This window comes from Sphingomonas sp. (assembly GCF_017304615.1).
Lineage (GTDB): Bacteria > Pseudomonadota > Alphaproteobacteria > Sphingomonadales > Sphingomonadaceae > Sphingomonas.
This window is the reverse complement of the sequence record NZ_JAFKLZ010000002.1, coordinates 727,506-911,395: the sequence shown is the minus strand read 5'-3', so window position 1 is coordinate 911,395 and position 183,890 is coordinate 727,506. Positions and strand designations below refer to the sequence as shown.

Below are 183,890 nucleotides of genomic sequence, written 5' to 3'. Positions count from 1 at the left end.
GACATTTGCCACGAGACTGTACGCCATTGGTGGAACAGGTTAGGGCCGATGTTCGCCAGCGACATTCGCCGTCAGCGGGTCAGTCGCATGCGCGGCTTTCGCCATTGGCGATGGCACCTCGACGAGATGTACGTGAAGCTCAACGGCGAAATGGTCTATCTCTGGCGCGCCGTCGACCACGAGGGCGAGATCCTCGAAAGCTACATGACCAAGACCCGGGACAAGGAAGCCGCGCTGCGCTTTATGAGGAAGGCGCTGAAAGGCACTGTCAGAGCAAATGCACCTATCGTTAGAAGATGCCAGTTAGCGCGGCGCACATGTCTCGGCGCCACAAACCATCAAGCCCGTTCCGCTACTTCAACTCGTCGCCGGAAGTAATCCGCCTGGTGGTTATGATGTATGTCCGGTTTCCCCTGTCGTTGCGCAACGTGGAGGATCTGCTGTTCGAGCGGGGCATCGACATTTGCCATGAGACGGTGCGGATGTGGTGGAACAGGTTCGGTCGGCTTTGTCAGACCAAATGCACCGGTCGTTAGTGGCTGACGGGTAGGCCGGCTTGATGACCCGTCCCCGCAAACCGCAAAGCCCATTCCGGTATTTCCATTCATCGCCCGAGCTGATCCGCCTGGTCGTGATGATGTATGTGCGGTTTCCGCTGTCGCTGCGGAACGTCGAGGATCTGCTCTTCGAACGCGGCATCGACATTTGCCACGAGACTGTACGCCATTGGTGGAACAGGTTCGGGCCGATGTTCGCAAGCGAGATCCGGCGCCGGCGAGTCAGCCGGATGCGCGGCTTCCGCCAGTGGAAATGGCATCTCGATGAAATGTACGTCAAACTGAATGGCGAGATGGTTTACCTATGGCGCGCGGTCGATCACGAAGGCGAGATTCTCGAGAGCTATGTCACGAAAAAGCGCGACAAATCCGCCGCCCTCGCTTTCATGAAGAAGGCGCTGAAGCGCCATGGCCAGGTTGATGCCATCGTCACCGACGTCCTTCGATCCTACCCTGCCGCGATGCGCGATCTGGGGAATCTCGAGTGCCGTGAAATGGGCAAATGGCTCAACAACCGGGCCGAGAACAGCCACCTGCCGTTCCGACGACGAGAGCGTGCAATGGTCAGATTCCGGCGAATGAAGACGTTACAAAAGTTCGCCTCGGTCCACGCCAACGTACACAATCACTTCAACCACGAACGCCATCTCATCGACCGTCAGACTTTCAAGGAACGCCGCTCGGCCGCATTGGCCGAGTGGCAGGCGCTCGCCAGCTAGACCCCTGCCTTCAAAGACCGGACTCCATCGTGGAGAGAGGAGCTCGCTTTAGTCTGACAGCACCGCGGGGAGCAATCTTCGACGATTGCCGTCAGGCGCGGCGCACGGCGGTCTCCCAAGGTCACGCTCGCGGTCCATTCGGCAGCGCCGGGGTCGTATGTCAAAGCGCTGAGATCGACTCCGTAGATCGATCCGGCGAGTTCGTTCAGGAGCCAGGACAATTTGCGCTGCGCGTCAGGATTTATGTCGGGTTCGAAGCGGAAACGAAGTTGTTGAAGACCGCCGCGCGCGGCGCGGGGAAAGGGCACGACACGGGTCCCGGAGACGCGTTCGACCGTGACACTGGTCGCGGCCATGCCTCCCGTGATCGCACCGGGCTTGGCGATGTCGACCGTTACGCACCGGACGGGACCCAGTTCGAGGCAACGCTCCGCCAAGAGACGGGCAAAGTCCTCGATCAGCCCGATCGGACGCGACGCCAGGTCGCGCGCGGCCGCCACGATCGCGCAATGATCGAGCGTATCGGCCAGCACCGCGGGCGCCGGCGCCATGTCCACGTTTGCCGTCACGGTGACGATCAGCGGTCTCGACCGTCCCTGTTCGTCGGCGTCGACGCCGATCATCGCGTCGATCGACAAGTCGCGGACGATGACGGTGGTGGCGGTCTGCGTGTTTGCCATGCCCACTACCGAAACACGACGGTGCGATTGCCGTTGAGGAATACGCGATCCTGGATGTGGCACGCGACGGCCGCAGCGAGCACGCGGCGTTCGATGTCACGGCCCTTGCGTACCAGGTCGTCCGCCGTATCGGCGTGACTGATCGGCTCGACATCCTGTGCGATGATCGGCCCTTCGTCGAGATCGCCCGTGACGTAATGCGCCGTCGCGCCGATCATCTTGACCCCCCGATCATGCGCCTGGTGATACGGCTTGGCGCCCTTGAAGCCCGGCAGGAAACTGTGGTGGATGTTGATGCATCGGCCGGACAGGAATGCGGCGAGGTCGTCCGACAGGATTTGCATGTAACGGGCGAGCACCACCAGTTCCGCGCCGCTGTCCGCCACGATCCGCTTCAACGCCGCTTCCTGCGCCGCCTTGGTCTGCGGCGTCACCGGCAAGTGATGGTACGGAATTTCGCCGATCATCGTAGTGTGCAGCACGTCGCGCGGATGATTGGAAACGATGCCGACCACATCCATCGGCAGTTCGCCGATCCGGCGCCGATACAGCAAGTCACCGAGGCAATGATCGAACTTGGACACCATCATCAGCACGCGCTTGCGCTCGGCCGCATTGCGCAGGGTCCATTCGGCATCGATCACCTCTGCCAAGGCGGCCACCCCGGCGCGAACCGAGTCGATTCCGGTCGTGTCGATGTCGAAGGCGACCCGCATGAAAAAGCGGTTGGTCTGCCGATCGTTGAATTGCTGGGCATCGACGATATTGCCGCCATTGTTGGCCAACAGGTCGGCCACGCTGGCGACAAGGCCGGGCCGGTCGTCACACGAAAGGCGCAGGATATAAGTCGCGGTCATCGCTCTGCCCCGATCCGGCGCGCGCGACTATCCTTGCGGGCTGCATAATCGTTGATCCAATCGACAGTGCGGCCGAGCCCGCCGAACGGGTAGAAATGCAACCGGACCGCCCCGTGCGCTGGCGTCAGGCCGCTGCCGAGCGCGTTCACCAGACGGTCGGGGCCCGCCGTTCCCAGCAAATGCCCTAGCGAGACGCCATAGCGGGCCATCACCGCGGCCGACGCGCCGACGCCGCAATGCGCGGCATAGCGTAACAGCGTCTTGATACCCGCAGGCCCCGCAACCCCGAGCCGGACCGGAGCGTCGATCCCCCGATCGCGCAGCCGCCGCAGCCAGTCGAGGACGGGCGCCGCATCGAAGCCGAACTGCGTGACGATCAGCGTCGCGATCCCGCGGCGAGTCAAATCGTCGCGCTTGGCCTCGAGCGCCGCCCAACGCGTCGCCTCGTCCATCGCCGGGTGACTTTCGGGATGGCCGGCGATGCCGATCGCGCGGATGCCATGGCGTTCGAACAGCCCGGTCGCGAGCAGAGACAGTGTGTCGGGAAAAGGACCAGCCGGGACCGGCGGGTCGCCCGCGACGAGAAACATCCGAGTCACGCCCGCTTCGGCGACGCAGCGGGCGACGGTCTGGTCGAGTTCGGCGTGCGACGCGATGCGACGCGCTGACAGATGCGGCATCGGCTCGAAGCCAAGCTGTCGCGCCGTCACCGCTGCCGCAATCCGGGCATCGATCGATTCCTGCGGCAGGAAGGTGACGGCGATCGGCGTTTCGGGCGCGATGTGCGGGGCCGCCTCCAAGAGCGCTGCGCGATCGCGCGCCGTCATTTCGAGCGAATAGCCGTCGGTCATGTCGCGCGGGGGACGCGACCAGTTTGGATGGATTACGGGGACCGTCGTCATCTGTTTCGCCTCATCCCTCTCCACCCGACATTAGTCCTAGCGGGTCAGATTGTTTTCGCATACACGAATTTTCATGCTTGGGAAGTTTTCGGAAAGCGTCGTGCCATTGATCCTGCTGCCGGGTCTGATCTGCGATCGTCGGATCTTTGCTGACCAGCTTGCCGCGTTTCCGGACTCCATGGTGGCCGATTACGGTCTTTGCGCCAGTATTCAGGCGATGGCGCGCAGGGTACTCGACGCCGCGCCCCGGCGTTTCGCGCTGTTAGGTCACTCCCTGGGCGCGCGGGTTGCCCTGGAAGTCGTCCGGCAAGCGCCGGAGCGAGTCGATCGACTGGCGCTGGTCAGCACCGGGGTCCACCTGCCGCGCGACCATGAAGCCGAAGCTCGATTCGCTCTGCGCGACCTTGGCCGCGCAAGCGGAATGGAGGCGTTGGTCGATTCCTGGCTGCCGCCAATGGTCGCACCTGCCAATCTTGCCGACCCGTCGCTCATGCAGCGATTGCGTGCGATGTGCATCGATGCCGGCCTTGCAAGATTTGAAGCGCAGATCGCCGCGTTACTTGCCCGACCGGAAGTCGAGAGCCTGCTGCCCGCTATCGCCTGCCCGACATTGGTCGCTTGCGGCAGCGAGGATCGCTGGAGCCCACCTGACCAGCACCGTGCGATCGCCACAGCCGTCGCTGACGCCGATCTGGTGGTCGTCGATTGTGCCGGCCACATGCTGCCCGCGGAGGCGCCCGACGCGCTCAATGCCGCCATCGCCCGATGGCTGGAGACCCCGATCCATGAAGAACCCCGGTCCCAAGGAGAGAATGATGACGGCTTCCAATCTACAGCAGCTGCTCGATAACAGCGGCAACATCGTCGAACTGCTGCGCAATCAGCAGTCCGGACCCAACGTCTACCCCGGGGTTCCCGGCGAATATTCGAACTGGCGCGACGAACAGATGGCCTGGATGAACAAGGCGGTATTGTTCAACCAGTCGTTCCACATGGTCGATCTGGCGGTCGAGGGGCCAGATGCCTTCGCGATGCTGAATCATCTGGGCATCAACAGTTTCAAGAACTTCGTGCCGGATCGGGCGAAGCAATTCGTTCCGGTCACGCCCGATGGCTACGTGATCGGCGACGTCATCCTGTTCTATCTGGACGATCAGAAGTTCAATCTGGTCGGTCGCGCGCCAGTGATCGAATGGGTCGAATATCACGCGCAGACCGGCGAATGGAACGTCAGCGTGTCGCGCGACGAGCGGACGGCGGTGCGGCCCGACCCGGAAAACCGGCGCTCCTATCGTTTCCAGCTCCAGGGCCCGAACGCCATGGCGGTGCTGGAACAAGCGATGGGCGCGACGCCGCCCGACCTCAAATTCTTTCATATGGCGCGCATCCAGATCGCCGGGCGCGAGGTGCGTGCGCTGCGCCACGGTATGGCGGGTCAGCCGGGGTATGAGCTGTTCGGTCCCTGGGCCGATTACGACACGATCCGCAACGCGCTGATCGACGCGGGGAAAGACCATGGCCTGACGCTGGTCGGCGGGCGGACCTATTCGTCGAACACGATTGAGTCGGGCTGGATTCCCTCCCCGTTGCCCGCAACCTATACCGGCGAGGGCACGCGCGCGTTCCGCGAGTGGCTTTCGGCGAACAGCTATGAGGCCAAGGCGTCGATCGGCGGCAGCTACGTTCCCGACTCGATCGAGGGCTATTACCTGACGCCGTGGGATCTGGGTTATGGGCCGATCATCAAGTTCGACCACGACTTTATCGGCCGCGAAGCGCTCGAACAGCTCGCCAGCAAGCCGCATCGCAAGAAGGTGACGCTGGCGCTCGACAATGCCGACCTGATGCGGGTGCTGTCGTCGCAATACGGCAAGGAAGACCGCGCGAAATATATGGAAATGCCGTCTGCGGTGTATTCGATGCACCCCTATGACCAAGTGCTGAAGGACGGCGAGTTGGTCGGGCTGTCGACGTGGATCGCCTACACCGCCAATGAGGGCCGGATGCTCACGCTCGCGATGGTCGATGAAGCGGTTGCCGCGCCCGGCACCGAAGTGACCCTGTTATGGGGTGAGCCCGATGGCGGCACGCGCAAACCCACGGTCGAGCGTCATGTCCAGACCGAGATCAAGGCCGTCGTCGCTCCCGTGCCCTACTCTGAGGTGGCTCGCGACAGCTACGCCGAAGGGTGGCGGACGCGGCAATCTCTCTGACTGGAAGCGCTGAGTGGCGAGGAAACGCCGCTCAACGCGCCAGCAATGCGCTGGTGGTCATAAGGAGTTCGACCGCACGCTGTTCAAGGTCATGGTCGAAGCGGACGCTTGGGATAGCGATGGCGAACGCGCCGACCGCCTCGCCATCGACGACTACTGCGCGACCGAGCGCCGTAATCCCCGGGGTGCTCTCACCGCGCGTATAGGCGATTCCGGTCCGTCGAATCTCGGCGATGTCTTCGGACAGCGCTTGCGCGTCCGTGATCGTCGCAGGCGTCACCGCCGGCCGGTCGCTTTCCGCCAGGTAACGCGCAAATTCGGCTTCCGGCATCGACGCGAGCAGCGCCTTGCCTGCGGAATAGCAATAGAGCGGGGTCAAGCTACCGATCTGGACGGCATAGCGCAGTGCGTGATCGCTGCTCTCCGTCACGATCGCTTCCATTTCCCACCCGCGCCGGACGAAGAAGGAAACCGTTTCGTTGATCTGTAGCCGCAACGACCGCACGAGCGGCGCCGCACGTTCGGCGATCGAGAAATTGTGCGTCCGCGCCTGCAACCGCTCGAGGCCTGGCCCAGCGACATAACGCCGCCCATCCCGGACCAGGAAGTCGCGCTCGACCAGCGTGTTGAGCAGATAAGAAAGACTGCTGACGGGAATGGCGAGCGCCGCGGCGATTTCCTGCGCCACCACCGCTCGGTCGCGCGCGACGACATATTCGATGATGTCGAGCGTCCGCATCGCCGACTTGACCGGGGAAGTTGCCGTCTCGACCATGGCCGCGATCCTACGCAACCCCGTGCCACAAGGCTATGGCGTCGGTGCGCGCGCTACAGCTGGAGTTCGGCGCCGCTCTGGATACGCCGTAACAACGCCATCGCGCTCAGCGCCTTGGGCAGGCCGGCATACGGGATCGTCTGGATGATGATCTCTTTCAGCTCTTCGTCGGTGATGCCGATCTTGTGAGCATATTTGAAATGCTTCGCGACACCGTGTGCGCCGACCGCGATTAGGATCGAGATACAGACAATCTCGCGGTTGCGCAGCATCCCGACCGGCTCGTCGGCATGGGGACCGCTCCATTACAGAATGTCGAGATGGCGATCGCCGAGATGCTGCGCTGCGTGCATGATCTCGACCTTCGCGGCATCGAAATCAATTCGAACGTGAACGGCAAGGATTTGCACGCCGAAGAGTTCCGGCCCTTTTTCGCTGCTGCAGAAGAGCTCGGCATCCTGTTGTTTCTCCACCCGCTGGGGTTTTCCCATGCGCAGCGGATGAGCGAATATTATTTCAACAACCTGATCGGCAATCCGCTCGAATCCACGCTGGCCATCGGCCACCTCATTTTCGGTGGGGTGCTGGACAATTTTCCCGGATTGCGGATCTGCGTCGCCCATGGCGGGGGTTACACGCCGGGCTATTGGGGCGGAATGGACCATGGCTGGCGCGCCCGCGCCGATTGCTCCGAACATTGCCGGCATGAACCCTCTACCTATCTCCGCAAACTGTGGCTCGATACGTTGGTATTCGATCAGGACCAGCTCGACAGCCTCGTGCGCACCCACGGTGCCGACAAACTGTGCCTGGGGAGTGACTACCCCTTCGACATGGCCGAACCCGACCCGGTCGGTTTTCACGCGAGACTGAGGGAGGCGGATCAAGCGGCCATATTGGGCGGCAATGCCGCCGGCCTTGTCGGGCTTATCCGCGTGTAAAAATAGCCGGGGGAAGAACAGTCACTTATCAAGCGCCACCCCGTCCATCGACAGACATGCAGGGAAGGCCGCTCGGCCGCACTGGCGGAATGGGGTCTCCTCGCACACCAATTCCCGATCGTTTGCTTAGGCCACAGGCAGGGTGACACGGGCGGCCAGACCGCTCTCGATCGCTTCGTCGAGCGTGAGCGATCCGCCATAGAGGTTCGTCAGTTCGGCGACGATCGACAACCCGAACCCGTGCCCGTCGCCCGCCTCGTCCAACCGGAGTCCGGGGTGCGGCATACTCATGCGAAGGTTGGCCGGGACGCCAGGACCATCGTCGGCAACGGTGATCGCGACTTGGCGGCGATCGGCAGGATCCATCGCGCCGGTGATGCGGACGCGCGACTGTGCATAGCGGGCAGCGTTGTTGACGAGATTCCCGATCACCTCGTCGAGGTCATGCGGGTCGACCGCGACCGCCAGCTCGGGCGCAAGCTCGACATCGAACGAAAGCGCGCGTTCCGCATGGATGCGGCTGACCGCGGTGACAACGCCGCCGACCGCAGGCGCGACCAGCGTCTTCGTACGAAGATTGGCCGCGGACGCGCGAGCGCGGGCCAGATGATGGCGGATGGTGGCATCGATCCTGGCGACCTGCGCCGCGCGTTCAGGATCGTCACGCAGGTCGAGCGCAAGGGTCGCGACGGGAGTCTTGAGCGCGTGTGCAAGATTGGCGGCAGACTGGCGGGCGGCGCCCAGCGCGGCCTCATTGTCGCGCGCGAGCGCATTGAGCTCGACGGCAAGCGGGCGCAGTTCGGACGGCTGATCCTCGTCGATCGTCGTTTGCCGGCCGCTGCGCAACGCCGCAACCTGATCTCGCATGCGCCGCACCGGTCGCAACCCTAGTCGCAACTGGACGAGTGTTGCCGCTGCAAACAGCGCGGCCAGCATAGCCAGGGCAGTCAGCAATGGGGCCAGCGCGGCACGGATCGGACGAGTCAGGATCTCGCGGGGCGCCGCAGCGATCAACGTCACATCGCCGCGCGCGCTACGGATCGTCACTTGTCTCGCGTGGACACGCGAGCCGTCTGTCTCGCTCCCTTCCAGCGCGCCGATCCGCTTGCCGCCATTCTCAGGCCGCCGCCCTTCCGGCGCGTGTGGCGGTCGGGGCGGTCCCAAGTCCAAAGCAGGGAAGTCGGCCGAGCCGATCGTGCCGACGGGTCCCACGACCCGCCATCGCCAGCCCGGCCCCTGCTCGAAGGCGCTAATCCGCTGCTCCAGCCGACTGCGATCGACGCGCCCATTGGCATCCACACTGCTCGCCAGCAGCGACAGCTCGGCATCAAGGCGGCGGTCCAGGCCTTCGACGACGAAACGTTCGAGAACGCCCGCGATCGCCCAGCCCGCCACCACCAGCGCGAGCAACGTGGCGACACCCGAGAGCAGCAACATTCGACCCTGCAACGAACGGGGCATTGCTCGCATTGCCTCAGGCTGGATAGGCGAGGCTATAGCCTCGCCCTCGCACCGTCTCGATGATCTTGGCGCCGATCTTCTTGCGCAGCCGGCCGACGATTACTTCCAGGCTGTTCGAATCGACGTCCGCATCGCCTTCATAGACGCGTTCGAGGAGTTCCAGCCGTTCGACCACGGCGCCGCGGCGCAGCATCAGCTGTGACAGCACGCGCCATTCGAACGCGGTGAGCTTTAGCGGAAGGCCATCTAGCTCGAATTGTCCAGTCTGGCTGTCGAACGAAAGGGGTCCGCAATCTATCCGGGCATTTGCGTGCCCCGCGGCGCGGCGCACCAGTGCCCGCAGACGCATGACGAGTTCCTCGACGCGAACCGGCTTGACCAGATAGTCGTCCGCACCGGCCTTGAACCCCGCAACCTTGTCGGACCAGCCATCACGCGCGGTCAGCACCAGGACAGGCACCGCTTTGCCGGCCTCGCGCCATGCCTTGAGCACCGAAACGCCGTCGAGCCCGGGAAGCCCAAGATCGAGCACCGCCGCGTCATACAATTCGGTATCGCCGAGGTGCGCGGCATCGATCCCGCCTGCGACGAGGTCGACCGCGAAATTCTCCTCGCGCAGCGCTCGCGCGACGATCGGCCCCAGATCCTTATCGTCCTCTACCAACAATATGCGCATGCCCGGCTCCTATGCTGCCAGCCTAAACTCAAACTGAACCGCATGGTTCAGCCGGCATGTTGGGCGTGCCGTCTAAACATCGCTCATCGATCAACCACGGAAGGAGATATGATCATGACGAAAATAGGAAGGCTTCATATGTCGGCGAAGCAACGGTTGGCTCTTGGGGCGACCGGACTGCTCGCCATCGGCGCAGCCGGCGGCGCGGGCGCGATGTCGCTGACGCGGCCAGCCGTCGAGATGGCGCCCACCGTGCAGACGGCGATCGCGAAGCTGAGTTCGACGAAAGGCATCGTAACCGTGCGCGGTCGCGTCGCGGAGGTCTATGGGGATCGCTTCATCGTGCAGGACTCGACCGGCCGCGTGATGGTCGACGCCGGACGCGGCGATAGGTTGGGAATCGCACCTGGCTCTTCGGTGTTGGTCCAGGGACGCTTCGACAACGGCCAGCTGAGGGCGCGATTCCTGGTCAACGGGTCCGGCAACGTAGAGGAAGTCGGCCCACCGCCGCCTGCCGGACCGGGTGCGAAACCCGGCCATGGCGGACCGCCGCCCCCGCCGCCCGGCCGCGACGGCCCACCGCCGCCCCCTGGCACGGACACACCGCCGCCGCCTGCACCCGCCACCCCTGGGGTCGTCCCTGACGTGCCGCAAACCGGCGTAACACCGCCGACATCGCCGGCCCCGCCCAGCGCGACGCCGGCTGCGCCGCGCCGATAACTCGGCTGGAGGGCGGGCAGCTGAGCGGCCATCGCTGTCGAGCCAGACGCCCGCCCTCTAAGACCGAATTCCATCCTGGGAAGAGCAGTTCGCATTAGACTGACAACACCCGTTGGTCTGACAATATCGCTGCCACAGCCAGCGACGATCAACGTCGTCGCTCAGACCGAATCCCGCTCGACAATCCGCACCGGCAAGGTTGCGGAAGGCGTTTCCTCGCCTTCCAGGCGCCGGAACAGAAATTCCACCAGCGCCGCCGCCCCGTGCGCCAAGTCCTGACGCACCGTCGTCAATCGCGGGTGCGAGTGCTCGGCAAGTTCGAGGTCGTCGAACCCGATAACCGAGACATCCTGCGGCACTTCCAGGCCAGCGGTCTGCAGCGCCCGAATCGCTCCCAAAGCGATGACATCGGAGGCGGCGAAGATGCCATCGAACAGCACACCCCGCGCGAGCAAATTCTGGACGGCCGCCAAAGCGGTATCGCCCGTGAAATGGGCGGGCTGGATCAAGGATCCGTCGATCGGAACCCCAGCGCGTTCAAGCGCGGTGACGTATCCGCGCCGCCGCATTTCGATTTCCGGCAGGTCGGCCGCGCCCAGAAATACGATCCGACGCCGCCCGGCCTGCAACAACGCATCGACCGCTGCCCGCGCACCACCGATATTGTCCGACCCGACCGAACAATAGGCCTGTTCCGGTAGATGCGCGCCCCACACCACCAGCGGCAGGAACGTCCGGGCCGCGGCGTTGATCTCGACGTGCTGGTTGCTTTGGCCGACAACGATATATCCGTCCGCCTTTTGTGACTGCACGTGGCGGGTGAGCCAGCCTGGTGCCGGCGCAGGGATGCGCGACAGCAACACGTCATAGTTCCGCGCGGACACTTCGTCGGCGATGTGCCCGAACAACTGCAGGAAGAAGGGGTCGGAGATGAGTTGGTCGGCTTCGTGCCCAAGCGGGATCGCGACACATATCGTACGTGTCCGGTTTGATCGAAGTCGCTGGCCGCGTTGATCGATCACATAGCCGTGTTCGATTGCGATCTGCTGGATCTGGCGGCGAGTCTCGACCGGGATGAGTTGGCTTTCCGCCAAGGCGCGTGAAACGGTCGAGGTCGAGACACCTGCCAGCTTGGCAATATCTGCCATCTTCAACGGCGCGCCAGCAACACCGCTGACAAGATTTGCTTTTGGCGGTCGCATGCCGTGTCATACCTCATCGCCCCGATGGTGCAACGCGCCTGACGCGCCGCGGCGACAGCGGCGCATCGGGCATCACGGCGATTGCGCTGACCCGTACATCTCGATAGAAAGTATCGTACGCAATCGATTGCAGAGCGGTTGCGACTGGGAGAGATGAAATGACGGTGACGCGGCGCGACCTGCATCGGGGTATCCTCGCCACCAGCACCGTGCTCCTGTTGACGCAGGCTACCAAAATGGCGGCAGCGGTCGAGCCTGGCACCGACCCGCTCAAGCTCGTCGACCCGGAACTGCGGCCGGCCGCGCAGGTAATGCTCGGCCAGAAATTTCCTCCGCTGTCACGCGCGGGTCTCCCCGCGCTGCGGTCGTCATGGGTCGCGCCCCCCACGCTGCCGCCGCCGGCTCCAACCGTCACGCTGCAAAGCATCCCCGGACGCCGCGGCGACCCGGACGTCGCGATCCAGGTGATCGGCGCCAAGCCGGGGGTAACCCGCCCCGCCATGCTGCATATCCACGGCGGCGGGATGATTTCGGGCCGCGCCCAAAACATGACCGCCTTCTGCCAGACGATCGCGGCCGAGTTCGATTGTGTTGTCGTCAACGTCGATTATCGCCTCGCGCCCGAAACGCCGTTCCCGGGACCGGTCGAGGACAATTACGCCGCGCTGGTCTGGCTGCATCGCAACGCCGCGGCGTTGGGCGTCGACCGGACGCGCATCGCCGTCATGGGCGAAAGTGCCGGCGGCGGGCTCGCCGCGTTGGTCGCGATCGCCGCGCGCGACCGCGGCGAGGTGTCACTATGCGGTCAGATTTTGCTCTACCCAATGCTCGACGATCGCACCGGGACCACGCCGATGCCGGCCGGCCGGGCCAAACCGATCGGCTGGTCGCCGGAGGCGAACGTGTTCGGCTGGAGCGCCTTTCTTGGCGTGCCGGCCGGGGCATCGCGGGCGCCGGCGGGGGCCGTGCCCGCGCGCGTTGCGGCGCTGACCGGCCTGACGCCATGCTTCATCGGGGTCGGCGCGATCGACCTTTTTGCCGACGAGGACATCGCCTATGCCCGGCGCTTGATCGCCGCCGACGTGCCGACCCAATTGCTGGTCACGCCGGGCGCGTTCCACGCGTTCGACTTTGTCGTGCCGCAGGCCCGCGTGGCGCGCGAGTTCACCGCCGCCTGGAAAAGCGCGCTTCGCGCTGCGTTTGCGGGGCGCGGATAGTGCGTCGGTCCGCATCGAACAAATCCTCCGACCGCGCTGGAGATACCGGAGCCATTGACCGACGCGCGGTGCTGGCCGGCGCCGGGGTCGGGCTGATGCTGGCGCGATCCGCCGCCGCCGAGGCGGCACCGCCGGGGCCTGCGTCCAATCCCCTAGGTCCGCTTTCGCCCGCTTGGCGGGCGGCGGAGACGCTGCCGCTATGGCGGGACCAACCGCCCGAGACGGGATTCCAGTCGCACCCAGTCCCACCAAACGCTCCGCCCGGATTTTTCCGCAACGTCGACAGACCGACACTGCATGTGTTCCGCCCTCGCGCGAGCAACGGCTGCGCCATCCTGCTGATCCCCGGCGGCGCCTACACCTTCATCGTGGGGACCCACGAGGGCGGCGATACGGCGCAGGTCCTGACGGCTCGGGGATATACCGTTTTCGTGTTGATCCACCGCTTGCCCGGCGAAGGATGGAGCCGGCGCAGCATCGTCCCCTTGCAGGATGCCCAACGCGCGATGCGCGTCATCAGGTCGCAGGCGACGCGTTACACAATCGATCCGGCGAAGGTGGCGGTGCTGGGTTATTCTGCCGGGGGGCATCTCGCCGCCTCACTGGCCACCGGGTTTGCCGAGGATACCTACGCCGCCCGCGATTCGATCGACGGGCTGGATGCGCGCCCGATCGCCGCCGGCTTGATCTATCCGGTCATTACGCTGGTGGCGGGTCTGACCAATCCGCAGACCGCGTTGTCGCTGCTTGGCCCCGCCCCAGATGACCCACTCGTCACTCGCCGCTCCCCCGACCAGCATGTCGACGGCACGACGCCGCCGACCTTCATCGTGCATGCGCTCGACGACACGGCCGTGCCCCCCGACAACAGCTTTAGGATGCTGGCGGCGTTGCGCGCCGCCAAGGTACCGGCCGAAGCGCATTTATTCGAACGCGGCGGCCATGGCTTTGGACTAGGAATGCCCGGCACGCCCAATGCGCAGTGGCCCGCTTTGTTCGATGCTTGGCTCGGCGGTCATTTGATGCCGCGCGCGCCCCGGGAGCAGCGTCGATGACTCTTGCCCTAAAGCCGCGTCTGTCGCTGCTGCGCATCATCGAGATGAATCTCGGGTTTCTCGGCCTGCAATTCAGCTTCGGACTGCAGCAGTCCAACATGGCCCCGATCTATTCCTATCTCGGGGCCAATGAAGCCAGCCTGCCGCTACTCCAACTGGCCGGGCCGCTGACCGGGCTGCTTGTCCAACCCCTGATCGGTGCGATGAGCGACCGCACCATGTCACGCTGGGGCCGCCGGACGCCTTATTTCCTGTTCGGTGCGGTGCTGTGTTCGATCGGGCTGTTCGCGATGCCGCTCAGCCCGACAATCCTGACCGCGGTCTGCACGCTATGGATACTCGACGCCGGCAACAACATCACGATGGAACCCTATCGCGCCTATGTCAGCGACCGGCTGTCGAACGATCAGCGCCATTTCGGCTTCCTGTCGCAAAGCGCGTTCACGGGGCTGGGCCAGATGCTCGCCTATCTGGCGCCGACGTTCATGGTCAACGTGCTCGGTTTCAGCGTCAACGCGGTCGATGCGCATAACATCCCGGTGATCACGCGCGCGGCGTTCACGATCGGTGCGGTTCTGTCGTTCACGACGATCGTCTGGTCGATCGTGCGCGTGCCCGAATTGCCGCTGGACGCACCGACGCGCGCAGCGATCGCCGCCAAGCCGCGCACCGTCGGCGCGACGTTGTGGGAAATCTGGGACGCGATCGCGACCATGCCGATGGCGATGCGCAAGCTGGCGCTGATGAGCCTGTTCCAATGGTATGCGATGTTCGCCTATTGGAATTACGTGATCTACGCGATCAGCCGGTCGGTCTATGGCGAGAGCAATCCGCTGTCCGAAGGGTTTCGCCGCGCCGTGCTCGACAACGGCATGCTGGGCGGGTTCTACAACGGCGTAGCGTTCGTCGCAGCACTCGCGATGGTGCCGCTGACGCGCCGCTGGGGCGCGGCGACGATGCATTGCTGTTGCCTGATCGCGGCGGGCCTGGGCATGCTGGCAATCCCGCATATCACGCAGGCAACGTGGTTGTTGCTGCCGGCGATCGGCATCGGCATCGGATGGGGCAGCATCATGGGCAATCCCTATATCATCCTGTCCGGCGCGATCCCGCCAGAGCGCACCGGTGTCTACATGGGGATCTTCAACATGATGATCGTCGTGCCGATGCTGATCAATGCCGCGACGATGCCGCTCTATTTCGATCGCTGGCTCGGCGGCGACGCGCGTAACGTGCTGACATTGTGCGGCGTGTTGATGGGTCTGGCGGCGCTATGCGTGCTGTGGACACGCGAACCGCCGCCCGCCGAGGGCCAAGCCTAGCCGGTTCGGCATGCAAGAAGAAAGCTCAGCGCATCGTCCAGCCGGTCGCGCCACGCACCCTCGTCATGGCCGACCCCCGGATAGCAGCGCATGACGAGGTCAACATCCTGGATGAAGCCACGCGCCTTCAACACATCGGCGACAGCGGTGTGCGACGGACCATAGAAGCGATCGATCCCGAGCGCGCTTCGGTCGATCCATAGCACATGCCGTCCGGCGCGCGGCAGATCGGCCGCAAACCCGGCCGCCGCCGCCGTCACATCGGCACCGAAGCCTGCGGGGAGCTGTTCAGTCCCTGTCACGGGCAGCAGACTGAAATGCGCCGACAGACATAGCGCGCCGCCGACTTGGTCCGGATAGGCCGACAATATTTCCAGCGCGGCCATCGCGCCCAGCGAGGATCCTCCGACGAACGTCGCTTCCGGATCGGGACGGGTCGGGAAATGCCGGTCGATCAGCGGCTTTACGTCCTCGATCACCAACCGAGCATAATCGGCCGACCGCGCGCGTCCGCCCCAGGCCAACTCCACCGCGGCGCGCGCCGGCGCCGGCAACTGCGCCATCATCGATGCCGGAGCGTAGTCGGTGAAGCGCTCGGCGGTACTCGCGATCCCGACGACCATGACCGGCACGATCCCACCCGCGTCGACGAGCCGCGAGACGCTGCGATCGGCCTCCCAAGCCGTGCCGAACGGCACCAGCCGCGCGTCGAACAGGTTCTGGCCGTCCTGCAGATAGAGCACGGGAAAGCCGCCTTGGGGCACGGGCGCGTCGGGCACCCAGACGAACACGTCACGTGGCAGCAGACCATACGATCCCGCCAGGTGATGGACGAACAGGGCGCCCCGTCTGCCCGGTCGCGGCAGCGGCGTGAAACCGCTGGCCGCATTCGGCAGTGCTGCGGTCACGACGGCATCGCCCGGCCGGTCAGCGCCCGAGCTTACGATCGAAGAAGCGGATCATCACGTTGTAGGCGTCGCGCGATTCGGGAACGTCCGCATTATAGAAAAAGCCGTGGAACAGCCCTTCCCAGACGTGGAGTTCCGCATCGACCCCCAACCGGACTAATTGGGTGTGCGTGTGGACCGCCGCGCTGAATTCGAAGCCGCGCGTCGCGGTGATGATTAGCGTCGGCGGAAACTTGCGCATCACTGCATCCGACGAGCCGGGCGACACCAGGGGATCGGCGGGATCGGTGCCGGCAAAATAGGGTAGCTTGGTCGCGGTGCTGCGGTCGGCGGGCGGCCAGGCGGGGGCGGCGCGCGCCTCGCCCAGGGGCGCGGTCACGAAATCGGCGTCGCCGCCAAACCCGAAACCCGACATCGTCATGCCGGCACAGAAGATCCCGATCGCACCTGGGCGGGGCAGGCCGTGGACCTGGAACCAGGCGGTCGCCATGCCAGTCAGCATCCCGCCAGCCGAACAGCCGTAAATGCCGATATTCTGGGCCGGGTATTGCTTGAGCAGCGCGCGATAGACCGCGGCGACATCCTCGCTGGCGGCCGGGAAGCGATGGTCGGGACCCTCGCGATAATCGACCGACACGACCCTGATCCGGCCGAGCGTGGCGAGCGGGATCGATTCGAGTTCGGCACAGCCCGGAAAACATCCCATGAATCCGCCGCCGTGCAGATTGATCAGCACCCGGTTGCGGTTGCCCGGGGCGATGCCAGCGGTCGGGGCATAATCGAATACCCGAACCCCGCCGATCTTGGTGTCGGTGCGCTTGTGCGCGAACAACGCATTCTGACGCGCGAGATAGGGCGCCATGAACACCGGCACGCCGTCTTTTTGCTGCAACAGCGACGGTTGCTGCATCTCGCGCAGATGATCGGCGACATAGGCCTTGGCCTCCGGGCTGAGCAGGCTCGACACGGGGACCGTCATTGCCGGAACCTCGACGGTCCCGTTTGCGTCAACCTTGATCGGGGGAATGTTGGCCGTCTGGGCAGTGAGCGGCGGCGCGCCGAGCGGCGCCAGAGCCACTAATCCTACCGCCATCAACAGACGCAGATGGCTGAACACCCCGCTCTTCATGAAATCCTCTCCCATCCCAATCGATCGATGCCCTTGTCGCTGGCGGCACCGTTCGCGCCACTAAGCATCTTCACGCAATCGTTTGCAAGGATTTCCATCTATCTGCTACAAAAGGTCGCCCGCCCGGCCTAGCCGGAGAGGCAAGAAAAGGAGAGGCCGATGACGATGAACCGCCGGGCATTCCAGCTCGGAATCCTGACCGCGGGGGTCATGGCGCCGATCGCCGCCAGGTCACAGACTCCGGTTTCCGCCGCCCCTCCTTCAGCAACGGACGCGATGCTCCGCCGCGTCGATCCCGAGCTACGCGACGGCGCCCGGCTGGTCCTGGCTCGCCCCTTGCCCTCTCCGCTCACGCCGGCGGCGGTCCGCACCCTCCGGCAAAACGCGCCGCCCCCACCCGCGCCGCTCCCGGCACCGGCCGCGAGCGTCGAGCGGCGCGTCGTTCCGGGCATGCGCAACGCCCCGCCCGTTCCGGTGGTGGTGATCGGCGCTCGATCGGACAAGGCCCGCCGCCCGGCTGTCCTCCATATCCATGGCGGCGGCATGATCCTGGGTCGGGTGGCCGACACGATCGTCGCCTCCCAGCGCCTTGCCGCGGAACTCGACTGCGTGGTGGTCGAAGTCGATTATCGCCTTTCGCCAGAAACACCGTTTCCGGGTCCGGTGGACGATTGCTACGCCGCGCTGGCATGGCTGCACGCCAACGCCGACGCGCTGGGCGTCGATCCGCGGCGGATCGCGGTGATGGGCGAAAGCGCCGGCGGCGGCCTGGCGGCGATGCTGGCGATCGCGGCGCGCGACCGCGGCGCGCTTCCCATCTGTTATCAGGTTCTGATCTATCCGATGCTCGACGACCGCACCGGCAGCACCCGGCGCGTGCCGCCGTTCATCGGCACGATCGGCTGGAACGAAGCGGGCAATCGCTTCGGCTGGAGCAGTTTCCTGGGCCGCCCGGCCGGCGGCGTGACAGCTCCCTACGGCGCGGTCCCGGCACGAATCGCAGACCTTGCAGGCTTGCCCCCGACATTTATCGGCGTCGGCGCGATCGATCTCTTCGTGGACGAGGACGTCGCTTATGCCGCGCGGCTCGTGAAGGCCGGCGTCCCGACCCAATTGCTGGTGACGCCGGGCGCGTATCACGGCTTCGATTTCATCGCGCCTCGATCTCGGGCCGCGACCGAATTCACGTCGACTTGGAAGAGCGCGCTTCGCGCCGCCTTCGCCACGGGATCCTGAGTTATCCGACCGCTGATGACAGCGAACTAGCAGCATCTTGCAGAGCCGCGGATCGCGTGTTAGTTGCATGCAACCGATTGCACAGAACGATCGAATTTTGGGGAGAGGAACTATGCAGAAGCATCTGTACGCGGGCGACTGTCGGGCAGTCAGCAACAACGAACATGAAGAAGGCCGACGGAGCGGACTGCGCATCGCAATCCGTCATGGCGCATCGATTGCCGCCGCTATCGTCGCCATGACCGCCTTCCCGGCCATCGCGCAGCAGGCGACCACGGCCAACCCGGACGCAGCACCACAGACGACGACCGCTTACGACGACGACATCGTCGTGACCGCGTCGAAGACCGGCGCAGAGAAGCTCAACCGCGTGCCTTCGGCGATCCAGGCATTTTCCGGCGCGACGTTGAAGGAGCGCAACATCCGCGATGGCGCCGACTTGATCCAACTCATTCCGGGCGCGTCGCAAGCGCAGGAGATCGGCGCCGGGTATCGCATCTATTCCTTCCGCGGCTCGGGCGCCGGCGGTCCGATCGGCGACGGCCTGGTCGGCTATTACCTCGACGACACGCCTTTCGGCGTGCCCAACAACCAGAGCGCGCCGCCGATCAACTATTTCGATCTCGATCGGGTGGAAGTGCTGCGCGGTCCGCAGGGAACGCTTTACGGCCAGGGTTCCGCGGCAGGCACCATCATCTACCACACCAAGAACCCCGATCTGCAATCGATTACCGTTGCAGGCGAAGCCGAGGTCTCGACGACACGCGACGCCAGCAAGCTGAACTATCGCGGTGCCGCCGCGCTCTCCATCCCGCTGGTAACCGACAAGCTCGCACTGCGGATCAGCGGTGGTTACGATTATCGCGCGGGCACCGCCGACATCTATGCCGGCGCGCCGACCGGGACGCCCCGCGAAAAGGACGCCAACAACGTCATCGCCAAGGATATTCAGGCCGTGCTCCTGTGGAAGCCCGATGCGTTGACCACCGTCCGGCTGCGCGGGTGGTATTTCAGCACCGATCAGAATTATCTCAACGTCATCAATTCGGTGAATCCGCCCTATGCCGCGTATCAAGGCAGCGTTGTTGGCTATGACCGCCGGCGTGCCGAATATTTCTCCGGCACGATTACTCGCGACGTCGGCAAGTTCACGGTGACCAACGCGACATCCTATCAGAAGTCGCTGCCGGGCGGCTTTCAGGTCGGCCTGAACCTCGGTGCGCCGCTCGGGATCGGCGTGCTCAACAATGGCGGTAACGCGCAGAACTTCGTGAACGAATTCCGCGTGGCGACCTCCGGCACGGGTCCGTTCCACGGCGTCGCAGGCGTATTCTATCAGAACGCCAAGGGCCTCTACACGTTCGACATCAATTTCCCGGCGCTGAAGCTCAGCGGCAACACCATCACCAAGACCGAGAACGTCGCGGTCTTTTCGGAAGTCAGCTACGAACTGTTCGGGGGCAAGCTCGTCCCGCTGGTCGGGTTGCGTTATTTCAACGACACCCGGAAATCGGATTCGCTGTCGAACGGCTCCCACGTGCTCAGCAACGCCAACCCCGACGCGCTGACGTGGCGCGCCAATCTGGCTTATTATCCGAGCAAGGACTGGCTGATCTTCTTCAACGCCGGCACGGGCTTCCGCAGCGGCATCCTGCAGTCGAAGGCGCAGGCCGACGCGGTGATCGCCGATGGCGTACCCAGCGCGATTTCGCTGACGCCGGACAAATTGCGTAACCTGGAAATCGGCACCAAGGGCACGTTGTTCGATGGTGCGCTGCGTCTGGCGGTCAGCCTTTACGACATCCAGTACACCAACATCCAAAGCGCGTTTAACACGTCGATCGGGTTGGCGGCGTTCGCCAATCTGGGCGACGGGCGCTCGCGCGGCGTCGACGTCGAGGCGACGTGGCGGACGCCGGCCAAGGGCCTGGTCCTGTCGGTGGTCGGCAACGTCAACGATTCCAAGTTCACCAAAGTTCTGCCCGCGTTCGGCGCGGCCAATCCCCGGATCGGCAACGGTCAACGCTTGCTCAATACCCCGCCGTTCAACTGGCGCGGCGACGCGTCCTACGATCATCGGTTCGGCAACTACGATTTCTTCGCGACCGCATCGGTGACGGCGATCGGGCGTGCACGCAATGGTGACGCAACGGTCAATACGCTCAACCCCTACCAGCTCTATAATATGAGCGCCGGCGTGCGGATCGATCGTTACGAGATCCGGCTGTTCGCCGATAATCTGTCCGATTATCGCGGGCCGACGGCGGCGAACGGCCCGACCTTGCTCGCCGGACCGCGCCCCCGGACGATCGGCATTACGCTGCGTCTCAATTCCAAGTGAATTGTGGTCGACGGTGTCCTCGGCTGGACCGGGGGCGCCGTCGACCGCGAAGGCACTGGCATGCGCGATAGAGTAAGGGGTACGCCCATGGTAAGCGGATCGGGCGCAGCGCCGACGACGGACGGCATCGACCGGCGAACATGGCTAAAAACGGCCGCCGCCGGGATGGCCGCATCAGCCGCGGCTTCCCCAGCCTTAGCGTCGACGGTTTCGAACGGCGCCGGGCTGCCTTCAGGCCGACAGCGCGACACGCTGACCGCTGGAGCGGAAACGGCGATCGCATCGACGACGGCGGGCAAGGTCGCCGGCTACCGCCAGGACGGCATTTTCATCTTCAAGGGCGTCCCCTACGGCGCGGATACCGGTGGCCCCAACCGCTTTCGGCCGCCCCAGCCGCCGACGCCATGGACGGGCGTGCGCAGCGCCCGCGCGTTCGGACCGGTCTGCCCGCAAGACAAGGGAACCGGCCGGCTCAACGACGAAGAAGCGTTCATCTTCCAATGGAACGACAGCGTCGAAGGCGAAGACTGCCTGCGCATCAACGTCTGGACCCCGGGGATCGATGACGGACGGCAACGTCCCGTGCTGGTGTGGCTGCACGGCGGCGGCTTTGCCGCCGGGTCGGGCCACGATCTGCCGGCATTCGATGGTCATGCGCTCGCCGCGCACGGTGATGCGGTGGTGGTGACGCTCAATCACCGGCTCAACCTGCTGGGGTTCCTCGACCTATCGCGTTGTGGAGCTGCATACGCGCAATCGGGCAATGTCGGCATGCTCGACATCGTCGCCGCGCTGCGCTGGGTTCGCGACAATATCGCACGGTTCGGCGGCGACCCGACGCAGGTATTGATATTCGGCCAGTCGGGTGGCGGGGCCAAAGTCAGCACGCTGATGGGCATGCCAGCCGCTCGTGGTCTATTCCACCGCGCCGTGGTGATGAGCGGTTCCCTCGCCCGATGCGCCACACCGGAAAAGGCGAGGCGCCTGTCGGATCTGCTGTTGGCCGAACTCAAGGTCACGCCGGACACGATCGATCGGCTCCGGGCAATGCCGTATGCCGAACTGCGCCGAGCGAGCGAGGCCGTGCTTGCGCGGGCCAATCCGCAGCCTGGCGCGTTCCTGGACGTCAGAAGGCTCGGCGATATGCTCGGTTTCGCGCCGGTGATCGACGGCACGACGGTGCTAGCCTCGCCCGAGGCGCCGGATCTGCCCGATCTGTCAGCCGACGTGCCGATGATGATCGGCAGTACGCTCAACGAGTTCGTGACCGGGATCAATCATCCGGAACGCGAAACGATGCGCGAGGACGACCTGTTGGCGGCGGTCGAGTCTTTCCTCCCCGGCCGATCGAGCGCCGTGATTGCCGCGTTTCGCCGCCGTACCCCCCAGGCATCCCGCTTCGATTTATGGTCGCGCATCGCCACTGCGCCGATCCGTCAAAGCGCCGTAGCACAAGCGCAGGCCAAGGCGCGGCATAGCACGGCCGCGGCGTATCTTTACTGGTTTACCTGGCAGACCCCGGTGCTCGACGCGCGGCCCCGCGCGTTCCATTGCCTCGATATTCCCTTCATGTTCGGCAACACCGATCGCTGTGCGAGTATGACCGGCGGTGGAGCGCGCGCCATGGCGCTCAGCCGGCGAATGATGGACGCCCTGCTCGCCTTTGCCAGAACCGGCGATCCGAACCATGCCGGCCTGCCCGACTGGCGCCCGGTCGGAGAAGGCCATACGCCGACGATGATCTTCGACGACAGGCCCAGCGTGGCTTTCGATCCTGACGCAGCCGAACGCGCGGCCATCGCATGACCGTTGACGCCGATGGCGCCCGCCGCTCGCTGGCGAAGCAACTTGAACTGATCTATCGCGACGCCGCGCCGGTGCTGTTCGATCGCGTCTGCGCGCTCCTTGACGACGCTGCTGCCGCGCGAAGCCCTGAGTTGAAGGCGATCGATCGTGCCCGCCGCGCCCAACCTGGCTGGGTCTCGCAGTCCGGGGAGACGGTTTACACTTTTTATGTTGACCGCTTCGCCGGCACGCTCGAGGGCGTGATCGGCAAACTCGATTATCTGGATGGACTGGGGGTTCGCTGGCTACACCCGCTGCCCCTGCTCGAAACGCGGCCGGGTGACAGCGACGGCGGCTTCGCCGTGGCGAACTATCGCGCGGTCGAGCCAGCGCTCGGCGACATCGCGACGCTGGAGCGGCTGGCGGCCGAAATGCGGGCGCGCGGCATGGGACTGATGCTGGACATCGTCTGCAATCACACCGCCCGCGAGCATGACTGGGCCGAACGCGCGCGCCGCGGCGACCCGAAATACCGTGCTTATTATCACGTGCTCGGATCAGAGGCCGTGGACGCATACAGCGCTACGCTGATCGACGTTTTTCCCGACACTGCGCCGGGGTCCTTCACGTACGATGCCCAGATGGACGGATGGGTGTGGACGACCTTCTATCCGTTTCAATGGGACCTCAATTACGCCAATCCCGACGTCTTCTACGAAATGCTCGACGTCTTGCTGTTCCTGGCGAACAAGGGTGCGCAGGGCTTTCGCTTGGATAGTGCACCATTTCTCTGGAAGCGCCTGGGTACGACGTGTCGCAACCAACCAGAGGCTTACACCATTGTTGCCGCCTTTCGCGCGGCGTTGGACATCGCGGCGCCCAGCGTCGTCCTGCTGACCGAAGCCATCGAAAATCCGGCCGACGTGATCCCATTTTTCGGGAATGACAGCACAGTCGGCTGCGATCTTGCCTATAACAACGGCGTGATGACGGCGTTGTGGGCGGGGTTGGCCGACCAGGATGCCGGCATCATTCGAACGATGCTGACCGCAGCCGCCAAGCGCCCCGATCGAGGGGCGTGGCTGAACTATGTGCGGTGTCACGACGACCTGATCTGGAACGCGCTGGCCGACTATGCATCGCCCGACGATCTGGCGCGCTGGTCCGCCTTCTACGACGGCGGCGGCTTTTCGGCGGGGCGGCGATTCCAGACCGCGCCGGGCGGTGTGCCATCGACCAATGGCATGGCCGCATCGTTGGTCGGCCTGGGCCGGGCGGACGTCGACCAGGATCTCGCACTCGCCCGGCTACGCGCGCTTTACGGCGTCATATTCGCGCTCGACGGATGGCCCATGATCTACATGGGGGACGAGATCGCGCTTGAAAACGACCAGGATTACACATCGGATCCGGCGCGGCGGGATGAAGGTCGCTGGCTCCAGCGGCCACAAATGGACTGGCATCGCATGGACGCGAACGAAGCCGGCCGGACATCCGCTGGGGAGGCGCATCGCGCCCTTCGTGGCTATGCCGAGGCTGCACTCAAGCTCAATGACTTGATCACGCCCGGCCCCGCCGAACCTCTGGACTTGGCGAATGACGCCGTCTTGGGTTTCGTCCGTGGTAAGGGGCAGGTTCTACTTTGCGCGTGTAATTTGTCGCCGACAGTTCAGTCGTTTCAACGTCCCGCGAAGCATGACAGGACGTGCAGAGACGTGCTGTCCGGCCGTCAGTTTCCAGCCGGCGCAATGAGTCTGGAACCCCATGAAATTTTCTGGCTGGTTTTTGACTGATATGACGGGCGCGCTCATAGCAAGTTGACCGCTCTTTAAGGGTAGAAGATCGACCACCACGCAAATTGTGCCGCGAGGACGGCCACACCTCAGCGTCGGGTTCAGCTCTCGCCACGTAGATCGACGATTTTCCCCGCGTCGATCGCGGGCAGGCCGCGCGAAAACTCCCCGTCCTTGGCGGGGTCGAGCAAGATTGGGATCAGGCGTGCATCGACGAACAGGCCGTTCGCGAACCGGGCATCGACGATCAGCGACCGCCACGTCTCCCGGCCATAGCTGCCGTCAATCTTCCGCGTCTGAAAAATAAAGTTGCCCAGCCCGTGGAACAGTGGCGCGCCACGATACAGTTCGTAAGGCTGCATCATCGGCGGGCCATGGCCGACAAAGGCCGCCGCACCGGCATCGACGCAAGCCCGCGCAAAGTCACGCTGCCATGCCGGAGTGTCAGAGGGGCGCGGCTCCCAATAATGATTGTGCAGACACATCAGGACGGTGGCGCCCGACCGGCGAGCCGCGCGGATCGCCAGCAACACCCGGCTGACATCGGCGGGTTCCAGCGTCCCGTCGCCGCGGCGGCGAAGCTCGTTTACGCCAGGACGGCCGGGCATTGCCGCCGCCCCGTCCCGGATCGCTCCGGCCGCGGCCGCCACGAGCGCGACCCGGCCATGAGGCGTGGATTGCACTGCCTCAGCCGCAGCCGTGGCGAGGTCGCCTCCGCTGCCGGCATGTGTGATTCCGCGCCGGTCGAGCTCGGCGATCGCCGCGCGGATGCCGTCGGCGCCGAGATCCCATGCATGGTTGTTGGCAGTGGTGACCATCGTTACGCCGAGCGCCTTCAGGCAATCGATCACCACCGGTGGCGCGGCATGCAGCACTTCGCCAGTCCGCGTCGGCGCGCCTGCGCCGGGCACGTCGATCGCCGTTTCAAGGTCGGTGAACACAACGTCGGCCCGGCGCAATTGCCCGGCAATCGCCGCCATACCCGGCCATCCCGCCAAACAGACGTCCCGTTGGATGAGTGACTGGCCGAGCAGCACTACGCGTTGGTACGTCCGCCCTCGTGCCAGTGCGGCCGGCGTCGCGGCAGCGGCTGCGATCGCGCCAAGCATCGCGCGCCGGTGCGGATGAGGCCGCATCATCGTTCTTTCCCTCCGTTCGATGTCATAATCGCCCGGCATTGGTGGTGGGCAATATCATAACGAAATTGGTATGCTCCGATGAAGTTCGGCCATCAGCTTTCGCTTGGGTCCAACTTGGATAGGCTTTGCGCGATTCGGGATAAGCAGGGGGAAGACATGATCGAACGGGGTGCTTCGGGGCGCGTTGCCGCTAATTGTCGGGCAATGATGCTGGGCGCGAGCCTGGCCGCGATCGCCATGGCCGCGACTGCCACGCCCGCGCAGGCGCAGGACGCGCCGGCGACTCCTGCAGTGCCCGCCGATGCCGATGCCGCGCCGCAGGGCGACATTATCATCACGGGTTCGCGCATTCAGCGACGCGACGCCGACACGGTCGGTCCATTGCTGACGATCACCGCGGCGGACATCGCCAAGTCGGGCACGAGCTCGGTCGGTGACCTGCTACAGAAACTCCCTTCGGCAGGCGTCAGCCTCAACTCCAACGGCACGCAGGGTACTTCCTACGGCGCGTCGTCGATCAACCTGCGCTATCTCGGCGGCGGCGAAGGCAGCGGCAACCGCGTGCTGGTGTTGGTCAATGGGCATCGCTGGGTCGATGCGGTCGGACAGCGCGGCTTTCGCGATTTCGTCGATCTCAACACCATTCCGATGGGTATGATCGACGGGATCGAGGTGCTGAAGGACGGCGCATCCGCAATCTATGGCGCCGATGCGATTGCCGGCGTGGTCAACATCAAGACGATACAACCGTTCGACGGTATTCGCGCATCGGGCAAGATGGGGACGACCGACAAGGGCGATGGCGCCGAATATTCGGCGATCCTCAACGTCGGCAAGCGCTTCGGCCGCGCTTCGATCATCCTGTCGGGCAGCTATTTCCAATCGACCGCAATCCGTACCGACGCGCGTGCGCTGACAACCACCTCGCTGGTGCCGGTGACGGCGCCGGGCACCAGTCCGGCAGGCCTCTATATCCTGCCCGGCCTCGCCAATAACGCCTATTTCGGAACCGCGGCGGGCTTTGCCAGCAGCGCATCGCCAATCGCACTGAACGGCGCAAATACGCTCTATGGCGCGGGAGCGCTGGCGGACAACAGCTTCCACGTCGCATCGCTGCCGGGCGATTTCTACAACACGCAGGCTCAGGGCATCTATTCGACCGGCCCGTCCAAGCGCTACGGCATTTACGGTCGCTTCGATTACGAGATCAGCGACAATCTGAAGTTCAAGATTGAGGGCCTGTACAACGATCGCAAGTCGGACCAGCTCTTCTCGCCCGTCCTGCTCGACATAGGCGGCACCGCCGGGACCGTGCGCGGTTTCGCGATTCCCAATAACCAGCCGTTCAACCCGTTCGGCACCGCCAACGGCGTGCCCGCCGCCAACGCGCTGACCTTCGCGGCGAACACCGCCTGGCGTGTCCGCAAGGTGATGACCGACGTCGGCAATCGCGACAATATCCAGGACGTGCAGACCTGGCGGATCGCGGCCGGTTTCGACGGCAGCTTCCGGCTGTTCGGCAATCGCTGGCACTGGGATGCGTTCGCGAGCTACGCGAAGGACTATATTTCGTCCCGTGCGCTGAACGGCATCAACTACGACAACCTGTTTCTGGCGCTGGGCAATCCGGCGACCTGCGCCGCCAATGCGGGCTGCGTCCCGGTCAACCTGTTCGGGCCGATGACGGCGCAACAGGCCGCCTATATTCGCGCGACAACGATCGAATCGAATTTCACCCAGCTATGGAACGCGACGGTCAACGCGACCGGCACGCTGTTTACGCTGCCGGCAGGCGATGTGGCGCTCGCGGTCGGGTACGAATATCGCCGCAACCAGGGCACCGATCGTCCCGACGCGATCGCCAATGCTGCGCCGACCTATCTGGACGCATCGCTTTACGCCAAGACCACCGCGCAGACGCGGACCGCGACGACCGGCAGCTATGACCTGCACGAATTTTATGGCGAGCTGTCGATCCCGCTGCTCAAGGATTCGCCGGTCGGCAAGGCGCTCGATGTCAGCCTGGCCGGGCGCTATTCGCGCTATTCCACGGTGGGCGGCAAGGCGACGTTCAAGGGCGGCGTCGGATACCGTCCGATCGCCGGGGTGTTGCTGCGCGGGACTTATGCGCAGGGTTTCCGCGCACCCTCGATCCTCGAACTCTATCAGGGCTCGCGCCAAACCAGTTTCCAGGGCACCGATCCATGCAATGGCGGTGCGACGGCCAATTCGGCCAAGCCAGGCTGCGCGGGGGTGCCCGCCGGCTACAACCAGATCAACTATAACCTCAATGGCCTGATCCCGGGCGTGATCAGCGGCAATCGCAACCTGAAGCCGGAAACGTCGGACAGCATCAGCGCGGGCATCGCGCTGACCCCAGCACGCGGGCTGTCGCTGACGGTCGATTATTACAACATCAAGATCAAGAACGCGATCGCCGCGCAGTCCGCGACGCAGATTCTGAACCTCTGCGCGTTGCGTGCGGGCGTGTTCTGCGACCTGGTGAAGCGCGACGCGTCAACCGGGGCGGTGATCAACTTGCTCCAGGGATCGCAGAACCTCAATTCGATCAAGACCGACGGTGTCGATGCGACGCTGCGCTACGAATTCCCGACATCGGTCGGGCGGTTCGCCGCGGTGGTCGATGCCTCGTATCTCGGTTCGTTCCGCACCGTATCACCTGATCCCACCAGCAGCGGCACGATCGTCGATAATCGCGCCGGCAAGGGCGACCAGCCGCGATCGACCTATCCGCGATGGAAGGGACAGACGTCGCTCAGCTGGGACGGCGAGGCGGCGAACGCGGTGCTGCGCGCTCGCTATATCGGCCCCAGCACGGATGTTGCGAACGCCGTGAAGGACAACCGCACCAAATCGGTCACCTATGTCGACGCCGAAGTCGGGTTCAACGTCGCGGACGGCCGCTACCGCTTCGGCATCGGCGCCAACAATTTGTTCGATACCCAGCCGCCGGCCTCCTATGCCAACGCGCCGATCAACTACGATATTTACACCTATGACGCGCGTGGCCGGTTCCTCTACGCTCGCTTCTCGGTGAAGATGTAACGCGCCGGGCGCGGGCTGGAGCACAGGGGATGAACGATCCGGCGGGTGCCGCGGGTCGCCGCCGGCATGGTGGGCTGGACCCGGTGATGATGATGCTGGCAGCGATGGCGTTGGCCATATTGCTGACGTGGATCATCCCATCGGGCGAGCATCGCCGCGTATCGGACAAGGAGAACGCGCCAGTCATCGCCGGCACCTATCGTGAGCTGCCCAAGCCGATTACGGCGGACGCGCTGATCCCGGGGGAGGCAACCAAGGGCACGGCGCGCCCGGTCAGTCCGGCGGCGATCGTCACCGCGATTCCGGCCGGGCTCAAGAAATCGGCACCGCTGATCTTTATGATCCTCGCGCTCGGGGGAATGTTCGGGGTGATGCGATCGACCGGCGCGATCGATGCCGGCATCCGCCGCCTGATCGAGCTGAGCGGCGGCCGGCCGATCGTGCTGGTGCCGGTGCTGATGCTGGCCTTTTCGGCGGGCAGCACGTTCCTGGGCATGATCTCCGAGTATCTGTTGTTGATCCCGGTCATCATCGCGCTCGCCGAGAGTCTCGGTCGTAGCCGGATGTTCGGCTTCGCGATTGTCACGCTCGCCGCAAAGGTCGGCTACCTCGCGTCGGTGACCAGCCCGGTCGCGCTGCTGATCGCGCAGCCGATCGTCAACGTGCCCGTTTTCAGCGGGCTGGGCCTGCGCTTCGCCATCTGGGTCGGGTTTCTCGCCATCGCCATGCTGTTCGTGCTGCGCGAAGGGCGGCTGGTCGGGCAGCCTGAGGCGATCGAGCACCAGCACCTGTCGCCGCGGCATCTCGCCGTCCTGCTGATCGGCGCAGGGACGCTCGCGCTGCTCGTCGTGGGATCCTTGTCGTGGGACTGGGACGATACCGAGTTCACCGCCTTGTTCGTGGCGGCCGCGGCGGCGATCGTGCTCACGGGCAAGATACGCCCCGCCGCCGGCGCGCACCTGTTCGTCGAGGGCATGAAGACGATGATGCTCGCGGCCCTCCTCGTCGGCATGGGCCGCGCGGTCGAGGTGATCCTGCGCGACGGACAGATACTCGACACCATCATCGAAGCGGTGTCGCAGCAGATCCACGGCCTTCCTCCGGTGATCGTTGCGCCCATCGTGATGGTTGTGGAGATGTTCCTGACATTGCTGATCCCGTCAACCTCGGCCAAGGCGGCGCTCAGCATCCCGGTGCTGGGGCCGATCGCCGCGTCGGCGGGCGTGTCGGGCCAGACGACCGTGCTCGCCTTCCTGCTCGGAAACGGGCTGGTCAATATGCTCGCGCCGACATCGGGCATGCTGCTCGCCTATCTCGCCGCGGCGGAAATTCCCTATGGCCGCTGGTTCCGTTTCGCGCTGCCGCTGTTCGCTCTGTTCACCCTGCTCTCGGTCGCGGCGCTGATGGTCGCGGTGATGATCGGATATTGACGGTGGCGACCGCCGCGCGAACAGAGGAAACCGCCGACGTTATGGTGCGGATGCGCGACGGCGTGCATCTGGCGACCGACCTCTACCTGCCGGCCGGGACGGGACCGTTTCCGGTGCTGCTCGAGCGCACGCCGTACGACAAGCGTGGCGACAATCACGGCGACTTCACCCGCGCCGATCAGCGCGTGCGGAGCAAGCCGGAGATCGCGCGATGGTTCGCCGACCAGGGCTATGCCTATGTCCTGCAGGATTGCCGCGGCCGGTTCCGCTCCGAGGGCAGCTTTACCAAATATCTGAACGAGGCGGAGGACGGCGTCGACACCTTGGCTTGGCTGTGTCGCCAGGCATGGTGCGACGGTCGGGTCGGCACGCTCGGCCTGTCCTATGGCGCGCATGTGCAGAGCGCGCTGGCGTGCCTGAACCCTCCGGGTCTGGCGGCGATGTTCCTCGATTCAGGTGGCTTTTCGAGCGCCTATCACGGCGGCGCGCGACAAGGCGGCGCGTTCGAACTCAAGCAGCTGACCTGGGCGCGGAAGCATGCCTTGCTCTCGCCGGAGACAGCCGCAGATCCGGCGCGGCGTGCGGCACTCCTCGCCGAGCCTGTCGAGGAGTGGATCGGCCGACGCTGGCGGATCGGCAATTCCCCACTCGCCGCCGCGCCCGAATACGAATCCTATGTCGTCGAACAATGGGACAATGACCGGCTGACCGATTTTTGGAAGCAGCTCGGCATCTACGCGCTCGATCGCTACGCCGGTTATGCCGACGTGCCGATGGTCCATATGTCGAGCTGGTTCGATCCCTATTCGCAAACCGCGATCGACAATTACACCGGCCTTGCTCCGATAAAGCGCGGGCCGGTCAAGCTGGTGCTGGGGCCGTGGACGCACGGGCAGCGGTCAGTAACCTATGCCGGCGATGTCGATTTCGGCGACCAGGCCCCGCTCGATGGGCATGTCGGCGGCGATTATTTCGCCCTTCGCCGCGACTGGTTCGACCGCCATATGCTCGGGCGGCAAGACGTCGTCGATCCCCTCCCGTCGCCGGTCCGCTTGTTTGTGATGGGTGGGGGTAGCGGGCGGCGCAACGCCGACGGGCGGCTCGACCATGGCGGGCGCTGGCGCGACGAACAGGAATGGCCGCTCGCTCGCACCCGGCAAACCAGGCTCTACCTCCACGGCGACGGCAGCCTGGACGAAGCGCCGCCCTCCGCTGGCGCGCCGCCGTGCGGCTATGATTTCGACCCAGCCGATCCGGTGCCGACAATCGGCGGCGCGATCGCATCGGGCGCGCCCGTAATGTTCGCCGGCGCATACGACCAGCGCGAAACCGCAGGCCTGTTCGGTGCGCGCCATCCGGGACGCGCGCTGGCCGACCGACCCGACGTGCTGGTGTTCGAGACCGCGCCGCTGACGGCGGATGTCGAACTGACCGGCTCGATCGTCGCCAATCTTCACGTCAGTTCCTCGGCTGTCGACACCGATTTCACCATCAAGCTGGTCGATGTCTATCCGGCCAGCGATGATTATCCTCAGGGCTATGCGATGAACCTGGCGCATGGCATCCTGCGCGCACGGTTCCGGCAGTCGTTCGAGGATCCGCAGCCGATGGAGCCGCATCGCATCTATGCCATCGCCATCCGCAGCTTCCCGACCAGCAACCTGTTCCGCGCCGGCCACCGGATCCGGGTCGAGGTGTCGAGCAGCAACTTCCCGCATTTCGACATCAACCCGAACAGCGACTGGCGAGTGCCCGAAGCCCCGCCGCAAATCGCGCACAACAACATCCATGTCGATCGCGATCATCCCTCGCATGTCCTACTGCCGGTCGTTCCTGACGCGAAAGGCTGACGCATGAGGCCGAGGGACGGCAGGCCGCTGTCCGCGCTGGGGGTGCGCGCACTCGAAACGCTGGCCGAGGTGATGCGCACGGGATCGGCCACCGCTGCCGCAGCGAACCTTGGCATGACGCAGCCGGGGGTGAGCCGCACGCTGGCACAGATCGAGCGCGCGATCGGATTCGAACTATTCTATCGCGATCGCGGCAAGCTGGTTCCGACCAAGGACGGCTTGTTGCTCGCCGAGGAAGTCGAATTCGCGCTCGCCGGATTGCAGCGGGTATCGAACCTCGCCAGCGACATCGCCAATTCGACCGCGGGCGAACTCAGCGTCGTGGCGCCGCCGAGCTTCGCCGACGGCGTCCTGCCGGATATTGTGGCGAGCTTTCTGCGCAATCATCCGGGCGTGCGCTTCAATCTCGATTCGCGCAGCCTGGAAACGAGTAAGGCGCTGATCGCGACTCGCGTGGTCGATTGCGGGTTCATGAAAATGCCGGTCGCGAGCGACGAACTGCATTGCGAGCCCCTGGTGTCGAGCGGGTCGGGCTGCGCCCTACGCGCCGACCATCCCCTTGCCAGGCACGACGTTCTCACGCCCGACCTGCTCAATGCAGCGCCACTGATCCTGCTCGGATCAGGCCGGCAGTGGCGCATTCAGGTTGATCAGGCGTTCGCCGGATATAATCTGCGCCCGACCGTTGCGATCGAGACCCATACACACGGCTCCGCTTGCGCACTGGCCTCGCGCGGCGTGGGTATCGCCATCGTCAACACACTGCTCGCGCGAAGTTATGTACGCGAGGGCTTGGTCATGCGAAGCTTCGAACCGCCGATCGTCCATCAGTACGGGATTGTCACTGCGGTCAGCGCACAGAGATCCCGGTTGGTGGCTGCCTTTGCCGAGGAGGCTCGAAAGGCATTATCGCGCCAGCGGCTGGCGTAGGGGCAGGATTGAGCAGGACATCATCACACTAACGGACACAACCGCTTCGCCCTCGATCGCCCTTTAAAGGAAAGCATATCGGAGCGAGTTCGCGTTATTTGGCGGTGATCCGCGGCAGGTGCGTAGCTTTACGGATACCCACCGCCCTAAGCTTCGGTAACCTTGCCCAAATGCGCCTCGGCCCTGGGGTCGCGTTGGAGAAGAGGCTGCGCAGGATGACCGTATTTCATGCAGACCTCGCTGCGCTCGCGGTACCGCGATATACCAGCTATCCGACCGCTGTAGAGTTCAGCGGCCAGGTCGGCCCCGATCAGTATGCCGCCGCGCTCCACCGGCTGTCCGCTGCCGACCACGTCTCGCTGTATTTGCATATCCCCTATTGCCACCAGATTTGCTGGTATTGCGGTTGCAACACGGGCGCGGCGGGCCGCACGTCGCGGCTTGAAATCTACGTGGATGCGCTGATCGCGGAAATTGCGCTTGTGGCCGCCAGTGTCGGCGCGCGGGTAAAACATGTGCACTTTGGCGGCGGCAGTCCCAACGCGCTGACGCCGCGCCAGTTCGAGCGCCTGGTCGTCGCGATTCGGCGCAACTTCACGATCGACCACGACGCCGAATGGGCGGCTGAACTCGATCCCCGTCATCTGAACGTCGAATTTTGCCGGGCACTTTCGCGGTCCGGCATCCGGCGCGTCAGCTTGGGTGCTCAAACCTTTGACCTTGGCGTTCAGGCCAGGATCAACCGCCTGCAACCGTATCGCCTGGTCGCACAGCAGGTCGCCGAGCTGCGCAAAGCCGGTATCGCACACATCAACCTCGACCTGATGTACGGGCTGCCGGGGCAAACGCTCGACTCGATCGCGCGGACGGTCTCCCTGGCAAAGGGCTTGGCCCCGGACCGGGTCGCCATGTTCGGTTACGCACACTTGCCGCGCATGCTGCCACGGCAGCGCATGATAGACGAGCGCCAGCTGCCCGACGCCGAGGCGCGGTTCTGGCAAAGTATTTTGTCGCGCGATCTCTGGGAGGAAGCCGGCCTTCAGGCCGTCGGCTTCGATCACTATGCGCGTCCCGACGACAACCTCGCCCTCGCCGCCGCTAGCGGGAATCTCAGAAGAAACTTCCAGGGCTTCACGGACGATAATTGCCAAACGGTGATCGGTTTGGGGGCATCGGCCATCAGTTCGTTTCCCGACCTGATCGTCCAATCCGAGAAACATGTCGGGCAATACCGCATGCGCGTTGGCAACGGTCGCTTTGCCACGACCCGCGGCAAGCTACGGTCCAACGACGACCAACGCCGCGGGCAAATTATCGAGCGGCTGCTGTGTACCCGCAGCGTCGATTTGACCGCTCTTGGCTGGACGCCAGCGGATGCTCGACAAATGATGGCCGATGCCGCGACAGTGCTCACGCCGCTGGCTGAGCGCGGCCTCGTATCATGCCATGATACTGGCCTTTCCATCACTACCGAGGGGGCACCCTATGCGCGGATCGCCGCCTCGGCGTTTGATCGCTACCGGACGCCGTCCGCCGAACGCTTCAGCGCGGCCATATAGACCAATGGGGATGTCGGTGGCGGGAGCAGATCAGCCGCAGTTCCAGAGGACTGCCGCCTGGTCTGTCGGCACCCTCCACCCCGTTCACCACCGTCGTCACGCGGCAAGAAGGCCCAGGTCGGCCGTGTCGCAATAGGCGTCGAAAAGTTCGCGGAAATGGTCGTCGATCGTCCGTATCGACGGGTGGTGCCGATCTGAGCGGTCGTCTCGGTGAGGGAATGTCGAAATTGCGCGACGCAAGTCGTCAGGATCGGTGGCGCGATACCTGACTGACAATGCGTCATCTGCATGGTCGGCCGCGCCGCCTCGGTCGGGAACGATTATCGGCAGGCCGCTCGCGCGGGCCTCGGCGGCGACCATGCAGAAGGTTTCGGCTTCACAGCCATGTACAAGCGCGTCGCCGCTCGCCAGCACCGTGGCGAGCGCGGTGCGCTCACGGACCGGTTCGCCGACCACGATATGGGGCGACCCGCGGGTTGCCGCGGTCAACGCCCCCCGCGCCCTGCCATCGCCGATCAGTACGAGGCCGACCGCTGACGTTGCGCTGGCGGCGAGCGTGGCTTCAATCACCATCTTCCAGCGCTTTTCCGGCGAGTATCTGCCGACCCCGAGCAGGAGCGTTGCATCGGCACCCAGCCCACACAGATCGAGCAATTGACGACGCAGCGCAGGGTCGCGTCGACGCGGCGAGAACAAGCCGGGTTGAACGCCCATTCTGATCGTTCGCGCGCCGCCGACGCCGCCCGCTCGCAGCCGCTCCGTAAGTTGATCGCTCGCGCAGATGACGGCGTCGAACTGCGCATCAAGCTGACGTAGATGCCGCCAGAACCGGTCGAACCCGCGATCGATCGTGGCGATGCCAGCCACGGCGCCGAACCATCGATAGGCATAGGCCGACAAGGGATCACAATGCATTACCAACGAACGTGGCGCGCTGCCTTGCCAGCGGCCGACCATCGAAGCGCTCGACCATGGCGACGATACCTCGACAAAATCCGGGCGCCACGCCGCCAAGGTTTGGTGAAGCTTCTTCTCGTCGGCGAAATAGCGATAGCGGCGGTCCAGCGGAAACCGCGGCGACGCAATCGTGACCAGGATCGCGCCCTTTCCCATTTGGGTTACCGAGTCGGCTTCCCCCGGCGCGATAACGACGGCTTCATGGCCGAGCAGGGGCGCTGCCGCCAACTTACGGTCGATATAGGTTTTCACACCGCCGCCAGCGGGCGTGTAGAAAGCGCAGACGTCGACTATTCTCATTCGCGACCTCACAACTGCGGCGCTCACGGCCATTGTCATCAGGACGGAATGCTTGCCGGAAACCGCAGCCTGTCCAGCGCACCACCCGCCAAACTATTGCACTCGGCTCGTTGGGAAGGCACAGGATCCGGCCACTTGACCTGCCGGGATGACGCGCCGTTCACGACCAGCTTTCCGGACTGACCGGCGCTTATGCCGAGTTCCGCGAAGAACTGCGCCGCTTCCTCATCGCCCGGCTCGGCGACGCTGCGGAGGCGGACGACGCGCTTCAGGAACTATGGATACGGGCGAATGCCGGGGACAGCGGACCCATCGCCAATCCGCGCGCCTATCTGTATCGCGCCGCGCAGAACCTGGCGCTCGATGTGGTCCGCTCACGAACCTCCCGCCAGCGGCGCGACCGGGAATGGGCGGATTCGCTGCGCGATCGGGCATTCATCGAGCCGGTGGACTTGAGCCCGAACGCCGAAGCCGCGATGTTGGCGCGAGAAGATGCCGCAGCGCTGGCCTCTGCGATCGCCGCATTGCCGGAAAAAGCGGGTCAGGTGTTCCGCCTCCACAAGATCGACGGACTGTCGCATGCCGACATCGCGGCGCGGCTGGGAATCAGCCGTAGCGGCGTCGAAAAGCATATTGCCGTCGCCATGGCGCATCTTCGTCGAGCGATGGCGGACTGAGGTATGGCGATCTCACTGCGTCATAACAGCGAACAGGGACGGCTCGCCGGGGCAGGCGCGCCGGGGGATGCGGTATGAGCGAAGATGTGGACGACATCGACGAGGCTGCGGCGCGCTGGCATGCGATGCAGTACGACGACGCCATGGACTGGGACGGGTTCACGCGCTGGCTCGAAGCAGACCCGCGTCACCGGCCCGCCTATGATGCCATCGCCCTGCTCGACGCCCGGATCGACGCAGCCCTCCCGGTGCTTCGTCATGCGTTGGGGACCGAACCTCCAATCCGGACGCTCCGTCCTCGCCGAGCGATCGGCTGGGCGCTGGCCGGAACGGCGGCGGCTGCAGTCGCGGCGATCGGCATCGCGTTTATGCCGGGCAACCCGATCCCGGCCCCGACGATCTATCGTACTGCGCAGGGACAGGTTCGCGACGTTCAACTCGCCGACGGCTCCAGCACCACCCTGTCACCTGGCAGCATGCTGAAGGTGTCGGGCGCCTCGCGCGATCCCCTGGTGTTGAACGGCAGCGCGAGGTTCGACATCCGTCATGACCCGGCCCGGCCGATCGAGATTCGCGTCGGTGACTATTCCATCCGCGATGTCGGCACCCGCTTCGAAGTCTCGGCAAGCGGCGGCATGTTGCGCGTGGCGGTGACGGAAGGACGGGTTGCCGTCCGTTCGCTCAATGCCGGGGGCGAAGTCGAAGTCCCTGCGGGCCAGGTTCTGACCGCGACGGACTCACGATCCGCCCCGGCCCTGACGGCGATAAGGCGGGCAACGCCGGGCGGCTGGAGAACTGGCCGTCTAACCTATGACGACGTTCCCCTCGGCCTGATCGCCGCCGACATCGCCCGATACTCGGGCAAGAGCATCGTCGTCGATCCCCGCATTGCCAAGCAGCGTTTCTCCGGGATACTGGCAACCGGAAGCGCCGATGCGATGATCGACGCGCTGTGTGAATTGGCGAACCTGCGAAAGCGATCGGAAGGCGATGCGATACGTCTCGACGGTGGCGCTGGCCGCTAGCGTCGCGCTTTGCCCGCAGGCTGCTCTGGCGCGGGACACCGTCTATCAAGTAAATATCGGTGCAATCGATCTGGCCGATGCGCTGGCGACCCTCTCGGCGCAGACCGGCATATCGGTGGCGACCGACGGGCCGATCCCCCGGGAGCGATCGGCTGCGGTTCAGGGGCGCATGTCGGCACGCGAGGCCCTCGACCGCATGCTGCGCGCCAGCGACCTGCGCGCGATCCGGGTGGGCGCAACGACCTATCGCATCGTCCGGCGCAAACATCCGTCATCGAGTGCGGGCCAGCCCAAAGCCGATCCGGAGGCCGAGGCTGGGCCGGATATTGTCATCACCGCACGCAAGCAGAGCGAGGAGCTGTCCAAGATCGCCGCGCCGGTAGCGGTTTATCAACCCGAAGAGAAAGATGGTCCAGGCGTACGCAAGGACAGTCATTCGGTGGCGAATGACACCGACGGGCTGGCGCTCACCAATTTAGGGCCGGGCCGCGATCGGCTGTTCATTCGCGGTATCGCCGACAGTCCGTTCAACGGCTTCAGCCAGTCGACCGTCAGCGTGCAGATCGATGACGGTCGCGTTACGTATGACGCCCCCGACCCGGGACTCCGCCTGGTCGACGTCGCGCGAGTCGAAGTACTCAAGGGTCCGCAAGGTCCACTCTACGGCACCGGGGCACTGGGCGGCGTCTACCGGATCGTCACTAATCGGCCGGTGTTGGGGGTCACGAGCGGCGGTGGCGGTTTCGGATTCTCCGCCGTGTCGAGGGGGGGCCTTGGCGGCGAAGGCGAAGCGGTGCTCAATCTTCCGCTCGTCAACGATCTCGTTGCTGTTCGCTTCCTCGCTTATGCAGCCGCAGATGGCGGATGGATCAACGATGCGGACGGGTCGCGCAACCTGAACCGCTCGATCACGTATGGCGGTCGCGCGATGCTGAGGATCGCGCCGGCCGATGGCTGGACGATCGACTTGTCCGGGCTGTTCCAATCGATCGGTGTGCGTGACAGCCAATATGTCGATCGCGCCGCCCGGGATCTCACGCGCGATCTTTCGATCCTGGAACCGCGCGCATCGCGGGTCCGTATGGCGCAAGCCACCGTCACCGGGCCGGTCGGCTCGCTGCAACTGACGGCGGCGACAAGTTACACCTGGCAGGATCAGGACGACCTGTTCGACGCCACGGCGTCGGCGGCCGCGCTCGGCGTAACCGGTCCGGCCAGCTATCGCGATTACCGCGTCTATCATCTGCTCGACCAGGAGGTGCGGCTGTCCTCATCCTCGGACGCCAACCTGTCTTGGTTGGTCGGGGCGTCGTACCTCGCAGCCGTCACGCGGGCGACGGGCGACATTTCGAGCGGTGGCCAACCGGCTTTCCCTTTTTTCGCCTTGCACCGTATCGTGACCGAAGCGGCCCTGTTTGCCGATGGCTCGGTCGACCTGTCACCGCAATGGCGGCTAGCTGCGGGTATCCGGCTTTTCCGCTCCACGACCGACGACGAGCGGCTGGAACAGATCAGCCAATCCGCCCGCAGCAAATCGCTGATCGGCGTCACGCCCAGCGCGTCGCTTTCGTACCAGTTCACGCCGGATCGTTCAGTCTATGTCCGCGTGGGAACCGCTTTCCGGCCGGGTGGCATCGACCCGACCAATCCAGCCACCGGCCGTTATGACGCCGACCAACTGACCAGTATCGACATCGGCACGCGCCTCAGGCTGGATCGCGGAAGACTGTCTCTCGACGGCGGTTTTTTCGCATCGAACTGGCAGGACATTCAGTCCGACTATCTGGAACCCACCGGGCTGATCGCGACGCGTAACGCCGGCAAGGCAACGAACGTCGGCGTCGAAGCGTCCGCCGACTGGCGGCGCGGCGGCTGGCGAATGAAGGCGGGCTTCACATGGCAGCGCCCGCGTCTGGTGAGCGCAACCGACGGGACCGATCTACCGCCCGACCGCCGCCTGCCGGTTGTGCCGGACATAACGGGACGCGTCCGGCTCAGCCGCGACATCGCGGTCGGCGGCTGGCGCATCACGCCCCAAATCGCCGCCGATCTGGTCGGGGCGTCGCGTCTGAGCTTCGATGCCGGGCTTGATCGCCGGGTGCCGGACTACGTTGTGGCCAGGGCCGGCATAGCGGCCGATCGCGACGGCCTGGTCGTCCGGTTCGACATCGACAATCTGCTCGATGGTCGCGCCGACACGTTCGCCTTCGGAAACCCGTTTTCCGTGGGCGTGGTCCGCCAATACACCCCGCTCCGGCCGCGGACATACAGTCTCTCGGTATCGCGACGCTTCTAATTTTATTTCAATGAACCTGCGGTTTCCGCGTCCGGCTACGTCATTGACGCAATGACCGAACGAAGTTCCGCCGCAGCGCGCCCGCGACGATTGATCGTGTCGATCCACGACGTTTCGCCACGGCACGAGAGCGCGATCGATCAGCTCCAGGCTCAGCTTGAAGCGGACGGCGTAACGCGCCTTGCCATGCTGGTCGTCCCGAACTTCTGGGGCGAGGCCCCGATCGTGGCCGGCTCGCCGTTCGCCACCCGCTTGCGCCATTGGTCCAGCCGCGGGGTCGAGATTTTCCTGCACGGATCGGAACATCGCGATCGGTCGCGACACGACCGCCCAATGGATCGATTCAAGGCGCGCCACATGACCGCCGGCGAAGGCGAGTTTCTCGGCCTGACCGAATGGGAAGCGGCATCCCTCGTCACGCGCGATCGCGCGTTGCTCGAGGATATGATCGGCCAGCCCGTTACCGGCTTCGTCGCCCCGGCCTGGCTGTACGGTAATGGTGCGCTCGACGCTCTCCAGCGCGCCGATATCGGCATCCTGGAAGATCATTGGCGGGTGTGGGACGCGGCAAGCGGACGAACGCTGTCGCGCTCCCCGGTAATAACTTGGGCCACGCGGACGCCGGCGCGAAAAGCGTCGTCTCTCGCGGTGGCGGCGATCGCGCGGTCTGCCCCCGGGCCGCGCGTGATGCGGTTGGCGGTACATCCCGGCGATGTACGGTCCGATCGCGTCAGGCGGAGCATATCGAAGACAGTCGGTGTGCTCCGCCGTCGCCGTGTCGTCAGCCGCTACGCGGATCTGATCGTCGACGAGCGGCTGACCGCGTGATCCGGCCTTCCTTTCATCGAGCTAAAGATCGTCATGCTGCAATCCATTGACGCGTCGGCCGGCCGGTCGCCGCAAGAGATTCTACCGCTGCTGGTCGCGAAAGCAGCCACGCGCGATTTCGTCCGCAAATGGGCGGGCGTCACTTTGTCGGTTGCGATTTTGATCGCTGTCGCGATCCAGGTGCGCGGCATAGATTTCGGAAAAATTCTGTCGATCGCGCCAGGCTTTTCGTCGTTCTGGATCGTGTTTCTCTGTTTCTATCTGCTCGTCCCGCTATCGCATTGGGTCATTTACCGGCAAATTTGGCGCCTGGGTCCGCGCGCGATCGTGCCCCTGCTTCGCAAACAGGTCGCGAACGAAGTGGTGCTTGGATATTCCGGTGAAGCTCACTTCTATTTCTGGGCAAGGCAACATGCGGGCCTGACGGGATCGCCGTTCGGCGCAATCAAAGACGTCTCGATGCTGTCCGCGATCGCCGGCAACATCGTAACGCTAGTCTTGATGGCTGTCATGGCGCCCACAATCGCCCGCATCATGACGGGTACGCTCGCGACGACCTTCCAGCTCTCGGTGATGGCCGTGGTGATCTTGTCGCTGGCGCCATTCGTGTTTGGTCGTCGCCTGTTCTCGCTGACCGCATCTGTCCTGACCCGGGTGTTCGCGGTTCATCTGGCAAGACTGGCGCTTATCGTCATCCTCTCCGCGGTAATGTGGCATATCCTGCTCCCGACCGTGCCGGTCGCGGTCTGGCTGTCCCTCGCCACGCTCAAGCTGATGATCTCGCGCCTCCCGCTCGTCGCCAACAAGGATGTGCTGTTTGCCGCCGCGACAATGCTGCTTCTTGGTAAAGAGGCGGATGTGGCGGCTGCCGTGGCCCTTACCTCAAGCCTTACGCTGCTGGCTCACGTCTCGGTCGGTTTGGTCACTGCGCTTTACGGGTTGATCGAGCGGAGCGAGCCCGCGCAATTGCACCCATCCCGACAATTATCGTGACTTTCTTGCCGACGGCAACGTCCTGGTCGGCTCGGGCAAAGTGTTTCGTCGGCTAGAATGCCAAGCCCACCCGCAACCAAAGGCAGTCCGCTTTGCCATGGCACAAGACGAGATACATCTCTGCCTCGACGAATTATAGAAACGTATCCGACTCTCATCGCGTAGCAGCGCACGAGATATTTGAGAGCCGAACACCGCGGCTACCGCGAATAATAATACGGTGGAATCAACAGGTATCGATGTGGAACTGTCGGAGACATAATCGGGATATAAAGACCAACAGAGGATCTCTGCCGTGGCCGATAAAGCACTTGCCCTTGCCCCGTCTGCTTTGCCCGAAGTCGATCGCCGTTCAGCTTCTCGTATTCGTACGGTCTACCGAGTAGCCCGCGTACGGGCACGCGGCGACGAGGGGTTGGCCCGCGTGCATAATCTGTCGGACGAAGGCATGATGCTCGAACTCGGCTTTCCCGTGATGCTGAACGACACGGTCCGCATCGATCTGACCGAAACGGTTTCCCTGGAAGGAAAGGTCATCTGGACCGAGGGAGGCCGTTGCGGATTGAAACTGCGGCGCCCCGTCGACAGCGCGGACCTGCTTCGCCAGATGTGCGAGGAACAGCGCAGCGGCGCGACGCGGCCATTGCGTCTGGGCATGCGGCGTCCGGCGATGACGGCCAGCGAATTTGGACTGAAGCCCGTGAGCGTCGTCGATATTTCGCAACGTGGTATGAAGCTCGCGCATGACGGCAGCTTCCGTCCCGGTCTTGCGGTCAAGGTGACGACCGACACGGGGATCGAGCGGCGCGGCGTTGTCCGTTGGACGCGCGATGACTTGGCCGGCGTGATACTGACGGAACCGTTCACCGTCGCCGAACTTGGATCGCTGAGGTCGTGGCGGAGTTCCCGCGCGTCATCCGAGACACCGCAAGCAGCAGATCCTTCGTCTTGAAAGGCTTGCGCAGGGTCGGCACACCCTCGAGAAACGGGCGCGCGTCCTCCAGCTCGTCGGCAAAACCGGTAATGAGAATTGCCGGCAGTCGCGGGCGCTCCGCCCGCGCTTCGGCGATCAGCTCTATCCCTGTCGTACCGTCGCCCAACCGGATGTCCGAGATCAAGAGCGCGTAATCCGTCCGTCCACGTATCAGCGCCATCGCTTCCTTCGCATTGCTCGCATCGTCGACCAGATGGCCTGCGCGGTTGAGGTGCAGCGCCAAAACCTTCCGAATCTTGGCGTCATCCTCGACGACGATGACCCGAGGCAGGGCGCCGGCCGCCGCAGCCTCGGGCTTCTCGCCGGACCCTTCGGCCGGGAGTAACAGGTTGACGGTGGTGCCGTGTCCGGGCTCGCTCTCTATCACCGCATGGCCACCGGACTGCGCGGCAAAGCTATAGACCATGCTCAGCCCAAGGCCCGTACCGCGATCCCGGTTCTTGGTCGTGAAAAACGGCTCGAAGGCACGCGCGGCGGTTTCCGCGTCCATCCCCGTGCCATCGTCGGTGACGGAGACCACCACGGCATCCTCCAGTCCTGGCCCGGCGTCGGAGCGACGTCTCGTCGCAATCTTGATCGTTCCGCCACGCGGCAATGCATCCCGGGCGTTCAGTGCCAAGTTGAGCAAGGCGGTTTCGAACAGCGTTTTGTCGACGATGACAGCAGCCAGGTTGGGGCTGAGATCGGCCTCGATCCGGATCGGCTCGCTTATCGTCCGGCTCAGTAGCGAGACGACGTTCCGGACGGAATGATTGACGTCGATCGACTGCGCGGCGTTCGCCTGCCCCCGGGCGAATTCAAGCATGCGCGACACCAGTTTCGACGCGCCGTCGGCCGCGTCTATGATGTCGGCGATCGCCTCGCCCACCGGTGTATCGTCATCGATCTCGTCGGCAATCAGTTCGGCATTGCCCAGGACCAAGGCGAGAATGTTGTTGAAGTCATGCGCGATTCCGCCGGACAACTTGCCCAGCGCTTCCATCTTCTGCGACTCACGAAGCCGTGTTTCGAGTTCCAGGCGAGCGGTCACATCCGCCAGCACCCAAACGAAGTAACGTCCTTCTTCGGCATCGTTGACCGGCGTGATGCTGATCTCGTTCCAGAAGCTTGTCCCATCCTTGCGGTAATTCAACAGGAGTCCGCTAAACGGTCGCCGGGCGGCCAACGCTGCGCTGATCTCGTCCTTTGTTGACTGCGAAGTGCCCGATCCACACAGAAAACGGCAGTTCGAACCGCGAATTTCGGAGAGTTGGTATCCGCTCAGGCGCTCGAACGCCGGGTTGCAATATACGATGGGATTATCGGCCGCGAAAGGGTCCGTAATCACGACCCCCTGTGATACCGCATCGAGCGCCGCGCTCTTGATCTTGGGGATGTCAAATTCCTTTTAAAACCGGTCTCGTTGAAGAGAGAGTGACGCGGCCAGGCGCACTAATTCGAGTGGGTTCGCAGCTAGCCCGCGTGACGGTTTATTGTTATAATATATATACAATTCTGATTAGGAAGCAATGATTTTAGCGACTTAGCCGCTCGCCTAACGATATGTTAACCTCGATCGCTATGATTCGTTCCTCGGAGGCTGAGGCGATCCATGCGAATTTACGTGCTCGATGACGACGCCGCGATGTGTCGGACGCTGGCCCGGATGCTGTCTTCAGACGGTAATCAGGTGTGTGGCTTTACGGGCCCTGCCGCTTTGCTTTCCGCCATCGAAATGGCTTCTCCAGACGTCTTGCTTCTCGATATCGGCCTAGACGGCGCAAACGGCTTGGACGTCCTGACTCAGGTAACGGCGACAAGGACCGAACTGCCCGTCGTGATGATTTCTGGGACCAGTGAGGTCGACGATGCAATTGCCGCGTTTCGCGGGGGCGCGGTGCAATTCCTTCGTAAGCCTTTCAGGCGCTCCGAACTCGAGGCTGCATTGAGCGACGCGGCAAGAATTGGCAAAGAGCGCGCGCATCGTCTGGCGCGCACGCGCACGGCGTCCGCGATAAGCCTTTCGAAGCGCGAACACGAAGTTTTGGCGGGTATGACCGAAGGTTTGCAGAGCAAGTTGATTGCGCATCGCCTCGGCATCAGTCTCCGGACCGTCGACATGCACCGGGCGAATATCTTCAGCAAACTGTCGGCAAAGAACGCCACGCACGCCGTTGCGATCGCCCGCCAGCTCGATCTGGCTCGCTGAAGGTGGTTGCCAGAGCGCCAGCACGCGCGGACGCGCCGATGTCTAGTCTTTCCGCCCAGGCTTAGCCGCACAGACAAAACCGGCAGATGCACGCGGCGAGCCAACCTGCTTGTATTTGGCAGTTGCCGGAAAGGCGCAGACCGGGCGCTGAAATTCGATCCGAGCGGGCTTGGCGGCGGCGAACTTGGTGGCGATGACTTTATCCGGTGCCCTCCCTCGCTCGGTCCAATCGGCCAAAGCCGCAAACAGATCGTATTGCGCATCGGCGGACGGAGGAGGCGCCAAGCCCCCCAAGGCCGAATTGAACGAGTCTGGACCCGAGCCGCCGCCGCAGTGCATGACGCCGGGCACCATGAACAGCCGCACACTCCGCCGAAAGGACGCCATGCCGCCGAGTTCACGCGCCTGCCTCTCGTAGAAGGCGACCGACTGCGCCGGCGGCACGAGTGAATCCGCCAGGCCGTGATAGATAATCAGCTTTCCGCCCAACGCCTGAAATGCGCGCAGACTGCCGCGGGCGGCGTCGTTGACGGACGGTCCAAGCGCTTCGTCGACGATAGGCATGTCGCGTTCGAACGCGAAATCGCGCCATGTCCAGTTCGCCCCGAACACCCACTTGAAGAGCGCGCCAAATTGCGGTTGGCCGTTCGCGGCGGTTTGCAGAAACGACCAGCCATAGCGACCCGGCGCCTCGCTGCCGACCGGCCAGCCGTAGAAGAGCGGCCGTCCGTCCTGCGACGTCGGGCCGCTGTAAAAGGCCCGCGCGGTCGCGACTTCCTGGGACGTCAGGCACTCGCCCATATCGCCGGCCCGACACGCGAGTTCGGCCGGATCGAACCGACAGGCCAGCGGATCGCTGATGAAGGCGTCGCCGGCAAAGCCATAGCCCCGTCGATTGCAGGACAAGGTAGCGGCGGTGTTGAGCAGCCGCAGCTTGGCCTCGGACAGCAGGCTGCCGGGCATCCGGTTTGCGGCCGCGAAGCCCCACAGGACCGCCGCGTGACCCCAGGTCCGGTTGATCACCGGCGCCCCAACCAGGATGCCGTTATAGTCGCGCGGATAGTATAGCGCCTCGATAAGCCCCTGCTGCCCGCCGGTCGAGCAGCCGGTGTAATAGGACCGGCTGGCCCCGCGCCGGTAGTAAGCGCGCGCGATCGCCTTGCCAGTGACCGTCATGACGTGCGTCGAAAGCCGGCCCCAATCCTTCCATTTGCGGGGATGGCCGATCAGCGGGTCACCATCGAGCGGCGTAGCGGGCGCGGTGCCCGTGTCGGTCGTCGCGGTTGCATATCTCCGGCGCAGCCCGCTCAGCATGCTGCCATAACCGGCCGACAGCGTGCCGGCGAAGCCACCATTGCCGTTGCCGTGGAACACGCCGACCCAGTTCCTGACCGGCAGCCAGACTTCGACGCCGATGTCCGAATCGGGCGCCGATTTGACGCGCGCGACGACTCTGCAGAACGCCGGCAGGTCGGACAAAGCAGGCGAATTGAAGGTCGCCGCCGGATCGTCGACCAATACTGCGCTGACGATTGTCGTGTCGCGCAGGCGCAGGTTGACGAGCGACCGGCATTTGGCCCCGGCATCCGCCACGCCGATCGTCTTGCTCGTGGCCGACGGCGCGCCCAGGAGAAACACCGACAGGCTGCCCGCGGCCAGCAGGGAAACCCCAGACACTCGCTTCATGGCTTTGCACTCCCCGTGGCGCATTGCGGCACGCGCGGCGGCAACACCGGCGCCGTGCTCCCGGTGCGCCAGTTCCACGACTGCGTTCCCGCGGCGCGGCGGCGGCATGTCGCTTGCTCGTGCAGGTCGTACATGCCCGGCATGAAATCCCTCCACAAGGTCGGCACATCGGCGAAACGCATCGCGGTTCCAGTGGGGGCGAAGGGAGGCCAAGCCGGTGCGCCCCTCGCCGTCGGCGCGCCCGTGCGGGCGAAGCTCGTCCAGTAATTGAGCATCGCGTCCGAAAAACGCCGCTCGCCCGGTGTGCGCGCAATCGCGGGCCAGTTTGGCGGCGTATCCTCAAGCGTACCGAACACGAACGGCACTTCGCTCGCGTGAAACCCGGTCAGGTTCGCCGCATCTGCGGCCGGATAGCCGTGGTCGAAATAATAGAGGAACGCGCGCTGGCCGATCGCGGCTTGCTTGCGCACCAGCCGCTCGGCCGTCCAGCCGAACACCGTATCACGCGTCGCGGCGAGCAACGTCCGGTCGAAGTCGCGTGGCGGGTAGAGCCGAAGATAGGCGTCGGCCAGATCACCGTAACGTGCCCTGATGTCCGCCGTATAGGCCTCCGCATTGGCTGGTGGCGGCGGCAACAGAAAACGCAGCGTGCGGATCTCGCCGCTGTTGAACCCCGCGATCAAGGGCACCCGGGCCTGCTCGCCGCGATCGAACGTGTCGACCAGTTGCCGCGTCAATATCTTGCCGTCGATCGTGCCATATGGCGCGTATCCGGTCGCGCCGGCGGCAACCACCAGCTTGTTCGCGTCCATGGCCCGCAACGCCGCGATGGTGGGCGCGTTCAGCTTGCCGCCCAGCCATTGCCCCAGCGCCTCGGCCGTCGGCTCTTCGCCCTGTTTGGCACGAAGCGCCGGCGTCGTGAAAAGGTAGCCGCTCTCGACGATCGCCTTGGCGAACAGCCCTCGGGCGAGCGGCGATGCCAGCAAATACTCGACGCTGAGAGCGCCAGCGGATTCGCCGAAAATCGAGACGTTGCGGGGATTGCCGCCGAACGCGGCAATATTCGCGCGCACCCATTTGAGCGCCTGGATTTGATCGAGCAGTCCATAATTTCCGGACACGCCGTCGGGCGATTCCTTGCTCAACTCCGGATGCGCGAGATAGCCCAGTACGCCGAGCCGGTAATTGATCGAGACCAATACGATGCCGCGCTTGGCGAACTCCCGACCGTCGTACATCGCCGAATGGCCCGACCCCCAGATCAGCGTCCCGCCATGGATCCACACCATCACCGGCGCATTGCGCGCGCTGGCGGGCGCGGTGACATCGAGCGTCAGACAGTCCTCCGACATCGGCACCCGGCCCCGGTCGTACGGTCCCGGCGCCATCGGCGGCTGCATGCAGGCGACGCCCATGGTCTGCGCAGCGCGAACGCCCCGCCAGCGCGGCAATGGCGCGGGCGGTTGCCAGCGGCGCTCACCGATTGGCGGGGCGGCATAGGGGATTCCCAGGAAGACATTTGCGTTGCCCGAGCGCAAACCCTTCACGCTGCCTGCCGAGGCGTTGAGGATCGGCGCGCCTGGACCACCTGTCGACGCCGCGACCGGACTGGCAGCCATCGTGCAGGCGGCAATGACGGCGAAAAGAATGCGCGACAGGCAGTTCATCTTTTCGTCCCCTCGGCAGCGCGCTCGTTGCGGCGGATGAGGCGTGCGAGCGCCCAGAACAGAGCCGCGCCGATCAGGTAAATCGGCGCCAGCGCATAATAAGCGGCCTGCAACGCATGAGCGCCGTGCGTCGGATGGAAATAATCGCTTGCCATTCCGACGAAGGTCGGACCCAGGCCAAGGCCGATGAAGTTCATGGCGAGCAGGAGCAACGCCCCGGAAATAACGCGCCGTTCGGGCGGCACTTCGCCTTGCACGAAGGTGACGGTGGCGGACAGGAAGAACGAGTTCAGGAACATCGGCGCCGCAAGGAACAGCAACGCCGGCTGCCAGTTCGGCGCCCAGACGAACCCGAGAAAGAACGGCAGGGCCAGCACCAGCGACAGCGCCGGGATCGCCGCATACGCCGCCTTGCTCCGCCGGCTGAACCGGTCGACCAGCCGGCCGGAAACGTAGATGCCGCCCCCCATGCCGATCGCCACGACCAGCGCATACCAGATCGCGACCTCATTCAGCGTCATGCCCTTCTCGCGCATCAGGAACAACGTCGCGAAGTTGAGCAGGCCGTAGGTGATGAAATTGCCCGCGCCGCTCGCGATCGATGCTAGGAGAAGGACGGGATTGCGGAAGAATTGAGCGATGGTCGCGCCGAAGCTCGCGGCATCGGTGGCGGGTGCCTCCGCCTTTGCGTCATGCCCGCCGCGCGGGGGCTCGCGGACGACGAAATAGACGGCGATTGCGGTCACCACGCCGATCGCGCCGATCGTCAGGAACGGAATGCGCCAGTCGAACGCGGCCGCGAGCGACGCGCCGAACGCGACGCCCAACGCCGATCCGAACGGCGGGCCGAGGTTGAAGATCGCCATCGCGGTCGTCCGCCGCTCGCGCGGGAAATAGTCGGAGATGATTGCGTAGGACGGCGGGACGCCGCCGGCCTCCCCCACGCCGACCATCATACGCGCGACGACGAGCTGACCGTAATTGCCGACCATGCCGCATGCCGCGGTCGCGGCGCTCCATAGCGCGCAGGCAGCCGACAGTACGGTAACCCGATTGGTACGGTCGGCGAGCCACCCGACGGGAATGGCGATAAAACAGTAGAATAGCGCGAAATAGAGACCGGTGATTCTGCCGAGCCGGCTGTCGGTAATCTGGAGCGCGTCCTGAATCGGCTTGGCGAGGATCGAAACGAGCTGGCGATCCAGAAAGTTGAGGACATAGACGAAGGCCAGCATGCCCAGCACCACGCCCTGCGGCGACGCGCTCCGGTTCGGCGCGTCGCGCGATTTTGTCGGTGCCGCCGTCATATCCGCCTCCTGATCACGCTTCGGCCCTCTCGAGCCAGCCCGGCGCAGTACGGCCGCCGCCATAACCGGCAGCGACGCGCTGCTTGAGCAATGCCGGCGGCCGGAACCGCTCGCCATAATTGTCGTGCAGAATCTGCTGAACCTGGAGGCACAGCCCCGAGGTGACCGTATCCATCAGCGCGAACGGGCCGATCGGATGCCCCAGCCCGAGCCGGCAAGCCGTATCCAGATCCCCCGGCGACGCGACGCCTTCTTCGACCAGCTTTACAGCTTCGATCAGCATGGCGTGGAGCAGGCGATTGACCGCGAACCCGGCGACATCGTTCACTCGGATCGGCGACTTGCCGATCGCCCGAAGCGTGGCCGTGACGTCCTCGACGATCGCAGGCTCGGTGTCGAAAGCTGGGATCACCTCGACCAACTGCATGCGCGATACCGGCGAAAAATAATGCGTGCCGATAAGCTGCGCGCGCCGTCTCGGCGCCAGCGCGGCGGCAAGCGTCGAGATCGGGAGGGTCGAGGTGTTCGACGCGATCACGCAGTCGCCCCGGCATATGCCGTCCAGCGAACTCAACACCGCGCTCTTGACCTCCAGCGATTCGAAAACCGCTTCGGTCACCAAGTCGCGATCGGCGAAGCTCGCCAGATCAGGCGCGGGACGGAGGCGTGCCAGCGCCTCACCGCGCTGTGCAGCCGTATAAAATCCGCGCGCGACGCCCCTCTCCGTCAGCGCCGCCAAGCGCGCGATCGCACCGTCGAGCGCCGCCGGATCGCGATCGTTGAGCAGCACGTCCGCCCCGGCCAAGGCGAAGACGAGCGCGATCTCGGCGCCCATCAGCCCGGCGCCGACCACACCGACCTTCATCCCCGCGACGCCGCTCATGCCGAAACCCGCGGCTTGACGTGACCGGCAAGTGCGCCCGCCTCATAGTCCGCGCGCAACCGTACCTTGTCGATCTTGCCCGTGGCGGCGACTGGCATGCGGGGTAGGACAACGACCTCGTCGGGCAACCACCAGTCGGCGATCCGCCCGCGGAGCGTATCGATCAACGCCCCGCCCGCGACCTCCCCGCCCCGGCGCAGTTCGACGACCAGCACCGGACGCTCGCCCCATTTGGGATGCGCTTTGCCGATCACCGCGACTTGCGCGACGCGCGGGTCGCGGCCGACGATCTCCTCGATCTCGGACGGGTTGATCCATTCCCCGCCGGACTTGATCAGGTCCTTCGACCGGCCGCAGATGGTGAGCGCGCCACTGTCGTCGATCGTCGCGAGGTCGCCCGTGTCGAAATATCCCTGCTGGTCGAGCACATCGGAATCCGCACCGAAATAGCGGTCGATAATCGACGCGCCCCTGACCTTGAGCCGCCCGACCGTCCCGCGTTGTTCGGCAAGCGCCTCGCCGTCGGCGTCGGTGAGCTTCAGATCGACCCCGATCGGCGGACGCCCGGACGATCGCTCGGCCGCTGGCGGAAACTGAATCGAATCGACGGTGCCGAGCGGCGACATCTCGGTCATCCCCCACGTCGTCTGAACACGCACGCCGAGCCGCTCCTCCATGCGCCGGATCAGCGCATCGGGGCATTTCGATCCGCCGATGATGATCCGTTCAAGGCTGGGCACGTCCCCGCCGGTCGCGTCGAGATGGTCGAGCAGGCCGATCCATACGGTCTGCACGCCGCCGGCGATCGTCACGTTCTCGCTCCGGATCAACGCGGCGAGGCTGGCGCCGTCAAGATCTCGGCCCGGCAGGACAAGGCTCGCGCCCACCGACGGCGCGGAGAAGGGAAATCCCCAGGCGTTGGCGTGGAACATCGGGATCGCGACGAGGATCGTGTCCTTGGCCGACAGGCAATACGCGTCCGGCTGGATCGACATCAGCGTATGAAGATAATTGGAACGATGGGTGAAGACGACACCCTTGGGCGCACCGGTCGTCCCTGACGTAAAGCAAAGCCCGGCCGGCGCCTCTTCGGGAAAGGCGCCCCAGGCCATAGGCGCGCCGTGCGCCGCGAGAATTGCATCGAGGCCGTCGACCGGAACGGCAAAGTCACGCACCGCCGCATCGCGATCGGCATCGTCGAGCACGATGACCCGCTCGACCGTCGGACACAACGGCAACAGGTCAGCGAGCACCGGCATCAGACTGGCGGCGATGGCCAGCACCCGGTCCTCCGCTTGGTTGATCATTGCGGCCAGATGCGACGTCGTCAAACGCGGGTTCAGCGTGTGGCAGACGATGCCCGCATTCATCGTCGCATAATAGACTTCAAGATGCTGCGCAGTGTTCCACGCCAGCGTGCCGACCCGGTCGCCGACCCGCAGACCCAGCGCTTGCAGCGCGCCGGACAGCATATTGCTGCGCGATCGCAGCGCGGCATAATCGACTCGGTTCGCCACGACGCCGCGGTTCGCGGTCACTACCCTCGCGTTCGTGTGCCACTTTGCGGCGTGGTCGATGAACCGGTCTAGGGTGAGCGGGTAATTCTGCATCCGATATACTGCTTGGCACTCTTGAAGGAACTCGGCGTCGAAACCGCAACGGGTCAGCCCGCTGCCGCCGGAGAGCACGGCTGACCGTGCGCTCCTGCGACAGCGTTCCCCCGCTAGAACTTTTTCCGAAGGTTGATTGCGACGTAACGCCCGATCGCGTTGTAACTGCCGCCGATCCCGTCGGTCGCCGGGAAATACGGCGGCGTCGCATCGAACAGATCGTTGACCTGCGCCGACAGCTCGGTTCCCTTGGCAATCCCGACATCGGGCAGCCGGACGGTCAGCCGCAGATCGACCGTCGTATACCCCTTGGCGGTGTAGATGCCCGTGCCCGTCGGCGTGGCGAACGCACCGGTCACCCCGCTACGATGATTGACGAAGTTCGCGATCGTCACGGGACCCGCCGTCAGACCAAGCGTCGTGCGCAAGGTCGTCCGCGACACGCCGGCCTGTAGCGAATCGCTGGCGGGCGATGTGGCTGAGAGCTGCGTTTCGTATTTGAAGATGTAATTACCCGCCGCGCCCGCAAACACCGTGCCGAACCCGATTGCCCGACGGTAATTGACGTCGAAGTCGAGGCCGTTGGTCTTGCGGGTGCCGAAATTGCCCTGGCGCAAGTCGAGCAGGTTGCCGATCGTCGGCACGGCCGCGAAGGTGAAGTAAAATGGCACCGTCCCGACAAGCGCCGCCGAAACCTGTGCGGCGGTCGGGTTGCGGATGACGCGCGTCGCGAAGGTCGGATCGGTGAACAACAGCGAACCCACGCCATAGGCCGAGCCGATCACGTTGTTATAGCTGATGTCGTAGAACGTCGCGCTCGCGCTGAAGCCGGGCAGGAAATGCGGCCGCAGATCGGCACCGAACGAGAAGGTTCTCGCCTTTTCCGGTTGCAGCGACTTGTTGCCGCCGATCAGCAGCATCGAGTTGACCTGCGCCGCTCCACGCGAAGGATCGCGCACGCCGAACGCATCGACGAGCCCGGCCGCCGAATAATAGGAGCCGACCGTCGACCCCAGATCGCGCAGACCTGGCGCGCGGAACGACCGGCCGTACGTGCCGCGCAGCGACAAGCCGTCGACCGGCTCCCACACGACGCCGAACTTCGGGTTCGTGGTCGATCCGAAATCGCTGTAATGGTCATACCGTGCCGAAAGAGAGAGCGAGAGCCGGCGCATCAACGGCGCGGCATTGCCGTCGCCGAAGATCGGCACGAACAGTTCGCCGTACACCGACGCGATGTTGCGATCGAGATTTTCGGGGAAGCCGACCCCTCCGCTCTGCCCGCGCTGCGAATAGGTTTCGCGGCGATATTCGGCGCCCGCGGCGATCTTGATCGCGCCGCCGGGCAATTCGGCAAGCGGACCGTCGATCTTGATCGCGCCCAGCAACGTGCGCTGATGGTTCACGAACGTCGTGGGATTGTTCAGGATGGCGGCGACGACGGCCGGGCTGGTGCCGGTCCCGAACGGGTCCAGCGCCGTCGCCGTAGTGGTGCCGCTGGCCGCCGCCGTCAGCGCGGTCGTGTTGATCCCCGGCTGGAACGTGTCGTTGCGCGACCAGTCGGCGGTGCCCGAGACGGTCAGGTTGAACGCGCCGAGCCGGGCATCGACCCCGACCGACGAATTGCCGCTCCTGACACGATACGTCTGGTCGAAATGGTCAGCGCCGACGAGATTGTCCGGCCGGAAATCGACATATTCGTAGCCGGCGGCGGTGCCCGGCGGGGCGCGATAGAACGGGTTGGTCGGCAGGATGAGGACAAATGTCTGCCCCGGCAGCGCGGCCTGCACCGTATCCTTGCGATCGGTATAGAGCAGCTCGCCCCACAGCGTCACGTTCGGCGCAAGCGTCTGACGCGCGGACAGGAAACCGGTGTGCATGCGATTGGTCGGGACCAGATCGACCGGCCCGCGCGGATCACAATAGTTGGTCCCGGGCGCCAGGGTCGGCGCGGCGTAGATCGTGCCGAGGAAAAGGTTGACGTTAGCCAGCGGGCAGACCGCCGATCGCGTGTCGACACCGCCGGCCGGCCGGAAATCGAGCGTCCGGTATCGCCTGTCGGCCCCGGTGATGTTGTTGTTGGTGGTGAATTGATAGGACAGCGAGACCGATCCGCTGCCCCAGTCCTTTCCGACGATCGCCCCGGCGCTGACCGTCCGATAGTCGTCCGCCATGCCATAGCGCGCAGTCGCCTCGACGCCGGAAAACGGCTTCCGCGTGATGAAGTTCACGACCCCGGCAACGGCGTCCGACCCGTAGATCGCCGAGGCGCCATCCGCGACGATTTCGACGCGCTCGATGGCGAGTTCGGGGAGAAACGGGTAGTCCGGGTTGGTCTGCTGCGTGCTGCCCGAAATCAGGCGGTGCCCGTTCATCAGAGGGAGCGTGGCGCTCGACGGCAAGCCGCGTAGCCCGGGGGCGAACGATCCCAGCCCACCGTTGCTGGTGCGCGGCGCGGTGTTGAAGCTGTTGAGCTGCGGCACGGTCGCCAGCAGTTCGGCGGTCGTGGTCGCGCCGATCAGCTTGATGTCGTCGCGCGTGACCCTGAGAAGATTGGACCCCGTCGGTGGCACGCCGCGAATGCTGGTGCCGGTGACGACGATGTCGGTGTCCTGCGGCGCATTGGCGTCGTCCGCCTGCGCCGATGACGGAGGGGTGGTCTGCGGGGCGGCGCTCGCGGTCTGGGCGGATGCCGGCCCGGCCATGCACAGCACGGCCGCCAGCGCGGACGTGCCGGACAGTGCAATCCGCCTACGAAGCTTCCAAGTCGCGATCATCTATCCTCTCCCACGCTTTTTTATTGGGAGGCATCGTCGTCGATCCGACGCGGTTCTGGCGATGGCCGGGATGACAGGGATATTTAACCGAAGTGACCAGATTGGTCAGTCACGTTAAGCGGGAGCCTGGTCTCCGAGCAGCAACGTCGCCGCGGTCACGCGCGCGCCGTCCGACTTATAGCGCGTGCGATAATCGGACGGTGTCACGCCCGCCCATTCGGTGAAGTTGCGCGTGAAGCTGCCCGGTTCGCTGAACCCGACGCGGTAGCCCACCTCTGTGATCGGCAGTTCGGTCGCCAGCAGGTACGCGCCCGCGAGTTCGCCGCGCAGGCGCGTGCGGATGTGCTGAAAACTTTCCCCCTCGCGCGCTAGGTCGCGCCGGAGCCGGCGCGGGCGGCTGCGCAACCGCTCGGCCACGGTATCGATCGAGACCGACCAGATGCGCGCGCGTTGAAAGTCGGCGAGCACATGCTCGGTCTGCGCGCGCCAGGTCGAGCGGCCGATCGGCGTCGCAAACCAGTCTGGGTTGCTGGCATTGTACTGGTCGAATTCCGCGAGCGTATGGTGGACGAGCCGGGCACCGAGATCGGCCCGATCGTAGCAGAGCGCGTCGACCGGCGCGTCATATTCTATCGGACAGCCGAAAACGGCGAACCGGTCGAAACCATTCGCCTGCACCGGGCGGGAGGCGCGGACGGAAACGGAACGCAGGCGGAGTGGACGGCCGATCAGCCAGCTGAACCACTGGAATATCCAAACGAAACGCAGCCAGACGAAAATGTCGCGATCGACGCCATCGACCGTGTGATAGACACAGACGTGTTTCAGGCCGGCGCGGTCTTCGATGAGCTGCGGCCCGATGTCCTCCGACAAGGCTTGGGTGAAGCGGATGCTGACCCGGATTGATTCGCCGAACGTCTCGCAGTGCAGATAGGTCAGCGTGCGCTCCAATTCGAGCGCTAAGCGAAAGCGCTCCGCGAAAAAGCCAAAGAACGAATCGTCGAGTGCGACTTGCGCTTGTCGAACCAGTCGGAACAGTTCGCGGCCGTCGATCGCTGCATGGACGTTGCCATAGACGCGCGGATCAATTCCCGCCTGCTGCAGCAACGCGCGCGGATCCTTCCCCCTCAACACGGCGCCCCCGAGCAGGCGCTTCACCGCAACGCCGTCCAGTCCCGTCCGCTTCTCGAGTCCGGGCGTTGTACCGAAAACAGGAGGGCCTTTGTCAGAAAACTCAGTCATGCCGGCCAGACTTCCGGACCCCCGCGCAATCACCACCCCCCTTCAGTAGTGCGCCGGTCTCTACCGTTACAAGTCTGCCAGCCTTGTCAGACTGGATGCGCCACAACGCGGATCACCTCGGGCGACGGGTTGCGCAGCCACGGTGCCCGCAATCACGTAGCCCGCGAACATCATCTCGGTGTTATGCTGTAATCACAGCGAGCAGTGATCAGTCCCTGGATCTGACATGGCAGATCGCGCCAGCAACTCGAGTGTCACGCCATTGGTCCAGCCGAATCCGGTCTGCGACGCATACTCACCGCCACCGCCGGCGCCTCCCTTTTCCACATCGTATTTCTCCAGAAGCCGGCCGGCTTCCCGATAATGGTCGCCCACAGTCGTAAGCCAGCGCAGCGCTATCTGGTCGGCCAGCGCCTGTTCTCCATAGTTTTCCAGGCCTTTCACGGCGATCCACTGCAACGGCGCCCAGCCGTTCGGCGCATCCCATTGCTGACCTGTGCGATCGAGTGTCGTCAGCAGCCCTCCCTGCCCGACCAGCGCCGCCAGCGCCGTTGCAGTGCTTGACGCCCGTCCTGGCTCCGCCGCCCCGGTGAACAAGGGGAAAACCATTGCCGCCGTCGGCTGATCGCTGGGCGCGGCGACATCAAGATCGAAATCGGCATAAAAGCCCGACCCCGCGTTCCACAGATGCGATGCGATAGCCCGCCGCCTCGCCGCGGCATACGTCGCAAACAGCGTCGCGGTTTGCGGGTCGCCGAGCGTGTCCGCCTCCCGGGCCACCATATCTTCAAGACCGTAAAGCAGCGCGTTCAAATCGACGGGCAGCAGCCGCGTGGTGCGGATCGTACCCAACGACCGTCGGTCGCCCAACCAGCGCGAACTGAAATCCCACCCGCTTTCGGCCGCGGCGCGCAAGTCGCGCCATAACTCTGCCGCCACCCTGCCAGGCGTTTCCCTGGCCAGGGCTATGTCCTCGCGCCAGGATTCGTCGCGCGGGGCAGTGTGGTCGTCCCAATAGCGGTTGAGCAACGCGCCGTCGGCAAGTCGCACGACGCGGCCAGCTTCATTGCCCGGCGCGAGGTCACCTGCGCATGCCATCCAGAAACGATGTTCCGCCATCATCCAACGCAGCCGTCGCCGGCGCGCATCGACCGACTGATCCTGTGACAGGCTTGCAATGAGGTAGAAAACGGGGGGATGCGAACGCCCGAGATAATAGTTGCGCGTCCCGTTGGGTATCCGGTCGAAACGGTCGAGCAGGCTGCCGAAGTTGACGACCATATCCTCGACCAGATCCTGCCGCCCCGATCGCGCGAGGCCCAGCATAGTGAAGTAGCTGTCCCAATAATATAGTTCGCGGAACCTTCCGCCGGGGACCACATGCGGGCGCGGCAACGGCAACAACGAGGACCCTGGCGGAGGCTGCTGCGGTTCGCGGGTCAGCATCGGCCACAACGCCGAGATGTGTTGGGTCAGCGGTTGCCAATTTAGGGGAACCGCATTGTCGGGGCCCGGCAACAGGAAATTGGCGTGGACAAAGGCTCGCATTGCCGCCGGATCGCGGGGCGGATCACGGTGCCAGTCCGCTAGGATGGCGGCGGGATCACGGCGGGGATCAGCGTCGGCGAAGGTCTTCGAATCCGCAAACAACGCTGCTTCCTGCACTTGGGAAAACAGCTCGGCGTACAATTCCGAAGGAGGCGGCGACACGGACAGGCTCATGCTGTCGCACCGACCTGCATCGCTCGCTGCCGGCGTCTGATGATCGGCAATGCCATGGCGATCAGCGCGACCGGCAACAGGGTGGCGTAAAAGGCGAACGCCCCGGCGACTTTCTGAAACAGCAACCCGGTCAAGAACGAGCCAAGCGTCCCGCCGAGCGCCGAGAAGATGACAATCAACCCCATCATCGCGGCGTGGCGGGGGCGGGGGAGGTTACTGAGTGCTATCGAACAGAGGGTCGGGTAAATCGGCGCGAGGAAGATGCCGAGCAACGGGAAGAGATAGGCGGCGAGCGGCGCATCGCGCCATCCGGCAATCGCACCATGCCCGGCGCCCGCCGCCAGCGGCAGGGAGACGAGGATCATCAGCGCGATACCCGCCAGACAGGCGAGCAACACCGCCAGCCAGTCGAACCGGCGCAGCGCCAGCCCCGACGCCAGCCGCCCGACCGCCAGCGATCCGACGAAGATGCTCGACATCTGGACGCTCATCGCCGGCGGCAGGTGCAGAACCTGGTTGTTGAAGGTCGGCAGCCACGTGCCGATCCCCTGTTCGATCAGGACATAGAGGAACAGGCCGACCAGCACCGCGACCGTCGCCGGCAGGACGGCAAGCCGCGCCATATCGCTCCAGTCCGCCTTGGGCGTATCGGGCGCAACCGCCGCGCTCTCGTCGAGCGGCGTGCCCAGCCACGCCATGACGAGCACCCCACATGCCGCAGCGATCACCCAATAGACATGCAGCCAGTCCCGGGCGGAATGATCGCCGCCGACGAACCAGCCGAACAGCCATACCCCGGCGAGCAAGCCGATCATGAACACGCCCTCTATGACGCCGGTGACGCTGGCATGGTCGGCGGGATCGCGCGCCAGCAGTCCGATCGTGGCGTAGGTCGCGACCTTGGCGACGCCGAAACTCAATCCCGTGACGACGAACAAGGCCTGCATCGCCAGGAAGCGATCGGCGAACGACGCCGCCACGCACGCGACACCCATCACGGCCATGACGCCGATCAGCGACCGGCGATAACCGATCGATGGAATCCGCGTCGCCAGCGCGAACGACGCGGCGACGACCGACAGGTCCTTGCACGCTTCCAGCGTCGATCCCATCGGCTTGGTCGCGTCGAAATGGCGGATCGATTGCAGGATAACCGCGCCGACGCTGTTCATCAGAATGCCGAGCACGGCGTAGGTCAGCGCCAGCGCGACGATGATGCGCGTCCGGTTCATCGGGCGCCGTTGCCGAGATAGCGTTCGAAGAAGCGCGCGATCAGGCGATAGGCTTCGTTCGATTCGGGCATGTCGGACCACACGAAGAAGGCGTGCGGCAGGCCGTCGAACAGGTAGAGTTCGGACGGCACGCCGGCGGCGGCGAGCCGGCGATGCGCCAGCGTCAACGCGCTCACCGCAAAGTCGCGCCCGCCCGCCAGCACCAGGGTCGGCGGCATCGCCCTGATTTCGGCGTCATTGCTCAGCGGATAGGCGGCGGCGTCGCTCGCCGGAACGCCGGACATATAGAGGCTTGGCACGGTATCGGGCAGGCGCGATCCGGGGGGAGCCGTACCGGCAAGATAGGGACTGTCGCCGGAATAGGGCGCGCCGGTGCCGCAGAACGTGCCGATCGCACCCGGCCGGGGCAGACCCTCACGGCGGATCCACGCGGTCGTCTGCGCGGTGATGACGCCGCCGGCCGAACAGCCATAGATACCGATATTGGCGGCCGCATAGCGTTTCAGCAGGGCGCGATACACGGCGGCGACATCTTCCGACGCGGCCGGATAACGGTGTTCGGGGGCCAGGCGGTAATCGACCGTGACGACGCGTATCCGCATCGTCGCGGCGACGGGAATGGCTTCGACCAGCGCACCGCTGCCCGATCCCCACATGAACGCGCCACCATGCACGTTGATGAGCACGCGGCGAGCATTTGCGCGGGAGACGCCCGCCACCGGTTCGACCGTATCGACCGTGACGCCGTTGATCGTCTCACGCCGCTCGCGTGTCGCGAAGTGTCGGCGCATCTCGGCCAGCCGGTCGTCGTTATACTTCTGGTAGAAGGCGCGTTGCCGCGTGATGTCGCCCTTGATCGCGTCGGGCGCCGTGGCGGCGCGCATCCGATCGAGCACGACGAGCGCAGCCGCGCTCAACTGGTTCGAGGGCGGCAGCGACGAGGAATTGCTCACTTGCGCCCCGGCCGGGGCCGCGAGCAGCATACCGATTACGAACAGCCGCTTGCCACGCCTCCCCAGCGACATCCGTCAGCCCTCGGCCTTGCCGGTGGCGGCCAGGCCTTCGGTCCAGGGGTCGCCGGTTGCTTTGCGAAAAGCTGTAAGCTTCGCCGCCAGGGCATCGCGCTCAGCCGCGCGCGCCCGGCCCGACCCCAGATTGACCACTTCGTCGGGATCCCGCTCGAGATCGTAGAATTCGCGCGCCGGCCTGTTTCGGTATGCGGCCTGGGTGCGCTTGCCGATGCGGGTCCGGGGATCGGCGGCGATCGCCTTCCAGCTGTCCGATCCCGCCACGTCGCCGGCGATCGGATACGGCAATTGCCACGCCAGGTTCTCGATATAGCTGCGGGTTCGGGTACGGATCGCGCGCATTGGATAATATTGGTCGATTTCGTGGAATTCGTGGCTGGCGAAGACCATGTCCCAACCCGGCTTGCCGCGTTCGCCGAGCAACGGCAGCACCGACCGCCCAGGCAGCGGGTAAGCGGGACCAGCGGCGCCGGTCCATTCCAGAATGGTTGGCGCGATGTCGATCCAGCTGACCATCGCGTCGCTGGTCGCGCCGCCGCGCAAGCCCGGTGCATGCACGATCAACGGCAAGTGGAGACCGGGGTCGTAGAGGTTAGTCTTGGCGCCCGGAAAGGGGCGGCCATTGTCGCTGAGGAAAACGATCAGCGTGTCGTCGGCGCGGCCGCACCGTTCGATCGCCGCGCGGATCATGCCCACCCCGTCATCGAGCCGGCTGAGCGATTCGTAATATTGCGCCAGATCGCCGCGCACCGCCGGCAGGTCGGGCAAGTGCGACGGCACCGTCACCTTGGCCGGATCGTACCGCACGTCCTTGACCCGCGGCCAGGGCTGGTTGTTGCCGAAGTTTACTGGCGCGCGGTGGGGGTCGCTGAAGCCGACCGTGACGAAGAACGGCGCATCGCCGATGCCGCGCAGGAACAGTTCGACCGCGTCCGACAACAAGGCCACGTCGCGAATCCCGGCGCGTTCGGGCGCCAGTTCCGCGTCATAGGGAAAGGCGCCTTCGGGCTTGACGTGCTTCTTGCCGACCAGAGCGGTGGCATAGCCAGCCTTCTTCAGCCAGTAGGGCAGGGTTTCGATGCCGTCGCGCAGCCCCTGATTATGGGCGTCATGGGCCAGGCCGTACATGCCGTTCTGGTGCGTATAGAGTCCCGTGTACACCACCGCGCGGCTCGAGCTGCACGACGACACGGCCGCATAGGCCTGATCGAACCGGGTGCCCTGCTGCGCAAGGGCGTCGAGATTGGGCGTTTGAACCGCGACGCCGAGACATCCGAGATCCATCCCCTGATCGTCGCTCACGATGAGGAGGACGTTGCGCCGCTTTGCCCGGTCGATGCCGGCCGACAGCGCGCGCGTGGCAGGCGCCAGGCCCAGCGCCGCGCCAGTCGCCGCACCGAGAAAATGCCTGCGTTTCATGCCTGCCTCCGTGTCGTGAAAAAAAGCGCGGGGACTAGCCCCGCGCCAGGGGAGGTATCAGAACCGGTAGACCGCCGTCGCCTGGAACGAGCGCCCGAAATTGGAGCGCGCGATCACCGATCCGCCGGTCGTACCGATGATGCGGGCATTGCCTTCGGTCAGGGCCAGCGTGTTGGTCAAATTGTTCGCGGTCACCTGGAACTCGATCCGGCCGACCTTGACCGACGCGCCCAGATCGAACGTGTCATAGGCCGGCAGCAGCTGCAGGTTCTGGATGTCGGAGAAACGCGACCCGACATGCGTGTAGGCGCCGAACAAGGTCGCCGACCCGCCGCTGAACGGAATGGTGTAAGCGGGGCCGATCCGCGCCTGGAAATCGGGCTGGCGCGGTACCTTGTACCCGTTCTGCACGCCGCTCGCGACGCCCGCGCTGATGTCGCGGAACCGCGCGCGGAACGCCGTCGCGTTGAAGTCGATCGAAAGGTTTTCGAGCGGGCGGAGCGATCCTTCCAGTTCGGCGCCCCAGGTTCGCGATCCCGCCACCGCGATGACCGTGGTGATTGCGTTCGTCACCGGATCGACGATCTGTTGCGAATAGGTCTGGCCGACAAAGTCGTTGCGGAAGAAGGTCAGCGACGCATCGAGGAAACGCTGCGACGTCTTGAACCCCAGTTCATACTGCTTGATCTTCTGGACGGTGCGGAAGCCGCCAAAGATTTCATCGAACGTGGGGAAGCGGAACCCGGAATTGATCCGCACGAACGTCGTCAGCCGCGGCGTCAGGTAATAGTTCGCGCCAGCGGTATAGGATAATTGCGTCCCCGAATATTCGTAGCTGCGCGTCTGGCCGTTCAGCACCGACACGCTGTTATTGTAGACGGTAAGGACGTTGCCATCCAGGTTGACGTTCGACGCCAATCCGACGCTGCCGCTCACCTTGTAATGCTCGACGCGGATGCCGGCATCCACCCGCAGCGTGTCGCTGATCTTCCATTCGTCGGCCAGGAACCCGGCGATATTGGTGCCGTTGAAGCTGTCGCTGAAATTGTTGGTCGCGAAGCCGGTGAAGCCGTTCTTGGTGATCTGGGCGCCGTTGTTCAGCACCAGGTCGATTCGCCGCGCATTGTTCTCGAACGCCAGCAGGGCGTTATTGCCCTGGTACCACAAGTCGGTGATCGCGTGGGTCGCCAGATACGACCCCAGCGTCAGGCTGTGGTTGCCGAACTGGCGGCTGATGCGCAGGTCGTTGCTGAACGTCTTGATATGCTTGTCGACCGACCAGAAGCCGGCGACGATGACGGGTTGATTGCCATCGGTGATCACCGTGCCCGATGTGCTGAAGCGGGCCGTTCCGGCGGTTGCAAGGCCCCCAGCGGTGACGATCGCCGGCGTCGCGTTCACCGCCGAGATGCGGCCGGCGATATAGGCGCTCAAGGTGGTCGGGACGGCGCTGGTGAAGATCGCCCGCGTATTGGCGGTGCCGGATAGATAGCCGATGCGGTCGCTGATCCGCCATTCACCGGGCGTGAAATCGAAACTGCCGCCGAACTGCGTCAGATCGATGGTGCGGCCGTCGGAAAAGTCGCGACTGATCGTGCCGGGGGTCGAGCCGGGCGTGGTTTCGAACGTGAGCAGCCGGGTGTCCTCACCGGCCAGCGTATCCTTGCGCTGGTCGAAATAGGGATAGACGCTGAGCTTGCCGTCGGCCGACGACAATAACGGCGCGCCGGAGAAGAAGATGTTGGAGTCCTTCACCCGCCGGCCCCAGACCGTGACCTGGCCGTCGTCGAAGCGTCGCGTCAGAGTGGCGCTGATCTGACCGCCGTCATCGGCGCGATATTGCGGGTTGCGGACGCCGTCGCTGACTCGATAGAAACCGCCGATCGTCGCATACCAGCCTTCACCGATCTTGCCGCCGACAAAGCCGTCGAAGCGATAGAGACCTTCGGCGCCGACCGTCACGCGCGCGCTGCCCGCGGGAACGTCCTTCCCGGTTCGCTGGATGAAATTCAGCGTGATGCCCGGCTGGCCCGCGGAGAAGATCGGGCTGGGACCACCCCGCAGCACCTCGACCCGCTCGACCGTGTCATCGACGCGAAACAGGCTGAAACTCTCGATAAAGCCCAGGGTATTCGGCGGAAACAGCGTGGCGCCGTCGAGCTGGACCGTGGAAAACTGACCACCCCCGTTCATCGGGAAACCACGAACGCCGACACGCAGACCGGCCACGCCGCCCGACGATTCGATATAGGTGCCGGGAACGGTCTTCAGCACATCGGCGGTGCTGAGCGGCGTCGTGCGCTGGATCGTCTGGGCATCGACCGTGGTGATCGAGAAACCGGCGTCGAGCCGCTTCAGGCCGCTCGACATGGCGGTGCCGGTCACGACAATATCGTCCTGCCCGTCTCCCGTGTCAGCCGACGTCGCGGGGACGGCGGCGGCCGCACCGACATTGTCCTGGGCGTTGGTTTGCGGCGTCTTTCCCCCGTCGGCCTTGTCGTTGGCGAAGGCAGGCATCGCCGTCGCCATTGCGGCCGTGGATGCCAGCAGGAACAGTCGCGATTTCATAACATCCCCTCCTTGCGATGCCGGCCCGACTGTTCTGGTGACAGGCGTGACCGAGCGGTTGAAGCGGGAAATATCGCCAAATGACATCGATAACAATCGAAAAATGTTATCGATGTCATTTTCCCATTAAGTCTCTCTTTCGACAAGCTGTACGGGCAGGATTCGCGAACGCGGCGCTGCGAACCGATCGGGACTCAGGCGCGCAAACAAGGTGCGGGCCAGCAGCCTGCCGCCCTCGGTCCAATCCTGACGGATGGTGGTGAGCCGCGGCGCATGGGCGGCCGCCGCCGGCGTGTCGTCATAGCCGACGATCGCGATATTGGGGCGAAGGGCGCCGCCCGCCTCGCGCAGGGCATCGATCGCGCCCAACGCAACCAGATCGCTTCCCGCGAACACGCCGTCAAAGGAAATCCCGGCCTCGATCACCTCCCGCATCGCGCGGCGCCCCGCTTCGCGAGTGAAATCGGCGCTTTGCGTCGCCACGATTTCGGTTCCGGCCTGAATCCCGGCGCGAAAGCCGTGGACGCGATCAGCCAGTTCGGCGTGGTGGGTATCGCCGAGGAACACCAGACGCTTGCAGCCGCGGTGCTGAAGATGCTGCGCCGCCAGTATCCCGCCCTGGCGGTTGTCGCTGCCGACGACCGCGGCGCCGATTTCGTTTTCCACGCCGTCGTCCGCCCCCCATACGGCAAGCGGCAGGTTAAGTCCGGCCAGCGCCCTCACCGTCTCGTGCTCCGCGCCCTGGCCAAGCACGATGACGCCACTCGTGTCCATCGCCTCGGCATTCATCTTGGGGTCGCTGGTGGTCAGCACGACCGCGAAGCCGGCGGCTGCGCATTCCTGCATGATTCCGCCCAGCAGCGCGAGCGGATAGGGATCGTATAACGGGCGGTCGTCGCTCGCCTTCATATCGACTACCACCGCGATTCGCATGCGACGCTTCAGCCGCAGGTCGCGCGCCGCCAGATTGACGCGGTAGCCCATCTGGGCGGCCACTTCGCTGATACGCTTTCGAACGGCCGGTTTGACCAGTTCGCTGCCCCGCAATGCACGGGACACCGTAATCTTGGAAACGCCCGCGACCGTCGCGACGTCCGCCAAGGTAACTCGATCGACCGCGGGAGGAACTGAGTTCGCCATGCGGCCGGTCTAGCTGAAAGCGGGAGGATTACGCAAAGGTGCTGCGGCACGCGCCGGGTGTCGAACTAACCTCGACCGTCCGGAAACGACTTCCCGTCAGTCAGTCAGCACTATCTCGAGGCTTTGGCGCTCGGTCCAACTCCCATGCTCCCGCGATTAGCATTAAAGACACGATCATTTGGTCGCATATTCCGGCTTTGACGCGCTTTCCGCGTCCACCGGGGCCTTGGCGATCGTAGCGGCCGCGCACGGCGCCTTCGGCATGAACTGACCCTTCCCGGCGCGGTGATGGCTTGATCCCGTCGCGCAGACCGGCTTGTCGCGCATCCGATAAGTGGCGGCCGGCGTTTTGCCGGACGGTGCCCAGACCAGCTCGTGCGTGTCAGCGAGGGACTGGGCATTGGCGGCCATAGGAAAGGTCACTGCGATGGCGGCGAGGATCGGGACGAATTTCACGGATCGGCTCCTTGATGGAAAGCCGATGGCGCTATCCCAACACGGCAGGACGAGCCTTGCGGTTGTGTAACGAAAGATTGCGAGAACGAGTCGCTACTTGGCCGTATGATTGTGACAAATCGTTGCTGGACCGGCACTGCGGGCTTGAGGCCTCGGCATGCCGGGCCTAGCTCGCACCGCGATGACGACGCCCAACATCATTCTCGTCGAGGACGATCCGCCGCTTCGCACGCTGACCGCGCGCGCGCTGCAGGAAAATGGTTATGCGGTCCGCCCGGCCGCCAGCGCGCCCGAAATGTGGCGCGCGTTCGAGCAGGGGCCGGTCGATCTGGTCCTGCTCGACATCATGCTGCCGGGGACCAGCGGGATCGACCTGTGCCGCGAACTCCGGCGGATCAGCGACGTGCCGATCATCTTCATTTCCGCCAAGGGCAGCGAAACCGATCGTGTCGTAGGCCTCGAACTCGGCGCCGACGATTATCTCGTCAAGCCGTTCGGGACGCGCGAACTCGTCGCACGAGTGCGCGCGGTGTTGCGCCGCCATGCGATGGAACGCGCGCCCGCCGATCGCGAGAAAGGCGAACTGACGTTCAACCGCTGGACGGTCAACCTGCCGCGCCGCGAGCTGAAGTCTCCGACCGGCGCCCTGGTCGACCTGACGGGTGCCGAGTTCGACCTGCTCGTCAGTCTGTGCGACAATGCGCAGCGCGTGATCGCGCGCGAACGGCTGATCGAACTTTCCCGCACGCGGCTCGGCGACAGCTCCGACCGCAGCGTCGATGTGCTGATCAGCCGGTTGCGCCGCAAACTGTCCAGCACCGGCAACCCGGCGCCGATCATCACCGTGCGCGGGGTCGGCTATATGCTCAATACGCCCGTGGAGCGCAGTTGAGCCGGGCACCGCACTTCGCGCTCGGCCTGATCGGCCGGGTTTTCGCCATCCTGCTGCTCGCAGTGCTCGTCGAATATGGCGCAAGCACTTTTCTCTACGAACGCGCCAGCCAGTTTTCGGTCCGGCAGGACGAAGCGCATCGGCTGGCCGAGCACCTGCTGATCGCCAGCAAGCTGATCGAGGAGCAGAAGCCGGCGGACCGGCCGGATGAAGCCGCCGAACTGACCACAGCGCGCTACGCGATCGCCTGGCGCGCCACCTTGCCCAGGCCGCCCGCAGTGTCGCCGTCGCTGGACAAGCTGGCGCGGCAGATCGTCGATTGGGAACCCGACCTTGCTCAGCGCGATCTGCGCGTGTCCTTGACGTCGCCGGGACGCGACGGGTTCATTGCGGGCGCCTTGAAGCTGACCGACGGGAGTTGGATCACGTTCCGCACGCGCCAGCCCGTCGCGGCGCTCGACCTGGCGTTCAGCCGCATCCTGCTTGCGCTGACCCCGGCGGTCGCGCTGATCCTGATCGGCGGGTTGCTGTTGCGGCAGACGCTCCGCCCGATGCGCGACCTGGCGCGCGCCGCCGATCGCGTCGGGCACGGCGCGGTCGCGATCGAGCCGGTGCCCGAGCGCGGGCCGGGCGAGGTGCGCGACGTGGTGGTCGCGTTTAATGCGATGCAGGCGCGTATCCACCGCCTGATCGCCGATCGCACCCAGGCACTGGCGGCGGTCGGCCATGATTTCCGCACCCCGCTTGCTCGCCTGCGCTTGCGCGCCGACGCGATCGCCGACGACGACTTGCGCCATTCCATCCAGCACGACGTCGTCGAAATGGGCCAGATGGTGACCTCGCTGCTCGCCTATCTCGCCGGCGAGGACGAAGCCGATGCAGAAACGCCCGCATCAACCGATCTGGCCGTCATGTGCGCAACCCTGGTTGACGATGTTCGCGATCGTGGCGGACAAGCGACATATCATGGGCCGGATCATTGCGAGCTCACCGTGCGCTATGTCGTGCTCAAACGGGCGCTGACCAACCTGATCGACAACGCGCTCCATTATGGCGATCGCGTCGATGTCCGGCTGGACGCCACCCCCGAAACCGTGACCATCGCGGTCGAGGACGACGGGCCCGGGATCGCGCCCGACGATCGCGCGCGTGCGCTGGAACCGTTCGTTCGACTCGATCCGGCTCGCGGTCGCGATACGCAAGGCTTCGGGCTGGGCCTGGCGATCGTTCAGCGGGCCGTCGCCACCCATAATGGCCGGTTCACGCTCGACACCGCCCCGTCGGGAGGCCTCAGCGCACGGATCACCCTGCCCCGCCGGTGACGGCAACATTTCCTTACGTTTCTGCTGCACTGCAGAAAATCTAGGTCGCTACCTTCTCGGCTCATACTGACGAGGAGCATGTATCGTGAACGACCTGATCGGGCGTGTATTCGATTTCGAGAAGCGGGTCTTCCCCAGCCGCAACGACCTGTATGCCAAGCTGGCGGCGCATGGACAGAGCCCCAAGGCGTTGATGATCTCCTGCGCCGACAGCCGTGTCGTCCCCGAGCTGATCATGCAGGCCGACCCCGGCGACCTGTTCGTCTGCCGGAACGCCGGCAACATCGTCCCGCCGTTCGCGACGCAGAATGGCGGCGTGTCGTCGACCGTCGAATATGCCGTCGCCGCGCTCGGCGTGCGCGACATCATCGTCTGCGGTCATTCCGACTGCGGCGCGATGAAGGCGCTGATGAATCCCGAAATGCTGGAGGGGATGCCCAACGTCGCCGCCTGGCTGCGCCACAGCCACGCCGCCGAATCCGTCGTGAAGGCGGGCTACGGCCCGCTCGACAACAAGGACAAGGTCCGCGCGGCAAGCCTGGAGAACGTCGTTGTCCAGCTCGCGCACCTGCGCACCCATCCGTCGGTCGCGGCCGGGATCGCGCGTGGCGAGATTTCGCTGCACGGCTGGTTCGTCGACATCCACGCCGGTCAGGTGCTCGGCCTCGACGGCGTGAGCGGGCGCTTCCTGCCGATCCGCGACGACCGCCCACTGCCCGTCGCGCTCCCCGCGGGGCAGCGGCTGGCGATGGACGAGCCGATGATGGAGGCCGCGGAATGAGCACCGCCACCAACGCGGCCAAGCCCGCTGGCGGCTTCCTCGCGCGCGATTTCACCGCGTCGATCGTCGTTTTCCTGGTCGCGATGCCGCTCTGTATGGGCATCGCCATCGCATCCGGCGTACCGCCCGAAAAGGGTCTGATCACTGGCATCATCGGCGGCATCGTCGTCGGTGCGCTGGCCGGCTCACCGCTGCAAGTCAGTGGCCCTGCCGCCGGTCTCGCGGTGATCGTGTTCGAGCTGATCCGCGATCAGGGCCTGTCGGCGCTGGGGCCGATCCTGATCCTGGCCGGCGCGATTCAGGTCGCGGCCGGCATCTTCAGATTGGGCGGCTGGTTCCGCGCGATCTCCCCCGCCGTGGTGCACGGCATGCTCGCGGGCATCGGCGTGCTGATCGTCGTCGGCCAGTTCCACGTCCTGTTCGACGCCAAGCCGCTGTCGAGCGGGCTCGATAACCTGACCGCGATGCCCGGCCGCTTGCTCGGCCTCGATCCCGCCAATGTCACCGCGACAGAACTCGCGCTGGCGCTGGCGGTGCTGACGATCGGGATCATGATCGCATGGGACAAATTCCGTCCCGCCTCACTCAAGCTCGTGCCAAGCGCATTGCTCGGCGTCGTCGCGGCGACCCTGGTCGCCTATTTCGCCGGGCTCGACGTGACGCGCGTGAACGTGCCGGAATCGATCGCAAGCGCGGTCGCCTTGCCCGACGCGTCGATCTTCGCGAAGTGGCTCGATCCGTCGATCCTGCTTTCGGCGCTCGCCATCGCGTTCATCGCCAGCGCGGAGACGCTGCTGTCGGCCGCCGCGGTCGACAAGATGCACGACGGCGTGCGCACCGATTACAACAAGGAACTCCGCGCACAGGGCGTCGGCAACCTGTTGTGCGGCGCGGCGGGCGCGCTGCCGATGACCGGCGTGATCGTGCGCAGCTCGGCCAACGTGCAGGCGGGCGCGGTGACGCGGCTGTCGGCGATGCTCCACGGCGTCTGGATTCTGGGATTCGTCGCGCTGCTGCCGTGGCTGCTACGCGAGATCCCGATGGCGACGCTCGGCGCGGTGCTGGTGGTGACAGGCTGGAAGCTGGTCAATCTCAGCCATGTGCGCGAACTGTTCCAGCATCACGGCGTCCTTCCCGCCGTGATCTGGGCGGCGACGTTGATCGTCGTCGTGGCCGAGGACTTGCTGACCGGCGTGCTGGTCGGGATCGGCCTGTCGCTGATCGAAGTCATTCCGCATTTCCGGCGCCTCAAGCTCGGCGTCGAACAGGACGAGGGCGATCACGGCGTCGCGATCCGACTGTCGGGGGCAGCGACCTTCGTGCAGTTGCCCAAGCTCAGCGACGTGCTCGACCGCGCACCGGCGGGCAAGCCGGTAGTACTCGACGGCACGCAACTGGCCACGGTCGATCACACCTGCGCGGAACTGATGCGCGACTGGCTAGCGCGGCGCCGATCGAGCGACAACCAAGTCACCGTGCTGGGCGGATCCGGTCCGCTGGCCCGATTGGCGGCCTAGGAGCGCGGGCCTCGGCGAGCTACAAGCTCCCGAGGCCCGTTGGGTTCGCTTAAGGGCTGGAAGTGCGAACTAACCCGCGGCTTCATTGCCCACCTTCCGTACCTAAATTATAGTGTAGCCAAGCCCTTCGGGTGCTTCCCGCACGACATATTCACGCGGGAGGAACAGGGTCGCGACCAGCGCGAAAGCACGCAAAACCGTGCGTTACACCATGTTACCGGGTGTCAACTTAGAGGAAAGACAGACAACATTAACCATGCCGCACTCGCCGGGCCGATCGGGTCCGCGACATGTGAGGCTTATGATGTTCAAGACCTTTCGCGTATGTGCCCGCTCGCTGCTGTCGTCGACGGCAATGCCGTTTTTGCCCGACGCCGCTCAACAAGCTCAGCGGCCAGCCGCCAACCGCCTTCGCCTCGTAGTCCCGGCGCTGTCGGCGATCGGCCTGATCGCGATGCCGGGCGCGGCGATGGCGCAGAGCGTTGGCGGGGGCATGGCTCCCGCAAGTGGATCGACCACGGCCGGCACCGGCGCCACGACGGGCGGCACCGGCGGCGCGACAAATTCGGTCGCGATCGGCCAGGGATCGAGCGCCAATCCGACGACGGGCAGCAAGTCCGGTGCGACCGCGATCGGCAATTCGGCCAAGGCCAATGCCGAGGAAGTAAGCGTTGACGGACCCAGTACGACAGGGTCCGGGAGGTGCGCCACCGACACGACCGGTATCGCAGCGCATCCCTATCGAGCGTCAATATTGAATCCGCCGCGCCTTTACCCAGGCTGAGAACATGTCGAGCCGGCAAGCGGTCGCGGCTTTGGAATTGCCGCAGCCGGGGATCGGCAAGTACTGGCGATATGGCCCCTCCTTCCCGGTCAGCGGGCGCTGCTCGCGGAGTTGGTCCATCGTCTGCGCGCGGTAGAAGGCGCGGACGTAGCGCGTGCCCTTCGCGTCCTTCAGCACCTCGAACCCCAGGGCGCTGCCCGGCGGCACGTCGTCGGCGGGGTAGCTCGGCACTTTCCAGTGCACCTTCAGGAAAGCACCCAGGTCGGCGATGTTGGTATCATGGCCCGCGAACAGCGCCAGCTTGGTCGCTCCCGGCTGCTCCATCGCGTCGAGCATCGCGCTGATCAGCGGCGCGGCAGCGGCGCGCGCGACATAATCAGGCCGGTTCGAATATTTGAACTTGAGCGGATGGAAGCGCAGCAGCTGTTCGATCTGCGGGCGCGTTACGCGGCCCCAGCCGACGTCCTTCATTGGCATGCCTTCGAGATATTCGAGCAGAAAGGTCTGGCTGGCGGTCGATCCGACATCGACGGGACCGTCGAGTTCAGGGCGGTCGCGATCGACCACGACAAGCTTGTTTGGCTCGGTCAGGAGCGGGCAAAGCACGGGACAGTTGAGCACCTTGGCGAGCAGTTCCAGGTCGCCGCGATACGCCTTTACGTCCGCTTCGACATTGCCGCCCGGCGCAAGCTTCAGCGCTTCCCGATAAGCGCGCTGGCTGTCGAACCCGGCCGGCTTGTCGTCGAGACCGTGGAAGATCGGATCCGGACCATCTTCGGTCGGGTGCGCGACCTCTGCCGTGCAGCCTGGCATGAAGCCGTCGCGCCAATTTTCCGCGGTGCGGATCGCGCGCGACTTGCCGCTCGCCTGGAGCGACACGACGCCGGGCGCGGGGCAACCGGGGCCGAACAGTCCGCGTGACGAGTAATAAGCGCGGTCGGCCTCGCCCAACAGCTTGACGCCCGACGCGCCGCGGTCAGTTAGCAGGCCGTAATCGACCGTCCAGCTCGGCCAGCCTTCGGCGGAATAGCGCTTGGCGACCGGCATCGCCTTGGTCGGCGGTCTGATGCCATGGCGCATCATCATCACGACGCGCTCGAGCTTAAGCGCAGGTGCGGCAGCATTTGCGCGCGGCTGTCTAGCAGTGGCGATCGTCCCGGCTGCAGTGGCGGCCAACAAGGCGATGGCAACGGCGATCTTCATGCGTATTTCCCCCGGCTGATCTCTCTGCATGCGAGCGCCCGACGACAATTTTATGACGGCGCGTACGTCCGCGAATGCCGTCAAGATACTGCAAAGTTTCCGTCACCTAAGCGTCATTGAGCGGGGCTAGGCGCCGATCAACCCAGACCGGAGTCGGCCGGAGATGGGGTTGGGGGGTGAATGCCCCCCTCGGGGGAAAATCGATGACTATTACTTTTCGTGGCCGCGGCTTGGCCGGCGCCAGCGTCATTGCGTTCGCGGTGGTGTGCGCACAGCCGGCGGTCGCGCAGGATGCCTCGACCGCGCCGAGCGCGGCCTTGCAAGATGCCGAGGGCACCGTCGGCGACATCGTCATCACCGGCCGCCGCGCCGCTGAACGCGCCGCCGTCGAGCTGAAAAAATCATCGGACGCCGTAAGCGAGTCGTTGGTGGCCGACGATGTCGGCAAGCTGCCCGACCAGAACGTCGCCGAAGCGGTCCGCCGCCTCCCCGGCCTGTCGGTCGCGAACGACCAGGGCGAAGGCCGCTACGTCATTATCCGCGGCGTCAATCCGAATCTGGTCAACGTCACCGTCAACGGCCAGACCCAGCCCGCCCCCGAACCCGATGGCCGTCAGGTCAAGCTCGACGATATTCCCTCGTCGTTGATCGCCGTCGTGACGATTTCGAAGTCGCTCACGCCCGACCAGGACGCCAACGCGATCGGCGGTGCGGTCGACATCCGCACGCTGTCGGCGTTCGACCGCGCCAAGACCTTCTTCGCCAGCGCGCGCGGCGAATATGGCTGGTACAAGCTCAACGGCAAAAGCCCCTATGCGGCCGACGCGCAAGTTGGCGGCCGGGTCGGCGATTTCGGCATCGTCGCGTCGGCAAGCTATTCGTATCGCCCGATCGAATCGGAAAATTTCCAGGGCAGCACCACGTTCGACAGTGCAGGGCGCCCCGACCAGTTCGGCCTGCGCGACTATAATCTGGTCCGCAAGCGCACCGGCTTCGTGCTCAACCTCGACTATCGCCCAACAGACGCGATCAAGCTGTTCCTGCGCGGCACCTATTCGAAATATTCGGACAACGAATTCCGCGATCAAAATCGCGTCGACAGCCTTTGCTATTATTCGGGCGGCACCACGTGCGGGTTCACCACCGCGCCCGCCAACGCCAATTCGTTCCGCGGCCGTCCGTCGATCCTGATCCGTCGCCGGATCGAGGATGACAATACCAAGTCGGTGTCGGGCGGCGGCTCGTTCAAGTTCGATGGCGGCGCGCAACTCGACGTCGCGGGCGCCTATGCCAGCGCGGTCAAGATCGACAATCTGCGCAGCGAATTCAATTTCCGCGGCAGCGCGACCGGCGCCAATTCGGTAACGGGTACGTATGACATATCGACATCGCCCTACACCTTCACGGTGTCGCCGGCGTTCACCACGGCCTATTCGCTCAACAGCGTCAATTACGACAAGCGCCGCGCGCAGGAAGATCTATGGCAGATCCGTGCCGACTTCACGCTGCCGATCCCGGTCGGCGACGGATCGTCGATCAAGGTCGGCGCAAAATACCTTCACCGCCGCAAGACCAACGATCGCAACTATCAGCAATACGGGCTGGCCAGCGGCCAGACGTTCACCGCGGGTAACGCGTCCTATATCGGCGACACCAGCTTCTACGGCGATCGGTTCGTGTTCGGGCCGCGCATCGATTACGATCGCGCACAGGCCTATATAGCGGCCAACCCAGCTGTATTGTCGCAAAGCGCGTCGAACCTGCAATCGACGCGCAACAACAGCCTGGTCAACGACTATGACGTGACCGAAAAGATCATCGCCGGATATGCGATGGCGACGATCAAGGTCGGCGGGCTGACCATCATTCCGGGTGTCCGTATCGAACGGACCGAGGATTACGCGCTCGGCAAGCTGATCACCGCCACCTCGACGCCGACACAGGGGTTCAACAGCGTCGGCAGCCGCTCGTACACCTACGCCTTCCCCGGGATCAATTTGAAGTTCGAGGCGACCAAGGATCTGATCCTGCGTGGCGCGATCACGACATCGATGGGCCGGCCGAACTATCCCGATCTCACCCCGTTCGTATCGGTCGACGCCACCGCCAGCCCGACCGCGATCACGCTGGGCAACACCGCGATCCAGCCATACAAGGCGGTCAATTTCGACGCGACCGCGGAATATTATCTGGGCAAGCGCGGCATCGTTTCGGTCGGACTTTTCCTCAAGGAAATCGACAACCCGATCTACACGCAGGGAGCGACGGTCACCAACGTCACCTATGCCGGCCAGACCTTCGCGACCGCATTCGTGACGCAGCCCGTCAACGCCGACAAGGCGACGATCAAGGGCATTGAGTTCAACCTGCAATATACGCTCGATTTCCTGCCGGGACCGCTAGGCGGGCTGGGCGTGTCGGCCAACTACACGATCGTCGGCGGACACGGATCGGGGCTGCCGGGGCGCACCGGCGAGTTTCCGCTGTTCTTCCAGTCGAACAATATCGGCTCGGTCCAGCTGACCTACGAGAAATACGGCATCTCGGGCCGCGTCGCCTATTCATTCCGGTCGAAATATCTCGACACAATCGGGACCAGTGCCGCGAGCGACCAATACACCGACTTCAACGGCCAGCTCGATGCGCGTATCGGGATCACGATCAAGAAGGCGGTCGAGGTCTATGTCGAGGGTTCCAACCTCAACAACGCGCCGTGGCGCCGGTTCATCGGCAGCAAGAGCTTCCTGGTCGAACGGGAGCAATACGGCCGTCTGATCAAGGCCGGGGTGCAGGTGAAGTTCTAGGGTCAGGACTCACTCATCAGAGCCAGAAGATGACGGCGGTGGCACGTGCGATGGTGGAGAGTGCTTCCATCATGCGCTTGAACACCGCCATGGCAGCCGGTCGAGGTCACTCACTTTCAGTCTCCCCCGGAGCCTGAAGCAGTTTGCCGCACTCACCTCGACCAGTTCGAGCCTAGAATTTGGCTCCGAGTCGCACGCCCATCGTCTGCGGCGTGATCGGCACGATATAGGGCCGCTGGCCGCAACTGCCGCACGCCACGAACCGCGACAATTGGCCGCGCGTGTCGAAGGCGTTCTGCAGGAACACTTCGAAGGTGAAGCGGCTGAACTCCGCACCCAGCGCGAAATCGGCGGTCGTGAACGATTTCAGCCGGCCGAACTGCGCTGCTGGGTTGATGACGTTGCCGCTGAACGTCTCGTAGACGGCGGTGCGGATGTCGGACGCCGCCGAACTCTGGTAGGACACGACGCCCTGACCATAGACCTTCACTCCACCCACCGGCACGGTATAGCGCGCCGACCCGTTGAGCTTCACGCGCGGCGTAATCGGCAATCGCGTGCCCTTGGGGGCCGAGACCATGTTAGGAATGCCATCCGGACTCGGCAGCGTGCAGGTAAAGCTGGGATCGTCGAACAGGCACAGATTCCGGGTCGTCTTGGCGTCTGTATAGGAACCGGAAGCGGTTAGGTTCAGCCCACCCAGCGTCAGCGAACTGTCGAACTCCGCGCCCCAGATCCGCGCGTTCGGCCCGTTGTGGATTTCGGTGAAGCTGTTCGCGCCGAGGAACGCGAACTGGAATTTCTTCCAGTCCTGTCGATAGACGGCGGCGTTGAACCTCAGCTTGCCGCCCAGCCAGGTGGTCTTCAGCCCCGCTTCGTAATTGGTCAGGAAGTCGGCGGCATAAGGCGGGATGTCGTTGCGGCGATTGATACCGCCAGGCCGGAAACCGCGTGACCAGGTGGCATAGGCCAGCACGCCCGAAATCGGTTTCCACGACAGGTTGAAGCGATACGTGACACCCTCGCCGCTGGCCTTCACGGGCAACAGCTTGCCGCCTGAATAGATGGCGAGGTTCGTACAGGGACTCCCCGCGACCGCCGCGGGCAGCAGGGTCGTGTCGGCCTGACCCGCCAGCTGGGCAGCGCGCAAGCGAGTGCCGCTCGTCGTGAAGCACCCCGCCACGCCGGTCCGGGTCGAATAGGCCGCGTTGGGCGGCGGCCCGCCGTTCACCTGATCGAATGCCGGGTTACGCCCGAACCCGAAGAACCCGATCAACGTATTGTCGTAGATGAAGGCGCGGCCGCCCGCGGTTAGGGTCAGCGTCGGCGTCACGTCGAAGCTCGCTTCGCCGAACATCGCATAGTCCCTGTCGACGCGGCGTTGCTGAGTCAGCCACAGCGTGCCGGGCGAACCGTTGACCGACAGCAACGGGGCCAGGCCGGCGACTTGATAGTCCTGGTGGATCTCGTTCGACTGACGCTGATAGAACGCGCCGGCGACGATGCGGAACCGGTCGGTCGATGGCGAGGCGACGCGGAATTCCTGGCTCATCTTCCTGAAGTGATCGGTGCCGATCACCTTTTGCCGCGGATCGATCGTCAGGCCGGCCGCGTTTTGGAAATAGAAATAGCCCGCAATGCCGCCGACCGACGAATAGAGATTGTCGTACGCCTCGGCATAGTCGGTATAGTCGCTCGACTGGTAATCCTTGCGGTCGAGATAGGCACCCGCATAGGTCAGGTCCCAATTGCCCAGCTTGCCTTCGATCGTCAGCCCCGCCTGCCAGAAGCGGTCGCGACGGAATTCGGGGAAGAAATGCTGGACCTTGAGGTCGCCGACGCTCGGGTCGTAGCCATAGGCGCCGTGGCTGCGCGTGTCCTGGTACATGAAGCTGGGCGTGACCGTCCAACTGTCGTTCAGGTCGATCTTCAGCGCGGCGCGCCCACCGGCGATCTCCGTGTCGTTATAGTTCTTCTTCACGAAGGCCGTGTTGGTGATGGTCCCGGTATAACCCGGCGCGAGCGGGGCGAGCGCCGCCGATACGTCGAAGGTGCGCGTGCCGGGGACATTGTCGATAAACCCGGCGTCACGCTCGTAATAGCCGACCGCGCGGAACGCGATGTTCGCCGTCAGCGGGATGTTGATCATCCCCTCCGCCTTGCCACCGTATCCGCCCTTGCTGACCTTGTTCCCTTCCAGGTCGATGCGGCCGTAGGTGCCCGACAGGTCCGGCTTGTTGGTGATGATGCGGATCGTGCCGGCTTCGGAGGACGCACCGTACAGCGTGCCCTGCGGCCCCGACAGGCTCTCGATCCGGGCGATGTCATAGATATGGACGTCGAGATTGCCGCCGATCGTCGTCACCGGCTGTTCGTCGAGATAGACGCCGACCGACGGCAACGTCCCCGAATGGTTGCCGTCGCCGCCCGACGCGACGCCGCGCATGTAGATCACGTTGGTGCCCGGCGTGCCGCCCAGCGCCTGGAACGACACCGACGGCAGCATCAGGGCATATTGCGAGAAGTTGGTGATGTTGAGGTCGTCGAGCTTCTTCGTCGTCAGCACGGAGACCGAAATCGGCACGTTCTGCAGGCTTTCCGACCGCTTGGTCGCGGTGATGACGATGTCGTCGGGACCAGCCGACGCGTCGGGGGCCGCGGCCGGCGGCGCGTCCTGCGCCATCGCGGGCATGGCGACGAACGCAGCGGAGGCGAGCAAGGCGGCGAAACCGGCACGACGAACGGAAAGCGACATCGCAAGAGCCCCTTATTATTTTGCGACGTCAGACTGTTCGCGGGTGCAGCAAGCGTCAAGCGGGCGGCATGGTTTACGTAACAAAAGTGTCAGGCCGTTGCCCTTTTACAACGCAGCAGGCGCCGCGGGATAAGCGGACAGCACGTCGCCCAGCGCCGCCTCAAGCGGGCCGAGCCATTCGGCGAACGGCTTCCATGCTTCCGTCCCGTCGCGGAAGATCGGCTGGCGGACCTGTTCGGAACTCGCCGTCCGCACAGCGCGCTCGGTCTCGTGAAACGACAGGCAGGCCGGTTCGAAGTCCAGCCCGCAATAGGCGAGCAGCGCGCGCGTCTCGCGCTCCGGATCGTCCACCATTTCCTCGTAGATCACGCGATGAACGCGGCCTGGCAGCACGCTATCGACATGCGCCATCAACCGGACATAGTCGCGATAGTAACGGCCCATGTCAGTCAAGTCGTAACTGAACGCCTGACCGCGCGCGAAATGCTGTTTGAAATTGGAGAAACAACAGCCGAGCGGGTGCCGCCGCGCGTCGATGATCTTCGCATTGGGCAGGATCAGGTGGATGAACGGCAGATGCGCCCAGTTGTTGGGCAATTTGTCGATGAAGAACTGCCGGTCGGTGCGACGCTGGATCCGCGCGCGCCGCAGATATTCCTCGCCCATCGACCTGAGCTTGTCGGCGGTGAAATGACCGACCGCCTCGGGATAATTGTCCTCGCGCCGCGCGAGGGCTGGGATGTCGGGCAATTCGGTCGTCCCCTCGACCAGGCTGTGACTGGCGAGGATCTGTTCGATCAGCGTCGATCCGGCGCGCGGCATGCCGAGGATGAAGATCGGGTCTGGCGCGCTACAGCCGAGGCCGGCGCCGGCCGCGAGGAAATCGGCGGAGAACAAGGCGATGCTGCGATCGACGAACCGCTCGGTCTCGTCGGCGTCGTAGGACTGCCGCGTCCTGCGGAGCGCATTGCCCGCGGCATAGTGACGAAAGGCCGGCTCGGGCTGCTGCCGATCCTCGAACGCCTTGCCCAAAGCGAAATCGAGGTGGAAGCGATCCTCGTCGGAAATGCCGGGTTCCGCGAGCGCGGCCTCCATCGCGGCGATGTCCGCGTCGTCGAAGCGGACAGTTTTCAGGTTGGCGAGGCTCCACCATGCCTCACCAAGCGCCGGCATTAGGTCGATCGCGCGGCGATAGGCGGCGACACCGTCGGCCTGACGCCCGACCGTCTTGAGCATATGGCCATAGCTCATCCAGACGCGCGGTTGGTCGGGCGCTTCGCGCAGTACGCGGTCGTAGAGCGCGATCGCCTCGTCGAAATCGCCGATCCGGCCATAGGCGGCGGCCTGAAGGTTGGCATGGCCGACATTGTCGGGATCGTCGGCGATCACCCGGTCCAGTTCGGCGATCGCCTCCGCCGGACGGTTGAGGCGATAGAGCACCAAGGCGAGGTTCGACCGTGCTGCGGTGAACCCAGGCGACAGTTCGACCGCGCGCCGCAGCAAGTTTTCCGCATCGCGATACCGCCCGATCCGCCCCGCCAGTTCCGCCAGCATCCGCATCGCCGCGACGTCGAAGGGATCGTCGTGCAAATGCCGCTTCAGCAACGGCTCGGCATCGCTCAGCCGGTTGTCGTTGAGCGCCAGCGCCGCCTCGACCAGCCGAGGTGGATAGCGCCCGCTCGCCGCTATGCCCGCCGCCGCCACGCTCTATTTCGACAGATCGGCGAACAGCGACAGGTAATAGGTGATGCCCGGCGCGATGTTCATCACCGGCGTGCGCTCATTGAGGCCGTGGCTGAAGTCGTCGGATTCCTTGAGGAAGGTCGGGCTGGCACCATAGCTCGGCACATTGTGATAGCGGAACCACATGCTGTCGCTCGCACCCGACGCCTGGCTCGGGAAGACCGGGACACCCGGATAGATGCGCCGCATCGCCTTTTCGACGGCGGCGATGAAGTCCGGCCGCATCGGCGAGGCGTCGTTGGGCACCGATCCTTCTGTCACGTCCTTGAACGTCGCCGCCGGTTCGGCCGCGACGCGTTGCAGCTCCGCCATGATCTCGGCGGGCTTGTGGCCGGGGAAGATGCGGCAATTGATGTTGGCGACCGCTTTCTGCGGCAGCGCGTTCAGCGCATGTCCTGCGCTGACCATCGTCGCCACGCAGGTCGTGCCGATCCGCCCGACCGTGCTGGGATTGGCAACCAGCGTCGCGATCGCCCGTTCGTCGGTCGGATCGGCGACGAACGCCAGCATCGCCTTGCCGATCTCCGGCTCCTCATACGGCGCGGCGGCGGTCAGCGCGGCGCGAGTCAGCGGGCTCAGCTCGGGCTTGAAACGATACGCGCCGATCCGCTCCAGCACGCGCGATAGTTGCACGATGGCGTTGACGGGGCGCGGCGCCGACGAATGCCCGCCGGGGTTGGTGATCGTGATCTCGAAATCGGCATAGGTCTTTTCGGCGCCCTGCCAGGTAAAATATTCGGGCTTGCCGGTCGCTTCGTCGAGGACGCCGCCGCCGCCGTCGATATTGAGCACGAGATCGGCATTCTTGAGCCGTTCGGCGATGATCGCCGACGTCTTCATCACCGTTTCCTCGTCACCGGAAAATTCAATGATGATCGTGCGGCGCGGCTTGTACCCCTGGCGGCGCAGTTCGGTCAGCGCGGCGATCGCGATCGCACCGTCCAGCTTCATGTCGGTGGCGCCACGCCCGTAGAGATAGCCATCCTCCACCACCGGCGTGAACGGATCGCGCTGCCAGTCGGACGGCTTGGCCTCGACCACGTCCATGTGGCCGGAAATGACCAGCGGCTTCAGCGTGGGATCGGTGCCCGGCCAAGTGCCGATCAGATAGGCGGTATCATCGACCCGCGTGATCTCGACATCGCTGTCGGCGAACCCGCCCGCTACCAGCGCGGCCTTGAACAACGCGGCAACCTCGGGCGTCTTGTTGCTCGGACCCGCGACCGACCGTAGCGCAATCGCCCGCTTGGCGAGATCCAGCGCCGCGGCGTCGGCGACTGGATGCGCGGACCGAACCTGCGCCGATGCCGCGGCCGCCATCATCAGTCCCGTTACAGCGATCCAGCCCAATCTGTTCATCAACGTCTCCCGCGCGACGCCGGCGTTGTCGGGCAACAATCCGTTCCGCGCAAGGCGATAGGAACGGTTATCGGTTCGGCCGAAACTCGACCGGCACGAGGTGGCCGTGGTCAAGCCCCCAGCGCCGCCGTCAATTGAGCGGCGCGAACCCGAAACCGCGCAGATACTGAACCTTGATGTTCACGGTGGTAATTCCCGGTCCGGCGGTCACCGTGGCCTCGTCGACCGTCGGCTTGCTGCGCCCCAACACGCGGTTGGCGGGTATGCCCGCGCCGTCGCTCCAGAACGAGAATTTGTCGCGGCCGACGCGATTGTGCCGCAGCATCAACGCGTAGCGGCCCGGACGCGGAACGCGGATGCAGATCGCCACATTGCCCGACGCCGGCACAATGGCGCGAGTTCGCCGGAACGTCTTTCCGGCAGCGACCAGATCCATGTCGGGCGCGAGGTAATCCGCCGCAGTCGCCGGATACAGTTCGAGCCACAACTCGCCCTTGCGGTCCTTCAACCCCTGGACATCGACTTCGACCGCCGGCCCGCGGCCCGCCCGGCAGAGCGCGGCATCCTCTCCGATCGTCTCCGCCGCTAGTGGGGTCGCGGTGAAGGCCCCGCAAACGATGAGCGGGAGGGCGGCTAACGTGAAACGCATAAGGGAAATCCGGGCGGTAAGGGTCTGTTAAGCTAGACGGTGCGCAGGCGGTCTTCCCGCACCTCCACCCCCAAATAATCTCATCGATTCCCGGCATCGCGGCGGCGATAGACCAAAAGGCGGTCCGGCCCGCGCGGCGCCGAAAGCACCAGTCGATAGTCGCTGGCCAGCGCCGCGCGCACGACGGCAAGGCTCGCTTCGTTCCATGGCGCGAGCGGATGGTCCATCGTCACGATGACGGGCGGACGCCCGGCGATGATCCTGCGCACCTCCGCCGCCTCGTCGACGCCGGTTGCGCCGCGTTCGGGTTCATAGGCCAGGGTCGACGGAAAAGCATAGGGGGTCGGCAGGCAGGCGTCGGCCAGCAGATACAGAACAGCGTCCCCGGCAAAGACATAAGGGCATTCGCGCCCGCTCTCGGCCTTGATCAGCCGCGCGACATCGCGCGTGGATGTGCCATTGTTCGGCTCGGTGGTGAGGTGGAAAAGGAACAGCATCGCCCCCCAGCTCATCGTCGCCCCCAGCGCGACGCGGTGACGCCCGAACACCGGCGCAGCAAGCATCGTCAGCGGGACCATCAGCGGCAGCGCGTAATGGTCGAAGAACGCGCCGATCATGGCGAACGCGACGAGCGCGGCGATCAGCCATCCGAGGGCTATCGATGTTTCCGCACTGCGCGGAACGTGCCGCCACGCGATGACGGTGCTAACCACGAGCGGCAACAATTGCGCCGTCGTGCCGGCTAGGCGAGCCACGATCTTCGCGGCGGGATAGCCCCGGCGCAGCGCCACCGACGTAAAATTGGCGAACCAGAACGCATCGAAGGTCGCCGGTCCCTGTTGGTAATACCAGGCGACAACCAGCGCGGTCGGAAGAATGCCGAGCACCATCCACGCCACCGCCGCGCCGGCCGTCATCACCAAAGAGGCGCGGGCGCGACGCAGGTACACGACATGCATCACGCCGAAGAAAGCGCCTTCGACCATCGGCGTATATTTGGTCTGGATCGCCAGCCCGGCCAGTGCGCACGTCGCCGCGCCGTTGAGGATGATCGCCCGCCCATCGCGCCGGGCGGCAAGATCGGGCAGCCGCAACGTCAGCAGGCCGCCAGCAGCGACGAACAGGTTGTAGAATATCGGCGACTGGCCGCCCCGGCCGCTGAGCAGCGACAGCCAGAGGACATAGGCGACGGCAGCGGCGAACGCGCCTTCGCGGCTTGCCCCCAGACGCCGTCCGGCCTTGCCGACCAGCACCGCGGTCGCCGCAGCGAACGCCGTCGCGATCATTTGATAGGCGATGATGCCGTCGCCGGGTATCAGCCGGATCGCCGCGAAGATCAGGAAGAGGCCGACCGGCTTGCGATCCCAGACGTCGACATAGGGCACCGCGCCGTGCAGCATCCGGTCGCCGACGAGCAGATAATATTCCTCATCGACATGGATGGCCGGATTGCCGAAATCGTGTGCACGCAACGCAACCACGATGACGAGCAGCGCTGCGAACAGGGCAAGCGAATGGCTTTGCTTCGGTCGGCTCTGAATCGCCGCCGTCGTGAAATACGCCATCTCCATCCGCCATTTTTTAAGGCGGGCGGGTGCCTTGCGTCATGCGACTTATTTTTGCGTCCGGGTGTGAGGTTTGCGCATCCGGCGTCGTCTTAAAGGCCCTGCGGCGCGACCCGGGCGGCGGCATCATGGAAAATAATTTGTAAACTTTTGCAGTTCGGGTGTGCGGGTCCCAGGTCGCCGCGTCGTCGTCAGATCGGGGGCAGCGGAAACCGGTGCCGGCGCAGCGACGGGCGGCATTCTGCTGGAGGGCAGCCGTTTTAGTCCTGTTTCGGCTCCGGTTTCTTTAACACCGACGCCCCGCTGGACGGCAAATGTATCTCGACCTCGCCTCACCCCCGATGACCGACGCTCGCCAGTCTGATCGGCGTTCGGCGGACTGGACCGTGCTGATCCCGTTCTTCAACGAGCGCGACTATATCGCTGCGACCATCGCCAGCCTCGCGCGGCAGACGGTGGCGACGACGATCGTCCTGATCGACAACGGATCGACCGATGGCAGCGCAATCATCGCGCTCGAGGCGTGCCGTGATAACCATATCGCGCACGCCCTGTTCACCGAACGCACGCCGGGAAAGATCGCCGCCTTGCGCGCGGGACTCGACGCGGTGCGGACGCCCTATGTCGCGACGTGCGACGCCGACACGATATACCCCGCGCATTACCTGGCCGAGGCGCAGCGCGTCCTCGAACGACCCGGCTGCGCGATTGCCGGTGCCTATTTCGTCGCGCCCGACGCCGACGATGAGGATCGCCGCGCCAAATCGCGCTCGTTCCTCGCTGTCGCGCGGCTATTGCCCCGGCAATGTCATACCGGCGGCGCCGGCCAGGCGTTCCGCGCCAGTGCGTTGCGGGCAGCCGGAGGGTTCGATCCGCGGCGCTGGAGCTTCGTGCTCGAAGATCATGAGATCATCCATCGCGTGATGCCGTTCGGCACGATGCGATACTCGTCCGACCTCTGGTGCGTGCCCTCCCCGCGCAAACGCGACCGCGCTTCGATCCGGTGGACACTGGTCGAGCGGCTGACCTATCTGGCGACCGCGCCATGGGCCGGGGACTGGTTCTTCTATTCGTTCCTGGCGCGGCGGCTCGCCCGGCGCCGGCTGCTCAGCCATCGCATGCGCGAGCGACGGTTCCAGATGCTCGAGGGGCCGGCCCTTGCCACGTCTCATTCTATGTTCTGACGATTTCGCCTTCTCGCGCGACGTCACCGAGACGATTGCCGGACTGGCGCGGTACGGAAAGCTCAACGCGATCGGCTGCATGACCGCAATGCCGAACTGGCGCGCCGACAGCAGACTGCTCAATGGCCTGCCCGATCACGTCCAGATCGGGCTGCACCTGACGCTGACCGGCGAGCGGCCGCTGACCGCGATGCCGCGGCTGACCCCCGACGGTGTATTGCCGACGATTGAGACCCTGCGGCGATCGGCGCGTAGGGGCATGCTTCCGCTAGGGGAGATCGTGGCCGAGGTGGTCGCGCAGTTCGATTCGTTCATCGCCGCGATGGGCCGCCCCCCGGCGTTCATCGACGGGCATCAGCACGCCCATGCCCTGCCCGACATTCGCGAGATCGTTTTGGCCCAGACAGCCCGCCTCGCGCCCGGCGCCTGGGTCCGCAATTGCGCCGACCGCCCATGGGGCATTTTGGCACGGCCGTTCGTCGGTAAGGCGATCGGCAGCGCCTATCACTCCCGGGGACTGCGCGCAGCGGCGGCGTCGCATGGGCTAGCGTGCAACGACGGGTTCGCGGGCCACTATGATTTCGCCAGCGACTATCGCGACATCTTCCCGCGCTTTCTTCGGCGGCCGGGCAAGATGCACGTCGTGATGTGTCATCCCGGCGCGGGGCAGCGCCCCGGCGACACCATCGCCGCCGCCCGCGAACGCGAGGCCGAAGCCTTGCGAAACTTGCCGATCGCCGACATTGCTGCTGCCGCCGGTTTGGCGTTTCCGACCTGACTCGAGATTGGAGCAGTGTGGCTGACAGCGGCCTGACCGCCATTTTCCTTGCGCAGCGGCCGATGCTGCTGCGGTTGCTGACCGCTCGGCTCGGCAGCCGCGACGATGCCGAAGATGCGTTGCAGGACATGTGGCTGCGGATCGACCAGCTCAGCGACCGGCCGGTCGATCAGCCTGCGGCGTTCCTCTATCGGGTCGCCGCCAACCTGGCGACCGATCGCCGCATCGCCGCCAGCCGCCGCGTGGTGCGCGATGCCGCCTGGGCCGACCATCAGCCAGACGCCGACGACCTTCCCGATGCCGAGCGAGTCTCGATCGGGCGGAGCGAATGGCAGGCGGTCGAGAGCGCGCTGAACGACATGCCCGAACGCATGGCCACCGCGCTGCGGCTGTTCCGCATCGAAGGTCGGCCGCAACGCGACATCGCCGAAAATCTGGGGATCAGCGTCAGCGGGGTCGAGAAGCTGCTGCAGCGCGCGTACCGCAAGATTCACGACCGGCTCGATCGATCCGGTGAGGATTCGGTGGGCTCGCGTCGTCCTGACTATGAAAGGGGCCCGGATCGTGCAGATTGAACGGGGTGCAATCATCGATCAGGCGATCGGCTGGCATGTGCGCCTGGCCGAAGCGCGTGACGACGAATGGGGCGATTTCGTCGCCTGGCTCGAGGCTGACCCGGCCCACGCCGCAGCCTATGACATCGTCGCGCGTGAGGACCACATCGTCGGCGATGCGCGCTTTCCCGAGCCGGTGCCCGAGGCAGCGAACGACAATTCCCGGTCGCGCCGGTGGTTCGTCGCGGGCGGCGCGGCGGCCGCCGCGGCAATCGCCGCATTGCTGGCGCCTGGCATGCTCGCCACGCGCCCTGCGCCGTACGAGCTCGCCACGAAACCCGGCGAACGCCGCATGGTCGCGCTGGATGACGGCACCCGCATCGAAATGAGCGGCGGCACGCGTATCCGGCTGGACCGCGCCGATCCGCGCGTCGCATCACTCCAACAGGGTGAAGCGACCTTCCACGTCCGGCACGACGCCGACCGGCCTTTCGCGATCAAGACGGGCGGGATCACGATTCGCGATCTCGGTACGGTGTTCAACGTCGATCGCGAAGGCGACAAGGTAACCGTGGCCGTGGCCGAGGGGTCGGTGAGCGTCGAACCCGGCCGCGACGGCGTGACGCTGGTCCGCGGCGATGCGCTGACCATCGACCAGCGGAGCGGGAGCGCGGTGCGGAGCAAGGTGTCGCCGGAGTCGGTCGGCGGATGGCGGAGCGGCGACCTCAGTTTCGACGGCGCGACGGTCGGTGAAGCAATCGCGACATTCAACCGGCTTTACGGCGCCGACGTCGTCGCCGACCCCGACTTGTCCGCCCGGCCTTTTACCGGCATGCTTCGCTTCACGGGAGCCGCCGATCGGGATGTACCGCATCTGGCCACAGCGATCGGGGCGAATTGGCGGCGTGACGGGCAGCGGTGGATATTGTCGAACGGCGCGCCGCCTACGCGTTGATCTTTTTGCGCTGTTGATCGCGGGGGCCATCTATTCCCCGCACCCGGCGATAGCGCGCGATGCCATCATCTCGATCCCCGCAACGACATTGGACGTCGCGCTGGTGACGCTGGCGAGGGAGACGAACGTCGAAATCGTCAGCACCGAACCGGCGCTGCGTCAGGTCAGGACGCGCGGGGTTTCGGGAACCATGCCGGTGCGCAAGGCGCTGGCGCTACTGCTCGACGGTACCGGTTTTCGTGCGATCTCGATGCCCGGCGGCGGCTATCGCGTCGTCCGTGCTGCCGCCAAGATCGCGCCGCGCCGCGCTGTGCCCACCGCGCCCGCGCGGCCCGAGGCCCAGCCCGACATCGTCGTGACCGCCAGCAAGCAACGCGTGCCCTTATTGCGCTATCCCGGCAGCCTGACGGTGGTCGAACGGCGACTGCCGACGGATAGCATCAGCGACGGCAACATGTCCGATCTGGCGCGGACCCAGCCGATCCTCCAGAGTACGCAACTCGGCGCTGGCCGCAACAAGGTGTTCATTCGCGGCGTCGCCGACAGCAGCTTCAACGGCAGCACGCAATCGACGGTCAGCATCTATCTGGACGACGTCCAGCTCAACTATTCCGGCCCCGATCCCGGGCTGCGGCTCTACGACGTCAAGTCCGTCGAGGTGATGGAGGGGCCGCAAGGCACGCTCTACGGCGCGGGCGCGATCGGCGGCGTTATCCGGCTCAATTCCAACCCCGTCGCGCTCGACAAGGTTGGGGCGAGCATCGCGGGCGGCGCGACCGCCACGAAAGGTGGCAGCCCCGGGTTCGACGCGGCGGGCATGATCAACCTCCCCATCGTTGCCGATAGGCTCGGTCTCCGCATGGTCGCGTACCGAGTCCGCGACGGCGGCTATATCGACGACTCGATGCGTCGGCTGTCCAACGTAAATCGCACGGACACGGTCGGCGGGCGAGCCGCGCTCCGCTGGGTCGCGGGCGATGGATGGCGGATCGACCTGAGTGGCGCAGCGCAGCAGATCGATACCAGCGACGGACAATATGCCGAACGCGCCGAAGCGCCACTGAAGCGCCGTTCGTCGATCGCGCAACCGTTCAGCAACCGGCTGCTGTTCGGCCGTGCGGTCGTGTCGAAGGAGTGGGACGACGGGCTGCAACTGACATCGGCCACGGGTATCGTCGGCTATCGGTCGAGCGATCAATTCGACGCGACGCCGCCGCCGGCGCCCGGAATGCCGCGAACGCCGGCGACCTACACCTCCACGCGACGCAAACAGCTTTTGAGCCAGGAAACGCGCCTCTCGCGCTCCTTGCCCAACGGCAATTCGTGGGTCGGCGGCTTCACGTTCATTTCCGACCGCGACATCTTGTCGCGATCGATCGGCTCGCCCGACGCCCCGCCCAACATCATCGGCGTCACCAACGTGACCAAGGCGGGATCGGCGTTCGGCGAAGCGACGTTCGGCGTACTACCCGGCTTGTTCGCGACGTTCGGTGGCCGCGCGACCTATGCGCGCGTCGATGGCGAGCCGTCGAGCCGGCCGCGCTCCGAGAATTTCGTCAAGGGCCGGTCGACCCAGCGAGTCGATCCGACGATCGCTTTGTCCTGGACGATCGCGCCGCGGCTGGCGGCCTATGCCCGCTTTCAGACCGGTTATCGCACCGGCGGTCTGGCGGTTGCGCCCGGAGTGGGACGAGTCGCCGATTACCGGGCCGATTCGATCACGGTCGGCGAACTCGGCATCCGCAAACTGCGGGACGGCCCGATCGGAGTCTCCTTGTCGGGCGGCATATCCTTCGCTCGCTGGCATGGCATTCAAGCCGACCTGATCAGCGCGCGGGGGCAGCCCTATACGGCCAATATCGGCGATGCGCGGATCGCGACGCTGGAGGGGAATCTGGACTGGATCCCGGTCGCCGGCCTCAACCTACGCGCCGCGTTCCTGCTGACGAACAATCGAGTCACGGGGCCGATTGCGGACCAATCGAAGCGCGACAATCGCCGCTTGCCCGAAACGCCGCCATTCGCATCGCACATTGGCTTGTCATACGAATGGACCGCGGGGAACCTCAGCCCCCGGATCGGTGCGACGGTCGATTATGTCGGCCGGTCGGTGCTGGGCACCGGCGATCTTCTCGACGTCAATCAGGGGAATTACGCCGTGCTGGGCGCCAGCGCGGGGTTGCAGTGGCGCAACGTCGAACTGTCGCTGACCGTCGACAATGCCGGCAACAACCAGGCCAACCGTTTCGCCTTCGGCAACCCGTTCACCTTGGTGACGCGGAATCAGCTGACACCGTTGCGCCCCCTCAACGCACGCCTGGGCTTTGCCGTCGACTGGTAGGCGACGGCCGGCTGCCGAACACGTCTATCGTCCGTTGGCGACCTAATTATCGGGTCGGCAACCTAGCGCGGCTTCAACATGACGACAGACTCGCTGTGTCCGCCCAGTAGGCGAGCTGCTTGAACTCCTTCAGACGCATTCTTTGAATGTTTTTCACTGTCGTGTGAATTAATATTGCATTTCGCCCGTCTCACAGCCATGATGATTGCGCCGCACCGGAGAGTGCGGGTCATTTGGAGGAGGATGACTGATGGTCAGGTCTATTCTGCTGTGCGGCGTCGCTGCGATCACTCTGCCGACTGCGGCCGCCGCGCAATCCGCGCCGGTAACCCCGCCGGCGGCTAGCCCCGCAGCATCCGATAGCACCACGGCGAAGTCGACCGATCAGGACACCGCGAACGCTTCTTCGCCGGCCTCTCCCGACATCGTCGTCACGGGATCCCGCATCGTCACCAACGGCTTCCAGCAGCCGACGCCCGTGACGGTCGTCGGCGAGGTCGAGATCCAGCGTCAGGCTCCTCCGACCATCGCCAGCTACCTCAACCAGCTGCCTTCCTTCGGTAACGCGACATCGGCGAAGAACCCGGCGATCAACGTCGCGGGCGGCGGTGCGGAATTCGTCAATTTGCGCAACCTGGGTCCGACCCGCACGCTTGTCCTGCTCGACACTCGCCGCGTGGTCGAATCGACCAGCGCCGGCGGCGTTGACACGGTCACGCTGCCGTTCGGCCTGATCAAGCGAGTCGAAGTCGTGACGGGCGGCGCCTCGGCCGCGTGGGGGTCGGACGCTGTCGCCGGCGTGGTCAACTTCATCCTCAATCGCGACTATAAGGGTTTTGGCGTCAATCTCGAGTCCGGCGTCAGCGGTCGCGGCGACGCCGGCTATGTGAAAGGCAACCTAACGGCCGGGTTCGGGTTCGCCGGCGGCAAGGGCCGATTCGTTGCGGAATTCGACTATTTCAACCAGGGAAGGGGCGTCGACCTGATCGACCGCGACTGGTTCAAGAGCCGCGCCGTCGTCAATAACCCCGCTTATACCGCGACCAACGGCCAGCCGCGCCAGATCACCGTTAGCAACACGGGCACGTCGAACACATCGCCGGGCGGCGTCATCGTCTCCGGAATCCTGCGGGGTACTCAGTTCCTTGGCCCGAACGGAACGCCCGCATCCTATAATTTCGGCAATCAGTCGGGTCTGGTCCAATATGGGGGCGATGTCGACAATACGGTCGGGCTGGCCCGGTCGATCTCGACCCCGCTCAACTACGCCAACACGTTCGCGCACGTCGATTACGACGTCACGCCGAATGTGACAGCCTATGCCGAAGGCTTCTACGGCCGGACGAACTATAACGAGAATGGCTACCTATATTATCTGCGTCAGGGCAATCTGACGATCAACGCGGACAATGCCTATCTCGACCCGACCCTGGCCGGACGCCTGGCGACAGCCGGACAGACGACCTTCAGCCTTGGCAAGAGTACGATCAACATGGGTCCGCCGACGTCGCGCAATAACCGCGACATCTGGCGTGCCGTGGTCGGACTGGACGGCAAGATCGGGTCGACCTGGCGGTGGCATGCTTACTACACGCACGGCGAGTCGAAGACCAACCTCTACGCCGACAACGACACGATCATCGCCAACTTCCTCAATGCGGTCGATGCGGTGCGCGTGACGGCGGCCAACGTTGGCTCGTCGGGCCTGGCGATCGGGTCTGTCGCCTGCCGGAGCACGCTGACCAATCCGAACAACGGCTGCCGCCCCTACAATGTGTTCGGCACCGGCGCGGTGCCGGCCGATGTCGTCGCCTATACGCACGGCACCGCGTATCAGCGGTCGATCGTCAAGCTGGATGTCGCATCGATCGATGCGTCGGGCACCCTGTTCCGTCTTCCCGCGGGTGACGTCTCCGTCGCGTTCGGCGCCGACTATATCAAGAACCAGGCCTTCTCCACGCAGGACGCGCTGGCGCTGGCGCGCGCCTATGCGGTCCAGAACTTCCAGCCCTTCTCGGGCAGGCGCCACGTCAAGGAAGCGTTCGCCGAGATCAGCGTCCCGCTGCTGAAGAACGTGCCGCTGTTCCAGAAACTCGACATCAACGCCGCCGGTCGCCTGACCGACTACAGCACCAGCGGCACGGTCAAGACCTGGAAGCTCGGCATTACCGACCAGATCTTCAACGACTTGCGTGTGCGCGCCACGCTGTCGCGCGACATCCGCGCGCCGACGCTGACCGATCTGTTTTCGGGCGGGACGCTGACGCAGCAACCGGTCTTCGATTCGCTGACCAACACGACCTATCCGCAATATACCAATGCGAAGGGCAATCCGGCGCTCAAGCCCGAGATCGCCAACACGCTGACCGCGGGTGTCATCTACAGCCCCAGCTTCATTCCGGGTCTGCAGCTGTCGGTCGATTATTATCGCATCAACCTGAAGGGCGCGATTTCCTCGATCTCCGCGGCGCAGGAGCTTGCCTTCTGCAACGCCGGCCAGACGCAATATTGCCAATATATCCATCGCGACGCGAACCTGGCGATCCTGTCGATCGACACTGTTCCCTTCAACATCGCCAGCCTGAAGACGCTGGGCTGGGACTTCGAGCTTGCCTATCGTCACCCCATTGGGCCGGGACAAGTCAGTTTCCGGGCGCTCGGCTCCTACGTGCCGGTGTTCACGCAGATCGACGCCCTGGGCAACGTCACCAAGTTCGCCGGACAGGTGGCGGACCTCAATCCGGGCCAGCCCAAATTCAAGGCGAACGCCACCCTGACGTACGAGCAGGGACCGCTCTCGCTGACGCTGGCCTCGCGCTATGTCGGACCGGGGGTGCTCCAGAATGCGTGGAAGACCGGCGTCGACGTCGACAACAACCGGGTCGGCAGCTTCATGACGTTCGGGCTCACCGCCGTCTACAAGTTCGACATCAAGGGGGCGACCTATGCGCTGACCCTTGGCGTGGACAATCTGTTCGATCGCGATCCGATCGACCTGCCGGTGGTTCCCGCCACGGTGCAATATTCCGCGCCGGGGCTGGGCGGCCGTTTCGACCTCTACGACCCCATGGGCCGCGCCTTCCGGATGGGCTTCAGAGCGAAGTTCTAGGGGCGGGGGAGATGGCGGGAGCCGACGACGTCAGGATTGCTTGACCCGTCGCCCCCCCCGGCTAGCCGCCCCCGCCCGTCAGGGACGCGGCGTGGGGTTGCGGGCGAGATACGTGCGGCTCTGCGCTGCGACGATCGCGATCAGGTTGCCGATCGAATGATCGACGTCGAGGATGTGCAGCCCCCATGAATAGTCGATCCCGAACGGCCGCACGATCTCGCCCGCCAGCCGGTTGGTCCGCTTGCCGCGCGGATCGGTGTTCACGCTGAGCGCGAGATAATCGAACTCACCGCTTTCGATGCAGCGCGTCGTGATCAGGCCCGGCGTCTTGACGAACGGCGTACCGATCGGCTGCGGCGGGTTGATCCAGTCGGGCTGGGTAGTGCCGCCGGCGTCGTTGAGGAAACCCTTGGTGACGAAATAAGATTCAGCCAGCCCAGCCCCGCCGCCGAGATTGGCGGGATTGGTGCACGCAACCCGCATCCCGTCGCGCGTTCGCCCGAACAGTGTCTTGGCGGGCGGCGGATACGAATCGCGGAAGGTCGCATAGCTCACGATGCAACCCGTCTGCCCCTTTGCGCGGCATAGCGGCACGTTCTTGAAGCTGCCGCCGACATCCTTGCCCGGCGGGACATAGACCGCCGCGCCGAGGATCAACGCCGAGACGATCCGCGACTGCACCGACTTGCCGTCAATATCCTGCGCCAGCAGCCGCGCGATCATCGCCGCGCCCTGGCTGTGCCCGATCAGCACAACGCCGCGCCCCTGATTTTCGTGCGCGAGATACCAGTTCCACGCATCCCGGACGTCGTTCAGCCCGCCGACCCCGTCGGGCAGCTTTTCGCCGACCGGTTGCGGCCCGCCCACGTTGCGGCGCAGCGCGGTCAGCGTGCCCTGCCGGTACATCGGCGCGAACTGGCGACACACCTTTCCGAAGCGCGCGAATTGCTCCTTGACGTCGTCGGTTTCGCGAAAGTCGGGAATGAAATCGGACTGCCAGCCCGGATCCTTGGACACGGTGGGATAGACGAAGAAGCAGTCGATCGGCGGATCCTTGGCGGGGACGTAGCGCTCGATCGTGGTCGATCCGTCGGCGGCGATCACCGTCGCGTCGAGATTGACGCGGCAATAGTTGACCGCAAGATCGGGCCGGCACAGCCACAGCGCCGGATTGGCATAGTCGGCGTGCGGAATCCGGGGATCGGGCGCGACCTGAGCGTACGCGGGAGCGCTAGCCGCGGCCAGCCCCAGCAAAGCGAGGCCCGCCGCCAGCAACGCGCGGCCCGGCTTGGAGAGCGGCCTGTTCGTCAGTCTGATCATCGTTCGGCTCCTCGAACCATGCCTTTTCTAGTTAGCCTGCCGATTGTCCCTGCGGCCGCTCGACCTTCGGAACCCTGGGCAAGGCCGCGGTCATCAGATAACCGGTCAGCTGCGCGAACACCGCAACTTGGCGGCAATAGGACCTGGCATCGAAGCGATCGATCCTCGCCGAATGCGCCCAATAAGCGCCTAGATCGCCCTGCACGCCATAGGTGGGCAGGCCGAGATACTGGCCGCCGCTCGACATGCCGTACCACGGCCCTTGCGATTTGCCGTGCACGCCGTTGCGGCCGGGCGAGCGGATAACCGCGGAGCGCACCTGATTGTCGGACACGGCGCGCAGCGCCTCCGCCAGCATGCCGGTGTCGGGCGACGCGTAGATCCATGTTTCGAGCGAACGGCCGCTCGGCTTTATCGCCTCGCCATCGACGACATATTCGATCTGGCCGAGATGCTCCATCGCGACCATCGCGACGATCTTGTCGCGCGCGCTTGGATTCTTGATGAAATAATCCTGGCTCGCCCACGCGCGTTCCGCCCCCGGCATGAAGTGGCGGCAATCGAGCTCGATCATCAGAGTCCGGGGCCGGTCCTTTTGCGGGATATGGCTGACATATTTCACCACGCCCAACAGCCCGAGCGCACCGTCGTCCTGGCTGATCGACGGGCCGTCGGTATGCGTGCGGAGCTGGACCTGTTCGTCCTTGGCCGTCCCATAGTCGCGGCCGGGCAGATACGCGGTCAACTGATAGGCCTCCGACGCCACACGCTCGCCCTCGACCCGGATGGTCGCGCTGCGCCCGGCCCTGGCGTCGGCCACCAGCACGTCGCCGTTCGTGCGATCGACATAAACCGATGGGAAATCATAATCGGCGGGCACGCGGAACGTGTAGAGACCCTCCGTCAGCGCGCGGTTGAGGTTCATCGCGAACACGATACCCGCCGGCTTCGCGTCGCGCATCTGGGCGACGAATAGAGAGGTCGCGGTCATCTCGTCCCAGACGATGCTCGACACCGAGTTTGTGGTGGCGGGCTCCTGCGACACCGGCTTGCCTTCGACCGGCCAGCTGTCGAACGGCGTCCGCGATTCATAGTCGCTGTCGGCAAACGCATCTCGCACTTCGGCGCGCGGACCGGGCCGGAACACGACGATCTTCCCGGCGACATCCGGCTTGGCGTCGGGGTCCCACAGAACGAGGTCGGCGGTAACGCCTTGCGACCCCGTCGTCCCGCAATTGGCGCCGAAATTGGCGACGTGGATTCGCTTGCCGTTGGACACCAGCCCCCATTTGGAGTCGTCGGGCCAGACGCTGCTCACCAGCCGCTGGAACGTCCATGGCGACCGCCGGACGTCGACGCAGCCATAAGCCTTCAGCTTGGTTTCCAGGAACGCCAGAAACGATCGCCAGGAGTCGTTCCCGGTAAGCGCCGGTCCGTTATCGTCCTTGTACCGATGCCAGTCGACCGCCTCCTTCGGCGTAACAATCCAAGCGCGATTGATCGTTTTCAACGGCGCTCCGGCGGCGCCCGCCCGCACCGGCACCGCACGGGCGGCAACGCCGGCGCCAAGGGTCAGCAGAACGTCTCTCCGCGCCAGCGTCATCCTTCAGACCCTTTCACTTTTTTCCACTCTGCATCGATCCTCCGCGAAGCGCGAGACTAATCCCGATCTTCCAGCCCTTTTCACAGCGCTTTCTTGTCAATCTCGCCGGTCTGGGTGCGCGAGAGCGTCTGCCCGCAGAGAGATTGGCCTGACCAATATCGACAAAGGGGCTATGTTGGTCTAACCGCTATGCCAACGATGACGGGCGACGTCCCGGGGCGGGAGAGATAGAGTGAAACGGATCCCGCATCTGCGGTGGTGGATCGTCGCGCTGATTTGCGCCGGCACGATCGCCAATTATCTGGCGCGCAATTCGCTGGGCGTGCTGGCCCCGGAACTCAAGACCTCGATGGCGATCTCTACTGCCGAATACAGCTATGTCGTGATGGCCTTCCAGCTTGCCTATACGGCGATGCAGCCGGTCGCTGGCTTCGTCGTCGACCGGTTCGGGCTGCGTACCGGGTTCGCGCTGTTCGCCATTGCCTGGTCGATCGCCAACATGCTGCACGCGCTGGCGCGGGGGTGGGTGAGCCTCGCTTTCTTCCGCGGCCTGCTGGGGCTTGCCGAAGCTGCGGCGATCCCGTCCGGGATGAAGGCGATCGCCGAATGGTTCCCCGCGCGCGAGCGGTCGGTCGCGACCGGCTGGTTCAATGCGGGCACCTCGCTCGGCGCGTTGATCGCGCCGCCTTTGGTCGTGGCGGTCACGTTATGGGGCGACTGGCGGCTCGCTTTCGTCGTGACGGGCGCGATCGGCCTGTTCTGGGCGGCGGCGTGGTACGCCTTCTACCGTCCGCCACAGGATCACCCGGCAATCACCCCGGCGGAACAGGCGATGATCGCCGAGGACCGTCCCGCCGCTGCGCCGCGAAAAGCGAGCGCGTGGGAAATCCTGTCGTCCGCGCGCTTCTGGGTGATTGCGGTTCCGCGCTTCCTCGCCGAACCGGCGTGGCAGACCTTCAGCTTCTGGATCCCGCTCTATCTAGCGACCGAGCGGCATATGGACCTGGCGCAAATCGCGGCGTTCGCGTGGCTGCCTTTTCTTGCCGCCGATCTGGGCGGCGTGCTCGGCGGTTATCTGTCGCCGTTCTTCATGAAGCGTTTCCGCGTGTCGTTGATCCCGTCACGCGTGCTGGGGATCAGCCTGGCGGCGGTGTTGATGATCGCGCCGGGGTGCATCGGGCTGGCGGTCAGTCCCTACACCGCCATCGCGCTGTTCTGCATCGGCGGCTTCGCGCATCAGGTGATCTCGGTGCTGATCAACACCCTGTCCGCCGACGTGTTTGATCCCGAGGAGGTGGGCACCGCCAACGGGTTCGTCGGCCAGGCCGGATGGATCGGCGGGCTGATTTTCACCTTCCTGATCGGACGCTATGTCGACAGTATCGGCTATGCGCCGTTGTTCGCCGCGCTGGGCGTGTTCGACTTGATCGGCGCTGCCGTGCTGATCGCCTTCATCCGCCGACTGACCCCTCGCCGAACGGAGGCCACCGCATGAGACGCGCCACCCTGTCCAACCCGCCCCTTTTCACGCCGGCCGGGCGCGAGCGGGGAAAGCTGACGCTCACGTCGGACACCGGCGCGGTGGCGCATCTTTTCGTGCTCGAGGACGACATCGTCCGGCTGTTGCTGCTGGCCGATGGCACGGTGACCAGCCCGCCGAGCTGGGCGATCGCGCCGGGCGCATCGGACATCGCCGAGCCGGGACGCGACCGGCTGGACATCAACGGCTTCACTTGCCCCGATTTCCGCGCGGGCAGGGCCGACGGCGTTCTCGTCGTCGAAACCGCCCGCCTGCGCGTCACCATCCGCCTCCACGGCCTGCATTGCACTTGGGAACAGCAGGATGGCGACGGTTGGCGCCTGATGGCGGCGGACCGCCCCACGCAATCCTACGATTTCGGCTGGTGGGACGGACGGGCGCACCATTATTGCGCACGGCGTAAGGGCGAGCGTTTCTTCGGCCTTGGCGAAAAGAGCGGCGACACCGACCGCGCCGGGCGCAGCTTTCGCCTGACCAACCTCGACGCGATGGGCTACGACGCGGAAGCCAGCGATCCGCTCTACAAGTCCATCCCCTACATTCTCGTCGCGGATGCGGACGGTCGCTGCCACGGCGCGTTCTACGACACGGTCGCGGACGTCCAGTTCGATTTCGGCCGCGAGATGGACAATTATCACGGCTGGTATCGCCGCATGGTGGCGGACGCCGGCGACCTGGACCTCTGGATGATCGCGGGGCCTGACCCGCTCGCAGTGACGCGCCGGTTCACCTGGCTGACCGGCCGGCCGGCGCTGATGCCACGCTGGTCGCTGGGCTATTCGGGCTCGACGATGAGCTATACCGACGCGCCCGACGCGGCCGAGCAGATGGCGCGGTTCCTCGACAAGCTCGCCGAGCACGACATCGGCTGTTCGTCCTTCCATCTGTCGTCGGGCTATACATCGATCGGCGACAAAAGATATGTATTCCACTGGAATACCGACAAGTTTCCCGACCCCGCCGCGTTTGTCGCCAGCTACGCGCAGGCGGGCGTCGAACTCGTGCCCAACATCAAACCGGCATTGCTGCGCAGCCATCCGCGTTACGACGACGTCGCCGCCGCCGGACTGTTCGTCGGCGACGAGGACGGTACGCCCGTCGAGGCGCAGTTCTGGGACGAGGTTGGCAGCCAGATCGACTTCACCAACCCCCACGCAGCCGCGTGGTGGCGAGACCAGGTGAAGGCCGCGCTGCTCGACCAGGGCATGGTTGCGAGCTGGAACGACAATAACGAATATGAGCTGTGGGACGCCCGCGCGCGCTTCGCGGGGTTCGGCGATCCGCAGCCTGCCGCGGCAATGCGCCCGGTCCAGCCGCTGCTGATGACGCGCGCATCGCGCCGCGCGCAGGCCGAAGCGTTGCCGGAACGCCGGCCCTTCGCGGTCACGCGCGCCGGGATGGCAGGACTGCAACGTTATGCCCAGACATGGAGCGGGGACAATTTCACCGCCTGGAAGACGCTGCGCTACAATGCGCGGATGGCGATCGGGATGGCGCTGTCGGGCGTGTCGAACAACGGCCACGACGTCGGCGGGTTCGCGGGACCGGCGCCGTCACCCGAACTGCTGGTGCGCTGGGTGCAGGCGGGCGTGGTGATGCCGCGGTTCAGCATCCATAGCTGGAACGACGACAGGAGCGTCAACGAACCCTGGATGTTCCCCGAGGCGCTGCCCACGATCCGCCGGTTGATGGCGCTCCGCCAGACGCTGATCCCGTTCCTCTACGACCTGCTCCACCGCTACCACGCCGATTACGAGCCGATGGTGCGGCCGACGTGGCTCGATTTCCCGGGCGATCCGAAAGCGTGGGAAGAAAGTGACGAACATCTGCTCGGCCCCGACCTGCTGGTCGCGCCAGTGATGGAACCGAGCGCGGAGACTCGCCGTGTCCGCCCCCCCGTCGGCGCCGAATGGATCGACGTGTGGACCGGCGCGTGCATCGCGGGAGGATCGGAGGTCGAGCTCCCTGCCCCGCTCGACGGGCCGCCACCGTTATTGGCGCGCGCCGGATCGGCGATGCTGGTCGATCTTGCGAAGGGCGGATGGCGGCCGGGACCCTATCGCCGCGGCTTCTGGTTGTTCCCGCCCCGCGACGGCGCGTTCGCCCGATCGGCGATCGAGGATGCGGGCGACGGCACCGGGCCGGTCGATCGCTGGCATCTGTCAGGCAGAGCGGATGCGACGCAAATCATCATCGAGGTACGCCGCGACGGCCCTGGAACTTGGGGTGACGACACGGTCACCTTGCTGTTGCCGCCCGATGAGACTCGACCGCTGGTGGTCAATGGCGGCGCGGGCAGCCCGGTCGAGCATGACCGCCGGCGCGGCGTCACGCTGACGATCGGCGCGTAACCCGCTGACGTTTCAGACGGCGACGCGGCGCGCCAGATCGGTCCGCTTCGCCTCGACTTCCGCCCGCGCCCGCTCGAACGCGTCGCTTTCCGTCGCCTTGAGCAGCCCGTCGATCACGCGCGCCAAGTGATCGCGCATCGCCTTGCGCGCCGCGTTCGGGTTGCGATCGCGCAACGCCGCCAAGATCGTCTGGTGCTCGTCGATCCGCGGCACGACGCCGACACTGCGCGCCCGTTCGAGCATGTGCTGGCATAGCGGTGAGCGGAAGCGCGCTTCCCATAGCGACTGGACCACATCGACCACCGCCGAATTGCGCGTCGCGCGCGCGATCGTCATGTGGAATTCGTGATCGGCATGTTCGCCCGCGACATGCTCCAGATTCTCGCGCTCCATGTCGCCGATCAGCGTTTCCAGCGTGGCGATTTCCTCATCGGTGATCGACACGGCGGCGAGCGCCGCCGCCTCCGCCTCGAACAGCCGGCGCGCCTCGGTCAGCTCGAACGCGCCGATGTCGAGGCTGATCGTCGGCGCGTCGAGCGGAGGATTGTCGACGACGAAGATACCCGAGCCGTGGCGGGACCGTACGACGCCGATGACTTCGAGCGCAATCATCGCCTCGCGGATGGTCGGGCGGCTGACCTTATATTCCTCGGCCAGTTCGCGTTCGGACGGAATGCGCTGCCCCGGCGCGAAATCGCCGCGCTGGATCGCGTCGGCCACCGCCGCCGCAACTTGCTGATAGAGCTTTCGCCCATCGGGCGCGGCGGGCGGGAGTTTCACAACTGGCCTGATCAATCTTTTGGCGGACATGACTTGGTCGAACGTAACGGCACTCACACGAGGGGGCAATAGAGGGCATGCTCACGCTAAAGACTTCGACCCGACATGTCAGGCAGGACTTGCATGTGGTCAGACCATTTGCTAGCTGACTGGCCAAACGCGGGCAGGAAAGAACCTGCCGCCAAGGTCTAGGGGAGAAGAAACATGCTCGGATTGCGTTCATCGGTCGGCCGTGGCGCTCTGGCCATCGTGCTCGCGTTAAATGCGGCGCCGGCGTTAGCGAAAAACGATCCCGCGAAGCCCGCCGACCCGGCGACCCCGGCCCCTCAGACGGCGCCGACTGGTCCGACCAGCGACTCCGCGTCCGATACCTGGGGCGAAGGCGACATCATCATCACCGCCCAGAAGCGCTCGGAAAACGTCCAGCGCGTGCCGCTCGCCGTGTCGGTCGTGGGGGAGGCGCAGTTGAAGGCCTCCGGCATCACCCAGTTCCAGGACCTGGGCAAGGTCGCGCCATCGCTGACCGTTCGCCCCGCCGAACACCCGGTCAACGCAAACGTGTCGCTGCGCGGCGTCGGCACCTTCGCGTTCGGGATCGGCGTCGAATCGAGCGTCGCGGTGCTGGTCGACGAAGTCCCGCTGGCCTTCCAGGCGCGCGCGTTCACCGATCTGCCCGACGTAGAGCGTATCGAAGTGTTGCGCGGCCCGCAGAGCACGCTCTACGGCAAGTCGGCCTCCGCCGGCCTGATCAACATCATCACCCGCCAGCCCACCGACACGCTGCGCGTGCGGGCCAATGTGATGGGCACCACCGACAGCGAATATGGCGGCAATTTCAGTATTTCCGGCCCGCTCAGCCCGCAACTCGGCTACGTGCTGTCGGCCAGCTATTCGCATTGGGACGGCAACGTCCGTAACTTGTTCAACGGTCAGAAGGTCAACGGGCGCGAGGCGTTCAACATGCGCGGCAAGCTGCGTTGGGAACCAGTGTCCGACGTCAGCTTCACGCTGTCGGGCAATTACCTGAACGGCAACAGCACCGTCGGGCGGCCCTTCATTCGCCTCGATCCCACCGCCTTGCTCCGCAACACCGCCGGCCAGACCCCAGCCGTGGTGTTCCCCGGCGTGACGATCGGTCCCGACAATCGCGACATCAGCAACAACTACCCGTCACGCACCAAATATGAAGGCGGTGGGGTATCGCTCCGCTCGGAGGTCGGGGTGGGCGACATGACGTTCGTATCGATCAGTTCGTACGACAAGTTCCGCCTGAACGACTATCTCGACCATGACGACACGTCGTCGTCCGCCGCCGTCGGCAACAACACGCAGATCGGCATCTTTCGCTCGCGGCTGATCACGCAGGAATTTCGTCTGCAGTCGCCCAGCGACAAGCCGTTCCGCTATACGCTCGGCCTGTATGGCGCCAGCGTCCATTTCAAGCGCCCGTTCCTGCGCGGCCCGGCTTTCTCGCTGGCCAATTGGTATGCGACGTCGAATTCGCGCCAGCTTGCCGCGTTCGGACAGATCGACTGGGAACTCGTCCCCAAGCTGACGGTGACCCTGGGCGGCCGGGTACAGAACGAACGCGTATCCTACACCTTCCAGGACAACCTTGCCGTTGCTCCTGCGCGGTCGTTCTTCAGCGGTAGCGCGGAAGATACCGCGGGGACCTATCGCATCAGCGGCAGTTACCAGGTCACGCCAGACGTGATGTTCTTCGCGACCTATTCGACGGGGTATAAGGGCCAGACCTACGACCTGACGACCGGCTTCAACGCCAATCGCGCGGCCGCCGGTCCGATCAAGCCCGAACGCTCGCGCGACAAGGAAATCGGCATGCGCGCGCAGTTCCTCGATCGCCGCCTGACGCTAAACGCCACCTACTTCGATACGAACTACAAGAACCTGCAGGCGCAGACGATCGAAACGCTGGCCGACGGGACGACCAACTTCCGCCTGACCAATGTCGGCGGCCTGAACGCCAAGGGCGTCGAAGTGGAAGGAGGGGCGCGGATCGGCAGCGACCTGAACCTCGCCGCTTCCGTCGTCTATCTGGACGCCAAATACACGTCGTTCGACGTGGCCCAATGTTATCCGCTGCAGACCGCGGCGCAGGGTTGCACGGGCTCCCCGACGCGCCAGAACCTGACCGGCGCGCGCGCCGTGCAAGCGCCGAAATGGAAATTCTCGCTCGCCGCCGATTACTCGCCGTCGCTCGGCGGTGACTTGAAGGGGATCGTGCAGGCCAACTGGCAGTATCAGAGCAGCGTCTATTACGTTGCGGAAGACCCCCAGACGTTCCAGCCGGCCTACGGCATCGTCAATGCCGGGCTCGGCGTCCGCGACAAGGATCGCAAGTGGGAGATCGTCGCGTTCGTCAACAATGTGTTCGACAAGCAATACTACCCCTCGCTCGTCAACACGGCGGGAAACTTCGGCAACAAGATCGCGACTCAGGCGATCCTGCCACGTGATTTCCGCCGGTATGCTGGCGTGCGGCTCGGGGTGAATTTCTGATCGTACGGCGACGCGCCGTCGGCGTGACGTAAACAGGGGCGACATGATGCGTATTGTGATCCTGCCGGCTCTGACGTGCGCGGCGGCGGCGTTGATGACGGCGGCGGTCAACGCGCAGCAGACTCCCCCCGCACGCCCCGGCGTCGATGCGCCCCAACTCGCCGCGCTGGGCCCCAACCCGGTCGGCGTGGTCGATATGGAAATGATCCAGCCTGACCAGGCCGATCCGCTGAAGGGCGAGGAACGGCCTGCGGTGGGTGACCGCCGCCTGCCGCTGAAGGTCTGGTACCCGGCCGCCGCGCCCGGCAAGGGTACGATCTACCGCAGCGCCTTGCCAGGCGAGAACGGCAAGGATGTCGCATTCACCGTCCCCGGCATCGCGACGCCCGGCGCGCTGGCGGCGAAAGGCCGCTACCCGCTCGCGATTCTGGCGCACGGCTATAGCAACACGCCCGAGGCGCTGTCGTGGCTCGGCGAGAATCTGGCGAGCAAGGGCTATGTCGTCGTCGCCCCGGCGTTCCGCGACCCGCCGATCAGCATCCGCACCGCGGCGGCGCAGGCGGGGCCGCTTGCCCGGCGGCCGCTCGACATCGCGTTCGTCGCCGCCGAGGCGCAGCGGCGCGCGCGCCGGGGGCAGGGGCCGTTCGCCGCCGCCGACGCCGATCGCACCGTCCTGATTGGGTATTCGATGGGTGGTTATGGCGTGCTGACCGCCGCGGGCGCGCCGCTCGACCCGGGCATGGCGGGGCGGACGCGCGACGTGCTCAAGCCCTATGTCGCGGGCGGACCCAAAGCGGCGGAACTCAAGGTCGCCAACGTCAAGGCGGTGGTCGCGATCGCGCCGGCGAGCATCCTGCGCGGCGCGAACCTGTGGTCGTCCCCCGGTGTCGGCGCGATCACCGCACCGACCTTGTTCATCGTCGGCAGCCTCGATCGCAGTGTTGGCTACGACCCCGGCGTGCGTACGTTGTTCGATCAGGAAGTGTGCGCCCCGCGATACCTGCTGACGTTCCGCGACGCCGGACACAGCATCGCGCTGATCGGTGCACCGCCGGAAATGCGCGCGTCCTATTGGGACTGGGACTGGTTCGAGGACCCCGTTTGGCGCAAGGACCGGTTGATCGCCATCCAGGCGCATTTCATCACCGCGTTCCTCGATCGCTACGTCAAGGGCGACCAGGCGAAGGCCGCCTTTATCGACGGGCTGGTGCCGAATTCGAACGACGGCACGTGGACCGACGCGCCGACGGGGCGTTATGCAGGCTACAGCCCCGGCGCGCCCGTCACCTTGTGGAAGGGTTTCCAGCCGAACAAGGCGTCCGGAATGACCTTCGAATTCAAAGCGGCGCAATAGGAGCGCGCCCCGGCATGTTCATGACTCAGACCATGCGCTGGTTCGGACCGGATGACCCGGTATCGCTGCGTGACATCCGTCAGGCTGGCGCGGCGGAGGTCGTGACCGCGCTGCACGATGCCGCCAACGGGGAAGTCTGGGCGCCGGACGCCATCGCCGCGCGCAAGGCGATGATCGAACGATCGGGGCTTGGCTGGACCGTCGTCGAAAGCTTGCCCGTGCACGAAGCGATCAAGACGCGCAGCGCCGGGTACGATCGGCTGATCGAGCAATATCGCGACAGCCTGCGCAATCTAGCGGCGTGCGGGATCACAGTCGTCACCTACAATTTCATGCCACTGCTCGACTGGACGCGGACCGACCTGGCCTGGGAAATGCCCGACGGCGCGCTCGCTTTGCGCTTCGAGCTGGAGGCCGTCGCCGCTTACGACATCCATATCCTCGGCCGGCCCGGCGCCACGGCCGACTATGCACCCGATATGGTGGAGGCGGCGGCGCGCCGGTTCCATGCGATGGACGATGCGGCCAGGGCGGCGCTGGCGCAGACGATCATCGCCGGCCTGCCCGGCAGCGAGGAAAGCTTCACGACCGGCGAGTTCCTGACGGCGATCGGCACCTATGCCGATACCGGCCCGGACGAGCTGCGCCGCAACCACATCGCCTTTCTTCAGGCCGTCTGCCCGGTCGCGGACGAAGCCGGCATCCGCCTGGTCGTGCATCCCGACGATCCACCCTTCCCGATGTTCGGCCTGCCGCGCGTCGTCAGCACGGAGGCCGATGTCGCGCATCTGTTCACCCAGGTGCCCAACCCGTCGAACGGCCTGTGCTTTTGCGCAGGGTCGTTCGGGGTGCGAGCGGATAACGACTTGCCCGGAATGGTCGATCGGCTCGGCGACCGCATCGGCTTCCTGCATCTGCGGTCGGTCCAGCGCGAGGCGCGAAGCGCGTTTCACGAGGCCGCGCACCTGGAAGGCGATGCTGACATGGCGGCGATCGTGGGCGCGGTGCACCGGCTGCAACGACGGACCGGCCGGTCGCTGCCGATGCGGCCGGACCATGGCCATCAGATGCTCGACGACCTGCCGAAGCGGACCAACCCCGGTTACTCGCTGCTCGGCCGGATGCGGGGTCTCGCCGAACTTCGCGGATTGGAACGCGGGATCGCCTTTGCGCGCGATCGGGAGCGCGCCGACTAATAACTAACGGGAGAGCGACGTGCAGATGGTGAAGATGATCCGGCGGCTGATCGCCGTAGCGGCGATCGGCGCGATGCCCGCGGCGGCGCAACTGGCGGCTCCCGCCAACCTGCCGCTGGCGACGGTCAAGACCAGCCCCCTGCTCGTATCCGCCGACATGCGCCCCGGTCTCGATTTGTCCGGGCCGTGGCATTATTCGGTCGATCCGTTCCGTGCGGGCATCGCCGGCTTCCACGGCGAAACGCCCGGCGACAGCCAGTTGCGCTACCTCGACCTCGACGTCAGCAAGGCGATGCGCGACGATAGCCTTGCGATGTACGAGTTCGACCTCTCGAGGTCGCCAGTCACCACCCTGCCCTCCTCATGGCTGACCGAAGCGCCCGAGCTGCGTTATTATCAGGGGCTGATGTGGTACCAGCGCACGTTCACTGCGCCGGTGAACCGCAAGGGCCGCTATTTCCTCCGCTTCGGCGCGGCCAATTATTCGACCGTCGTCTATCTCAACGGCAAGCCCGTCGGGCGGCACGAAGGCGGCTTCACGCCGTTCGCGTTCGAAGTGACGAAGCTGCTTCGCGACGGCGACAATCAGATCACCGTCGGCGTCGATTCGCAGGCCACCGAAGCAACCGTTCCGCCGCCCGTCACCGACTGGGAGAATTATGGCGGCATCACGCGGCCGGTCCGGCTGATCTCGACCCCCGACACCTATGTCGACGATGCCTGGGTGCGGATGACGCGCGACGGCAAGCTGGCGATCGACGCTCATCTCGACGGGGCGCAGGCCGCCAACCGCCCAGTGCGCCTGCGCATCGCGGAGTTGGGCCTCGACCTTGCCGGGACAACCGATGCGAAGGGAGACTGGCGCGCGACCGCGGCAGCGCCCAGCGCGCTGATCCGCTGGTCCCCCGACCGGCCCAAGCTCTATGACGTGACGATCACCGCCGGCGGCGACGAATGGCGCGACCGTATCGGCTTTCGCACGATCGAGGTGCGCGGCCCCGACATCCTGCTCAACGGCAAGCCGATCTTCCTGCGCGGCATGTCGCTGCACGAGGAGGAACTGGGCGCCGAGCCGACCCGCGCGATGACGCCCGCCGCCGCCCGCGCGCTGCTCGGGGAGATCAGGGACGGGCTGCACGGCAATTACGTTCGGCTCGCCCATTATCCGCACAGCGAAGTGATGACTCGGCTGGCAGACGAGATGGGCATCATCGTGTGGAGCGAGGTGCCGGTCTATTGGCGCGTCGCCTGGTCCAACCCCGACACGCTGGCGACCGCGCGCAACATGATCGCGGAAAATATCCTGCGCGACCGCAATCGGGCTTCGATCGCGATCTGGAGCGTCGCCAACGAAACCCCGGTGACGGATGCGCGGAACACCTTCCTGCGCACGCTGGTGGGCGACGTGCGCGCGCTCGACGATACGCGGCTGGTTAGCGCGGCGTTGCTGACCGAACGTTCCAAGGGACCGGACGGAAAGCCCGTCATCGCGATGGCCGATCCGCTCGCCGACGCGCTCGATCTGGTCGCTATCAACACGTATTTCGGGTGGTACACGCCCGACCGGCTCGACGATCTGGCGGGTTTCAGTTTCCGCGTGCCGGCGAACAAGCCGCTGATCTTTTCCGAATTTGGCGCTGACGCAAAGGCAGGGTTCCACGACCTGCGCACCATGCCCCAGAAATTCTCAGAGGAATATCAGGCCGAATACTACCGCAAGACGTTGGGAATGGTCGACAAGATCCCGACGCTGCGCGGCATGTCGCCCTGGATCCTGAAGGATTTCCGTTCGCCGCGCCGCCAGAATCCCGATTTCCAGCAGGGCTGGAACCGCAAGGGCCTGATCTCCGAAACCGGCCAGCGGAAACAAGCGTTCGACGTGCTAGGGAGCTATTATGCGGGCAAGGCCAACATGGCGAAGCGCTGAGACGGGACACCCGGGAAGGGGCGATCAGCCGCGCTCGGCTAGCTTGCGCTCCCATGCCAGCGCGTCGCGGACGATCTGATCGAGGTCGTCATATCGCGGCTGCCACGGCAAGGTCGCCAGGATACGGCGATTGTCCGACACCAGCTCGGCGGAATCGCCCAGCCGGCGCGGGCCGATGACGCGCTTGATCTCGTGATTGGTCACGCGATCGACCGCGTCGAGCACTTGCATCACCGAATAGCCATGGCCGTAACCGGCGTTCATCGTCAGGCTCTCGGTCGGCACCGCTATGAGCCGGTCGAGCGCATGGACGTGCGCGGCGGCGAGGTCGCTGACATGGATATAGTCGCGCACACCGGTGCCGTCGGGGGTCGGGAAATCGGTACCGAACACGCTGACCGACTCGCGCTTGCCCGTCGCGGCCTCGACCGCGACCTTGATCAAGTGCGTCGCGCCCGCGGTCGATTGCCCGGTGCGGCCCTGCGGATCAGCCCCCGCAACGTTGAAGTAGCGGAGAGCGCAATAGTTCATCGGATGCGCCGCCGCGACGTCGCGCAGCATCGCCTCGGTCATCAGCTTTGACGTGCCATAGGGATTGATCGGGATCGTCGGGTCGTCCTCCGCGACCGGGATCTTCTTGGCGTCGCCATAAGTCGCAGCGGTCGAACTGAAGATGAAATGCTTCACGCCCGACACGACCGCGCTTTCGATCAGCGCACGGCTGGCGACCGTGTTGTTGCGGTAATATTTGAGCGGGTCGGTGACCGACTCCGGCACGACGATCGACCCGGCGAAGTGCATCACTGCAACGACACTATGGTCGCGCATCGCGCCGCGCACCGCGTCGTCGTCCTCGATATTGGCGCGGACCAACGTCGCGCGCTTGTCGACCGCCCAGTCGAACCCGGTTGTGAGGTTGTCGACCACCACCACGTCCCAGCCGGTGTCAAGCAACGCCAGCACCGCGTGGCTGCCGATATAGCCCGCGCCGCCCGTGACCAGCACACTACCCTTGCTCATGCCCGCATCCTCTTACCGTCGGCGCCGCCCCTACCTATATCTGGACCAACTTGAAAAGGAGCGAATGATGGCGACCGACTATGCGACTCTGGCCGGCGGCTGCTTCTGGTGCACCGAGGCAGTGTACAAGGACGTGATCGGCGTCGAGAGCGTCGAGAGCGGCTATATCGGCGGGCACGTCGCGAACCCGACCTACAAACAGGTGTGCAGCGGCGTCACCGGCCATGCCGAGGCGATCAGGGTCGGGTTCGACGCGAGCCAGGTGACCTATGCCGACCTGCTCGACATCTTCTTCGCGACGCACGATCCGACGACCCTCAACCGCCAGGGCAACGACGTCGGGACGCAATATCGCTCGGCGATCTTCCCGGCGGACGATGCCCAGCGGGCGGAGGCCGAGGCGGCGATCGCGCGCAATGCCGCCAACTGGCCCTCGCCGATCGTCACCACGATCGAGCCGATGGCCGAATGGTATCCGGCCGAGGATTATCACCAGCAATATTGGGAAGGCGAAGGCCAGCGTAACCCCTATTGCATCGCGGTGATCCCGCCCAAGCTGCAAAAGCTGCGCAAGAGCTTTGCCGCACGGTCGAAGGCGGCGAGCGAGCCGGCCTAGTCTGCGAGCCGTCGAGCAATGCTAAAGTGGTGCTGCGGCGAAGGCCGGAGCGTTGGCTATCGCAGGTCGACGTTTCCAACGCTCCAGTCTTCGCTGGAGCACGGCAGCTACCCGACGATCATGATCAGCCGCGATGCGCGGCGCGGCGCAGGCGGTCGTTGATCGCCTCGCCGATGCCGTCCTCGGGAATGCGCGCGACCGCGATCTCGGGCTTGTCCGACGCATCCGCCTTGTGCAGCAGGTCGAACAGCCGCGTCGCCGCTTCGGTCAAATCGCCACTCGGCGACAGGTTGTCGTCGCCCGCTATGTCGCCGAACCCGATCATCCATTCGTCGTCGGCGGGCGCGCGCGCATCGATGCGCAGCGGCTTACGCGGGGCGTAGTGCGACGAAAGCTGGCCCGGCGCCTCGATCTTGTCCGCCGCATCTTCGCCAGTGTCGAAACGATCGACCTTGTGCGCCCCGTCGGTCAGCGCCGCCAGCACTTGCGCGCCGGTGATCGGACCGTGCCGCAGGATGCGCGTCATGCCGAACACTTCGCGCACGATCGTCGATTCGATCCCAGCCCGCGTCGGCCCGTCGTCGAGGATCAGCGGGATGCGCCCGTCCAGGCTATGCGCGACATGCTCGACGCGGGTTGGGCTGATCGTGCCCGACGCGTTCGCCGAGGGGGCAGCGAGCGGCTTGCCGCACGCCTCCAGCAACGCGCGCATCGCGCGGTGCGCGGGGACGCGGATCGCGATCGTCTCCAACCCCGCCGTCACCAACGACGCGATCCCGGACGAGGGCTTGAGCGGCAGCACCAGCGTCAGCGGCCCCGGCCAGAACGCCGCCGCCAGCGCTTCGGCCCGCGCATCGAACGCCGCCAGCTTCTTCGCCGCGTCGAGATCGAGCACATGGACGATCAGCGGGTTGAAGCTCGGCCGGCCCTTGGCTGCATAAACTCCTGCCACTGCAGCGCCATCGGTGGCATCGGCGGCGAGGCCGTAGACCGTCTCGGTCGGCACCGCGACGCACTTGCCCGCCGCGATCAGCGCCGCGGCCTCGGCAATGTTGTGCTTGTTATACGGCAGGATCCGGGTGTTTGGCGCGTCCATGTTGTGCCGCTATAGCGCGCGCGAGTCAGAGAGGAAGCCGATGCCGTTTACCCCCGCCGTCCGCGAACAGCGTTTCGTGCTCGATACCGTCGCCAGGATCGCCGATCTCGCCGCCACGGAGCGGTTCGCCGACGCGACCCCCGATCTGATCGACGCCGTACTGGAGGGCGCGGGCCAGTTCGCGGCGGGCGAATGGGCGCCACTCAATCGGGAAGGCGACACTAACGGCCCGAAATGGACCGAGCAGGGCGTGAAGATGCCCACCGGCTATCCCCAGGCCTATCGCGATTATGTTGCGGGCGGCTGGGGTACGATCGGCGCACCGGCCGATTTCGGGGGGCAGGGGCTGCCGTTCGTGCTGGCGAGCGCCGTGCTGGAGACGCTGGGTACCGCGAACATGGGCTTCGCGCTCGCGCCGACGCTAACGGTGGGCGCGATCGAGGCGTTGCTCCACCACGGCACGCCCGAACAGCAGGCCGCCTATCTCCCCCACCTCGCGACCGGCGAATGGACCGGCACGATGAACCTGACCGAGCCGCAGGCGGGCAGCGACGTCGGCGCGCTCAAGAGCCGGGCGGAACCGGTCGGCGACGGCACATATCGCATCAGCGGCACGAAGATCTTCATCTCGTTCGGCGACCACGACATGGCCGACAATATCGTCCACCTCGTCCTCGCCCGCACCCCCGGCGCGCCCGAGGGAACGCGCGGCATATCGCTGTTCCTCGTCCCCAAATACCGCCTCGACACCGGCGGCAAACCTAGTGCGTTCAACGACGTTCGCGTGGTGTCGATCGAGCACAAGATGGGCCTTCACGCCTCGCCGACCTGCGTGCTGTCGTTCGGCGACAACGGCGACTGTATCGGCGAGCTGATCGGTCCCGAAAACGGTGGGATGCGCGCGATGTTCACGATGATGAACAACGCGCGTTTGAACGTCGGCCTGCAGGGCGTGCAAGTCGCGGAGGCCGCGACGCAGAAAGCGGTCGAGTTCGCGCGCGAACGCATCCAGTCGGCGCGCGCCGGATCGCCCGACAAGACCCCGGTCGCGATCGTCGAGCATCCCGACGTGCGCCGCATGCTGATGCGGATGAAGGCGCAGACCCAGGCGGCGCGCGCGCTCGTCTATCTCGCGGCGAGCATGGTGGATCGCGCCGACAGCGACGAAGCGGCGAAGGACCGGCTCGAAATCCTCACCCCGCTCGCCAAGGCGCACGGCACCGACATCGGCAACGAAGTCGCTTCTCTCGGCGTCCAGGTGCATGGCGGCATGGGCTTCATCGAGGAGACCGGCGCCGCGCAATTCTTCCGCGATGCCCGCATCACGCCGATCTACGAAGGCACCAATGGCATCCAGGCAGCCGATCTGGTCGGGCGCAAGCTCGGCCTGTCGAACGGCGCGGCGTTCAACACGCTGATCGCCGACATGCGCGCCGAGTCGGAGGATGCGGCGTTGCGCGCGCTGATCGACGCGTGCGACGATGTCGGTCGGCGGCTCGCCACCGCCGATGTCGATGATCGCTTGGCGGCGAGCTATCCGTTCCTGACGATGCTGTCGGTCGCCGTCTGCGGCTGGCTGATGGAGCGCCAGGGTCGCCTCGCCGACGGCGATGACGATTTCAGCCGGATGAAGCGCGCAGTCGCGGCCTTCTACGTGGGACAGATCGTGCCCGAGGCTCTCGGCCTGCACGCCGCCGCCACCGCGCCCGCCGCCATCCTCTACGACCTGCCCGCCGACCTGTTCGCCGCATGAGCTTCGACCTCGACGCCTATCTCGCGCGGATAAAGCTGCCCGCACGGCCGACGCTGGACGAACACGGCCTAGCGGCGGTGCAGCGCGCGCATCGGCTGCACATTCCGTTCGAGAACCTCGACATCCGCCTCGGGCGTGGCATCCGCATCGACAGCGAGTCGGTCTTCGCCAAGCTGGTGACCGCCAAGCGCGGCGGCTATTGCTTCGAACAGAACCGGCTGTTCCTCGACGCGCTGACGGAACTCGGCTTCACCGCGAGGACGCTGCTCGCGCGCGTGTTGCTCGGCGCCACTGGAACGCCCGGCCTCACGCACATGTTGCTGTTGGTCACGATCGACGGGCAGGAATGGATCGCCGACGCCGGGTTCGGTGGCAGCTATGCGCCACCAATGCCACTGGTCGCGGGCGCGGAAGCCACCGCTCCCGATGGCGCGCTGTTCCGGCTGATCGAAGACGAGCGAGGCTGGGTGTTGATCCGCAACGGCCCTATCGGCGCAACCGACGGTCGCGGCGGCAGCGGCGCGGTCGACCAGTACAGCTTCCTGCTCACCGAGGTTGCTCAGGCCGATCTCGATATGTCCAATCACTGGACCGCGACCGCGCCGGGGACACGTTTCGTCGACATGGCCATCGTGAGCATCGCCTTGCCCACCGGCTACGCTGCCTTGAACGATCGCAAATACGGGCGGCACGCGGGCGGCGTGGACACGATGGCGCAGATCGACGATCCGCGCGTCTATCGACTACGGCTCAGCATGATGTTCGGGATCGATCTCAGCGCCGAAGACGTCGCGGCGCTCGGGTTGTTCTAAGCGCGCTCGCGTTCCAGAAGGTCGGCGGCGTCGAGCCCGAGCAGTTCGATATGCTCGGCGATCCGGGGCCACTGGTCGTTGACGAAGCGCGCGCGCTCGGCGACGCGCAGTTTCTCCGCCGCGCCCGGCAGCACGAACATGCCGACCCCGCGCCGTACCTCGACGTAACCGTCGTCCTGAAAGCTCTGATACGCCTTCGCCACGGTCAGCGGGTTGGCGCCATGTTCGGCGGCGAGCGCGCGAACCGAGGGGAGTTGGTCGCCGGCGCGATATTCGCCGCGGAGGATCGCGGCGGCGATCCCGCCCCGCAAGCGGATATAGACCGGGCTGTCGTCGTTGCTGAGTGCCATGCTGCTTTAATACACCAATCGACGCCTACGTCCAGTCGATTAACCGCCCCATGTTGAAACAATCTTGCCCGGATCTGGGCGAGGCCTTTCCTCCAATTGCTTTGCCGGGGTGCCAAGGAAGATAAACCCGGCGATCCGTTCCGGCGCTGCGCCGAACGCATCCCGCACCGCGTCGGAAAAAGCCGCCCATCCGGTCAGCCAACCGCCGGCAAACCCCAGAGCATGCGCCGCGTGGAGCAGGTTCATGCACGCCGCCCCCACCGACAATTCCTGTTCCCACAGTGGAATATGACTTTCCGTCTTTGGCGAATACAACACGACCACCAAAGCCGGCGCTTGCGTGGCGAATTGTTCGAGCGACGCAATTTCCAGCGCGCCCGCCTGCGGGCGTTCGGCGCGATAGGCATCGGTGATCACCGCCGCCAGCGCCGCGCGCTTGTCGTCCGGCACCACCACGAACCGCCACGGCGCGAGCTTGCCATGATCCGGCGTCCGCGCCGCGATTTCCAGGATCTGCCGCAACTGCGCGTCGTCGGGTCGGGGCGCTATCAGATCACGCGGTTTGCCCGACCGGCGCGTGGCGAGGAGCGATAGCGGGGTCGAGCGGTCGTTGAACATGGCGCTCATCTAGGGCCGCCGCCCGCTATTTACACCCGGGTCTTTGCCGCTAGTCTCACTTGCAACCATCCGCCGCGCATTCGACGGCGGCACGAGAGTTCAGGGAGCGCATGCATGGTGGACACCCCGACCGCGGACAACCCGCGCGAGCCGGACATTACCCACGTCAATCCGGCGGCCGAGGATACGTGGTTCGGGCACCCAAGACAGCTGGCGCGGCTGTTCACCACGGAGATGTGGGAGCGGTTTGGCTATTACGGCATGCGCGCGCTGCTTACGCTGTATCTTGCCAATTACTTCCTGTTTTCCGATCGCACGACTAACGGGGTCTATGGCGGGTTCACCGCGCTGGTCTACCTGACGCCGCTGGTCGGCGGGCTGCTGGCCGACCGCTATCTCGGGTCGAAACGCGCGGTAAAGTTCGGCGCGATCATCATGTCGCTCGGCTATCTGATCCTCAGCGTGGGCGCGGGCATGGGCACCGAAGCCAAGCCCTTCGCGATGATCGAGGGCCAGCGTTATGAAGTGACGATCGACAAGGCGAGCGGCGACAAGCAGCAATATGTCACGATCGGCGCCGACAAGCTCGCGATCAAGGGCCAGGAGGACGGCAGCGTCAACCTTGTGGCCGCCGACGGCAAGGTCGCCAAGACATTGCCCAAGGGCGGACTCGAATCCGACGGCGAGCGTTCGCCCTTCTTCACGATGGTGCTGCTGATCGGCCTGTCGATGGTGACGATGGGCAACGGGTTCTTCAAACCCAACATCTCGACGATGGTCGGTGAACTCTATCCGAAGGGTGACGGCCGGCGCGACACCGGGTTCACGATCTTCTACATGGGGATCAATCTCGGCTCGCTATTCTCCCAGATCCTGTGCCCGTTTCTTGCTACGGCGGTCGGTTGGTGGGCCGGGTTCGGACTTGCATCGATTGGTATGTTGTTTTCCTGGACGCTGATCCAGTTCGATGGCGGACGACTGGGTGGCTATGGCGAGCCGCCAGCGAACGCCCCCAACCGCGCGATAATCATCTTCATCTGCGCGCTGGCGTCGTTGCCGGTCATCTATTTCCTGTTCACCAACCTCATGAGCGCGCCCGCGCCGGTCGAGGGGTCGGGTTTCGTCGGCTATCTGGTCTCGCTGTCGCTGATGGGCAAGTTGCTGTTCGGCACCTTCCTGATCGGCATCCCCGTCATCCTGTTCTGGTCCTGGCGCGTCGGTAACAAGGTCGAGTTCCAGATGATGCTGGCCGCGATGATACTCATCGTCTTCAACGTCGTATTCTGGACGCTGTTCGAACAGGCCGGATCGTCGCTGACGCTGTTCGCGGACCGCAACACCGACCTGTCGGTATTCGGGCTGTTCAGCATTTCGGCCGGCCAGACGCAGTTCTTCAATGCGGCCTTCATCGTCATTTTCGCGCCGTTCATGAGCTTGCTCTGGACGTCACTGGCGCGACGCGGACTCGAGCCACCGATCCCGGTCAAATTCGCGATCGCACTGATCGGCGTCGGGCTCGGCTTCCTGTTCCTGGTCTGGGGATCGAGCTTCGCGGGTCCGGACTTCAAGGTCGGCATCTGGTGGCTCGCCGGTCTCTACCTGATCCATTCGTTGGCCGAACTGTGCATCTCGCCGGTCGGTCTCAGCATGATCACCAAGCTGTCGATCGTGCGGATCGTCGGGCTGATGATGGGCGTATGGTTCCTGTCGATCTCGGTTGCACAATACGTCGCGGGCGTGGTCGCACAGTTCGCCAGCGTCGAGACGGTGGGCGGGCAGGTAACCAACCTGAAGGTCAGCCTCGATACCTACACGCATACCTTCACCACAATCGCTTGGGTCGCGATCGGGCTTGGCGTGCTCCTGTTCCTGCTGTCGTTCCCGCTCAAGAAGTGGATGCACGGGGTCAAATGACCCCGTGCCGCCCGGCGACCGCTAGAGTTTGACCATCCGCATCCCGCGCTCGGCGTAGCGCGGCCCGGCGGTGCCACCGTTGGGCGCGGCCGCCTCGATCGTCGCGAGATCCTGTTCGGTCAGCGTCACGTCGGGCGCACCCGCCGAATCGCGCATCGTCACGCGACGCTTCACGCCGGGGATCGGCACAATGTCGTCGCCCTGCGCGAGCAACCACGCCAGCGCGATCTGCGCGTTCGACGCATTGTGGTGCCCCGCCACCTCGGCGATGGCGTCGACGATCTTGAGGTTCTGCGGCAGCGTGTCGGGCTGGTAGCGCGGATCGTTGCGGCGCCAGTCGTCGGCGGGCAAGTCGTCGAGGCTGCGGATCGTGCCCGCTAGGAACCCTAGCCCCAGCGGCGAATAGGGCACGAAGCCGATACCGTTCTCCCGGCAGGCATTCAGGATGTCGCCCTCCACATCGCGCTCCCAGATCGAATATTCGCTCTGCAATGCGGTGATGGGATGAACCTGCGCCGCGCGGCGGATCGTCTCCGCCCCAGCTTCGGACAGAGCGATGTGGCGTACCTTCCCTTCCTTCACCAGCTCAACCATGCCGCCGACGGTGTCCTCGATCGGCACGTTGGGGTCGACGCGGTGCTGATAGAACAGGTCGATCGTGTCGATGCCGAGCCGCTGCAACGATCCCTCGCACGCCCGGCGCGCATTTTCGGGGCTGCCGTCGAGGCCGATCATCTCATTCCCGTTCCAGCGCGCCGCAAACTTGGTCGCGATGACGAGCCCCTCACGCTTGCCCTTGATCGCCTGGCCGACCAGTTCCTCGTTGGAGAACGGTCCGTACATCTCGGCGGTGTCGAAAAAGGTCACGCCAAGGTCGATCGCCTCGTGGATCGTCCGGATCGATTCATCGTCGTCGGCATGACCGTAATTGATGTTGCCCTCCCGGATCATCGGCATGCAGCCGATGCCGATCGCCGAGACTTTCAGGCCGCCGTCGTGCGTGCCAAGCGTGCGATATTTCATCCGGGAAGCTCCTCGAGTGCGCGGTCGGTCTCACCCTCGGGGCCGCCGCCGCTGCGGGCCGATATGGTGGCGGTGACAGCGACGTCCATGGTGACGTTGCCGAGCGTGCGAAATAAATCCGGCACCGTCTCGACCGCGACGAGCAGCCCGAGCGCCTCGATCGGCACGCCCATCGCCACCGACACCGGCGCGACCGAGGCGAAGAAGCTGATCGTGCCGGGGAGCGATACCGAGCCCATCGTGGTAATCGCCGCGGTGGCGACTCCGGCGGCGAGTTGGCCCGGACCGATATGCGTACCCGTCAGCATCGCGACGTAAAGCGCGACCGCGAGGTTCATCGCCGGGCTGGTGGCGCGGAACACCGCGACCGCGATCGGCAATACCACGCCCGACACGGCGGCTGGTGCGCCAAGCGCTTCGCTTGACCGCAGCATAGCCGGCAGGGATGCGAGCGACGATGAAGTCGAGATCGCGACGACCTGGCTCGGCAGCACCGCCCGGGCGAACCGCCCGATCCCGACCCGCGCGCCGATCACCGCCAGCGGATAGGCCGACAGCAGCACGAGGATGCCGAGGGTCGAGACTATCGCGATGTAATGCGCCAGCGCCCCGAACGCCGCCGCGCCCGTTTCCATCCCCAGCCCGAACGCCAGGCAGAACACGCCCAGCGGGGCGAGCACCAGCACCCAGCCGATCACCACCACCATCGCGTCGGCGATCGCCTGAAAGAGATCGATCAGCGTCTTGCGGCGGGCCGCTTCCAATCGCGTGATGGCGAAGGCGAACACCATCGCGAACACCGTCAGCGGTAAAAAGGAGTCGGTCGCGGCGGCGTCGACGATGTTGGTCGGGACGATCTTGTCGAAGAAATCGCCCAGGCTGGGAATCTGTCCCGCCGCCTTGGCGCTCGATAGCGACGCGCGCAACGCGTCGCCCCATTCGGCGGGGAGCGGAAAGAGCTCGAGCAGCAGCGGCGTCAGGAATGCCGACAGCAAGGTGTTGACCCACAGGATCACAACGAACGCGATCAGCGCGCGCGCCGCGATTTTGCCGGCGCGCGCTGCCTCGGCCGATGCCGCGATGCCGATCACCAGCAGGGCCACGACCAGCGGCACGATCACCATCTGCAGCCCGTGCAGCCACGCGCCGCCGATCCGCTTGGTGAACAGCAGCAGGAACGCCCCGGCGTCGGGCACCCATCTGGCGAGCGCGATCCCGAGCAGCAGTCCGACCACCAGCGACGCCAAAATCCGAAACGCCTGGCTCATGCTCGCCCTTCCCTGAATGCCGCGCTAAGAGATGGCGACAACGCGCAGAATAGCGGACGGAAACGAGCAGGATGGCAAGAAAATATTTCGGCACCGACGGGATTCGCGGCCTGACCAACAAGGCGCCGATGACCGCTGAGATGGCGATGAAGGTCGGCATGGCGGCTGGCGCGCATTTCGTGCGCGGCGACCACAAGCACCGCGTCGTGATCGGCAAGGACACGCGACTGTCGGGCTATATGCTCGAAAACGCGCTGGTCGCGGGCTTCACCAGCGTGGGGATGGACGTGACCTTGTTCGGCCCGCTGCCCACCCCGGCGATCGGCATGCTGACCAAGTCGATGCGCGCCGACATGGGCGTGATGATCTCGGCGAGCCACAATCCCTTCGCCGACAACGGGATCAAGCTGTTCGGTCCCGACGGCTACAAGCTCAGCGATGCCGACGAACTGGCAATCGAGGCGCTGATCGACGGCGACGTGCCGCTCGCGCCGGCTGCCGAAATCGGCCGTGCCCGCCGGATCGAGGATGCCCGCGGCCGCTACATCCATTTCGCCAAGTCCACCTTTCCCGACGACCTGCGGCTCGACGGCCTCAAGGTGGTCGTCGATTGCGCAAACGGTGCAGCGTATCAGGTCGCGCCGACGACGCTCTGGGAACTGGGCGCCGACGTCATCGCGATCGGCGTGTCGCCGAACGGCACCAATATCAACGACCAGGTCGGATCGACCGCGCCGCAGACCCTGTGCGAGACCGTAGTGGCGTCGGGCGCGCATATCGGCATCGCGCTGGACGGCGACGCCGACCGGCTGATCGTGGTCGACGAGAACGGCCGCGTGATCGACGGCGATCAGTTGATGGCGCTGATCGCGACGAGCTGGGCGCGGTCCGGCACGCTCGCCAACGGCGGTCTCGTCGCGACGGTGATGTCGAACCTCGGGCTCGAACGGCATCTCGCGGCGCAGGGGATCAAGCTGATCCGTACCGCGGTCGGCGACCGCTACGTGCTGGAGGCGATGCGCGGCCAGGGCTATAATGTCGGCGGCGAGCAATCGGGGCATATCATTCTCAGCGACTATGCGACGACCGGAGACGGGCTGGTCGCGGCGCTGCAGATCCTCGCCGAACTGGTGCGGTCGGGCTTGCCAGCGAGCGAATTGCTCCACCGCTTCGATCCGCTGCCGCAATTGCTCAAGAACGTGCGGTTCAAGGGCGGCAAGCCGCTCGACGACGCCGGCGTGAAGGCGGTGATTGCCGATGCCGAGGGCGAACTGGCGGGCAAGGGCCGGTTGGTGATCCGCCCCTCCGGCACCGAACCCGTGATTCGTGTGATGGCCGAAGGCGAGGACGCGAACCAGGTCGAGGCGGTGGTCGACCGCATCTGCGACGCGGTGACGGCGGCGGCCGCCTAGCGGCCCGCGAACAGGATCAGGTTGCCGTCGGGATCGGCGAGGATGAAGGTATGCGCGCCCCAGCTTTCGGTGCGTAGCTCCTGGTAAAACGCGACCCCGGCGGCGGTCAATTCAGCGTAGAGGGCGGCGATGTCGTCGCTTGTGATGGTGGCCGTCAGCGCGTCCGCCTCTCGCGCGCGAAAGCCGGCGTCGAATACCGGCCCGTCGACATGACGCAGGTTGAGCCGCGCTCCGTCGCGCGCGACCTGCGCGTAGAAAGGCGGGTCGCCGTGGACGAAAGCGGTTGCGAACCCGATCCTCGCGAAGAAGTCGCACGACGCCCCGATGTCCGACACGAACAATTGCGGCTCGGCGGTCAGCATTCCTCGTTCACCCAGCGTGTCAGCAAGGTATGCGCGATCGCGAAGCGCGGCGGCGCGGCCATCGGCGCTGTCGGGTCGCCCGCCAGCGCGCGCTTCATGTCGGCGCGGCTGACCCAGATCGCGTCCTGCAATTCCTTCGGGTCGATCGTGATCTTGTCGTCCTCGGCTTCCGAAACGCACGCCATCATCAGTTGGGAGGGGAACGGCCACGGCTGGCTGGCGACGTAGCGGACGTTCTTCACCCGCACCCCTGCTTCCTCGAAGATTTCGCGCGCGACTGCTTCCTCGATCGATTCGCCCGGCTCCATGAAGCCTGCAAGCGCCGAATAGCGCCCCGCAGGCCAATTGGGCCCGCGTCCGACCAGCGCCCGACCCTCATGCTCGGCGATCATGATAACGACGGGGTCGGTGCGCGGGAAATGTTCGGCGCCGCAATGGTTGCACAGCCGCCCCCAGCCCGCGCGGAACATCGCGGTGGGGTTGCCGCAATTGGCGCAGAAACGATGGCGGCTATGCCAGTCGAGCACGCTGCGCGCCGCCGCATAGGTCGCCGCCTCGCTCGATTGCAGCCGGTCGAGCATCGCGAACATCGCCACCGGCCGGCCCGGCGGCGCGTGCATCCCGTCGATGAACGCGGCGAAATGCGGCTTGCCGTCGATCAGGCCCAGGAACACCAGCTCGGTATCGGGCGGCGCGTCGGCCAGGTTCGTCCAGCCGAGCGTGCCGTCATCGCCGACATCCGGGGTGAACGCCGCGTCGAGCCGCAGCAGCTTCGCGCGCCAGTCCCCCATCGCCGCCGCCAACGCGTCCGCATCGTGGCGCAGATGGTCGGCGCGGTCGAGCGGACTGCCGGTAAACCCGGGTGCGATCATTTGTAACCAGCGATGTCGCTCAGGAACGCCTTTGTCGTCTCCGCGCGGACCGGCCATTTTTCGCCAGGGAAGTAATTGACCATCACCGTGCCGCGAAGCTTCTTGATCGGATTGACATAGGCGATCGTCCCCGCCGCGCCGCCCCAGCCATAGGTGCCCGCGCCGACGCTGCCTTCATGGTCCTCCAGAATAACCGATCCGCCCGCGCCGAACCCCATGCGCAGGTTCATCGTGCCCCCGGTCCCGCCGGGCAGCGCGCCGAATATGACGCCCGGCGGCAACAGGTCGGACATCGCGAGTTTCGCGGTTTCGGCCTTCATCACCCGCACGCCGTCCAACTCACCGTAATTCTGCAGCATATGGAGGAAACGGTCATAGTCGCTCGCCGACATGACGAGGCCCGCGCCGCCATAGGGAAAGCTGGGCGCGTCGAGATAGACCGAGGTCGCGGCGGGATCGAGCGGGATCGTCTTGTCGCCCCCCGGCAGGAAGGCGTAGTTGGTCGCGAACCGTCCGGCCTCGCTGGCCGGCACCCGCCAATAGCTCGATTTCATCTTGAGCGGATCGAACAGCCGAGTCTGGACGAACTTGTCGAACGGCATGTCCGCCGCCTTCTCGACCACCGCGGCCAGCACGTCGAGGCCGATCGAATAACTCCATTTGGCGCCGGGTTCGGTCAGCAGCGGCTGCGCCGCGACCTTGGTCGCGAACGCCTGCAGCGTGGCGGGGCGGATCGTGCGGAAACTGAGCTCGGTCGCGCGGCTGACCTGCGCCGGGTTGATGCCGAGCGTGCGGTAGCGGTCGAGCAGCGATCCCTTGACCGTCACCGGCTGCCCGAGATCATAGCCAAGTCCCGCGGTGTGGGTGAGCAAGTGGCGGATCGTGATCTGCGCCTTGGCAGGGTGCGTGGCGTCGACGGATCCGTTGGCGTCGTCCATTACGCGCATGTTCTTGAACGCGGGCAGGATGTCGCTGACCGGCTGGTCGAGCTTGAGCTTGCCGTCCTCGATCAGGATCATCGCCGCCATCGCGGTGATCGGCTTGGTCATGGAATAGACGCGCCACAGGCTGTCCGGGCCGGCCGCGGCGGCCCCGGCGCCGGTCCCGACCTTGCCTGCGGCGAGGAATATCGTCGCCTTGTCGCCGACGCCGAACGCGGCGACGATGCCGGGCATCTTGCCCGATGTTACATAACCATCGAGCAGCGCGCGCGTCCCCGGCAACGGGTCGGCGGCCGGAACGACGGGAACCGGCTGAGGCGCGGGCGCGACCGCCTGCGCGAGGGCGCCGCCGGCCAGGATCGCGGCGAGCGCCGTGCCGGTCACGATCGATGTCAGGAACTTACGCATCAGCCTCTCCTATCGCTGCCGCCGCCTTGGCGAAGACCGTGGGCAACCCCGCCTCGCCAAGCGAATCGACCGGCCACCATTCGCCGCCGACGGGCAGTGCATGGCGTTCGACGCGCGCGGTCGCAAGCGCGAGTTGCAAATTGAAATGGGTGAAACCGTGCGCGACGGTCGCTTTGCGCATCGTCCAGTCGGCGGTGAGCGGTGCTTCGGCGATGCCGGGCTGCGTTTCCTGCCACGGCCCGGTCGGCAAGGCCCGCATCCCGCCGAGCAGCCCGTTGGGCGGCCGGCGGACCAGCATCACCGCATCCCCCGCCTGCGCCCAGAAGATCGTGCCGTAGCGTTGCGGCCTGGCGGCTTTGGCAGCCTTGACCGGAAACGCTTCTTGGTCCCCCACCGCCAGCGCCGCGCAATCGTCGCGAAGCGGGCAAAGCAAACAGCGCGGCTTGCGCGGCGTGCAGATTGCCGAGCCGAGGTCCATCATGGCCTGAGCGAAATCGCCCGCGCGGTCCGGCGGCGTGATCGTCTCCGCCGCTTCGCGAACATTTGCCTTGGTGGTGGCGCGGAACAAGCGCGCGACGACGCGCTCCACGTTGGCGTCGACCACAGTCGCGTGTTCGCCAAATGCGATCGCGGCGATCGCAGCGGCCGTATAGTCGCCGATGCCAGGCAGCCTGCGCAATTCGGCCTCGGTCGCCGGAAAACGCCCGCCATGGTCCGCCACCACCGCCTTCGCGCAAGCGACGAGGTTCCGCGCGCGGGCGTAATATCCCAGCCCCGCCCACGCCGCCATGACGTCATCGTCGGATGCCTGCGCCAGGCTCTCGAAATCGGGCCAGCGCGCGGTCCACGCCCGGAACCGTGGCGTGACGGTCGCCACCGTCGTCTGCTGCAGCATCACCTCGGACAGCCAGACGCGATACGGATCGGCGGCCTCGCCGGGTTTCGCGCGCCACGGCAGGTCTCGGCGATGCGCGTCATACCAATCAAGCAGCTTGGCGGCGACGGATGAATGCTTGGCGGCCACGGGTCGGCTATGGCATGGATGACGCGATGAGCAAGCGCCCCCCCGCCAGACCGCCCGTTCAGGAGCGCCCCCGCGGCGGCCCGGCGCGCACGGTCGCGGACTTGCTGCCCCAGGTCGGCGGCGCGGCGTTCAAGCGCTACGGATTCGTCCAGTCGGGCATCGTCACGCGCTGGGCGGAGATCGTCGGGCTGAAATATGCCGGCGTTTCGACCCCCGAATCGATCCGCTTCCCGCCGGGCAAGAAAGCGGAAGGGGTGCTGACCGTAATCGTGAAGGGCGCGCACGCCGCGATGATGCAGCATATCGCCCCAGAGATCGTGGAGCGCGTCAATCGCTTCTTCGGCTATGCCGCGGTCGCGCGCCTCACGCTCAAACAGGGCAATGTCGCGCCCCGCCCGTCGCGCGTCGCGCCGCCCAGCCTCAAGCCGATCGAGCCTTCCGCCGCGATTGGCGAAGGCCTGCGGGCGATCGCCGATCCCGAACTGCGTGCGGTGCTCGGCGCGCTGGCCGCCGGCGTCGCCGCGACGCGCGGTCCACCCATCGTCGGCGACGAGCTTGCCAGCCTCGTCGTTACCGGCAAAATCAGCTAGTTCTTTCCGTTGGAGTTCCCGATGACGTTTCGTACCCTTTTCGCCGCCGCTCCCCTGCTGTTCCTGGCCGCTTGCGGCGGCAGCCAGGACGCAACCAACGTTACCGCCCCGGCGGGCAGCGTGAAGGCGGTCACCCCGCCCGCGGGCAAGGCCTGGGTCGATACCGTCGTCAAGACGCCTGAAGGTGGCTTCCGTATGGGCAATCCCGACGCCCCGCTTAAGATCGTCGAATATGGCTCGCGCGCCTGCCCCTATTGCGCCTTGTTCGATACCGAAGGGTTCGAGCCGCTCAAGGCCGATTTCATCGCGACCGGCAAGGTGAGCTACGAGTTCCGCGAATATCCGGTTCACGGCCCGCTCGACTTCGCGCCGATCCTGCTCGGCCAGTGCACCGGCGACACCGCGACGTTCTTCCCGATCCTCGACCAGATGTTCAAGAATCAGGAAACGCTGCTCAAGGACGAACAGGCGGTCGCCGCCAAGGTTCAGGCGATGGGCAACGCCACGCCAAATCAGGTCGCCGTCGCCTTCGCCGAAGGACTCGGCTATATCGATTTCATGAAGCAGCGCGGGCTGCCCGAAGATAAGGCGCGCGCCTGCCTCAACGACCCCGCCGGGATCAAGAAGATCGTCGATGGTGCGCAAGCGGCGAACGACAAGTATCAGATCACCGGCACGCCCACCTTCATCCTCAACGACGTCAAGCTCGACGGCGTCGATCGCTGGGAAAAGCTGAAGGCGGTGCTGACCAACCGCGGCGCGTAACGCTGAGCGCCGGGGGCCGCGATCGACATGCAGATAAAGCGGCTCCGGCTCTCGGGCTTCAAGAGCTTCGTCGATCCGGCCGACCTGCGCATCGAGCCCGGGCTGACCGGCGTCGTCGGTCCCAACGGCTGCGGCAAGTCCAACCTGCTCGAGGCGTTGCGCTGGACAATGGGCGAGAACAGCCCGAAGTCTATGCGCGGCGCCGGCATGGACGACGTCATCTTCGCCGGCACCGACGTGCGGCCGGCGCGCGACTTTGCCGAAGTATCGATCCTGGCCGAGATCGACGGCGGGGAGACTGAAGTCGTACGGCGCATCGAGCGCGGCGCGGGGTCGGCCTATCGCATCGACGGTCGCGACGTCCGCGCGAAGGACGTCGCCCTGCTGTTCGCCGATGCCGCGACTGGCGCGCATTCGCCCGCGCTCGTCAGCCAGGGGCGGATCGGCGCGGTGATCGCCGCCAAGCCTGCCGAACGCCGCGCCATGCTGGAGGAGGCCGCGGGCATTGCGGGCCTCCACGTCCGCCGCAAGGACGCCGAACAGAAACTGCGCGCGACCGAGGCCAATCTGGCGCGGCTCGACGAGATCATGTCCGACCAGGAAACGCGCGCCAACGCGTTGCGGCGGCAGGCGCGGCAGGCCGAACGCTATCGCGAACTGTCGGACAAGATCCGCGTGGCCGAGGCGCGGATGATCTTCGCTCGCTGGCGCGACGCGGCGGCGGCGGCGGACGCGGCCAAGACGGATGCGGCGGCCTGCGAGGACAAGGTCGCGACTGCAGCCGAACTGCAGCGCGCCGCGGCCGCGCACCAGCATGCGGCGACGACGGCGTTGGGCGAAGCGCGCGCCGCGGCGCTGGCCGCGCGCGACGCGGCGACCGAGGCAGGACACGCGCTCGCGGGCTTGCGCGCCGAGCATGCGGCGGCGGCGCGGCGGATCGTCGAGCTGGCCGAACAACGCGGGCGGATCGCCGAAGATCGCGAGCGCGAGGGCGCACTGGCGGTCGATGCCGCGGAAGCGCTGGCCCGGCTCGATGCCGAGGCCAAGGCGCTGGCGAAACGCGCCGACGAAGCGGCGGCACGGCTCCCTGCACTCGACGCGACGTTGGCGGACGCAGAACGCGCCGCGCGCGACGCCGATGTGGCGCTGGCGCAGGCGATGAGCCGCCAGGCCGCCGAACTGGCTGATGCGCGCGTCGCGGAAGCGGCGGCGGTGGCGGCGCGCGCGCGGCACGACCGCGCGGTACGCGACCAGGCGACATGGGAAGCCGAGTTCAAGGCGCTGGGCGACGTCACCCCGCTACGCGCCGAGAAAGCGGCGGCGGCCAAAGCACGCGCCGAAGCGCTCGACTCGGCGGAAACCGCGCGAGCGGCGCGGGCACGGGCCGATGCCGACGAACGCGCCGCGCAGGAGGCACGCGACTCCGCCGAGGCGGCGCGGGCCACGGCGCGGGCTGAGCTGGCAGCGATCGAGAGCGAGCTCGTCGCGCTGGAAAAGGCGACTCGGCCGTCGGGGCGAGACCGATTGCTCGATCATGTCCGCGCCGCGCCGGGGTACGAGCGCGCGCTGGCGGCGGCCTTGGGCGACGATCTCGAAACCGGGCTGGACACGAAGGCCGACCGTTATTGGGCCGGGGCCGAGCCGCTGCCGGGCGATCCGGGTCCGCACGGGCTGGTACGGCTCGGTGACCATGTCGAAGCACCCGCGGCGCTCGCGCGGCGGCTGGCGCAGGTGCTGGTGGCGGATAGCGATGGCGGCCAGCCGCTCGCGGTCGGCCAGCGGCTGGTGACGCTTGGCGGCGTCCTGCGGCGGTGGGACGGCTATGTCGCCAAGTCCAACGGCGCGGCGGCGGCGGAACGCCTCGAACGGATCAACCGGCTCGCGGCGCTCGAGAAAGCGCGGCCCAAGGCGCAAGGGTCGCTCGACAAGGCGAATAGCCAGCTCGACGCCGCCGAAGCAAAGATCGCTGTTGCGCGCGCCGATGCGAGCGCTGCGCGCGCCTCGCTCGACCGGGCCGAGACCGCGGCGCGCGACGCGAGCCGGAGGGAGGATCGCGCAACCGCGCAGCTCGAACGGATCGAGGCGCAGCGCGCCGACCTCGACACGCGCGGCCGCCGCGTTGCCGCCGAGATCGGTGAGGCCGAGGCCGAGGTGAAGCGCGCCGACGCCGCACGCGCGGCGCTCCCCGATGGAGCGGCGACCCGCGAGACGGTGGCGCGGCTCCAGGCCGAAGCTGAGGCGCGCCGCGTCGCCTCATCCAATGTGCGGACGGAGCGGAGCACTATCGACCGCGCGGTCGCCGCCGACCGCGAGCGGCTGGCCGCCGCCGATGCCGAGCAGAAGGGATGGAAAGCCCGTGCCGGCGAAGCGGCGAAACGCATCGCCGACATGGCGAAGCGCGAAGCGACGCTGGCCGCCGAGGCGGAGGCTGCCGCGGCGCGTCCCGACGAACTCACCGCGCGGATCGCCGAGCACGAAACCGCGCATGCCGGCCTTCGCGCAGCCGCCGACGCCGCGGCCGCCGCCGAACGCGAGGCGGAAACCAGGCTGCGCCATGGGGAGCAAACCGCGCAGGCCGCCGCCGAGGCGCTATCGCTCGCGCGCGAAGCTCGCGCCGGGGCATCGGCGCGCGCCGAAAGCCAGGACCTCCGCCGAATCGAGATGACTCGCCTGTCGGGCGAACGCTTCGCCTGTCCGCCCCCTCTGCTCGGCGAACGGATCGGGTTCGACGCCGACCAGGTTGGCGATCCGCAGGACGAATCCGTCCAGCACGACAAATTGCTTGTCGATCGCGAGCGGATCGGCCCGGTCAATCTGGTCGCCGAGACCGAACTCGCCGAACTCGACGCCGCGCGGATCGATGCGGCGGCGGAGCGCGACGAGCTGGGCCAGGCGGTCAACCAGTTGCGCGGGTCGATCGGAACGCTCAACCGCGAAGGCCGGCAACGGCTGCTCGCCGCGTTCGAGGCGGTCAACGGTCATTTCCAGCGGCTGTTCGCGACGCTGTTCAACGGCGGTGCGGCGCGGCTCGAACTGGTCGATTCGGACGATCCGCTGGAGGCAGGGCTGGAAATCATGGCGCAGCCGCCGGGCAAGAAACTCCAGTCGCTGACCCTGCTGTCGGGGGGTGAGCAGGCGCTGACCGCGGTCGCCCTGATCTTCGGGCTGTTCCTGACCAACCCCGCGCCGATCTGCGTGCTCGACGAAGTCGACGCCCCGCTCGACGACGCCAATATCGAGCGGTTCTGCGACCTGCTCGACCGCATGGTGGCGGATACCCGCACGCGCTATCTGGTCGTCACGCACAACGCCGTAACGATGAGCCGGATGCACCGCCTGTTCGGGGTAACGATGATCGAACGCGGCGTCAGCCGGCTCGTCTCGGTCGACCTGGGTGGCGCGGAGACGTTGCTCGCCGCGGAATGACGGCCGCGTTAGCGGTGAAGCGACTCACATAGATCAGTGACTTTCGAAGTTTTGGAACATAAAAGGAACGAGTGGCCCAACTCGACACTCGCCAGAAGCTCGAAATTCTCGCCGACGCGGCCAAATACGATGCGAGCTGTGCTTCGTCGGGATCGGTGAAGCGCGATTCGCGCGGGGGCAAGGGGATCGGGTCGACCGACCAAGGCATGGGCATCTGCCATGCCTATGCGCCCGACGGGCGTTGTATCTCGCTGCTCAAGATCCTGCTGACCAACAGCTGCATTTTCGACTGCCATTATTGCATCAACCGCAAGAGCTCGAACGTGCGCCGCGCGCGGTTCACGACTGACGAGGTCGTCCAACTGACGCTCGCTTTCTATCGCCGCAATTATATCGAGGGCCTGTTCCTCTCGTCCGGCATCATCCGGTCGTCCAACTACACGATGGAGCAAATCGTCGAGGTTGCGCGGAGCTTGCGCGAGGACCATGATTTTCGCGGCTACATTCACCTCAAGACCATTCCCGACGCCGATCCGGAGCTGGTGCACCAGGCCGGCCTGTATGCGGACCGCGTGTCGATCAACGTCGAGCTGCCGACGGTCAGCGGGCTGAAGCGGCTCGCGCCAGAGAAATCCGCGACACGGATCGAAGGCGCGATGGCGGCGACCAAGGCCGATATCCTCGACACCGCGGATGCGAAGAAACGCTACAAATCGGCGGCGCGGTTCGCGCCGGCCGGGCAATCCACGCAGATGATTGTCGGGGCCGACGCGGCGACCGACCGCGACATCGTCGGGCGGGCGGCCGGGCTCTACGGCAAGTTCGGGCTGCGGCGCGTCTATTATTCTGCCTTCTCGCCGATCCCGGACGCGAGCGCCGTTCTGCCGCTTAAGCGCCCGCCCTTGATGCGCGAGCATCGCCTCTATCAGTCCGACTGGCTGATGCGCTTCTACGAATTCAGTCCGCAGGAAGTGGCGGACGCCGCGGATGAGACGGGCATGATGCCGCTCGATATCGACCCCAAGCTCGCCTGGGCACTCAAGCATCGCGCGCGCTTCCCGGTCGACGTGAACAGGGCGCCGCGGGAGATGCTGTTGCGTGTGCCGGGGCTGGGGACGCGCGCGGTCGGGAAGATCCTGGCGGCGCGGCGTTGGCGGCGGTTGAGCCTTGCGGACATCGGTCGCCTCACCGTATCGATCGCCAAGATCCGCCCCTTCCTGATCGCGAGCGACTGGCGCCCGGTGGTGCTTGCCGACAAGCTCGACGTGCGAACCTTGGTCGCGCCCAAGACCGAGCAAATGGAATTGTTCGGATGAAACCGCGGCGCGCGCTCGCCGGTTGACGTGCCATGCGCGTGATCACGCTGGAGGCGGAGGACGATTTCGGCGGCTGGCGCGACACTGTGCGGGGCCTTGTGATAGATCACGTCCCACCCGATCAGGTCGGGTGGCAGGTCGGCGACGAGCCGGGCGAACTGTTCGCCGGGCAAGTGCAGCTCGCCCCGCTCGCGACTGGCGTGTTTTCGGTGCCTCGGCCCTTCATCGACCTCGCGCGCAAGGCCATCCTGCACGACGATCGCGAGCGGTTCGCGTTGCTCCACACGCTGCTGGTGCGGCTGCGCGACCAACCGAAGCTGATGGAGGACCAGGCCGATCCACTGGTCCGCAAGCTCGAAGGGTTCGCCAAGGCGGTCCGCCGCGACATCCACAAGATGCGCGCCTTCGTCCGCTTCCGCGAGGTCCACGACGACGGCGCCACACGCTACGTGGCGTGGTTCGAGCCCGAGTTCCACATCGTCCGCGCCAACGCGGCGTTCTTCGTCAATCGCTTCGCGACGATGCGCTGGTCGATCCTGACGCCCCAACTCGCCATCCACTGGGACGGCAAGCGGCTGACCGAAGGGCCCGGCGCGACCAAGGCCGACGCGCCGGAGGGCGACTCGATCGAGGCGATGTGGAAGACCTATTATGCGTCAATCTTCAATCCCGCGCGGGTCAAGGTCGGCGCGATGCTGAAGGAAATGCCGCGCAAATATTGGAAAAACATGCCCGAGACCACGTTGGTGCCGGCGTTGATCGCTGGTGCGCAGGCGCGGGAGAGCGAAATGGTGGCGACGGCAAAGGCCAAGACCATATCCGGAGGCAACATCCAGGCGGCTTGGGAAGCGCTGCGCGAGGAAGCGATGGGCTGCACCCGCTGCCACCTCCACAGGCACGCGACGCAAACGGTGTTCGGCGAGGGACCAGTCGATGCCGACCTGATGTTCGTCGGCGAGCAGCCTGGGGATCAGGAGGATCTGGCGGGCCGTCCGTTCGTCGGTCCCGCGGGGCAAGTGTTCGACCGCGCGATGGCGGATGCCGGCGTGGACCGGGCGCGCGTCTATATCACCAACGCCGTCAAGCATTTCAAATACGAGCTGCGCGGCAAGCGCCGCATCCATTCGAAACCCGATGCCGGGGAGATCACCGCATGCCGCTGGTGGATCGACCAGGAACTGGCGCTGGTGAAGCCGAAGATGACCGTGGCGCTGGGCGCAACCGCCGCGCATAGCCTGTTCGGCAAGGCGATGACGATCGGCCGCGAGCGCGGTCGCGCGCTCGAGCTGCCCGACGGCGGCATGGCGTGGATCACCGTCCATCCAAGCTTCCTGCTCCGCCTCCCCGACGAAGCGGCCAGACGCGAGGAATATGCGAAGTTCGTCGCCGACCTGAAAGCCGCCGCGGCAGCGGCCTCTTAATTGTCCGGGATGCCGTCGGCGGACGTATCGACCTTCGACGTTTCGCGGGGCGTCGGATAATCGCTAGGACCGCCATTGTCGTCGGCGGGGCGCATCTCGCTCGACACCGGCTTGAAGTCGGCACCGCCGTTCATCGGGCACCCGGCACGGCGCAATTTGTCCGCCATCGCCTGCAGCTTGATCACGTTGCGCGCGCCCTCGCCGATCGCCTGAGTCAGGTTCTTCGGGTCTTCGCGCGGGCGGTTCATCATATCGTTCTCGCCGGCGGCCCGCCACGCCTCGACCATTTTCGCGCACTCCTCGGCGCTGGCGCGGGGGCCGTCGGTCAGCTTGTTGAGCTCGCCTTCGACCGCCAACGAAAACAGGCCGGAGGTGATCCCGGTAGAACGGAACGTCGGCGACACCATGTCGTCGGGCGCATCGCCGCGCTTGACGCTGGTGGTGACGCGCGTGCGTTTGCCGCCGTCCAGTTGCTCGAAGGTCGCGGTCATGATCGTAGCGACCTTGTCGCCTGCCATCACCCACCACGTCATATGATCGGCTGCCTTTTCGAGCCGGATGTCGGGCTTGACCCCGCCCGACAGGCTGGGGTCAGTGCCGGGATTGCCGGGCTGGGCGGAGATGTCGAGGTCCTCAAGCGCGGCGACGACGTCGGCCTGCGACCGGTCGACGACATGCGAATAGCCGTTGCCGATCCAGTTGCACCCCACGAGCGCGAGCGCCAGCAGCCCAGTGAAGATGCCCCGTTTGATCATTGCAGGTCCCCGATTCCTGACAGGAATACTGCCCGATCAGCGCTGAAGAATCGTTGAAACGACAGGGTTAATCATCGGCGCTTGACCGTCCGCGCACGCTCCCGCATCGCCGCTACCCATGATCGAGAAAATCATCTCAACGCTGGCGGTCTTCACCATCTGGGTCATTTCGACCGGCGGCTATCTCGGGATCGTCGTGCTGATGGCGATCGAGAGTGCATGCATTCCGCTGCCCAGCGAGATCATCATGCCGTTCGCGGGGTATCTGGTCTCGACCGGGCGGTTCGACCTGTATCTCGCTGCGACAGCAGGGGCGATCGGGTGCAATCTTGGGTCGATCGTCGCCTATGAGGTCGGCAAGCGCGGCGGGCGGCCGCTAGCGCTCAAATGGGGCAAATATGTCCTGATCGGGCCGGGCGAGATCGACGCCGCCGACCGCTTCTTCGAGCGATACGGGTCGATCGCGGTGCTGATCGGGCGGCTGCTCCCGGTGATCCGCAGCTTCATCGCCTTCCCCGCCGGGGTCGCGCGGATGAAGCTGGTGCCGTTCCACGTCTATACCTTCATCGGGTCGTGGCCATGGTGTTTCGGGCTTGCCTGGGTCGGCATGAAGCTGGGCAGCGCGTGGGACAGCGACCCGCGGTTGAAGGCGGCGTTCCACTCGGCCGATCTGGTGATCGGACTGGTGCTGGTCGCGGCGGTCGCCTTCTACATCTGGCACCGCGTTCGTGGGGTCAGGAAAGGCTGAGCTTCTCCGCCACCGCGCGCGTCCGCGCGTCGCGATCGCCCGCCATCCGCTCGGCCATCTTCCGGTAACGGTCGAGGATTTCCGGTTCGACCTTGTCGGGGGAGCCGGCGTCGAACGGCGGGTGCGGATCGTATTCGATGCTGAGCTGCACGAACTTGGCGTGCGCGTCGCCGCGGATCGCCGCGACCAAGGCGAGGCCGAAATCGATCCCCGCCGTCACCCCGCCGCCGGTCACGCGATTGCGGTCGAACACATAGCGTTCGTGGACCGGCTCGGCCCCGAACAAGGCGAGGTTGTGGTGCGACGCCCAGTGCGTCGTCGCGCGATACCCCTCGAGCAGCCCAGCCGCACCGAGCAGCAGCGCGCCGGTGCATACCGCCGTGACCCATTGCGCCTGCGCCCCGGCTTCGCGCACCCAGGCGACGGTCTCCATATCTTCCATCGCCGGCACCACGCCGAACCCGCCCGGCGCGAACAGAATGTCGGGCATCCGCGCGGTCGCGAAGGTCGCGGTCGGCTGAAGCGTGAAACCGGCGTCGGTCGGCACCGGATCGAGAGACTTCGCGACCAGATCGATCGTCGTGTTGCCCATTCGCGTCAGCACTTGCGCCGGGCCGGTGAAATCGAGCTGAGTCATGTCCGGGAAAAGCACGAAACCGATATGCAGAGCGGAAATGCTGGCCATGTCAGGCTCCCTGGCGTGATGAGCGGACGCTCCACCACAGCAACGCCGCGATCGGGAGCGCGATGCACAGGTAGAACACGACCCCCGCGATCGGCGAATAGCCGAAGAAATCACTGGGCAGCGTGCGCAGCGTCCCCGTCGGCCAGTCGACTTTCAGGATCGGATCCCAGAGCGGGAACTTATACTCATCCGACGCGACGATGTCGGCGGCGGCGATGGCGAGGTTGATCGCGACCGACACGCCCAGGATCGCCGCTGCCAGCGCCCGCTCCCACCAAAAGACCAGGCTCGACCAATAGGACGCAAGCCCGATCGCGAGCAGTCCGATCACGGGGATCGCGTGACGCGGGCCGGTCGAACTGCCGCCGTCCCAATAGACATAGGCCGCGTTGACGAGCAGCACGACGAGCGCCGCCGCAGCCAACATGACCGCCAGGCTCCGCTGGCGCTTGGCCAGTTGCCACAATCCGAAGGGCGCGAGGATCAGGACCGGCGCGACCCACAACAGGCCGCGGCGCATCCCGACGACGATTTCGGCCAGCACCGCGAGCTTGGGGCTGGTCAGCCCGAACAGCCCCTGCTGCATGCCGGGGAAATCGTGCACGCCTTCATACCCCAGCCGGAACGGCGTGCCGAACGCGATCATGTTATAGGCGATCAGCGGGACCAGCAACGTGACGGCACCAGCCAGCGCCGCGGCGGCGACCGGGGCGGGGCGGCGCAGGCGGAACGCGCCCCACAGGGCGATGACCGAACCGGCAAGCACTGACTGCAACTCGATCAGCGCGGCGAGACCCAGCGCCGCCCCGGCGATCACGGCGAACCGCACCGCCCGCTCCTGCCCGCCCCGCCACAACGCCCAGACCGCGATGACGAACAGGTCGGCGACCGGCGCGTGCCCGAACAAGGTGGTCGACCAGCCCCAGATCGGCGTGCCGAGCGCATAGGTGATCGCCCCGAAGCACGCCGCACCGGCGCTCCCTGTCAGCCCGAGCGCAAGATCGAACAGCGCAACCGCCGCCAGCGCGGTCAACAACGCGCTCACGCTCGCCACCGCCAGCCTCAGCCGCACCGTCATCCAGTGTTCGAAATCACGGTCCCAAACCGTCGGCGGGATCGGCGGTCGCACGGTGACGTGCTCCGCCGCCGCCATCGCGGGCAGCGCGAGCAACGTCATCCCCGGCGCCTTGTCGAGATAGACGTGGCCGTCGAATTCGGCCTTGTCGATCGTCAGCTTGCTGAACTCGTCGATTTTGGCGTCGCCGCGCTCTACCAGCGCGATCGCGGCGAACATCCGCGTTGAATTGTTGGGGTTGAGCGCCCACGACCCGAACCACGCACACGATAGCCATACGAGCACGAACAACAGAATGCGGACGCGCATATCAGCCGAACAGCCAGTGCCCGAGCAGGCGCGTCTCGATCAACGTGAAATAGCCCGCGACGATTAGCGCCCCCGTCACCAGCCCGCGCACCGCCATGCGATGCCCGGCAATGTTATGGCGCCGCGCGGTCAGCCATACGCGCGGCGCCATCACCAGCACGAACACCGACAGGATGTGGATAAAGCTGAAATGGCCGGGGTTGCTGTAGCGTACGAACAGGCTGATCGCGGCGGTCGCGACCATGGCGGCCACCCATATCTTGCCGAGCAACCGGTGCACCGGCGTTCCCCGCGGGCGAAGCAGGATGTAGGGCGTGAGGACGAGCGCGACCGTGACCGTCGCCAGGTGCAGCCAGATACCACGCGGCACGCGTGCCCAGTCGGCACGCCCCTTCGCCAGTGCGACGACGACGATGACCAGCAATATCGTCGCGACGCCCGCCAGCAGTTTTTCATAAACGTCGGGTCTGGTCGATGTGACGGGCTTGGGCTTGAAGAAGATGGTGGCCATGGGTCCCCCGGTCGGTCGCGGAGGGACCCTAGAGTGGTTGCGTCGTCAATTGAATCGCTTTTGCGAAGCGCCGCGGTGGAATAGCGAATCAGTTGCTCCGCTGACCCTCGACCTCGTCCTTGTCGCGCTGCTTGTCGATCGCCTTGTTCTGCTTGAACTGCTGCCGCGAACAGCCGATCCCGCCCCCAGGTCCGACCGCCGAGCACGAGCCGATTCCGGCGCCGCCCGTGTCGAGCGTACCTTGCGCGCGCAACGCCCAGCTTTCGTTCTGCGGCGTGATCTTGAAATCGCGCAATTCCTTGGGGACGCGGAACTGCTCGTTGGCGTCGCGCCGCGTGCAGACGACGATTTCCGCACCGTTGGCGTCGGTCGGGCAGCGTTCGTTGCCATAGAGCACGAGCACGCCGTTGACCGGCGCGTTCTTCGACACCGTGCCCGGACCGATCGGCTTGGGCGGCGGCGGAACGCCCGGGCCCGATACGGTTTGCGCCGCGGCGGGAAGCGCGATCATCGCGGCGGCCGCGCCCAAAACGATCCTTCGCATCCTCACTCCTCCTCTGCGCGGCTATACGCGCTTGGCGGTGGCGATGGCCAGCCGGCAGCCCAGCCGGATCGCCGCCGACATCAGCGGATAGGCCGGCGCCGATTCCGCCCCGTGCGCCAGCGCGGTGTCGCGATGCTCGACCTCATCCGCCTGGAACTCCGCGATCGCCGCCGACAATGCGGGATCGCTATCGCCCAGCACCTGAAGCTGTTCTGAATAATGTTTGTCGATCTCGGTTTCGACCGCGGCGGTGCAAGCCATCGCGGCTTCGGGGCCGATTGCCGCTGTCACCGCGCCCAGCGCGAAGCCGGCGACGTTCCAGAATGGCTGGAGCAACGTCGGGCGGACGCCACGCTCGGCGACCAGTCTGTCGAAGAACGCCTGGTGCCGTTCCTCCTGCCGCGCCATGCCCGCGATCTCGCGCGCGGCCGCGCTGCGGTCGCCCATCACGGCGAGCTGTCCCGCATAGATTCGCGTCGCGCCATATTCGCCCGCCTGATCGACCCGGATCATCGAATCGGTCGCAGGCCGCCGATCACCGGGGCGCCAGCCGCTCACCGCGCGCGGTCCCGGCGGAGCAGCATGGCGAAGATCGTCAGCGCGCCGCCCAGCGAGATGATCGCGTTGAACCCGGCGAGCGAGATGCCGAACAGGGTCCATTGCGCCTGATCGCAGCGCACGATCGGCGCCTTCATCAGATCGTCGATCGTGACCGGGCCGCTGATCGTCTTGGTGCAGGCGGTAAAACCGTGCCACCAATGATATTCGACCCCGGCGTGCGCGACGCCGATCGCGCCGCTGACTGCGATGGCGAGCGCGGCGAGTGTCACCAGCAGCCGCGTCGGCAATGCGGGGACGAAGGCGAGCAGCGCGATCACCACCGCCGCGTAATGCGGCCAGCGCTGCCAATGGCACATCTCGCACGGGTACAGCCCGCCGAACAGTTGCGACCCCCACGCCCCCGCGAGCAATCCAGCGGGTATCAGGAGCGCGAGTGCGCGGGCCTTGGAAAGGTTGGTCATACGGTCCTCAGCGCTTCACCGGCCCCGGCGCGCGCGCCAGCCGCCCGATCGTCTGCAGCGCGTAATAGAGCTGGAAATCGGTGATGCCGCGCTTTTTCAGTTCGTCAGGCGTCGCCGAGAATCGCGGATCGGTCTTGGTGTCTTCCTCCAGGATGACGTTGTCGGCCTTGACCTCGTTGACCAGGTGTTTGCGCAAGTCGGCCTCGCGGAACACCGGCCGGGTCTTGTAATCGGGGTCGGAAATCTGCGGCACGGCGATGTCGGGGCGGATGCCGCCTTCCTGCACCGAGCGGCCCGACGGGGTGAAATACCGCGCCGTGGTGAGGCGCAGCGCACTGTCGCTGCTGAGCTGCAGCAGGGTCTGCACCGATCCCTTGCCGAACGAGCGGTCGCCCATGATCAGCGCGCGGTGGTGATCCTGCAACGCGCCCGCGACGATCTCCGACGCGCTGGCGGTGCCGGAATTGATCAGCACGATCACCGGCGCGCCGTTGGTCATGTCGCCGGGCTTGGCATAATACCGCTCGATGTCGTCCTTCTCGCGCCCGCGCTGGCTGACGATCTCGCCCGACGACAGGAACACGTCGCTGACCTCGATCGCCTGGCTCAACAACCCTCCGCCATTGTCGCGCAGATCGACGACATAGCCGAGCGGCTTGCGGCCCAGCGCTTTCTCGATGCCATAGACCGCGGCGCGCACATCGGCCCCGGTATTCTCGCTGAACGTGTTGATGTTGATATAGCCGATGCCGTCTTTGACTTCCCACTTGACGGGTTTCTGGACGATGACCTCGCGGACCAGCGAGACTTCGATCGGTTTGTCGCGGCCGGGACGGACGATGGTCAGCGTGATCTTGGTGCCGGGCGTGCCGCGCATCGACGTGATCGCTTCGTCCAGCGTCTCGCCGAAGATGAACTTGCCGTCGATATGGGTGATGAAATCGCCCGACTTGATCCCGGCGCGGAATGCGGGCGTATCCTCCTGCGGCGCGATCACCTTCACCGCGCCATCCTGCATCGTGACGGTGAGGCCGAGCCCGCCATAATTGCCGGTCGTCAGGATCTGCATGTTCTGGAAATCGACCGCGTCGACATAGCTCGAATGCGGGTCGAGGCTGGCGAGCATGCCGTCGATCGCGCCGCGGATCAGCTTCTTGTCGTCGACCTTGTCGACGTAGGATGCCTTGATCCGGTTGAACACGGTCATGAACGTCTCGAGCTCATGATAGGTGTCGCTATCGGCGGCGGCCGACGCCGACGTGGCGACGGGAACGAGCGCGACCGCGCCGGCGATCGCGGTCGCCTGAAGCCAGGAAAATGCACGAGCCATGGTGGGTGAAGGGGTCCGATCGGATGGAGTGTCGAATACCGTTTAGCCGGTCAGCGCGACAGGGTCCACCGCGCGGCCCTTGCGGCGCAGTTCGACGGTGATGCGGCGGTCGTCGCCGGGTTGCGCTGTGCCGATCCGCGCGCCCTGCCCCACCGGATCGTTGAGCTTGACCGCCATCGTGCCGAGGCCGGAAATCAATGTCGTCCAGCCGCCGCGATGGTCGATGATGACAACGTTACCGTAACCCCGGAACGGCCCGGCATAGACCACCTTGCCCGCGGCGGGCGCGATGACCTCGGCCTCGCTCGCGACCGCGAAGGTCAGGCCGCGCGATGTGACGCCGGCGTCGGATATTTCGCCGAACCCGGTGACGAGCTTGCCCGCGACGGGCAGCTTCCACGGCGCCGAGGCGGTCGACCAGGACAGCGCGAGCGGCGGCAAGTCGCCGGGCTGCGCCCGGCGCAGCGACGGCCCGGGCAGCTTCGCCAGCGTCGCCGCGGTGGTCGCCGCGTCGGTCGTCGTCCGCATCTGGTCGACCAGGTCGCGCGCGCGTTCGCCCAGACCGATCGCGCGGTCGCTTTCCACCAGCGCGCCGCGCGACAGGTTCTGCGACTTGAGCCGGTGCTCGGCCTCGAGCCTGGCGAGCGCGACGCGGTTGGCCTCGAACCGCCGCCGGCTGTCGCTGAGGCTTTGCGCCGCGAGCAGGGCGTCGGCGCGCAAGCGGCGATTGCGGTCGAGGTCGCCGCGCAGACCGGCGGTGCGCGCCTGAACCAGCGGCAACGTACTACCCAGCACCGCGCGGACATGGACGAGGTCGGCGACCGATCCCGGCTGCATCACCGCGACCGAGCTGGGCCGCATCGCGAGCGAACAGAGCGCAGCGACGAGCCGCGCGATCGGTCCCTGCTGCACCGCGAGCTTCTGCTGCTGGTCGCTCAGCAAGCGGTCGACGAGCGCGATCCGCGCGGTCGCGGCGACAATGTCGGCCTGCGCCTGCTGCACCTTGGCGGCGAGCGCCTGTTCCTCGGCCAGCGCCTTGGCCGCCTGGTCGCGCTCATTGCTGGCGGCGGCGTCGAGCTTTGCCGCGCGATCGGCGGCGGCGGCGGATTGCGCGCGCGCCTCGACCAGACGGCGCTGCTGGTCGGCGACATCGGAAGCCTGTCCGTCCTGGGCATTCCCCTGGCTCGCGAGCAGCGCCACCGCGAACGGGGCGAGGGCGACGGGGATCAGAGCGAACCGCATGCTCTATCCTTCGCGGTGATAGGGGTGATTGGCAAGGATCGACGATGCGCGCCACAATTGCTCGGCCAGCATCGCCCGCGCCAGCATGTGCGGCCAGGTCAGCCGCCCGAACGACACCAGCCAGTCGGCCGCGGCGCGCTCGTCGTCGCCGAACCCGTCCGCCGCGCCGATGAGGAAGCGCACTTCGCGCACCCCGTCGTCGCGCCACTTACCGAGCCGGTCGGCGAACGCCACCGACCCCGGCGTGTCGCCGGTCTCGTCAAGCATCACGATCTTCGTCTGGGGGTCAAGCGCCGGCATCTTTCCGCCGGTATCGGGCAATTCGGTTACGCGCGTCGGCCACGACACGCGCTTCAGGTAACGATCGACCAATTCCGCCTCGGGACTGCGCCCTACGCGCCCCCGTGCCACGATGTGGAGCAGCAACGCCCTAGTGGGCTAAGGGCGTGGGCGCATCGCCGAACGCCCACATCCGCTCGAGATTGTAGAAGCTGCGGACCTCGGGACGGAACAGGTGGACGATCACGTCGCCCGCGTCGATCAGCACCCAGTCGGCGGTCGGCAGCCCCTCGATCCGCGCGGACCGGCCGGTCTCGGCCTTGATCCGTTCGGCGAGCTTCTGCGCCATCGACGCGACCTGACGCGTCGATCGGCCGCTGGCGATGACCATGTGATCGGCGATCGACGACTTGCCGGCGAGCGGGATCGAGATCGTGTCGACCGCCTGATCGTCGTCGAGGCTCGTCATGACAAGCTGGTGCAGCGCCTCGACGCTTTCGGCATCGGACGAGCGGTACGCATGAGGAGATGTGGCCAAGTCGGTTCCTATTGAGTGGGTGGATCGGCGCTGTCGGCGCCGGGGGCACGCCGCGCAAAACGGCGATGCCAGTTCGGGTCGGCCGCACGCAGCCGGGTAGCGGAGGTCGGATCAGGGCGAAAGCGCAGCAGCACGAGGGCCGGCAGTCTCCACGTCGTCCAGTTCTTCGCCTGGTGTGCGGGCCGGAAAAAGCGCCGCAACCAACCCATGGCGGGGACCGCCTGAGCGGCATGATCATAACCCGGACGCGCGATGACCGCAATCGGGATCGACTTCGCTATGTAGCGCCAGCCCTTCCACTGGTCGAAATTGAGCAGATTGTCCTCGCCCATCAGCCAGATGAAGTCGTGCCCGCGATACAGCCGCTGGACCTTCGCCAGCGTATCGACGGTGTAGCGCGTGCCAAGCCGTTGCTCGATCGCGGAGATGCGGATCGGCGCGTGCGCCGCCATCCGCCGCGCCGAGGCGAAGCGAACGTTGAACGGCGCCATGTCGGTCGCTTTGTCCTTGAGCGGATTGCCCGGCGACACCAGCCACCACACTTCGTCGAGCGCCAGCGCCTCGATCGCCGCCAGGCTGATCGCGCGGTGTCCGGAATGCGCCGGGTTGAACGACCCGCCGAGAAGACCGATGCGCGTGTCAGCCTCCCTGGCGCGATTGCTTGAGCTGGTCCGCTCGGACCGCGCTTTGATACCCGATCATCCACCCGGGATATTCGGCGGGGAGCGCGCTCACCGCGTCGAGCGTCGCCAGCTCCTCGGCGGTCAGCAGGACGTCCACCGACGCCAGATTGTCGGCGAGCTGGTCGGGCCGCTTCGCCCCGACGATGACGCTGGTCACGTGCTTCTGATGGAGCAGCCAAGCGAGCGCGATCGTCGCGATCGACACGCCGTGCGCATCGGCAATCGGCGCCATCGCCTCGATCACCTTGTCGCCGCGGGCTTGATCGACCGGCGGGAAATCGAACTTGGCCCGCCGCCCCTGAGCATCCGTGCCGTCGCGATACTTACCCGACAGATAGCCGCCGGCCAGCGGGCTCCACACCATCAGGCCGAGCCCTTCGGACCGCATCATCGGCACCAGCTCGCGTTCCAGGTCGCGCCCCGCGATCGTGTAATAGGCCTGCAGCGACTGGAACCGCGCCAGCCCGCGATGCTCCGCTACGCCGAGCGCCTTCTGGATTTGCCACGCCGCCCAGTTCGACACGCCGACATAGCGGACATGACCCTGCCGGACGAGGTCGTCGAGCGCGCGGACGGTTTCCTCGACCGGGGTCGCCGGGTCCCAGCCGTGGATCTGGTAGAGGTCGATATGATCGGTGCCGAGCCGTTTCAGGCTGGCTTTGACTTGGTCCATGATGTGGCCGCGAGTCGCGCCGCGGTCATTGGGTCCGTCGCCCATCGACCCCATCACCTTGGTCGCGAGCACGATGTCCTCGCGCTTCAGGCCGAGGTTGCGGATCGCCTGGCCGGTAATCTCCTCCGACTGGCCTTCCGAATAGACGTTGGCGGTGTCGAGGAAATTGACCCCGGCATCGACCGCGGCCTTGACCAGCGCGTCGGCCTCGGCCTGGCCCAGCCCGGCTATCTCGGCGAACCGGCCGCCGCTGCCGAAGGTCATCGTGCCTAGGCAAAGTTCCGAAACGAACAGGCCGGTGCGGCCAAGCTGGTTATAGCGCATGCGACAATTCCCTGGAAAGCAGCCCCCGCCGCCGCGCGCGATATGGGGTCGGGCGAAGGGGCGGCAATGGCGACGGCGAAAGAATCGTCAGGGCCTCACCTGCCCGGCGCCGCGGCCGATCCACTTGTAGGTCGTCAGCCCTTCGAGCGCGACCGGGCCGCGCGCATGGAGCCGGCCCGTGGCGATGCCGATTTCCGCGCCCAGCCCGAACTCGCCGCCGTCGGCGAACTGAGTCGACGCGTTCCACAGCACGATCGCGCTGTCGACCTCGCGCAGGAAACGCTCGGCAGCGGCGGCATCTTTCGCGACGATCGCGTCGGTGTGGTGCGATCCATGCGCGGCGACGTGCGACAGCGCGCCGTCGAGCCCGTCGACCACGCGCACGCTGGCGATCGCCTCCAGATACTCGGTGTCCCAGTCGGCATCTTTGGCCGGGACGAGCGCGGGTTCGATCGCGCGCGCGGCCTCGTCGCCGCGCACTTCGCACCCCGATGCGGCAAGTGCGGCGATCAGATCGGCGGCATGGGCATAGTCGCGATCGATCAGCAACGTCTCCATCGCGCCGCAAATGCCGGTGCGGCGCATCTTGGCGTTGACGACGATCTTTTCGGCCATCGCCGGATCGGCGGAGGCGTGAACGAAGACGTGGTTGATCCCGTCGAGGTGCGCGAGCACGGGAACGCGCGCCTCGGCCTGGACGCGCGCGACCAGCCCCTTGCCGCCGCGCGGCACGACCATGTCGATCACGCCCTCGCCCGCCAGCATCGCGCCGACCGCCGCGCGGTCGGTGATGGGGACGAGTTGCACCGCGTCGGCGGGCAGCCCGGCATCGCTCAGCCCTTTGACCAAAGCAGCGTGGATCGCGCGGTTGCTTTCGACCGCCTCCGATCCGCCGCGCAGGATCACCGCATTGCCCGACCCGATGCACAAAGCGGCGGCGTCGGCGGTGACGTTGGGGCGGCTTTCGTAGATGATCCCGATCACCCCGATCGGCACGCGGACGCGCGACAAGTGGATGCCGTTGGCGGGCACGGTCTCATCGACGATCTCGCCGACCGGATCGTTGAGCGTCGCGATCGTCGCGACCCCGTCGGCCATCGCGGCGATTCGGTCCGGCGTGAGCTTCAGCCGGTCGAGCATTGCCGGCGACAGCCCGGCATCGGCGGCGTTCGCCATGTCGATCCGGTTGGCCGACAGGATGTCCGCCTCCGCCGCGCGGATCGCTTTCGCCATAGCGGCCAGCGCGAGCTGCTTGTCGGCGGTGCTCAGGCGGGCGAGTTCGCCCGCTGCAACGCGCGCATGCCGCCCCAGCGCCGCGACCAGCGCAACGGGATCAAGCTCGACATCGACTATCGTCGCCATAAGAGAGCGCGATACCATGGAGTGTTGCGCAGCCAAAACGGTATCGCCTTTAGCTGCCCCAATGCTATCCATCGCGCATGACAGGGGGAATCGAGGTGGCCGGCGACATTGCGACCGGCGCATTGCTGGGTCGCGCGGTCGAGCCGAAGGCGGGCGAGCATGGCCTTGACGCCGCGCACGGCGTCTGCCTCAATTGCGGCACCGCGCTGATCGGCGAGTTTTGCCACGCCTGCGGCCAGAACGGGCACGTCCACAAGACGCTGAGCTCGATCGGGCACGACTTGCTTCACGGCGTATTCCATTTCGAGGGCAAGGTGTGGCGCACCGTCCCTATGCTCGTCACGCATCCGGGCAGCCTCACGCGGCGCTACATCGACGGCGAACGCGCGCGGTTCGTATCGCCGCTCGCGCTCTTCCTGTTCTTCGTCTTCCTGATGTTCGCGGCGATCCATTCGATGGGCGGCAACGAGTTCAACCTCGACAGTGGCCCGCAGACCAAAGCCGAGAAACTCGCGCGGATCGATGGCGAGATCGGCGGCGTGCAGGCGAAACTGGCGCGCGCGCAAGCGCGGATCGCGACAGGCAAGGGTGATGAAGACACGCAGGACGACATCACCGGCTACAAGACGACCCTCACCGCGTTGCAAGCGGCTCGTGGCGCGGTCGCGGCGGCACCGGGCGACGCGGCATCAGAGAGCAAGCGAGACGAGGCGGTCGAGAAGGTCGTCAGCGGCTGGCCCGCGCTCGACAAGGGCATCAAGAAGGCGAACAAGAACCCAGAGCTCGCGCTCTACAAGCTCCAAAGCTCGGCCTATAAATACAGCTGGGCGCTGATCCCGATCTCCGTGCCGTTCGTGGCGTTGCTGTTCCTATGGCGGCGCAAGTACAAACTCTACGACCACGCCATTTTCGTCACCTACTCGCTGTCGTTCATGATGCTGCTGGTGACGGTGGTGAGCTTGCTGGTGATGATCGACGCGCCGGGCTGGACCTATGGCTTGCTGATCGCTTTCGGGCCGCCGGTGCATATCTTCGCGCAGTTGCGCGGCGCCTATTCGCTGCGCTGGTTCTCGGCGCTGTGGCGGACGATTGCGCTGCTGGTTTTCGCGAACATCACCTTGACCCTGTTCTTCACGCTGCTGCTCGGCCTAGGCCTGATGGAGTGACGCGCTCAGTGGCCGCGACAGGCCAGCGCCTCCAGAACATCGTCGATCCGCGCAGGGTCGCCCGCGGCGATCACGTCGCCGGCGCTGTCGGCGGTCAGCGGCTCACCCGACCAGTCGCACATCATCCCGCCCGCGCCCTCGACTACCGGCACCAGCGCGGCGAAGTCGTGAAGCTTGAGGCCCGATTCGACGACCAGGTCGACATGCCCGCTCGCGACGAGGCCGTAATTGTAGCAGTCGCCGCCGAACACCATCCGTTTGTGCGCGCACTTGGCGGCGAGCGCCATGAAATGCTCCGCGTCGTGGTCGCTGAAATAATGCGGGCCAGTGGTGGCGAGCGTCGCGTTGGCCAGTTCGCGGCAGGCACGAGTCCGCACCGGCTTGCCCTTGAACAGGGTCGGCCGCCCCGCCGCGCCGATCCAGCGTTCGCCGCTGATCGGCTGATCGATCACGCCGATCACCGGCCAGCCGTCCTGCACCAAAGCGACCAGCGTGCCGAAGATCGGCCGCCCCGCGACGAAGCTGACCGTGCCATCGATCGGGTCGAGCACCCATTGCCGCCCGGTCGATCCCTCGGTGGCGCCGAATTCCTCCCCGACGATCCCGTCGCGCGGCGCTTCCGCGGCGAGCAGGGAGCGCATCGCCTGTTCGGCGGCGCGATCGGCGACGGTGACGGGGGATTGGTCCTCCTTTGTCTCGACGTCGACCGCCGCGCGGAAATGCGGCTGGATCGCCGCGCCCGCGGCGTCGGCCAGGGCGTGGGCGAGCGCAATGTCGGCATCGGTGATACGCATGTTTCCGCCCCTAGCGGCGCGCGCGGCGCGGGTCTAGAAAGCGCGGCGTTCCTTACAGGAGAGTCTCCATGCGCCTTCGCCTCCTTGCGCTTCCCCTCGTCCTCGCGGCCGTGCCCGCCGTCGCCGCCTTGTCGCCCGGCGCGGTCGCCCCCGATTTCACGACGCGCGGCGCGATCGACGGCAAGATCTTTCGCCTGACCCTGTCGCACCAGCTCAAGAAGGGGCCGGTCGTGCTGTATTTCTTCCCGGCGGCCTATACCGGCGGGTGCAACCAGGAAGCGCACGACTTCTCCGAAGCGGTGCCGCAGTTCCAGGCGGCGGGCGCGACGGTGATCGGCATGTCGACCGACACGGTCGATCGGCTCGCCAAGTTCAGCCAGGAAAAATGCGCCGGCAAGTTCGCGGTGGCGAGCGCCGGCCCGCGAGTCGTAAAGGCCTATGACGTCGATCTCGGCCGCATGATCCCCGACCCCGTCACCAAGAAGATGCGCCCGGCGACCAACCGCACCAGCTATGTCATCGCGCGCGACGGCAAGATCACCTTCGTCCATTCCGACCTGAGCGCCGCCGATCACGTCCGCCTGACGCTGGAGGCAGTCCGCGCCCTTAAATAAGCGCGCGTAAAGGCCGTTTCCCCATCCGATAAGGCCGGAAACGCATTATTAGCGGTTCTGTCGCTAAAGAGCGGGCCGGGGACAACGGGGAAGCGGATCCATAACGGTGGCCAGTGCGGCACAGAATAGACAGTCGTTCGGCCCGTCCGATCGCCTATACTTGGCGATCGGCGACTTTCTGTCCGATCACCGGCTGAGCGTCGATCCCATCAACTACACCTTCGCGCATCGGGTGTTGAGCAACCCGAAGGGGCCGCTCGCCGCCAATGTCGCGCGGATCACCGATGGCGGCGTGCGGCTGACGTCGCGCGACATCGAGGAAATGGGACACCAGGCGGGCGCGCCGGCCGCGACTGCGCCAAATGGCCCTGCCGAGGCAGAGAGCCCGCCGGGCGAATCGCCCAACGCGATGATGCAGGCGCTGGTCGCGCGCACCCAGATGCAGGTGGAGGATTTCGCCGACACCGTCGCCACGATGCGCGCCGAGACTCAAGTGTTCGGCCGCGACCTGCTCGCCGGCGCGAACGCCATCCGCGCCGCGAGCGGTGCGGCGGTGGACGACATCACGCAACTGGCGAACGCGATGCTCGACCGAGTCCAGGCCGCCGAGGAACGCCTCGCCGCCGCGACCGTCGAGGCGGAGGCGCTACGCCGCGAACTCGAAACCGCGCGTGATGACGCGCGTCGCGATCCGTTGACCGGTCTCGCCAACCGGCGCGCGTTTGAGGATGCGTTCTCCGTCGCCGCCGACAGCGGCGCACCGATCTGCGTCGGCCTGTGCGACATCGACCATTTCAAGTCGGTCAACGACCGTTTCGGCCACGCCGTCGGCGACCGCGTACTCAAGGTTATCGCCGAAGCGCTCCGCGAAGCGTGCGGCCAGCACCTCGTCGCGCGCTATGGCGGAGAGGAATTCGCCATCTTGTTTACCGGCGTTTCGGTCGAGGAGGCCGTTGCGACGCTCGATGGCGCGCGCGGCACGGTCGCGGCCAAGAAATACCGGCTGCGCGAAACCGACGCGCCACTCGGCTCGGTGACTTTCTCGGGCGGGGTAAGCGAACACGAATTCGGCGAAGTGATGGGATCGGCGATGGGCCGTGCCGACCGTTTGCTCTACACCGCGAAGGATGCCGGCCGCAACGTCATCAAGGGTGATAGCGATGGCAATATTTCCCAACTACCGGCGCGAAATTAGCGCATGGGTTGGCGAATGACGCCATCCTCTGCTTGTTTTAAATTATATTCCTTCATATATCAGTATCTTAGAAAACTGGCACACTCCCTGCAATGCTGTTGACATCGGTCGCCGGATCAACCGGCGATCGCAACATCGAAGGGAGTTTTATCATGTCGGTTCGTTTCTATTCCGCCCAGAGCGTCTTCTCGGTCGTCAGCGCGCTGCTCTGCTCGGCGGTGTTGATCAACGTCGCCACCTCGCTCTTCCCGATCGCCTGATCGGGAAGAGGCTTCACCTCCCGCCGAGCAGGAAGGTGAGCGGAATGTCCACGCGAGCGGCCCAGGCGCGCTCGCTATGCTCCGCGCCGGCAAATGCCCGGCTGACCCAGCGGCCGCCCCGGTTTCCGGCGGCCGCGTCGATCCGGGACTGGTACGGCGCGATGCTGCCATCATTGGTCCCGGTGCCATAGTCGAAATAGAGCCGCCCATTCGGCAGATGCGCTTCGAACCAGCGTTCGGTGAAGCCGTCGCCGATCGGCCACGCGGTCGACAGGCACGCCGCCGCGCCGAATATTGTCGGGTAGCGCGCCAGTGCGTAGGCGGAAATCAGCCCGCCCATGCTCGACCCCATCAGCATCGTGTCGCGCGGACCGCGCAGCGTGCGATACTGTTGGTCGATCAGCGGTTTGAGTTCGGTGACTAGGAAGCGGAGATAGGCGTCGCCCGCGATCTTCGCGCGTTCGACCGGCAACGTCTTGAACAAGTCCGTCGCCTTGGGATCGCCCGGCGTCACCACAGGCGGCACCGCGGCCTGCGGCATATATTCGCCGATCCGGTTGTCGTTGCTCCACACCGCGACAAGGATCGAGGCACGCGCCTTTCGCTCGGCGATCAGTTTCGCCAGCGCGCGGTGCACCGCCCAGCTCTTGCCCGACCAGGGCGACGGGTCGTCGTACACATTCTGCCCGTCGTGCAGGTAGATTACCGGATAGCGCCGCTTCGACCGGGCATAATCGGGCGGCAGCCAGACCTGCACGGTGCGCGCGGGCACGAATTTGGACGTCGCGGTGAATTTGGGTTGCAGCCCGTCCGCCGGATCGGCGGCGGCTAAGGCTGGCGTGGCGATAAGCGCAAGGAGCGCGGCGAGCAGGCGGATCATGCCGTGCATTGACAGCGCACCGGCTGCTGCGGTCAAGCTTCGCAATGGCCGACCCCAAGCTGCACCCGAGCTGGCTCGAACCGCTGCGCGGCGAATTCGCCGATCCGTACATGACGGCGCTGCGTCAATTCCTCGTCGCAGAGAAGGCGGCGGGCAAGCGCATCTTCCCGCGCGGATCGAACTGGTTCCGCGCGCTCGACCTGACTCCGCTCGACCAGGTCCGCGTCGTCATCCTCGGCCAGGATCCCTATCATGGCGAGGGGCAGGCGCACGGCCTGTGCTTCTCGGTCCGTCCCGGCACGCGCACGCCGCCGAGCCTGGTCAACATCTACAAGGAAATGGAGACCGATCTCGGCATCCCGCCCGCGCGGCACGGCTTCCTCGAACATTGGGCCGAACAGGGCGTGCTGCTCCTGAACGCGGTGCTGACGGTGCAGATGGGGATGGCCGCCTCGCATCAGGGTCGCGGCTGGGAACGCTTCACCGACGCCGTGATCCGCCTGGTCAACGCGCGCGAAAAACCTGTCGTGTTCATCCTGTGGGGCAGCCACGCGCAGAAGAAGGCGGCGTTCGTCGATTCTACCGAACGCGGCGGCCGCCACCTCGTCCTGCGCTCGCCCCATCCCTCGCCGCTGTCGGCGCATAACGGCTTTTTCGGCAGCAAGCCGTTCTCGAAAGCCAATGCCTTTCTGATCGCGCAAGACGAGAAGCCGATCGACTGGGCGCTGCCGTCACTGGAATAAAGGTAACTCCGGCGCGAGCGGCCAGCGCTCGATGATCTCATGCCGCGTCTCACCGACGAACGAGTGGATCAGGACGAGTTCATCGACATGCCACACGATCGGCACGATCGACCGCACGAACGGTCTATCGTCGCGATAGCCCAGCGTCACGTGCGGACTGAACGTCCAGCCGTCGCGCACAGTCAGCCCGGCATCCCTAACGGCCCCGTCTATAGCACGTTGCAGCAACTTCAGACCGGTCGACCTCGCGCCAGGCCGTAAGGCGACCGACCGCATCGTCCCGACCACGCGATCAAGCGACAGGTCGAACCCCGGCATGTCGAGTCCGTCACCGATCGCGACCAGCGTATCGGCCAATGCTGCCGGAAAACCACTATGGTCATCGAAAATTTCCATCGTGACATGGAGATGTTCGTTCCGCACCGCGCGGCCCGGACAATATCGGCGCCGCGCCTCTTCGATCGCGGGAATGGCGGCAAGCGTGGGCTTGATGGCGAAGAACAGGCGATGGAGCGTTTGAACGAGCATGACATCCTCCGAATCGGTCGGTGTGTTCATGTTATGTTCCAATTACACAGGAGTCGAATCATGCCTGATGATGAAGCCCGCGGTGCTTTCCATCACATCGATCTAAGCGTGACCGACGTTGCCGCGTCAAAGCGAGTCTATGGCCCTGTGCTCGAATTTCTCGGTTATACCCAGGTGCGCAATACCGCCGAAGTGTGTGAATGGGACCTTCGCGATCGCGAGCCGTTCGGCGCGTCGCTCGGCATCCGCGCGGCCAAAAAACCCGGCACGCATGACGGCTATGCGCCGGGCCTCCAACACCTCGCCTGGCGTGCGACGAGCCGCGACGAGGTCGACCGGTTGCACGCCCTGCTGCTCGACTACGGCATCACCGTGCTCGACCCGCCGGCGCATTACCCGCAATATTCGGGCGACTATTATGCCGTGTTCTTCGCCGACCCCGACGGCATCCGGCTCGAACTGGTCCATGCGCCTGGCTGGATCTGAACGAAGGACCGCCCGGCTTCGCCCGTTGATGCTTCCCTGAGGACCATCAAAGGAGAAGTGACGTGCGTAACAAGTTCATTTTCGCCGGTATCGCCGGCCTCAGCGCGCTGGCGCTGGCGACGCCCGCCGATGCGCGGATCAACCAGCGGCAATCCCGCCAGCAGACGCGCATCGCGAACGGCTTGAACAGCGGCGCGCTGACCCCGCGCGAAGGCGCCCGGCTCGAACGCCGCGAAGGGCGGATCGACGCGTACGAAGCACGCAGCCGCGCCGATGGCGGCGGGTTGAGCATGCGCGAGCGCTACCGGCTGGGACGGATGCAGAACCGCACCAGCCGCGCCATCTATCGCCAGAAGAACGACGCGCAGACGCAGTGAGGCGCGAGCGGGAGCAGCCCCAGCCGGCCCCGCTCCCGCCCGCCGCTAGGCGGCCCGCTTCACCGCGCGCCAGCCGATATAGATGAACAGCAGCAGCCCGATCCCCTGCGCCGCGCCAAACGCCGGCTCGGTGCCGGTCGGCGCGAACTGGTTGAGCACCGGTATCTTCTGGAATGACTGGACGATCAGCACGAACACGTTGAACCATTGCGCGATCGTCGCCGTGATCGTGTAGATCGGTTTCCAGACGCCCTCGCGCTTTGCACCGTAGAGCGCGTAAAGCGCGATCGCGAGCACTACCAGTGAGATCGCCCCGACGATGTGCGGCGGACCGATCATCGTGGAATGAAAGAAGAATCCCGTAACGCTGGTCAGGATCGTGAAGATCAGGAACACGCCGTTCCAGCCGCGCAGGAAGCGACCGGCGACGAGTCCGCCGAGAAAAACCAGCCCCGCCAGAATGCCGATCAGGCTGATCGCGACGTGCAGCGTCGTAAAGGCCGGCACCGACATGCCCAGGATGGTATCCATTGCATTTCCCCCTTCGTTCTGATCGCCCAGACCTTACTCCCCGCACGTCGGCGTAGCGAGTCGATTCAAAAGCGAAACGATCGGGCCGCTTCAGGCAATTTTTACACGTTGCTGCCAGGACCGATGCCGACCGGCTGGCATAGGACACCACGATGAAGCAATTTGTCCGACCGATCCTGACGCTCGCCGCGTCGCTCATCGCCGCAGCGTCGCAACCCGCCGCTGCCGATGACGGCCGTCGTCACGTGATGACGCCGCTACAGAAGATCGATCTCGTCCGCGATTTGCCCGACATCCCTGCGTTCGAACGCGACGGCCAGTATTTCGATCTCGGCTATATCTACCCGATCCGCACCGTGAACGGCGCAAGCGTCGCGACGACCGGCGGCGAGGCCGGATATGTACTCTATCACGACGACAAATACCTGCGGGCCGACGCCACGATCATGGCCGACCTCCGTTACGTGCTCGGCGACGACCCGACCCAAGGATATACCCCGCCGACGCCCGCAAGCGCGACGCGGACGAGCGCAGCGGCGGATCCGTGGAGTGCAGACGGCAATACCGGTGGGGACCGCGGCGAACCGATCGCCGCCCCGCCAGCGCGCGGGCGGCGGTCGAGCGGGATGGGCTGGATCGCCTTCGTCTTCGCGATCGTCCTCCTGTCGGCAATCCGCTGGGGCCGCAACATGTTGATCCGGGGCGTGTTCGATCTGGCGTCGCACGGCAACCGGCGCTCGTCGTCGCCCTATTCCGACTATCCGCACGACACTATGGTCAACGAACCGTTCGATTCGCGCGTAGCGGCACGGCTGGCGGAGTTACACAGTGATGTGGCTCCGACGCAGCGAGTCCGTGAATCAGCGGCACCCCTTACGCCCACCACGCGCGGGTTCGGTCGCAAGGGCGTCTAGCCGCCCATCGATCATCGCTGGGACGGGATGGCCTTGCCGTCCCGCGTTGGGGAGACTCGGCAACGGTCTGGCCAAGCGCCGCCGCTTTGCTATGGCGACAATATGAAGGCGGAAAACAATCGCGTGCTGATCGTCGCGCTGGCGGCGAACGTCGGGATCGCCATCGCCAAGTTCGTCGCGGCGGCAATCACCGGATCGTCGGCGATGCTGACCGAGGGCGTCCACAGCCTGGTCGATTCGACCAACCAGTTGCTGCTGATGTACGGCCAGAAACGCGCCGCCAAACCTGCCGATGCCGAGCACCCCGCCGGATACGGTCGCGAGCTGTATTTCTGGAGCTTCGTCGTCGCGCTGCTGGTGTTCGCACTCGGCGCAGGCGTGTCGGTCTATGAAGGCGTCATCCATTTCCTCGAGCCCGAGCCTGCCGTCTCGCCGCTGATCGCCTATGGCGTGCTGCTGATCGCTTTTTTGCTCGAGGGCGGATCGACCTTCGCGGCGTTCAAGGAATTCAACGCTGCGCGTGGTGGGAAGTCTTGGTGGCGGGCGCTCGTATCGACCAAGGACGCAACGACGGTCATCGTGCTGCTCGAAAACGGCGCGGCGATGGCGGGTATCCTGATCGCGGCGCTCGGTCTGGCGATCAGCCAGGCGACCGGCAATCCGAGGTTCGACGGCATCGCTTCGGTACTCATCGGCCTACTGCTCGGTGTGGTGGCGATCTTCCTCGCGCGCGAGGCGAAGGGGCTGCTGATCGGCGAGGCGGCAGACCCCCAACTGATCGACGGCATCCGCCGCGCGGTATCGCGCCAGGGCGTTACAGGCATCGGCGAGATCATGACGATCCACAACGCGCCCGACCAGATCGTCGCCGCGGTCAATGTCGATTTCGACAACCGCCTGAGCGCCGGCGATGTCGAGCGGATCGTCGACGCGATCGAACGCGATCTGCAGGCCACCTTCCCGGCGATCTACCGCATTTACGTCCGCCCGCACGAAGATGCCGGCCTCAAGTTCGGCGAGAATCGGGGATTGCTTCCCGGCGCCTAGCGGATTCCGCTGCCCGACCCCTCGCTCAGCGTGATGGCCCGTTTCGGCGCGCGCATCGGATTGGCCTGGCCCTCGCCCACCTAACGCCCCCTCCCGCGACGCGCACGCCATAGGAGGAGTGGCGAGTCCAACCGCCACATCCGTGTACGGCTCGGTGACGGGCGCGTTCGACTACAGCGCCACCTTCAGCGTCACCCGGATGTCGCGGCCCGCGAGCGGCGCGAAATCCTTGAGCACGCTCGACGCGCGCCGGGCATCGACGTCGAAGATGTTGTTGGCCGACAGCGTCAAACTGGTCTTGTTGCTCGACCAGGGCGCTATGTTGATGCTGGCGTTGACCATTGTGTAGCCCGATGTCGGCGTTTCAAACGCCGCGATGCGGTTCTGGTCGAACACATGTTCGACCTCGATCCGGCCGGACAACCGGTCGCTCTGCGCTTCGATCCCGCCCAGCAACCGCAACGGCGGAATGCGCGGCACCGGACCGACATTGACGATATTGGCGTGGACATAATCGGCGACGCCGTCGGCGTTGATCGCGAACGCCCCGATCGTCGCCAGTTTCAGCGACGCGTCGACCTCGAACCCGTAATAGCGGGCGTTGGCCTGGGTATAGACGAAGCACGGCAGGTCGACCGTGCGGCCCGACGGCGCGGCGGCCGCCTCGCACGTCGCTTGCGGCGCCTGTGCGTCGTAAATGTAGTTGGAGAAGGTGTTGTAATAGGCCGAGGCGTCGATGCTGTAGCCCGGCCCGTGGCCGTGCAGCGTCGCTTCGAATCCCCAGCTCTTCTCCAGCTTGAAATTCGGATTGCCGAGTTCGTAGGCCTGGGTGCCGGCGTGCGGGCCGTTGGCGAACAGTTCCTCGTCCGACGGCGCGCGTTCGGTGCGCGAGACGTTGAGGCCGATCCGCCAGTCATCGGAAAGCCCGTAGGACGCGCCCGCCGAGGCGGACACAGAGCTGAAGCTGCGCGATCCGCGGAAGAATCGCAGATCGTCGGTCAGCGTGCGCGCGGTCAGGTTGGTCTGTTCGTAGCGCGCCCCGGCTTCCGCCTTGAACCGGCCGAATTCGAACTGCTGGAGCGTGAACAAGCCGACCTGTTCGGTATTGTTGCGCGGCAGGAAGGCTTCGTCGCCGACCACGTTGAAATCGCGGTTGAAGAATTGGACGCCCGACGCGCCGCTCCATCCGCCCCGCGTCGATTGCAGCAGTTCGAGCCGCGCCTCGATCCCCTTGTTGTAGAAAGCGGTGCCGATCGAATTGTCCTCCTCCAGCTCGAAATGGCGATACTGCGCCGCCGCCGCGCGGAGGCGGATCGACTTGAGGAAACCCGTCGCGTTGACCTCCGCCCGCAGATCGAGCCGGTTCTGGACAAGGTCGAGCCGCGGCGCTTCCTGTTCGTCGCCGGGGTTGAGCGCGTAGCGGATCGGGATGCCGTAGAGGCTGTCATAGTGGCTGTAGGCGACCCCGAGCGAGCCGCCGTCGGTGATCAGGGCCAGACCGGCACCGGCGGTCCAAGTTTTCGCCGCGCTGTTGGGCAAGGTGCCCTTCAGCCGCGCGGTCGCGGCGAAATCGATCGGGTCGTTCGGCGCTGCCAGCGCGGCGGCATTGGCTTGCGCCCGCGCGATCGGCGACAGGACATAGCCGCCGATCTTGAGGTCGTCGGTCTGGAGATACGACCCGTCGACGTGGAAAACGACGTTCTTCGTCAACGCGACGTCGCCAGCGAGTCCTCCCGACCGCTCGTTCGACGCCGAGCCGTAGGTCGCGATGCCGTTCAGGCGATAGCCCTTGTCGGGCACCGTGCGCGGGATGCGTGAATCGATGACGTTGACGACTCCGCCGACCGCGCTCGATCCGTAGAGCAAGGCGGCGGGACCGCGCAGCACCTCGACCCGGTCGGCGAGCAACGGATCGATTACCACCGCATGGTCGGCCGAGGTGTTCGACACGTCGACCGCGCCGATCCCGTCGCTCAGCACGCGAACGCGATCGCCTTGGAAGCCACGGAGGATCGGCTTCGACGCGTTGGGGCCGAACGAGCTGGCCGACACGCCCGGCAACTTCGCCAGCGTCTCGCCGATCGTCGGTTTGAGATCGCGCGTGAGTTCCTTGTCGCTGAGCACCGAGGTGCCCGACAGCACGTCCTTTTCGCCGCGCGCGATCACGCCGGTGACGATGATGTCCTTGCCGGTATCGGTCTGGCCGTCGGTGGGCGTGTCCGCGGGGGCGGGGGCCGAAGTCGGCGCCGTGACGGGGTCGTTGCTGGCGTGCGCCAGCGTGGGGATGAGCGCCGCGGCGGCAGCGCCGATCAACAAAGTCGTTCGCATGAATAGTCCAATCTTCACAAACCCGGGAAGGATCGACGGGGCCGCCGTCGATCGCGTGGCGGCCGCAGCCGCCTGTTGTCCGTCAGGCCGTGAGAATTGGAGGAGCGCGGCTTCGCCACGCGTGCGACGACGCGCCGAACGACAGCGTCGTCAGAATTGGCGTCGCATATCGATAGGTCGCCTCGACCGGCGCGGCGATCGCGACGGACCCGCCAAGCAGATAGGCGCCGAACAGCGCCCGTTCCTCGCACAGCGGGCAGGCCGGCGTGGTGGGCGTATCCTTCTTGTTATCGGCCGCGGCTGCGCTGGCGAGCGTCGATGCGGACGCGACCCAAATGCGGTCTGCGCCGATATGGCGATGCGTCTGAGTGACGAAACCCTGGAACAGCACAGCGACGACGAGACACAGCAGCGTCAGCCGGCGAGCGGCAGACACGAAGGGCTTAAGCGGCAAGGCGGACGATAGCGTCACGGGGGCGGGAGTATGATACATTGTCTCTAACGACAAGCCCTACGACGCCGGATGAGGCCGCTGGTGGGTCCGCCGGGATTCGAACCCGGGACCTCTCGATTAAAAGTCGCTTGCTCTACCGACTGAGCTACGGACCCCGACCAGCGCCGCGCGGCGTAGGCGCAGGCAGCCGCCGGGTCAACCGCGCGAGCATCTGGCGCACCGTGAAACCGGTCAGCGGGTCGCGCCATTCAGGAGCGATTCGCGCCAGCGGATCGAGCACGAACCGGCGCTGGCGAAAGGCGGCATGCGGAATCGTCAGCCGGTCGTCGGCCCATACCCCGCCCGACCACAGGATGATGTCGAGATCGATCACGCGTTCGCCCCAGCGGCGGCCGGGACGTCGGCCGAAATCGGCCTCGATGCGCTTCAACCGCCCAAGCAGATCCACCGGCGGCTCGTCGCTTTCGATCACCGCCACGGCATTGGCGAAGCGGCGCGACGACGGGCCCAGCGGCGGCGCCGCGATCAGCGGCGATACCGCAACCACGCCGCCGATCGCCGCGATCGCCGCGCGTACCTCATCGGTCGGACCGCCGTGACGGCCACGCCGGTTCGACCCGAGGGCGATGACATAAGACGAGGAAGCGGGGCTGGACGTCATGACGTCACCGCGCCTACCCGAGCGACGTGGATTTTGCACCCAGCCCCTTGCCCGCGGCCGAGCCACCGCACGATTGCCCGCTTTGCCCCCGGCTCGTGGCGTTTCGCGAGGATCTGCGCATCGAGCACCCCGACTGGTGGAACGCCCCGGTGCCGGCGTTCGGCGACCCCGATGCCTGGCTGTGCATCATCGGCCTCGCGCCCGGCAAGCACGGCGCCAACCGCACCGGACGGCCGTTCACCGGGGATTATGCCGGCGATCTGCTGTTCGCGACGCTCGCCAAATTCGGGTTCACGCGCGGCGCGTATGATGCGCGGCCCGACGACGGACTGACGCTGGACGGCGTCATCATCTGCAATTCGGTGAAGTGCCTGCCGCCCGCGAACAAGCCGACGCCCGCCGAAATCCATACCTGTCGTCCGTTCCTGCAAGGCCAGGTCGACGTGCTGCCGCGCGCCCGCATCTTCATCGCGCTCGGCCAGATCGCCCACCAGTCGGCGGTGAAGGTGTTCGGCGGCAAGCTCCCCAAGGCGCGCTTCGTCCACCTTGGTGAACATCGCATGTCCGACGGCCGAATGCTGATCGATAGCTATCACTGCTCGCGTTACAACACGAATACCGGCCGGCTGACTGCGCAGATGTTCGAAAGCGTCTTCGAACGGGCGCTGAAACTGCGAAGCTAGCGGTCCTCCACCAACCGTCCGTAAAGTTCCGGCCGCCGATCGCGGAAGAAACCGAACGCCGCGCGGTGGCGCTTGACGCGGTCGAGGTCGATCGTCGCAGTGATGACGCCTTCTTCCTCGCGGCCCAGCTCCGCCAGGATGTCGCCGCGTTCGTCGCAAATGAAGCTCGTGCCGTAGAAGGTCTGGCCATGCTCGGTTCCGACGCGGTTGGCGGCGACGACCGGTACGACATTCGACACCGCATGCCCCACCATCGCGCGCCGCCAAAGGCGCGCGGTGTCGAGGCTGTCGTCGTGCGGCTCGCTGCCGATCGCGGTGGGATAGAACAGCACTTGAGCCCCCATCAGCATCATCGCGCGCGCTGTTTCGGGATACCATTGGTCCCAGCACACGCCGACGCCCAGCGTCGTGCGGTCGGGGCCGTCCCAAACCTTGAACCCGGTATTGCCGGGCCGGAAATAGAATTTTTCTTCGTAGCCCGGGCCATCGGGAATGTGACTTTTACGATAGACGCCGGCGACCTTGCCGTCCGGGTTCACCATGGCGAGGCTGTTATAGTGATGCGGGCCGTCGGCTTCGAAGAAGCTGGTCGGAATCCATACCTTCAGTTCGGCGGCGAGCGCCTGCATCGCGAGCACGGACGGATGCTCGGCGGTCGGCCTCGCATTGGCGAACAGCCCCTCGTCCTCGACCCGGCAGAAATATTCGCCCTCGAACAGTTCCGGCGGCAGGATCACCTGCGCACCCTTGCCATGCGCGTCGCGCACCATGCGGGACACGTTGGCGATGTTCGCCTCGACATTGTCGGAAAAGCCGAGCTGAAGCGCGGCGACGCTGATTTGGGTCATGGATCTCGCCATAGCGGGGAAGCGCCGAAAGTGGCAGTCCCCGCCGCAGGTTCAAGGGAGACGCGTGATGGAACGCATTTTTGAGGCGGTCGCGAGCAAGGTGGCGGGCTGGGCCGGGCGGCCGCCGGCGTTCATCATCGCGCTGACCATCATCATCGTCTGGGGCGTCACCGGCCCGATCTTTCGTTATTCCGACACGTGGCAATTGATCATCAACACCGGCACCACGATCGTCACGTTCCTGATGGTGTTCCTGATCCAGAATGCCCAGAATCGCGACGCGTCGGCGATACAGGCCAAGCTGGACGAATTGATCCGCGCGATCGAGGGGCCGCGAAACGAATTCGTCGGAATCGAGCACCTGACCCAGGACGAACTCGAAAGGATCAAGGCCACGTTGGAAAGCGAATGCGACGCCGGGACGCACGAGTCGGTCGAGCGGCTTCTCCGGCGGCTCTGAGCTAGACAGTCAGCCCGGCGAGCAATTTGGGCAGCACGCCCGATTCGCCCCGCGCCTCGGCAATGAACCGGTCCTTGAGCGCGGGCGCGCGCTGCACCGCCGACAGGCCGAAGCGGCGCACGGCGTTGGCGGCGTTACCGGGTATGCCGAAGAGGCGTGTAAGGCCGTCGGTCGCGAGGCTGACCATGAACGTGTCGAGGCTCCGCCAGCGCTGATAGCGCGCGAGCAGCGCCGGATCGCCCATATCGAGTCCGATGCGCTTGCCCTCGACCAGAACCTCGACCAGCGCCGCCAGGTCGCGGAAACCGACGTTGACCCCCTGCCCCGCGATCGGATGGATGCCGTGCGCCGCATCCCCGACCAGCGCCAAGCGATGCGCGGTGATGGTGGCCGCGTGGTGAAAGCCAAGCGGATGGGCGAAGCGCGGGCCAAGCCAGGTCAACTCGCCCAGAAACCCGCCCATCTTGCGCGACAGCTCGGCGAGATAGCCGCGTTCGCCGAGCTTCTGCATCCCCGGCGCCTGCGCGCCCCGCACCGACCAGACAATCGCCGAACGGTGCCCGCGATCGTCATCGACCAGCGGCAGGATCGCGAAAGGGCCTTCGGGGTAGAAGATCTCGTAGGCGACGTTTTCGTGCGGCCGTTCGTGGCCAATGGACGTCACCAGCGCAACGTGATCGTAGCTCCAGCGCGCAGTGTTGAGGCCCGCCGCCTCGCGCGTCGGGGAACTGCGCCCCTCGGCGCCGACCAGCAATTGCGCGCGCACCTCGCTGCCGTCGCTCAGCGTCGCGTGGACGCCGAAGTCGTCTCGCGTGACTTCCGATGCGCGGGTCTTCATCCGCAGGTCGACCCCCTTCGCCGCACCCGCCGCGCCGAGCAACGCAAGGCGGAGGTCGCGATTCTCGAACATCGTGCCGAGCGCATCCTCACCATCCTGCGGCACGAAATCGAGCGCGCCCGGCTTCAGCCCGTCGCTGACCCGGATGCCTTCGATCGGGCACCCCTTCCCCGCCAGCCGGTCCGTCACGCCGATCGCCTCGAGCATCCGCATCGGTGCGCTGGCGATCGCCGACGCGCGGCCGTCGAACCCCGCCGCGGTCGTCACCGCCGGGTCCGCAGGATCGACCACGATACTGGTCAGCCCGTGTACATCGAGCGCCACCGCCAACGCGCTGCCGACCAACCCGCCGCCAAGAATAAGGACGTCCGCTTGACTCATATAATCTCCCCTAGCCCCGTCGCGACGAGCCGACAATCGCGCCAGCTTGACGGCGGACTCCGCAGGCGCGAGAATCCAACGCGAACGAACAGCGGACATTTCGGGGGTATTCGATCATGGCGAGCCGCGTGCAGCCGCCGCTTTGGCGTGAGACGGTGAAGGCCGGCGCGGCGCGCGGATGGGCCTTGGTCGCCGCGATGGCGGTGCTTGGGCTGACGCTGGCGCTCGCCGCCGCCTTGCTCACCTATCATTCGGGCGATCCCTCGCTCAGCACCGCGGCGGGCGGTCCGGCCGAGAACCTGCTCGGCGCGCCCGGCGCGTTCATCGCCGATCTGGCCTTCTCGATCCTCGGCCTGCCGGTCGCCGGGCTGCTCGCGGTCGGCGCGGTGTGCGGCTGGCGGATGTGGAGCGACGAACCGGTCGGGCGTTGGGGGCGGGTGCTGACGATCGCCAGCCTGGGCGCGGCCTTGGTCGCAACCGCGCTCGCCATCTGGACACCCGTCGCCTCGCTTCGCTGGCCGGCCGGTCTGGGCGGCGTGGTCGGCATGACCGTCGCGGGCGTGCTCGATTGGGTGATCACGCTGATCGGCAATCCCACCGGAATCCTGTGGACCGAACGGCTGACCGGCCTTGCGCTGGGCATCGTCGGCGTCGTGGTATGGTTCACCAGCCTGGGCATCGGCCTCCCCAACCTGCCGCGGTTCCAGCGCCGCGCGAAACCCGAACGCGTGATCGACGTGCGTGAACCTGCCGCTTCCGCCGAACCGACGATCCGCCAGCCGCGCGCGGTCGCCGTCCCCGATAGTCGCCCCGGCCCGGTCATCGCCGACCGCACAACCGCCAGCGCACAGCCAAAACCCGCCCGCGGTCCCAAGCAGGCGAGCCTCGACCTGCGCGACAATTACCGGCTGCCGACGCTCGACTTGCTCAAGCCACCGCCGCCTTCCGCCAACGGCCCGGTCGACAAAGCCGCGCTGGAACGCAACGCCCGCCTGCTCGAAACCGTGCTGGACGACTTCCACGTCAAGGGCGCGATCACCGAGGTGCGCCCCGGCCCCGTCGTGACGATGTACGAGTTGGAACCCGCCGCGGGCATCAAGGCGAGCCGCGTGATCCAGCTCGCCGACGACATCGCGCGCAACATGTCCGCGATCTCGGCGCGCGTCGCGACGGTGCCCGGCCGCACCGTGATCGGCATCGAATTGCCCAACGCCAAGCGCGAAATGGTGAGCCTGCACGAACTGGTCGATGACGACGCGTTCGAGGATCAGAACGCATCGCTGCCGCTGATCCTGGGCAAGAACATCGCCGGCGACCCCGTTATCGTGGACCTCGCGCCGATGCCCCATCTGCTCGTCGCCGGCACCACCGGGTCGGGCAAGTCGGTCGGCCTCAACTGCATGATCCTGTCGCTGCTCTATAAGCTCAACCCGAAGCAGTGCCGGATGATCATGATCGATCCGAAGATGCTCGAACTGAGCATGTACGACGATATTCCCCACTTGCTCGCGCCCGTCGTTACCGATCCGGCCAAGGCGGTGCGGGCGCTCAAATGGGCGGTCGAACAGATGGAGGACCGCTACCGTCAGATGTCCTCGGTCGGGGTGCGCAGCCTGGCGAGCTTCAACGACAAGGTTCGCGCCGCCAAGGCAAAGGGCCAGCCGCTCGGGCGCAAGGTCCAGATCGGCTATGAGGACGGCAAGCCGGTCTACGAGGAGGAACAGCTCGACTACGAACCCCTGCCGCAGGTGGTGATCATCGTCGACGAGCTCGCCGATCTGATGATGACCGCGGGCAAGGAAGTCGAGTTCCTGATCCAGCGGCTCGCACAGAAAGCACGCGCGGCGGGCATTCACCTGATCATGGCGACTCAGCGCCCCTCCGTCGACGTCATCACCGGCGTGATCAAGGCGAACCTGCCGACCCGCATCAGCTTCAACGTCACATCGAAGATCGATTCGCGCACCATCCTGGGCGAACAGGGCGCCGAACAGCTGCTCGGCAAGGGCGACATGCTCTATATGGCGTACGGCAAGCAGATCAGCCGTGTGCACGGACCCTTCGTCAGCGACGACGAGGTCCGCGCGGTCGCCGATCACTGGCGTGCTCAGGGCCAGCCCGATTACGTCCAGTCGGTTACCGAGGAGAGCGACGACGGCTTCGCGCTCGACGGCGCGCCGCTCGGCGAGGATTCGGCCGAGGACCAGCAGTATCGCAATGCGATCCAGCTCGTCGTCGAGAGCCAGAAGGCGTCGACGTCCTGGCTCCAGCGCCAGATGCGGATCGGCTATAACAGCGCCGCGCGGCTGATTGAGCGGATGGAGAAGGACGGCATCGTCGGGCGCCCGGATCACGTCGGCCGCCGCGAAGTTCTGCGCGACCGCGACGGCAACCCGTTGTAGCGCGGCGCGTTCACAGCGGGTTCAAGCCCGCGCCGCCATCTCCGATAGCGGATTCAGGAGAATATTCGTGACCTCTCGCGCTATCGCGCTGCTCGCCGTGCCCGCGCTGATCGCGGCCGCCCCGGCCCCCTCGCCGGACCTCGCCAAGGTTCAGGCGCATCTCGCCGCCATCCAGTCGATGACGGCCAACTTCAGTCAGACCGACCGCAACGGCAAGACGGTCAACGGTACGCTGTCGCTCAAACGCCCCGGCAAGATCCGCTTCCAGTATGAAAAGGGCGTGCCCATCCTGGTGGTGGCGGACGGCAAATCTTTGTGGTTCCTCGATTATTCGGTAAAGCAGAAGCAACGCTGGCCGATCGGCGGGTCGCCGCTCGGCGTCCTGCTCGATCCCACGAAGGACATCAGCCGGTTCGCGAAAATGATGCCGACCGCCGATCCGTCGATCCTGTCGGTCGATGTCAACGACCCCAAGCATCCGGAATATGGGCGGATCAACTTGATCTTCGAGAAGAACGCGTCGGCCCCCGCAGGACTGTTGTTGCGCGGCTGGGTCGCGCTTGACGCGCAGAACAACCGCACGACGATCCGGCTGTCCGGGCAGCGGTTCAACGTCCCGATTTCAGACGGAACGTTCCGCTTCAACGATCCGACGCCGGCCGGCCCGCGAAAATGACAGATTCGTTCATCTGGGCGACAGCATTGCCCGACTAATACAGTCATCGCGGATGTGGGGCGGTTCGGGATTTTCCCCCTGTTGCCCGAGTTGCTCCACTTCCCGCCTGCGTGACGAACGCTAGGTCGGCCCTCGCTCCATGCCCCCGGAGCGAGGGCCTTTCTGCATGAGGCGGCTGGCGCGCTTCGCGCCAGACTCGCCGAATGCCGGCCGGCGTCGGCAACGCCGACGACCGACGACGCGGCTTTGCCGCGGCGGGCAGGTGACGAACCGCTTTCGACTCCCTAAGTCCACCCCCGTGAAGATCGTCTCATGGAACATCAATTCGGTCCGTTTCCGCCTCGAGATCGTCGAGCGGTTCCTGCGCGAAGCCGCGCCCGACATCCTCTGCCTCCAGGAAACCAAGGTGATCGATCAGGATTTCCCACAGGAAGCCTTCCGCCGACTCGGCTACAAGACGATCATCCTGCACGGGCAGAAGATGCATCACGGCGTCGCGATCCTTTCCCGCGTGCCGCTCGCCGAGGACGATCGATTCGACTGGCAGGCCAATCGCGAAGCGCGGCATGTCGGCGTCCGCCTTGCGAACGGCGTGCGGCTGGAGAATGTCTATGTCCCCGCGGGCGGCGACATTCCCGACCGCGACGTGAACCCCAAGTTCGGACAGAAGCTCGATTTCGTCGAGCGGATGACGGCGTGGTCGCAGAGCCTGGATTGCCCCACGATCCTGGTCGGCGACTTCAACATCGCGCCGCTCGAGTCGGACGTGTGGAGCCACAAGCAGCTGATCAACGTCGTCAGCCATACGCCCGTCGAGGTCGACGCCCTCAACCGGCTGAAGGATTCGAACGACTGGGTCGATCTCGGCCGGCACTTCTACCCAGCCCCATCCCGCCTTCATACCTGGTGGAGCTATCGTTCGCCCGACTGGACGGTAAACGATCGCGGGCGACGGCTCGACCATATGTGGGCGACCGCCGAGGTCGCCAAGCAAGCCACCGCGCACATGGTGTTCGAAGAGTGCCGCAACTGGCTGAAGCCCTCTGACCACGTCCCGATCATGACCGAGTTCGACCTGTGAGCGCACGCGACGTCGGCGCCAGAGGCGTTGCCAGGGCGATCGACTCGCTGCGCCGCGGCTGGCCGATTGCTATCAAAGGCGAGGGAGATCCGGTCGGGCTTCTCGCGATCGAGACCGCCGATGCCGGACGGCTGGCGGCGTTCGATCCGGCGGGCGACTCGCCGATCCTGCTGTCGGCGGGGCGCGCGGCGACGCTGAAGCTCGCCAACCAGATCGAGGCCGCGATTCCCGATTCACCGGTGCTGGTCGAACACAACTTCTGGATCGACTTCGACTGCGCAGTGGCGCTCGCCGATCCGCAGCTCGATATGGCGACGCCGATGAAGGGGCCGTTCTGCGCGATCCCCATCCGTGATCGTGACGTCATGACGGCGGCGCTAGCCCTGGCGCGGACGGCGGGCGTGCTGCCCGCTTTTTTCGTCGGCGCGGCAAGCGAGTCCGCGATCAGCATCGCCGACATCAACGATTTCGAAGACCCGATCCACCTCGCCATCGCCGCCCGCGCCAAATTGCCGGTCGAAGGATCGGAGCACGCGGAGATCGTCGCGTTCCGGTCCCCCGATTCGCCCGGCGAGCATGTCGCGCTGATCGTCGGCCAGCCCGACGGCAACCCGCCGCTGGTACGCCTCCACAGCGAATGCTTGACCGGCGACGTGCTCGGCAGCCTCAAATGCGATTGCGGGCCGCAGCTCCACGCCGCGATCCACGCGATGGAGGATACCGGGTGGGGCATCCTGCTTTACCTGCGGCAGGAGGGGCGCGGGATCGGGCTGGTCAACAAATTACGGGCCTATGCGTTGCAGGATCAGGGGTTCGACACGGTCGACGCCAATACGCGGCTGGGCTTCGCGATCGATGCGCGTGATTTCCGGATCGCGACGCGGATGCTCGACCTGCTCGGCCAGACGCGCATCCGGTTGCTGACCAACAATCCGGAAAAGGTCCGCGTGCTACAGGCGACCGGGATAGACGTGGCGGAACGCGTGCCGATTTCGCTGCCGCCCAACCGGTTCAATGCGAAATACCTAGCGACCAAGCGCGACCGGACCGGGCATCAACTCTGATAAGGTCTGCGAGGGTCACACTGGTGACGTCCGAATCAGATCGATTACTCAATCCACTCGGCCCGAGGCGTCGCGACGGGCACGAGCAGAGATTCCAAACTAAATTTCATTTTTCCAGCAATTTATAAACATCGGCGAAGGCGCTCGCCACGGCGTGAACGCCGACATCGCACAATCTATCGACATGACCGGGCGCGCAGTGACTGCCGGCGCACAGCCCGACGACGAACCCGCCCGACGCGACCGCGCCGGTCGCGCCGACAATCGAATCCTCTATGATCGCGCAGTCCGCGATCGCGACGCCGAGCTGGTCGGCGGCATAGAGATAGAGGTCGGGCGCGGGTTTGCCGCGCGTCACATGCTCGCGGCCGCTGTAGAGATGGTCGCCGAACGACCTCGTCAGACCGATATAGTCGAGGTGACGACGGATCCAGCGCGTCGAACTCGACGAGACCACTGCCTTGCAGAGATCATCGGGCAACGACTCGACGAAATCGACCGCTCCGGCGACTTCGCCGATCCCTTCGGCCATCACGCGATTATCCTCGGCGGCGCGCGCAGTGTGAAAATCCTGCGGCAGCGGGCGGCCGATCCAATCCTCGACTTTCTTCAGAAAATCGATCCCCGAATAACCCATGAAATTGGCCATCGACTGTTCGGGCGTGGTCGGGTGGCCGATCGCGGTGAGGTATTCGGCGATCTGCTTGTTGCCGATATATTCGCTTTCGATCAGCACGCCGTCGAAATCGAAGAGGATCGCCTTGAACCTCATGCGCGCGCGCCGAACAACGCCGAACCGACGCGAACGTGAGTCGCCCCCAACGTCACCGCGGTCGGATAATCGCTCGACATGCCCATGCTGAGCCCAGCCAGGCCATGGTCGCGCGCGAGCTTGGCGAGCAACGCGAAATAGGGCGCGGGTTCGACGTCTGCGGGGGGGATCGCCATCAGCCCGGTGACCGGCAGGTTCGCGCCGCGTGCCTCGGCAAGCAATGCGGGCAAGTCGGCGACCGCGCAGCCACCCTTTTGCGTCTCGTCGCCGATATTGACCTGGACGAAGCAGTCGGGGCGCTTGCCCGATTCCATCGCCCGGGCGATCGCGGCGACCAGCGACGGGCGGTCGAGCGAGTGGATCTGGTCGAACAGCGCCACGGCGTCGGCCGCCTTGTTCGACTGGAGCTGGCCGATCAGCGCGAGGCGGATGTCGGGATGCTGCTCGCGGAGCGCGGGCCATTTGGCCTGCGCCTCCTGCACGCGGTTCTCGCCGAAAGCACGCTGCCCGATGGCGATCAGCGGCTCGATCGCGTCGGCGGCATGCGTCTTGGACACCGCGATCAGTTGGACCGCGTCGGGGCGCCCGGCCAGTTTCCTGGCGCGCTCGATCTCAGCAAGGACGCCGGCGAGCCGCGCGGCGGGGTCGTCGGTCGTCATGGCGCGCGCTATAGGCGGGGTCGTGCCGCGCCGTCACCCCCTTCCGCCAAAAGTCGTACCAAGACTCTGGCTGATGACCGACGAGCGGTTGGGCGAGCGGTTGTGGGACGCACTGGAACGACTTCCGCGCGGGGGCGGAGTGGTGTTCCGGCACTATGCTACGCCGGTGGAACAGCGGCGGCAATTGTTCGCGCGAGTCGTGCGCGTGGCTCGAGCGCGGGGTCTGATCGTGGTGCGCGCGGGAGATTGGTGCGGACCTGGCGCGGACGGCGTGCACAACCGGCGCGGGCGCGGGCTGTGCACGGCCTCAGCGCATTCGCTGGCGGAGGCGCGCGCGGCGGTTAGGCAAGGCGCGGACGCCCTGTTCGTGTCGGCGGTGTTCGCGACACGATCGCATCCGGGCGAGGAGATACTGGGGGTGAGAGCGGCGGAGAAGGTGGCCCGCGGGGTGCGGGTACCTGTGATCGCGCTGGGCGGGATGGACGCGACGAGATTCCGCAAGCTACGCGGGTTTTACGGTTGGGCGGCGATCGACGCCTGGGGCGGCGGCAAAGCGAACTGACCAGTGCTCCTGCGAAGGCAGGAGCCTCGATTGATGCAGCGATGCAGTTATTTGTCGGGGGCGAAGCGCCCGACGCGGCAAAGCCGCGTCGTTGGACCTCGCCATGCGAGGCCGCCCGGGTTGCCGCTGATTGCTATTTAGCGCCGCTAAATAGCGGCGGCCACCTTAGAACCTGAACGTCGTCCCGACATAGACCGCCTGGCTGTCCACGCGGCGATCGTCCGGCATGGGCGCGAGGCGATCACGATCCGGCGACCGGTAACGCACACCGGCGGTCACATCGATCTTGCGGCTGAGCGAATAGGCCCCGCCGACGTCGATCATCTGCGGCGCGTCGTTGGTCAGATGAGTGTCGGCCGGCGGGCGATCCGTGACAGCCTTCAGCTTCGACGGCTTCGACAGGTTGAAGTTCGGGTCGATCCGGCGCGTGCCCGGCGAAGTACCGAGGTCAACCTTCGGCCCATCGGCAGCGCCAGAGACCGTCAGTCGCTTCGCCGCGGTGGTCGCAACCAGATTATACTTGATCGGCGCGATGCCGACCGCCGGGGCTATCCTATCGCCGCCCAAGCCACGCAGCGTAACCACGCCCGTCTTCGGCGTCGCGATCTGAAGCGCGTTGAGCGGGCGAGGCGCGCCGCGCGATTCGGCAGGGGTGAAGCGGAACGAGGTCGCGCCGACGCCGTTGCGCGCGATCAACGCCGCCAGCTTCGGATCGGCCGACGCCGGCGTGAAGAAAATCTGCTTCGAGGACAACGGGTTGGCGACACGGCGCACCGCATCAGGCGTGCCGAACGCGGGCATGGCGAATGCGCCGGCGACGGCTAGCGCCCCGACCATCGTGCCAAGAATAACCCGCTTTTTCACCGCCAATGGTTCCCTACGTCTTCTATACGGGACTCGCCCTAACACGAATCGTTCCGCCGCCGCCACCGCGAATCCATGATTTTGGTCAGGTGTTGCACCATATCCACATTCGGGGTCGCCGCTATGCGCGCTTGCGGCGCGGCCTTGAGCATCTATAGATGCGCTCCACCAAATTTAAGTGTCAGGAAAACGTTCGATGACTCGTCTGCGCTCCGCCGCGTATCTGGCCCTGTTGCTCCCGCTCGCCGCTTGTGGCGGGGGGAAAGAGCGCCTCAAGGCAGACATCGCCGCGTCGAAGGTGACGACGATCGGCGTCAACGCCTATCTGTGGCGCGCGACGCTCGACACGTTGAGCTTCATGCCGCTGCTCCAGACCGATTCGAACGGCGGCGTCATCGTCACCGACTGGTATGTGAACCCCTCGGCGCCGAGCGAGCGGATGAAGGTCACGGTCACGATCCTCGATCAGGATCTGCGCGCCGATGCGGTCCGCGTCGCGGCTCTCCGCCAGGTCAACCAGGGCGGTCAGTGGGTCGCGGCCCCGGTGCAGGCGGCGACCGTCCAGAAGCTCGAGGACATCATCCTCACCCGCGCGCGCGACCTGCGTCGCGCGGCAGTCGTCACGAAGTAAGAATCCAACCCCGGCGGGCGGGTGATGCCCGCCCAACAGGAAGACCATCATGTCACGCTTCAATCCACTGAAGGCCGACGCCCAGTGGCAAAAGGTGTGGGACGACCGCCAGACGTTCACCGCCAAGGACGACAGCCCTAAGCCCAAGAGCTATGTGCTTGAGATGTTTCCGTATCCCTCGGGGCGGATCCATATGGGGCACGTCCGCAACTATACGATGGGCGACGTGCTGGCGCGCTATCGACGGATGAACGGCATGGAAGTGCTCCACCCGATGGGGTGGGACGCGTTCGGCATGCCGGCCGAGAATGCCGCGATGGAAAAAGGCGTGCATCCGGGCGGCTGGACCCGCGACAATATCGCGACGATGAAGGTGCAGCTCAAGCGGCTGGGCTTCGCACTCGATTGGAGCCGCGAGCTGGCGACGTGCGAGCCCGATTATTACGGCCACGAACAGGCCTTGTTCCTCGACATGTTCGCGAACGGCCTGGTCTATCGCAAGGAATCGTCGGTCAACTGGGATCCCGTCGACATGACGGTGCTGGCCAACGAACAGGTGATCGACGGGCGCGGCTGGCGATCAGGTGCGTTGGTCGAAAAGCGCAAGCTGTCGCAATGGTTTTTGAAGATCACGCAATTTGGCGACGAACTACTCGAAGGCCTGAAGGGCCTCGAACACTGGCCTGACAAGGTCAAGCTGATGCAGGAAAACTGGATCGGCAAGTCGCAGGGCCTGCAGTTTCGGTGGCAGGTTTCGGACGGAAGCGAGGTCGAGGTCTTCACCACCCGTCCCGACACGATCTTCGGCGCGAGCTTTGTCGCGGTCGCTGCGGATCATCCTGTTTCCCAAGCACTTGCCGCAAATGACGCCAAGGCGGCGGCGTTCGTCGAACGCTGCAAACAGGGCGGCACCACCGCCGCCGAGCTGGAAACGCAGGAAAAGCTCGGCTTCGACACCGGGTTGACCGTGGCGCACCCGTTCGACACGGCGATCAACCTGCCACTCTACATCGCGAACTTCGTGCTGATGGACTATGGCACCGGCGCGGTGTTCGGCGTGCCCGCGCACGACCAGCGCGACTTCGAGTTCGCCAGCAAATATGGCCTCACGATCCGCCGCGTCGTGTCGGACGGCGACAAGACCGATCCCGGTTTCCGCGATGCCGAGGCCTATTCGGGCCCGGGCACGCTGGTGAACTCGCATTTCCTCGACGGCATGGATGTCGAGGATGCCAAGCGCGAGGTGATCCGCCGCGCCGAAGCCGGTGGCTGGGGCCACGGCACAACCGTATTCCGCCTGCGCGACTGGGGCGTCAGTCGCCAGCGGTACTGGGGCACACCGATCCCGATCATCCATTGCGCGACCTGCGGTGCGGTGCCGGTGCCGCGCGAGCAACTGCCCGTGGTGCTGCCCGAGGATGTGTCGTTCGACATCCCCGGCAACCCGCTCGACCGCCATCCGACGTGGAAGCATGTCGCGTGCCCGAGCTGCGGCGGCGAAGCGGTGCGCGAGACCGACACGCTCGACACCTTCGCCGATTCCTCCTGGTATTTCATCCGCTTCGCCAGCCAGCCGAAGGACAAGGCGTTCGATCGCGCGACCGCAGAACAATGGCTCCCGGTCGGGCAATATATCGGCGGAGTCGAGCACGCGATCCTGCACTTGCTCTATGCCCGCTTCTGGACGCGCGCGCTCAAGCACATGGACATGCTCGACGTCGCCGAGCCGTTCGCCGGGCTGTTCACGCAAGGGATGGTGACGCACGAAACCTACAAGTCGGTCGAGGGCAAGTGGCTGTCGCCCGACGACGTGCGCGACGGGATCGAGATCGAAACCGGCCTGCCGATCACGGTCGGCCGCACCGAGAAGATGTCGAAGTCCAAGAAGAACACGATCGATCCCGAACCGATCGTCGATCAGTACGGGGCCGACGCGACGCGGTGGTTCATGCTGTCCGATTCGCCGCCCGAGCGGGACCTCGCCTGGTCGGAGGCGGGGATCGAGGGGTCTTGGCGCTTCGTTCAACGGCTGTGGCGGCTGGTCGACGGGATCGCGGAGGGAGAGGGCGTCGACACAGCGATCGATCGGAAGCTCGCCCAGACTATCGCCGGCGTCGCGACCGATATAGAGGCGCTGCAATTCAACAAGGCCGTGGCCAAGCTGTACGAACTGGTCAACGCGATCGAAAAGGCCGCGCCGTCGGCGTCGCGCACCACCGCGATCCGTACGCTGGTGCGTTTGGTTGCGCCGATGATGCCTCATCTGGCGGAGGAAGCCTGGGCGGCGATGGGCGAAAGCGGCCTAGTCGCCGACGCGGCGTGGCCGACGTATGACCCAGCCCTGCTAGTCGAGGACGAAGTGACGATCGCGATTCAAATCAACGGCAAACTGCGTGATACGCTGACCATGCCCAAGGGATCGCCCAAGGACGTAATCGAGGCCGCGGCACGCGCCAACGCCAATGTTATTCGTCTGCTCGACGGCGCAGAACCGAAGAAAGTGATTGTCGTGCCCGATCGTCTGGTCAATCTGGTGGCATGAAGCGGCTCGTCCTTCTGCTCGCGCTCGCGCTCCAGGCGTGCGGACTGCATCCGCTCTATGAGGGCGGGGGATCGGGCGCCGTCGCGCGTGGGCTGGCGGGGATCGAGGTCGCGCCGATTGCCGGCAAAACCGGCTATCTGATGAGCAATGCGCTGCGCGACCGGTTGCCCCATGGGTCAGGAGCCGCGGCGAAATATCGGCTCGAGATCAAGCTCGACGATTCGATCGTCGGATTGGGCATTACGCGCGACAATACGGTGTCGCGCGAACGGCGATCCCTCCGGGCGCGCTTTCAGTTGGTCGACGCCGCGACGGGGACCACAGTGCTCGACGCGACCGCCGGCTCCGATGCGGGCGTGGACGTTGTGAATTCCGAATATGCGACAATCGCGGCTGAGAATACCGCGCTGGAGAATTTGACCGAGATTGTCGCCGACCAGATCGTCACCCGCATTGCGGTCTATACGCGACGCGCCGCGGCCAAGTGAAAGCGTCTGAAAATCAGTTAGTTAGTGCACTCGATGCCGCGTCTCCCGCGATACGGCTCTATCTGTTTCATGGTCCCGACGAAGCGGGGGCAGCCGATTATGCCGCTCGCCTCGGCCGCGCGCTGGGCGCCGACGCCGAAAAGGTAGCGATCGACGGGTCGTCGCTGAAAGGCGATCCCGGACGCGTCGTCGACGAGGCGCGGTCGCTGGCTTTGTTCGGCGGGCGGCGCTGGATCCTGGTCAGCGGCGCGGGCGAGGACGCGATCGAGGCAGCGCAGCTGCTGATTGCCGAACCGCAGGTCGAACACCCCGTCGTGATCCTTGCGCCGGGCGTCCGCACCAAGGGCAAGCTGGTCGAGTTCGCCATCGCGCAGCCCGCCGCGATGAGCTTCGCCTGTTATATACCCGACGGGGCGAACGCCGAGCGGATGGTCGCTGCGATCGCGCGCGAACATGGCCTGCGCCCGAGCCAGTCAGCCGCCCGCCGCCTTATGGCCGCCGCCAACGGCGACCGCGCGATTATCGCGCGCGAGACCGAGAAGTTCGCGCTCTATCTCGATGCCGCCGCGGACCGGCCGCGCGACCTCGACAACGACACGATCGACGCGCTGGGCGCCGAACTGGGCGATGCGCAGATGTCCGACGTGGTCGACGCCGCGCTGGAGGGGCGGGTGCGCGACATTGCGGGCGAACTGTCGCGTTTTGCCGAATCGGGCGGCGCGGCGATCCCGCTGCTGCGCCAGATCGTGCGCAAGCTGATGAACTTGGCGGCGATGCGTGGCGAAGTCGATGGCGGGGCTGACGCAACCGCCACGATCAAGAAGCGCCGGCTGCATTTTCGCGAGGAGGCGAGGACGATCCGCCTGCTCCAGCGCTGGCGCAGCGGCGAGATTGTGGCGGCGATCGATCGCTTGCGCCGCGCCGAGCGCGCATTGATGTCGGCAGGCGGGGCGGGCGAGATACTGTCCGACGTCGCGATCACCGAAACCACGCGGATCGCCGCACGAGCACGCTGAATCAGTGCGTCAGAGCGGCTCGCCGGTCAGCCGCTGGCATATCATGTCGAGTTGGTCGAGCGTCGAGTAAGCGACCATCAGCGTTCCACCCTTCGGCCCATAGCTGATTCTGACACCCAGCCCGATGACGTCGCTTAATTGGCGTTCGAGCGCAGCGATGTCGGCATTACGCCCGCCGCCCGATCCGCTTTTCGCATCGTCGCTCTTCGCCGACCGCGCCAGCCGCTCGGTCTCGCGCACCGATAGCCCCTTGGCCACGACCTCGGCCGCGAGACGCTCGACATCGGGCGCGCCGATCAACGCACGGGCATGCCCCATATCGATCTGGCCCTCGACCAACAACGCTTGAACAAACTCGGGAAGATCCAGTAATCTCAATAAGTTGGCGATGTGGCTGCGGGATTTGTTGACCAGCTTAGCGAGCGCTTCCTGGGTATGCCCGAACTCGGTGATAAGCCGTTTGTAGGCGTCCGCTTCTTCGACCGCGTTGAGATCGCGGCGCTGAATGTTTTCGAGCAGTGCGATCTCGAACGTGTCGGCGTCGTCCAGTTCTCGGACGATGACCGGCACTTCGTGGAGCCGCGCGCGCTGCGCCGCGCGCCAGCGGCGTTCGCCGGCGACGATCTGGTAATTGCGACCATGGGGACGAACCAGGATCGGCTGAAGCACGCCGCGCGCCGCGATGGACTGCGCCAGTTCCTCCAGCGCGGTTTCGTCGAAGCTCCGCCGCGGCTGGCCGGGTTGCGGCGTCAGCGCGCCGACCGGCATCATGCGAATCCCGGCCGTGGAATCGCCGGTCGTCGCCACGGGCTCTGCGGCAATATCCCCGAGCAGGGCGTTCAGACCGCGGCCGAGGCCGGAGCGGGGCTTCACGCTCATGCCGCGATCGCCGGCTTGGCGGGCGGCAGGCGGCCGATCAATTCGCGCGCAAGCGCCATATACGCCTCCGATCCCGAACAGCGATAATCATAGATCAACGCCGGCACGCCATGGCTCGGCGCTTCGGAGAGCCGGACGTTCCGCGGTATCACCGTATCGAACACCACCTTGCCCAGAACCGCGCGCACGTCCGACGACACCTGCTCGGTCAGCCGGTTGCGGCGATCATACATGGTCAGCGCCACGCCGAGGATAGCGAGGCCCGGATTGAACCGCGACCGAATGCGCTCGACGGTACTCAAAAGCTGGCTAAGCCCTTCCAAAGCAAAGAATTCGCACTGCAATGGCACCAGCAGCGAATCCGCCGCGACCATCGCGTTGATCGTCAACAGCCCAAGCGACGGCGGGCAATCGATCAACACGACATCCCAGCGATCATCCGCCGCCGACAAAGCGTGATCGAGCCGGTGTGTGCGCTCCTCATAATCGACTAGTTCGATCTCGGCACCCGACAAATCGACGGTCGCCGGAACGATATCGAGCTTGGGCACCGCCGTTGCGATCGCTGCCGACTCGACGCTGGTTTCGCCAATCAGCACTTCATAGCTCGACCGCGCGCGATTGGCGCGATGGATACCGAGCCCAGTCGAGGCGTTCCCCTGGGGATCGAGATCGACAATCAGCACGCGCTTGCCCGTCGCGGCGAGCGCGGTGCCGAGGTTGATCGCGGTGGTCGTCTTGCCGACTCCGCCTTTCTGATTAGCGACCGCGATAACCGTCACTGCCGCCTCACGCCGCGCGCGACCACGATGGCTGAATCGGGACTGGTGATGCTCTGTTCCACGTGAAACACACCATGCCACGCTCGTCGCGCTTCCGCCACCTCCTCATCGGCATTTCGGCCTTTTGGCAGCAGCCAGATCGTTTCCTTATCGGCGCATCGGTGCGCGGACTCGAAAAGCGCGGCAATCCGCGATACGGCACGGGCCGAGATCACCTTCGCCTTGTCCCGCACGGCTTCCACTTTGGTGGCCTTGACAGAGACGTTGGTCAAACCCAGCGCCGCCGCCACTGCGCTGAGATAATCTGCGCGCAGTCGTCGCGGTTCGACCAGGATCATCCTGCGCTCGGGCTCCACGGCGGCCACAGCCAGCCCCGGAAAACCCGCGCCGGTACCGATGTCGAGCCATACACCCTCCGGTCCCAACGCGACGAGCTGCAGCGAATCGACGATATGCCGCCCCCAGATCGAGTCGAGCGTCGATCTCGCAACCAAGTTTTGCCTTTCGCTTTCCACGGTCACGATCGCCGCCAGACGATCAAGGCGAGCCATCGCCGCAGAATCGAAGCGGGCACCAGCCCAGGTGCGCGCCTCGTCTTCGGTCACGCCGCACGCCGGTTGGTGTGAAGCAGGATCGCGGTCAGCGCCGCGGGTGTGATGCCGCGGACTCGTCCGGCGGCGGCGAGCGTTGCCGGCCGCGCGGCGGCCAACCGTTCCACCATCTCGGTCGACAGGCCGGGAATCACTGAGAAGTCGAGATCTTCGCGGAGCGTCGCGCGCTCGCTCGCACGCAATTCGGCGACCTCGGCGTCCTGCCGCTCCACATAGGGCGCATAGCGTGCGTCATCGATCGCTTCCGCCAGTATTGGCGTCATGACCCCATCGAGGTCGGGCACGACATCGGCGAGGGCCACATTGGGGAAGCGGAGCCATTCACCAGCAGTGCGGCGCGCGCCATCCTGGCCGACGCCGGTATGCGCGAGCACAGCGGCTGTGATTGGACGGGCGAACGCCGCGTCGATCGCCGCGCGCTCGGTGTCGCGGGACCGCACATGCGCCAGCCGCTCCGCACCGAGCAGCCCCGCAGCCTCCGCAACGGGCGACAGCCGCGTCTCTGCATTATCAGCGCGCAGCCTCAGCCGGAATTCGGCGCGCGCAGTCAGCATGCGATACGGCTCCGTCACGCCTTGCAACACCAGATCATCGATCATCACGCCTAGATAGCTTTGCGTGCGGTCGGGAAGGAACGGGTCGAGTCCCAGCGCCAGCGCAGCGGCATTGGCACCGGCGACCAGACCCTGCGCCGCCGCCTCTTCATAACCGGTCGTGCCGTTGATCTGGCCCGCGCAGAACAGGCCGGGCAACGCCGCCAGTTCGAGCCGGTGATCGAGCGAGCGCGGATCGATATGGTCGTATTCGACTGCATAGCCGAACGCGATGATCCGCGTCCGCTCCAGCCCGGGGACCGACGCGATCAGATCGGCTTGCGTGTCAGCGGGCAGCGACGTCGAGACGCCGTTGGGATAGACGGTCGCGTCGTCCAGTCCCTCGGGTTCGAGAAAGATCTGATGCCCGTCTCGGTCGCCGAAACGGTGGACCTTGTCCTCGATCGAGGGGCAATAGCGCGGTCCGGCGCCCTCGATCGCGCCGCCGAACAGAGGCGACCGGTCGAGCGCGGCGCGAATGATGTGGTGCGTTCGCTCGGTCGTCCGCGTGATCGCGCAGGCAAGCTGGGGCAGGGGCCGATGGAATGACAGCGGCGACATCGTCCATGGCTCGTCTTCCGACGGCTGGCGTTCGAGCCGCGCCCAGTCGATCGTCCGCCCGTCGAGCCGTGGCGGCGTCCCAGTCTTGAGCCGAGTCATGGGCAGGCCGAGCGACCGGAGCTGATCCGCCATCGCTGTCGCCGCCCGTTCGCCGAGCCGGCCGCCAGCCTCTCGGTCCTCGCCGCGAAACATCCGCGCGCCGAGGAAGGTCCCGGTCGCTAGGACGATAGCCGGCGCTTCGAGCGCCGTGCCATCGGCGAGAGTGACGCCCGCAATCGCCTGTCGTTCGACAATAAGGGACACCGCCTCGCCCGGCACGATTTCGATACGTTCGTTCGCCTTGACCGCTCTTCGAACCGCCGCCGCGAACCGCTTGCGGTCGGCCTGAACGCGCGGGCCGCGCACCGCCGCGCCCTTGCTGCGGTTGAGCATGCGGTAATGGATCGCTGCCGCGTCCGCCGCGCGCGCCATGATTCCGTCGCAAGCGTCGACCTCCCGGACCAGGTGACCCTTGCCGAGCCCGCCAATGCTCGGATTGCACGACATGGTCCCGATATTCGCTTCGGAGAACGTCACCAGCGCCACGCGCGCACCGCGGCGCGAGGCCGCCGCGGCGGCCTCGACACCGGCATGGCCGCCGCCGATAACGATGACATCGAACCTGCTCATGCGCGGCGGTTAGCAGCTTGTTCCACGTGGAACACTCACTTTCCGATGCAGAATTTTCCGAACAGCGTGTCGAGCATCGCCTCGACACCGACCTCGCCGGTGATCTGCGCCAGCGCGGCGTTGGCGCGGCGGAGGGCATCGGCGACGACCAGTTCGTCCCTCGAGTCGATGTCGGCCAGCGCCGTCACGGCGGCGCGGCAATGCTCCTCCTGCCGGGCGTTGAACGCGAGCTCGCCCGGCTTGGGAATCAGCGCGCCCGCACGGCCAACGACCAGATCCCACAGCGCCTCCACCGACCCATCGCGTTCCGCCGACACGGCAAGGACCGGCCCAGGCGGGGTTTCGGCGCGGCCGGGCAAGTCAGCGCGCGCATGAAGCCACAGCATCGACGGTGCAGGGGGGGACTCGTCGCCGAGCCATAGCACCAGGTCCGCGCCACGGATCGCCTCATCCGCGCGCGCGATTCCCATCCGCTCGATCGCGTCGTTGGTGTCGGCACGCAAGCCGGCGGTGTCGGTCAGCACGAAGGGGATGCCCACGCGCGCGACCGAGACTTCGATCCGATCCCGCGTCGTGCCAGCGATCGGCGAAACGATCGCCGCCTCGCGCCGCGCGAGCGCGTTGAGCAGGGTCGACTTGCCGCTATTGGGCGGCCCGGCCAGCACCACGCGCACACCGTCACGCAGTCGCTCCACTGTGGGCGCGGACAACGCCGCCCTCATCTCCGCCGCGACCTGCTCCGCGCGACTGCGGATAGAGTCCAGCAACGCCGCGGGAACGTCCGCTTCGTCGGAGAAATCGAGGGACCCCTCGATCTGCGCGGCGAGACCCAGCAATTCCCCTCGCCATCCCGCTATCCGCCGCGACAGCGCACCGTCGGCCATCGCCAGCGCGGAACGGCGCTGCATTTCGGTTTCGGCCGCCAGAAGATCGCCGAGCCCTTCCGCTTCCGCCAGATCGATCCGTCCGTTGGCGAGCGCGCGGCGCGTGAACTCGCCGGGGTCGGCGCGCCGCAATCCCGGTCGCCCCGCCAGCGCCGCCTCTACCGCCGCGACCACAGCCCGGCCACCATGCAAGTGCAGCTCGATCAAGTCCTCGCCGGTTGCGGTCGACGGGCCCGGGAAGACCAGAACCAGCGCGCGGTCGAGATGATCGCCGCTCGCTGGATCGCGCAGTGTGCGCACGCGCGCCTCGCGCGGCGGGGGAAGGTCGCATGCGAGCGATCGCGCCGCTACGACTGCTTCGGACCCGCTGATCCGAACGATCGCAATCGCGGCGGGCGGTGCGCCGGTCGAACAGGCATAGATCGTATCCATCCGGCGACAGACTGGCGTCAGTCCTTCTTGCCGGTCGCCTGATCGAACAGGCCGCGCCAGAACGCCAGGCTGGCATCGCCCATTGGCATCCAGTTTTTCATCATGTTTTCAAGAAGTTCCGGCTTCACCGCGGAGCCATCCATCGCCCCCATGATCGCCTGGATATATTTGTCGTGGATCGGCGACAGATCGGGCAGGCCGATCGCCCGGCGCGCTTCCTCGGGCGTGCAATCCACCTCGACATTGATCTTCATCGCGACCCTTCCCGCTGCTATTCGCCAGCTATATGCCCCCGTATCCCACGGCCTAGCAAGGAGAGCGACGATGACCGCGACGATCAGGATCGAGACGTTCGACCACGATGGCGCGTTCGACGCCTATGTCGCCGAGCCGGCCGGCGGCAATGCGACCGCGGCGATCGTCGTCATCCAGGAGATTTTCGGGGTGAATGCCGGTATCCGGCGCAAGTGCGACCAGCTGGCGGAGGCGGGCTATCTGGCGATCGCGCCCGACCTGTTCTGGCGGCTAGAGCCGGGCATCGAGCTCGATCCCGACATTCCCGACCAGATGCAGGCCGCGCTGGGCTGGATGGGCAAATTCGATCAGGACAAGGGCATTCGCGACATCGAAGCGACAATTCGCGCGGCGCGCGATCGCACAGGCGGTGGCAAGGTCGGCGCAGTCGGCTACTGCCTCGGTGGCCGGCTAGCCTACATGACCGCGGCACGCACCGACGTGGATGCGGCCGTCGGCTATTATGCCGTGGGCGTCGACGGGTTACTGGGTGAGAAGCACGCGATCGCACGGCCGTTGATGCTCCATATCGCTGGCAATGACGGGTTCGTCAGCCCGGAGGTGCAGGCAGCGATGCATGCCGGGCTGGACGACCATCCCAAAGTCACGCTGTACGACTATCCAGGAGTCGATCACGGCTTCGCGACCGAATTCGGCAAGCGCCGCGTCGATGACGCGGCCACGCTAGCCGACGAACGGACCATGGCCTTTTTCCGCGAAAATATATAGATTATCTTTATATTTCTGATGTTTACATTATAGCTGGCCAGTCACGCCCAGCCGAACAGCCGGCCGACCCCAATCTGCGGGTCAATAAAGCCCTCGTAGATCATCTTGCCCGCGACGTAGAGGATCACCGCCAGGCCGACATAGACGATCCAGTGGAAACGCTGGATCAACCGCGCGACGATGTTCGCGGCGAGGCCCATCAGCGTGACCGACAGCGCGAGGCCGATGAACAGCACCGCGGGGTGATCGCGCGCGGTGCCGGCCACGGCCAGCACGTTGTCGAGGCTCATCGACAGATCGGCGAGCGCGACCGAAACGATGGCGCGGCCGAAATTGCGGGTCGATGGCGGGCCTTCGATCTCCGGCGTGTCGGGGTCGTCGACGGGAGCGGGTGGTGTCGCCGGATGGAGCTCGCGGAACAGCTTCCACGCCACCCACAGCAGGAGCAGGCCGCCGGTGAACAGCAAGCCGACGATGTTGAGCAATTGCGTTGCGACCAGCGCGAAGCCGATCAGGAAGACCATCGCGATGCCCACGCCGATCGCCAGGATCTTCTTGCGCTGCGCTGGCGGAAAACCGGCGGCGAGCGTGCCCAGGACGACCACATTGTCGCCCGCAAGCGTGAGGTCGATCAGGATGACCTGGCCGAGGACGGCTAGGGCGGCTGGGGTGAAGATATCGGCGAAGTCAAACATGGTGCGCGCGGCCTAACGATTTAGCGCAGCTAAAGCGAGGCTCAAGCGCGCACCGGACGGCCTCGCCATAGCGAGGTCCGACGACGCGGCTTTGCGGCGGCGAGTTAGCGGGTCGGAGGTCGAGCCAGACAAAAACGGCGCGGAGTTAATCTGCGCCGTCGGCCGGTCTGTCAGCCCGCCGGCCGATCAGGCCCGAGGTTCGGATTAGCTATCGCTAATCCGGCCCGTTCACTGATTCATGCTGTCGAAGAAATCCTCGTTCGTCTTCGAATTCTTCATCTTGTCGAGCAGGAATTCCATCGCGTCGATCGTGCCCATCTGCATCAGGATGCGGCGGAGCACCCACATTTTCGACAGCTTGGACTGATCGACCAGCAACTCTTCCTTCCGCGTGCCCGACTTGCCGACATCGAGCGCCGGGAAGATGCGCTTGTCGGCGACCTTGCGGTCGAGGACGATTTCGGAGTTGCCCGTGCCCTTGAACTCTTCGAAGATGACTTCGTCCATGCGGCTGCCGGTATCGATCAACGCCGTCGCGATGATCGACAACGAACCGCCTTCCTCGATGTTGCGCGCCGCGCCGAAGAAGCGCTTCGGGCGCTGCAGCGCGTTCGCGTCGACACCGCCGGTCAGCACCTTGCCAGAACTCGGTACCACGGTGTTGTAGGCGCGACCGAGGCGCGTGATCGAGTCGAGCAGGATCACGACATCCTTCTTGTGCTCGACCAGCCGCTTGGCCTTTTCGATCACCATTTCGGCGACCTGGACGTGGCGCGTGGCGGGCTCGTCAAAGGTCGAGCTGACGACCTCGCCCTTCACCGAACGCTGCATGTCGGTGACTTCTTCCGGCCGCTCGTCGATCAGGAGCACGATCAGGAAGACTTCGGGATGGTTGTCGGTGATCGCCTTGGCGATGTTCTGCAGCATCACCGTCTTGCCGACGCGCGGCGGCGCGACGATCAGCGTGCGCTGGCCCTTGCCCTGCGGCGAGACGATGTCGATGACCCGCGCCGACTTGTCCTTGATCGTCGGATCGATCGCGTCGAGCGTGAGCTTCTGCTCGGGATAGAGCGGGGTGAGGTTGTCGAAATTGACGCGGTGGCGGACCACGTCGGGGTCGTCGAAATTGACGCTGGTCAGCTTGGTCAGCGCGAAATAGCGCTCACCGTCCTTGGGCGCGCGGATCTCGCCCTCGACCGTGTCACCGGTGCGCAGGCCGAATTTGCGGACCTGGTTGGGCGAGATGTAGATGTCGTCGGGACCCGCGAGGTAGTTCGCTTCCGGGCTGCGCAGGAAGCCGAACCCGTCGGGCAGTACCTCGATCGTGCCGAGGCCCATGATCTGGTCGCCATTCTCCGCCTGTTCCTTCAGGATCGCGAACAGCAGATCCTGCTTGCGGAGCGTCGATGCACTCTCGACGCCCAGTTCCTCGGCCATCGCGACCAGTTCGGCGGGGGGTTTCTTCTTGAGGTCTTTGAGATGCATTTCGGGCGTGTCCGCGGGTCTTAAGGGGGAGGTTTCGAGCATCTGTCTGCGAAGGAACGCGACAATGCTGGAGGAGAGAGGCTGAACGCACGCCAGGAGGGCGCCGCTCGCCGACAGGATTTATGGACGGCGCGAGGTCAAGTCAAGGCGGTCAGAAGGGTTTCACCACCACGAGGATGACAATCAGCGCGACGAACAATGCAGGCAGCTCGTTGACCATGCGCAACTGCTTCGACGTGAGCGTCGTGGTTCCGCCCGCAAGCTTCTTCGCATAACTGACCATCCAGCCATGGTAGCCGCTCATCAGGATGACGAGCAGCAGCTTGGCATGGAGCCAGCCTTCCTGCCAATGCTGGCCCACGGTCGCGATCACGAGCCCGAAGACCCACACCAGGATCATCGACGGCGTCAGGATTATACGGCGCAGCTTGGTCTCGCGCTCCATCCACTTGTCCGCCTCATGCGTGCCGAGCGATTCCTGGTGATGGACGAGGTAGCGCGGCAGCATGAACAGTCCCGCCATCCAGAAGATCACGAAGATGACATGCGCCGCCTTCAGCCAAAGATAGATCGAGGCGAGGAATTCCATCATCTGTTCCTTACCAGAGCCAGTAATTGCTCGACATGCGCGATCGGCGTGAACTGCCCGATACCGTGGCCGAGATTGAAAACATGCGGGCGATCGGCGAACACGGCAAGCACATGCTCGGCAGCTGACGTCATGGCGTGGCCGCCAGCCATCAATGCGAGCGGATCAAGGTTGCCCTGGACCGGCAGCCCTTCCGGCAACACATCATTGGCCCAGACGGGATCCACCGTCTCGTCCAGCCCGATTGCATCGATGCCCGTTTCGCGGGCGTAGGCGGCAAGCTTGCCACCAGCTCCTTTGGGAAAACCGATCACGATCAGGCCCGGACAACGTTCGTGCAGGCGCTTGGTAATACGTTCGGTGGGTTCGATCACCCATTGCTCGAATTGCGCCGGAGACAGGCTACCGGCCCAGCTGTCGAACAATTGCACCGCTTCCACCCCGGCGTCGTATTGGTTCGACAGATAATCCACCGTCAGGTCGACGATCCGATCAATCAACGCCACCATTGCGCCCGGATCGGCATAGCCCAACGTGCGCGCCTCGACCTGGTCCTTCGATCCCGCGCCGGCGATCATATAGGTCGCCACCGTCCAGGGACTGCCCGCAAAGCCGAGCATTGTCGTGGATGGCGGCAACGCGGCGACGACGCGCCTGACCGTCTCGTAGATCGGCTGAAGCTTATCGTGATCGGGCACATGCAATCGCTCGATCGCGTCCCAATTGTCGGCCTTGGGGGTCAGCCGTGGTCCCTCGCCGGGGCCAAAAGTCAAATTCTGGCCCAGCGCCATCGGCACCGTCAGGATATCGGAAAACAGGATCGCGCCATCCATCCCGAACCGGCGGACCGGCTGAAGGGTGATCTCGCACGCCGCTTCGGGATCAAGTGCGAGCGCGAGGAACCCGCCCTTCTTCTCCCGCAAGGCGCGATACTCGGGCAGATACCGCCCCGCCTGACGCATCAACCAAACCGGCGGCACATCCCGTCGTTCGCCGCGTAGCGTCGCGAGCAGGGGTTTTTCCCCAACCTGGCCCGATTCAAGAGTCATATAGATATATAGATAAGAAGGTTGTTGTTCTTGTTGGCGCGTGGATGCCGGGGGTTAGGCTTCTGTCCCGCAAATGCCAACAGCTTGACGCGTTCGGACCCGCATAAACGCTGGGATTCGCGTGTGCCGTCCCCGTTATTCACAGCCTGTGCGGCGAACAATTCGCTGTTGGCGCAGGTGTGGATGACGCGCGGCTTTTTCCACCGCCCCGCATCGCTTGGCCGACGGGCCAGGTTGCGCTAGCGGTTTTGCCGATGTTCTCCACAGGCTTTTCGGATCGCTGCTCGTGAGGCTCCATTTGCACCTCTTGTCGGACTCCACCGGCGAGACGCTGGAGAATATCGCCAAGGCCGCGCTGGCGCAGTTCGACGATGTCGAGACGATCCGTCATTTCTGGCCGATGGTGCGCAGCGAAGCGCATCTCGAGCGTATCCTGCAGGAGATCGCGCACAATCCGGGCCTCGTGCTGTTCACGCTCGTGTCGAGCGAGATGCGGCGGGCGCTCGAGACGCGGTGCCGCGCGCTCGGCCTGCCGGCGGTGGCACCGCTCGATCCCGTCAACGACGCGCTGAGCAACTTGCTCGGCCAGCAGGCCAAGGCACGCCCCGGACGGCAACACGTGCTCGACGCCGCCTATTTCCAGCGCGTCGATGCGATCCAGTTCACCATCGCGCATGACGACGGCGTCAATTGGGAGAATTGGGAGGAAGCCGACATCGTGCTCGCCGGCGTGTCGCGCACGTCGAAGACACCGACCAGCATCTATCTCGCAAACCGCGGATACAAGACCGCGAACATCCCGATCGTTCCCGAATCGCCGCCCCCGGACAAGCTTTTCAACCTGAGGAATCCGCTGGTCGTGGGGCTGACCACGAGCGCCGACCGGCTGATCCAGGTACGGCGCAACCGGTTGCTGTCGCTCAATCAAAACCCCGAAACGGCCTATGTCGATCAGGAAGCAGTGACGCGCGAAGTCGCCTATGCGCGGCGGATGTTCGCCGACAATGGCTGGCCGGTGATCGATGTGACGCGGCGGTCGATCGAGGAAACCGCCGCGGCGATCATCGCTTTGGTCAACGACCAGGGCGGGGGCGAATGACGCTGATCCTCGCCTCGCAAAGCACCTCCCGCCGGGCGATGCTCGACGCGGCGGGGGTCGCCTATGTCGCGGAACCGGCGCGCGTCGATGAAGATGGCGTCAAGGCGGCGATGGCCGGCCAGCCGCCGCGCGACATTGCCGATGCGCTCGCCGAACTGAAGGCGATCAAGGTATCGCAGGCGTACCCGGCCGCGCTGGCCCTAGGCAGCGATTCGATCGTCGCGCTGGCGGACGGGACCTTGCTCGACAAGCCGGTGAGTCGTAAGGACGCCGCGCATCATTTGCGCGCCATGGCGGGCGGCACGCACGATCTGTGGAGCGCCGCTGTGATCGCGGAGGCCGGGCGCCCGGTGTGGCGGCATGTCGAGCGCGCGCGACTGTATGTGCGACCGTTGTCCGAGGATTTCATCGAGGGGTATCTCGACGCGGAGTGGCCGGCGATCGCGGGCTGCGTTGGATGCTTTCGGATCGAGGGGCCGGGGGTGCAATTGTTCAGCCGCATCGACGGCAACCACTTTACCGTGCTGGGCATGCCGTTGCTCCCGGTGCTCGACTATCTGCGGGTTCGGGGGGAATTGGCGTCATGACCCTTCGACAAGGCTCAGGGCGGGCGTATGCGGAGGTGATCGGCAATCCGATCGCGCATTCGAAATCGCCGGTGATCCATGGTTTCTGGCTGACTGCGCTCGGGTTCGAAGCGGCGTATCACAAGACGCAGGTCGCGGCGGCGGGACTGGGCGATTATTTCGCCGATCGGCGAGCGGATCCCGACTGGCTCGGCTGCAACATCACGATCCCGCACAAGGAAGCCGCGCTCGATTTCGTTGAGGATCGCGGGGACGTCCGCGCGTCGATCGGTGCGATCAACACCGTGTTCCGAGACGGCGACGCGATCGTCGGCACCAACACCGATGCGGCGGGATTCTATGCGCCGATTTCGGGGATGGACCTGGCGGGTCAGCCGGTTGTGGTGATCGGAGCGGGCGGGGCGGCGCGGGCGATCCTGTTCGCGCTATCGCGTGTCGGCGTGGGGCGCGTGACCTTGCTCAACCGCAATCCGTTGAAGGGCGCGGCGTTGCTCGCGAGCTTCGGGCTGAAGGGCGATGCGCTGAAACTCGATGCACCGATTCCCTCGGCCGCGCTGCTGGTGAATGCGACATCGCTCGGCATGACCGGCCAGCCGCCGCTCGACCTCGATCTGTCGGCGCTGCCCGACGATGCAATAGTCTATGACATTGTATACGCACCGCTGGAAACAGCTTTGATCAAGGCAGCGCGGGCGCGCGATCTCGATACGGTCGACGGGCTGGAAATGCTGATCGGCCAGGCGGCACTGGCGTTCGAGATGTTCTTCGGCCGGGCCCCGCCGCGCGACCGCGACGACGAATTGCGCAGCCTGCTGACGTCATGAAGACGATTGGTTTAACTGGTTCGATCGGCATGGGAAAATCGACCGTCGCGCAGATGTTCGTCGACGAGGGCATCGCCGTATTCGATTCCGACGCGGCCGTGCGCGCGCTGCAAGGACCAGGCGGTCGGCTGATTCCGGCGATCGAACAGGACTTTCCCGGCACAACGGGGCCGAACGGCGTCGATCGCGCGGACCTCGGCGCTCGCGTGTTCGGCGATCCCGTGGCGCTCAAGCAGCTCGAGATGATCGTTCACCCCGCCGTCGGGGAGGAGCGCGCCGCGTTTCTGGCACGCCATGCCGACGACGCGATGGTGGTGTTCGACGTGCCGTTGCTGTTCGAAACCGGCGGCGAGCGTAATGTAGACTTCACGGTCGTGGTCTCGGCCGACGCCGCGACTCAGGCAGAGCGCGTGCTGGCGCGGCCGGGCATGACGAAGGAACGCCTCGGGGAGATCTTCGCGCGCCAGATGCCCGATGCAGAAAAGCGGGCGCGGGCCGATTTCATCGTCCCGACCGACTGTCCGATGGATCAAACCCGCGCCGCCGTGCGTCATGTCATAGCTTGCGTGTCGGCAAGCCAAGACCGATAACAGGATCAATGCGCGAAATCGTTTTCGACACAGAGACCACTGGCCTGTCCTTTGCCGCGGGCGACCGCTTGGTCGAAATCGGCTGCGTCGAAATGATCAACCGAGTCGAAACCGGCCGCACCTTCCACGCCTATTTTCATCCCGAACGGCCAATGCCCGCCG

Annotated in this window: 161 protein-coding genes and 1 tRNA gene (1 of these 162 only partly in view); 79 read left to right on the top strand and 83 right to left on the bottom strand. The window is 65.6% G+C overall.

Going from position 1 to position 183,890, the window contains the following annotated elements:
• Together J0J06_RS12600 and J0J06_RS12595 are read left to right on the top strand one after the other, a co-directional pair.
• Positions 1–378, top strand: a 378-nt coding sequence (locus J0J06_RS12600; protein WP_294042426.1) for a DDE-type integrase/transposase/recombinase, incomplete at its 5' end; no start/stop codon positions are given.
• A 181-nt stretch (positions 379–559) separates the two neighbouring features.
• The gene (locus tag J0J06_RS12595; protein ID WP_294042424.1) at positions 560–1,276 is read left to right on the top strand and encodes an IS6 family transposase; all 717 of its coding nucleotides are present in this window, start codon (positions 560–562) and stop codon (positions 1,274–1,276) included.
• Here J0J06_RS12595 and J0J06_RS12590 read toward each other — a convergent pair.
• Genes J0J06_RS12590 through J0J06_RS12580 form a run of 3 tightly spaced genes read right to left on the bottom strand, consistent with a single transcriptional unit; the run spans position 1,273 to position 3,715 of the window.
• Entirely contained in the window at positions 1,273–1,956 is a 684-nt protein-coding gene (locus J0J06_RS12590; RefSeq protein ID WP_294042423.1) for a dihydroneopterin aldolase, read from the bottom strand. The genes J0J06_RS12595 and J0J06_RS12590 overlap by 4 nt on opposite strands.
• Before the next feature lie 5 nt (positions 1,957–1,961).
• The gene (gene purU / locus J0J06_RS12585; RefSeq protein WP_294042421.1) at positions 1,962–2,813 is read right to left on the bottom strand and encodes a formyltetrahydrofolate deformylase; all 852 of its coding nucleotides are present in this window, start codon (positions 2,811–2,813) and stop codon (positions 1,962–1,964) included.
• A complete protein-coding gene (locus J0J06_RS12580; RefSeq protein ID WP_294042419.1) occupies positions 2,810–3,715 on the bottom strand; it encodes a methylenetetrahydrofolate reductase in 906 nt (301 codons plus the stop codon). Before J0J06_RS12580 ends, purU begins: the two co-directional genes overlap by 4 nt.
• 49 nt (positions 3,716–3,764) lie before the next feature.
• Here J0J06_RS12580 and J0J06_RS12575 point away from each other — a divergent pair, with 49 nt between their 5' ends.
• Positions 3,765–4,565: an alpha/beta fold hydrolase gene (locus tag J0J06_RS12575; protein WP_366931223.1), complete on the top strand. Its 801-nt coding sequence runs from the start codon at positions 3,765–3,767 to the stop codon at positions 4,563–4,565.
• Positions 4,531–5,928 carry an aminomethyl transferase family protein gene (locus J0J06_RS12570; RefSeq protein ID WP_294042526.1) on the top strand — a complete coding sequence of 466 codons (1,398 nt, stop codon included), beginning with the start codon at positions 4,531–4,533 and terminating at the stop codon, positions 5,926–5,928. Before J0J06_RS12575 ends, J0J06_RS12570 begins: the two co-directional genes overlap by 35 nt.
• Before the next feature lie 31 nt (positions 5,929–5,959).
• On the opposite strand, the gene J0J06_RS12565 is transcribed toward J0J06_RS12570, so the two are convergent.
• A complete protein-coding gene (locus J0J06_RS12565) occupies positions 5,960–6,703 on the bottom strand; it encodes an IclR family transcriptional regulator (RefSeq protein ID WP_294042417.1) in 744 nt (247 codons plus the stop codon).
• A 53-nt stretch (positions 6,704–6,756) separates the two neighbouring features.
• Positions 6,757–6,975 carry a carboxymuconolactone decarboxylase family protein gene (locus J0J06_RS12560; RefSeq protein ID WP_294042415.1) on the bottom strand — a complete coding sequence of 73 codons (219 nt, stop codon included), beginning with the start codon at positions 6,973–6,975 and terminating at the stop codon, positions 6,757–6,759.
• An 18-nt stretch (positions 6,976–6,993) separates the two neighbouring features.
• Here J0J06_RS12560 and J0J06_RS12555 point away from each other — a divergent pair, with 18 nt between their 5' ends.
• The gene (locus J0J06_RS12555; RefSeq protein WP_366931222.1) at positions 6,994–7,644 is read left to right on the top strand and encodes an amidohydrolase family protein; all 651 of its coding nucleotides are present in this window, start codon (positions 6,994–6,996) and stop codon (positions 7,642–7,644) included.
• A 126-nt stretch (positions 7,645–7,770) separates the two neighbouring features.
• Here the strand turns inward: J0J06_RS12555 and J0J06_RS12550 are convergent, their stop codons facing one another.
• Together J0J06_RS12550 and J0J06_RS12545 are read right to left on the bottom strand one after the other, a co-directional pair.
• The gene (locus tag J0J06_RS12550) at positions 7,771–9,081 is read right to left on the bottom strand and encodes a HAMP domain-containing sensor histidine kinase (RefSeq protein ID WP_294042412.1); all 1,311 of its coding nucleotides are present in this window, start codon (positions 9,079–9,081) and stop codon (positions 7,771–7,773) included.
• A 37-nt stretch (positions 9,082–9,118) separates the two neighbouring features.
• Entirely contained in the window at positions 9,119–9,781 is a 663-nt protein-coding gene (locus J0J06_RS12545) for a response regulator transcription factor (protein WP_294042410.1), read from the bottom strand.
• A 114-nt stretch (positions 9,782–9,895) separates the two neighbouring features.
• On the opposite strand from J0J06_RS12545, the gene J0J06_RS12540 reads away from it, so the two are divergent.
• Positions 9,896–10,501, top strand: a complete 606-nt coding sequence (locus J0J06_RS12540) for a hypothetical protein (protein ID WP_294042409.1) — start codon at positions 9,896–9,898, stop codon at positions 10,499–10,501.
• A 161-nt stretch (positions 10,502–10,662) separates the two neighbouring features.
• Here J0J06_RS12540 and J0J06_RS12535 read toward each other — a convergent pair whose 3' ends face one another.
• Positions 10,663–11,649, bottom strand: a complete 987-nt coding sequence (locus tag J0J06_RS12535; RefSeq protein ID WP_294042407.1) for a substrate-binding domain-containing protein — start codon at positions 11,647–11,649, stop codon at positions 10,663–10,665.
• Positions 11,650–11,861: 212 nt separating this feature from the next.
• Here J0J06_RS12535 and J0J06_RS12530 point away from each other — a divergent pair, with 212 nt between their 5' ends.
• The 3 genes from J0J06_RS12530 to J0J06_RS12520 all read left to right on the top strand — a co-directional run bounded on the left by J0J06_RS12530 (position 11,862) and on the right by J0J06_RS12520 (position 15,297).
• Complete coding sequence (locus J0J06_RS12530) at positions 11,862–12,920, top strand: alpha/beta hydrolase (RefSeq protein WP_294042405.1); 1,059 nt, start codon at positions 11,862–11,864, stop codon at positions 12,918–12,920.
• Positions 12,921–13,219: 299 nt separating this feature from the next.
• Positions 13,220–13,975 (top strand): alpha/beta hydrolase, encoded by a 756-nt coding sequence (locus J0J06_RS12525; RefSeq protein ID WP_294042403.1) that lies wholly within the window; start codon positions 13,220–13,222, stop codon positions 13,973–13,975.
• The gene (locus J0J06_RS12520) at positions 13,972–15,297 is read left to right on the top strand and encodes an MFS transporter (protein ID WP_294042401.1); all 1,326 of its coding nucleotides are present in this window, start codon (positions 13,972–13,974) and stop codon (positions 15,295–15,297) included. Before J0J06_RS12525 ends, J0J06_RS12520 begins: the two co-directional genes overlap by 4 nt.
• Here the strand turns inward: J0J06_RS12520 and J0J06_RS12515 are convergent.
• Together J0J06_RS12515 and J0J06_RS12510 are read right to left on the bottom strand one after the other, a co-directional pair.
• Entirely contained in the window at positions 15,294–16,205 is a 912-nt protein-coding gene (locus tag J0J06_RS12515; protein WP_294042399.1) for an alpha/beta hydrolase-fold protein, read from the bottom strand. The two genes, J0J06_RS12520 and J0J06_RS12515, sit on opposite strands and share 4 nt — an antisense overlap.
• A gap of 19 nt (positions 16,206–16,224) precedes the next feature.
• Entirely contained in the window at positions 16,225–17,334 is a 1,110-nt protein-coding gene (locus J0J06_RS12510; RefSeq protein ID WP_294042397.1) for an alpha/beta hydrolase fold domain-containing protein, read from the bottom strand.
• A 159-nt stretch (positions 17,335–17,493) separates the two neighbouring features.
• Between J0J06_RS12510 and J0J06_RS12505 the strand changes: the two genes are divergently transcribed.
• The 4 genes from J0J06_RS12505 (at position 17,494) to J0J06_RS12490 (ending at position 24,489) form a co-directional block, all read left to right on the top strand.
• Positions 17,494–18,570, top strand: a complete 1,077-nt coding sequence (locus J0J06_RS12505; protein ID WP_294042395.1) for an alpha/beta hydrolase — start codon at positions 17,494–17,496, stop codon at positions 18,568–18,570.
• A gap of 112 nt (positions 18,571–18,682) precedes the next feature.
• The gene (locus tag J0J06_RS12500) at positions 18,683–20,911 is read left to right on the top strand and encodes a TonB-dependent receptor (protein ID WP_294042393.1); all 2,229 of its coding nucleotides are present in this window, start codon (positions 18,683–18,685) and stop codon (positions 20,909–20,911) included.
• A gap of 165 nt (positions 20,912–21,076) precedes the next feature.
• Positions 21,077–22,717, top strand: coding sequence for a carboxylesterase family protein (locus tag J0J06_RS12495; RefSeq protein ID WP_294042391.1), 1,641 nt, complete (start codon positions 21,077–21,079; stop codon positions 22,715–22,717).
• 71 nt (positions 22,718–22,788) lie between these two features.
• Positions 22,789–24,489: an alpha-amylase family glycosyl hydrolase gene (locus J0J06_RS12490; protein WP_294042389.1), complete on the top strand. Its 1,701-nt coding sequence runs from the start codon at positions 22,789–22,791 to the stop codon at positions 24,487–24,489.
• Positions 24,490–24,590: 101 nt separating this feature from the next.
• On the opposite strand, the gene J0J06_RS12485 is transcribed toward J0J06_RS12490, so the two are convergent.
• Entirely contained in the window at positions 24,591–25,628 is a 1,038-nt protein-coding gene (locus tag J0J06_RS12485) for a CapA family protein (RefSeq protein WP_294042387.1), read from the bottom strand.
• Positions 25,629–25,832: 204 nt separating this feature from the next.
• On the opposite strand from J0J06_RS12485, the gene J0J06_RS12480 reads away from it, so the two are divergent.
• The 5 genes from J0J06_RS12480 to hemN all read left to right on the top strand — a co-directional run bounded on the left by J0J06_RS12480 (position 25,833) and on the right by hemN (position 34,463).
• Positions 25,833–28,694: a TonB-dependent receptor gene (locus J0J06_RS12480; RefSeq protein ID WP_294042385.1), complete on the top strand. Its 2,862-nt coding sequence runs from the start codon at positions 25,833–25,835 to the stop codon at positions 28,692–28,694.
• Positions 28,695–28,723: 29 nt separating this feature from the next.
• Complete coding sequence (locus J0J06_RS12475; protein WP_294042383.1) at positions 28,724–30,124, top strand: hypothetical protein; 1,401 nt, start codon at positions 28,724–28,726, stop codon at positions 30,122–30,124.
• A gap of 2 nt (positions 30,125–30,126) precedes the next feature.
• The gene (locus tag J0J06_RS12470; protein ID WP_294042381.1) at positions 30,127–31,974 is read left to right on the top strand and encodes a CocE/NonD family hydrolase; all 1,848 of its coding nucleotides are present in this window, start codon (positions 30,127–30,129) and stop codon (positions 31,972–31,974) included.
• Positions 31,975–31,977: 3 nt separating this feature from the next.
• Positions 31,978–32,904: a LysR substrate-binding domain-containing protein gene (locus J0J06_RS12465; RefSeq protein ID WP_294042379.1), complete on the top strand. Its 927-nt coding sequence runs from the start codon at positions 31,978–31,980 to the stop codon at positions 32,902–32,904.
• Positions 32,905–33,119: 215 nt separating this feature from the next.
• The gene (gene hemN / locus J0J06_RS12460) at positions 33,120–34,463 is read left to right on the top strand and encodes an oxygen-independent coproporphyrinogen III oxidase (RefSeq protein WP_294042377.1); all 1,344 of its coding nucleotides are present in this window, start codon (positions 33,120–33,122) and stop codon (positions 34,461–34,463) included.
• Between the two features lie 96 nt (positions 34,464–34,559).
• On the opposite strand, the gene J0J06_RS12455 is transcribed toward hemN, so the two are convergent.
• Entirely contained in the window at positions 34,560–35,720 is a 1,161-nt protein-coding gene (locus J0J06_RS12455) for a glycosyltransferase (protein WP_294042375.1), read from the bottom strand.
• 179 nt (positions 35,721–35,899) lie between these two features.
• Here J0J06_RS12455 and J0J06_RS12450 point away from each other — a divergent pair, with 179 nt between their 5' ends.
• The 6 genes from J0J06_RS12450 to J0J06_RS12425 all read left to right on the top strand — a co-directional run bounded on the left by J0J06_RS12450 (position 35,900) and on the right by J0J06_RS12425 (position 42,491).
• Positions 35,900–36,397, top strand: a complete 498-nt coding sequence (locus J0J06_RS12450) for an RNA polymerase sigma factor (protein WP_294042524.1) — start codon at positions 35,900–35,902, stop codon at positions 36,395–36,397.
• A gap of 74 nt (positions 36,398–36,471) precedes the next feature.
• Positions 36,472–37,422 (top strand): FecR domain-containing protein, encoded by a 951-nt coding sequence (locus tag J0J06_RS12445; protein ID WP_294042373.1) that lies wholly within the window; start codon positions 36,472–36,474, stop codon positions 37,420–37,422.
• Entirely contained in the window at positions 37,388–39,718 is a 2,331-nt protein-coding gene (locus J0J06_RS12440) for a TonB-dependent receptor (RefSeq protein ID WP_294042371.1), read from the top strand. The genes J0J06_RS12445 and J0J06_RS12440 overlap by 35 nt, the downstream gene beginning before the upstream one ends.
• A gap of 51 nt (positions 39,719–39,769) precedes the next feature.
• Complete coding sequence (locus J0J06_RS12435) at positions 39,770–40,546, top strand: polysaccharide deacetylase family protein (protein ID WP_294042369.1); 777 nt, start codon at positions 39,770–39,772, stop codon at positions 40,544–40,546.
• A 33-nt stretch (positions 40,547–40,579) separates the two neighbouring features.
• The gene (locus tag J0J06_RS12430) at positions 40,580–41,539 is read left to right on the top strand and encodes a hypothetical protein (RefSeq protein WP_294042367.1); all 960 of its coding nucleotides are present in this window, start codon (positions 40,580–40,582) and stop codon (positions 41,537–41,539) included.
• Positions 41,540–41,834: 295 nt separating this feature from the next.
• Positions 41,835–42,491 carry a PilZ domain-containing protein gene (locus tag J0J06_RS12425; RefSeq protein WP_294042365.1) on the top strand — a complete coding sequence of 219 codons (657 nt, stop codon included), beginning with the start codon at positions 41,835–41,837 and terminating at the stop codon, positions 42,489–42,491.
• Here the strand turns inward: J0J06_RS12425 and J0J06_RS12420 are convergent.
• Positions 42,403–43,899 (bottom strand): ATP-binding protein, encoded by a 1,497-nt coding sequence (locus J0J06_RS12420; protein WP_294042522.1) that lies wholly within the window; start codon positions 43,897–43,899, stop codon positions 42,403–42,405. The two genes, J0J06_RS12425 and J0J06_RS12420, sit on opposite strands and share 89 nt — an antisense overlap.
• 225 nt (positions 43,900–44,124) lie before the next feature.
• On the opposite strand from J0J06_RS12420, the gene J0J06_RS12415 reads away from it, so the two are divergent.
• Positions 44,125–44,721, top strand: a complete 597-nt coding sequence (locus J0J06_RS12415; RefSeq protein WP_294042363.1) for a response regulator — start codon at positions 44,125–44,127, stop codon at positions 44,719–44,721.
• A 42-nt stretch (positions 44,722–44,763) separates the two neighbouring features.
• Here the strand turns inward: J0J06_RS12415 and J0J06_RS12410 are convergent, their stop codons facing one another.
• The 14 genes from J0J06_RS12410 to J0J06_RS12345 form a co-directional block, all read right to left on the bottom strand.
• Positions 44,764–46,407 carry a tannase/feruloyl esterase family alpha/beta hydrolase gene (locus J0J06_RS12410; protein ID WP_294042361.1) on the bottom strand — a complete coding sequence of 548 codons (1,644 nt, stop codon included), beginning with the start codon at positions 46,405–46,407 and terminating at the stop codon, positions 44,764–44,766.
• A complete protein-coding gene (locus J0J06_RS12405; RefSeq protein WP_294042359.1) occupies positions 46,404–48,074 on the bottom strand; it encodes a carboxylesterase family protein in 1,671 nt (556 codons plus the stop codon). The genes J0J06_RS12410 and J0J06_RS12405 overlap by 4 nt, the downstream gene beginning before the upstream one ends.
• A complete protein-coding gene (locus J0J06_RS12400; RefSeq protein WP_294042357.1) occupies positions 48,071–49,381 on the bottom strand; it encodes an MFS transporter in 1,311 nt (436 codons plus the stop codon). The genes J0J06_RS12405 and J0J06_RS12400 overlap by 4 nt, the downstream gene beginning before the upstream one ends.
• A 13-nt stretch (positions 49,382–49,394) precedes the next feature.
• Positions 49,395–50,264, bottom strand: a complete 870-nt coding sequence (locus tag J0J06_RS12395; RefSeq protein ID WP_294042355.1) for a 3-hydroxyacyl-CoA dehydrogenase family protein — start codon at positions 50,262–50,264, stop codon at positions 49,395–49,397.
• Positions 50,261–51,874, bottom strand: a complete 1,614-nt coding sequence (locus J0J06_RS12390) for an AMP-binding protein (RefSeq protein WP_294042353.1) — start codon at positions 51,872–51,874, stop codon at positions 50,261–50,263. Before J0J06_RS12390 ends, J0J06_RS12395 begins: the two co-directional genes overlap by 4 nt.
• Positions 51,875–51,987: 113 nt before the next feature.
• The gene (locus J0J06_RS12385; protein WP_294042351.1) at positions 51,988–54,651 is read right to left on the bottom strand and encodes a TonB-dependent siderophore receptor; all 2,664 of its coding nucleotides are present in this window, start codon (positions 54,649–54,651) and stop codon (positions 51,988–51,990) included.
• 114 nt (positions 54,652–54,765) lie between these two features.
• Positions 54,766–55,893, bottom strand: coding sequence for an AraC family transcriptional regulator (locus J0J06_RS12380; protein ID WP_294042349.1), 1,128 nt, complete (start codon positions 55,891–55,893; stop codon positions 54,766–54,768).
• A gap of 192 nt (positions 55,894–56,085) precedes the next feature.
• Entirely contained in the window at positions 56,086–57,615 is a 1,530-nt protein-coding gene (gene treA / locus J0J06_RS12375; RefSeq protein WP_294042347.1) for an alpha,alpha-trehalase TreA, read from the bottom strand.
• Complete coding sequence (locus J0J06_RS12370; RefSeq protein ID WP_294042345.1) at positions 57,612–58,847, bottom strand: sugar MFS transporter; 1,236 nt, start codon at positions 58,845–58,847, stop codon at positions 57,612–57,614. The genes treA and J0J06_RS12370 overlap by 4 nt, the downstream gene beginning before the upstream one ends.
• Entirely contained in the window at positions 58,844–59,872 is a 1,029-nt protein-coding gene (locus J0J06_RS12365; RefSeq protein WP_294042343.1) for an alpha/beta hydrolase fold domain-containing protein, read from the bottom strand. Before J0J06_RS12365 ends, J0J06_RS12370 begins: the two co-directional genes overlap by 4 nt.
• A 3-nt stretch (positions 59,873–59,875) precedes the next feature.
• On the bottom strand, positions 59,876–61,294 hold the full coding sequence (locus J0J06_RS12360) for a sulfatase (RefSeq protein ID WP_294042341.1): 1,419 nt from the start codon (positions 61,292–61,294) through the stop codon (positions 59,876–59,878).
• Positions 61,295–61,351: 57 nt separating this feature from the next.
• On the bottom strand, positions 61,352–63,862 hold the full coding sequence (locus tag J0J06_RS12355; RefSeq protein ID WP_294042339.1) for a TonB-dependent receptor: 2,511 nt from the start codon (positions 63,860–63,862) through the stop codon (positions 61,352–61,354).
• A 126-nt stretch (positions 63,863–63,988) separates the two neighbouring features.
• Positions 63,989–64,963, bottom strand: a complete 975-nt coding sequence (locus tag J0J06_RS12350) for a LacI family DNA-binding transcriptional regulator (protein ID WP_294042338.1) — start codon at positions 64,961–64,963, stop codon at positions 63,989–63,991.
• 213 nt (positions 64,964–65,176) lie between these two features.
• Positions 65,177–65,458, bottom strand: coding sequence for a hypothetical protein (locus J0J06_RS12345; protein ID WP_294042336.1), 282 nt, complete (start codon positions 65,456–65,458; stop codon positions 65,177–65,179).
• Between the two features lie 181 nt (positions 65,459–65,639).
• On the opposite strand from J0J06_RS12345, the gene J0J06_RS12340 reads away from it, so the two are divergent.
• From J0J06_RS12340 to J0J06_RS12320, 5 genes are all read left to right on the top strand, one after another.
• The gene (locus J0J06_RS12340; protein WP_294042520.1) at positions 65,640–66,350 is read left to right on the top strand and encodes a response regulator transcription factor; all 711 of its coding nucleotides are present in this window, start codon (positions 65,640–65,642) and stop codon (positions 66,348–66,350) included.
• Entirely contained in the window at positions 66,347–67,672 is a 1,326-nt protein-coding gene (locus J0J06_RS12335; RefSeq protein ID WP_294042334.1) for an ATP-binding protein, read from the top strand. Before J0J06_RS12340 ends, J0J06_RS12335 begins: the two co-directional genes overlap by 4 nt.
• Before the next feature lie 85 nt (positions 67,673–67,757).
• Entirely contained in the window at positions 67,758–68,453 is a 696-nt protein-coding gene (locus J0J06_RS12330; RefSeq protein ID WP_294042332.1) for a carbonic anhydrase, read from the top strand.
• Complete coding sequence (locus J0J06_RS12325; RefSeq protein ID WP_294042330.1) at positions 68,450–69,970, top strand: SulP family inorganic anion transporter; 1,521 nt, start codon at positions 68,450–68,452, stop codon at positions 69,968–69,970. The genes J0J06_RS12330 and J0J06_RS12325 overlap by 4 nt, the downstream gene beginning before the upstream one ends.
• Before the next feature lie 301 nt (positions 69,971–70,271).
• Positions 70,272–70,754, top strand: coding sequence for a hypothetical protein (locus J0J06_RS12320; protein WP_294042328.1), 483 nt, complete (start codon positions 70,272–70,274; stop codon positions 70,752–70,754).
• On the opposite strand, the gene J0J06_RS12315 is transcribed toward J0J06_RS12320, so the two are convergent.
• Entirely contained in the window at positions 70,719–71,957 is a 1,239-nt protein-coding gene (locus J0J06_RS12315) for a histidine-type phosphatase (protein ID WP_294042326.1), read from the bottom strand. The genes J0J06_RS12320 and J0J06_RS12315 overlap by 36 nt on opposite strands.
• 203 nt (positions 71,958–72,160) lie before the next feature.
• Here J0J06_RS12315 and J0J06_RS12310 point away from each other — a divergent pair, with 203 nt between their 5' ends.
• Entirely contained in the window at positions 72,161–74,761 is a 2,601-nt protein-coding gene (locus J0J06_RS12310) for a TonB-dependent receptor (RefSeq protein ID WP_294042324.1), read from the top strand.
• Between the two features lie 172 nt (positions 74,762–74,933).
• On the opposite strand, the gene J0J06_RS12305 is transcribed toward J0J06_RS12310, so the two are convergent.
• The 5 genes from J0J06_RS12305 to J0J06_RS12285 form a co-directional block, all read right to left on the bottom strand.
• Positions 74,934–77,516 carry a TonB-dependent receptor gene (locus tag J0J06_RS12305; protein ID WP_294042322.1) on the bottom strand — a complete coding sequence of 861 codons (2,583 nt, stop codon included), beginning with the start codon at positions 77,514–77,516 and terminating at the stop codon, positions 74,934–74,936.
• A 105-nt stretch (positions 77,517–77,621) separates the two neighbouring features.
• Complete coding sequence (locus J0J06_RS12300) at positions 77,622–79,220, bottom strand: sulfotransferase (protein WP_294042319.1); 1,599 nt, start codon at positions 79,218–79,220, stop codon at positions 77,622–77,624.
• Positions 79,221–79,223: 3 nt separating this feature from the next.
• Positions 79,224–80,618: a M20/M25/M40 family metallo-hydrolase gene (locus J0J06_RS12295; protein WP_294042518.1), complete on the bottom strand. Its 1,395-nt coding sequence runs from the start codon at positions 80,616–80,618 to the stop codon at positions 79,224–79,226.
• A 130-nt stretch (positions 80,619–80,748) separates the two neighbouring features.
• Complete coding sequence (locus J0J06_RS12290) at positions 80,749–81,267, bottom strand: DUF2141 domain-containing protein (protein ID WP_294042317.1); 519 nt, start codon at positions 81,265–81,267, stop codon at positions 80,749–80,751.
• An 80-nt stretch (positions 81,268–81,347) separates the two neighbouring features.
• Complete coding sequence (locus J0J06_RS12285) at positions 81,348–82,832, bottom strand: hypothetical protein (RefSeq protein WP_294042315.1); 1,485 nt, start codon at positions 82,830–82,832, stop codon at positions 81,348–81,350.
• Between the two features lie 314 nt (positions 82,833–83,146).
• On the opposite strand from J0J06_RS12285, the gene J0J06_RS12280 reads away from it, so the two are divergent.
• From J0J06_RS12280 to J0J06_RS12255, 6 genes are all read left to right on the top strand, one after another.
• Positions 83,147–84,016 (top strand): glycosyltransferase family A protein, encoded by an 870-nt coding sequence (locus tag J0J06_RS12280; protein ID WP_294042313.1) that lies wholly within the window; start codon positions 83,147–83,149, stop codon positions 84,014–84,016.
• The gene (locus J0J06_RS12275; RefSeq protein WP_294042311.1) at positions 83,991–84,794 is read left to right on the top strand and encodes a ChbG/HpnK family deacetylase; all 804 of its coding nucleotides are present in this window, start codon (positions 83,991–83,993) and stop codon (positions 84,792–84,794) included. The genes J0J06_RS12280 and J0J06_RS12275 overlap by 26 nt, the downstream gene beginning before the upstream one ends.
• A 17-nt stretch (positions 84,795–84,811) precedes the next feature.
• On the top strand, positions 84,812–85,369 hold the full coding sequence (locus J0J06_RS12270) for an RNA polymerase sigma factor (RefSeq protein ID WP_294042309.1): 558 nt from the start codon (positions 84,812–84,814) through the stop codon (positions 85,367–85,369).
• Positions 85,359–86,303, top strand: a complete 945-nt coding sequence (locus J0J06_RS12265; RefSeq protein ID WP_294042307.1) for a FecR domain-containing protein — start codon at positions 85,359–85,361, stop codon at positions 86,301–86,303. The genes J0J06_RS12270 and J0J06_RS12265 overlap by 11 nt, the downstream gene beginning before the upstream one ends.
• A 13-nt stretch (positions 86,304–86,316) precedes the next feature.
• A complete protein-coding gene (locus tag J0J06_RS12260; RefSeq protein WP_366931221.1) occupies positions 86,317–88,644 on the top strand; it encodes a TonB-dependent receptor in 2,328 nt (775 codons plus the stop codon).
• Positions 88,645–88,894: 250 nt separating this feature from the next.
• Positions 88,895–91,753 (top strand): TonB-dependent receptor, encoded by a 2,859-nt coding sequence (locus J0J06_RS12255; protein WP_294042304.1) that lies wholly within the window; start codon positions 88,895–88,897, stop codon positions 91,751–91,753.
• A 78-nt stretch (positions 91,754–91,831) separates the two neighbouring features.
• Here the strand turns inward: J0J06_RS12255 and J0J06_RS12250 are convergent, their stop codons facing one another.
• The gene (locus J0J06_RS12250) at positions 91,832–93,073 is read right to left on the bottom strand and encodes a DUF3089 domain-containing protein (RefSeq protein ID WP_294042302.1); all 1,242 of its coding nucleotides are present in this window, start codon (positions 93,071–93,073) and stop codon (positions 91,832–91,834) included.
• 31 nt (positions 93,074–93,104) lie between these two features.
• Positions 93,105–94,676: a hypothetical protein gene (locus tag J0J06_RS12245; protein ID WP_294042300.1), complete on the bottom strand. Its 1,572-nt coding sequence runs from the start codon at positions 94,674–94,676 to the stop codon at positions 93,105–93,107.
• Positions 94,677–94,908: 232 nt separating this feature from the next.
• Between J0J06_RS12245 and J0J06_RS12240 the strand changes: the two genes are divergently transcribed.
• Both J0J06_RS12240 and J0J06_RS12235 read left to right on the top strand, forming a co-directional pair.
• Positions 94,909–96,171, top strand: coding sequence for an MFS transporter (locus tag J0J06_RS12240; RefSeq protein ID WP_294042298.1), 1,263 nt, complete (start codon positions 94,909–94,911; stop codon positions 96,169–96,171).
• The gene (locus J0J06_RS12235) at positions 96,168–98,567 is read left to right on the top strand and encodes a TIM-barrel domain-containing protein (RefSeq protein ID WP_294042296.1); all 2,400 of its coding nucleotides are present in this window, start codon (positions 96,168–96,170) and stop codon (positions 98,565–98,567) included. Before J0J06_RS12240 ends, J0J06_RS12235 begins: the two co-directional genes overlap by 4 nt.
• A gap of 12 nt (positions 98,568–98,579) precedes the next feature.
• Here the strand turns inward: J0J06_RS12235 and J0J06_RS12230 are convergent, their stop codons facing one another.
• Positions 98,580–99,347 carry a FadR/GntR family transcriptional regulator gene (locus J0J06_RS12230; RefSeq protein ID WP_294042293.1) on the bottom strand — a complete coding sequence of 256 codons (768 nt, stop codon included), beginning with the start codon at positions 99,345–99,347 and terminating at the stop codon, positions 98,580–98,582.
• A 204-nt stretch (positions 99,348–99,551) separates the two neighbouring features.
• Here J0J06_RS12230 and J0J06_RS12225 point away from each other — a divergent pair, with 204 nt between their 5' ends.
• From J0J06_RS12225 to J0J06_RS12210, 4 genes are read left to right on the top strand one after another with little or no spacing between them, the layout of a single operon-like run.
• Positions 99,552–101,867: a TonB-dependent receptor gene (locus tag J0J06_RS12225; protein ID WP_294042291.1), complete on the top strand. Its 2,316-nt coding sequence runs from the start codon at positions 99,552–99,554 to the stop codon at positions 101,865–101,867.
• Between the two features lie 43 nt (positions 101,868–101,910).
• Positions 101,911–103,221 (top strand): dienelactone hydrolase, encoded by a 1,311-nt coding sequence (locus J0J06_RS12220; protein ID WP_294042289.1) that lies wholly within the window; start codon positions 101,911–101,913, stop codon positions 103,219–103,221.
• 14 nt (positions 103,222–103,235) lie between these two features.
• Entirely contained in the window at positions 103,236–104,417 is a 1,182-nt protein-coding gene (gene uxuA / locus J0J06_RS12215; RefSeq protein ID WP_294042287.1) for a mannonate dehydratase, read from the top strand.
• Positions 104,418–104,442: 25 nt separating this feature from the next.
• Complete coding sequence (locus J0J06_RS12210) at positions 104,443–106,344, top strand: glycoside hydrolase family 2 TIM barrel-domain containing protein (RefSeq protein ID WP_294042514.1); 1,902 nt, start codon at positions 104,443–104,445, stop codon at positions 106,342–106,344.
• Positions 106,345–106,368: 24 nt separating this feature from the next.
• Here the strand turns inward: J0J06_RS12210 and galE are convergent, their stop codons facing one another.
• The gene (galE, locus tag J0J06_RS12205) at positions 106,369–107,364 is read right to left on the bottom strand and encodes a UDP-glucose 4-epimerase GalE (protein ID WP_294042285.1); all 996 of its coding nucleotides are present in this window, start codon (positions 107,362–107,364) and stop codon (positions 106,369–106,371) included.
• Positions 107,365–107,431: 67 nt separating this feature from the next.
• Here galE and msrA point away from each other — a divergent pair, with 67 nt between their 5' ends.
• Positions 107,432–107,980, top strand: a complete 549-nt coding sequence (gene msrA / locus J0J06_RS12200; RefSeq protein WP_294042512.1) for a peptide-methionine (S)-S-oxide reductase MsrA — start codon at positions 107,432–107,434, stop codon at positions 107,978–107,980.
• A gap of 124 nt (positions 107,981–108,104) precedes the next feature.
• On the opposite strand, the gene J0J06_RS12195 is transcribed toward msrA, so the two are convergent.
• Positions 108,105–109,076: an L-threonylcarbamoyladenylate synthase gene (locus J0J06_RS12195; RefSeq protein ID WP_294042283.1), complete on the bottom strand. Its 972-nt coding sequence runs from the start codon at positions 109,074–109,076 to the stop codon at positions 108,105–108,107.
• Positions 109,077–109,116: 40 nt separating this feature from the next.
• Between J0J06_RS12195 and J0J06_RS12190 the strand changes: the two genes are divergently transcribed.
• Positions 109,117–110,829: an acyl-CoA dehydrogenase gene (locus J0J06_RS12190; RefSeq protein ID WP_294042281.1), complete on the top strand. Its 1,713-nt coding sequence runs from the start codon at positions 109,117–109,119 to the stop codon at positions 110,827–110,829.
• A complete protein-coding gene (locus tag J0J06_RS12185; RefSeq protein ID WP_294042279.1) occupies positions 110,826–111,641 on the top strand; it encodes an arylamine N-acetyltransferase in 816 nt (271 codons plus the stop codon). Before J0J06_RS12190 ends, J0J06_RS12185 begins: the two co-directional genes overlap by 4 nt.
• On the opposite strand, the gene J0J06_RS12180 is transcribed toward J0J06_RS12185, so the two are convergent.
• Both J0J06_RS12180 and J0J06_RS12175 read right to left on the bottom strand, forming a co-directional pair.
• A complete protein-coding gene (locus tag J0J06_RS12180; protein ID WP_294042277.1) occupies positions 111,638–111,991 on the bottom strand; it encodes a GntR family transcriptional regulator in 354 nt (117 codons plus the stop codon). The two genes, J0J06_RS12185 and J0J06_RS12180, sit on opposite strands and share 4 nt — an antisense overlap.
• Before the next feature lie 39 nt (positions 111,992–112,030).
• Entirely contained in the window at positions 112,031–112,609 is a 579-nt protein-coding gene (locus tag J0J06_RS12175; RefSeq protein ID WP_294042510.1) for a nitroreductase, read from the bottom strand.
• A 114-nt stretch (positions 112,610–112,723) separates the two neighbouring features.
• Here J0J06_RS12175 and J0J06_RS12170 point away from each other — a divergent pair, with 114 nt between their 5' ends.
• Complete coding sequence (locus tag J0J06_RS12170) at positions 112,724–114,523, top strand: peptide MFS transporter (protein WP_294042274.1); 1,800 nt, start codon at positions 112,724–112,726, stop codon at positions 114,521–114,523.
• A gap of 21 nt (positions 114,524–114,544) precedes the next feature.
• Here J0J06_RS12170 and J0J06_RS12165 read toward each other — a convergent pair whose 3' ends face one another.
• Positions 114,545–115,546 carry an aldo/keto reductase gene (locus tag J0J06_RS12165; RefSeq protein WP_294042272.1) on the bottom strand — a complete coding sequence of 334 codons (1,002 nt, stop codon included), beginning with the start codon at positions 115,544–115,546 and terminating at the stop codon, positions 114,545–114,547.
• Positions 115,543–116,814, bottom strand: coding sequence for a cation:dicarboxylase symporter family transporter (locus J0J06_RS12160; RefSeq protein ID WP_294042269.1), 1,272 nt, complete (start codon positions 116,812–116,814; stop codon positions 115,543–115,545). Before J0J06_RS12160 ends, J0J06_RS12165 begins: the two co-directional genes overlap by 4 nt.
• Positions 116,815–116,885: 71 nt before the next feature.
• Here J0J06_RS12160 and glmM point away from each other — a divergent pair, with 71 nt between their 5' ends.
• Positions 116,886–118,226, top strand: coding sequence for a phosphoglucosamine mutase (glmM, locus tag J0J06_RS12155; RefSeq protein ID WP_294042267.1), 1,341 nt, complete (start codon positions 116,886–116,888; stop codon positions 118,224–118,226).
• Here glmM and J0J06_RS12150 read toward each other — a convergent pair.
• From J0J06_RS12150 to J0J06_RS12135, 4 genes are read right to left on the bottom strand one after another with little or no spacing between them, the layout of a single operon-like run.
• Positions 118,223–118,588, bottom strand: a complete 366-nt coding sequence (locus tag J0J06_RS12150) for a VOC family protein (RefSeq protein ID WP_294042265.1) — start codon at positions 118,586–118,588, stop codon at positions 118,223–118,225. The genes glmM and J0J06_RS12150 overlap by 4 nt on opposite strands.
• Positions 118,582–119,460 (bottom strand): NAD(+) diphosphatase, encoded by an 879-nt coding sequence (gene nudC / locus J0J06_RS12145; RefSeq protein WP_294042263.1) that lies wholly within the window; start codon positions 119,458–119,460, stop codon positions 118,582–118,584. The genes J0J06_RS12150 and nudC overlap by 7 nt, the downstream gene beginning before the upstream one ends.
• Positions 119,457–120,809: a serine hydrolase gene (locus J0J06_RS12140; RefSeq protein WP_294042261.1), complete on the bottom strand. Its 1,353-nt coding sequence runs from the start codon at positions 120,807–120,809 to the stop codon at positions 119,457–119,459. Before J0J06_RS12140 ends, nudC begins: the two co-directional genes overlap by 4 nt.
• Positions 120,802–121,800 carry an A/G-specific adenine glycosylase gene (locus J0J06_RS12135; RefSeq protein WP_294042508.1) on the bottom strand — a complete coding sequence of 333 codons (999 nt, stop codon included), beginning with the start codon at positions 121,798–121,800 and terminating at the stop codon, positions 120,802–120,804. Before J0J06_RS12135 ends, J0J06_RS12140 begins: the two co-directional genes overlap by 8 nt.
• A 59-nt stretch (positions 121,801–121,859) precedes the next feature.
• Here J0J06_RS12135 and J0J06_RS12130 point away from each other — a divergent pair, with 59 nt between their 5' ends.
• From J0J06_RS12130 to J0J06_RS12110, 5 genes are all read left to right on the top strand, one after another.
• Positions 121,860–122,423 carry a DUF721 domain-containing protein gene (locus J0J06_RS12130; RefSeq protein WP_294042259.1) on the top strand — a complete coding sequence of 188 codons (564 nt, stop codon included), beginning with the start codon at positions 121,860–121,862 and terminating at the stop codon, positions 122,421–122,423.
• 21 nt (positions 122,424–122,444) lie between these two features.
• Positions 122,445–123,188, top strand: a complete 744-nt coding sequence (locus J0J06_RS12125) for a thioredoxin domain-containing protein (RefSeq protein ID WP_294042257.1) — start codon at positions 122,445–122,447, stop codon at positions 123,186–123,188.
• Between the two features lie 27 nt (positions 123,189–123,215).
• The gene (gene smc, locus J0J06_RS12120) at positions 123,216–126,614 is read left to right on the top strand and encodes a chromosome segregation protein SMC (RefSeq protein ID WP_294042255.1); all 3,399 of its coding nucleotides are present in this window, start codon (positions 123,216–123,218) and stop codon (positions 126,612–126,614) included.
• Between the two features lie 71 nt (positions 126,615–126,685).
• Complete coding sequence (locus J0J06_RS12115) at positions 126,686–127,930, top strand: putative DNA modification/repair radical SAM protein (protein WP_294042253.1); 1,245 nt, start codon at positions 126,686–126,688, stop codon at positions 127,928–127,930.
• Positions 127,931–127,962: 32 nt separating this feature from the next.
• The gene (locus J0J06_RS12110) at positions 127,963–129,351 is read left to right on the top strand and encodes a UdgX family uracil-DNA binding protein (protein ID WP_294042251.1); all 1,389 of its coding nucleotides are present in this window, start codon (positions 127,963–127,965) and stop codon (positions 129,349–129,351) included.
• On the opposite strand, the gene J0J06_RS12105 is transcribed toward J0J06_RS12110, so the two are convergent.
• The gene (locus J0J06_RS12105; protein WP_294042249.1) at positions 129,348–130,106 is read right to left on the bottom strand and encodes a hypothetical protein; all 759 of its coding nucleotides are present in this window, start codon (positions 130,104–130,106) and stop codon (positions 129,348–129,350) included. The genes J0J06_RS12110 and J0J06_RS12105 overlap by 4 nt on opposite strands.
• A 118-nt stretch (positions 130,107–130,224) precedes the next feature.
• On the opposite strand from J0J06_RS12105, the gene J0J06_RS12100 reads away from it, so the two are divergent.
• Entirely contained in the window at positions 130,225–130,854 is a 630-nt protein-coding gene (locus J0J06_RS12100; RefSeq protein WP_294042247.1) for a DedA family protein, read from the top strand.
• Here J0J06_RS12100 and J0J06_RS12095 read toward each other — a convergent pair.
• From J0J06_RS12095 to J0J06_RS12035, 13 genes are all read right to left on the bottom strand, one after another.
• Positions 130,841–131,539: a DJ-1/PfpI family protein gene (locus J0J06_RS12095; protein ID WP_294042244.1), complete on the bottom strand. Its 699-nt coding sequence runs from the start codon at positions 131,537–131,539 to the stop codon at positions 130,841–130,843. The two genes, J0J06_RS12100 and J0J06_RS12095, sit on opposite strands and share 14 nt — an antisense overlap.
• A gap of 1 nt (position 131,540) precedes the next feature.
• A complete protein-coding gene (locus J0J06_RS12090; protein WP_294042242.1) occupies positions 131,541–132,923 on the bottom strand; it encodes a hypothetical protein in 1,383 nt (460 codons plus the stop codon).
• Between the two features lies 1 nt (position 132,924).
• A complete protein-coding gene (locus J0J06_RS12085; RefSeq protein ID WP_294042240.1) occupies positions 132,925–133,434 on the bottom strand; it encodes a DUF2306 domain-containing protein in 510 nt (169 codons plus the stop codon).
• 88 nt (positions 133,435–133,522) lie between these two features.
• On the bottom strand, positions 133,523–133,978 hold the full coding sequence (locus J0J06_RS12080; RefSeq protein WP_294042238.1) for a hypothetical protein: 456 nt from the start codon (positions 133,976–133,978) through the stop codon (positions 133,523–133,525).
• 21 nt (positions 133,979–133,999) lie between these two features.
• The gene (locus J0J06_RS12075; RefSeq protein ID WP_294042506.1) at positions 134,000–134,491 is read right to left on the bottom strand and encodes a demethoxyubiquinone hydroxylase family protein; all 492 of its coding nucleotides are present in this window, start codon (positions 134,489–134,491) and stop codon (positions 134,000–134,002) included.
• Between the two features lie 41 nt (positions 134,492–134,532).
• Positions 134,533–135,000 carry a disulfide bond formation protein B gene (locus J0J06_RS12070; protein WP_294042236.1) on the bottom strand — a complete coding sequence of 156 codons (468 nt, stop codon included), beginning with the start codon at positions 134,998–135,000 and terminating at the stop codon, positions 134,533–134,535.
• Between the two features lie 7 nt (positions 135,001–135,007).
• Positions 135,008–136,330: a S41 family peptidase gene (locus tag J0J06_RS12065; protein ID WP_294042235.1), complete on the bottom strand. Its 1,323-nt coding sequence runs from the start codon at positions 136,328–136,330 to the stop codon at positions 135,008–135,010.
• Positions 136,331–136,372: 42 nt separating this feature from the next.
• Positions 136,373–137,572, bottom strand: coding sequence for a peptidoglycan DD-metalloendopeptidase family protein (locus J0J06_RS12060; RefSeq protein ID WP_294042233.1), 1,200 nt, complete (start codon positions 137,570–137,572; stop codon positions 136,373–136,375).
• A 3-nt stretch (positions 137,573–137,575) separates the two neighbouring features.
• A complete protein-coding gene (locus tag J0J06_RS12055; protein ID WP_294042231.1) occupies positions 137,576–137,998 on the bottom strand; it encodes a 23S rRNA (pseudouridine(1915)-N(3))-methyltransferase RlmH in 423 nt (140 codons plus the stop codon).
• A gap of 4 nt (positions 137,999–138,002) precedes the next feature.
• Entirely contained in the window at positions 138,003–138,320 is a 318-nt protein-coding gene (rsfS, locus tag J0J06_RS12050) for a ribosome silencing factor (RefSeq protein WP_294042504.1), read from the bottom strand.
• A gap of 77 nt (positions 138,321–138,397) precedes the next feature.
• Positions 138,398–139,021, bottom strand: a complete 624-nt coding sequence (locus tag J0J06_RS12045) for a nicotinate-nucleotide adenylyltransferase (RefSeq protein ID WP_294042503.1) — start codon at positions 139,019–139,021, stop codon at positions 138,398–138,400.
• Between the two features lie 7 nt (positions 139,022–139,028).
• Complete coding sequence (locus tag J0J06_RS12040; protein WP_294042229.1) at positions 139,029–140,069, bottom strand: aldo/keto reductase; 1,041 nt, start codon at positions 140,067–140,069, stop codon at positions 139,029–139,031.
• 87 nt (positions 140,070–140,156) lie between these two features.
• Complete coding sequence (locus J0J06_RS12035; RefSeq protein WP_294042228.1) at positions 140,157–141,431, bottom strand: glutamate-5-semialdehyde dehydrogenase; 1,275 nt, start codon at positions 141,429–141,431, stop codon at positions 140,157–140,159.
• A gap of 77 nt (positions 141,432–141,508) precedes the next feature.
• On the opposite strand from J0J06_RS12035, the gene J0J06_RS12030 reads away from it, so the two are divergent.
• Positions 141,509–142,597, top strand: coding sequence for a DUF3667 domain-containing protein (locus tag J0J06_RS12030; RefSeq protein ID WP_294042226.1), 1,089 nt, complete (start codon positions 141,509–141,511; stop codon positions 142,595–142,597).
• A 5-nt stretch (positions 142,598–142,602) separates the two neighbouring features.
• Here the strand turns inward: J0J06_RS12030 and hisN are convergent, their stop codons facing one another.
• On the bottom strand, positions 142,603–143,391 hold the full coding sequence (gene hisN, locus J0J06_RS12025) for a histidinol-phosphatase (protein ID WP_294042224.1): 789 nt from the start codon (positions 143,389–143,391) through the stop codon (positions 142,603–142,605).
• Positions 143,392–143,459: 68 nt separating this feature from the next.
• Here hisN and J0J06_RS12020 point away from each other — a divergent pair, with 68 nt between their 5' ends.
• Entirely contained in the window at positions 143,460–144,005 is a 546-nt protein-coding gene (locus tag J0J06_RS12020; RefSeq protein WP_294042222.1) for a peroxiredoxin, read from the top strand.
• Between the two features lie 160 nt (positions 144,006–144,165).
• Positions 144,166–145,200, top strand: a complete 1,035-nt coding sequence (locus tag J0J06_RS12015) for a GGDEF domain-containing protein (protein ID WP_294042220.1) — start codon at positions 144,166–144,168, stop codon at positions 145,198–145,200.
• 273 nt (positions 145,201–145,473) lie between these two features.
• Here J0J06_RS12015 and J0J06_RS12010 read toward each other — a convergent pair whose 3' ends face one another.
• Complete coding sequence (locus J0J06_RS12010; RefSeq protein ID WP_294042219.1) at positions 145,474–146,376, bottom strand: alpha/beta hydrolase-fold protein; 903 nt, start codon at positions 146,374–146,376, stop codon at positions 145,474–145,476.
• Between the two features lie 8 nt (positions 146,377–146,384).
• Here J0J06_RS12010 and ung point away from each other — a divergent pair, with 8 nt between their 5' ends.
• Positions 146,385–147,083 carry a uracil-DNA glycosylase gene (gene ung / locus J0J06_RS12005; protein ID WP_294042217.1) on the top strand — a complete coding sequence of 233 codons (699 nt, stop codon included), beginning with the start codon at positions 146,385–146,387 and terminating at the stop codon, positions 147,081–147,083.
• Here ung and J0J06_RS12000 read toward each other — a convergent pair.
• On the bottom strand, positions 147,072–147,641 hold the full coding sequence (locus J0J06_RS12000; RefSeq protein ID WP_294042215.1) for a 2'-5' RNA ligase family protein: 570 nt from the start codon (positions 147,639–147,641) through the stop codon (positions 147,072–147,074). The two genes, ung and J0J06_RS12000, sit on opposite strands and share 12 nt — an antisense overlap.
• A gap of 30 nt (positions 147,642–147,671) precedes the next feature.
• Here J0J06_RS12000 and J0J06_RS11995 point away from each other — a divergent pair, with 30 nt between their 5' ends.
• Both J0J06_RS11995 and J0J06_RS11990 read left to right on the top strand, forming a co-directional pair.
• Positions 147,672–148,097: a VOC family protein gene (locus tag J0J06_RS11995; RefSeq protein WP_294042213.1), complete on the top strand. Its 426-nt coding sequence runs from the start codon at positions 147,672–147,674 to the stop codon at positions 148,095–148,097.
• Between the two features lie 62 nt (positions 148,098–148,159).
• Positions 148,160–148,474 carry a hypothetical protein gene (locus J0J06_RS11990; RefSeq protein ID WP_294042211.1) on the top strand — a complete coding sequence of 105 codons (315 nt, stop codon included), beginning with the start codon at positions 148,160–148,162 and terminating at the stop codon, positions 148,472–148,474.
• Between the two features lie 45 nt (positions 148,475–148,519).
• On the opposite strand, the gene J0J06_RS11985 is transcribed toward J0J06_RS11990, so the two are convergent.
• Complete coding sequence (locus tag J0J06_RS11985; protein WP_294042209.1) at positions 148,520–149,005, bottom strand: hypothetical protein; 486 nt, start codon at positions 149,003–149,005, stop codon at positions 148,520–148,522.
• 152 nt (positions 149,006–149,157) lie between these two features.
• On the opposite strand from J0J06_RS11985, the gene J0J06_RS11980 reads away from it, so the two are divergent.
• Together J0J06_RS11980 and J0J06_RS11975 are read left to right on the top strand one after the other, a co-directional pair.
• A complete protein-coding gene (locus tag J0J06_RS11980) occupies positions 149,158–149,919 on the top strand; it encodes a hypothetical protein (protein ID WP_294042207.1) in 762 nt (253 codons plus the stop codon).
• Positions 149,920–150,021: 102 nt separating this feature from the next.
• Complete coding sequence (locus J0J06_RS11975; protein WP_294042205.1) at positions 150,022–150,966, top strand: cation diffusion facilitator family transporter; 945 nt, start codon at positions 150,022–150,024, stop codon at positions 150,964–150,966.
• 171 nt (positions 150,967–151,137) lie between these two features.
• On the opposite strand, the gene J0J06_RS11970 is transcribed toward J0J06_RS11975, so the two are convergent.
• The 4 genes from J0J06_RS11970 to folK form a co-directional block, all read right to left on the bottom strand.
• Positions 151,138–153,294, bottom strand: a complete 2,157-nt coding sequence (locus tag J0J06_RS11970; protein WP_294042203.1) for a TonB-dependent receptor — start codon at positions 153,292–153,294, stop codon at positions 151,138–151,140.
• A gap of 82 nt (positions 153,295–153,376) precedes the next feature.
• Positions 153,377–153,787, bottom strand: a complete 411-nt coding sequence (locus tag J0J06_RS11965) for a hypothetical protein (RefSeq protein WP_294042201.1) — start codon at positions 153,785–153,787, stop codon at positions 153,377–153,379.
• Between the two features lie 40 nt (positions 153,788–153,827).
• Positions 153,828–153,903 (bottom strand) — tRNA-Lys (locus tag J0J06_RS11960).
• Positions 153,894–154,409 carry a 2-amino-4-hydroxy-6-hydroxymethyldihydropteridine diphosphokinase gene (gene folK, locus J0J06_RS11955; RefSeq protein WP_294042199.1) on the bottom strand — a complete coding sequence of 172 codons (516 nt, stop codon included), beginning with the start codon at positions 154,407–154,409 and terminating at the stop codon, positions 153,894–153,896. Before folK ends, J0J06_RS11960 begins: the two co-directional genes overlap by 10 nt.
• A 26-nt stretch (positions 154,410–154,435) precedes the next feature.
• Between folK and J0J06_RS11950 the strand changes: the two genes are divergently transcribed.
• Positions 154,436–155,092 (top strand): uracil-DNA glycosylase, encoded by a 657-nt coding sequence (locus J0J06_RS11950; protein WP_294042197.1) that lies wholly within the window; start codon positions 154,436–154,438, stop codon positions 155,090–155,092.
• On the opposite strand, the gene aguB is transcribed toward J0J06_RS11950, so the two are convergent.
• Entirely contained in the window at positions 155,089–155,940 is an 852-nt protein-coding gene (aguB, locus tag J0J06_RS11945) for an N-carbamoylputrescine amidase (protein ID WP_294042195.1), read from the bottom strand. The two genes, J0J06_RS11950 and aguB, sit on opposite strands and share 4 nt — an antisense overlap.
• Before the next feature lie 67 nt (positions 155,941–156,007).
• Here aguB and J0J06_RS11940 point away from each other — a divergent pair, with 67 nt between their 5' ends.
• Positions 156,008–156,400, top strand: a complete 393-nt coding sequence (locus J0J06_RS11940; protein WP_294042193.1) for a low affinity iron permease family protein — start codon at positions 156,008–156,010, stop codon at positions 156,398–156,400.
• Between the two features lies 1 nt (position 156,401).
• On the opposite strand, the gene J0J06_RS11935 is transcribed toward J0J06_RS11940, so the two are convergent.
• Entirely contained in the window at positions 156,402–157,619 is a 1,218-nt protein-coding gene (locus tag J0J06_RS11935; RefSeq protein WP_294042191.1) for a UbiH/UbiF/VisC/COQ6 family ubiquinone biosynthesis hydroxylase, read from the bottom strand.
• 116 nt (positions 157,620–157,735) lie between these two features.
• Here J0J06_RS11935 and J0J06_RS11930 point away from each other — a divergent pair, with 116 nt between their 5' ends.
• The 4 genes from J0J06_RS11930 (at position 157,736) to ribA (ending at position 162,842) form a co-directional block, all read left to right on the top strand.
• Positions 157,736–160,021, top strand: a complete 2,286-nt coding sequence (locus J0J06_RS11930) for a DNA translocase FtsK (protein WP_294042189.1) — start codon at positions 157,736–157,738, stop codon at positions 160,019–160,021.
• Positions 160,022–160,088: 67 nt separating this feature from the next.
• Positions 160,089–160,697 carry an outer membrane lipoprotein carrier protein LolA gene (locus J0J06_RS11925; protein ID WP_294042187.1) on the top strand — a complete coding sequence of 203 codons (609 nt, stop codon included), beginning with the start codon at positions 160,089–160,091 and terminating at the stop codon, positions 160,695–160,697.
• A gap of 298 nt (positions 160,698–160,995) precedes the next feature.
• Positions 160,996–161,778, top strand: a complete 783-nt coding sequence (locus tag J0J06_RS11920) for an exodeoxyribonuclease III (protein ID WP_294042185.1) — start codon at positions 160,996–160,998, stop codon at positions 161,776–161,778.
• The gene (gene ribA, locus J0J06_RS11915; protein WP_294042183.1) at positions 161,775–162,842 is read left to right on the top strand and encodes a GTP cyclohydrolase II; all 1,068 of its coding nucleotides are present in this window, start codon (positions 161,775–161,777) and stop codon (positions 162,840–162,842) included. Before J0J06_RS11920 ends, ribA begins: the two co-directional genes overlap by 4 nt.
• A gap of 106 nt (positions 162,843–162,948) precedes the next feature.
• Here the strand turns inward: ribA and J0J06_RS11910 are convergent, their stop codons facing one another.
• Positions 162,949–163,614 (bottom strand): HAD family phosphatase, encoded by a 666-nt coding sequence (locus J0J06_RS11910; protein WP_294042181.1) that lies wholly within the window; start codon positions 163,612–163,614, stop codon positions 162,949–162,951.
• Positions 163,611–164,273, bottom strand: a complete 663-nt coding sequence (locus J0J06_RS11905; RefSeq protein ID WP_294042179.1) for a YggS family pyridoxal phosphate-dependent enzyme — start codon at positions 164,271–164,273, stop codon at positions 163,611–163,613. Before J0J06_RS11905 ends, J0J06_RS11910 begins: the two co-directional genes overlap by 4 nt.
• A 73-nt stretch (positions 164,274–164,346) precedes the next feature.
• Between J0J06_RS11905 and J0J06_RS11900 the strand changes: the two genes are divergently transcribed.
• Positions 164,347–164,835 carry a thiamine phosphate synthase gene (locus J0J06_RS11900; RefSeq protein WP_294042177.1) on the top strand — a complete coding sequence of 163 codons (489 nt, stop codon included), beginning with the start codon at positions 164,347–164,349 and terminating at the stop codon, positions 164,833–164,835.
• A gap of 165 nt (positions 164,836–165,000) precedes the next feature.
• On the opposite strand, the gene J0J06_RS11895 is transcribed toward J0J06_RS11900, so the two are convergent.
• The gene (locus tag J0J06_RS11895) at positions 165,001–165,699 is read right to left on the bottom strand and encodes a hypothetical protein (RefSeq protein ID WP_294042175.1); all 699 of its coding nucleotides are present in this window, start codon (positions 165,697–165,699) and stop codon (positions 165,001–165,003) included.
• A 196-nt stretch (positions 165,700–165,895) separates the two neighbouring features.
• Here J0J06_RS11895 and J0J06_RS11890 point away from each other — a divergent pair, with 196 nt between their 5' ends.
• The 4 genes from J0J06_RS11890 to holA are packed head-to-tail and all read left to right on the top strand — an operon-like array spanning position 165,896 to position 170,376.
• The gene (locus tag J0J06_RS11890) at positions 165,896–166,330 is read left to right on the top strand and encodes a DUF3576 domain-containing protein (protein WP_294042174.1); all 435 of its coding nucleotides are present in this window, start codon (positions 165,896–165,898) and stop codon (positions 166,328–166,330) included.
• 46 nt (positions 166,331–166,376) lie between these two features.
• Positions 166,377–168,872: a leucine--tRNA ligase gene (gene leuS / locus J0J06_RS11885; protein ID WP_294042502.1), complete on the top strand. Its 2,496-nt coding sequence runs from the start codon at positions 166,377–166,379 to the stop codon at positions 168,870–168,872.
• Positions 168,869–169,360: an LPS assembly lipoprotein LptE gene (gene lptE, locus J0J06_RS11880; RefSeq protein ID WP_294042172.1), complete on the top strand. Its 492-nt coding sequence runs from the start codon at positions 168,869–168,871 to the stop codon at positions 169,358–169,360. Before leuS ends, lptE begins: the two co-directional genes overlap by 4 nt.
• Positions 169,357–170,376, top strand: a complete 1,020-nt coding sequence (gene holA, locus J0J06_RS11875; RefSeq protein WP_294042170.1) for a DNA polymerase III subunit delta — start codon at positions 169,357–169,359, stop codon at positions 170,374–170,376. Before lptE ends, holA begins: the two co-directional genes overlap by 4 nt.
• Before the next feature lie 9 nt (positions 170,377–170,385).
• Here the strand turns inward: holA and J0J06_RS11870 are convergent, their stop codons facing one another.
• Genes J0J06_RS11870 through J0J06_RS11845 form a run of 6 tightly spaced genes read right to left on the bottom strand, consistent with a single transcriptional unit; the run spans position 170,386 to position 176,041 of the window.
• Complete coding sequence (locus tag J0J06_RS11870; protein ID WP_294042168.1) at positions 170,386–171,255, bottom strand: ParB/RepB/Spo0J family partition protein; 870 nt, start codon at positions 171,253–171,255, stop codon at positions 170,386–170,388.
• Positions 171,252–172,037 carry an AAA family ATPase gene (locus J0J06_RS11865; RefSeq protein ID WP_294042166.1) on the bottom strand — a complete coding sequence of 262 codons (786 nt, stop codon included), beginning with the start codon at positions 172,035–172,037 and terminating at the stop codon, positions 171,252–171,254. Before J0J06_RS11865 ends, J0J06_RS11870 begins: the two co-directional genes overlap by 4 nt.
• Positions 172,034–172,642, bottom strand: a complete 609-nt coding sequence (gene rsmG / locus J0J06_RS11860) for a 16S rRNA (guanine(527)-N(7))-methyltransferase RsmG (RefSeq protein ID WP_294042164.1) — start codon at positions 172,640–172,642, stop codon at positions 172,034–172,036. Before rsmG ends, J0J06_RS11865 begins: the two co-directional genes overlap by 4 nt.
• Positions 172,639–174,471 (bottom strand): tRNA uridine-5-carboxymethylaminomethyl(34) synthesis enzyme MnmG, encoded by a 1,833-nt coding sequence (mnmG, locus tag J0J06_RS11855; RefSeq protein ID WP_294042162.1) that lies wholly within the window; start codon positions 174,469–174,471, stop codon positions 172,639–172,641. The genes rsmG and mnmG overlap by 4 nt, the downstream gene beginning before the upstream one ends.
• 35 nt (positions 174,472–174,506) lie before the next feature.
• Positions 174,507–175,787: a tRNA uridine-5-carboxymethylaminomethyl(34) synthesis GTPase MnmE gene (mnmE, locus tag J0J06_RS11850; RefSeq protein ID WP_294042161.1), complete on the bottom strand. Its 1,281-nt coding sequence runs from the start codon at positions 175,785–175,787 to the stop codon at positions 174,507–174,509.
• A 17-nt stretch (positions 175,788–175,804) separates the two neighbouring features.
• Positions 175,805–176,041, bottom strand: a complete 237-nt coding sequence (locus J0J06_RS11845) for a DUF6489 family protein (protein ID WP_294042159.1) — start codon at positions 176,039–176,041, stop codon at positions 175,805–175,807.
• 70 nt (positions 176,042–176,111) lie between these two features.
• Between J0J06_RS11845 and J0J06_RS11840 the strand changes: the two genes are divergently transcribed.
• Positions 176,112–176,810 (top strand): dienelactone hydrolase family protein, encoded by a 699-nt coding sequence (locus J0J06_RS11840; RefSeq protein ID WP_294042158.1) that lies wholly within the window; start codon positions 176,112–176,114, stop codon positions 176,808–176,810.
• 41 nt (positions 176,811–176,851) lie between these two features.
• Here J0J06_RS11840 and J0J06_RS11835 read toward each other — a convergent pair whose 3' ends face one another.
• The 4 genes from J0J06_RS11835 to hemE form a co-directional block, all read right to left on the bottom strand.
• Positions 176,852–177,505 (bottom strand): YjbE family putative metal transport protein, encoded by a 654-nt coding sequence (locus tag J0J06_RS11835; RefSeq protein ID WP_294042156.1) that lies wholly within the window; start codon positions 177,503–177,505, stop codon positions 176,852–176,854.
• A 228-nt stretch (positions 177,506–177,733) separates the two neighbouring features.
• Complete coding sequence (gene rho / locus J0J06_RS11830; protein WP_294042154.1) at positions 177,734–178,990, bottom strand: transcription termination factor Rho; 1,257 nt, start codon at positions 178,988–178,990, stop codon at positions 177,734–177,736.
• 151 nt (positions 178,991–179,141) lie between these two features.
• Positions 179,142–179,582 (bottom strand): CopD family protein, encoded by a 441-nt coding sequence (locus tag J0J06_RS11825; RefSeq protein ID WP_294042152.1) that lies wholly within the window; start codon positions 179,580–179,582, stop codon positions 179,142–179,144.
• Positions 179,579–180,628, bottom strand: coding sequence for a uroporphyrinogen decarboxylase (gene hemE / locus J0J06_RS11820; protein ID WP_294042151.1), 1,050 nt, complete (start codon positions 180,626–180,628; stop codon positions 179,579–179,581). Before hemE ends, J0J06_RS11825 begins: the two co-directional genes overlap by 4 nt.
• A gap of 286 nt (positions 180,629–180,914) precedes the next feature.
• Here hemE and J0J06_RS11815 point away from each other — a divergent pair, with 286 nt between their 5' ends.
• The 5 genes in view from J0J06_RS11815 to dnaQ are tightly spaced (at most 8 nt apart) and all read left to right on the top strand, a layout consistent with a single transcriptional unit that may run on beyond the window.
• Complete coding sequence (locus tag J0J06_RS11815) at positions 180,915–181,727, top strand: pyruvate, water dikinase regulatory protein (RefSeq protein WP_294042149.1); 813 nt, start codon at positions 180,915–180,917, stop codon at positions 181,725–181,727.
• Positions 181,724–182,314 carry a nucleoside triphosphate pyrophosphatase gene (locus J0J06_RS11810; RefSeq protein WP_294042147.1) on the top strand — a complete coding sequence of 197 codons (591 nt, stop codon included), beginning with the start codon at positions 181,724–181,726 and terminating at the stop codon, positions 182,312–182,314. The genes J0J06_RS11815 and J0J06_RS11810 overlap by 4 nt, the downstream gene beginning before the upstream one ends.
• Positions 182,311–183,138, top strand: coding sequence for a shikimate dehydrogenase (gene aroE, locus J0J06_RS11805; protein ID WP_294042145.1), 828 nt, complete (start codon positions 182,311–182,313; stop codon positions 183,136–183,138). Before J0J06_RS11810 ends, aroE begins: the two co-directional genes overlap by 4 nt.
• Positions 183,135–183,728 (top strand): dephospho-CoA kinase, encoded by a 594-nt coding sequence (gene coaE, locus J0J06_RS11800; RefSeq protein ID WP_294042143.1) that lies wholly within the window; start codon positions 183,135–183,137, stop codon positions 183,726–183,728. The genes aroE and coaE overlap by 4 nt, the downstream gene beginning before the upstream one ends.
• A gap of 8 nt (positions 183,729–183,736) precedes the next feature.
• Positions 183,737–183,890, top strand: partial view of a DNA polymerase III subunit epsilon gene (gene dnaQ / locus J0J06_RS11795; protein ID WP_294042141.1) — the 5' portion only. 542 nt of this gene lie beyond the right edge of the window; 154 of the gene's 696 nt are visible here — the first part of the coding sequence; its start codon is at positions 183,737–183,739; its stop codon lies off the right edge, out of view.

What these genes read in the sequence shown, in the direction of transcription:
- J0J06_RS12595 (WP_294042424.1), top strand. Translation starts at nt 560, where the DNA reads ATGACCCGTCCCCGCAAACCGCAAAGCCCATTCCGGTATTTCCATTCA.
- J0J06_RS12590 (WP_294042423.1), bottom strand. Translation starts at nt 1,956, where the DNA reads ATGGCAAACACGCAGACCGCCACCACCGTCATCGTCCGCGACTTGTCG.
- purU (WP_294042421.1), bottom strand. Translation starts at nt 2,813, where the DNA reads ATGACCGCGACTTATATCCTGCGCCTTTCGTGTGACGACCGGCCCGGC.
- J0J06_RS12580 (WP_294042419.1), bottom strand. Translation starts at nt 3,715, where the DNA reads ATGACGACGGTCCCCGTAATCCATCCAAACTGGTCGCGTCCCCCGCGC.
- J0J06_RS12570 (WP_294042526.1), top strand. Translation starts at nt 4,531, where the DNA reads ATGACGGCTTCCAATCTACAGCAGCTGCTCGATAACAGCGGCAACATC.
- J0J06_RS12565 (WP_294042417.1), bottom strand. Translation starts at nt 6,703, where the DNA reads ATGGTCGAGACGGCAACTTCCCCGGTCAAGTCGGCGATGCGGACGCTC.
- J0J06_RS12560 (WP_294042415.1), bottom strand. Translation starts at nt 6,975, where the DNA reads ATGCTGCGCAACCGCGAGATTGTCTGTATCTCGATCCTAATCGCGGTC.
- J0J06_RS12555 (WP_366931222.1), top strand. Translation starts at nt 6,994, where the DNA reads ATGGGGACCGCTCCATTACAGAATGTCGAGATGGCGATCGCCGAGATG.
- J0J06_RS12550 (WP_294042412.1), bottom strand. Translation starts at nt 9,081, where the DNA reads ATGTTGCTGCTCTCGGGTGTCGCCACGTTGCTCGCGCTGGTGGTGGCG.
- J0J06_RS12545 (WP_294042410.1), bottom strand. Translation starts at nt 9,781, where the DNA reads ATGCGCATATTGTTGGTAGAGGACGATAAGGATCTGGGGCCGATCGTC.
- J0J06_RS12540 (WP_294042409.1), top strand. Translation starts at nt 9,896, where the DNA reads ATGACGAAAATAGGAAGGCTTCATATGTCGGCGAAGCAACGGTTGGCT.
- J0J06_RS12535 (WP_294042407.1), bottom strand. Translation starts at nt 11,649, where the DNA reads ATGGCAGATATTGCCAAGCTGGCAGGTGTCTCGACCTCGACCGTTTCA.
- J0J06_RS12530 (WP_294042405.1), top strand. Translation starts at nt 11,862, where the DNA reads ATGACGGTGACGCGGCGCGACCTGCATCGGGGTATCCTCGCCACCAGC.
- J0J06_RS12520 (WP_294042401.1), top strand. Translation starts at nt 13,972, where the DNA reads ATGACTCTTGCCCTAAAGCCGCGTCTGTCGCTGCTGCGCATCATCGAG.
- J0J06_RS12510 (WP_294042397.1), bottom strand. Translation starts at nt 17,334, where the DNA reads ATGAAGAGCGGGGTGTTCAGCCATCTGCGTCTGTTGATGGCGGTAGGA.
- J0J06_RS12505 (WP_294042395.1), top strand. Translation starts at nt 17,494, where the DNA reads ATGACGATGAACCGCCGGGCATTCCAGCTCGGAATCCTGACCGCGGGG.
- J0J06_RS12500 (WP_294042393.1), top strand. Translation starts at nt 18,683, where the DNA reads ATGCAGAAGCATCTGTACGCGGGCGACTGTCGGGCAGTCAGCAACAAC.
- J0J06_RS12495 (WP_294042391.1), top strand. Translation starts at nt 21,077, where the DNA reads ATGGCCGCATCAGCCGCGGCTTCCCCAGCCTTAGCGTCGACGGTTTCG.
- J0J06_RS12485 (WP_294042387.1), bottom strand. Translation starts at nt 25,628, where the DNA reads ATGATGCGGCCTCATCCGCACCGGCGCGCGATGCTTGGCGCGATCGCA.
- J0J06_RS12480 (WP_294042385.1), top strand. Translation starts at nt 25,833, where the DNA reads ATGATGCTGGGCGCGAGCCTGGCCGCGATCGCCATGGCCGCGACTGCC.
- J0J06_RS12475 (WP_294042383.1), top strand. Translation starts at nt 28,724, where the DNA reads ATGAACGATCCGGCGGGTGCCGCGGGTCGCCGCCGGCATGGTGGGCTG.
- J0J06_RS12465 (WP_294042379.1), top strand. Translation starts at nt 31,978, where the DNA reads ATGAGGCCGAGGGACGGCAGGCCGCTGTCCGCGCTGGGGGTGCGCGCA.
- hemN (WP_294042377.1), top strand. Translation starts at nt 33,120, where the DNA reads ATGACCGTATTTCATGCAGACCTCGCTGCGCTCGCGGTACCGCGATAT.
- J0J06_RS12455 (WP_294042375.1), bottom strand. Translation starts at nt 35,720, where the DNA reads ATGAGAATAGTCGACGTCTGCGCTTTCTACACGCCCGCTGGCGGCGGT.
- J0J06_RS12445 (WP_294042373.1), top strand. Translation starts at nt 36,472, where the DNA reads ATGAGCGAAGATGTGGACGACATCGACGAGGCTGCGGCGCGCTGGCAT.
- J0J06_RS12440 (WP_294042371.1), top strand. Translation starts at nt 37,388, where the DNA reads ATGCGATACGTCTCGACGGTGGCGCTGGCCGCTAGCGTCGCGCTTTGC.
- J0J06_RS12435 (WP_294042369.1), top strand. Translation starts at nt 39,770, where the DNA reads ATGACCGAACGAAGTTCCGCCGCAGCGCGCCCGCGACGATTGATCGTG.
- J0J06_RS12430 (WP_294042367.1), top strand. Translation starts at nt 40,580, where the DNA reads ATGCTGCAATCCATTGACGCGTCGGCCGGCCGGTCGCCGCAAGAGATT.
- J0J06_RS12415 (WP_294042363.1), top strand. Translation starts at nt 44,125, where the DNA reads ATGCGAATTTACGTGCTCGATGACGACGCCGCGATGTGTCGGACGCTG.
- J0J06_RS12410 (WP_294042361.1), bottom strand. Translation starts at nt 46,407, where the DNA reads ATGAAGCGAGTGTCTGGGGTTTCCCTGCTGGCCGCGGGCAGCCTGTCG.
- J0J06_RS12405 (WP_294042359.1), bottom strand. Translation starts at nt 48,074, where the DNA reads ATGAACTGCCTGTCGCGCATTCTTTTCGCCGTCATTGCCGCCTGCACG.
- J0J06_RS12400 (WP_294042357.1), bottom strand. Translation starts at nt 49,381, where the DNA reads ATGACGGCGGCACCGACAAAATCGCGCGACGCGCCGAACCGGAGCGCG.
- J0J06_RS12395 (WP_294042355.1), bottom strand. Translation starts at nt 50,264, where the DNA reads ATGAGCGGCGTCGCGGGGATGAAGGTCGGTGTGGTCGGCGCCGGGCTG.
- J0J06_RS12390 (WP_294042353.1), bottom strand. Translation starts at nt 51,874, where the DNA reads ATGCAGAATTACCCGCTCACCCTAGACCGGTTCATCGACCACGCCGCA.
- J0J06_RS12385 (WP_294042351.1), bottom strand. Translation starts at nt 54,651, where the DNA reads ATGATCGCGACTTGGAAGCTTCGTAGGCGGATTGCACTGTCCGGCACG.
- J0J06_RS12380 (WP_294042349.1), bottom strand. Translation starts at nt 55,893, where the DNA reads ATGACTGAGTTTTCTGACAAAGGCCCTCCTGTTTTCGGTACAACGCCC.
- treA (WP_294042347.1), bottom strand. Translation starts at nt 57,615, where the DNA reads ATGAGCCTGTCCGTGTCGCCGCCTCCTTCGGAATTGTACGCCGAGCTG.
- J0J06_RS12370 (WP_294042345.1), bottom strand. Translation starts at nt 58,847, where the DNA reads ATGAACCGGACGCGCATCATCGTCGCGCTGGCGCTGACCTACGCCGTG.
- J0J06_RS12365 (WP_294042343.1), bottom strand. Translation starts at nt 59,872, where the DNA reads ATGTCGCTGGGGAGGCGTGGCAAGCGGCTGTTCGTAATCGGTATGCTG.
- J0J06_RS12360 (WP_294042341.1), bottom strand. Translation starts at nt 61,294, where the DNA reads ATGAAACGCAGGCATTTTCTCGGTGCGGCGACTGGCGCGGCGCTGGGC.
- J0J06_RS12355 (WP_294042339.1), bottom strand. Translation starts at nt 63,862, where the DNA reads ATGAAATCGCGACTGTTCCTGCTGGCATCCACGGCCGCAATGGCGACG.
- J0J06_RS12340 (WP_294042520.1), top strand. Translation starts at nt 65,640, where the DNA reads ATGACGACGCCCAACATCATTCTCGTCGAGGACGATCCGCCGCTTCGC.
- J0J06_RS12325 (WP_294042330.1), top strand. Translation starts at nt 68,450, where the DNA reads ATGAGCACCGCCACCAACGCGGCCAAGCCCGCTGGCGGCTTCCTCGCG.
- J0J06_RS12320 (WP_294042328.1), top strand. Translation starts at nt 70,272, where the DNA reads ATGATGTTCAAGACCTTTCGCGTATGTGCCCGCTCGCTGCTGTCGTCG.
- J0J06_RS12315 (WP_294042326.1), bottom strand. Translation starts at nt 71,957, where the DNA reads ATGAAGATCGCCGTTGCCATCGCCTTGTTGGCCGCCACTGCAGCCGGG.
- J0J06_RS12310 (WP_294042324.1), top strand. Translation starts at nt 72,161, where the DNA reads ATGACTATTACTTTTCGTGGCCGCGGCTTGGCCGGCGCCAGCGTCATT.
- J0J06_RS12305 (WP_294042322.1), bottom strand. Translation starts at nt 77,516, where the DNA reads ATGTCGCTTTCCGTTCGTCGTGCCGGTTTCGCCGCCTTGCTCGCCTCC.
- J0J06_RS12295 (WP_294042518.1), bottom strand. Translation starts at nt 80,618, where the DNA reads ATGAACAGATTGGGCTGGATCGCTGTAACGGGACTGATGATGGCGGCC.
- J0J06_RS12290 (WP_294042317.1), bottom strand. Translation starts at nt 81,267, where the DNA reads ATGCGTTTCACGTTAGCCGCCCTCCCGCTCATCGTTTGCGGGGCCTTC.
- J0J06_RS12285 (WP_294042315.1), bottom strand. Translation starts at nt 82,832, where the DNA reads ATGGCGTATTTCACGACGGCGGCGATTCAGAGCCGACCGAAGCAAAGC.
- J0J06_RS12280 (WP_294042313.1), top strand. Translation starts at nt 83,147, where the DNA reads ATGTATCTCGACCTCGCCTCACCCCCGATGACCGACGCTCGCCAGTCT.
- J0J06_RS12255 (WP_294042304.1), top strand. Translation starts at nt 88,895, where the DNA reads ATGGTCAGGTCTATTCTGCTGTGCGGCGTCGCTGCGATCACTCTGCCG.
- J0J06_RS12250 (WP_294042302.1), bottom strand. Translation starts at nt 93,073, where the DNA reads ATGATCAGACTGACGAACAGGCCGCTCTCCAAGCCGGGCCGCGCGTTG.
- J0J06_RS12245 (WP_294042300.1), bottom strand. Translation starts at nt 94,676, where the DNA reads ATGACGCTGGCGCGGAGAGACGTTCTGCTGACCCTTGGCGCCGGCGTT.
- J0J06_RS12235 (WP_294042296.1), top strand. Translation starts at nt 96,168, where the DNA reads ATGAGACGCGCCACCCTGTCCAACCCGCCCCTTTTCACGCCGGCCGGG.
- J0J06_RS12225 (WP_294042291.1), top strand. Translation starts at nt 99,552, where the DNA reads ATGCTCGGATTGCGTTCATCGGTCGGCCGTGGCGCTCTGGCCATCGTG.
- J0J06_RS12220 (WP_294042289.1), top strand. Translation starts at nt 101,911, where the DNA reads ATGATGCGTATTGTGATCCTGCCGGCTCTGACGTGCGCGGCGGCGGCG.
- uxuA (WP_294042287.1), top strand. Translation starts at nt 103,236, where the DNA reads ATGTTCATGACTCAGACCATGCGCTGGTTCGGACCGGATGACCCGGTA.
- J0J06_RS12210 (WP_294042514.1), top strand. Translation starts at nt 104,443, where the DNA reads ATGGTGAAGATGATCCGGCGGCTGATCGCCGTAGCGGCGATCGGCGCG.
- galE (WP_294042285.1), bottom strand. Translation starts at nt 107,364, where the DNA reads ATGAGCAAGGGTAGTGTGCTGGTCACGGGCGGCGCGGGCTATATCGGC.
- msrA (WP_294042512.1), top strand. Translation starts at nt 107,432, where the DNA reads ATGGCGACCGACTATGCGACTCTGGCCGGCGGCTGCTTCTGGTGCACC.
- J0J06_RS12195 (WP_294042283.1), bottom strand. Translation starts at nt 109,076, where the DNA reads ATGGACGCGCCAAACACCCGGATCCTGCCGTATAACAAGCACAACATT.
- J0J06_RS12190 (WP_294042281.1), top strand. Translation starts at nt 109,117, where the DNA reads ATGCCGTTTACCCCCGCCGTCCGCGAACAGCGTTTCGTGCTCGATACC.
- J0J06_RS12185 (WP_294042279.1), top strand. Translation starts at nt 110,826, where the DNA reads ATGAGCTTCGACCTCGACGCCTATCTCGCGCGGATAAAGCTGCCCGCA.
- J0J06_RS12180 (WP_294042277.1), bottom strand. Translation starts at nt 111,991, where the DNA reads ATGGCACTCAGCAACGACGACAGCCCGGTCTATATCCGCTTGCGGGGC.
- J0J06_RS12175 (WP_294042510.1), bottom strand. Translation starts at nt 112,609, where the DNA reads ATGTTCAACGACCGCTCGACCCCGCTATCGCTCCTCGCCACGCGCCGG.
- J0J06_RS12170 (WP_294042274.1), top strand. Translation starts at nt 112,724, where the DNA reads ATGGTGGACACCCCGACCGCGGACAACCCGCGCGAGCCGGACATTACC.
- J0J06_RS12165 (WP_294042272.1), bottom strand. Translation starts at nt 115,546, where the DNA reads ATGAAATATCGCACGCTTGGCACGCACGACGGCGGCCTGAAAGTCTCG.
- J0J06_RS12160 (WP_294042269.1), bottom strand. Translation starts at nt 116,814, where the DNA reads ATGAGCCAGGCGTTTCGGATTTTGGCGTCGCTGGTGGTCGGACTGCTG.
- glmM (WP_294042267.1), top strand. Translation starts at nt 116,886, where the DNA reads ATGGCAAGAAAATATTTCGGCACCGACGGGATTCGCGGCCTGACCAAC.
- J0J06_RS12150 (WP_294042265.1), bottom strand. Translation starts at nt 118,588, where the DNA reads ATGCTGACCGCCGAGCCGCAATTGTTCGTGTCGGACATCGGGGCGTCG.
- nudC (WP_294042263.1), bottom strand. Translation starts at nt 119,460, where the DNA reads ATGATCGCACCCGGGTTTACCGGCAGTCCGCTCGACCGCGCCGACCAT.
- J0J06_RS12140 (WP_294042261.1), bottom strand. Translation starts at nt 120,809, where the DNA reads ATGCGTAAGTTCCTGACATCGATCGTGACCGGCACGGCGCTCGCCGCG.
- J0J06_RS12130 (WP_294042259.1), top strand. Translation starts at nt 121,860, where the DNA reads ATGAGCAAGCGCCCCCCCGCCAGACCGCCCGTTCAGGAGCGCCCCCGC.
- J0J06_RS12125 (WP_294042257.1), top strand. Translation starts at nt 122,445, where the DNA reads ATGACGTTTCGTACCCTTTTCGCCGCCGCTCCCCTGCTGTTCCTGGCC.
- smc (WP_294042255.1), top strand. Translation starts at nt 123,216, where the DNA reads ATGCAGATAAAGCGGCTCCGGCTCTCGGGCTTCAAGAGCTTCGTCGAT.
- J0J06_RS12110 (WP_294042251.1), top strand. Translation starts at nt 127,963, where the DNA reads ATGCGCGTGATCACGCTGGAGGCGGAGGACGATTTCGGCGGCTGGCGC.
- J0J06_RS12105 (WP_294042249.1), bottom strand. Translation starts at nt 130,106, where the DNA reads ATGATCAAACGGGGCATCTTCACTGGGCTGCTGGCGCTCGCGCTCGTG.
- J0J06_RS12100 (WP_294042247.1), top strand. Translation starts at nt 130,225, where the DNA reads ATGATCGAGAAAATCATCTCAACGCTGGCGGTCTTCACCATCTGGGTC.
- J0J06_RS12095 (WP_294042244.1), bottom strand. Translation starts at nt 131,539, where the DNA reads ATGGCCAGCATTTCCGCTCTGCATATCGGTTTCGTGCTTTTCCCGGAC.
- J0J06_RS12090 (WP_294042242.1), bottom strand. Translation starts at nt 132,923, where the DNA reads ATGCGCGTCCGCATTCTGTTGTTCGTGCTCGTATGGCTATCGTGTGCG.
- J0J06_RS12085 (WP_294042240.1), bottom strand. Translation starts at nt 133,434, where the DNA reads ATGGCCACCATCTTCTTCAAGCCCAAGCCCGTCACATCGACCAGACCC.
- J0J06_RS12080 (WP_294042238.1), bottom strand. Translation starts at nt 133,978, where the DNA reads ATGCGAAGGATCGTTTTGGGCGCGGCCGCCGCGATGATCGCGCTTCCC.
- J0J06_RS12075 (WP_294042506.1), bottom strand. Translation starts at nt 134,491, where the DNA reads ATGATCCGGGTCGATCAGGCGGGCGAATATGGCGCGACGCGAATCTAT.
- J0J06_RS12070 (WP_294042236.1), bottom strand. Translation starts at nt 135,000, where the DNA reads ATGACCAACCTTTCCAAGGCCCGCGCACTCGCGCTCCTGATACCCGCT.
- J0J06_RS12065 (WP_294042235.1), bottom strand. Translation starts at nt 136,330, where the DNA reads ATGGCTCGTGCATTTTCCTGGCTTCAGGCGACCGCGATCGCCGGCGCG.
- J0J06_RS12060 (WP_294042233.1), bottom strand. Translation starts at nt 137,572, where the DNA reads ATGCGGTTCGCTCTGATCCCCGTCGCCCTCGCCCCGTTCGCGGTGGCG.
- rsfS (WP_294042504.1), bottom strand. Translation starts at nt 138,320, where the DNA reads ATGACGAGCCTCGACGACGATCAGGCGGTCGACACGATCTCGATCCCG.
- J0J06_RS12040 (WP_294042229.1), bottom strand. Translation starts at nt 140,069, where the DNA reads ATGCGCTATAACCAGCTTGGCCGCACCGGCCTGTTCGTTTCGGAACTT.
- J0J06_RS12035 (WP_294042228.1), bottom strand. Translation starts at nt 141,431, where the DNA reads ATGGCGACGATAGTCGATGTCGAGCTTGATCCCGTTGCGCTGGTCGCG.
- J0J06_RS12030 (WP_294042226.1), top strand. Translation starts at nt 141,509, where the DNA reads ATGACAGGGGGAATCGAGGTGGCCGGCGACATTGCGACCGGCGCATTG.
- hisN (WP_294042224.1), bottom strand. Translation starts at nt 143,391, where the DNA reads ATGCGTATCACCGATGCCGACATTGCGCTCGCCCACGCCCTGGCCGAC.
- J0J06_RS12020 (WP_294042222.1), top strand. Translation starts at nt 143,460, where the DNA reads ATGCGCCTTCGCCTCCTTGCGCTTCCCCTCGTCCTCGCGGCCGTGCCC.
- ung (WP_294042217.1), top strand. Translation starts at nt 146,385, where the DNA reads ATGGCCGACCCCAAGCTGCACCCGAGCTGGCTCGAACCGCTGCGCGGC.
- J0J06_RS12000 (WP_294042215.1), bottom strand. Translation starts at nt 147,641, where the DNA reads ATGAACACACCGACCGATTCGGAGGATGTCATGCTCGTTCAAACGCTC.
- J0J06_RS11995 (WP_294042213.1), top strand. Translation starts at nt 147,672, where the DNA reads ATGCCTGATGATGAAGCCCGCGGTGCTTTCCATCACATCGATCTAAGC.
- J0J06_RS11985 (WP_294042209.1), bottom strand. Translation starts at nt 149,005, where the DNA reads ATGGATACCATCCTGGGCATGTCGGTGCCGGCCTTTACGACGCTGCAC.
- J0J06_RS11980 (WP_294042207.1), top strand. Translation starts at nt 149,158, where the DNA reads ATGAAGCAATTTGTCCGACCGATCCTGACGCTCGCCGCGTCGCTCATC.
- J0J06_RS11975 (WP_294042205.1), top strand. Translation starts at nt 150,022, where the DNA reads ATGAAGGCGGAAAACAATCGCGTGCTGATCGTCGCGCTGGCGGCGAAC.
- J0J06_RS11970 (WP_294042203.1), bottom strand. Translation starts at nt 153,294, where the DNA reads ATGCGAACGACTTTGTTGATCGGCGCTGCCGCCGCGGCGCTCATCCCC.
- J0J06_RS11965 (WP_294042201.1), bottom strand. Translation starts at nt 153,787, where the DNA reads ATGTATCATACTCCCGCCCCCGTGACGCTATCGTCCGCCTTGCCGCTT.
- folK (WP_294042199.1), bottom strand. Translation starts at nt 154,409, where the DNA reads ATGACGTCCAGCCCCGCTTCCTCGTCTTATGTCATCGCCCTCGGGTCG.
- aguB (WP_294042195.1), bottom strand. Translation starts at nt 155,940, where the DNA reads ATGACCCAAATCAGCGTCGCCGCGCTTCAGCTCGGCTTTTCCGACAAT.
- J0J06_RS11940 (WP_294042193.1), top strand. Translation starts at nt 156,008, where the DNA reads ATGGAACGCATTTTTGAGGCGGTCGCGAGCAAGGTGGCGGGCTGGGCC.
- J0J06_RS11935 (WP_294042191.1), bottom strand. Translation starts at nt 157,619, where the DNA reads ATGAGTCAAGCGGACGTCCTTATTCTTGGCGGCGGGTTGGTCGGCAGC.
- J0J06_RS11930 (WP_294042189.1), top strand. Translation starts at nt 157,736, where the DNA reads ATGGCGAGCCGCGTGCAGCCGCCGCTTTGGCGTGAGACGGTGAAGGCC.
- J0J06_RS11910 (WP_294042181.1), bottom strand. Translation starts at nt 163,614, where the DNA reads ATGAGGTTCAAGGCGATCCTCTTCGATTTCGACGGCGTGCTGATCGAA.
- J0J06_RS11905 (WP_294042179.1), bottom strand. Translation starts at nt 164,273, where the DNA reads ATGACGACCGACGACCCCGCCGCGCGGCTCGCCGGCGTCCTTGCTGAG.
- J0J06_RS11900 (WP_294042177.1), top strand. Translation starts at nt 164,347, where the DNA reads ATGACCGACGAGCGGTTGGGCGAGCGGTTGTGGGACGCACTGGAACGA.
- J0J06_RS11890 (WP_294042174.1), top strand. Translation starts at nt 165,896, where the DNA reads ATGACTCGTCTGCGCTCCGCCGCGTATCTGGCCCTGTTGCTCCCGCTC.
- lptE (WP_294042172.1), top strand. Translation starts at nt 168,869, where the DNA reads ATGAAGCGGCTCGTCCTTCTGCTCGCGCTCGCGCTCCAGGCGTGCGGA.
- J0J06_RS11870 (WP_294042168.1), bottom strand. Translation starts at nt 171,255, where the DNA reads ATGAGCGTGAAGCCCCGCTCCGGCCTCGGCCGCGGTCTGAACGCCCTG.
- mnmG (WP_294042162.1), bottom strand. Translation starts at nt 174,471, where the DNA reads ATGAGCAGGTTCGATGTCATCGTTATCGGCGGCGGCCATGCCGGTGTC.
- mnmE (WP_294042161.1), bottom strand. Translation starts at nt 175,787, where the DNA reads ATGGATACGATCTATGCCTGTTCGACCGGCGCACCGCCCGCCGCGATT.
- J0J06_RS11845 (WP_294042159.1), bottom strand. Translation starts at nt 176,041, where the DNA reads ATGAAGATCAATGTCGAGGTGGATTGCACGCCCGAGGAAGCGCGCCGG.
- J0J06_RS11840 (WP_294042158.1), top strand. Translation starts at nt 176,112, where the DNA reads ATGACCGCGACGATCAGGATCGAGACGTTCGACCACGATGGCGCGTTC.
- J0J06_RS11835 (WP_294042156.1), bottom strand. Translation starts at nt 177,505, where the DNA reads ATGTTTGACTTCGCCGATATCTTCACCCCAGCCGCCCTAGCCGTCCTC.
- rho (WP_294042154.1), bottom strand. Translation starts at nt 178,990, where the DNA reads ATGCATCTCAAAGACCTCAAGAAGAAACCCCCCGCCGAACTGGTCGCG.
- J0J06_RS11825 (WP_294042152.1), bottom strand. Translation starts at nt 179,582, where the DNA reads ATGATGGAATTCCTCGCCTCGATCTATCTTTGGCTGAAGGCGGCGCAT.
- hemE (WP_294042151.1), bottom strand. Translation starts at nt 180,628, where the DNA reads ATGACTCTTGAATCGGGCCAGGTTGGGGAAAAACCCCTGCTCGCGACG.
- J0J06_RS11810 (WP_294042147.1), top strand. Translation starts at nt 181,724, where the DNA reads ATGACGCTGATCCTCGCCTCGCAAAGCACCTCCCGCCGGGCGATGCTC.
- aroE (WP_294042145.1), top strand. Translation starts at nt 182,311, where the DNA reads ATGACCCTTCGACAAGGCTCAGGGCGGGCGTATGCGGAGGTGATCGGC.
- coaE (WP_294042143.1), top strand. Translation starts at nt 183,135, where the DNA reads ATGAAGACGATTGGTTTAACTGGTTCGATCGGCATGGGAAAATCGACC.